203 protein-coding genes, 2 tRNA genes, 1 other RNA gene, 1 pseudogene and 3 other annotated features (2 of these 210 cut by a window edge) are annotated in these 230,686 nt (G+C 27.0%); of the genes and pseudogenes, 44 read left to right on the plus strand and 163 right to left on the minus strand.

Annotation, left to right across the window (positions count from 1 at the left end):
• The 4 genes from EQF90_RS06835 to ychF all read right to left on the minus strand — a co-directional run.
• On the minus strand, nt 1-1,106 hold the 5' portion of the coding sequence (locus EQF90_RS06835; RefSeq protein WP_134711560.1) for an aminopeptidase P family protein. The gene continues 652 nt to the left of window position 1, outside the view; 1,106 of the gene's 1,758 nt are visible here — the first part of the coding sequence; its start codon is at nt 1,104-1,106; its stop codon lies beyond the left edge, outside the window.
• A 98-nt stretch (nt 1,107-1,204) separates the two neighbouring features.
• Nucleotides 1,205-2,530 (minus strand): branched-chain amino acid transport system II carrier protein, encoded by a 1,326-nt coding sequence (gene brnQ, locus EQF90_RS06840; protein WP_134711561.1) that lies wholly within the window; start codon nt 2,528-2,530, stop codon nt 1,205-1,207.
• Between the two features lie 54 nt (nt 2,531-2,584).
• Nucleotides 2,585-2,813, minus strand: a binding site (T-box leader).
• Nucleotides 2,814-2,867: 54 nt separating this feature from the next.
• On the minus strand, nt 2,868-3,788 hold the full coding sequence (locus tag EQF90_RS06845) for a CPBP family intramembrane glutamic endopeptidase (protein WP_134711562.1): 921 nt from the start codon (nt 3,786-3,788) through the stop codon (nt 2,868-2,870).
• A 9-nt stretch (nt 3,789-3,797) separates the two neighbouring features.
• On the minus strand, nt 3,798-4,895 hold the full coding sequence (gene ychF, locus EQF90_RS06850; protein WP_134711563.1) for a redox-regulated ATPase YchF: 1,098 nt from the start codon (nt 4,893-4,895) through the stop codon (nt 3,798-3,800).
• Nucleotides 4,896-5,005: 110 nt separating this feature from the next.
• On the opposite strand from ychF, the gene EQF90_RS06855 reads away from it, so the two are divergent.
• Nucleotides 5,006-5,851 carry a Cof-type HAD-IIB family hydrolase gene (locus EQF90_RS06855; RefSeq protein ID WP_134712009.1) on the plus strand — a complete coding sequence of 282 codons (846 nt, stop codon included), beginning with the start codon at nt 5,006-5,008 and terminating at the stop codon, nt 5,849-5,851.
• 184 nt (nt 5,852-6,035) lie between these two features.
• Here EQF90_RS06855 and EQF90_RS06860 read toward each other — a convergent pair whose 3' ends face one another.
• The 15 genes and pseudogenes from EQF90_RS06860 to EQF90_RS06930 all read right to left on the minus strand — a co-directional run bounded on the left by EQF90_RS06860 (nt 6,036) and on the right by EQF90_RS06930 (nt 23,307).
• Nucleotides 6,036-6,362: a hypothetical protein gene (locus EQF90_RS06860; RefSeq protein ID WP_134712010.1), complete on the minus strand. Its 327-nt coding sequence runs from the start codon at nt 6,360-6,362 to the stop codon at nt 6,036-6,038.
• Between the two features lie 202 nt (nt 6,363-6,564).
• Nucleotides 6,565-6,798: pseudogene (locus EQF90_RS08385) on the minus strand (transposase); the annotation flags it as partial.
• 252 nt (nt 6,799-7,050) lie between these two features.
• A complete protein-coding gene (locus EQF90_RS06870; protein WP_134712012.1) occupies nt 7,051-7,398 on the minus strand; it encodes a hypothetical protein in 348 nt (115 codons plus the stop codon).
• A 92-nt stretch (nt 7,399-7,490) separates the two neighbouring features.
• A complete protein-coding gene (locus EQF90_RS06875; RefSeq protein ID WP_167604127.1) occupies nt 7,491-7,637 on the minus strand; it encodes a hypothetical protein in 147 nt (48 codons plus the stop codon).
• A 183-nt stretch (nt 7,638-7,820) separates the two neighbouring features.
• Nucleotides 7,821-9,518: a M3 family oligoendopeptidase gene (locus EQF90_RS06880; protein ID WP_134712013.1), complete on the minus strand. Its 1,698-nt coding sequence runs from the start codon at nt 9,516-9,518 to the stop codon at nt 7,821-7,823.
• On the minus strand, nt 9,508-11,328 hold the full coding sequence (locus EQF90_RS06885) for a bifunctional metallophosphatase/5'-nucleotidase (RefSeq protein ID WP_134712014.1): 1,821 nt from the start codon (nt 11,326-11,328) through the stop codon (nt 9,508-9,510). The genes EQF90_RS06880 and EQF90_RS06885 overlap by 11 nt, the downstream gene beginning before the upstream one ends.
• Before the next feature lie 57 nt (nt 11,329-11,385).
• Complete coding sequence (gene pepF / locus EQF90_RS06890) at nt 11,386-13,131, minus strand: oligoendopeptidase F (protein WP_134712015.1); 1,746 nt, start codon at nt 13,129-13,131, stop codon at nt 11,386-11,388.
• Nucleotides 13,132-13,139: 8 nt separating this feature from the next.
• Nucleotides 13,140-13,847 (minus strand): response regulator transcription factor, encoded by a 708-nt coding sequence (locus EQF90_RS06895; protein WP_245151220.1) that lies wholly within the window; start codon nt 13,845-13,847, stop codon nt 13,140-13,142.
• A 116-nt stretch (nt 13,848-13,963) separates the two neighbouring features.
• On the minus strand, nt 13,964-15,589 hold the full coding sequence (groL, locus tag EQF90_RS06900) for a chaperonin GroEL (RefSeq protein WP_134712017.1): 1,626 nt from the start codon (nt 15,587-15,589) through the stop codon (nt 13,964-13,966).
• A 9-nt stretch (nt 15,590-15,598) separates the two neighbouring features.
• Nucleotides 15,599-15,871, minus strand: coding sequence for a co-chaperone GroES (locus tag EQF90_RS06905; protein WP_134712018.1), 273 nt, complete (start codon nt 15,869-15,871; stop codon nt 15,599-15,601).
• 68 nt (nt 15,872-15,939) lie between these two features.
• A complete protein-coding gene (locus tag EQF90_RS06910) occupies nt 15,940-16,836 on the minus strand; it encodes a DNA-3-methyladenine glycosylase family protein (RefSeq protein ID WP_134712019.1) in 897 nt (298 codons plus the stop codon).
• Nucleotide 16,837: 1 nt separating this feature from the next.
• Nucleotides 16,838-17,635 (minus strand): class B sortase, encoded by a 798-nt coding sequence (locus EQF90_RS06915; RefSeq protein ID WP_167604128.1) that lies wholly within the window; start codon nt 17,633-17,635, stop codon nt 16,838-16,840.
• 255 nt (nt 17,636-17,890) lie between these two features.
• Complete coding sequence (locus EQF90_RS06920; protein ID WP_134712021.1) at nt 17,891-19,075, minus strand: MFS transporter; 1,185 nt, start codon at nt 19,073-19,075, stop codon at nt 17,891-17,893.
• Complete coding sequence (locus EQF90_RS06925) at nt 19,059-19,325, minus strand: hypothetical protein (RefSeq protein ID WP_134712022.1); 267 nt, start codon at nt 19,323-19,325, stop codon at nt 19,059-19,061. Before EQF90_RS06925 ends, EQF90_RS06920 begins: the two co-directional genes overlap by 17 nt.
• Before the next feature lie 412 nt (nt 19,326-19,737).
• Nucleotides 19,738-23,307: an endo-beta-N-acetylglucosaminidase gene (locus EQF90_RS06930; protein WP_134712023.1), complete on the minus strand. Its 3,570-nt coding sequence runs from the start codon at nt 23,305-23,307 to the stop codon at nt 19,738-19,740.
• Between the two features lie 226 nt (nt 23,308-23,533).
• On the opposite strand from EQF90_RS06930, the gene galT reads away from it, so the two are divergent.
• Nucleotides 23,534-24,517 (plus strand): galactose-1-phosphate uridylyltransferase, encoded by a 984-nt coding sequence (gene galT, locus EQF90_RS06935; protein ID WP_134712024.1) that lies wholly within the window; start codon nt 23,534-23,536, stop codon nt 24,515-24,517.
• Nucleotides 24,518-24,519: 2 nt separating this feature from the next.
• Nucleotides 24,520-25,680, plus strand: coding sequence for a galactokinase (locus EQF90_RS06940; protein ID WP_134712025.1), 1,161 nt, complete (start codon nt 24,520-24,522; stop codon nt 25,678-25,680).
• A gap of 79 nt (nt 25,681-25,759) precedes the next feature.
• Here the strand turns inward: EQF90_RS06940 and EQF90_RS06945 are convergent, their stop codons facing one another.
• The 12 genes from EQF90_RS06945 to EQF90_RS07000 all read right to left on the minus strand — a co-directional run bounded on the left by EQF90_RS06945 (nt 25,760) and on the right by EQF90_RS07000 (nt 40,772).
• A complete protein-coding gene (locus EQF90_RS06945) occupies nt 25,760-26,656 on the minus strand; it encodes an ABC transporter ATP-binding protein (protein ID WP_134712026.1) in 897 nt (298 codons plus the stop codon).
• A 563-nt stretch (nt 26,657-27,219) separates the two neighbouring features.
• A complete protein-coding gene (locus EQF90_RS06950; protein ID WP_134744889.1) occupies nt 27,220-27,582 on the minus strand; it encodes a hypothetical protein in 363 nt (120 codons plus the stop codon).
• A 171-nt stretch (nt 27,583-27,753) separates the two neighbouring features.
• Nucleotides 27,754-29,130 carry a hypothetical protein gene (locus tag EQF90_RS06955; RefSeq protein WP_134744890.1) on the minus strand — a complete coding sequence of 459 codons (1,377 nt, stop codon included), beginning with the start codon at nt 29,128-29,130 and terminating at the stop codon, nt 27,754-27,756.
• A gap of 467 nt (nt 29,131-29,597) precedes the next feature.
• Complete coding sequence (locus EQF90_RS06960; RefSeq protein WP_134744889.1) at nt 29,598-29,960, minus strand: hypothetical protein; 363 nt, start codon at nt 29,958-29,960, stop codon at nt 29,598-29,600.
• Nucleotides 29,961-30,131: 171 nt separating this feature from the next.
• The gene (locus tag EQF90_RS06965; protein ID WP_134744890.1) at nt 30,132-31,508 is read right to left on the minus strand and encodes a hypothetical protein; all 1,377 of its coding nucleotides are present in this window, start codon (nt 31,506-31,508) and stop codon (nt 30,132-30,134) included.
• Nucleotides 31,509-31,976: 468 nt separating this feature from the next.
• A complete protein-coding gene (locus EQF90_RS06970) occupies nt 31,977-32,339 on the minus strand; it encodes a hypothetical protein (protein ID WP_134744889.1) in 363 nt (120 codons plus the stop codon).
• A 171-nt stretch (nt 32,340-32,510) separates the two neighbouring features.
• Nucleotides 32,511-33,887 (minus strand): hypothetical protein, encoded by a 1,377-nt coding sequence (locus EQF90_RS06975; RefSeq protein WP_134744890.1) that lies wholly within the window; start codon nt 33,885-33,887, stop codon nt 32,511-32,513.
• Between the two features lie 467 nt (nt 33,888-34,354).
• The gene (locus EQF90_RS06980) at nt 34,355-34,717 is read right to left on the minus strand and encodes a hypothetical protein (RefSeq protein ID WP_134744889.1); all 363 of its coding nucleotides are present in this window, start codon (nt 34,715-34,717) and stop codon (nt 34,355-34,357) included.
• Nucleotides 34,718-34,888: 171 nt separating this feature from the next.
• Nucleotides 34,889-36,880: an ABC transporter permease subunit gene (locus tag EQF90_RS06985; protein WP_134711741.1), complete on the minus strand. Its 1,992-nt coding sequence runs from the start codon at nt 36,878-36,880 to the stop codon at nt 34,889-34,891.
• A gap of 50 nt (nt 36,881-36,930) precedes the next feature.
• Entirely contained in the window at nt 36,931-37,260 is a 330-nt protein-coding gene (locus EQF90_RS06990; RefSeq protein WP_134711742.1) for a hypothetical protein, read from the minus strand.
• Between the two features lie 147 nt (nt 37,261-37,407).
• Nucleotides 37,408-39,909, minus strand: a complete 2,502-nt coding sequence (locus EQF90_RS06995) for an ABC transporter permease subunit (RefSeq protein WP_134711743.1) — start codon at nt 39,907-39,909, stop codon at nt 37,408-37,410.
• 374 nt (nt 39,910-40,283) lie between these two features.
• A complete protein-coding gene (locus EQF90_RS07000) occupies nt 40,284-40,772 on the minus strand; it encodes a hypothetical protein (RefSeq protein ID WP_134711744.1) in 489 nt (162 codons plus the stop codon).
• A gap of 213 nt (nt 40,773-40,985) precedes the next feature.
• On the opposite strand from EQF90_RS07000, the gene EQF90_RS07005 reads away from it, so the two are divergent.
• Entirely contained in the window at nt 40,986-41,117 is a 132-nt protein-coding gene (locus tag EQF90_RS07005; RefSeq protein ID WP_280633470.1) for a hypothetical protein, read from the plus strand.
• A gap of 5 nt (nt 41,118-41,122) precedes the next feature.
• Here EQF90_RS07005 and EQF90_RS07010 read toward each other — a convergent pair whose 3' ends face one another.
• The 20 genes from EQF90_RS07010 to EQF90_RS07105 all read right to left on the minus strand — a co-directional run bounded on the left by EQF90_RS07010 (nt 41,123) and on the right by EQF90_RS07105 (nt 60,734).
• Nucleotides 41,123-42,001, minus strand: a complete 879-nt coding sequence (locus tag EQF90_RS07010) for a helix-turn-helix domain-containing protein (protein ID WP_167604089.1) — start codon at nt 41,999-42,001, stop codon at nt 41,123-41,125.
• A 217-nt stretch (nt 42,002-42,218) separates the two neighbouring features.
• Nucleotides 42,219-43,358 (minus strand): radical SAM family heme chaperone HemW, encoded by a 1,140-nt coding sequence (gene hemW / locus EQF90_RS07015; protein ID WP_134711746.1) that lies wholly within the window; start codon nt 43,356-43,358, stop codon nt 42,219-42,221.
• Nucleotides 43,359-43,370: 12 nt separating this feature from the next.
• Nucleotides 43,371-44,711: a sodium-dependent transporter gene (locus EQF90_RS07020; RefSeq protein WP_407933648.1), complete on the minus strand. Its 1,341-nt coding sequence runs from the start codon at nt 44,709-44,711 to the stop codon at nt 43,371-43,373.
• 184 nt (nt 44,712-44,895) lie between these two features.
• Nucleotides 44,896-45,321 carry a dUTP diphosphatase gene (dut, locus tag EQF90_RS07025; protein WP_407933643.1) on the minus strand — a complete coding sequence of 142 codons (426 nt, stop codon included), beginning with the start codon at nt 45,319-45,321 and terminating at the stop codon, nt 44,896-44,898.
• Between the two features lie 22 nt (nt 45,322-45,343).
• An RNA gene (rnpB, locus tag EQF90_RS07030) (RNase P RNA component class A) lies at nt 45,344-45,857 on the minus strand.
• Nucleotides 45,858-45,893: 36 nt separating this feature from the next.
• Entirely contained in the window at nt 45,894-46,667 is a 774-nt protein-coding gene (locus EQF90_RS07035) for a Nif3-like dinuclear metal center hexameric protein (RefSeq protein WP_134711749.1), read from the minus strand.
• Nucleotides 46,649-47,338 carry a tRNA (adenine(22)-N(1))-methyltransferase gene (locus EQF90_RS07040; RefSeq protein WP_134711750.1) on the minus strand — a complete coding sequence of 230 codons (690 nt, stop codon included), beginning with the start codon at nt 47,336-47,338 and terminating at the stop codon, nt 46,649-46,651. The genes EQF90_RS07035 and EQF90_RS07040 overlap by 19 nt, the downstream gene beginning before the upstream one ends.
• Nucleotides 47,339-47,440: 102 nt before the next feature.
• Nucleotides 47,441-49,468: an RNA polymerase sigma factor RpoD gene (gene rpoD / locus EQF90_RS07045; protein WP_134711751.1), complete on the minus strand. Its 2,028-nt coding sequence runs from the start codon at nt 49,466-49,468 to the stop codon at nt 47,441-47,443.
• A 9-nt stretch (nt 49,469-49,477) separates the two neighbouring features.
• Nucleotides 49,478-51,238 (minus strand): DNA primase, encoded by a 1,761-nt coding sequence (gene dnaG / locus EQF90_RS07050; RefSeq protein ID WP_134711752.1) that lies wholly within the window; start codon nt 51,236-51,238, stop codon nt 49,478-49,480.
• Between the two features lie 12 nt (nt 51,239-51,250).
• A complete protein-coding gene (locus tag EQF90_RS07055; protein WP_134711753.1) occupies nt 51,251-52,039 on the minus strand; it encodes a pyruvate, water dikinase regulatory protein in 789 nt (262 codons plus the stop codon).
• Between the two features lie 5 nt (nt 52,040-52,044).
• Entirely contained in the window at nt 52,045-54,117 is a 2,073-nt protein-coding gene (glyS, locus tag EQF90_RS07060) for a glycine--tRNA ligase subunit beta (protein WP_134711754.1), read from the minus strand.
• Complete coding sequence (glyQ, locus tag EQF90_RS07065; protein WP_134711755.1) at nt 54,110-54,994, minus strand: glycine--tRNA ligase subunit alpha; 885 nt, start codon at nt 54,992-54,994, stop codon at nt 54,110-54,112. Before glyQ ends, glyS begins: the two co-directional genes overlap by 8 nt.
• A gap of 14 nt (nt 54,995-55,008) precedes the next feature.
• Entirely contained in the window at nt 55,009-55,752 is a 744-nt protein-coding gene (recO, locus tag EQF90_RS07070; RefSeq protein WP_167554148.1) for a DNA repair protein RecO, read from the minus strand.
• On the minus strand, nt 55,739-56,626 hold the full coding sequence (gene era, locus EQF90_RS07075; protein ID WP_134711757.1) for a GTPase Era: 888 nt from the start codon (nt 56,624-56,626) through the stop codon (nt 55,739-55,741). The genes recO and era overlap by 14 nt, the downstream gene beginning before the upstream one ends.
• A gap of 7 nt (nt 56,627-56,633) precedes the next feature.
• A complete protein-coding gene (locus EQF90_RS07080) occupies nt 56,634-57,383 on the minus strand; it encodes a diacylglycerol kinase (protein ID WP_134711758.1) in 750 nt (249 codons plus the stop codon).
• On the minus strand, nt 57,380-57,829 hold the full coding sequence (gene ybeY, locus EQF90_RS07085) for an rRNA maturation RNase YbeY (RefSeq protein WP_134711759.1): 450 nt from the start codon (nt 57,827-57,829) through the stop codon (nt 57,380-57,382). Before ybeY ends, EQF90_RS07080 begins: the two co-directional genes overlap by 4 nt.
• The gene (locus tag EQF90_RS07090; protein ID WP_134711783.1) at nt 57,810-58,742 is read right to left on the minus strand and encodes a PhoH family protein; all 933 of its coding nucleotides are present in this window, start codon (nt 58,740-58,742) and stop codon (nt 57,810-57,812) included. Before EQF90_RS07090 ends, ybeY begins: the two co-directional genes overlap by 20 nt.
• 86 nt (nt 58,743-58,828) lie before the next feature.
• Nucleotides 58,829-59,209: a hypothetical protein gene (locus tag EQF90_RS07095; RefSeq protein WP_134711760.1), complete on the minus strand. Its 381-nt coding sequence runs from the start codon at nt 59,207-59,209 to the stop codon at nt 58,829-58,831.
• A 2-nt stretch (nt 59,210-59,211) separates the two neighbouring features.
• Complete coding sequence (gene floA, locus EQF90_RS07100) at nt 59,212-60,234, minus strand: flotillin-like protein FloA (protein ID WP_134711761.1); 1,023 nt, start codon at nt 60,232-60,234, stop codon at nt 59,212-59,214.
• A gap of 8 nt (nt 60,235-60,242) precedes the next feature.
• On the minus strand, nt 60,243-60,734 hold the full coding sequence (locus EQF90_RS07105) for an NfeD family protein (protein WP_134711762.1): 492 nt from the start codon (nt 60,732-60,734) through the stop codon (nt 60,243-60,245).
• 128 nt (nt 60,735-60,862) lie between these two features.
• Here EQF90_RS07105 and EQF90_RS07110 point away from each other — a divergent pair, with 128 nt between their 5' ends.
• Entirely contained in the window at nt 60,863-61,612 is a 750-nt protein-coding gene (locus EQF90_RS07110) for an HAD family hydrolase (RefSeq protein WP_134711763.1), read from the plus strand.
• A gap of 401 nt (nt 61,613-62,013) precedes the next feature.
• On the opposite strand, the gene rpsU is transcribed toward EQF90_RS07110, so the two are convergent.
• The 4 genes from rpsU to EQF90_RS07130 all read right to left on the minus strand — a co-directional run bounded on the left by rpsU (nt 62,014) and on the right by EQF90_RS07130 (nt 65,820).
• Entirely contained in the window at nt 62,014-62,193 is a 180-nt protein-coding gene (rpsU, locus tag EQF90_RS07115; RefSeq protein ID WP_134711764.1) for a 30S ribosomal protein S21, read from the minus strand.
• Nucleotides 62,194-62,284: 91 nt separating this feature from the next.
• Nucleotides 62,285-63,016, minus strand: coding sequence for an RsmE family RNA methyltransferase (locus EQF90_RS07120; RefSeq protein WP_134711765.1), 732 nt, complete (start codon nt 63,014-63,016; stop codon nt 62,285-62,287).
• Complete coding sequence (prmA, locus tag EQF90_RS07125) at nt 63,009-63,923, minus strand: 50S ribosomal protein L11 methyltransferase (RefSeq protein ID WP_134711766.1); 915 nt, start codon at nt 63,921-63,923, stop codon at nt 63,009-63,011. The genes EQF90_RS07120 and prmA overlap by 8 nt, the downstream gene beginning before the upstream one ends.
• A gap of 7 nt (nt 63,924-63,930) precedes the next feature.
• A complete protein-coding gene (locus EQF90_RS07130; protein WP_134711767.1) occupies nt 63,931-65,820 on the minus strand; it encodes a glycoside hydrolase family 13 protein in 1,890 nt (629 codons plus the stop codon).
• Nucleotides 65,821-66,040: 220 nt separating this feature from the next.
• Between EQF90_RS07130 and adhE the strand changes: the two genes are divergently transcribed.
• Entirely contained in the window at nt 66,041-68,653 is a 2,613-nt protein-coding gene (adhE, locus tag EQF90_RS07135; protein ID WP_134711768.1) for a bifunctional acetaldehyde-CoA/alcohol dehydrogenase, read from the plus strand.
• Between the two features lie 312 nt (nt 68,654-68,965).
• Here the strand turns inward: adhE and adhP are convergent, their stop codons facing one another.
• From adhP to EQF90_RS07190, 11 genes are all read right to left on the minus strand, one after another.
• Nucleotides 68,966-69,994 (minus strand): alcohol dehydrogenase AdhP, encoded by a 1,029-nt coding sequence (adhP, locus tag EQF90_RS07140; RefSeq protein WP_134711769.1) that lies wholly within the window; start codon nt 69,992-69,994, stop codon nt 68,966-68,968.
• A 125-nt stretch (nt 69,995-70,119) separates the two neighbouring features.
• The gene (locus tag EQF90_RS07145) at nt 70,120-71,742 is read right to left on the minus strand and encodes a DEAD/DEAH box helicase (protein WP_134711770.1); all 1,623 of its coding nucleotides are present in this window, start codon (nt 71,740-71,742) and stop codon (nt 70,120-70,122) included.
• Between the two features lie 108 nt (nt 71,743-71,850).
• The gene (ybaK, locus tag EQF90_RS07150; RefSeq protein ID WP_134711771.1) at nt 71,851-72,327 is read right to left on the minus strand and encodes a Cys-tRNA(Pro) deacylase; all 477 of its coding nucleotides are present in this window, start codon (nt 72,325-72,327) and stop codon (nt 71,851-71,853) included.
• Nucleotides 72,328-72,434: 107 nt separating this feature from the next.
• Nucleotides 72,435-74,405: a sensor histidine kinase gene (locus tag EQF90_RS07155; protein ID WP_134711772.1), complete on the minus strand. Its 1,971-nt coding sequence runs from the start codon at nt 74,403-74,405 to the stop codon at nt 72,435-72,437.
• 1 nt (nt 74,406) lies between these two features.
• Nucleotides 74,407-75,114 carry a response regulator transcription factor gene (locus tag EQF90_RS07160; RefSeq protein WP_134711773.1) on the minus strand — a complete coding sequence of 236 codons (708 nt, stop codon included), beginning with the start codon at nt 75,112-75,114 and terminating at the stop codon, nt 74,407-74,409.
• A gap of 285 nt (nt 75,115-75,399) precedes the next feature.
• Nucleotides 75,400-77,370 (minus strand): ABC transporter permease, encoded by a 1,971-nt coding sequence (locus tag EQF90_RS07165; protein WP_134711774.1) that lies wholly within the window; start codon nt 77,368-77,370, stop codon nt 75,400-75,402.
• A complete protein-coding gene (locus EQF90_RS07170) occupies nt 77,363-78,130 on the minus strand; it encodes an ABC transporter ATP-binding protein (protein WP_134711775.1) in 768 nt (255 codons plus the stop codon). Before EQF90_RS07170 ends, EQF90_RS07165 begins: the two co-directional genes overlap by 8 nt.
• A gap of 107 nt (nt 78,131-78,237) precedes the next feature.
• Nucleotides 78,238-79,224, minus strand: coding sequence for a sensor histidine kinase (locus tag EQF90_RS07175; RefSeq protein WP_134711776.1), 987 nt, complete (start codon nt 79,222-79,224; stop codon nt 78,238-78,240).
• A complete protein-coding gene (locus EQF90_RS07180; protein WP_134711777.1) occupies nt 79,225-79,908 on the minus strand; it encodes a response regulator transcription factor in 684 nt (227 codons plus the stop codon). It lies immediately after the preceding gene.
• 9 nt (nt 79,909-79,917) lie between these two features.
• On the minus strand, nt 79,918-80,079 hold the full coding sequence (locus EQF90_RS07185) for a hypothetical protein (RefSeq protein WP_209021428.1): 162 nt from the start codon (nt 80,077-80,079) through the stop codon (nt 79,918-79,920).
• A 274-nt stretch (nt 80,080-80,353) separates the two neighbouring features.
• Entirely contained in the window at nt 80,354-80,665 is a 312-nt protein-coding gene (locus tag EQF90_RS07190) for a CsbD family protein (RefSeq protein WP_167554140.1), read from the minus strand.
• Between the two features lie 238 nt (nt 80,666-80,903).
• Here EQF90_RS07190 and EQF90_RS07195 point away from each other — a divergent pair, with 238 nt between their 5' ends.
• Genes EQF90_RS07195 through EQF90_RS07210 form a run of 4 tightly spaced genes read left to right on the plus strand, consistent with a single transcriptional unit; the run spans nt 80,904 to nt 84,005 of the window.
• On the plus strand, nt 80,904-81,884 hold the full coding sequence (locus EQF90_RS07195) for a mannose/fructose/sorbose PTS transporter subunit IIA (protein WP_134711778.1): 981 nt from the start codon (nt 80,904-80,906) through the stop codon (nt 81,882-81,884).
• A gap of 9 nt (nt 81,885-81,893) precedes the next feature.
• Nucleotides 81,894-82,709, plus strand: coding sequence for a PTS mannose/fructose/sorbose transporter subunit IIC (locus tag EQF90_RS07200; protein ID WP_134711779.1), 816 nt, complete (start codon nt 81,894-81,896; stop codon nt 82,707-82,709).
• A gap of 14 nt (nt 82,710-82,723) precedes the next feature.
• Nucleotides 82,724-83,644 carry a PTS system mannose/fructose/sorbose family transporter subunit IID gene (locus EQF90_RS07205; protein ID WP_134711780.1) on the plus strand — a complete coding sequence of 307 codons (921 nt, stop codon included), beginning with the start codon at nt 82,724-82,726 and terminating at the stop codon, nt 83,642-83,644.
• Between the two features lies 1 nt (nt 83,645).
• On the plus strand, nt 83,646-84,005 hold the full coding sequence (locus EQF90_RS07210) for a DUF956 family protein (RefSeq protein ID WP_134711781.1): 360 nt from the start codon (nt 83,646-83,648) through the stop codon (nt 84,003-84,005).
• Between the two features lie 616 nt (nt 84,006-84,621).
• Here EQF90_RS07210 and EQF90_RS07215 read toward each other — a convergent pair.
• The 7 genes from EQF90_RS07215 to hrcA form a co-directional block, all read right to left on the minus strand.
• A complete protein-coding gene (locus EQF90_RS07215; protein ID WP_134711782.1) occupies nt 84,622-84,933 on the minus strand; it encodes a rhodanese-like domain-containing protein in 312 nt (103 codons plus the stop codon).
• A gap of 302 nt (nt 84,934-85,235) precedes the next feature.
• Complete coding sequence (gene istB, locus EQF90_RS07220) at nt 85,236-85,979, minus strand: IS21-like element helper ATPase IstB (protein WP_134712067.1); 744 nt, start codon at nt 85,977-85,979, stop codon at nt 85,236-85,238.
• Nucleotides 85,969-87,258, minus strand: a complete 1,290-nt coding sequence (gene istA, locus EQF90_RS07225; RefSeq protein WP_134712068.1) for an IS21 family transposase — start codon at nt 87,256-87,258, stop codon at nt 85,969-85,971. The genes istB (EQF90_RS07220) and istA (EQF90_RS07225) overlap by 11 nt, the downstream gene beginning before the upstream one ends.
• Nucleotides 87,259-87,572: 314 nt before the next feature.
• Nucleotides 87,573-88,688, minus strand: a complete 1,116-nt coding sequence (gene dnaJ / locus EQF90_RS07230; RefSeq protein WP_134711939.1) for a molecular chaperone DnaJ — start codon at nt 88,686-88,688, stop codon at nt 87,573-87,575.
• A gap of 55 nt (nt 88,689-88,743) precedes the next feature.
• Nucleotides 88,744-90,567 carry a molecular chaperone DnaK gene (gene dnaK / locus EQF90_RS07235; RefSeq protein WP_134711938.1) on the minus strand — a complete coding sequence of 608 codons (1,824 nt, stop codon included), beginning with the start codon at nt 90,565-90,567 and terminating at the stop codon, nt 88,744-88,746.
• A 57-nt stretch (nt 90,568-90,624) separates the two neighbouring features.
• The gene (grpE, locus tag EQF90_RS07240; protein WP_134711937.1) at nt 90,625-91,164 is read right to left on the minus strand and encodes a nucleotide exchange factor GrpE; all 540 of its coding nucleotides are present in this window, start codon (nt 91,162-91,164) and stop codon (nt 90,625-90,627) included.
• Between the two features lie 2 nt (nt 91,165-91,166).
• A complete protein-coding gene (gene hrcA / locus EQF90_RS07245; protein WP_134711936.1) occupies nt 91,167-92,186 on the minus strand; it encodes a heat-inducible transcriptional repressor HrcA in 1,020 nt (339 codons plus the stop codon).
• Nucleotides 92,187-92,441: 255 nt separating this feature from the next.
• Between hrcA and EQF90_RS07250 the strand changes: the two genes are divergently transcribed.
• A complete protein-coding gene (locus EQF90_RS07250; RefSeq protein WP_134711935.1) occupies nt 92,442-92,882 on the plus strand; it encodes a hypothetical protein in 441 nt (146 codons plus the stop codon).
• Nucleotides 92,879-93,289, plus strand: coding sequence for a hypothetical protein (locus EQF90_RS07255; protein ID WP_134711934.1), 411 nt, complete (start codon nt 92,879-92,881; stop codon nt 93,287-93,289). The genes EQF90_RS07250 and EQF90_RS07255 overlap by 4 nt, the downstream gene beginning before the upstream one ends.
• 144 nt (nt 93,290-93,433) lie before the next feature.
• Here EQF90_RS07255 and EQF90_RS07260 read toward each other — a convergent pair whose 3' ends face one another.
• The 4 genes from EQF90_RS07260 to lepB (EQF90_RS07275) are packed head-to-tail and all read right to left on the minus strand — an operon-like array spanning nt 93,434 to nt 97,461.
• The gene (locus tag EQF90_RS07260) at nt 93,434-94,474 is read right to left on the minus strand and encodes a hypothetical protein (protein WP_167604124.1); all 1,041 of its coding nucleotides are present in this window, start codon (nt 94,472-94,474) and stop codon (nt 93,434-93,436) included.
• Complete coding sequence (lepA, locus tag EQF90_RS07265) at nt 94,464-96,281, minus strand: translation elongation factor 4 (protein ID WP_134711932.1); 1,818 nt, start codon at nt 96,279-96,281, stop codon at nt 94,464-94,466. The genes EQF90_RS07260 and lepA overlap by 11 nt, the downstream gene beginning before the upstream one ends.
• A 2-nt stretch (nt 96,282-96,283) precedes the next feature.
• On the minus strand, nt 96,284-96,835 hold the full coding sequence (lepB, locus tag EQF90_RS07270) for a signal peptidase I (RefSeq protein ID WP_167604122.1): 552 nt from the start codon (nt 96,833-96,835) through the stop codon (nt 96,284-96,286).
• Between the two features lie 2 nt (nt 96,836-96,837).
• A complete protein-coding gene (gene lepB, locus EQF90_RS07275; protein ID WP_245151240.1) occupies nt 96,838-97,461 on the minus strand; it encodes a signal peptidase I in 624 nt (207 codons plus the stop codon).
• Nucleotides 97,462-97,612: 151 nt separating this feature from the next.
• Here lepB (EQF90_RS07275) and rpsT point away from each other — a divergent pair, with 151 nt between their 5' ends.
• Nucleotides 97,613-97,879, plus strand: a complete 267-nt coding sequence (rpsT, locus tag EQF90_RS07280; protein WP_134711930.1) for a 30S ribosomal protein S20 — start codon at nt 97,613-97,615, stop codon at nt 97,877-97,879.
• 89 nt (nt 97,880-97,968) lie between these two features.
• Here rpsT and holA read toward each other — a convergent pair whose 3' ends face one another.
• The 13 genes from holA to EQF90_RS07345 all read right to left on the minus strand — a co-directional run bounded on the left by holA (nt 97,969) and on the right by EQF90_RS07345 (nt 111,526).
• Nucleotides 97,969-98,997, minus strand: a complete 1,029-nt coding sequence (gene holA, locus EQF90_RS07285; RefSeq protein ID WP_134711929.1) for a DNA polymerase III subunit delta — start codon at nt 98,995-98,997, stop codon at nt 97,969-97,971.
• 81 nt (nt 98,998-99,078) lie between these two features.
• On the minus strand, nt 99,079-99,480 hold the full coding sequence (locus EQF90_RS07290) for a F0F1 ATP synthase subunit epsilon (RefSeq protein ID WP_134711928.1): 402 nt from the start codon (nt 99,478-99,480) through the stop codon (nt 99,079-99,081).
• Between the two features lie 8 nt (nt 99,481-99,488).
• Nucleotides 99,489-100,916 (minus strand): F0F1 ATP synthase subunit beta, encoded by a 1,428-nt coding sequence (gene atpD, locus EQF90_RS07295; RefSeq protein WP_425330694.1) that lies wholly within the window; start codon nt 100,914-100,916, stop codon nt 99,489-99,491.
• Nucleotides 100,903-101,766, minus strand: coding sequence for an ATP synthase F1 subunit gamma (gene atpG / locus EQF90_RS07300; RefSeq protein WP_134711927.1), 864 nt, complete (start codon nt 101,764-101,766; stop codon nt 100,903-100,905). The genes atpD and atpG overlap by 14 nt, the downstream gene beginning before the upstream one ends.
• 12 nt (nt 101,767-101,778) lie before the next feature.
• Nucleotides 101,779-103,281, minus strand: a complete 1,503-nt coding sequence (gene atpA, locus EQF90_RS07305; RefSeq protein WP_134711926.1) for a F0F1 ATP synthase subunit alpha — start codon at nt 103,279-103,281, stop codon at nt 101,779-101,781.
• Between the two features lie 4 nt (nt 103,282-103,285).
• Nucleotides 103,286-103,822: an ATP synthase F1 subunit delta gene (gene atpH / locus EQF90_RS07310; protein ID WP_134711925.1), complete on the minus strand. Its 537-nt coding sequence runs from the start codon at nt 103,820-103,822 to the stop codon at nt 103,286-103,288.
• Nucleotides 103,815-104,321, minus strand: coding sequence for a F0F1 ATP synthase subunit B (atpF, locus tag EQF90_RS07315; RefSeq protein ID WP_134711924.1), 507 nt, complete (start codon nt 104,319-104,321; stop codon nt 103,815-103,817). Before atpF ends, atpH begins: the two co-directional genes overlap by 8 nt.
• Nucleotides 104,322-104,346: 25 nt before the next feature.
• A complete protein-coding gene (atpE, locus tag EQF90_RS07320) occupies nt 104,347-104,607 on the minus strand; it encodes an ATP synthase F0 subunit C (RefSeq protein WP_134711923.1) in 261 nt (86 codons plus the stop codon).
• A gap of 17 nt (nt 104,608-104,624) precedes the next feature.
• Nucleotides 104,625-105,323 carry a F0F1 ATP synthase subunit A gene (gene atpB, locus EQF90_RS07325; RefSeq protein WP_134711922.1) on the minus strand — a complete coding sequence of 233 codons (699 nt, stop codon included), beginning with the start codon at nt 105,321-105,323 and terminating at the stop codon, nt 104,625-104,627.
• Entirely contained in the window at nt 105,313-105,729 is a 417-nt protein-coding gene (locus EQF90_RS07330) for an ATP synthase subunit I (protein ID WP_167604120.1), read from the minus strand. Before EQF90_RS07330 ends, atpB begins: the two co-directional genes overlap by 11 nt.
• Nucleotides 105,716-105,940, minus strand: a complete 225-nt coding sequence (locus EQF90_RS07335) for an AtpZ/AtpI family protein (protein WP_134711920.1) — start codon at nt 105,938-105,940, stop codon at nt 105,716-105,718. The genes EQF90_RS07330 and EQF90_RS07335 overlap by 14 nt, the downstream gene beginning before the upstream one ends.
• Nucleotides 105,941-106,686: 746 nt before the next feature.
• Nucleotides 106,687-109,779, minus strand: coding sequence for an isoleucine--tRNA ligase (gene ileS, locus EQF90_RS07340; RefSeq protein WP_134711919.1), 3,093 nt, complete (start codon nt 109,777-109,779; stop codon nt 106,687-106,689).
• A gap of 297 nt (nt 109,780-110,076) precedes the next feature.
• Nucleotides 110,077-110,277 (minus strand) — a binding site (T-box leader).
• 136 nt (nt 110,278-110,413) lie between these two features.
• The gene (locus EQF90_RS07345) at nt 110,414-111,526 is read right to left on the minus strand and encodes an FtsW/RodA/SpoVE family cell cycle protein (RefSeq protein WP_134711918.1); all 1,113 of its coding nucleotides are present in this window, start codon (nt 111,524-111,526) and stop codon (nt 110,414-110,416) included.
• Nucleotides 111,527-111,637: 111 nt separating this feature from the next.
• On the opposite strand from EQF90_RS07345, the gene nth reads away from it, so the two are divergent.
• Entirely contained in the window at nt 111,638-112,294 is a 657-nt protein-coding gene (gene nth / locus EQF90_RS07350) for an endonuclease III (RefSeq protein WP_134711917.1), read from the plus strand.
• A gap of 44 nt (nt 112,295-112,338) precedes the next feature.
• Here nth and galU read toward each other — a convergent pair whose 3' ends face one another.
• Nucleotides 112,339-113,226, minus strand: coding sequence for a UTP--glucose-1-phosphate uridylyltransferase GalU (galU, locus tag EQF90_RS07355; RefSeq protein ID WP_134711916.1), 888 nt, complete (start codon nt 113,224-113,226; stop codon nt 112,339-112,341).
• On the minus strand, nt 113,213-114,595 hold the full coding sequence (locus tag EQF90_RS07360) for a hemolysin family protein (RefSeq protein WP_134711915.1): 1,383 nt from the start codon (nt 114,593-114,595) through the stop codon (nt 113,213-113,215). The genes galU and EQF90_RS07360 overlap by 14 nt, the downstream gene beginning before the upstream one ends.
• Before the next feature lie 169 nt (nt 114,596-114,764).
• On the opposite strand from EQF90_RS07360, the gene EQF90_RS07365 reads away from it, so the two are divergent.
• The 6 genes from EQF90_RS07365 (at nt 114,765) to EQF90_RS07390 (ending at nt 119,818) form a co-directional block, all read left to right on the plus strand.
• The gene (locus tag EQF90_RS07365) at nt 114,765-115,421 is read left to right on the plus strand and encodes a phosphatase PAP2 family protein (RefSeq protein ID WP_134711914.1); all 657 of its coding nucleotides are present in this window, start codon (nt 114,765-114,767) and stop codon (nt 115,419-115,421) included.
• Between the two features lie 31 nt (nt 115,422-115,452).
• The gene (locus tag EQF90_RS07370) at nt 115,453-115,614 is read left to right on the plus strand and encodes a hypothetical protein (protein ID WP_167604118.1); all 162 of its coding nucleotides are present in this window, start codon (nt 115,453-115,455) and stop codon (nt 115,612-115,614) included.
• The gene (locus EQF90_RS07375) at nt 115,614-116,234 is read left to right on the plus strand and encodes a DUF1307 domain-containing protein (protein WP_134711913.1); all 621 of its coding nucleotides are present in this window, start codon (nt 115,614-115,616) and stop codon (nt 116,232-116,234) included. The genes EQF90_RS07370 and EQF90_RS07375 overlap by 1 nt, the downstream gene beginning before the upstream one ends.
• A gap of 22 nt (nt 116,235-116,256) precedes the next feature.
• The gene (locus EQF90_RS07380; RefSeq protein ID WP_134711912.1) at nt 116,257-116,727 is read left to right on the plus strand and encodes a DUF1307 domain-containing protein; all 471 of its coding nucleotides are present in this window, start codon (nt 116,257-116,259) and stop codon (nt 116,725-116,727) included.
• 65 nt (nt 116,728-116,792) lie between these two features.
• Entirely contained in the window at nt 116,793-118,421 is a 1,629-nt protein-coding gene (locus EQF90_RS07385) for a MutS-related protein (protein ID WP_167604116.1), read from the plus strand.
• A 71-nt stretch (nt 118,422-118,492) separates the two neighbouring features.
• Entirely contained in the window at nt 118,493-119,818 is a 1,326-nt protein-coding gene (locus EQF90_RS07390; protein WP_134711910.1) for a D-serine ammonia-lyase, read from the plus strand.
• A gap of 306 nt (nt 119,819-120,124) precedes the next feature.
• Here EQF90_RS07390 and EQF90_RS07395 read toward each other — a convergent pair whose 3' ends face one another.
• Genes EQF90_RS07395 through EQF90_RS07405 form a run of 3 tightly spaced genes read right to left on the minus strand, consistent with a single transcriptional unit; the run spans nt 120,125 to nt 124,911 of the window.
• Nucleotides 120,125-122,851: an AAA family ATPase gene (locus EQF90_RS07395; protein ID WP_134711909.1), complete on the minus strand. Its 2,727-nt coding sequence runs from the start codon at nt 122,849-122,851 to the stop codon at nt 120,125-120,127.
• The gene (locus EQF90_RS07400) at nt 122,838-123,977 is read right to left on the minus strand and encodes an exonuclease SbcCD subunit D (protein WP_134711908.1); all 1,140 of its coding nucleotides are present in this window, start codon (nt 123,975-123,977) and stop codon (nt 122,838-122,840) included. Before EQF90_RS07400 ends, EQF90_RS07395 begins: the two co-directional genes overlap by 14 nt.
• Before the next feature lies 1 nt (nt 123,978).
• On the minus strand, nt 123,979-124,911 hold the full coding sequence (locus EQF90_RS07405) for an Abi family protein (RefSeq protein ID WP_134711907.1): 933 nt from the start codon (nt 124,909-124,911) through the stop codon (nt 123,979-123,981).
• Between the two features lie 102 nt (nt 124,912-125,013).
• Here EQF90_RS07405 and EQF90_RS07410 point away from each other — a divergent pair, with 102 nt between their 5' ends.
• Nucleotides 125,014-126,612: an FAD-binding protein gene (locus EQF90_RS07410; protein WP_134711906.1), complete on the plus strand. Its 1,599-nt coding sequence runs from the start codon at nt 125,014-125,016 to the stop codon at nt 126,610-126,612.
• Nucleotides 126,613-126,841: 229 nt separating this feature from the next.
• Here EQF90_RS07410 and EQF90_RS07415 read toward each other — a convergent pair whose 3' ends face one another.
• Both EQF90_RS07415 and EQF90_RS07420 read right to left on the minus strand, forming a co-directional pair.
• Nucleotides 126,842-127,555, minus strand: a complete 714-nt coding sequence (locus tag EQF90_RS07415) for a hypothetical protein (RefSeq protein WP_134711905.1) — start codon at nt 127,553-127,555, stop codon at nt 126,842-126,844.
• Between the two features lie 313 nt (nt 127,556-127,868).
• Nucleotides 127,869-130,832, minus strand: a complete 2,964-nt coding sequence (locus EQF90_RS07420) for a YSIRK-type signal peptide-containing protein (protein WP_330167159.1) — start codon at nt 130,830-130,832, stop codon at nt 127,869-127,871.
• Nucleotides 130,833-131,275: 443 nt separating this feature from the next.
• On the opposite strand from EQF90_RS07420, the gene EQF90_RS07425 reads away from it, so the two are divergent.
• On the plus strand, nt 131,276-132,775 hold the full coding sequence (locus tag EQF90_RS07425; protein WP_167604126.1) for a helix-turn-helix domain-containing protein: 1,500 nt from the start codon (nt 131,276-131,278) through the stop codon (nt 132,773-132,775).
• An 89-nt stretch (nt 132,776-132,864) separates the two neighbouring features.
• On the opposite strand, the gene pepF (EQF90_RS07430) is transcribed toward EQF90_RS07425, so the two are convergent.
• From pepF (EQF90_RS07430) to EQF90_RS07455, 6 genes are all read right to left on the minus strand, one after another.
• The gene (gene pepF, locus EQF90_RS07430; RefSeq protein WP_134711994.1) at nt 132,865-134,667 is read right to left on the minus strand and encodes an oligoendopeptidase F; all 1,803 of its coding nucleotides are present in this window, start codon (nt 134,665-134,667) and stop codon (nt 132,865-132,867) included.
• A gap of 244 nt (nt 134,668-134,911) precedes the next feature.
• Nucleotides 134,912-135,472, minus strand: coding sequence for a TetR/AcrR family transcriptional regulator (locus tag EQF90_RS07435; RefSeq protein WP_134711995.1), 561 nt, complete (start codon nt 135,470-135,472; stop codon nt 134,912-134,914).
• 20 nt (nt 135,473-135,492) lie between these two features.
• Nucleotides 135,493-137,976, minus strand: coding sequence for a YhgE/Pip domain-containing protein (locus EQF90_RS07440; RefSeq protein WP_134711996.1), 2,484 nt, complete (start codon nt 137,974-137,976; stop codon nt 135,493-135,495).
• 408 nt (nt 137,977-138,384) lie between these two features.
• Nucleotides 138,385-139,110 carry an amino acid ABC transporter ATP-binding protein gene (locus EQF90_RS07445; RefSeq protein ID WP_134711997.1) on the minus strand — a complete coding sequence of 242 codons (726 nt, stop codon included), beginning with the start codon at nt 139,108-139,110 and terminating at the stop codon, nt 138,385-138,387.
• A gap of 9 nt (nt 139,111-139,119) precedes the next feature.
• A complete protein-coding gene (locus EQF90_RS07450) occupies nt 139,120-140,670 on the minus strand; it encodes an ABC transporter substrate-binding protein/permease (protein ID WP_134711998.1) in 1,551 nt (516 codons plus the stop codon).
• Between the two features lie 77 nt (nt 140,671-140,747).
• Nucleotides 140,748-140,995, minus strand: a binding site (T-box leader).
• A gap of 36 nt (nt 140,996-141,031) precedes the next feature.
• Nucleotides 141,032-142,063: a hypothetical protein gene (locus EQF90_RS07455; RefSeq protein WP_134711999.1), complete on the minus strand. Its 1,032-nt coding sequence runs from the start codon at nt 142,061-142,063 to the stop codon at nt 141,032-141,034.
• A gap of 119 nt (nt 142,064-142,182) precedes the next feature.
• Between EQF90_RS07455 and EQF90_RS07460 the strand changes: the two genes are divergently transcribed.
• Both EQF90_RS07460 and EQF90_RS07465 read left to right on the plus strand, forming a co-directional pair.
• Complete coding sequence (locus EQF90_RS07460) at nt 142,183-143,064, plus strand: YihY/virulence factor BrkB family protein (protein ID WP_167554098.1); 882 nt, start codon at nt 142,183-142,185, stop codon at nt 143,062-143,064.
• The gene (locus EQF90_RS07465) at nt 143,061-144,020 is read left to right on the plus strand and encodes an alpha/beta hydrolase (RefSeq protein WP_134712001.1); all 960 of its coding nucleotides are present in this window, start codon (nt 143,061-143,063) and stop codon (nt 144,018-144,020) included. The genes EQF90_RS07460 and EQF90_RS07465 overlap by 4 nt, the downstream gene beginning before the upstream one ends.
• Before the next feature lie 157 nt (nt 144,021-144,177).
• Here EQF90_RS07465 and EQF90_RS07470 read toward each other — a convergent pair whose 3' ends face one another.
• From EQF90_RS07470 to mgtE (EQF90_RS07500), 7 genes are read right to left on the minus strand one after another with little or no spacing between them, the layout of a single operon-like run.
• Nucleotides 144,178-144,717, minus strand: a complete 540-nt coding sequence (locus EQF90_RS07470) for a hypothetical protein (protein ID WP_134712002.1) — start codon at nt 144,715-144,717, stop codon at nt 144,178-144,180.
• Nucleotides 144,718-144,729: 12 nt separating this feature from the next.
• Nucleotides 144,730-145,758, minus strand: a complete 1,029-nt coding sequence (locus EQF90_RS07475) for a threonine aldolase family protein (protein ID WP_134712003.1) — start codon at nt 145,756-145,758, stop codon at nt 144,730-144,732.
• A gap of 2 nt (nt 145,759-145,760) precedes the next feature.
• On the minus strand, nt 145,761-146,396 hold the full coding sequence (locus EQF90_RS07480; protein ID WP_134712004.1) for a ComF family protein: 636 nt from the start codon (nt 146,394-146,396) through the stop codon (nt 145,761-145,763).
• Nucleotides 146,389-148,605 carry an SF1B family DNA helicase RecD2 gene (gene recD2 / locus EQF90_RS07485; protein WP_134712005.1) on the minus strand — a complete coding sequence of 739 codons (2,217 nt, stop codon included), beginning with the start codon at nt 148,603-148,605 and terminating at the stop codon, nt 146,389-146,391. Before recD2 ends, EQF90_RS07480 begins: the two co-directional genes overlap by 8 nt.
• Nucleotide 148,606: 1 nt before the next feature.
• Nucleotides 148,607-149,881, minus strand: a complete 1,275-nt coding sequence (gene murA / locus EQF90_RS07490) for a UDP-N-acetylglucosamine 1-carboxyvinyltransferase (protein ID WP_134712006.1) — start codon at nt 149,879-149,881, stop codon at nt 148,607-148,609.
• 9 nt (nt 149,882-149,890) lie between these two features.
• Nucleotides 149,891-151,231: a magnesium transporter gene (mgtE, locus tag EQF90_RS07495; protein ID WP_134712007.1), complete on the minus strand. Its 1,341-nt coding sequence runs from the start codon at nt 151,229-151,231 to the stop codon at nt 149,891-149,893.
• An 8-nt stretch (nt 151,232-151,239) separates the two neighbouring features.
• The gene (gene mgtE, locus EQF90_RS07500) at nt 151,240-152,583 is read right to left on the minus strand and encodes a magnesium transporter (RefSeq protein WP_134712008.1); all 1,344 of its coding nucleotides are present in this window, start codon (nt 152,581-152,583) and stop codon (nt 151,240-151,242) included.
• An 841-nt stretch (nt 152,584-153,424) separates the two neighbouring features.
• Here mgtE (EQF90_RS07500) and istA (EQF90_RS07505) point away from each other — a divergent pair.
• From istA (EQF90_RS07505) to EQF90_RS07520, 4 genes are all read left to right on the plus strand, one after another.
• A complete protein-coding gene (gene istA, locus EQF90_RS07505) occupies nt 153,425-154,714 on the plus strand; it encodes an IS21 family transposase (protein WP_134712068.1) in 1,290 nt (429 codons plus the stop codon).
• Nucleotides 154,704-155,447 (plus strand): IS21-like element helper ATPase IstB, encoded by a 744-nt coding sequence (istB, locus tag EQF90_RS07510; protein WP_134712067.1) that lies wholly within the window; start codon nt 154,704-154,706, stop codon nt 155,445-155,447. Before istA (EQF90_RS07505) ends, istB (EQF90_RS07510) begins: the two co-directional genes overlap by 11 nt.
• 170 nt (nt 155,448-155,617) lie before the next feature.
• A tRNA-Ser gene (locus EQF90_RS07515) sits at nt 155,618-155,708 on the plus strand.
• 8 nt (nt 155,709-155,716) lie between these two features.
• Nucleotides 155,717-155,792: transfer RNA gene (locus EQF90_RS07520), tRNA-Thr, on the plus strand.
• 60 nt (nt 155,793-155,852) lie between these two features.
• On the opposite strand, the gene EQF90_RS07525 is transcribed toward EQF90_RS07520, so the two are convergent.
• From EQF90_RS07525 to EQF90_RS07540, 4 genes are all read right to left on the minus strand, one after another.
• A complete protein-coding gene (locus tag EQF90_RS07525; RefSeq protein WP_134710967.1) occupies nt 155,853-156,422 on the minus strand; it encodes a chromate transporter in 570 nt (189 codons plus the stop codon).
• Nucleotides 156,422-157,006 (minus strand): chromate transporter, encoded by a 585-nt coding sequence (locus tag EQF90_RS07530; protein WP_134710966.1) that lies wholly within the window; start codon nt 157,004-157,006, stop codon nt 156,422-156,424. The genes EQF90_RS07525 and EQF90_RS07530 overlap by 1 nt, the downstream gene beginning before the upstream one ends.
• Before the next feature lie 113 nt (nt 157,007-157,119).
• Nucleotides 157,120-158,250, minus strand: a complete 1,131-nt coding sequence (locus EQF90_RS07535; protein ID WP_134710965.1) for a radical SAM/SPASM domain-containing protein — start codon at nt 158,248-158,250, stop codon at nt 157,120-157,122.
• 22 nt (nt 158,251-158,272) lie between these two features.
• Nucleotides 158,273-159,892: a glycoside hydrolase family 13 protein gene (locus tag EQF90_RS07540; protein WP_134710964.1), complete on the minus strand. Its 1,620-nt coding sequence runs from the start codon at nt 159,890-159,892 to the stop codon at nt 158,273-158,275.
• Nucleotides 159,893-160,003: 111 nt separating this feature from the next.
• Between EQF90_RS07540 and EQF90_RS07545 the strand changes: the two genes are divergently transcribed.
• Nucleotides 160,004-161,365, plus strand: coding sequence for a sugar ABC transporter substrate-binding protein (locus tag EQF90_RS07545; protein WP_134710963.1), 1,362 nt, complete (start codon nt 160,004-160,006; stop codon nt 161,363-161,365).
• Between the two features lie 74 nt (nt 161,366-161,439).
• On the opposite strand, the gene EQF90_RS07550 is transcribed toward EQF90_RS07545, so the two are convergent.
• The 12 genes from EQF90_RS07550 to EQF90_RS07605 form a co-directional block, all read right to left on the minus strand.
• Nucleotides 161,440-162,117 (minus strand): rhodanese-like domain-containing protein, encoded by a 678-nt coding sequence (locus EQF90_RS07550; RefSeq protein ID WP_134710962.1) that lies wholly within the window; start codon nt 162,115-162,117, stop codon nt 161,440-161,442.
• Between the two features lie 295 nt (nt 162,118-162,412).
• Complete coding sequence (locus tag EQF90_RS07555; RefSeq protein WP_134710961.1) at nt 162,413-163,402, minus strand: lipoate--protein ligase; 990 nt, start codon at nt 163,400-163,402, stop codon at nt 162,413-162,415.
• A gap of 23 nt (nt 163,403-163,425) precedes the next feature.
• The gene (gene lpdA, locus EQF90_RS07560) at nt 163,426-165,189 is read right to left on the minus strand and encodes a dihydrolipoyl dehydrogenase (protein WP_134710960.1); all 1,764 of its coding nucleotides are present in this window, start codon (nt 165,187-165,189) and stop codon (nt 163,426-163,428) included.
• 15 nt (nt 165,190-165,204) lie between these two features.
• Entirely contained in the window at nt 165,205-166,239 is a 1,035-nt protein-coding gene (locus EQF90_RS07565) for a dihydrolipoamide acetyltransferase (RefSeq protein ID WP_134710959.1), read from the minus strand.
• An 11-nt stretch (nt 166,240-166,250) separates the two neighbouring features.
• Nucleotides 166,251-167,246, minus strand: coding sequence for an alpha-ketoacid dehydrogenase subunit beta (locus EQF90_RS07570; RefSeq protein ID WP_134710958.1), 996 nt, complete (start codon nt 167,244-167,246; stop codon nt 166,251-166,253).
• 45 nt (nt 167,247-167,291) lie between these two features.
• Entirely contained in the window at nt 167,292-168,272 is a 981-nt protein-coding gene (locus tag EQF90_RS07575) for a thiamine pyrophosphate-dependent dehydrogenase E1 component subunit alpha (RefSeq protein WP_134710957.1), read from the minus strand.
• A gap of 262 nt (nt 168,273-168,534) precedes the next feature.
• Nucleotides 168,535-169,080 carry an LOG family protein gene (locus EQF90_RS07580; protein WP_134710956.1) on the minus strand — a complete coding sequence of 182 codons (546 nt, stop codon included), beginning with the start codon at nt 169,078-169,080 and terminating at the stop codon, nt 168,535-168,537.
• 52 nt (nt 169,081-169,132) lie between these two features.
• Nucleotides 169,133-169,939 (minus strand): Cof-type HAD-IIB family hydrolase, encoded by an 807-nt coding sequence (locus tag EQF90_RS07585; protein WP_134710955.1) that lies wholly within the window; start codon nt 169,937-169,939, stop codon nt 169,133-169,135.
• Between the two features lie 136 nt (nt 169,940-170,075).
• Complete coding sequence (locus tag EQF90_RS07590) at nt 170,076-170,882, minus strand: Cof-type HAD-IIB family hydrolase (RefSeq protein ID WP_167604033.1); 807 nt, start codon at nt 170,880-170,882, stop codon at nt 170,076-170,078.
• Between the two features lie 112 nt (nt 170,883-170,994).
• On the minus strand, nt 170,995-171,804 hold the full coding sequence (locus tag EQF90_RS07595; protein ID WP_134710953.1) for a hypothetical protein: 810 nt from the start codon (nt 171,802-171,804) through the stop codon (nt 170,995-170,997).
• A gap of 19 nt (nt 171,805-171,823) precedes the next feature.
• Nucleotides 171,824-172,126: a glutaredoxin gene (locus EQF90_RS07600; RefSeq protein ID WP_134710952.1), complete on the minus strand. Its 303-nt coding sequence runs from the start codon at nt 172,124-172,126 to the stop codon at nt 171,824-171,826.
• 8 nt (nt 172,127-172,134) lie between these two features.
• On the minus strand, nt 172,135-172,575 hold the full coding sequence (locus EQF90_RS07605; protein ID WP_134710951.1) for a hypothetical protein: 441 nt from the start codon (nt 172,573-172,575) through the stop codon (nt 172,135-172,137).
• A 112-nt stretch (nt 172,576-172,687) separates the two neighbouring features.
• Here EQF90_RS07605 and EQF90_RS07610 point away from each other — a divergent pair, with 112 nt between their 5' ends.
• The gene (locus EQF90_RS07610; RefSeq protein WP_134710950.1) at nt 172,688-173,122 is read left to right on the plus strand and encodes a Dps family protein; all 435 of its coding nucleotides are present in this window, start codon (nt 172,688-172,690) and stop codon (nt 173,120-173,122) included.
• A 79-nt stretch (nt 173,123-173,201) separates the two neighbouring features.
• Here the strand turns inward: EQF90_RS07610 and EQF90_RS07615 are convergent, their stop codons facing one another.
• From EQF90_RS07615 to EQF90_RS07630, 4 genes are all read right to left on the minus strand, one after another.
• Entirely contained in the window at nt 173,202-174,038 is an 837-nt protein-coding gene (locus EQF90_RS07615) for a tRNA 2-thiocytidine biosynthesis TtcA family protein (protein ID WP_134710949.1), read from the minus strand.
• 13 nt (nt 174,039-174,051) lie between these two features.
• Nucleotides 174,052-177,276: an SIR2 family protein gene (locus tag EQF90_RS07620; protein ID WP_134710948.1), complete on the minus strand. Its 3,225-nt coding sequence runs from the start codon at nt 177,274-177,276 to the stop codon at nt 174,052-174,054.
• Between the two features lie 131 nt (nt 177,277-177,407).
• Nucleotides 177,408-177,689, minus strand: a complete 282-nt coding sequence (locus tag EQF90_RS07625) for a hypothetical protein (protein ID WP_134710947.1) — start codon at nt 177,687-177,689, stop codon at nt 177,408-177,410.
• A gap of 89 nt (nt 177,690-177,778) precedes the next feature.
• Nucleotides 177,779-178,771 (minus strand): sugar kinase, encoded by a 993-nt coding sequence (locus EQF90_RS07630; RefSeq protein WP_134710946.1) that lies wholly within the window; start codon nt 178,769-178,771, stop codon nt 177,779-177,781.
• 135 nt (nt 178,772-178,906) lie between these two features.
• Between EQF90_RS07630 and EQF90_RS07635 the strand changes: the two genes are divergently transcribed.
• Nucleotides 178,907-179,542 carry a bifunctional 4-hydroxy-2-oxoglutarate aldolase/2-dehydro-3-deoxy-phosphogluconate aldolase gene (locus tag EQF90_RS07635; RefSeq protein ID WP_134710945.1) on the plus strand — a complete coding sequence of 212 codons (636 nt, stop codon included), beginning with the start codon at nt 178,907-178,909 and terminating at the stop codon, nt 179,540-179,542.
• 86 nt (nt 179,543-179,628) lie between these two features.
• Here EQF90_RS07635 and EQF90_RS07640 read toward each other — a convergent pair whose 3' ends face one another.
• The 8 genes from EQF90_RS07640 to EQF90_RS07675 all read right to left on the minus strand — a co-directional run bounded on the left by EQF90_RS07640 (nt 179,629) and on the right by EQF90_RS07675 (nt 187,158).
• Nucleotides 179,629-180,444, minus strand: coding sequence for a hypothetical protein (locus EQF90_RS07640; protein WP_134710944.1), 816 nt, complete (start codon nt 180,442-180,444; stop codon nt 179,629-179,631).
• A 13-nt stretch (nt 180,445-180,457) separates the two neighbouring features.
• Nucleotides 180,458-181,468: a LacI family DNA-binding transcriptional regulator gene (locus EQF90_RS07645; RefSeq protein WP_134710943.1), complete on the minus strand. Its 1,011-nt coding sequence runs from the start codon at nt 181,466-181,468 to the stop codon at nt 180,458-180,460.
• Between the two features lie 14 nt (nt 181,469-181,482).
• Complete coding sequence (locus tag EQF90_RS07650) at nt 181,483-183,354, minus strand: heparinase II/III domain-containing protein (RefSeq protein ID WP_134710942.1); 1,872 nt, start codon at nt 183,352-183,354, stop codon at nt 181,483-181,485.
• Between the two features lie 76 nt (nt 183,355-183,430).
• Nucleotides 183,431-184,246 carry a PTS system mannose/fructose/sorbose family transporter subunit IID gene (locus EQF90_RS07655; RefSeq protein ID WP_134710941.1) on the minus strand — a complete coding sequence of 272 codons (816 nt, stop codon included), beginning with the start codon at nt 184,244-184,246 and terminating at the stop codon, nt 183,431-183,433.
• Nucleotides 184,233-185,018 (minus strand): PTS mannose/fructose/sorbose/N-acetylgalactosamine transporter subunit IIC, encoded by a 786-nt coding sequence (locus EQF90_RS07660; RefSeq protein WP_134710940.1) that lies wholly within the window; start codon nt 185,016-185,018, stop codon nt 184,233-184,235. The genes EQF90_RS07655 and EQF90_RS07660 overlap by 14 nt, the downstream gene beginning before the upstream one ends.
• Before the next feature lie 9 nt (nt 185,019-185,027).
• The gene (locus EQF90_RS07665; RefSeq protein WP_134710939.1) at nt 185,028-185,519 is read right to left on the minus strand and encodes a PTS sugar transporter subunit IIB; all 492 of its coding nucleotides are present in this window, start codon (nt 185,517-185,519) and stop codon (nt 185,028-185,030) included.
• Nucleotides 185,520-185,527: 8 nt separating this feature from the next.
• A complete protein-coding gene (locus EQF90_RS07670; RefSeq protein WP_134710938.1) occupies nt 185,528-186,718 on the minus strand; it encodes a glycoside hydrolase family 88 protein in 1,191 nt (396 codons plus the stop codon).
• An 8-nt stretch (nt 186,719-186,726) separates the two neighbouring features.
• Nucleotides 186,727-187,158 carry a PTS sugar transporter subunit IIA gene (locus EQF90_RS07675; RefSeq protein ID WP_134710937.1) on the minus strand — a complete coding sequence of 144 codons (432 nt, stop codon included), beginning with the start codon at nt 187,156-187,158 and terminating at the stop codon, nt 186,727-186,729.
• Between the two features lie 298 nt (nt 187,159-187,456).
• Between EQF90_RS07675 and EQF90_RS07680 the strand changes: the two genes are divergently transcribed.
• The 4 genes from EQF90_RS07680 to EQF90_RS07695 all read left to right on the plus strand — a co-directional run bounded on the left by EQF90_RS07680 (nt 187,457) and on the right by EQF90_RS07695 (nt 194,090).
• Complete coding sequence (locus EQF90_RS07680) at nt 187,457-188,248, plus strand: gluconate 5-dehydrogenase (RefSeq protein WP_134710936.1); 792 nt, start codon at nt 187,457-187,459, stop codon at nt 188,246-188,248.
• Between the two features lie 18 nt (nt 188,249-188,266).
• On the plus strand, nt 188,267-188,905 hold the full coding sequence (locus EQF90_RS07685) for an RpiB/LacA/LacB family sugar-phosphate isomerase (protein WP_134710935.1): 639 nt from the start codon (nt 188,267-188,269) through the stop codon (nt 188,903-188,905).
• Nucleotides 188,906-189,042: 137 nt separating this feature from the next.
• A complete protein-coding gene (locus tag EQF90_RS07690; protein ID WP_134710934.1) occupies nt 189,043-190,137 on the plus strand; it encodes an Mbeg1-like protein in 1,095 nt (364 codons plus the stop codon).
• A 575-nt stretch (nt 190,138-190,712) separates the two neighbouring features.
• Complete coding sequence (locus tag EQF90_RS07695; protein ID WP_134710933.1) at nt 190,713-194,090, plus strand: polysaccharide lyase 8 family protein; 3,378 nt, start codon at nt 190,713-190,715, stop codon at nt 194,088-194,090.
• Nucleotides 194,091-194,654: 564 nt separating this feature from the next.
• On the opposite strand, the gene EQF90_RS07700 is transcribed toward EQF90_RS07695, so the two are convergent.
• On the minus strand, nt 194,655-195,242 hold the full coding sequence (locus tag EQF90_RS07700; protein WP_134710932.1) for an HD domain-containing protein: 588 nt from the start codon (nt 195,240-195,242) through the stop codon (nt 194,655-194,657).
• An 89-nt stretch (nt 195,243-195,331) separates the two neighbouring features.
• Between EQF90_RS07700 and EQF90_RS07705 the strand changes: the two genes are divergently transcribed.
• On the plus strand, nt 195,332-196,621 hold the full coding sequence (locus tag EQF90_RS07705) for a ClC family H(+)/Cl(-) exchange transporter (protein WP_134710931.1): 1,290 nt from the start codon (nt 195,332-195,334) through the stop codon (nt 196,619-196,621).
• 51 nt (nt 196,622-196,672) lie between these two features.
• Here EQF90_RS07705 and EQF90_RS07710 read toward each other — a convergent pair whose 3' ends face one another.
• From EQF90_RS07710 to EQF90_RS07745, 8 genes are all read right to left on the minus strand, one after another.
• A complete protein-coding gene (locus EQF90_RS07710; protein WP_134710930.1) occupies nt 196,673-196,951 on the minus strand; it encodes a DUF1294 domain-containing protein in 279 nt (92 codons plus the stop codon).
• Nucleotides 196,951-197,616, minus strand: coding sequence for an N-acetylmannosamine-6-phosphate 2-epimerase (locus EQF90_RS07715; protein WP_134710929.1), 666 nt, complete (start codon nt 197,614-197,616; stop codon nt 196,951-196,953). Before EQF90_RS07715 ends, EQF90_RS07710 begins: the two co-directional genes overlap by 1 nt.
• Before the next feature lie 11 nt (nt 197,617-197,627).
• Nucleotides 197,628-197,846: a hypothetical protein gene (locus tag EQF90_RS07720; RefSeq protein WP_134710928.1), complete on the minus strand. Its 219-nt coding sequence runs from the start codon at nt 197,844-197,846 to the stop codon at nt 197,628-197,630.
• Nucleotides 197,847-197,960: 114 nt separating this feature from the next.
• Nucleotides 197,961-198,632, minus strand: a complete 672-nt coding sequence (locus EQF90_RS07725; RefSeq protein ID WP_134710927.1) for an ABC transporter ATP-binding protein — start codon at nt 198,630-198,632, stop codon at nt 197,961-197,963.
• Nucleotides 198,629-199,789, minus strand: a complete 1,161-nt coding sequence (locus EQF90_RS07730) for a hypothetical protein (RefSeq protein ID WP_134710926.1) — start codon at nt 199,787-199,789, stop codon at nt 198,629-198,631. Before EQF90_RS07730 ends, EQF90_RS07725 begins: the two co-directional genes overlap by 4 nt.
• Nucleotides 199,789-200,859, minus strand: coding sequence for an ABC transporter permease (locus EQF90_RS07735; RefSeq protein ID WP_134710925.1), 1,071 nt, complete (start codon nt 200,857-200,859; stop codon nt 199,789-199,791). The genes EQF90_RS07730 and EQF90_RS07735 overlap by 1 nt, the downstream gene beginning before the upstream one ends.
• Nucleotides 200,860-201,303: 444 nt before the next feature.
• Complete coding sequence (locus EQF90_RS07740) at nt 201,304-202,170, minus strand: class C sortase (RefSeq protein ID WP_134710924.1); 867 nt, start codon at nt 202,168-202,170, stop codon at nt 201,304-201,306.
• Nucleotides 202,163-203,032: a class C sortase gene (locus EQF90_RS07745; protein ID WP_134710972.1), complete on the minus strand. Its 870-nt coding sequence runs from the start codon at nt 203,030-203,032 to the stop codon at nt 202,163-202,165. The genes EQF90_RS07740 and EQF90_RS07745 overlap by 8 nt, the downstream gene beginning before the upstream one ends.
• 191 nt (nt 203,033-203,223) lie before the next feature.
• Here EQF90_RS07745 and EQF90_RS07750 point away from each other — a divergent pair, with 191 nt between their 5' ends.
• The 3 genes from EQF90_RS07750 to EQF90_RS07760 all read left to right on the plus strand — a co-directional run bounded on the left by EQF90_RS07750 (nt 203,224) and on the right by EQF90_RS07760 (nt 205,799).
• Entirely contained in the window at nt 203,224-204,726 is a 1,503-nt protein-coding gene (locus tag EQF90_RS07750; RefSeq protein WP_134710923.1) for a helix-turn-helix domain-containing protein, read from the plus strand.
• 432 nt (nt 204,727-205,158) lie between these two features.
• Nucleotides 205,159-205,356 carry a hypothetical protein gene (locus EQF90_RS07755; RefSeq protein ID WP_134710922.1) on the plus strand — a complete coding sequence of 66 codons (198 nt, stop codon included), beginning with the start codon at nt 205,159-205,161 and terminating at the stop codon, nt 205,354-205,356.
• A gap of 116 nt (nt 205,357-205,472) precedes the next feature.
• The gene (locus EQF90_RS07760; RefSeq protein WP_134710921.1) at nt 205,473-205,799 is read left to right on the plus strand and encodes a PDDEXK family nuclease; all 327 of its coding nucleotides are present in this window, start codon (nt 205,473-205,475) and stop codon (nt 205,797-205,799) included.
• A gap of 38 nt (nt 205,800-205,837) precedes the next feature.
• Here EQF90_RS07760 and EQF90_RS07765 read toward each other — a convergent pair whose 3' ends face one another.
• From EQF90_RS07765 to EQF90_RS07775, 3 genes are all read right to left on the minus strand, one after another.
• Entirely contained in the window at nt 205,838-207,064 is a 1,227-nt protein-coding gene (locus EQF90_RS07765; RefSeq protein ID WP_134710920.1) for an LPXTG cell wall anchor domain-containing protein, read from the minus strand.
• A gap of 118 nt (nt 207,065-207,182) precedes the next feature.
• The gene (locus tag EQF90_RS07770; RefSeq protein WP_134710919.1) at nt 207,183-209,354 is read right to left on the minus strand and encodes a pilin N-terminal domain-containing protein; all 2,172 of its coding nucleotides are present in this window, start codon (nt 209,352-209,354) and stop codon (nt 207,183-207,185) included.
• A 214-nt stretch (nt 209,355-209,568) separates the two neighbouring features.
• Entirely contained in the window at nt 209,569-213,528 is a 3,960-nt protein-coding gene (locus EQF90_RS07775) for a SpaA isopeptide-forming pilin-related protein (RefSeq protein WP_134710918.1), read from the minus strand.
• Between the two features lie 513 nt (nt 213,529-214,041).
• Between EQF90_RS07775 and EQF90_RS07780 the strand changes: the two genes are divergently transcribed.
• Nucleotides 214,042-215,529, plus strand: coding sequence for a helix-turn-helix domain-containing protein (locus EQF90_RS07780; RefSeq protein ID WP_134710917.1), 1,488 nt, complete (start codon nt 214,042-214,044; stop codon nt 215,527-215,529).
• A 395-nt stretch (nt 215,530-215,924) separates the two neighbouring features.
• Here EQF90_RS07780 and EQF90_RS07785 read toward each other — a convergent pair whose 3' ends face one another.
• On the minus strand, nt 215,925-219,296 hold the full coding sequence (locus EQF90_RS07785) for an EndoS/ChiA family endoglycosidase (protein WP_134710916.1): 3,372 nt from the start codon (nt 219,294-219,296) through the stop codon (nt 215,925-215,927).
• A 593-nt stretch (nt 219,297-219,889) separates the two neighbouring features.
• On the opposite strand from EQF90_RS07785, the gene EQF90_RS07790 reads away from it, so the two are divergent.
• The gene (locus EQF90_RS07790; protein ID WP_134710915.1) at nt 219,890-220,945 is read left to right on the plus strand and encodes a PTS transporter subunit IIC; all 1,056 of its coding nucleotides are present in this window, start codon (nt 219,890-219,892) and stop codon (nt 220,943-220,945) included.
• Between the two features lie 9 nt (nt 220,946-220,954).
• Entirely contained in the window at nt 220,955-221,956 is a 1,002-nt protein-coding gene (locus EQF90_RS07795; RefSeq protein ID WP_134710914.1) for a D-2-hydroxyacid dehydrogenase, read from the plus strand.
• 179 nt (nt 221,957-222,135) lie between these two features.
• Here the strand turns inward: EQF90_RS07795 and EQF90_RS07800 are convergent, their stop codons facing one another.
• From EQF90_RS07800 to EQF90_RS07825, 6 genes are all read right to left on the minus strand, one after another.
• Nucleotides 222,136-222,927 (minus strand): hypothetical protein, encoded by a 792-nt coding sequence (locus EQF90_RS07800; protein WP_134710913.1) that lies wholly within the window; start codon nt 222,925-222,927, stop codon nt 222,136-222,138.
• Nucleotides 222,928-223,747: 820 nt separating this feature from the next.
• On the minus strand, nt 223,748-224,266 hold the full coding sequence (locus tag EQF90_RS07805; protein WP_134710912.1) for an LPXTG cell wall anchor domain-containing protein: 519 nt from the start codon (nt 224,264-224,266) through the stop codon (nt 223,748-223,750).
• A 54-nt stretch (nt 224,267-224,320) separates the two neighbouring features.
• Nucleotides 224,321-224,539, minus strand: a complete 219-nt coding sequence (locus EQF90_RS07810; RefSeq protein WP_134710911.1) for a hypothetical protein — start codon at nt 224,537-224,539, stop codon at nt 224,321-224,323.
• 50 nt (nt 224,540-224,589) lie between these two features.
• Nucleotides 224,590-225,471, minus strand: a complete 882-nt coding sequence (locus tag EQF90_RS07815; protein ID WP_134710910.1) for a glycoside hydrolase family 3 N-terminal domain-containing protein — start codon at nt 225,469-225,471, stop codon at nt 224,590-224,592.
• Entirely contained in the window at nt 225,459-225,590 is a 132-nt protein-coding gene (locus EQF90_RS07820) for a hypothetical protein (RefSeq protein WP_280633459.1), read from the minus strand. Before EQF90_RS07820 ends, EQF90_RS07815 begins: the two co-directional genes overlap by 13 nt.
• An 8-nt stretch (nt 225,591-225,598) precedes the next feature.
• Complete coding sequence (locus EQF90_RS07825; RefSeq protein ID WP_134710909.1) at nt 225,599-225,886, minus strand: PTS transporter subunit EIIB; 288 nt, start codon at nt 225,884-225,886, stop codon at nt 225,599-225,601.
• 215 nt (nt 225,887-226,101) lie between these two features.
• Here EQF90_RS07825 and EQF90_RS07830 point away from each other — a divergent pair, with 215 nt between their 5' ends.
• Together EQF90_RS07830 and EQF90_RS07835 are read left to right on the plus strand one after the other, a co-directional pair.
• Nucleotides 226,102-226,404 carry a PTS sugar transporter subunit IIB gene (locus EQF90_RS07830; RefSeq protein WP_134710908.1) on the plus strand — a complete coding sequence of 101 codons (303 nt, stop codon included), beginning with the start codon at nt 226,102-226,104 and terminating at the stop codon, nt 226,402-226,404.
• Nucleotide 226,405: 1 nt separating this feature from the next.
• Nucleotides 226,406-226,720, plus strand: a complete 315-nt coding sequence (locus tag EQF90_RS07835; RefSeq protein WP_134710907.1) for a PTS lactose/cellobiose transporter subunit IIA — start codon at nt 226,406-226,408, stop codon at nt 226,718-226,720.
• Between the two features lie 46 nt (nt 226,721-226,766).
• Here the strand turns inward: EQF90_RS07835 and EQF90_RS07840 are convergent, their stop codons facing one another.
• From EQF90_RS07840 to EQF90_RS07865, 6 genes are all read right to left on the minus strand, one after another.
• A complete protein-coding gene (locus tag EQF90_RS07840) occupies nt 226,767-227,660 on the minus strand; it encodes a DUF7916 family protein (protein ID WP_167554051.1) in 894 nt (297 codons plus the stop codon).
• A 29-nt stretch (nt 227,661-227,689) separates the two neighbouring features.
• A complete protein-coding gene (locus tag EQF90_RS07845) occupies nt 227,690-228,970 on the minus strand; it encodes a PTS sugar transporter subunit IIC (protein WP_134710905.1) in 1,281 nt (426 codons plus the stop codon).
• Between the two features lie 432 nt (nt 228,971-229,402).
• Nucleotides 229,403-229,786, minus strand: a complete 384-nt coding sequence (locus EQF90_RS07850; protein ID WP_167604031.1) for an SIS domain-containing protein — start codon at nt 229,784-229,786, stop codon at nt 229,403-229,405.
• Nucleotides 229,787-229,870: 84 nt separating this feature from the next.
• Nucleotides 229,871-230,092 (minus strand): MurR/RpiR family transcriptional regulator, encoded by a 222-nt coding sequence (locus EQF90_RS07855; RefSeq protein WP_134710903.1) that lies wholly within the window; start codon nt 230,090-230,092, stop codon nt 229,871-229,873.
• Nucleotides 230,093-230,209: 117 nt separating this feature from the next.
• Nucleotides 230,210-230,365, minus strand: a complete 156-nt coding sequence (locus EQF90_RS07860; RefSeq protein ID WP_167604029.1) for a hypothetical protein — start codon at nt 230,363-230,365, stop codon at nt 230,210-230,212.
• Nucleotides 230,366-230,426: 61 nt separating this feature from the next.
• Nucleotides 230,427-230,686, minus strand: partial view of a C69 family dipeptidase gene (locus tag EQF90_RS07865; RefSeq protein WP_134710902.1) — the 3' portion only. Its footprint extends 1,243 nt past the window's final position; the window shows 260 of its 1,503 coding nt (coding positions 1,244-1,503); its start codon lies beyond the right edge, outside the window — the gene reads right to left on this strand; it ends in the stop codon at nt 230,427-230,429.

Consider the following 230,686-nt stretch of genomic DNA (forward strand, 5'->3'; position numbering starts at 1 on the left):
GCAGCATTTGCTCCATAAGCAGAAATAGTTGTAAAACTCGGTTCAATAAAGTTTTCCTGTTGTTCTCTAAAACTTAGTAACTTTTTAGCTGCAAATACTTCGTCAATTGCTCCTGATTTCACACCTGTTTCAACCCAATTAAAGAATTTAGTCAATGCTATAGCATCTTTATGAAATGCTTTCTTTTCATTTTCAATTTCAATTTCATTTTTAATCATCTTCATCAATGTAGTTAAATTTATGCCTCGTTTTATTCTGACATTCTTATTAATACTTTGATAGACTTTTACATTTGTTCTATTAGGGTCTAAATAAATTGAATTGGAACCTCTTATTTCATTTAACACATTAAAAATAGCATCATATCTATATATGTCAATATTATTAGCTTTCAAATATTCTTTAACTTCTAAATCTATTTTATTTTCATCAATAAACAATATTGCATTTTCGTGACTGATTAATGCATACGAGAAAAATACCGGTGTAGCATATATATCATCGCCTCTTAGGTTAAATAAATATGCTATATCTTCTAAAGCACCTATAAATCCATAATCACAATCTTTTTCTCTTAATCTTTTTCTAAATTCTTTTAATTTTTCAGAAACTGACTTTCCAGTATATTTTTCATCAAAAATCCAAGCTTCCGATTTTGATAATTGCGGTCTATTTTCCCATATATTTGAGATAAAATCTACATCTGTAATAAGTAGTCTATCTCCTAATTTATCATTAATTGCATCGTATTGAGCTAATGATAAACATCTCCCATCAACTGCAACTTTTCCAAATTGAGATACTTCTTCATTTATAAATGTCAAATAATCTATATCCTCTCCCATTCTGTATAATTTAAATGGAGAATTCTTTAATTCATTTTCAGCTTGTACGAAATATCTACCATCAGTCCACAATCCAGCTTTATCTCTTGTTATTACCGCTGTGCCTGCTGAACCGGTAAATCCAGAAATATATTCTCTTGTCTTGTAATAATCTGATAAATATTCTGATTGATGAGGATCAGATGTTGGTACAATATATGCTTCAATATCTCTATCCATCATTAAATCTCTAAGATTATCAACTCTATCATAAATACTCATAATTTTTACTCCTTTTTTAATACTATATATTCTATTATACATTAGTATAAAAAAAATGACTAGAATAATTGAGCATTTTCAACATTCCAGTCAAAATATTATTTAAATTTTTCTAATTTTAAAGCTACAGAAACAAATATTGCCAAAACTAAAACTATTAATCCCGGAATTAACCATCCTAGACTTTGCTTAAATAAAGGTAATTGTTTTACAAAATTTGTTAAAATTGGTATTTCAATCTTAGCTACTAATAAACCTTCAACTACGGATATTAATGACACAACATAAATTGTTGCTTTGTATGCCAATTTACTAAATCCTAATTTATCATGAAATAATGTTAAAATTATAAGTGTCAAAGATATAGGATAAATTGATACTAATACAGGAACAGATACAGCTAATATTTTATTTAATCCAAAATTAGCTACAACAAATGAAAATGCTGAAAATAATAAAGTCCATTTTTTATAACTAATTTTATTATTTGTCAGTTTCGCAAAATATCCACTACCACTTGTTATTAATCCAACACATGTTGTCAAACAAGCCAATGTAAATATAGAAACTAATAATATTCCTCCAAAATTACCAAATACTTTATTTACTGTTATAACTAATACTTGAGCTCCATTTTCCACTCCGGATGTTATTTGCCCTGTAACCATTCCGATATATGAAAGCATTGCATATATTATAAATAAAACAGTTCCCGCTAAAAATCCAGCTTTTACAGTATATCTCATAATATTTTTATCATCTTTTACATTAAATGATTTTATAGCTAAAGCAATCACTAAACCAAAATTAAGTCCTGCAATTGCATCCATTGTATTATATCCTTCTAAAAATCCTTTTACCGGTGCATTTGATATATAGGCATCAGCTGGTTTAGTCGGCATATTTATTCCTGATATTATTACACCGATAAACATAAATAAAATAAGCACTAATAAAGTAGGTGTCAGCACTTTTCCAACTCTATTTACCAACTTACTTGGATTTAATGAAATTAAAAATGCTGATAAAAAGAAAAATAATGTATATAAAAGCCTTAAAGAAAATATATTAACTCCCTCCGGTAAATACTGTTGTACTGCCATTTCAAATGGTAAACTACCTGCTCTTGGTATCCCTAGTCCAGGTCCTATTGATAAATAAATCAATGATGTAAATACCAATGAAAACACCGGTCCGACTCTATTTGCTAAATTTGTTAAACCCGATGTCTTTGCTACGGCTATTACAGCTAAAATTGGAAATACAACAGCAGTTATAGCAAAAAATAATAAACTAATAAAAGTTAAATTTCCTGCTTGATGTCCTAGCATTGGAGGAAATATTAAATTTCCCGCCCCAAAAAACAAACCAAAGAGCATTATACTAACGCTTAAAAATTGATTTTTTGATAAACTTTTCTTCATAATCTTCTCCTAAAAATTTTTATATTTAAAATAAAAAATCCTTTGCTATTTCCAGCAAAGGACGAAATAATCGCGGTACCACCTTTTTTCTTCACATAGTGAAGCACTTATAACATCTAACAATGTCAGGTATTTGTAACGTAAACCACTACGAAAAATCTTAATTTTATAATAATTTCAGATTTTCAATAAAAAAGATGATTTTCAAAAGTAATCCACACTGTTTCACACCAAACAACAGCTCTCTGTAGCTTCAAAACTTTTTACTCTTTCTTTTATTTTTAATATATTAATTGATATTATAAATAAATTATTTATATATGTCAAGTGTAAAATATTATCGTGCATTTTGAGCGATATATCCAGCATAAACGGAAAATGCTAATATAAAAATAAAATAAACTATAAATACATAATCTGTAAATAAATTTTTTAAATATTTTTTCTCAGCTTTATCTATTTTTAGATTGTTTTTAAATTCATTTCTTCTTTTTTCTGTAAATAACTGCACTATAGCACTAAATCCTAAAATAATCAATATAATAGATAAAGTAACAATTTGCATTGATTGTAAACCGTAATTTGATGATAAAAATCCTACAATTGCAACAATTAAATTATTTATTATGTGTAATATTAATGCATCTCTAAATGAATAAAAATATGCAACATATGTAAACACTAGTGCTAATCCAAATGTCCCTAACCCTTGAATTATGTTTAAATGAGAAAATGAAAATAATATAGACACCAAGAGTATGCTTGCTATTTTTCCATATTTTCTAGTTATATTCAAATAAAATCCCCTAAACTGCAATTCTTCAATTGCCGGTCCAAAAATTACAGCATAAATAAATAATGTTATATTTAAATTATTTTGAATTATTTTAGTAACATTTGGAGAAGGTATATTAAGCTTACTTACAACAAAATTAGTAAAAATACTAAATATTAAAGTTATAGCATAAGATAAACCTACAAAGAAAAATAAATCTTTTATACCGAAATATTTTTGTTTTTGACTTCTTAAATTCTCCAAAGATTTTTTGCCAACAAAGAAATATATTGGGATTATGCCTAAACCAACTATTGTTATTTGTCTAATCCCTATATCCTGTATAAACCCCGTTAAAGAAGCTAAAATATTAATACTTAAAAAATATATCAAATACGAAAAAATTATTTTTCTATTTGCCTTCCTTGCTTCCACTAAGTTATAATTTTCATTTTCTAATAAATTTTCTAAATTATTTTCCATTAACAACTCCTAAACATTGTGTCTAAAGTGAGTAATATCACCATCTTGCATAATATAATCCTTACCCTCTAGTCTAACCTTACCAGCTTCTTTAGCTTTAGTCATTGAACCATCATAATTCATAAGTTCATCAAAGGAAATTATCTCCGCTCTAATAAATCCTCTAGATATATCCGAATGAATTTTACCAGCAGCATCAACAGCTTTTGTACCCTTTTTTATTGTCCAAGCTCTAGTTTCAATTTCCCCGGTGGTTATAAATGAAATTAATCCCAATAAATCATAACTTGCAATAATAAGTTTTTCTAAACCAGGTTTTTCTAGTCCAATCATTTCTAAGTAATCCTTCTTTTCTTCATCTTCCAGTGTCGAAATTTCAGCTTCAATTTTAGCTGAGATTACTACAACTTTGGCCTCTTCTGTCTTTGCAAATTCTCTAACTTGTTGCACATATGGATTTGATTGTCCATCATCAGCAACTTCTTCTTCAGATACATTTGCAACATATATTATAGGCTTTGTTGATAATAAATTATATCCTTTTAATATTTTTTGTTCTTCTTGTGTCAAATCTAAAACTCTAGCACTTTTTCCTTCTTCTAAAGTTTTATATACTCTTTGTATCAACTCTAATTCAGCTTTTTTTTCCTTATCAGATTTAGCCAGTTTATTTAATCTATTCATAATATTTTCAAGCATATCCATATCAGAAAAAATAAGTTCTAAATTAATTGTTTCAATATCCTTCAACGGATTTACTTCACCATCTACATGAATTACATTAGGATCTTCAAAGCATCTTAAAACTTCAACGATAGCTTCTGATTCTCTAATATTCGCTAAAAACTTATTACCTAAACCTTCTCCCTTGCTAGCACCTCTAACAAGCCCGGCTATATCATAAAATTCTATATATGCAGATACGATTTTCTTTGAATTATTTAATTCCGATAATTTTTCTAATCTATAATCCGGAACGTCTACAACCCCTACATTTGGTTCAATAGTTGTAAATGGATAATTAGCTGATTCCGCTCCTGCTTTTGTAATAGCATTAAAAAGTGTTGATTTGCCAACATTTGGCAATCCTACTATACCTAATTTCATATTTACCTAACCTTTCTATACCAAATAATTATAACTTAAAATTTAAATAATTTGAAGATAAACCGACAATTTAATGTATAATTGATATATGAAAACTTTTTGGAGGAAAAATGAATAAATTAAATATTAAAACTATAGCTTTAGACCTTGATGGTACATTACTAGATAATGAACATAATATTCAACCCAAAACTAAAAAAGCTTTAATCAAATTACACAATGAAGGGGTGAAAATTATATTAGCATCCGGTAGACCTGTGCTTGCAATGCTAAAATATGCTAAAGAGCTTGAATTGGATAAAAATAATGGAATTATAATTTCCAACAATGGTGCAATAGCTTATGATGTAGCAAATAATAAATTAATTTATGAAACACCTTTATCTAAAGAACTTGTTTATGAAGTTTTAGATTATGTAGAAAATAAAAAAATATATCCAATGATTAATAGGGATGAATATATGTATGTTGAAGATGTTTACAATGCTGTTGTTGATACCGGAAATTTAGGTAAAGGAAGGATAAATGTTATTGAATGGGAAGCAAGAAATGGTGGATTTTTACTTCAAGAAGTAAAATCATTAAAAAATTTTGTAGATTTCAATATAAATAAAATCCTTACAATAATGGAGCCAAAATACCTTGATGATGCAAAAGCAGAGATAACTGAAAAATTTAAAGATAAACTTTATGTAGCTCAAACGTCACCATTCTTTCTAGAATACATGAGTTTAGGAGTAAGCAAAGCAAATGCTCTCGAAAAATTAGGTATCAAAAGTGAAACTTTATTATCTTTCGGTGACAGTTCAAATGACAAGGAAATGGTCGAATATGCTAAATACGGAGTTGCTATGGGAAATGGTAAAGAAGAAGTTAAAAATGCAGCTGTCCATGTTACTGATGACAATAATAACGAAGGAATTTTCAAGGCATTAAAACATTTTGGATTAATTTAAATAAAAATTTGTAAAATTAATTGTTACAATTTAAATACAAAATCACATCACATATGTTTGACAACTCCAGAATTTTTATTTTTCATCATTCAACTATTTCAAGAAATCTTATAAAGATGGGTTCTTTAAAAGGGGCTGTTGCATAATAACATAAAAATAATTATTCAATGGCTCTTTTTCTTTTTTATGTAGATATTGATATTACTTGATTGGATTTAGATTCATAGCTATCGCCATTAAATTTATCTCGGTTACTATAATTTATACCTTCTAATGAAGTTATGTTTTCTAAATAATTTAACCTGTATTTCTCAAATATTTCTGTAAAATATAGCGATTTTGTCTTAAATCCATCTTTGTTCCAATCAAAACATTTATATACTTTAGATGTTGAAATATAGCCGCTTTTCTTTACTCTTTTTTTATCTTTTATTCTTACAAACAAATCACCATCTTTACTTTCATAACTGTCTGTCTCTTTGTTATCGATTAAACTTTCTCTAAATTTCAAATCTTATTTATATTTTCTAGTTTTTGATATCTCATAGTTTGAAGGCTTTATGAAGGCTCTTAAATTTTATGACTGATTTTTTCCAAACAAAAATATATTTATTGGAATTGGCTTCAATTTTAGTACCATCTATGTATATGCTTGAAGCATCAATAAAGTCATTTTCTAACAAATACTGATTATTTAAATAAATTATTTTCTCAACGAAAGGTGCTAATTTATTTCTAAATCTATTTATTGTCGAATGATCAGGTGATTTTTTTCCTTCAAGAAGGTACAAAATTCTTAAGTCATATTTACACATTTTCTCTATTTCTCTAGAAGTTCTAACTCCTTCTGAGTAGCAGTAGATTAGAATCTTAAACATTGTAATAGGATCAACTAATGTTTTTCTCCCTTTAACGGAGTATGCATCTACTATGAAACTTAAATCTATCTACTCAACTAATTTTCGCAAAACCAAAAGCTTTAAATCACTTTCAACAACAATATCTAGATTAAAATCCATTTTTAATTGAATTTCTCCATGCTTTAGGTTAGAATTAAACACAGATAAAGTATTGTATGTCATAAAACTATTTTATCACAAAAAGCCCTGAACGGTTAGAATTCAGGGCTTTTTTGATACATTTATTAAATTATTTTAATTTAAAGAGGCTATTTTGCAACAACCCCTTTCAAAGAACTATTAATAATCATAATATTTTTCTACTATTTCATTTGGATTTAACACTATATCGAAATTAAAATGTATAAATTGTTGATATAATTCTGTTCCATTTTCTAAATTTAAATCATTATATAATATATCATAACCCAATACAAACAGTATTTTTTCTTTTACTATCTCTCCAAATTCATTCGTATATTCTAATTCTTTTATACTACCTTCTGTAATTTTCTTTATATATTCATTATTAACCTCATCAAATATGCCAATTTCAAAATTAATTTTACAATAATATATTTTTTCCATATATGATAAAATTTGTTCATTTATATAATTAGCGACCAATACTTTAACTGTTATATTCATAACTTATTCTCATTTCCTAAATCTGCCATCCCTTAGAAGCTTCAAAGCTTTTCTTGCGTTTGCATTCCTCTAGATGCAGCATTCATTATTTCTTAAATTGTTTTATATAAAAACTCAGATGGGAATTCTCTTCTAATTCTAGCTTTTCTAAATTTAGAAATTATTTCATCAGCGGTCATCGAAATACTTTCTTCCTCAACATTATTATTTTTGAAATAATTAACCACTTGATTATACAACCAAGTTCCTGTTTTTATTGCAGCGTCTCCTATTATAATAACTCCCGCAACTGTTATTACTACTTTTCCAATACCTGGAATCCAATATGTGCCAGCTAAACTTTTCCAAATTATTGATGTATCGCTATATGCTTTTACAAAAATATTATTATCTTACAGTAATAGTTTATCTAAAAAATTATATTATTTAATTTTATTGTTATCTAAGCTTTCTAAGTAAGCTTCTAACTTTGGAACAATATATTCAAATGTTTCTGCTTGAAATGGATTTTTTAGTCCAACATGTTTAATAATTTCTTTTGTACCTAAACTTCCTCCTAACTTACACAATTCCAAATATTTACTCCATGCTTCTTCGTGGTTTTCCATATCTAAAACAAAAAATTGGAACGCATTGATTTGAGCAATTGTGTAATCTAAATAGTAGAATGGTGATTGATAAACATGCATTTGGGCTTGCCATCTTCTACCAGATTCCATATAGTGATTGTCTGCATAATCAATATGTGGAGAATATTTCTTTTCAATTTCTCTAAATTTGGCATTTCTTTCTTCCGGCGTTGCTGTAGGATTGTCATATACCCATTCTTGGAATTCATCAATTGATGCTCCGTATGGTAAGAATTTTAACGCCCCAACAACGTGGTTGTAGTAATATTTTTCTGTATCTTCACCGAAAAACGCTTCCATCCATGGATGTGTAAAGAATTCCATACTCATTGAGTGTGTTTCCATGATTTCCATGCAAGCACCTCTGTTTTCAACAGGATGTACATTTCTTGTTACATAACCTTGGAATGCATGTCCTGCTTCATGAGTTAAAACATCAACATCATGTGCTGTACCATTAAAGTTTGCAAATATAAATGGTAATCCGATTACATCTAATGAAGTCATATAGCCACCTGGTGCTTTACCATCAGTAGAAGATAAATGCATCATTTCATTATCAATCATTGCACTGAAAAATTCATCAGTTTCTGAAGATAATTCTTTATACATTTTTTGAGCTTCTTTTACAAGTTTTTCTTCATCTCCTTTTGGAGTTGGATTTCCTGATAAGAATTCTAATCCCAAATCATAGTATTTTAATTGATCTACACCGATTCTTTCTTTTTGTTCTTCATAAAATTTTCTTGTTAATGGAACTATATATTTTAAAATTTGTTCTCTGTAATTTTTAGCGTCTTCTCTATTCCAATCAGTTCTACCAAATTCTCTATATGCAACGTCAAGATATGATTTAAATCCTAACTTTGTAGCAATTTCATGTCTGATTTTTACTAGTTGATCATAAATATTGTCAAACTGATCTTTCCTTTCATCAAACCATTTTGATGTAGCTTCTGATGCTGCCTTTCTAACTTCTCTATCTTCTGATTGCTTGTATGGAACCATTTTTGATAAATTTAATTTTTTTCCATCAAATTCAATTTCTGCAGTACCCATTAATTTTTGGTATTCAACAGATAATTTTGACTCTTTAACTTTATCTTCCATAATTTCAGGTTTAAATATATCCTTTTGTAGTTGATCTTTTTTTGTAATATTTTTACCAAATCTTTCTTCATATTCATTTCTAAATGGAGAATCTAATCTAATATTTTTTAATTTATTATCCAGTTGTGAAAATCTAGGTAAAACTTCATTAAAAGCCTCTACTTCTTTTTCATAAAATTCGTCTCTTGTATCGATTGAATTTCTAACATACGCAATTGTATAATCTTGCGAAAATTGACAGGAAATATCTTCAATATTTTTTAATGCATCAAAATATTCTTCACTTGTTGTTGAATTCTTAGCTTCCTCCATGTATTTATCTAAATCTGATAATACTTTTTCAAAATCAGGTCTTGTATATTTTATATCCTTAAACTTCATAACTACCTCTTTTTATTTCGTTTAATATTTCTCTTAGTATTAAATCTTCATTAAAATCGTATTTTTCTTTCAATTTTTCTATTTGATATTTTTCTAATTTTTCATTTAAATTTAATGGCCTTGCAAAATCTGTTTTTCCATTTTCTAGCTTATATAATAATAAACTTCCCTCATTGATAAGATTTATAGCAAACTTTCTTAATTCATCATTGGAATTATTTAACAAAACATTCCATCTTTTTATATTTTTAGGAACATATAATTTATTTGGGAGTAATCCAATATATCTAACTGAAAGATTTCTTATTGTCCCTCTTACATTTAAGCTTTTATCTGTAATTGAACTGCTTATAGGTGACATCTTTAATCCGCTTAAAGGCCCATTTAATGATATTAAATAATCCATTCTGTATTTATTTATACCAAGCTTCAATATTTCATCATCTGAGATTTCTGTATCATCCATTTTCCTTAGATTTTTTATCCTATTTCCTTCATCTTCATTTAAGTCAATATCGTATTTTATATTTCCAAAAATATCAAATGTAGAATACTTAAATTTAATTCTTTCAGGATTAAAAGAAATGTTAATATCATCAGGGTAAAACTTATTGAATACTCCTGCTGACCATTCAATATATTTCTTTAAATCAGATCCCAAAATGTTATATATAGAAATTTCCCCTCCGGAATAACTATATGAATTATTTATATTTTTTCGCTTAATCTCTCCTTTTAGAATCACTGGATACGGGTTATCTAAATGAATTGATACTACGTCAGCACCACTATAATCAAGCATTACGTCCAAAAAGAAATCTGTAACTTTCGTTTGAGCAACTCTTGTTTGAGCTATCCCTTTGACATCATCATTTTCAGATAAATCCTCTGAAGTATACCCTATAAACTCATTTGCTCTTTCTCTCAATTCTTTATGATATTGAGCTAAGATATCTTCAATTTCCTCATCAGATTCTATTTCATCATCAATTTTTATAATTGATGGTCTTATATCTTCTAATTTTTTACTATCTATATCAAAAGTTAAATCCAACCTGCTTAAACCTTCAGCATGATACCCTGGTTCAAGAAAAATTGTATTATTTATCTTTTTGTTAATAATTTGATGCATATGCCCACCAAAAATCGCATCAATTTTTTCCGCACCTTTTACATTATTTAATAAGTCAATAATACCGGTATTTTCAATGTCATTTTCATTAAAATCACCCATATGGAACAACCCTATCAAAGCGTCACATTCTCCCACTTCTTTCAGAAGTCTTTCAAGCTCAAAATCTGCATCTATTACGTCAAAATTTTTTAAATTACCACGTTTAGCTTCAAATTTTCTAACTAAAGGTGTATTTAAACTGACAAATCCAATTCTGATACCTTTAATATTTTTATAATATACACCATTCATAAATCTCATAGTATTTTTCTTTCTATAGAGATTTCCCATCATTGAAACTCCATTAAATTGTCTAACTACATCAATTAAATGATCCATTCCAAAGTTAAATTCATGATTTCCCATATTATAAATTTCATATTTCATTTTATTTATAACTTCAATACCCGGATATTTTTCTCGATTAATAAAATATTCAGCACTATTACCTTGAATTAAGTCTCCATTGTCCATCAATACAACATATTCATTTTCTTTTTTCAAAGATTTAACGTATGTTGAAACTCTTGATAATCCTCCCTTTTTAGAATATTCATCTTTAGAATAATCCCAGGGCATATAATATCCATGAACATCACTAGTACACAATAGAGTTACTTTTAGTTTATTTTTCATATTTCCCCAAAAGTCTAATTACTAAATTTTAATTATTTTTAGTAATTCTTTAATTTTTTACTTTATCAATTTATCTAATTTATCAACTAATTCTCTAAATGTTTCTAGAGATTTATTAACTGTTTCAGGATTTGACATATCAACTCCTGCAATCTTTAATTGTTCAATTGGGAAATGATTATCCCCATCTTTTAAGAATTTAATATAATTTTCTCTGGCATTTTCAACACCTTCTAATACTCTTCTTACTAAAATTGAAGATGCTGTAAATCCGATAGCATATTTATATACATAAAAATTTGAATAAAAGTGAGGTATTCTCATCCATTCATAAGCTATTTCTTCATCTGATACCATTGAATCTCCAAAATATTTCTTATTTAATTCAAAGTAAATATTTGAAAAATCATCTTTTGTCAATACTTCGCCATTTTCAATCTTATGATGAACATCTCTTTCAAATTCAGCAAACATAGTTTGTCTAAATACTGTTGACTTATAGTTATTTACATAAAAATCTGTTAAGTATAATAATTCTTCTTCACTTTCAGCTTTTTTCATTAATAAATCTAATAATAATGCTTCATTAAATGTTGATGCTACTTCTGCAACGAAAATTGTATACCCTGAATGTAAGAAGTCATTTGTGGATCTATCATAATAACTGTGTAATGAATGTCCCATTTCATGTGCTAATGTAAATACACTACTTAATGTGCCATCAAAATTCAATAGTATAAATGGTTTTGTATCATAGGAACCTGATGAATACGCTCCATTTCTCTTTCCAGGTCTTGGTTCAACATCAATCCAATTTTCTTCAAAAGCTTTTTTATAGTTATTTACGTATTCTTCCCCCATTGGTTTAACTGATTCTATAACTAATTCTTTAGCTTCCTCAAAAGTATATTTCTTTTCAAATTTACTTGTCATCGGCATATATACATCATACATATGTTGTTCATCCAACCCTAATGCTCTTTTCTTAATTTCATAATATTTGTGTAAATATGGTAAATTAGTATGTATTGATTCAACCAAAGCATCATAAACTTGAGTACTTACATCATCTCTATACAAAAACATTTCTCTTATGGAGTTATATTTTCTTAATTTTGAAATTTTACCCAATCCATCAATATGTGAATAATAGGATTGAGCTATTGTGTTTCCGTATTGATTATATGTATCATAAAACTTCTTAAATGATTCTTTTCTCAATTCTCTATTTTCATCCATTTGAGTATTTACAAAATTTATATTTGTAAGTTGCTTATCAAATTTTTCTAAATATGGAAATTTCATATCAGTATTAGTTAAAAAATAATACAAATTTGCTGATGTTCTTAATGTTGAACTTAATGAGCTCATTATCAATTCTTCTTTATCTGATAATGTATGAGCTTTATATCTAAAAATTTTATTTAAATATACATCATAGGCTTTTAACTCTTCTTTATTCTTCAATTCTTCTATTTCTTGTTTATCTAAAGACAATAAAAGAGGGGTTAAAAATGCGAATACTGTTGAAATTTTTGAGTTTAAATTAGAAACTTCCTTATCTAATTTTTGAAAATTAGATACATTTGAATCCTCATCTTTTTTCATATGTGAATATGCTGCCAGTTTATATAATAATCTTGAAATTTCAACATCCTTTTGTAATAATTTTACTAAATTTTTTTTAGGTTCTTCTTTCAATGATTTAACTTCTTCCAATAATTTTTCAATATTTTTTATTTCATCTCTTGCTAAATCATCGTTTGAATAAATTGATTCCAAATCCCATCTTAATTTTTCCATAATTCCTCCTATGAATCCATTTCATCACTGTAAAAATATCCTTCTCCCCATTTAGTTTGAATATATCTATCAGTTTGTGTTGATTCTAATTTTTCTCTAAGTCTTCTAATATGAACATCAACTGTTCTAATATTTGATTCTTCTATATCTTTCCATAAAGAAGCAGCTAATTCTTTTCTAGAAAATACTTTTCCTTTATTTGAAACAAGAATAAATAGTAAATCAAATTCTTTTCCTGTCAAATCCAACTCTAAATCATCCACTGTAACTTTTCTACCTAATATATTAAACTTAAACTTATCTTTAGCCATAGAGTTGTCAGCCTCTTTCACAATTTTTATTGTTTCAGTTTTATTAGCCCTACTTCTTCTAAGTACAGATCTAATCCTTGCTTTCAATTCAAGTAAGTAAAACGGCTTGATAATATAGTCATCACATCCATATTCTAAAGCTAAAACTATTTCATTAGGCTCTTTATTATTAGACACAACTATAGTTGGTATATTAATAATTTCATTCATTTTTCTCTTCAAATCCAATCCGGTTCCATCTTTAAAAACCATATCCATGATTACAAGATCATATTCATTCTTTTGTATAGAAAATAATGCCTCCTTAATTGTATTTGCTGAAAAAATTTCATATTCTTCAGATTTAAAACTGTAAATAAAATTATCTATAAATTCCTGATCTGAGTAAACTAAAAGTAATTTCACTGTAATACCACCCCTTTTTATATGTTAAATGAATTATAACATAAATGTAACATTTTACACAAATAAAAAGTTAACCTTTTCAAAAAACGAAAAGATTAACTTCTTATTTTATGAGATTAAAAATTTAATCCATTCATATTTGGTGATGTTTGATTTAATTCCTTTTCATCAAAACTTTCAGTAATTGCGGCTTCAGTTGTTAATATCATAGACCCAATAGATGATGCATTTTCCAATGCAGATCTTGTTACCTTAGTAGGATCAACTATACCCTCTTCAATCATATTTACATATTTATTATTTAAGGCATCATATCCTATTCCCGCATCTAAATTTTTTACTTTATCAACTATAACCGATCCTTCAACTCCTGCATTTTCAGCAATCTGTTTTGCCGGATATTCTAAAGCTTTAGAAATAATAATTGCTCCTGTTTTTTCATCACCTTCTATTGTAGAAATATATTCATCTAAATATTTTATAGAATCTAAAAGTACAGTACCTCCTCCAGGAACAATACCTTCTTCAACTGCTGCTTTTGTAGCTGCAAGGGCATCTTCAATTCTAAGTTTTTTCTCTTTCATTTCAACTTCAGTAATAGCACCAACTTGAATCAATGCTACCCCTCCCGACAATTTTGCAAGTCTGGATTTATATCTTTCTATATCAAAATCAGAGTCAGAATTTAAAATGTCATTTTTTATAGAATTTATTCTATTTTCTAATTCTTCTTTTGAGCCTAATCCATCTACAATTGTAGTTGAGTCCTTATCAACATTAACTTTTTTAGCACTTCCAAGCTCGTCTAGTTTTACTAATTTCAAATCATCATCTAACTCTGATTTAAATACCTTAGTTCCGGTTAATATTGCGATATCTTCTAATATTTTTATTCTGTTTTCTCCAAAGCTTGGTGCTTTTACAGCTACAACATTAAATGTTCCCCTAATTTTATTTAAAATTAATGTTGTCAAAGCCTCTCCTTCAATATCTTCCGCAATAATTAATAATGGTTTTGAAACTTCAACAATTTGTTCAAGTATAGGTAAAATTTCTTGTATATTTCCTATTTTTTTATCAGTAATTAAGATATAAGGATTATCTAACTCAGCAATTTTTTTATCAGCATTTGATACCATATATGACGATAAAAATCCCTTATCAAATTGCATTCCTTCTACTATTTGTAAATTAGTTTCCATTGTTTTAGACTCTTCTACAGTAATTACTCCATTTTTTCCAATTTTTTCCATTGCCTCTGCAATTAATTCACCAATCTTCTTATCAGCTGAAGATATAGAGCCTACTTGTGCTATAGAATTTGTCGAATCAACAGGTATAGAAAATGACTTTATTTTTTCAACCACTAATTGTGTTGCTTTCTTTATACCTTTTTGTAATATTATAGGATTTGCCCCAGCTGCAATATTTTTAAGCCCTTCTCTAACTATAGCTTGAGCAAGTATAGTAGCTGTTGTTGTACCGTCTCCTGCAACATCATTAGTTTTTATAGAAACCTCTTTTAACAACTGAGCTCCCATATTTTCAAATTTATCTTTTAAATCTATTTCTTTCGCTATAGTAACTCCATCATTTGTAATAAGTGGTGCTCCATATCCCCTATCTATAACTACATTTCTCCCCTTAGGTCCTACAGTTACTTTTACAGCATCTGCTAATTTGTTTATTCCGGCCTCCAAAGCCTTTCTTGAATCAAGGCCATATTTAATTTCTCTACTCATAAAAATCTCCTATTCTTCAATAATAGCTAATATATCTTCTTTATCAATTACTATGTATTCTTCTTCTTTTTCTTTTACAATAGTTGCTTTATATTTTGTGTATAAAACCCTGTCCCCTAATTTAATATCATTTAAATTTTCTAAATCTTTTGATATCTCTATAACCTCTGCAAAAACTGGTGTTTCTTTAGAGCTTTCAGGAATAATTATGCCTGATATAGTTTTCTCTTGTTTTTTTAATGATTTTAATACCAATCTGTTTCCTATAGGTTTAATTTTCATATTTCCTCCTTATCACTCAATCATTTTATTTGCTAATAAAATTATATCACAAAAAAAGGAAAATAATACTACTTTCCAATTTTATTTTCTCTTGCGTAATAAAACAAATATTGCTGAGCATATCCTCTAAGTTTTCCAAAATAATTTGTACCTTCTTCTAAAATTTTACTATTAGGTAGAGTATTTCCAATATACAAAGTTTCCATTAATCTTTTTACCCAAACGTCGACAGGAAATGTTTCACCTCTTGCATATCCAAATAATAATATACAATCTCTAACTTTCGGTCCTATACCCGGAACTGTCAATAGATTATTGCCCAATGTGAGGTCATCTAAATTTTCATCAAAAATTTCCGGAGTACCTATATACATTTCAGAGCAATCAACTATCCTTGTATTCCTAAATCCAACCCTGCATATTTCTTTAACTTCTTCAGGGTCAGCTTTTGCTAAAACTTCAGCTTTTGGAAATGAATAATATTTATTACCTTTATATTCTTCGATAAATTCTCCGTAATTTTCCGATAATAATCTTATTGAATTTTTTATCCTAGGAATTTGATTGTTAGCTGAAATTATAAACGAAATTATCGTTTCAAATTTTTCCTGATTTAAAATTCTAATACCATATCCAAAATTCATGGCATCTTTAAGACTATCATTTTTAGAATATGCTCTTGTGAGTTTTAAATCATTTTTCAATTTAGAATAATCTCTATTCAAATCAAAATAATTATGCCAAATATTTATAAAATCATTTTCCGAAGAATTAAAAACAATTAAATCTCCATTTACATCATGTTTTAATTCTATAACTTTTCCAAATGCTATAACAATATAGGATTGATCTTGCGTTTTTTCCCATCTAAATGCTTGTCCACATTCAAAAATATGAGTTAAATTGAAGTCCTTAAGCCCTTTAATTAATAAATAATCTTCTTTTTTTTCTATAATATATTTCATCTTACTCCACTTCCACAGCATGTACCACAAATCTACCTTCTAATGTTTCATTATCACATGTTGATAATGTTAAAATCTTAGAATTTTCCGTAAATTTCGGTTCATATTTAAACTTGTTAATTGATTTATTTTTTACTTTATTTAAGTATTCTACCCATTCATCTTTATTTCTATTCGCTTGAATATAATAATCATTTACATCTGAGTAATAAGCTGTAAATATCTTATATTCATGATAACCTTGCTCTGTATATACTTCTATTATAAATTCATCTTTAGAATTAACAATATCTTTATTTTCTAATGTTAATAAAAGCTTAAACATCGGAGCATACATTTCAGGATTAGTTCTCAAATTATGTCCAAAAATAGTTGTATTCATATCAGAAAAATCAGGATTATTGTATCCGTTGACCATCAAAGTTCCGGGCCTTGACCAATTACCATCTAAATCACTAAAAAGATATGTCTCATTATCTTCAAATAAATAAGTAGCAGGAAAATTAACCTTAAAGTCCTTAGCTTTTATAAATGCTTTGATATCCTTATTTCTTTTTTTTAAATCAGCAATAATTTTTTTCGCAAGTTTATCTTTTTCTTTTTTTGAAAGTTCTTTTCCTTTGTTATTAACCTCTATATCTTTTTCAATTTTTGTAACTTGTTCAGATACTTCATTTAATTTTTTTGTAGATCTATAATTTTGATAATAATATGTTCCTATTTCATATACACTATAAATAATAATTGCAACTAATATAATTTGCACTAATGTCAAAATAGTTTTTTTAGCTTTTTTCATCGCATTCTCCATTTAACTTTTTAAAATATTATATCACATATTATCATAATTAATAAATATGTACAAAATGGGTAGAATGAATATAATCTAGAGTTGTAAAATTTTCTTTAATTATATTTACATTTTTTTCATCCCATAAATATAGTCTAAAAATGATTGATTGTCGATTTTGAATTCAACCACCGCACGATTAAAAAAATATGAGATAAGAAAATGTAATATCCCCTTATTTTTAGGAATATTTCATAATTTACTCTATAAATAAAATTCATTTAATTTTTGATGCTTAATAAAATAAATTCCACCAACAAACATAGATAACGGTAATATCGTCATTACATACATAATATTATCAGTAATAATAATTCCAGCAATATAACTTCCTAAAGGCATAGCTACAGCTATTAAGGAATCTACGGTTGAATTAACTCTTCCTAACAATTCTTCCGGTGGAACAATACGAAATATACTACTAAACCCTATATTGTAAATGGACATTGCGAAATATCCAATAAAAAATAGTGCAAGATTTAGATATATATTTCTTGTAAAAATCGCTACAAACCATACTACTCCATTTAATAATAAAAGAAATCCCAATAAATTTGATTTACTAATTTTTCTTATAACATAACTTGATACTATACTACCAATTATCCCACTAATACCTTTAACACTTAGAAGTAAACCATAGTAAACTTCACCATTAAAATATATTTTTGAATATATAGGATATGCAACAGCCTGTATAGCATTAAAAAAATTTATAATTAAGAAAATTAATGTAACATCTCTTAATAAACTATTATTATTAACAAAAGTTAAACCTTCCTTTAATTCTAATTTATATTTCTTAAAATTATATTTATCTTCAGTATTATCAACTTTTGTTTGAAATTTAAGTTTAACACCTGATAATACCAGTAACGATAATATAAATATCAATACATCATATCTAAATAAAATAAAAATGCCAAAACTAGCAATAATTATTGATATTATAGAATTCAAAAAAGAATCTAGAACTTTACTAGAAAATTCAAATATAGAATTTGCAAACAATATTTCATTTTTATCAACAATTTTAGGGATTAAAGTCCCTTGAATTACATAACTAAAAGTGCTAGCTGTTGTAGAAATAAAAATTATGAATAATAATATACCTATTGACAAATATTGATTAAATAAAATAAAAAATAATAAACAAGAAATTTGTGTAAAAATAGATATATATAATAATTTCTTTGTACTGAATTTATCTATTATTGGTCCTAGAAAAAATATAAAAATATCTGGAATTAATGTTATTGAAAAAAACAAGCCAAGAAAATAACTATCCTTAAAATTGTTATTAATATACCACAACATACTCATATAGAAAATACTATCTGCAATATTTAAAATTAAAACTAATAATAGTAATCTATAAATTTTTTTCATATATATCTCCTCTAACTATCTCATCAATTAAAAATTTAAGTTTATTAGGTAATTTTAAGTATAATGACTCACAATTTTCTAGATATTTTTTTGCGTAATCATCTTTTTTTGATAAAGCAAACCCATTATCAATTAAACAATATTGATAATAAGATAAATTATAACCTAAAATATTTTTTAGCTTATTAACCTTAAGCTTAAGACTATCCGTTATTTTGTTTAAATTTAATGGTACATAAAAATCTATCATTCCTCCATTAAAAATCTATAATCCTCTTTGATCTAACTTTATTAATACTTTTATAATTTTCACAAAGAACATCTAAAGTTTTATGATTATAATTCAATTCTACATTTTCATTGCTACCTCTATAATATTTTTTCTTTATGATAGTTATACAACATAAAAAAAAATATTTCAACAGGAAAATGAAATGGTTTTCTATTTTTTGCGTGTAAAAAACTGATAAAAACTTCACGTTCAATGAATATGATGATAGCACCAGTAGAGGAAATTTTAAGAAAAAAAGAAACAGAGACAAATATTTCTAGATGTCTCTGATATAATTTCCAAATTTTTGGAATCAGCTTATTTAATTATAGTTTTTTATGGTTTATTAAACTAAGTCTATTATCTATTTTTTTTTAAAGAATATTATAATTTATTTAATTATTTTCTTTTTCGATAAATATATTCCTAAAATTGAAATACCTAGTAATGAAATATAAATTCCTACTCCATAATCTGCAGTTAAAGGATTTAATTTATTATCTTTTATGGTAAACCCAAAATCAACATTTCCCGCTTTATTTTTTTCACCTTCTCCAAATTTCATAGTTAATATATGATTTCCTTCCTGTAATTTACCAAAATATCTTTCAGGTAAAATTACAATAGTACTTCCCTCTAAAGAAATATAATCCGATTTACTTAATTCTTTTCCGTCAACCTCAACTTTTTCTAAAGTTTTTAACTGTCCATCAGATTTAAATTCAATTTTATCAACTTTACCTTTTTGAATAATTTGTCCACTACCATATACTACTTTAGGAACAAATTTATTTTTATCTTCATATTTTTCTTTAGATGTTTCTTTTTGCGTTTCTTTAAGCGTTTCCTTTGGTGTTTCTTTTTCTGCTTCCTTCAATACTAGAGTATTTTGAATTTCATCCAGCATTTTTTCCATATCTTTAATTTCCCCATTAGAAACATCTTTTTTCTTTAATAAAGCTTTTGCTTTTTCAACCGCTTCTTTAACTTTATCTTTACCATCTTCTTTATATTTATAACTATTAATCATATCTTCTGATTTTTCAATCTTAGATATCAAATCTTCAGCTTTATTTTTTCCTAATCTTATATAAGTTGGTAATGATTTATTTCCAACATAGTCTTCTAAAACTACTTCAACAAGCCCATACGTTTCATTAGCATCTACAGAATCATCATAAATATCTTCTTCTAATTCATCATCTGATTCATCTTCTAATTCATCTTCTGAAGTATTTTTATCATCAGAAAATGTAAAATTCATTAGTGTCGCACCTCTAATAGCGTAGTCTGATTTCCATCCAAATCCATTACTAAACTTAACAATTTCGTCATTTAATTTAACATGTAATTTAGACCAATCATTTGGCTCAGGACTCCAAAATATTTTATTTTTTTCATTAAATAATTCTTTATTATATCTTTGAACATAAGTATCTTTCAGTTTACCCGTTAGTGTAACGGATTCTGCTTTACTTCCGTCATTTAATACAGTATAGATTGTAGCTTCAAATTTTTCTCCATTATTATATGGAATTTTTATCTCAGTATTACTTTCCCCTTTTTTAATAATCTTTGTAAATAATGCTTTAGAATCATTTTCCGGTAAAGTAACTTTTAATTCTAATTCTTTGTAATCAGCTTTTGGATTTTCCCAATTTAATACTAATTTTCCATCATGTTTAGATTGTACAATACTACCCTTTACCGGATGGTCTTTTTTAGTCGTTACTTCAACAGTCTCAGTTTCATAATTTAATCTATTTACGATTGAATCCGGATTAAATTCAACTATTGAAGGTTCACTCTTTTCTCCATTTTTACCAACAGCAACTAATTCAAATTTATTAGCATTTTTTAATGATTTAATATAAAATACATCATCATAAATTCCACCTAAAAATACTTTTTCTCCATTGGGTAAAACTCCTCTTATTTCATATTTATCTACATTACTAAAATCTTCTTTTTTCCATTCAACAATCATCTCATCATCTGAAAATAATTTTTGAATTTTAAATCCTTCAGGTTTACTTGGAGCTGTTAACCCATCACTTACTGAAATTTTCCCAATATTCATTTGATAATTTTCAGATTGCCCCTTAAATATCAATCCAATCATAGCTAACTGTTTTCCAGAATAATTTGACAATTCTACACTAGAAGTAATCCATTCAGCCAATTTTTGAGAATTTTTCACATCTAATTTCTCGATTTTATTAGGATTATCTTTGAATATCAATGCTAATTGCATTTTAACATTATCATTTGAAGTTTTTCTAAATGTTATATCTATTTTTGACGTGCTTTTAATATCTAAATCCGTTTTATATAATCTAATTGTGTTTTCACCATCTAATTTTCCATAAGTAACTAAAGATGATCCACCTTCATAAGCTCCTATTTGCTTAAATGGTAACTTTATTATTTCCTTAGATATATTTTTTCTAACTTCTTTTTGTCCAAAGTCAAAATCTACGCCTAATTTCGCTTTATCCTTTTCACTATCAACCCACCATTGCCAAGTTAGTGGAATATCTTGAATATTTATATTTGACCATTCTTCATCTAAACTTACTTTTCCATTTTCAAAGTATTGTACACCTTTACCGATATTGAAGGAAGAATAAAAATTAGAACCTTTTATTACAGATTTTTCACTTGTAAAATCTGCTACTCCAACCCATCCACTTGCATCATCAAGCATTACATCTTCTCTTTTATATCCTTCAAACATTCCTGTTTCTCTAGGATTTACTTTGGCACCTGAAAAATACATTCTTGCTCTTTCTTCAATCATCCATTGATAACCTGTATCTTGAATCATATCATCAGGTAATCCTCTTTGATAAAAATCAGATGGAGTAAATAATGCTATACTTGCTTTAGGGTTTTTTGTATTTTTTTCATATAATTTTTCAATTTGTTTTGCTGAATTATGTTTTCCATTAAATCCGTTTTTATTTGCTTCGACCCCATAGAATACGTCTTTAAACGGGTCTATGCCCTTATTTTTTATATATTCAATTTGATTATCAACACTTCCAGTCCAATCGTAATTCACAAATACTGAATCTTGGATTCTTTCTTCTTTACCGTCATTATTTGTATCAAAAAATAACAAACTATATTTAGAATCATTCATGCTACTATTAGTGTCATAATACTGTGTATACAATCCTGCATCATGTAATCTCTTTAGAAATAATTTTTTTCTATCTGCAAATCTTTCTTCAACATTTTCTTCAGCATTAAAGAAATATCCATCATATCCGAAAAACTTTGCCATTTCTATTAATTTTTCAGCAACAGGAAATTTTCCATCTTTATCCTGAACAAATAATTCATTGATTGTTTGCCCCTGTCTATAATATTGATCAAAATAAATAACCGCTATAGATTTAACACCATTTTTATGAGCTGCATTTGTATATGCCGGATTAGGTATATTTAATACACCAAATTCAAAATATCTTTTCTCCCATCCTCTATCTGCTGTTGATTCATATTTTCTATCATATAAATCTTCGGGAGTTGTAGCCGTAGTTGCTCCATGCCATGGTGAAAAGTAATCAGTATATTGCCAAAAACTTAGCGGATAATATCCAAAAGTATTATTGTACATCATACCATCAGTAAAAGTATTACCATAATCTCCTTGCATCAACATAATTTGAGCTTTTGATTCAAGTTTTGGATTTGCTTGAGTAGCCTTAAACGGTTCATTCCTTTTTTGTAGAGGAACTTTAGCTTTAAGAAGTTGAGCCCCCGGATCATTTTTCGGCGTCCAATCTCTTATATCCCAAACTCTGTAACCTGAAAATTTTGGTTGATTTGCTTTTCTTTTCGCCTCTCCTGTCATAGGTATAGAATCTGCAGCATATGCTTTTTGAGGCACAAACGATGCTAAAAATACCACTGATAATGCAGTCGCCAATATCTTTTTATATATTTTCTTCATTTCAACCCCTCCTATTGAAAATGTTTTCTTTTATCTACATTTTTAATATATCCCTAAGTTTTTAATTTGTAAATTTCATTTAAAAATTTTCGAAAAAACTTTATATAAAATATTCCGGTTTTGTAAAAAATGAAAACGGTATTTTAATATATATCACATAAATTGTTGAACGAAAAAAGATTTTTCGATATTATATAAATGAAATAAAAAAATAACGAGGTAAAAAATGGCGGAATTTAGATTCAATCCCTTACTAAACGATTGGACAATTGTAAACGGAAATAGACAAAATAGACCTGACATGCCAAAAGATTATTGTGCATTTTGTCCGGGTTCTGAACAAATAAAAGAAAATTATACTGTAATGAAATATGATAACGACTGGCCTTCAATGATGCAAGAGCCTCCAGTTCCTGATGATATATCTACGGATTTTTATAAAACAGCTAAATCTTATGGAAAAGCTGAAGTAATACTATATTCACCAGATCACAAGGCATCTTTATGGCAACTACCAGTTAGCCATATTATTGAATTGATTGATTTATGGAAAGAGAGATTTATAGAAATAAAAAAAGATGAGCATATAAAATATATACTCACATTTGAGAATAGAGGAAAAGAAGTTGGTACTACTCAAAGTCATCCTCATGGACAAATTTACGGATATGGATTTATGCCATTAAGAATTAAACAAGAAATTGAAAATTCAAGAAAATATTTTGAAAAAACTGGTGAATCATTAATATTAAAAATACGTGATGAAGAATTAAAAATAAAAGAAAGAATAATTATGGAAAATGATAATTTTGTTGCATTTCTTCCATTCTTCACAGATTATCCATACGGTGTGTACATAGTTCCTAAAAAAAATAACATATATACATTTGAAAATTTTAATGATGAAATAGCTGAAGAATTTGCTAAAATATTAAAAAATCTATTAGGAACATTTGATACACTATTTAACAGAGAATTTCCTTACATGATGGGCATATATCAAAATCCTGTAAATAGTGAATTAGAAGAAGAATGCAAAAACTTCTACAACTTCCATGTAAAATTCTTCCCTCCATTAAGAGGAGCAAATTCAATTAAATGGAATGCATCCTCAGAAACTTGTGTATGGGCAAAAACAAATCCAAGAAGAGTTGAAGATACAGCTATCGAGCTAAGAGAAGCTTTTGAAAAATTTAAGAAAAGAGGATAAAAATGGACTTACAAGAATTAAAATCAAAATTTATAAAAGCATTTGGTGAAAATGATAATGAAATTAAAACATTCTTTTCCCCAAGTAGAATCAACATAATAGGAGAACATATTGATTATAACGGGGGACAAGTATTTCCATGTGCAATAGAAATAGGAACATATGGAGTTGCCAGAAAAAATTCTGAAAATATTTTAAGATTAAAAAGCTTAAATCTTTCTAAAGAAGGACATGTTTCACTTTCTCCTATTGAAAATAAAGAAGAAAATGAATGGATGAATTTCCCTCTTGGTGTTGCAAAGTTTATAAAGGAAAGAGGATTTGATATTGGAGGACTGGATGTTTTAGTTTACGGGAATATTCCTAATGGCTCCGGTCTTTCATCATCAGCTTCACTTGAAGTTCTTTTTGGAGAAATCTTCAATACTTTCTACAACAAAGGAAAAATCTCAAATGTAGAGCTAGCATTAATCGGCCAAGAAACGGAAAATAAATTTATAGGGGTAAACTCCGGAATAATGGATCAATTTATAATCGCAAACGGAAAAAAAGATAATGCTGTTTTACTGGATACCGAAACTTTGGATTTTGAGTATATTCCATTCAAACTAAAAGACAATAAAATTGTAATATTAAATACAAATAAAAGAAGAGAATTAAAAGATTCTAAGTATAATAAAAGACGTGCAGAATGCGAGGAAGCTTTAGAAATTTTACAAGATTATGCTGAAATAGATAACTTATGCCAACTTACAGAAGAAAATTTAGAATTACTTGAAAATATCGAAAATGAAGATGTAAGAAAAAGAGCAGAACATGTTATCATGGAAAATTTAAGAGTAGCTGAAGCTGTGCAAGCATTACAAAATGGAGATATAGAAACTTTAGGAGAACTATTAGTAGCATCAAATGATTCATTAAGAGAACTATACGAAGTTACTGGACCACATTTGGATTCTATTACTAAACATTCAAATGATTTTGATGGTTGTCTTGGTGCAAGAATGACAGGAGCTGGATTTGGAGGTTGTGGTATAGCCATTGTTAAATCCGATAAAATTGAAGAATTTAAGGCTTATGTTGGTCCAAGATATAAAGAAGATACTGGTTTAGAAGCAGAATTTATTATTTCAAATGTTGGAGATAAAGTTCACGAAATTTAAGGATTAATAAAATATAAAAACCACTTAAGACACTTATTCATTGGATATATACTCCAACTAAATGCTTAAGTGGTATTTTCTATTTTCTAATTTTCTCCATTTCTTCAGGAAACATCTTCATATATCTTTCTTCTGAACCAACTTTTTTCTTTGTTATATCTGTAAATTCTATATTCTCATCTTCTAATTTTTCTATTAGATATGAAACTTTATTTATTCCAATATTCGCAATCATTTTATCTTGATTTAGTTCATAATTTAATCCCTTAATTTGATAATCTTTAAGTTTTTCTACTGATTCTTTTGTTAATGATAACTCATAAATATTGTCTTTTATTAAATCCATTTGTTCTTCTACTATTCGACCATCTTTCAAGAACATTATTTGATCTGTCAATAAGTCTATTTCACTTAATGTATGTGATGAAATTAATATAGCTGTTCCCGATTCTACTAATTCTTTTAATAGATGTCTTACTTTAATTACCGATGTAGGATCCAGCCCATTCAAAGGTTCATCAAGTATCATAAGTTTCGGTTTATTCATCATTGCCATCGCAATTAGTAAATGTTGTTTCATTCCTAATGAATAATCTCCGGTTTTTTTATTCATATAATGGGCTATTTGTAATTTTTCAACAACCTCATCTATTCTTTCTTTCGGTAATTTTTGTGCTGTTTTAATAAAGGCTAAATGGTCATATCCTGTCAAATAGTCATATAAAACTCTATTATCTTTTAAAAAAGATACTTCAAAAAATATATCTGAATTCGTATTTTTCTTTCCAACAACTTCGATTTCACCACTATTTGCTTTTAATAAATTTGAAATAACATTAAATAAAGTAGATTTTCCTGCCCCATTCGGTCCTATAACAGCATAAATACCGGGTTTTTCAATATGCATGTTAATTCCTTTAAGCACTTCCTGCTTTCCAAATTTTTTTGTTACATTTTCTAATTTTAAGATTGACATAATTCCTCCTCGCATAATAATTTTATAATTAAAACCACATGTTTTATTTTCATCTCAAACTATTTGTAATATATTAGTTGTATAATTTCTAATCAAAAGATGTCGAACTAACAATATTCTCTAAATATGGTACAAGATATTAGTTGTATAATTTCTAATCGAAACTCTCTCTACTTATTAGTTGTTACATCTTGATAAAATCAAGCTAAGAAATAAATTAAAGTTTCAGTTCAAATATTGTTACATTTTCTTAATAATTAAAAGCAGACTCATTTTTTAATTTTCTATTTTTTGTCCGTAAAATTTTTACTATTTTGCTAAAATAAGCATACAAAAATCTAAAGTTAGACCTTTTTGTCCGTAAATTTTAAGTAATAATGAAAAATAAATAGCTAAAAGCAGACAGAATCCACCAAACATCTATTTTTATCCGTAAAATTTTACAAGCACAGCAAACAAAATTGTTAAAAATAAGGTTTTTATCCGTAAAGTATACAGCTAGTGTCTAAATTCGATTTCAACTTATAAATAGTTGTAAACTTATAAGTTGTAGCAACCATACTTTATACTTTTTGTTTCCTTTTATTGACTATCATGCTTCCAATTATCATAAATATTATCCCCCATAAAGTTAGGACAAATATACTTGTCACAAAGTTCCCACCGATTATTACATTTCTTATCATGACCGAATTATCTGCCACTTTATTTGCAAATAAATAGCTAAATGGACTATATAACTTTACGATATTTACATTTAATAAATTTGTTAAAATCACACCTGTTAATATAAATCCCGATGTCATCGCAATTAGTAAATTTTTACTCTTTGTGTATATTGAAAATAATGTTGCTATTGATGATATTAAAAATCCTTGCATTATCATCACTATAAATGTCTTTGTTAGATACTGCCAAATTGGCATAGTCGTAAATGTTTTTATTGCATTTAATCTTTCTTCAGGGATATTAAATTTCTTAAAATATGTTAAATAGTGAATTACAGGTTGTTTTATTTCTCCAAAGCTTTCTGTAATTACACCATTTAATATTGCAAATGCAAATACTACAAAACAGAAAATCGCTAATACATATGTTTATGAAAAAACTTTTGTAATATTATATTTAAATCTATTTAAGGGTTGTGTATATATCATATTTAGCTGACTTCCATTTTCTTTTTCCGATACATACCCATGAAGTATCATAAACATTACAATCCCTAAAAATATTATATCTAAATCTTGATATTTTAACATTCTGTATATGGTATATACACCTGAATTTGTTCCATATCTTTCTTGATTTCTAACTTGTTTTTCTATCAAATTAGAATTAAAAATTTGATATTCTGAAAATTTAAAATCTCTTTTTGTTATAGGTATTACTTTATCTTTTATAGACACATCACTTAATACTTCATTTTCAAAAGTATTAAATGGTAGTGAATCTTGTTTAGAAATAAACATAGTATTATAGTGAGTTGATCTAAATATATCAAGCCATTTTTGAGAGTTATAAAATAAGCTAGAATCTCCTTTTTTATATCCTGCTATCATATTATTTATATGATTTTCTTGCGTTTTTGCTAAAGCATAAAATGAAGAGTTTATATCACTCAAATTAATATTTTTTATACTTTCACCTCTAGCCTCTATTCTATTCTTTTCTAATTTAACTTCTTCTACTATTTCTTTTATCTCTCCATTTTCTCCTATTTTATAATTTTTAATATTTATAGCTTTGTTTTTCTCAAAAAAGTGTAAAGAAAATATTAAAATTAATGTTGCTAATAAATAAATTAAAAAACTTTGATTATTATTTATTTTCCTTACTTCAAATCTAAATACACTATATTTATTAATATAAATTTTATCTTGAACCTTATTAAACTTAAAATTATATCTAAGTATATAAATTGTGGCTAAAATTAATATTGTTGTGAATAAAATAAATACACCTAAAAAATAAAAGTTACTACTATACAATTCTTTATATTCATATTGTCCCGATATTGATACCATCGAAAATATTTTCCCATTAATTGTTCTAATATAATCCATTACATATATAGGATTAAATACCGTTTTTAAACTTTCAATATTTTCTGTAAACGTAAAACCTAATCCAAATAAAGCAACTAACAAAGCCAATGATACTTGCTTACTTCTAAATATTGAATTTACAAATAATATTATTGAATACATCAAATTCATAATTGTAAAAAATAATAATAAAATTAATAGCATAAGATTATAAGCTAAAATATATTTTGGATTTAACCCTTCATGAAATACTCTATATATTTCTCTAAATCCACCTATATTAATTCCTTGAGCAAAACATATTAATAGAAAAAATATAAAAAAGGATGACAAATATATTATGGAAATTAAATTCATTGAAATTAATTTTGAAATAACTAATTTTCTATAATCTATTTGTAATATATTAGTTGTATAATTTCTAATCAAAAGATGTCGAACTAACAATATTCTCTAAATATGGTACAAGATATTAGTTGTATAATTTCTAATCGAAACTCTCTCTACTTATTAGTTGTTACATCTTGATAAAATCAAGCTAAGAAATAAATTAAAGTTTCAGTTCAAATATTGTTACATTTTCTTAATAATTAAAAGCAGACTCATTTTTTAATTTTCTATTTTTTGTCCGTAAAATTTTTACTATTTTGCTAAAATAAGCATACAAAAATCTAAAGTTAGACCTTTTTGTCCGTAAATTTTAAGTAATAATGAAAAATAAATAGCTAAAAGCAGACAGAATCCACCAAACATCTATTTTTATCCGTAAAATTTTACAAGCACAGCAAACAAAATTGTTAAAAATAAGGTTTTTATCCGTAAAGTATACAGCTAGTGTCTAAATTCGATTTCAACTTATAAATAGTTGTAAACTTATAAGTTGTAGCAACCATACTTTATACTTTTTGTTTCCTTTTATTGACTATCATGCTTCCAATTATCATAAATATTATCCCCCATAAAGTTAGGACAAATATACTTGTCACAAAGTTCCCACCGATTATTACATTTCTTATCATGACCGAATTATCTGCCACTTTATTTGCAAATAAATAGCTAAATGGACTATATAACTTTACGATATTTACATTTAATAAATTTGTTAAAATCACACCTGTTAATATAAATCCCGATGTCATCGCAATTAGTAAATTTTTACTCTTTGTGTATATTGAAAATAATGTTGCTATTGATGATATTAAAAATCCTTGCATTATCATCACTATAAATGTCTTTGTTAGATACTGCCAAATTGGCATAGTCGTAAATGTTTTTATTGCATTTAATCTTTCTTCAGGGATATTAAATTTCTTAAAATATGTTAAATAGTGAATTACAGGTTGTTTTATTTCTCCAAAGCTTTCTGTAATTACACCATTTAATATTGCAAATGCAAATACTACAAAACAGAAAATCGCTAATACATATGTTTATGAAAAAACTTTTGTAATATTATATTTAAATCTATTTAAGGGTTGTGTATATATCATATTTAGCTGACTTCCATTTTCTTTTTCCGATACATACCCATGAAGTATCATAAACATTACAATCCCTAAAAATATTATATCTAAATCTTGATATTTTAACATTCTGTATATGGTATATACACCTGAATTTGTTCCATATCTTTCTTGATTTCTAACTTGTTTTTCTATCAAATTAGAATTAAAAATTTGATATTCTGAAAATTTAAAATCTCTTTTTGTTATAGGTATTACTTTATCTTTTATAGACACATCACTTAATACTTCATTTTCAAAAGTATTAAATGGTAGTGAATCTTGTTTAGAAATAAACATAGTATTATAGTGAGTTGATCTAAATATATCAAGCCATTTTTGAGAGTTATAAAATAAGCTAGAATCTCCTTTTTTATATCCTGCTATCATATTATTTATATGATTTTCTTGCGTTTTTGCTAAAGCATAAAATGAAGAGTTTATATCACTCAAATTAATATTTTTTATACTTTCACCTCTAGCCTCTATTCTATTCTTTTCTAATTTAACTTCTTCTACTATTTCTTTTATCTCTCCATTTTCTCCTATTTTATAATTTTTAATATTTATAGCTTTGTTTTTCTCAAAAAAGTGTAAAGAAAATATTAAAATTAATGTTGCTAATAAATAAATTAAAAAACTTTGATTATTATTTATTTTCCTTACTTCAAATCTAAATACACTATATTTATTAATATAAATTTTATCTTGAACCTTATTAAACTTAAAATTATATCTAAGTATATAAATTGTGGCTAAAATTAATATTGTTGTGAATAAAATAAATACACCTAAAAAATAAAAGTTACTACTATACAATTCTTTATATTCATATTGTCCCGATATTGATACCATCGAAAATATTTTCCCATTAATTGTTCTAATATAATCCATTACATATATAGGATTAAATACCGTTTTTAAACTTTCAATATTTTCTGTAAACGTAAAACCTAATCCAAATAAAGCAACTAACAAAGCCAATGATACTTGCTTACTTCTAAATATTGAATTTACAAATAATATTATTGAATACATCAAATTCATAATTGTAAAAAATAATAATAAAATTAATAGCATAAGATTATAAGCTAAAATATATTTTGGATTTAACCCTTCATGAAATACTCTATATATTTCTCTAAATCCACCTATATTAATTCCTTGAGCAAAACATATTAATAGAAAAAATATAAAAAAGGATGACAAATATATTATGGAAATTAAATTCATTGAAATTAATTTTGAAATAACTAATTTTCTATAATCTATTTGTAATATATTAGTTGTATAATTTCTAATCAAAAGATGTCGAACTAACAATATTCTCTAAATATGGTACAAGATATTAGTTGTATAATTTCTAATCGAAACTCTCTCTACTTATTAGTTGTTACATCTTGATAAAATCAAGCTAAGAAATAAATTAAAGTTTCAGTTCAAATATTGTTACATTTTCTTAATAATTAAAAGCAGACTCATTTTTTTAATTTTCTATTTTTTGTCCGTAAAATTTTTACTATTTTGCTAAAATAAGCATACAAAAATCTAAAGTTAGACCTTTTTGTCCGTAAATTTTAAGTAATAATGAAAAATAAATAGCTAAAAGCAGACAGAATCCACCAAACATCTATTTTTATCCGTAAAATTTTACAAGCACAGCAAACAAAATTGTTAAAAATAAGGTTTTTATCCGTAAAGTATACAGCTAGTGTCTAAATTCGATTTCAACTTATAAATAGTTGTAAACTTATAAGTTGTAGCAACCATACTTTATACTTTTTGTTTCCTTTTATTGACTATCATGCTTCCAATTATCATAAATATTATCCCCCATAAAGTTAGGACAAATATACTTGTCACAAAGTTCCCACCGATTATTACATTTCTTATCATGACCGAATTATCTGCCACTTTATTTGCAAATAAATAGCTAAATGGACTATATAACTTTACGATATTTACATTTAATAAATTTGTTAAAATCACACCTGTTAATATAAATCCCGATGTCATCGCAATTAGTAAATTTTTACTCTTTGTGTATATTGAAAATAATGTTGCTATTGATGATATTAAAAATCCTTGCATTATCATCACTATAAATGTCTTTGTTAGATACTGCCAAATTGGCATAGTCGTAAATGTTTTTATTGCATTTAATCTTTCTTCAGGGATATTAAATTTCTTAAAATATGTTAAATAGTGAATTACAGGTTGTTTTATTTCTCCAAAGCTTTCTGTAATTACACCATTTAATATTGCAAATGCAAATACTACAAAACAGAAAATCGCTAATACATATGTTTATGAAAAAACTTTTGTAATATTATATTTAAATCTATTTAAGGGTTGTGTATATATCATATTTAGCTGACTTCCATTTTCTTTTTCCGATACATACCCATGAAGTATCATAAACATTACAATCCCTAAAAATATTATATCTAAATCTTGATATTTTAACATTCTGTATATGGTATATACACCTGAATTTGTTCCATATCTTTCTTGATTTCTAACTTGTTTTTCTATCAAATTAGAATTAAAAATTTGATATTCTGAAAATTTAAAATCTCTTTTTGTTATAGGTATTACTTTATCTTTTATAGACACATCACTTAATACTTCATTTTCAAAAGTATTAAATGGTAGTGAATCTTGTTTAGAAATAAACATAGTATTATAGTGAGTTGATCTAAATATATCAAGCCATTTTTGAGAGTTATAAAATAAGCTAGAATCTCCTTTTTTATATCCTGCTATCATATTATTTATATGATTTTCTTGCGTTTTTGCTAAAGCATAAAATGAAGAGTTTATATCACTCAAATTAATATTTTTTATACTTTCACCTCTAGCCTCTATTCTATTCTTTTCTAATTTAACTTCTTCTACTATTTCTTTTATCTCTCCATTTTCTCCTATTTTATAATTTTTAATATTTATAGCTTTGTTTTTCTCAAAAAAGTGTAAAGAAAATATTAAAATTAATGTTGCTAATAAATAAATTAAAAAACTTTGATTATTATTTATTTTCCTTACTTCAAATCTAAATACACTATATTTATTAATATAAATTTTATCTTGAACCTTATTAAACTTAAAATTATATCTAAGTATATAAATTGTGGCTAAAATTAATATTGTTGTGAATAAAATAAATACACCTAAAAAATAAAAGTTACTACTATACAATTCTTTATATTCATATTGTCCCGATATTGATACCATCGAAAATATTTTCCCATTAATTGTTCTAATATAATCCATTACATATATAGGATTAAATACCGTTTTTAAACTTTCAATATTTTCTGTAAACGTAAAACCTAATCCAAATAAAGCAACTAACAAAGCCAATGATACTTGCTTACTTCTAAATATTGAATTTACAAATAATATTATTGAATACATCAAATTCATAATTGTAAAAAATAATAATAAAATTAATAGCATAAGATTATAAGCTAAAATATATTTTGGATTTAACCCTTCATGAAATACTCTATATATTTCTCTAAATCCACCTATATTAATTCCTTGAGCAAAACATATTAATAGAAAAAATATAAAAAAGGATGACAAATATATTATGGAAATTAAATTCATTGAAATTAATTTTGAAATAACTAATTTTCTATAATCTATTTGTAATATATTAGTTGTATAATTTCTAATCAAAAGATGTCGAACTAACAATATTCTCTAAATATGGTACAAGATATTAGTTGTATAATTTCTAATCGAAACTCTCTCTACTTATTAGTTGTTACATCTTGATAAAATCAAGCTAAGAAATAAATTAAAGTTTCAGTTCAAATATTGTTACATTTTCTTAATAATTAAAAGCAGACTCATTTTTTAATTTTCTATTTTTTGTCCGTAAAATTTTTACTATTTTGCTAAAATAAGCATACAAAAATCTAAAGTTAGACCTTTTTGTCCGTAAATTTTAAGTAATAATGAAAAATAAATAGCTAAAAGCAGACAGAATCCACCAAACATCTATTTTTATCCGTAAAATTTTACAAGCACAGCAAACAAAATTGTTAAAAATAAGGTTTTTATCCGTAAAGTATACAGCTAGTGTCTAAATTCGATTTCAACTTATAAATAGTTGTAAACTTATAAGTTGTAGCAACCATACTTTATACTTTTTGTTTCCTTTTATTGACTATCATGCTTCCAATTATCATAAATATTATCCCCCATAAAGTTAGGACAAATATACTTGTCACAAAGTTCCCACCGATTATTACATTTCTTATCATGACCGAATTATCTGCCACTTTATTTGCAAATAAATAGCTAAATGGACTATATAACTTTACGATATTTACATTTAATAAATTTGTTAAAATCACACCTGTTAATATAAATCCCGATGTCATCGCAATTAGTAAATTTTTACTCTTTGTGTATATTGAAAATAATGTTGCTATTGATGATATTAAAAATCCTTGCATTATCATCACTATAAATGTCTTTGTTAGATACTGCCAAATTGGCATAGTCGTAAATGTTTTTATTGCATTTAATCTTTCTTCAGGGATATTAAATTTCTTAAAATATGTTAAATAGTGAATTACAGGTTGTTTTATTTCTCCAAAGCTTTCTGTAATTACACCATTTAATATTGCAAATGCAAATACTACAAAACAGAAAATCGCTAATACATATGTTTATGAAAAAACTTTTGTAATATTATATTTAAATCTATTTAAGGGTTGTGTATATATCATATTTAGCTGACTTCCATTTTCTTTTTCCGATACATACCCATGAAGTATCATAAACATTACAATCCCTAAAAATATTATATCTAAATCTTGATATTTTAACATTCTGTATATGGTATATACACCTGAATTTGTTCCATATCTTTCTTGATTTCTAACTTGTTTTTCTATCAAATTAGAATTAAAAATTTGATATTCTGAAAATTTAAAATCTCTTTTTGTTATAGGTATTACTTTATCTTTTATAGACACATCACTTAATACTTCATTTTCAAAAGTATTAAATGGTAGTGAATCTTGTTTAGAAATAAACATAGTATTATAGTGAGTTGATCTAAATATATCAAGCCATTTTTGAGAGTTATAAAATAAGCTAGAATCTCCTTTTTTATATCCTGCTATCATATTATTTATATGATTTTCTTGCGTTTTTGCTAAAGCATAAAATGAAGAGTTTATATCACTCAAATTAATATTTTTTATACTTTCACCTCTAGCCTCTATTCTATTCTTTTCTAATTTAACTTCTTCTACTATTTCTTTTATCTCTCCATTTTCTCCTATTTTATAATTTTTAATATTTATAGCTTTGTTTTTCTCAAAAAAGTGTAAAGAAAATATTAAAATTAATGTTGCTAATAAATAAATTAAAAAACTTTGATTATTATTTATTTTCCTTACTTCAAATCTAAATACACTATATTTATTAATATAAATTTTATCTTGAACCTTATTAAACTTAAAATTATATCTAAGTATATAAATTGTGGCTAAAATTAATATTGTTGTGAATAAAATAAATACACCTAAAAAATAAAAGTTACTACTATACAATTCTTTATATTCATATTGTCCCGATATTGATACCATCGAAAATATTTTCCCATTAATTGTTCTAATATAATCCATTACATATATAGGATTAAATACCGTTTTTAAACTTTCAATATTTTCTGTAAACGTAAAACCTAATCCAAATAAAGCAACTAACAAAGCCAATGATACTTGCTTACTTCTAAATATTGAATTTACAAATAATATTATTGAATACATCAAATTCATAATTGTAAAAAATAATAATAAAATTAATAGCATAAGATTATAAGCTAAAATATATTTTGGATTTAACCCTTCATGAAATACTCTATATATTTCTCTAAATCCACCTATATTAATTCCTTGAGCAAAACATATTAATAGAAAAAATATAAAAAAGGATGACAAATATATTATGGAAATTAAATTCATTGAAATTAATTTTGAAATAACTAATTTTCTATAATCTATAGGTTGAGTTTTCAATAGATTAATCGTACCATCTTCCATTTCCTTGCTTAAAATCCCATAAAATATTAGTATCGCAAATACTAAAAATGGTATACCAAATATTATCTTACTATTATATATGATTCTTCTTGCATAATTTGTTGATAAATGTTCTAAAAAACTATTATTTCTAGGAATATCATTTTTTTTTAGATATTCCATTTCCAAAACAGCATAATTAACATCTTTTTTTTCTAGTTTATCTTTTAACTCTAATTTATAATCCTTATAAAATTTTAATACTTCTGTTAATAAATTGTAATCTAATTCATAAAATTTTTTACTTATATCATATTTTTCCTTAAATGTCTTTTTATCTATATTTGACATAAAATGATTAAGCTCTGAATATTTAGAGTAATGATTATTATCTATAATTTCATTTAATCTAGTTATATATTCTAAATTTTTTAGAAAAAGAAAATCATTTTTTCTTGCATTAGCAATTAAAATAGTATCTCCTGGAACTTTTGATACTTTATATTCATGACTTAATTCTAAAATATTATTAGATCTATAATTTACATAAAATGACATAATAATAGCGAATAAAATAGTAAATAATATTAACTTTGATTTATGTAATTTTTTAATTTCCAATTTTATCATATCAACCTCTTATTAATAAAAAGCTAGTCAAAAAGACTAGCATTTTATTATTATTCATTCATGTAAATAGAATATGCTCCTATGTCATAAGGATTTGAAACTAAATATAGTACTCCGGAATAATAATGTAAAGTACTCTCTGTTTTATCTACTTTTTTGCCTCTTTTTATATATCCTTCATAATAAAAACCATTTTCTTGAATTCTTTTAAAAACATACATTGGATTTGTTTTAGCTGGTAAAATATCTTCATAAACTATAAAAGTTTTTACCATGCCTGTCGGCATAATTTCACTATTTTTAAAATCATCCGCATATGCTCCATTAAAGCTTGAAAACACTAAACCACATGCAAATACAAAAGCTACTATTTTTTTCATTTTTCTCTCCTAAATATATATTTTTGTAAATTATAACTTACAACTATATATTAATATAATTATTTTAACTTTTCAATGACATCGATGTCATTTTTAAAAATTTTTCTTTTTAGCTTTAATATATACTATTTTAATAAATTAATTTTATTAAATTTTTTGTTTCCTTTTATTAACTATCATGCTTCCAATTATCATAAATATTATGCTCCATACAGTTAATACCATAATACTTGTCACAAAATTCCCACCGATTATTACATTTCTTATCATGACCGAATTATCTGCCACTTTATTTGCAAATAAATAGCTAAATGGACTATATAATTTTACGATATTTACATTTAATAAATTTGTTAAAATCACACCTGTTAATATAAATCCCGAAGTCATTGCGATTAGTAGATTTTTACTCTTTGTATATATTGAAAATAATGTTGCTATTGATGATATTAAAAATCCTTGCATTATCATCACTATAAATGTCTTTGTTAGATACTGCCAAATTGGCATTGTAGATATTGTTTTTAGTGCATCTTCTTCATTTATACTATTAAAATTTTTAACATATGTTAAATAGTGAATTACAGGTTGTTTTATTTCTCCAAATCTTTCTGTAATAACACCGTTTAATATCGCAAATGCAAATACTACAAAACAGAAAATCGATAATACATATATTTGTGAAAAAACTTTTGTAATATTATATTTAAATCTATTTAAGGGTTGTGTATATATCATATTTAGCTGACTTCCATTTTCTTTTTCCGATACATACCCATTAATTATCATAAACATTATAATCCCCAAAAATATTATATCTAAATCTTGATATTTTAACATTCTGTATGTTGTATATATACCTGAGTTTGTTAAGTATTTTGCATTTTTTCTGTCTAGAGTTTCTTCAAAATTTGATTTAAACTTTTGATAATGTGAAAATATAAAATATTGTTTTACTATTGGTTTTACATTATTATCAACTGATACATTATTTAATAAAATATTTTCATATATAGTAAGTGGTGTTTTTTTTATTTTACCTCCCATTCCCCTCATATCATATTCAAGTTTGTCTTGAAATGATTGAGCCTTGTAAAACTTTTTTGAATCATTTTTATTATAACCATCTATTAAATTGTTATAATTATTTATTATTTTTTTATATTTTTCTATATTAAATTGAATCGATTCGGCCATATCACCATTTAAATTTTTTAGTTTTTTTTCTTCCAATAATAAATGATGCTTATATAATTCTAATTTTCCTTTAGGCTTTAGATTAAAATTAATCCCATTTAATACTTCAGTTACTTCAAAAAAATGTAAAGAAAATATTAAAATTAATGTTGCAAGTAAATATATTACAAAACTCTGATTATTAACTATTTTTCTTACCTCAAATTTAAATACACTATATTTATTAATATTAATTTGTTTTTCTTTTTCATAAACCTTAAAATCAAACTGTGATAATTTTGCAGCTACAAATATTAAAAATACCGAAATAATAAAAAATATTAGTAAATAGATTAAGCTACTATGATTTATGTTTTGATATGTCCCTAAACCATTTTTTTCTACAACACAATTTATTTTACCCTTTATGCTCCTAACATGATCCATTGCATATATCGGATTAAATACTGTTTTTAAACTTTTAATATTTTCTGTAAATGTATATCCTAATCCAAAAATTGATATTAAAAAGGCTAATGAAGAATATTTACTCCTAAATATTGAATTTATAAGTATTATAATTGAATAAATTAAATTCATTATTATCGTAAACGATAATAATATCAGTAATATCAGTTCATATGCCTTAAAGTATCTTGGATCTACTCCATCATAAAATATTCTATAAATTTCTCTAAATCCACCTAGATTAATTCCTTGAACAAAACATATTAATGCAAAAAATATAAAAAAGGATGACAAATATATTATGGAAATTAAATTCATTGAAATTAATTTTGAAATAACTAATTTTCTATAATCTATAGGTTGAGTTTTCAATAGATTAATCGTACCATCTTCTCTTTCTTTGCTTAAAATCCCATAAAATATTAATATCGCAAATACTAAAAATGGTATACCAAATATTATTTTACTATTATATATTATTCTTCTTGCATAGTTAGTTGACAAAAATTCAAAATATCCAATATTGGTATGTAAGTCATTTTCTTTTATATATTCCATCTCAAAAATTCCATATTTCCAAGATTTCAAATCATTTTCATCATCAATTTCCAATCCATATTTTTTATTATATTCTATCGCATCTCTTAAATTATTATATTCTAAATAAAAAAAATCTTTACTTATATCATATTTTTCTTTAAATGATTTTTTATCTATATTTGTCATAAAATTCATTAGTTTTGGATAATTTCTGTAATGATATTTAAACATTTTTTCAAAATCTAAGCCATAATTTTCCTTATTCATTAACTTATATTCATTTTCAGAAAAATTTTCATAAAAAATGGAAAGAGGCGAAAAACTTTCATATGAACTATATTCTATATATAACCCATCTTTTGTATTTGATCTATAATTTACATAAAAAGACATAATAACAGCGAATAAAATAGTAAATAATATTAACTTTGATTTATATAATTTTTTAATTTCCAATTTTATCATATCAACCTCTTATTAATAAAAAAGTCGGTTTTATCCGACCTTTTTTATTATTCATATCTACCGTCATATCCTGAAGTTAGTGTTAAAGTTCCTTTATAAAGATTAACTTTATAAATTCAACTAAAATACATTAAAAATATATAAAACATACAACACTATTAAATGAATAAAAGTTATTATACTCATATATAAAAATGTTGCAGTTAATTTGGATTCTTTTTTATTTTTATTCAAAAAATATATATTAACTATATCCAATATTATAATTATGTAGAAAATTATATGGAGTATATTGTTAAACTTACCAAGCATAATTATTAGGGAGATTTTTATTAATATCAGAATTATCGAAAAATAATATAATAACATTTTTATTACCATTTACTTATTTCTACTTTTGTGTCTACTAAATTATGATTAGAATCATAAAACTTTAATACTAATTTACTTCTTCTTCCAGAAGCATATAAATATGACTTATAATATTCTCCAATAAACCCTCCAGAATATGATGCAAATATGGAAGCCAGATAAGAAATTGCACCAAATAGAGCTGAATTGCTAAATCCAATTGTCCCTAAAATAGCAGATGTTACTGCACTTCTACTATTATTTAGATTACGAACTGAACCAGTATGTGTTGATACCAATTTATAATCTCCATACATTTCTCCATATCCTATCCTATTTTGCATACTTGTCCATTCTTCGACCCCGCTATTACCGCCTGGTCTTCCAGCCCATGCTGATGGTAATATCTCATTTCTATTCAAAGAAAATGCTTCAACAAACCCAAATTCAAAATTGAACATAATTATAAACGCAAATACAAAAGCTACTATTTTTTTTATATTTTTTTTCATTTTCTTCTCCTACATTAATATTTTTTTCTAAATTATAACTTACAACCATATATTAACATAATCATTTTCATTTAACAATGACATCGATGTCATGTTTTATGAAAAATATAAATAAAGTTATTTAAATTAAATATAATTATTAAATACATGACATACATGTCATTGAAAAAATATTTATATTAAAGTAATATAATAAAAAAACAAGGAGGACTCATGAAAAAAGTTATTTTATTTTTTTCTATATTGATGTTATTTAATTTTTTTGTAGCGTCAAAAAAAGAAGAAAAACCCAATCCTGAACCACCTATCATTGAATGGTTTTCAAATACTAAGCTTTATTCTTAAACATATTATTTAAGAAAATATTCATAAAGATCAATTAATTGTTCTTGCTTAAATAAAGTAGCAATTTTAATTGATTTTTTTATATCATTTTTATAATCGATATCATTTATTTCCTTTTTTGATAAACCAATTAAAAAATATAATCTATCTAAATTTTTATGTTTATTTTCTTTTTCTAATTTAGAAATGATTTTTGAAAGTTCATTTATCACTATTTCAAATTGTCTATTTTTATATATGGAAACATATTTATTATATATGAATTGTATATACAGTATATTATCCTCTGAAATATTTTCCTCCATAAATTTAATAATATCCAAGTAGATTTTTTGCATATTCATATATTCATAATTAAATGAAATACAAAATAAAATTCTATATTCTATATCATTATATTCAAATGTTTTGAAGTTTTTTATTTTAAAGTTTGGAATAGTTATTTTTAATGAATTATTCAATATTTTTAACGATTTTTGAAAATTTCTATTATAAAAAAGCAATGTCCCTTTAACAAATAAATATAGCTGCTCTATCAAAATTTGATTTCTTATATTCATACCATGCTGATATTTAGACTCTATATTGCAAAGAAATTCTTCTAACTTTTCCATTTCTCTATTATCTAAAATTACAAAAAGTGAATTTCTTAAATTCAAATACTCCAAAATATCATTATCGTTTAATTCTTTATATATTTTAAATAAATCAATTTTTAATATTTCTGAAAATTTTTGCAAACTTTCCAAAGAAGGAGTTGATTTGTTAGATTCAATTCTAAAATATTGCCTAGAACTAATATTTAATTTATCTGCAAATTTTTCAATAGATAGATTTTTAGATTTTCTTATTTCTTTAAGTTTATCTCCTAAGTTACATTCCATATGATCTCCTTCTGTCCTATATTTTTTGATAATCATACCATAAAATTTAGGTTAGTTCAAATATGAAAATGTAACCGCCGTAAATAATACTCCTTTATCAAAGCCTGTATATACTATATTAACCATAATTACATGAAAAAATAAAGAAATCCACTTAGGCACCTCCGCAGCTCTAATAGGAGCGAGGACAGTGCCGTAACTGGATTCTCTTTATTTTTCATATTTTATACAAATCCCTAAAAAACATATTACCATTATCAATGCCGAAATCAGTAAACTTGATATTAATTCCATCATTTTCTAATATGCCATTTTCAATATTTTTCTTAAGTACATCTCCGTACTTTACCATAATATCTATATTAAATCTTGTATTCATATCTGATATTTCAAAACCTTTTTGCATTCTGAGTTTTAACATCATATATTCTTTTTCTCTTGTATCTTTATCAAGATTTTCAACTTCCTGAATCGGCTTATCTCCATTATCAATCATTTTAAAATATACATCAAATTTTCTGTGATTTGTGTATCTTGTTAAGCCAATATTAGAAGCAGCGCCCACACCTATACCTATATAATCTTGTAAATTCCAATATTTTTTATTATGCGTACTTTCAAATTTTGAACTTTTTGCAAAACTGGAAATTTCATATTGATTAAATCCATTTAGCTTTAATATATTTACAACCTTATGGTACATATTTCTTTCAATCTCCGGATCAAATAATTCAATTTTTCCATCGTTGTACCAAATATCAAAATATGTTTTTTCTTTAAGGATTAATGAATAATATGAAACGTGGTCTATATCTAATTTTGAAACAATTTCTAAATCTTTTTCCAAAACTTTCATATCCTGTTTAGGATTTGCAAGCATTAAATCTATGCTGATATTTTTACAGCCGAGCTCTCTTAACATTTTTAACTTTTTAAATACTGTATAGCTATTGTGGATTCTCCCCATAATTTGTAATACATCATTATTGAAAGTTTGTACTCCCATTGAAAATCTATTTACTCCATTTTCAAGATAAATTTTAATCTTTTCTTCTGTAACAGATTCGGGATTCATCTCAATGGTAATTTCTGCATTTTCTGTTATTTTAAATGTATTTTTCAATTCTTTTAATATTTTATCCATATATGATGCTGCTAAATATGAAGGTGTCCCTCCCCCAATATATACTGTATCTAAAAAAATATTTTGATTTTTATATAATCTAATTTCATTTAACAAATATTGTACATAAAGATCTATTTTTTCATCTTCATCTGTATATGTTAAAAAATCACAGTAATTACATTTTTTCTGACAAAACGGAATATGTAAATATAATCCAATTGGATTTGTCATATTAATTCCTTCCTAAAATGATATTTTGTAAATCAAAGCAATTAAACATAAAATAATTGCTAGCGGTGTGTATATCCACCTACCTACAAAATACCATAATTTCCCAATTTTCTTTGAACTTCCTTTATTAATCTCTTCTATAATTTCTTCTTTTTTCCATACCCAAAACCATGAAAATGCTCCCATTGCTGCACCTATTGGAATTACATAGATTGAAACAAGATCCATCCATGGACCCCATCCACCTAAAATTGCTCCTTTTGTTTCAGCGATTGGCTCCATAAATACCCCTACTGATAAAACTACAATACACAAAAGTAATAAAACAAGTTTTCTATTTGCACCTTTTATCTTATATGTAATTGATTCTGTAACTGCTTCAAGCATGTTTTGCATTGAACTAACCCCACCAAATAAAACTGCTGTGTATAATATAACCGCAAAAATTCTTCCTAGATGTATGTTTTGCAATACTTTAGGCAATGTATTAAATAATAAACCAGGTCCTGAACTTTGATCTAAATTAAATGCAAATGCAGCCGGTATCATAACTAACGCTGCGACTAATGCTGCTAAAGTATCAAATAAAGCTGTATTTTTAGCTCCATTTAAAATATCAACTTCTTCTCCTAGATATGATCCATAAACTATCATTCCTGATCCAGTTATTGATAAGGAGAAAAATGCTTGTCCCATTGCCCAAATCCATGTCATGGGATTTATTAGATGTTTCCAGTCAGGTGTAAACATAAATTTGTACCCCTCAATTGCATTAGGCATAAAAAATACTCTAATTGCAAGTATTAAAAACAGAATAAAAAATAATGGCATAATTATCTTATTTGTTTTTTCTATACTTCTTACCCCAAATAATACTGTAATCATTGTAAAAATTACTACAAATATATGATATGGTATTACCGAATAATTTTTAAAAGCAAATGAGGCAAACCATTGTTCCGGATTAGCAGTCATCAACATTCCACTTAAAGAGTCAACTAAAGCCTTAAATACATAAGAAATAATTACTGAATAACCTATAGCTATAGTCATAGTCCCTATTAAAGGAATCCAACCAATAATTTTACCAATTTTTTCTTTATTTTTTGTCTTCCAAGCATATTGATATGCTCCTAATGTCCCTGTTTTAGCCCTTCTACCAATAGCATATTCAGATGATAGTCCTGTATAACTAAAAATCATTATAAATAACAAATAACATAGTAAAAAAGCTCCTCCACCATTTGCTCCAACTTTGTAAGGGAAACCCCATACATTAGCCATACCTACTGCTGAACCGACACAGGCTATAATAAAGCCCCATCTTGATTTAAATTTTAATTTTTCCATAATACCCTCCGTAATAGATTTTATTATACAGTAAATTTTAAAATAAAAAAAGGATAGAAATTTAAAATTTCTATCCAAAAAACTTTTACGAATCTTACAATAAAGGTTCTACAATAAATAGTGTTGGTGTATAAAATTAACCTTAGCTACTTATGCACATATGGCTTTTATAAGAAACAAAATTTCATTATCTTCCAGTTGAACCAATCCCACCTTCACCACGATGTGTTTCATCAAGCTCATCAACTAACTCAATATCAACTCTTACATAAGGTTGAATTACCATTTGAGCTAGTCTGTCTCCATTGTGAATCACATGGTCCTTATCAGAATTATTTACAAAAAAGATTTGAATGTCTCCCCTATAATCACTGTCAATTATCCCTGTTGTGTTTGCTAATGTAATTCTGTGTTTAATTCCTGTTGAGGATCTTGGATATATTGCCCCAAAATATCCTTCTGGAATTGCAACCTTTATACCAGTTGGAATTTTTACAACTTCATTCGGTTTTACAGTGACTGGTTCCTGATTATTGCAATACAAATCAAATCCTGCTGAACCTTCGGTAGCATATTTAGGTTTAAACTTTTCTGTTACCATTTTTAATTTCATATCCATCTCCTATATTAAAAAATATGCGAGCATATTTATAAGCCGTGTTCTGTATTTGATAATCATCTATCTAGATGTATAGTCACCTATACATTCAAGCAATCTACCTACCGGACCTAGCCAGCTACTAGGTTTGTATCCTATTCTGATCTTGCACCGAATGGGGTTTACATAGCCACATAGTTACCCATATGCTGGTGAGCTCTTACCTCGCCTTTCCACCCTTACTGAACCCCTAACTTATGTGCTCAAGTTTTGAAATACTTAGGATTCCGCCGTCGAATCTTACTAATCGAAGCTTCCTTTTCGGTCGCTTCTCTTAGAGATTCTTGGCATGACACCTACTTTATACTTCAACTATTTCATGGTATTTTATACCATGAAATAGTTGAGCGCATAAGTTAGGGGTTCAGCGGTATATCTCTGTTGCACTATCCTTAGAGTCGCCTCCACCAGACGTTATCTGGCATTCTGCTGTGTGGTGCACGGACTTTCCTCTCGTAATAAAAATTACCAGCGATTATCTAACATACTCGCAATGAAATCTTATCATAATTACATAAATTAATCAATTAAATGATTTTAGGTAAATATTTCTCATCATTATAATACTTGAAAATTTGAACATTTTCAGGTAATTTTTCATTTAATAAAAATGCTTCTGCAAAATCAGCAAACAATCTTTCTGAACCCTCATGTGAAATATCTAAAATCGAACATCCCTTTTCAAGAGTATCCATTGCAACATGATGGGTTACATCTCCTGTAATAAATAAATCCACACCTAAAGAAATTGCTTCATTTATAAAATCCATACCTGAACCTGAAATAAATCCTATCCTGCTAATTTCATTATTTGCATTATAAAAATTTACCTTATCTAAACCTAATCCCTCTTTTATATTTAAAACTATTTTATCCAAAGAATCATCTACACTAGCAATTGAGCCATATCCATATCCTCCTTCAGTAAGAATTATTTTACCTTCAGATTTATATCCGATTTTTTCAAACAAAAATTCATTAAATCCACTAACATCCGAAGCAGTATGTGAAGCATAAATACAAATATCATTCTTTATTGCTTTAATTATCTTTTTGCCCTTAAAATTATCAAATTGAATATTGTTCACATTCGGGAAAATTATCGGATGATGAGAAACTATTAAATTACAACCATTTTGGATAGCATAATCTAAAGATTCCTCTGTAATTTCAAGTGTGCATAAAATATTTTTAACTTCATCGTTTTTATTTCCAACTTGAATACCACCATTGTCCCATTTTTCTTGTAAATCTAAAGGATGTTTTTTTTCAAACTTTACAATTATTTCTCGAATTTGCATAATAATCCTTCCAAAATTTTTATTTCTCCTAAAATTTCTGATTTTCTTTTATTCGTCTTATCTGTATTTATCTTTTCTATACGAGTATATACATCCTTTAAATCCTGTATTTCTATCTCAATAATTTCTTTTGTAATTTCATCTTTATTTAAAATATTACTCTTACCATATTTATAAAATTCTTCCTTAGAATATTTTTCAACTAATTCATTTTTTCTAAATTTAGCCACAATAATATTATAAAAGTAACTTTCTTCCTTACAGATATTTTCATCAATAATCTCAAAGTTATTATCATGTAGCCATTTTCTTAAATGTGTTTGTGAGTTATTTGGTTGAAGTATAAGTTTTTCTGCATTTTTAGCAACTTCAATACCTCTTTCAAGAATTTCAGCTATTAAAAATCCTCCCATTCCCGAAATAATTATTTGATTAACTTCCTGATTTAATGCGTATATACCATCTGTGACAATTGTTTCAATGTTATAATTGTTATTTTCTAATTTATCTCTAAGTTTTTGCAATGAATTTGCTGAAATATCTGTCGCTATAACCTTTTTAGGATTTTTTTCTTCATAGACTTTTATAGAAGTAATTCCATGATCAGCTCCCACATCTGCAACTATTTTATTTTCATCAATATAACTTACTAATATGTCTAATCTTTTCATATTTTCCCTTTTATATAAATTACAATATACAAAAAATGTACATGTAAATTGTAATTTATTATAATTTACATGTACACCTTAACCTTAAAGTGAAAAATTATGTTAAAAACCTTCTAAAAAGTCTTTAATTTTATCACCCTTCCCCGGACGTTTTAATTTTCTAATTGCTTTTGCTTCTATCTGTCTAATGCGTTCTCTTGTAACATCAAATTCCTTACCCACATCTTCCAATGTTTTAGGCACTCCGTCAACAAGACCAAATCTTAATTCAATTACTCTCTTTTCCCTATCCGAAAGTGTTGAAAGAATTTCTTCTAATTGTTCTTTTAACATTGTTTGATTTGCTGCTTCATCCGGTGCTAAAGCTTTTTCATCTTCAATAAAATCTCCTAAATGAGAATCATCTTCTTCTCCAATTGGTGCTTCTAATGAAACTGGTTCTTGAGAAATCTTTCTAACTTCTCTAACTTTTTCAACTTCTAATCCCATTTCTTTAGCTATCTCTTCATTTGTAGGTGTTCTTCCTAGTTCTTGAACAAGCTGTCTTTGAACTCTAACTAATTTGTTAATTGTTTCCACCATATGAACTGGAATTCTAATTGTACGAGCTTGGTCAGCTATAGCTCTTGTAATTGCCTGCCTAATCCACCATGTTGCATATGTTGAGAACTTAAATCCACGTTTATAATCAAATTTCTCCACAGCTTTCATCAAACCAAGATTACCTTCTTGAATTAAATCTAAGAAACTCATTCCTCTCCCAACATATCTTTTTGCTATGGAAACTACAAGTCTTAAATTTGTTTCCGCAAGTTTTCCCTTTGCATATTTGCCAACTCTATATCTTTTCTTTAAGTATTTAACATCAGCATCATCTAAACCGCTTCTTTGAATCATTTTTTCATTTAATTTTCCACGTTCATAAATCTCTTTTAATGTATCATATTCATCTACACTTAAAATAAATTTAGATTTATCTTCACATTTCCCATTGATTCTATTTAATATTTTTTCAAGACCGATATCTAATTTATTGTAATTATCTTCTTCAAAGAACATAACTCCTCTATTATCTTTTTCATGTCTTTCTCTAACAATTAAATCAGAATATACGTAATATTTTAATATTTCATATTTAGTTTCCATTGAAAGTTTTTCACTTTCAGTTATTAATTCGATATCTAATTCGTTGAATTCATTAAAGAAATGATATTCTATATCTGTCTTGTCATTTATTTTTTTAGCCAATTTAATAATTGCATTTTTATTTTTATATGTGTATTCACATGTTTTTTTGTACGATGATGTCATCTTTCCATCTAATTCCAGATCCGTTCCATCCGGTAAAACCAAGTCAAATATTATAGATTTAATCATCTCAATAGCTGTGGAAATATCATTCATTTGATCATCTGAAATTATTGTTTTATCAAGTCTCGTAACTACTAAATCATTTAAGTATTTTAATAAATTTAACCCCTCTTTTTCATGATCCGTTTCATTTTCAATACAGTTAGTAAATCGTCTCATTAAATAAATAAAATTCAATTCATTTATTATTTTTTCATCAATTTTTTTACCTTCTTCTAAATTACTATTACCAAAAATTATTTTTTTAGCTAAATCAAAATAAGCTTGTTTTTTAGATAGCTCTACTTCCTCATCAATTGTATATGGCAGATTTTCAATTGCTTTATAAGCTATCTCTCCTTCTTCCATTTGCCTTGAAAGTGTAATTTCCTCTTTTTTTGACAAAAGATTTAATTTTCCAATTTCTTTAAGATACATCTTTACGGGATCATCTACAAAGGCACCTTTAATTTCACTTATATCCTCGTCCTCTTGTGCATCTTCATCATCATAATCCGGTGCTTCATCTTCGATACTATCATAATCAACATCTTCATCGTCGTGTTCAGGTTCTACAAAACCATCCTTTAACAGATCAATGTCCATATCACTTAACTCTTTTTTCAAGATTTCAATGTCATCATATTCTAAATTTGAGTATCCATCAATTGACTCTAATTGTGAAATTAAAATTGTATCATTTTTTTCTTCTGCTAAAGATTTTGCTTCTTCTAAAATTGACAACCTTAAATTCTCCATTTCAATATCTTTATCCTTCATACATCCTCCTTAAGTCAATTTCTGCAATAAATTAGTATATTCTAATAAAAGTTCTCTGTCGCCTCTTTTTTCTTTCAGCTCTTCTTTTATTTCACCCAATCTAGTTTGCAACTTGAATACTTCTACTCTGTGTTTTAACTCTAATAATATACTATCTAGTTTTGCATGTTCTATATTTTTAATTAAATTATTATATTCTATGTCTAATCCTAAATCATTAAAGATTTCCATATTTAATATGTCTTCTATAATTAGATTTTTTTCAAAATGTTCTTCTATTTTTTTATATATTTTAATAAAATTATCATTTTCTAAAAAATTCTTAAATTCTCTCAGTTCATCATAACAATATTTATCTATCATAGAGTACATTATTATTTCTCTTTGCAATAAATTTTTTTTATTTTCATTTTCCGTTTTTTGAACTGTATGAGTCTTAACTGTAGGATTTATATACCCCTTTTTATTGTTGTTAAAATTTTGAGATTTTCTAAACTCTTCTCTTTGATTATTTTTTTTAATAATTATATCTACGTCATTTCTTAAAGATTCAGTTGTTACTCCTATAAATTTAGCAGATTTATCTATATATAAATCTCTAACTACATTTCCTCTTATACTTGCTAAAAACTGAGTGATCTCTTTTATAAAATTAATTTGATTTTCACTTGATTCATAAAGTTTCTTTAATTTATAATCAATAACATTTGACGCTTTTTTCATCATATCATCAAATGCTTCTCTGCCTTTTAATTTAATAAATTCATCAGGATCCATACCATTTGGAAACTCTAAAATTTTTAATTGAACATCTAAATTTTTAAAAATTTCTATAGCTCTCAATGTAGCTTTGATACCTGCTGTGTCACCATCATAGGCAATATAAACTTCTTTTGAATATCGTAAAATCAACTTTGCCTGTTCTTCTGTCAATGCAGTCCCTAAAGAAGCAAGAGCATAATCTATTCCATAATTATACAATGAAATAACATCCATATATCCTTCTACAAGAATAATTTTTTCTTGTTTATTTCTCTTAATTACATTTACTCCGTATACATTTTTACCTTTTATAAATATATCTGATTCCGGAGAATTTAGATATTTTATATTATTATTATTGTTTAGTGTCCTTCCACCAAAACCAATAACTTTATTTTTATTATTTAAAATTGGAAAGATAAGTCTATCTCTAAACTTATCATAATAGTTTCCATTTTTTTCTCCAATAAGACCTAAATCTAGCATATCTTGTTCTTGAAAGCCTTCTTTTTTCAAATATTTATATAAATCATTATTATGATTTGCATATCCTAAAAAATATTTGTTCAAAATATTTTTATTTAATCCTCTTTCATTCAAATAATTTTGAGGAATTTGATTTGTAAGTAATTCCTTAAAATAAAATCTGGCAGCTTTTGAATTAATTTCATAAAGCTTATTACTTCTTGAAACTTTTTCTTTAGAATATTCTGTTTCTTCTAAAGAAAAGCCTAATTTTTCAGCTATAAATTTTATGGCATCAATATATTCTAAATTTTCCATTTTCATTATAAATGATATTGCATCGCCACCTTCGTGACACCCAAAACAATGAAAATTATTTTTTTCACGATTAACCATAAATGATGGAGTTTTCTCATTATGAAACGGACATAACCCCTTAAAACTGGATCCCGCTCTCTTTAGATCAACATATTCAGAAATTATATCCACAATATCTATTCTTGATTTTAATTCTTCTATTTGTTGTTCCGGTATAAACCCCATATAAACTCCTGATTAATTCTCTATTTGTTCTATTACTTTAGCTGCTGTTTCTTCAATGGTAGATGAAGAAACATCTATAACTGTACATCCCAAATCCTCATACAATTTTTTAGCAAATTCTAATTCTTCATTAATTCTCTTATCATTTGCATAAGTAGAATTTTGACTCAATCCCAAAGTTAATAATCTTTGATTTCTAATTTCATTTAATTTTACAGGATCAATAATTAATCCTATAAGTTTCTTCTTATCTACTTTGTAAATTTCTTTTGGTATTTCAATTTCAGGTACCAATGGCAAATTTGCAACTTTATATGATTTATTAGCCAAATATACTGACAAAGGCGTTTTAGATGTTCTAGAAACTCCTAAAAGTACAATATCTGCTTCTAAAAATCCCTTAGGATTTTTACCATCATCAAAATTCATGGCGAATTCTATAGCTTCAATTTTATTAAAGTATGAATTATCCAAATCTCTCATTAATCCTGGTTTTCTATTTGCTTTTTGTCCAAGAAAATTTTCAATATGTGTTATTGGGCTTAATAGTAAATCTATAACTTCAAATTCTTCACTTTGATAACTTTTAATTTTATTTACAACTTCATCAACTACTACCGTCATCAAAACAATTGTTTTTCCTTCATTATGCTCAAAAATTTTTTCGACTTGCTTTGCATTTGTAATATTAGAATATCTTTTTCTATTAAATTCTACAGATGGAAATTGAATCATGATCGCATTTCCTAATTGATTAGCTGTTTCACCTGTTGAATCTGAAATAACATATAAATTAACCATAAATCTTACCTCACAATCTCTGTTGGATTAAATAATTCATTAATTTTATCACTTAAAATTTTTATAATAGATAATCTATTCGTTTTTATAGCTTCATCATCTGAATTAACATGAGTATTATCTAAATATTTGTCCACTTCTATAACAATTTCTGATAATAAATCAAAAGCAGCGTTAATTTTACCATCTAATTTTAATGTGTTTACTTGTTCTACTTGTCTAACTTTATAATATATGTTTTTATCATCATCTGTAAATATAGATTCATTAATTTCGATTTTTTCAGCTTTTGAGGATATATTAATCACTCTTACGAATTTTGAAATTAAATCATCAAAATTATAATTTAATTTTGATTTTTCATCTAATAGATTAATGTTTTTGTACATTTCAAAAATATCATCATTTTCTGTAGCTAAAACAGCATCTATAATATCATATCTAAAACCTTCATCTAAAAGTAAATTTCTAAATCTAATTTTTATAAATTTGAAAAGTTTTTCAACTACTTCTTCAAAATCGAATGTTTGCCCAAAGCTTTCAACATAATTATATAATGCATCTTTTATAATTTGTCTTATATTTACATTGATTCTATTGGTAATCAAAATATTTAATATTCCAAGTACAGCTCGTCTTTGTCCATACATGTCTTGAGAGCCTGTAACTTCAATCCCTTTTGAATGCAATCCGGAAATTGTATCAAATTTATCAGATAACGATAATAAAGTACCACTTGTTGTAGACGGTAATTCCGCTCCAGATTTAACAGGCATATATTGTTCTTCTATTGCTTTTGCAACTAAAGAATTTTCTCCACTTTTATAAGCGAATATTTTCCCCATGATACCCTGTAATTCAGTAAATTCAATTACTGTTGATGTAACTAAATCCGCCTTGGATAATTTTGCAGCTCTGGACGCAATTTCTATCGCATCATTTCCGCATTCAATATTTTGCCCAATTGATACAACCAATTTTTGTAATCTTTGAGTTTTATCAAGCATATTTCCTAATCCTTCATGATACCCAACTTTTTCAAGTTCCGGGATATAATCTTCAAGATTCTTTGAAATATCTTTATTATAGAAAAATTTTGCATCTTCAAGTCTTGCTAATAAAACTTTTTTATTACCTTCAGCAACATTTTCTATCCCCTTATTATCACCATTTCTAACAGAAATGAAATAAGGTAATAAATTTTCTTCATCATCTAATACAGGAAAATATCTTTGATGATCCATCATTGGTGTAATTACAACTTCTTTAGGTAAAGCTAAATATTCATTATCAAATTCACCAATAAATGGAGTAGGATACTCATTAATTTGAATTACTTCTTCTAAAAGTTCTTCATTTTCTAAATAATGTCCACCTTTTTCTTTTGATAATCTGTTTATTCCTCTTAATATTAATTGTCTTCTCTTTTCTTCAGAAACAATTACATAATTTTGTTCTAATTTTTTTTCATATTCATCAATTGAACAAATTTCTATTTCCGGTTTTCCTAAAGTTCTATGTCCCTTAGTAATATTTGAAACTTTAATACCTTCTAAATCAAAATCTAAAACTTTATCATCTAATAATGATACTATCCATCTAATAGGTCTTAAAAATCTAAGATTTTTACCACCCCATCTCATTTGTCTAGGATTTGAAATTGACTTAATCATATGTGGAATTTCTTTTTTTAATAACTCATCCAATTTTAGAGTATCTTTTATTATTTTCGCAAATATATAATCCTCACCATTTAATTTATGATAAACAATATCTTTTAATTCTACATTTTTACTTTTCAAAAATCCTTGTAATGCTCTTGAAGGATTGCCTTGTGAATCAAATGCAATTTTTCTTGATGGACCCTTTACAAGCTCTGTATTATCCATTTCTATATTTTTGATATTTTTAATTAAAATAGAAAATCTTCTAGGAGTACTGTTTATTGATAAACTTTCAAATGAAAAATTATTTCCATTAAATGATTTTTCGATATAATTTTTAAATTGATTTTGAGTTGATTTTATATATTTAGCCGGAAACTCTTCAACTCCAACTTCCAGTAAATAATTACTCATGATTTTCCTCTTTTCTAAGCAATGGGAACCCCAATTCTTCTCTCTTTTCTAAATGATTTTCCGCAACTTTTCTTGCTAAATTTCTAACTCTTTGTATATATAAGTTTCTATCCGATACCGATATTGCTCCTCTTGCATCTAAAACATTAAATGTATGTGAGCATTTTAGTACATAATCATATGATGGCATCACAAGTTTTAGTTCACTTAATCTTTCCGATTCTTTTTCATACATATCAAATAATTTTTCAAGCATTTCAACATCAGCTTCTTCAAATGAATATTTTGAATTTTCGTATTCTGAAATTTTGAATAAATCACCATAAAATAATTCATCATTCCATTTTAAATCATAAACTGAATCTACATTTTGGATATACATAGCCAATCTTTCGATACCCATTGTTATTTCTCCAACTTCTATATCTAGGGGAATTCCTCCTATTTGTTGGAAATATGTAAATTGAGTTATCTCCATACCATCAAGCCACACTTCCCAACCTACTCCCCAAGCACCAAGTGTTGGCGATTCCCAATTATCTTCAACAAATCTAATATCATGAATACTTGGATCAACTCCTATTAACTCTAATGATTTTAAATATTTGTCTTGAATATCATCCGGCGTTGGTTTCAATATAATTTGTAACTGGTGATGTTGATATAGTCTATTTGGATTTTCGCCATATCTTCCATCTGCCGGTCTTCTGGATGGCTCAACATAAACCGTATTCCAAGGTTCCGGTCCCAACGATCTTAAAAATGTGTTTGGATTCATTGTCCCTGCACCTTTTTCAATATCATATGGTTCCAAAATTACCGAACCATTTTGTGACCAATAATTTTTTAATGTTTCAATCATTTGTTGTAAATGCATCTTTTTTCTCCTCATTAATTAATCCCAATTAATCTTGATAAAGTTTTATAAGAATTAGGCATAGAAATATCAACATTGTACCTAATAAAATTCATTAAAATTTTTAAAATTTTTTTTTCATCTACTCTATTATTTATTATATCAATTTTTTCATAAACTTGTACTAAAATACTATATAAATACTCATATTCATAATAATCCAAAATAATTGCGTCATGATTTTTATGATTTTCACACAATATTCCCCCTACTGACTGTGAAAAATATATTTTATTTAATTTTTTATTTCCACAAATTGTACAATTAAAAAGCTCAGGTTTATATCCAAGGATTGATATAACTTTAATTAAATACATATTTAAAACAGTTATATATCTATTTGTTAAACTCAGATAAGATATAGATTTTGCTAATAAATCGTACACTATTTCATTCTTTTCATTTTTTAACATCATTCTTTCCATTATATCAAAAAAAAGCTGTGCAATGTATATCTTAATGATACTATCTCTTAAATGTAAATTATCATTAACAATTTCTCCATCTTTAATATAATAAAAATCCTTTGATTTAGTTAATTCAAAATCAGCCTCTGTAAATACTGAAACTAAATTTTGTTTTTTTGACTTTGGATTTTTAACTCCTCTTGCCATCACAGAAATTATTCCTTCATTTCTTGTAAATATAGTAAGAATTTTACTAGTTTCTCCAAAATCTACAGCTCTAAATACTATTCCTCTAAAATTATCTATATCCAAAATCCTTTACCCTTGAATCTTTCTTTCTCCAGTCTTTTGCTACCTTAACCCAAATTTTCAAATTCACTTTAGTATCAAGTAAATTTTCAATATCTCTTCTAGATTGAGTACCAATTTTTTTTAACATTGTCCCCCCTTTACCTATTACCATCCCCTTATGGGAATTTTGCTCAACATAAAGGTTTACTTCAATTTGCATTTTACCGGTTTCTTCATTTTCTGAAATTTTAAGCACTTCAACTGCAATTCCATGGGGGATTTCATCATACATATTTTTTAAAACTTTTTCTCGGATAATTTCTGCAATAATATTTCTCTCAGGCTGATCCGTTATCATATCACTTGGGTAATATTGTGGACCTTCCTCTAATAAAGAGTAAACCGTATCTAAATATTCTTGATAATTTGTTTGTTCTAATGCAGAGATTGGTATAACTTTTTCAAATTTATTCATAGATTTATATTTTAAAACTATCTTTTCTACTTGTTCTTGATTTTCCGCAGTATCAATTTTATTAACTAATAATATAACTTTTGTATTTACTCCATCCAAAATATCAATAATATACTGATCTAACTTTCCAATATCATCACTCATATCAACCATAAAAGTTACAATATCAACCTCATTTAACGTACTTTTTGAAACCGACAACATATAATCTCCAAGCTTATTTTTAGGCATTTGTATCCCCGGCGTATCTAAAAATACTACTTGCATGTACTCATTTGTAAGCACCATTTGTATTTTATTTCTTGTTGTTTGTGGTTTATCTGATATTATTGAAATTTTTTCTCCAATTAATCCATTTAATAAAGTAGATTTCCCAACATTAGGTCTACCTATAACGGTAATAAATCCTGACTTAAACATAACTCTCCTATATATAATTTATAAATATAACCAATGCAAGTATAATGCCTAGCACCGCTCCTATAACTATCTCTTTCATTGTATGTATCTTAGCTTCATATCTTGATTCACCAACAATTGCCGCAAGTATGAATAATAATATGCCGATTATATAGTTTTTTGATATTATATATCCAATTGTAGCAATATTAAAAGCTAAAGATGTATGTCCTGAAACACTTCCACCAAATAAATGAGTTGTATTTTTTTTGAAAAATATCCCCTTTAATAAAAGTGTTAAGAGCATAACAGCTCCTATTGATATTACTACAAGATGTTCTTGATTTATCATTATTTTTTGAAAAACATTTTTACTTATAAATATTTTTTTCAATTTAGGATAAAGCAATAAATAGCCAACTATGAGAGAATTTATCGACATTAATAAAACTGCTCCCGCTGAAATATCTTTAGTTTTTTTAGCAAGTTCATGATATTTACCATCAATAGTTAAATCTGTTAATGTTTCAATAGCAGTATTTATAAGCTCTGTAACTAATACAAGCATTGTTGTAATTGCAATAATTATCAATTCCACTCTAGTAAAATCCAATAAAAATGATAAGATCAAAACCATAGTTGCAATAATAATATGAATTTTCATATTTCTTTCGGTATTAACACTTTCAATAATTCCATTTATAGCATTTTCAAATGATGAAGCTATTTTATTATTATTTTTAATTCGATCTTTTTCTTCATTATCATAATTTTTCATTTAAAAATTCCTAGATTTTTCATTATTTCTTTTTCTTTTGTCCTCATTTCCATCTTTTCATCTTCTTGCATATGATCATATCCCAAAAGATGCAACATTGAGTGAACCGCTAAATATACAAATTCTCTTTCCTCTGAATGTCCAAATTCTTGAGCCTGACTTTTCACTCTTTCACTACAAATAACTATATCCCCCAACATACCCTCTTTTGGAATAAAACTTCTTTCAAATAAAGGAAAACTTAATACATCTGTCACACTATCATTATTTCTATATTCAAAATTTAAATGTTTAATTTCATCTGCATCAACTACAGAAATAGAAATCTCATAATTCGTACCGTATCCTGTGGTTTTAAGGGTTTCCATCAATGCTTCCTTTATTTTCTTTTCTAAATTTTTATCCAATTTGATTAATTCGTTTTGATTATCTATCAGAATTTGCATCATTCATCCTTTTTTCATATTTATCATAAGCATCTATTATTCTTTGAACAAGAGGGTGTCTAACAACATCATTTTTATCAAGATCCACAAATTCAATACCTTCTACATTTTTCAAGATATTTCTAATTGTTATAAGGCCTGATTTTTTACCATTTGGCAAGTCTAATTGAGTAATATCCCCTGTAATGATAGCTTTTGAACCATATCCAAGCCTTGTTAAAAACATCTTCATTTGCTGAGGAGTAGTATTTTGTGCCTCATCCAAAATTACATATGAATTATCCAAAGTTCTCCCTCTCATATACGCTAACGGAGCAACTTCAATATTCCCTTTTTCCATCAATTTTTGATATGTTTCCGGCCCCATAATTTCAAATAGAGCATCATATAATGGCCTTAAATAAGGATCTATTTTTTCTTGTAAATCTCCAGGTAAAAATCCTAAACTTTCACCAGCTTCAACAGCAGGTCTTGTCAAAATAATCCTTGATACTTCTTTATTTTTAAATGCTTCAATAGCCATAGCCATAGCTAAATAGGTCTTACCGGTACCAGCCGGTCCAATTCCAAAAACAACACCATTTTTTCTAATTATGTCAACATACCTTTTTTGCCCTATAGTTTTTGGTCTTATGGGTTTTCCTTGATATGTAGTAACCAAAATATCATTTAAATAATTTTTTATGCTTTCACTATTATTTTGTTTTTCCATATTTATAGCATATCTAACATCTTCAAATGATAGATTTTCCTTTTTCTCAATTATCTCAAATAATATATCTAGCAAATGAGATACTAATTTAGAAATGCTTTCATCCCCAATTATCTTCAAATTATTATCTGAAACTCTAATTTTCACTCCAAATTCTTTTTCAATATAATTGATATTTTTATCTAAATTTCCAAATAATATATTCAATTTATCAATATTTTTTACTTTATAAACTAAATCTTTAATAATATCCTCCTACATAAGTAAAAATATAGAGGATGAATCCTCTATATTTTTCTTTCAAAAATTATACTATGAATGAAAGATTTTCTAGCTGAATTTCTTTTCTTTAGTTCTTTAGATAATGGATTTTCTTTTTTTGAGTTTTCAATTTTTATAGACTTAAAATTTTGTAAATAATTAGTATAATCAGGTACTGTATCTGATAATTCACTTTCCTCTTCATCGCCATATGAATAAATACTATTCTTAAAATATTCTCTTTTGCCATATTTTTGTTCAAAAGTACTAGCTTTATTTAAAACCTTATTATTTTTACCATTATCTTTGTTTTTTTTTGTATAAGTTTTTTTATTTTTTAATTTTTCTTTTTCAATTTCTAAATTTATTTCATTTGCTATTTCTTTTAATGCTTCAATAATCTTCACGATTATTCTCCATCAGAATTGCCCATGTCTTCACCGGCAATATTATTTCTCATATTTGTATCAGCTTTAACATTTTCTAATTTGAAATAATCCATAACTCCTAATTTCCCACTTCTCAATGCTTCAGCTAATGCCAATGGAACTTGTGATTCAGCTTCAACTACTTTAGCTTTCATACGTCTTACTTCTGCTTGCATTTCTTGCTCTTGAGCAACAGCCATAGCCCTTCTTTCTTCAGCTTTAGCTTGAGCTATTTTTTTATCTGCTTCAGCTTGATCCGCTTGTAACGCTGCCCCGATATTTCTACCTACATCAACGTCAGCTATATCAATTGACAAGATTTCAAATGCTGTACCTGAATCCAAACCTTTGGATAATACATTTTTAGAAATTGAATCCGGATTTTCTAATACATCCTTATGTGACTTTGAAGAACCTACTGTTGTAACAATACCTTCACCAACTCTTGAAATAATGGTTTCTTCTCCTGCCCCACCAACTAATCTATCTAAATTTGCTCTTACTGTAACTTTAGCAACAGCTTTAATTTCAATACCATCCATTGCCACAGCCGCAATAACAGGTGTTTCAATAACTTTCGGATTTACAGAAATTTGAACAGCTTGAAAAACATCTCTACCTGCCAAATCAATTGCTGCAGCTTGTTCAAATTCCAAATCAATATCAGCTCTTTGTGCTGCGATAAGAGCATCAACTACTTTATTTACATCTCCACCTGATAAATAATGAGCTTCAAGTTCATTAATTTTAATATTAATACCACCTTTTGTAGCTTTTATTAATGGGTTAATAATTCTTGAAGGTGCTACCCTTCTCATTCTCATACCTATTAAAGTTCCTAGACCAACTTTTACCCCTGAAAAGAATGCAGTTATCCATAATCCAACTGGAATGAATGTTAAAAATATTGATAATACAAATATTAATACAGCTACTAATATTATTAATCCAAAAAAGTTGGCATTACTTGTTTGATTTAATCCTAACAATAAAAAATTTATCATACTACCTCCTATTTAATTTCCTTTACATATATTTGATTTTTTTCAATTCTTTCAACTTTAACTATTGCAGATTTTGAAATAAAATCTCCAAAAGAAACCGCATTGTAAAGCTTTCCTTCTATCTTAACCAACCCTGATGGTCTTAAAGTTTTCTCAACTATTCCTTCCTTATTAATCAAATCCAAACTAATAGTGTCAACTGATTTTGACTTGGTTTTTGACATGTTATCTCTTAAAACTAATCTATTTTTATCAAAATTCTTAAAAAATATTTTAATAATAATTAAAGAAATAAACAATGATAATAAAATAGAAATTATAAGACATAGAAATATATTATCTATATTTTTAATCGCAAGAAAGGATTCAAAAATTAAATAAATTCCTGTAATACCAATTATCCCAAAACTTGGAATAAAAAGTTCCATTATCAACGCCGTTAATCCAAGAGTAAGTATGATAACAAACACAACTTCTGTTGTTATGATTCCTGTTAACATTTGCACCTCCTTTATATTAAGGTTACCCAAAATTTATCAAATATATCATAAGTTATATATATTTATATTACCACATTTTTCTGATATTATTAATATAAAAATAAAATATTAAATGAAAGGAATTAATTATGATTAAAAACATAATTTTTGATTTAGATGAAACCTTAATTGAAACACGTAAATTTTTAGATAATTTTGTAAAATCAATACATCAAAACTTTTTTTCAAATATTGAATTTGAATTATTCAAGAAAGTTTTTTACGAAGAAATAAAAAAAGAATATGAAAAATTAAAGGATCATGAATTTTTTGATTTAGGGCTTGGATATTTTGATATATATTTTGAAAATGGATTAGATAGATTTTTAGGAATTAAAAAATCCAGTCAAATTAGAGAAAGAATAGTTTCAAATATTTTATCAAAATTAAATATAGATAATTCTAATAATTTAAGCACAAAAATTATTAGATATATGATGTCAAAATGGCAAAATCATCTAGAAAAAATTGATGGCGTTGATGAACTTTTAAATAAATTACAAAATTATAATCTATATCTTCTTACTGACGGATTTACAGACACTCAATTATCAAGAGCGTATTTCCTGAATCTTGATAAATATTTTAAAAGGTCATATGCTTCAGAAGATCTTGAAAAAGGCAAAAAATTTTCAATTCCTTTTATGTTACTAATGAAGGAAAATAATTTAATCCCGGAAGAAACACTAATGATTGGAGATAATTATCAATCCGACTATCTAGGAGCAAAAAAATGTGGAATCACACCAATTTATTTTGATAGATACAATAGAGATGATATTGCTTTACTTAAGGCTTCTAATTATGATGAATTACTTAATATAATAAATAGCTTGTAATTAAAATGAGGTGCTACAAAATATCAAATTTAATTTATAGTTATTTTGTAACACCTCTATTTATATTTAATATATTATTTCATATTACTTAAAATGCTAATTAATTTTTTTGTTACATTAGAAGATACTCCTAGCATATCTTGATAATATTGAGTAGAATCTTTTTTTATTTTATTATTATCATAATTTACTGTGATCCTTATTAAATAATCCTTAAATTTCAATATATTTGAAATAGTTTATTCAGAATTAGAATTCGGAATAAACTAATAAGAATCAAATGTATATCTTTCAACATAAAATTCACCAACACTACTTGTGCCCTATGGGTATTTGACAAAGAACCTTTAAATTTAAACAAAAAAGAACTAGCTACCGTAGTAACTAGTTTTGATAACAAATTATCCTCTTCTTTTTTTTCTTTTTGCTGCGTCAATTTTTCTCTTTCTTACAACACTAGGTTTTTCATAGTGTTCTTTTCTCTTGTATTCTGAAAGAACTCCTGTACGAGCACATTGTCTTTTAAATCTTTTTAAAGCACTGTCGATTGATTCGTTTTCACCAACTCTAATTTCTGTCATGTCTTTCACCTCCCCACATGCTTTAATCTTTAACCACGAGGTTTACCTACTAATTATATATGAATGGCCTCTATTTTTCAAGCATAATTTTTTATTTTAAATTAATATCACCTTTTTCATATTGAATCATTGAAATCAATGCAATAGCTGCTGTTTCAGTTCTTAAAATTCTATTACCTAAATTAACCACATTAGCTCCGGCAGATTCAATTTTTTCGACTTCAACCTCAGAAAATCCACCTTCTGGTCCAATTATTATATTTATTTCCTTAAAATCATCATTAAGTAAAATTTCTTTTAATGTAATTCCTCTATTTTCATAAGCTATCACTGTAAATTTATCTTTAATTTCATTTACCATTTCATTGAACAAAACTAAAGGTAAAACTTCTGGTATAATTGTTCTTTTTGACTGTTTAGCAGCAGATGAGGCTATTTCTTGATATCTTATAAGTTTCTTTTTTTCTTTTTTAGCATCCCATTTTACTATTGTCCTTGAAGATTCAAAAGGAATAATCTTACTTACTCCCAATTCTACAGCTTTTTGAATTATTAACTCAAACTTATCCGATTTTGGCAACCCTTGATATAGGTTAATTTTAATATTAGACTCATTATTATCTTCTTTTTGAGAAATAATTTCACAAATCGCAAAATCTTTAAAAATTTCCTTAAGCTTTACCATATAAACAATTTCTGAGATTACAACCTCAAATTCCTCATTTTCTGTTATTCGCAATACATTTATGTGATGTAAATTTCTTTCTGAAATATATATTTCTCCATTATTTAAACTATTTTCATTTTCAAAAAATCTATGCATTTTTTCTACCTGCTGAAATTAATACCCAGTCATTTTTATATTTTGTATCTATCACCTTAAATCCAGTTGCTTCCAGTTTTTCTTTAACTAGTTGCTCTTTTTCTTTAATAATTCCAGATAATATCAAAATACCATTTTCATTTAGGTATTTATCGACATCATCAAGCATTACAACTATGATTTCAGCAAGAATATTTGCGAAAATAAAATCATATTTATTTTTAACATTCGAGAATAAATCTGAAACAAATGCATTTAATTCCACATTATTAATAACGGAATTTTCATTAGTTGAAGAAATGGCTATTTCATCAATATCACAAGCATCTACTTGATTTGCGTTTAATTTTTTAGCAAGAATTGATAAAATTCCTGATCCACAACCCATATCAAGAATATTCTTCCCTGTAAAGTCGTCATCTTCAACATATTCCATACACATGGAAGTTGTTTCATGTGTTCCCGTTCCAAACGCCATCTTTGGATCTATTTCTATAACAATTCTCTCTGTTTCAGGCCTTTCTTCCCATGATGGTTTAATAAAAATTTTATTTCCTATATTAAAACTTTTATATGATTTTTTCCATTCTTCTTCCCAGTTTGAATTATCGATAAATAATTCTTCAGATTTGAAATTTTCAATATTTTCAGTTAAAAAAGTTCTAAGTCTTTCTAGCTCGCTTTTTCCTAAATCACTTTCTTCAAAATATACACCATATGAAATTGTGCCATTATCAACAACTTTAATGTCGGAAATCTCCCATTCTGGCAATTCTAGTAATAAATTTTGTTTTTCAATAGGGTCATCAACTTCAAATCCTATATTTTCAAAATTGTATATATTTGATTGAATAAAATCATCAAATTTTCTATCTAATGTGAACTTTAATAATAAATAACTTTCCATATTACCTCTATACTATTTTAATCAATGATGAAGTTTTAGACTCAAACTCCACTCTTAACTCGTCATCTTCAATATTTAGTTTACCATACCCTAAAATAAATTCTGCCTTTTTCGATAAACCAAAGAAACTTAAATCAATATTTATTTTTTCTACTTTTGATGATTTCGACCAAATAAATATATACACCTCATCTTCTGTAAATCTTGAAAATGCAAACACATCTCCTTTAGCATAAACAACCTTAAATCCACCAAATCCAAATGCCGAATTTTGCGATTTTAAATTAGATAAAGTTTTATACATTTCAAATATCTCTTGCTTTTTAGCAGGAAGTTTTTCACTCCAGTCCATTGGATATCTCGCCCCTTCAATTGAATGCATTTCTCCATCTAAATATTTTTCATCTCCATAATATACATTTACCGCACCGGGTAATCCAAATAAAGTTATTACCGCTCCTTTATACACATCTATATCTACTTTTGGATTATTATATAGTCTTGTAATATCATGACTATCAATTAAATTAAACATTTGATATTGTATTTGAGATGGTAAAACTTCAAATGTTTGAGTCAATCTATTTTTTAACTGCTCTGCATTAAAATTATAATCTATCATTGCCAAATCTTGATTCCTTGCATTGAATATATCTTTTTCTCCTGCAAATTCCCTTATAGGTAGTGTTGATGAAAAATAGTTCATTGTAGAATCCCATCTATTTCCATTATACATTTCTGGTGCATCTTGCCATTCTTCCGCTAAAATAAGAGCATTTTTATTTACACTTTTAATTTCCTTATTAATTTCAGTCCAAACTTCTTCATATACATTAACTTTTTCATTTCTTGCCATTACATCAGCAACATCAAATCTCCAACCATCTATATTAAATGGTTCTTTTAGATATTTTTTTAAGACAGAATTTTCGTCTCTATATATAATATTTCTTAGACTCTGAGAGTTATAATTTAAGCTTGGCATAGTCTTAACTCCAGCCCATGCTTCATAACTTCCATCTTCATTAATAAAGTAATATTCTCTTTCTTTTGAATTAGGATTGTTATATGCACCGATACTTTTATCATAGAAAAGTCCATCCATATTAAACCATTTTGATGAACTTGATGTATGATTTATTGAAATATCCAATATAATCTTCATATTTCTTTTATGAATTTCATCACATAATTTCGCTAAACCTTCTTCTCCACCTAAACTGGGGTCTATTTCAAAATAATCTAATGCATCATATTTATGAATTGTAGGAGAAATAAAAATAGGATTGAAATATATCGCATTAACACCTAAATCCTGTAAATAATCCAATTTTTCAATTACACCATAAAAATCTCCACCATAAAAATCCATACAATGTGCTTTATCCCATTGATAAGGAACTTCTTCCCATTTCATATTTATAGGATGAAATCCTTGATATGTATATGCTCCTTCTTTAATAGTTATTTCAGGTTTCCCATTTTTAAATCTATCGGGTATAATTTGATAAAAAACAGTATTATGCATCCATCTCGGAGCATTATACCCCACTAAAATTTTAAAATTATTTGAATTACCTACCCTATAATCATGAAAACCCGATTGATTATAATAAAATATAGAATCTTTTGTTGTTATATTAAAATAATAAGAAAATAATTCTTCATGACATACCACATTAACTTTATAATATACCAAATTGTTTTTCTCATAAGCATATTGCATTTTTTGTATAACTTCTTCACCTAACTTTCTATATCTTATATACACACCTGTTACTTTATCATTTTTTTTCATTCTTATTTTTAATTCTATTTTTTCTTTTAATTTAGGATATGAATTAGAAACGTAATTTATAGTTGAATCGTGATAAATTGTATTTAATATTTTTTTCACTTTAGCCTCTCGTACAATATAATTTTTTACTCTTTTAATTATAACATTTTATTTTACTTTTTCACAAATATTGTATTTTCAACGTTTAAGAGGAATTGTTACATTTTGTTAAAAACTTAAAATCGGAAAATGTTTACATCTTACTTTCCTCTTTACAAAATTTTGTTAATATAATATCATGTAGTTGTTAATAAAATAACCGTTCTAAAAGGGGGAACAAATGGTAGCAAAAAAAATAGAAACAAAGGTAGAAGAAACAATGGAAAAAAATATGGAAGTAGAACAATTAGTTGCTAATGCTAAAGTTGCATTAAGTGAATTTATGTCTTACGATCAAGAACAAATCAATAAAATTGTTCATGCTATGGTAATAGCTGGTAATGACCAACATATGGTGCTTGCTAAGGCAGCTGTAGAAGAAACAAAAAGAGGTATATACGAAGATAAATGTATTAAAAACTTATATGCAACAGAAACAATTTGGCATTCAATCAAAAATCAAAAAACTTGTGGTGTAATAGATAGAGATATGCAAACCGGAGTTATTAAAGTAGCATCTCCTCTAGGTGTAGTTGCAGGTATAACACCAGTTACAAACCCAACTTCAACAGTATTATTCAAATCAATAATATCAATAATGGGTAGAAATCCAATAATATTTGCATTTCACCCAAGTGCACAAAATTGTTCAGCTTTAGCTGCAAAAACTGTTTATGATGCTGCAATTAAGGCAGGTGCTCCAAAAAACTGTATCCAATGGATAACTCAACCTTCGATTTCTGCTACTTCAGAATTGATCAATCATACAAATATAGCTATCACACTGGCAACAGGTGGTAACGCAATGGTTAAAGCAGCTTACTCAACAGGTAAACCTGCTTTAGGAGTAGGTGCAGGAAACGTACCGGCATACTTTGAAAAATCATGTGATATTAGAAGATCAGTAAATGACGTTATCGTTTCAAAATCATTTGATAACGGTATGATTTGTGCTTCAGAACAAGCAGTTATTTGTGACAAAGAAATTTATGACGAGGTAAAACAAGAATTTACAAGAAATAGAGGTTATTTCGTACCGGCTAAAGATATTAAAAAATTAGAAAAATATGTAATTAATGAAGAAAAAGGAATGGCTAACCCTGATATAGTTGGTCAAACAGCTATGACAATTGCTGAAAAAGCTGGCATTAAGGTTCCTGTTGGCACAAAATTACTTATAGCTGAAGTAGATGGCATCGGTCCGGATTATCCATTAACGAGAGAAAAATTATCTCCGGTATTAGCATTTATAAAATCAGAGTCTTTAGAAGACGGTTTTACAAAATCAAGACAAATGTTAGAATTTAACGGCATGGGACATTCAGCTTCCTTACACACTTTTGCCGGTAATAATGAAATTATCGAACAATTTGCTCAACAAATGGAAGCATGTAGAATTTTAGTAAACTCTCCATCATCAATTGGTGGTATCGGTGATTTATATAATGAAATGACTCCATCATTAACATTAGGTTGCGGTTCATACGGTAAAAACTCAGTAAGTGAAAATGTTTCTGTGAAACACTTAATTAATGTTAAAACAATTGCTAAGAGGAGAAATAACATGCAATGGCAAAAACTACCATCAAAATTATACTTTGAAAAGAATTCTATCAGATATTTAGAAAAAATGCCAAACGTTGAAAAAGTAATAATCATAACAGATAAAGGTATGGTTCAACATGGATTGGTAGCTAGATTAGTTGACGTATTATCTAGAAGACCAAATGGAGTAAAATACGAAATATTCTCAGATGTAGAAGCTGACCCAACAACAGATATCGTATTAAAAGGTTTAGCAAAAATTAAAGATTTTGAACCAGATACAATCATAGCATTAGGTGGTGGTTCACCAATGGATGCAGCAAAGATGATGTGGTTAATGTATGAACAACCTGAAATTAACTTCTTTGGTGCAAAACAAAAATTCTTAGACATTAGAAAGAGAGCATACAAAATTCCTGAATTAGGCACAAAAGCTCAATTAGTAGCAATCCCTACAACATCAGGTACAGGTTCAGAAGTAACACCATTTGCTATTATTACAGATTCAGAAACACATATGAAGTTTCCAATAGCAGATTATGCTTTAACACCATCAGTAGCTATTGTTGACCCACAATTCACATATACACTACCAAAATCAATGGTAGCATACACAGGGTTAGACGTATTGACACATGCTTTAGAATCATATGTATCATGTATGGCTTCAGATTATACAAGAGGATTAAGTTTACAAGCTATCGAATTAGTATGGGGCTCATTAAGAGATTCTTATCACACAAATGCACATGCTCCAAAAGAAACAATGCATAACGCATCAACAATTGCCGGTATGGCTTTTGCTAATGCATTCTTGGGAATTAATCACTCCCTAGCACACAAGATAGGTGCAGAATTTGGAATTCCTCACGGATACGCAAATGCTATTTTATTGCCACATGTAATTAGATATAATTCAATTAACAATGGTAAAACTCAAGCTTGGGCAAAATATGAATACTTCAGAGCGGACGAAGATTACGCAAGAGTAGCAAGATTAATCGGTTGTGAAGGTAAAACAAATGAAGAATTAGTTGAAGCATTAGCTCAAGAAATTATAAAATTATCAAAAGAATTAGGATTAAATATGAGCATAAGAGAACAAGGTATTTCTCAAGAAGAATTTGATGCTAAGGTTGACAAGATTGCCGAATTGGCTTACGAAGATCAATGTACAACAGCAAATCCTAAAGAACCAATGATCGCTGAATTAAAAGAAATTTTAATTGCAGCTTATAAAGGCGAATAAGATAAAGAGTTTAACCCCTTTAAAATAAAAGTCCCACTTAAGGATGTTTCCCTGAACTATAAAAAGTTCTTAAAATCCTTAAGTGGGCTTTTGTTTATTCTTTCATGAATGTCACAATGTAAAATCCAAAAGTCACAATGCTATTTATAAATAACTGCACTTCTTAGAAAATTTCACACCAACATTTTCATGCCATTCATCCCTATAAAAGCGACTAAAAATTTACTTTTAGTCGCTAAAATATTATTATATAATTTTTCTTATCTGCTCAGAAGATTAGAAAATACAAATTACAACATCAATAACTGTTTTCTAATTTGTTAATTTTGTAAAATCTAATACCTTACGTCCTTGAATTAATCCTTTTTCCATTTCTTCAAAAACTTGAGGAGCTGAATCTACACATACCTTCTCTACAACGGGTACAACTAATCCCATTGCTCCAAATTCAAAAGCTTCTTCTAAATCTTTTCTTGTTCCAACAAGTGACCCTTTAATTCTTATACCATCTAAAACTGTCTTTACAATACTTAAATCCATATATTCTGAAGGTAATCCTACCGCTACTACTGTACCACCAGCTCTCACTGAGTTTACAGCTTGATTAAATGCAACTTTAGAAACTGCTGTTACAACAGCCCCATGGCATCCACCAACTAAATCAACAATATATCCAGCAACATCTTCTATTTCTTTTCCATTTATTACTACATCAGCACCGGATTCTTTAGCTAATTTCAACTTATCATTATTTATATCAACAGCTATTACTTTATTATTAAATACTTTTTTAGCATATTGAACTGCTAAATTACCCAATCCTCCTGCACCATATATTACAATCCATTCCCCTGGTGCAACTTCAGATTCTTTAATAGCTTTATACGTCGTAACTCCCGCACATGTTATTGATGATGCTTGAGCAGGATCTAAATTTTCCGGAACTTTTACTGCATAGTCAGCTGTCACCAAGGCATATTCACTCATACCGCCATCAACTGTATATCCAGCATTTTTTACCGAACGGCATAAAGTTTCTCTTCCTGTTGTACAATATTCACAGTGTCCACAACCTTCAAAAAACCAAGCAATAGAAACTCTATCGCCAATTTTTAATGTTGTTACTCCTTCTCCTAGCTCTTCAACAATACCAATTCCTTCATGGCCTAAAATTCTTCCTGGAACTTTTCCAAAATCACCATGTGCAACGTGTAAATCTGTGTGACATACTCCGCAATATTCAACCTTAACTAATGCCTCACCATGCCCTGGAGATGGTTTTTTACAATCTGATACTACCTCTACTCCATCTCCTTTTTTATTAACAATAACTGCTTTCATTTTATACCTCCTTATAATTTTTTACTATATCTTAATATTAAATTATAGCCAAAAATTTGTCAATCAGTTTTATTATAAAATTAAAATAATAATAATTTACATCAAATTCGTTCCATATAAAAATATTATTTTTCTGAATATTCAACTTTCATGATTTTGCCAGCTATTTTCTTACCATCCATATCCTTAATAGCATATTTCAAATAATCTACAGGAAGTTCTACAAATGAAAAATTGGGCATTATATTTATAGTGCCTATATCACTTGTCGGAATTTTGGTGTATTTTTTAATAGTTTTAACCATTAAATCTATATTAATTCCATCTCTTTTCCCCTTATTTATAAACATTTTGGGGCCTTTTATCTTTTGACCTTTTTTACCTTTTTTAGATTGTAATTTAGATTTATTTAATTCAAATTTCTTACCAAAATCAACATTTTCCAATTCTTCATAATCCTTAGAAGATTGTGTTTGATCAATTATTTTAACCAAACTCGCAGCCAAATCATACAAACTAAATCCATTTGAAAGTAATCTGTTAACTATATCTTTATACACGCTTAAATCATCTTCTTTTTCCAATTTTTCTAAAATATCTTCCTCTAATTGTACCTTAGTATTTTGTTTTACATCAAAAATTGTTGGAAGCTCCATTTTTTCGATTTTTGCTTTTGTATATTTTTCAATCTCAAACAATTTATGATAATCTCTATCTACTAAAAATGTAAATGATAAACCTTCTCTGCCTGCTCTTGCCGTTCTTCCAATTCTATGAACGTAATAGTCATTTTGTTGCGGAAAATCATAATTAACAACTATATCTACATCTTCAATATCTAGCCCTCTAGCTGCAATATCGGTTGCAATTAAAACATCTATTGTAGAATTTCTGAATCTTTTCATTACATGATCTCTTTGTGTTTGTTTTAAATCGCCATGAAGTGCATCAACATTATATCCTTTTTTAGTTAGTTCCATTACGAGTTTATCAACCATTTTTTTAGTATTACAAAATACTATTGAAAGCTTTGGATTATAAATATTTAATAGTCTGTTTAATATTTCCGTTTTCATATTTCCGGACATTTCTAAATAATATTGCTTTATATTAGATACTGTCAATTCTTCTTTTTTTATTATGATTTTTTTCGGATTTATTTGATACATCTCTGAAAATTCCATTATATCATTGTCCATTGTTGCAGAAAAAAAGCAAGTCTGCCTATCAGAATTTGTTTCATCTATTATAGTCTTCATATCATCTCTAAATCCCATATCAAACATTTCATCAGCTTCATCTAATACTAAAAATTTTAGATTATCCAGCTTCAAAGTTTTTCGTTTCATATGATCCATCACACGTCCAGGAGTCCCTACAACTATGTTTACTCCTTTTTTCAAATCTTTTATCTGCCTTCTCATATCAGAGCCACCATAAATCGATGTGATTGATACAAAATTTTTGTATTTAGCTAATTTTCCTAATTCATCAGAAACCTGTCTTGCTAATTCTCTTGTAGGTACTAACACTAATCCCTGCACATATTTATCATTTGTAACCATTTCAATTAACGGAATTCCAAAAGAAACTGTTTTACCTGTTCCAGTTTGTGCTTGTGCAATAACATCTTTTCTTTCTAAAAGCACAGGTATACTCTGTTGCTGTATTGGACTAGGATTTTTAAAACCCATTTTTTCTATAGCATTTAACAATTCTTTTGATAAATTTAATTCATTAAATTTCAATATTTTCTCCTAAATATAAAAAAGCCGAGATGACTCGGCCTTCAAGTTCTTTTCTTCGACTAATTATACATGACTCATATATAAAAAGCAAATTTATATTTAATGTCATTAAGTCAACTGAAAAAATTTAAAATTCAAAATTTTTTTCAAATTTTCAATTTTAATTTCCACTTGATACCCTATTTTACCTGCACTAAATGTAATGCTTTCGTGATTGTTCGCTTCTTCATCAATAAATGTCTTAAACTTTTTTTTCATACATAACGGTGAACAGCCACCATGAATATATCCTGTTAATACCAACAATTCCCTAGATGGTATCATCCTAATACTTTTCTCTTCAGATGCTTCAGCCGCTTTTTTTAAATCCAACTCTCTATCAACAGGAATTACAAAAACATAATTTTGATTGGACTTTCCAACCGTTACCAATGTCTTAAACACCGAGTTCATATTTTTATTTAGCTTCAAAGCAACATCAATACCTGTTAAACTCCCGTCGGTTTCGTACTGATAAGGTATATAATCTATTTTCTTTTGGTCTAAAAATCTCATTACATTTGTTTTATCTTTATTCTTTGACATAATATCACCTCATGTATATTATAACACAAAAAACAAAATCAATTTCGCCACTACCAATCAACTATATAGGTAAATTAAAGCAACTGCTTGAATTTTGTTTTTTTATTTTATATAACCATAATAATTTTAAATAAGTCACCGTCAATTTCTAAATTAAATTTACACCCTTGTATCTCCATTAAAGAACTTGCAATTGCTAATCCTAGTCCTGCTCCTTCTGTAAATCTGGATTCATCACCTCTGGTAAATCTTTCCTTTAATTCTTCAGGTGAAATATTTAATGAATATTTAGATATATTTTTTATGATTATTTTTAGCCTATCGTATTTGATTAAATCAATATAAACTCTTGTATCCTCTTTAGCATATTTGTAAATATTTGAAAAAATATTATCTAAAACTCTTGACATATGATTTGGATCAATAAATATTTCATTTTTATTAGAATCGGAGTTAAAAATAACATTTAATTTTTTTGTTTCAAATTCATCATTCCATTCACCAATCATTTGATTTATCATTTCATTTATATCAACTGTTTTTTTATTCACTTCAACACTTTTACCGGAAATCTTTGAAACCTCAAATAAACTATCTATTAAAGTTTTCAATTTTAATGATTTTTCATGAATTATTGATGTATATTTTTTTATATCTTCAATTGAATTGTCATTTTTTGATGCTAAATCAGAATAATTTATAATTGAAGTAAGCGGGGTTTTAAGGTCATGACTGACATTAGTTATTAAAGTAGTCTTGGTTCTTTCAGATTTTAATTCCCTTTCCACAGCTTCATTTAATATGATATTAATATTATTCAAATTATGTGATATTTTTCTAAAATATAGTTTATTTTCATCCAAATTAACATTAAAATTACCTTTACTAATTTCATCTGTGGCATTTTCTATTTTTATAAAATCATTTATTATTCTAATTAAAACATAATATACAATGGATAAGACCATAAATAGTATAATAAACATTAACCTGAATCCAATTAATCCATATATTAAAAATAAATGTATCGCAAACATAATTGACCAAAAAATTATATTTGGAATATTATTTTGAAATAATTTTTCAAGTACATATTTTAATATTTTAAATGTACCATCTAAAAATCTATAAATTATGGAATTTTTTATCATAAATGATTCTTTTCCGTCATAGTATAAAGATTTTATACAAGAAACGGCATAAAATACAAATAGAATTATTGATAATATAATAAAAATAGATAATATATTCAAAAATATATTGATAAATTGCATACTATTATACTCTTTAAATATATACATAATACCTTTTTCTAAAAATCTTGTTATAAATTCTATACTAAAGAATAAAATTATAAAAATTTCAATCGGAATTTTCATTAAAAATCCATAAATATTATTTTTTCTTGTTTCTTCATATCTAGAAAACAAAGAAAACATTCCGAAAATTATAACAGACGCTATTGAACTGAATATAAAGTTTATTAATATCCTATTGATATTTAAGTTCTTATTTAAATCATTTAAAACATTTGTTACATTTTCTACATTAATCTCGTAAATTGCATTTAATTTTTTTATTTTAAATCTTTCAGTTATACTATCAATATCTTCAGATTGAATAGCACTTTTATATACTTTTAATATAAATTCTTCTATTTTACTTAAATTTTTATCATTAATTACTTGAGTCTCGGTATTTCCATCATATTTTAATAAAACAGCAGGATTTTTTATGGATTTCGCAATTGCATCCACCTTATCATTATTTGTTTTTTTATGTATATTATTAAAAGTAAAATTTTTTTCTTGTTTACCTTCTATATCAATTTCACTTTCTATATAATAATTTATCAAATCATTTGTATAACCACTACCATTAAAAAATGATAATTCATTAAATCTTATAGTTTTATATATATAATTATCTAAAAGATACTCTCTTTTTTGCCTTTCTATATAGTCATTTGTTCTGATGTCAAAATTAAAAGAAAAATTTAATAAATTTACGATTAAAATATAAACAATAATTAAAGAAAATATCCCGTGAGTAGAATGCCTTAAACTAAATTTTTTCATGCTATTCCTCCCTTAAAGCATTTACAAATTTATATCCTAACCCCCAAGAAACTTGTAAATATCTAGGATTTTTAGGATCTATTTCAATTTTTTCTCTAATTCTCCTTATATGAACAGTAACCGTTTTAGAATCAATAGCCGGCTCCTTCCAAACATGTTCATAAATTTGTTCTACAGTAAATACCCTATTTACATTTTTCATAAGAAGCTCTAAAATACCGTATTCAATACTTGTTAGAGAAATAATTTTATCATCAACTTTCACATCTTTACTCATTGTGTTTAACTCTACTCCTCCAATTCTAATAATATTTTTATCAACTGAATTTAATTTGTTGAAATTGTAAAATCTCCTTATATTAGAATTTATTCTTGCCAATAATTCTGATGAGTTAAATGGCTTAGTTACATAATCATCAGCACCTATATCCAATCCTATAATTTTGTCATAATTTTCTGACTTCGCAGATAAAATTATTATTGGAACATAAGATTTTTCTCTCAATTTAATTATTGTTTCTTCTCCTGACATATTTGGCATCATCAAATCCATTAAGATTAAATCTATTTTTTCTTTTTCAAAAATTTCTAAACATCCATATCCATTTTCTGCATAAAATACATTATAATTTGCACTTTTCAAATAAATCCCTATAGATTCTCTTATTGCAATATCATCTTCAACAACTAATATATTATAACTTCTCATATATATCCTCCATAATTATAATAACAATTATTTCCTAAATATTATATAAGAAATTATTACAAAATTATTAAATTTTAGATAGTTTTTATTAAATTTCCATGTAGTATGACTAAAATTTTAAATAAGCAAAAAATCTTCATACATTAATTAGAATATTCCCGGAGCAATATAAAAAATATTTAGGATAAAAAAACCGGAGACAAATATTTCTAAATGTATCCGGTATAAAGTCCTACTTTTGAGAGGTGTTCACAAATTTATGACTAGTATCAAATTAATTTGATTTTATTTAATACTATTATAGTACACTCTTGATGTAATTTTATATATCAAATAGTACACAATTGAAAATATTAAAATACTTGCCATTGTAGTTATAATGAATAACTTTATATTTATTAGCATCAAAACTCCCAATAAAAGTTTAATAAGTGGGAATGCAAATATTAGATGAATAAATGCAACAATTAACGGCATAAAAAATACAACTAATATTTGAGAATTAATAGATTTTTTTATCATTTCTTTGTCTAAACCTACTTTTTGCATTATTTCAAATCTTGATTTATCTTCTATTCCTTCTGCAATTTGTTTATAGTACATAATTATAATAGTTGCTATTAGGAATAATACACTTAAAAATATTCCTATAAAAAATATACCAACATAGAGTGATTTTAATTCAACTTCTCCTGTAGATTTTGCTTCTATATCAAATACATGTTTTGTATTTTTTAAAGATTGTGTAATATTATGAACCAGTTCGGAATCGTTTTCCTTACTAGTGTTTGTATTATAGTATATCTGTCTGTATCTTGTATGCTTACCTTTTTCAGCGGTTAATAATAATATTTTCTTAAATTCTTCAAAATCTTTTACAATAATTTTGAATTTATTCACCATCATATGAGGAGAAGTTTCAATATAATTATATTTATCTAATTTATTTTTTACAAAATATTTTTTTCCAAAAATTTCAATGTTTTTAATTTTTTTGTCATTTCCTTCTGAAAAAATAAAAATTTCATCATTTTTTAATTCTAAATTTTGATTAAAATTCTTATTGTAATCTTCTAAATGTACAATGTCTATTAAATAGGAATTTGTAAATGCTCCAAAACCTGTTGATACAGTGCTTATTTTTCCGTCAATTATTTTAGCAGAAAAAGATAAATAATCGTATGAAGTAAAATCTGTAGATTTAATATTCATTTTTTTATTTTCTTCATTTATAATCTTATCAATATTATTACTTTCTGTTGTACTATGTATATTATTTATCTGCATTACTATATCTTTAGGATATCTTGTATCCACAATAGATTTAACACCTATCCATAAAGAAAAAGTAGTTGAAATCCCTACTAAAACCATAGTTGATAATATTGCTATATTTGCTAATCCAACAGCATTTTGCTTCATTCTATATATCATACCGGAAATTGAAATGAAATTTTCGGGTTTATAATATATTTTTTTTGTTTTTTTCATAATTTTAAGAATAGTTATAGATACTGTTGTGAACAATATATAAGTCCCTAAAATTACTAAAATTACAGCTACAAAAAATACAGGTATTGCCCTTAGAGGATTTTTTGTTGTAATTGATAAATAATAACCTATCCCAACTAACGATATCCCAATAATACTGAATATAAATTTTGCTTTTGGCTCTTTTTCACCTATCTTATTACTATTTAACAATTCTATAGGATTAGATAAATGTATGTATCTAAGAGAATTTACATACATCAACAAATAAACAATTGATATATACTCTCCTACAAAAATTATTGAAGGATATGAAATATAAAATCCCAGTTTAACACCTTGACCTATCATTTTTAATAATATTAAATACATAATCTTGTCTAGTAATAAACTAACAGAAAATCCAACTATTAAGGAAATTAAATAAATTATAAATAATTCATAAAAAACAACTTTTGCTACATGTTTTTTCTCCATGCCCAAAATTCCATATAAACCCAATTCCCTTTTTCGTCTTTTTATAATAAATGAATTTGTATAAAATAAAAATATAAAAACAAATACATTTATTACAATACTCCCCAAATTTAAAATTTGCATTAGTCCACTTGCAAATGGGATATTTATAATATTTGGATTAAATTTAAATGATGTTATTATATACATTAAAAATATTGATAAAGTTGAAGAAAGAATAAATGGATAATATATTTTTTTATTATTTTTAATATTATCTATTGATAATTTTAAATAAACATTATTCATTTCTATCACCACCTGTAGATAATAGAGTCATTGTATTTGAAATATTTAAAAACATTTCTTCATCATTTTTATCTCCTCTATATATTTGATGAAATATTTTACCATCTTTTATAAACAAAACTCTGGAGGCACGACTTGCAGCTTTTATTGAATGTGTAACCATTAAAATTGTTTGACCTCTATCATTTATAGATTGAAATAAATCCATTAAGCTGTCTGCTGATTTTGAGTCCAATGCTCCTGTAGGTTCATCAGCTAAAATAAGCTCCGGCTCAATAATAAGTGCTCTTGCTACAGCTGCTCTTTGTTTTTGGCCTCCGGATACTTCATATGGAAATTTATTTATTAAATCTTCTATCCCTAATCTTTTTACAAGAGGCATTAATTTTTGGTTCATTTCTTTATATTTCATTTTAGAAATAACTAAAGGTAACAATATATTATCCTTTATTGAAAAATTATCTAATAAATTAAAATCCTGGAAAACAAATCCTAAATTTTTTCTTCTATAAGATGCTAAATCCTTATCCTTAATTTCTGAAACTTTTTGTCCGTTTAACGAAACACTACCATTCGTTGCTTTATCTAATACTGAAACTATATTTAATAATGTAGACTTCCCTGAACCGGACTCACCCATTATTGCAATAAATTCTCCTTTTTCTACTTCAAAAGATACATCCCTTAATGCTACCACTTTATTTCCACCAAATCTTGTTGTATAAACTTTTTGTAAATTTTTAACTTGTAATAATGTCATATAATCCTCCTTGATGTTTTAATTATATTATTATTAAAAATAGCTATCCATTGAATTATCTTACAAAAAAATCCTCCAATCTTACATTTTTGAAAGACTGAAGAATTTTATTCAAATATATGATTTTTTTGATTTAAGTCAATATTTACAACAGTTCCTATATTTACTTCTGAATCTATATCTATATTAAAATGTAATTTTTTTAAAACATTACTAATCAAATATAAGCCCAAACCACTGGAATCAGCACTATTTCTTCCATTATATCCAGTATATCCCTTTTCAAATATTCTTGGCAAATCAGATTTACTTATTCCTATCCCACTATCTTTTATTTTTAATATTCCATTTTCCATAAATATATCTATGGAGCCATCATCAGTATATTTCAACGAATTTGATAAAATTTGCTCTATTACAAATGTAAACCATTTTTTATCAGTAATAATATTTTGATTTGTACTTTTAAAATTTAATTTTATATTTTTATATATAAATTCAGACTTAAAATTTTTTATAACATTTTTTATTATATTATCTAAATTTACATTTTCTATTACAAAATCCGAATTTTCACTATTCAATCTTATATACGCTAAAACCATTTTAGTATACTGATCTATTCTATTTAATTGCGACTTTATAAGTGATTTATCAATATTTTCTTCAGAATCCAAAAGAATTCTTATTGCTGTAATTGGTAATTTTACCTGATGTGTCCACATAATAAAAAATTCTTCTTGATTTTTAATTTGACTCTTATATTTAAGTTCCATTTTATAAATTTTCTCATTTAAACTTTTTAATATTTTTTTATACTCTCTTGATATCATATCGTTTTTATTTAATATATTAATTTCATCATTATTTTCCATATTCTTTAATAAATTAAGTTCCTCAATATAATTTTTATATTTCAAAAAACTGATGATGAAAATTATAAGTCCTGTAAATATGGATAAAATAGAAGCATACAAAAAAGCTTCCATATTTATGTCATATAACTTATAAACAAGAAAAAATATAAATATCATACTTAATGCTAAAATAATTGATTTAATTTTATCTTTTATATAATTAATAAATAATTTCATTTAATCTTCCTTAATTAAAATATAGCCTTGACCTTTTTTAGTTTGTAAAATCTCTTTAATACCTATTTCCATCATTTTTTTTCTAAGTCTATTTATATTTACTGTAAGAGTGTTATCATCAATAAACTCATCTGTATTCCACAAAAATTCCATAATATTATTTCTAGAAACTATTCTTTCTTTATTCTCTATTAAAATTTGAAATATTTTAGACTCATTTTTAGTTAATTCAATAGTTTCATCCTTATATGAAAGGGTAGACTTACCCATGTTATAAATAATATCTTTATATGTGTAAATATTTTCTAAAGTACTATTTAATTCATAAGTTCTTCTTAAAAGAGCTTGAATCTTAGCATTTAATATATTCAAATCAAATGGTTTTGATACAAAATCATCTGCCCCCTTAGATAATGCCATTACTATATTCATATTATCGTTTGATGATGAGATAAATATAATAGGAGCATTGCTCTTAGTTCTTATTTTTTCACACCAATGATATCCATTGAAAAATGGTAGATGAATATCTAACAGTACTAAATCAGGATTAAATTCTTCAAATTCTTCAAGGACATTATTAAATTTTTTCGGTATTTCTACTTGATAACCCCATGATTCTAAAAATTTTTTCATAGAATTAGAAATCACGCTGTCATCTTCAACAATATATATTTTATACATATTTTTTTCCTATCTTAAATTGCTTATTAAATAAACCTCTAATAATCTTTCTGTTGCATTTATACTATCTATATGAGTTCTTTCATAAGAATGGCTTGATTCTATACCCTCTCCAAATAAAGCATGTTTAACATCAACTCCTGAAATATTTTTAGCACTTCGTTTTCGCAATTTTATGATATATATCTCTATCTATATTGTCAAGATTATTTTCCATTAATTTTGTATTTATTCATATCAAATAAATTTCAATATAAAACGATTCTTTGTCAAATACCTTAGGGCACAAGTAATTAAAGTGTATTTTATGCACAAACACTATTTATCGTAAAGCCATTTTGAGTGAAACTTTAAGATTATGAGATTTTTAAATTTTAAATACAATGAAATTATTTAACTTTTTTCAACATTAACTTCAGCACCATATTTTTTTAATTTAATTATCCTAATCTCTAAATATATCATTTAATTTTTCGTCAGTTTGTCTTACAATTTCTTTTATTTTTTTCTTTTCTTCTTCCTTTACTTCTTGAATCTTTCGCTCTTCTCTTTCAAGTACTTCTTGCATTCTATTTAATTTTTCTAGACGCCTTTTAGACTCTTCTTCATTCCAACCGTATTCTCTTTGTAAATGTCCATGAAGTTGATTCATATCACCAATAGATTCTATTTCTAAATCATTAGTTAATTTTCCCCATTCACTTTCAATTTTTCCTTTTATTATTTCCCAGTTTCCTAATATTATGTTTTTGTTCATAATTCCTCCTAAAATATAATTTAAATATATATAAATTATATCAAAGCATTGTAATTATTGTGTAACTTAACAATAAAAATATATAATTACATTTTCACGAAAATATAAAAATTACTTTTTTTTTAGAAAATATTTTCACGAAATCGTTGTACAATTTTAAAAAACATAGTAAAATATACTTATGATTAAATAATATTTCATATAAAAATATTATTTATAAAAAGAAAGGAAGGTAATTATGGTTGGTATTATTATAGCAAGCCACGGTTCATTAGCAGAAGGTATACTTCAAGCTGGTGAAATGATTTTTGGTAAACAAGATAATGTCGCAGCATGCACATTATTACCAAGCGAAGGTCCGGAAGATATCAAAAGAAAAATTAAAAAAGCTATTTCTTCTTTTGATAGTCAAGATGAAATACTAATACTTGCAGATTTGTGGGGAGGTACTCCATTTAATCAAGCATCTCAAGTAATAGCAGGTCATGAAGACAAATGGGCTATAATTGCAGGTGTTAATCTGCCAATGGCAATAGCTGCTTTTGGAGAAAGATTCGGTGAAGAATCAGCTCAAGCAATTGCTAAAAATATTTTAGGGGAAGGTAAAAATAATATTAAAATTTATCCGGAATCATTATCTCCTAAAGTTGATACAAAAGCAGAAGATGTTAAAGTTGTTAAAGGTTCAATTCCAGAAGGTACAGTTATTGGAGATGGAAAATTCAATTATGTATTAGCTAGAATTGATACTAGACTTTTACATGGACAAGTTGCAACTAGTTGGACAAAAACAACTAAGCCTGACAGAATCATTGTAGTAAGTGACAATGTAGCACAAGATGATTTGAGAAAAAACATGATTATGCAAGCTACTCCTCCGGGGGTAACAGCTCATGTAGTTCCAATCTGGAAAATGATCGAAGTTTCTAAAGACCCAAGATTTGGCGGAACTAGAGCAATGCTTTTATTTGAAACTCCTCAAGATGTATTAAAGACTATTGAGGGAGGAGTAGATCTAAAAGAAATTAACTTAGGTTCTATCGCTCATTCATTAGGAAAAGCAGTAATCACTACTTCTGTAGCTATGGGAAAAGAAGATTATGAAACTTTAGACAAATTAAGAAACATGGGAATCAAATTTGATGTTCGTAAAGTACCTACTGATAAGGGCGAAAATTTTGATAACATGATGAAAAAAGCAAAAGAACAACTTTATTAGGAGGAATTTATGAATACAATGCAAATTATTCTAATTTTTCTAATAGCATTTTTAGCAGGTACTGAAGGTGTATTAGATCAATTTCAATTTCATCAACCAATTGTAAGCTGTACTCTAATTGGTTTGGTAACAGGACATTTAAAAGAAGGAATCATGTTAGGTGGTTCATTACAACTTATAGCTCTAGGATGGGCAAACGTTGGTGCAGCAATCGCTCCTGACGTAGCATTAGCTGGTGTATCAGCTGCTATTATCATGGTTTTAGGATTGCAAAGTGGTGATGTTTCAAATGTAAATACAGCTATAAACACATCAATTATTATAGCTATTCCTATTGCTATCGCAGGTTTATTTTTAACAATGGTTGTTAGAACAATCAGTATATCATTAGTTCACGGTATGGATAAAGCTGCCGAAACAGGAAATTTCAAAGCTATAGATGCTTTAAGTATTTCAGCTGTAACACTACAAGGTTTAAGAATTGCCATTCCAGCATTAATTATTTGTTTTATAAGCCCAGAAGTTGTTACAAATGCTCTTAACTCGATGCCTAAATGGTTATCAGAAGGTATGGTAATCGGTGGTGGTATGGTTGCTGCTGTAGGTTATGCAATGGTTATTAACTTAATGAAAACAAAAGAAACATGGCCATTCTTTGCACTAGGTTTTGCAATTTCAGCTATATCACAATTAACATTAATAGCTTTAGGTGTTATTGGTATTTCTTTAGCATTAATTTATACTACATTAAAAAATTCAAGCAAAAACAACTCAGGTAATGGTGGTTCAGGCGATCCACTTGGTGATATACTGAATGACTATTAAAAGGAGGTGTCATAATGAGTGATAAAAAAATTAAATTAAGCAAATCTGATAGAATTAAGGTCGCATTTAGACATCAATTTTTACAAAGTTCATGGAATTATGAAAGAATGCAAAATGGTGGTTGGGCATTTTCAATGATACCTGCTATCAAAAGATTATATACATCAAAAGATGAACAAATCGCAGCATTAAAAAGACATTTAGAGTTCTATAATACTCACCCATATGTTTCATCACCAGTTTTAGGTGTAACATTAGCTCTGGAAGAAGATAGAGCAAACGGTACTCCAATTGATGATGCAACAATCCAAGGTGTTAAAGTTGGTATGATGGGACCTTTAGCCGGTGTTGGTGATCCTCTATTTTGGTTCACATTAAGACCGATTTTAGGTGCTTTAGGTGCAACTTTAGCTTTAACAGGTAACATTTTAGGACCAATCATATTCTTCTTTGCATGGAATATTATAAGAATCGCATTTGAATGGTATACACAAGAATTTGGATACAAAGTTGGTAGAAAAATTACAAATAACTTATCCGGAGGATTATTAGGAACAGTTACTCAAGTTGCCTCAATACTTGGTATGTTCATAATCGGTTCATTAGTAAATAGATGGGTAAGCATCTCATTTGCACCAATTGTTTCGCAAATTCAACAACAACCTGGTTCATTTATAGATTGGGCAAATTTACCAAATGGTGCAGAAGGAATCAAACACGCATTATCAATGTATGATTCAATTGGTAAAACAGCTCTTGATGCAGTAAAAACTACAACTCTTCAAAATAACTTAGACCAATTAATTCCCGGTCTTGCAGCATTATTATTGACATTATTATGTGCTAAATTATTGAAGAAAAAAGTATCTCCTATTTTAATAATCTTAGTATTGTTTGCAGTAGGTATTTTAGGTCACTTAGTAGGTTTACTATAATATGGTAAATTCACTAAATACAAAAGTAACTTATACAACTAAAGCTACATCTTATCTAAGATTGAGTAGTTACGGAAATGTAGTTGTAGGAAATAATGCTTTTGAATTTTATAACGAAAAAAATCCCAATGATTTCATCCAAATTCCTTGGAATGAAATTGACCATATTTCTGCAAGTGTCATTTTCAACAAATGGATAAGCAGATTCGCAATATTCACAAAACACAATGGGCATTTCACATTTTCAACAAGAAATAATAAAAAAACTCTTCAAGAAGTCAAAAAATATTTTGATGAAAACAAAATGCTACGTTCAATGTCAATATGGGGATTTATAAAATCAAAATTTAAGAAAAAATAAAAAGTGGAAATTGCAAAAAAAATTATATTATAAGAATTTAATAAAAATATAAAACCAGCTTTAGATTTAAATATCTAGTGCTGGTTTTTATATAATATTATTTTAATTCCTTTACAGCATCTTATCTCAATTTTTGACTAATAAATTTTGAGGGTATTATTTTTAACTAAAAACTTATCGCAATTTTTTGAAAAATAATCTTGATGGTATTTTTTTAGATCAAATTTTTATCGCATTTTTGATATTTTTAAATTTGTTGGTATTTTTTTTTGAATAAATTTTGATGATTTTAAGTCATTTTATCATCGCATTTTTTCTAATCTTATATTTGCGATAATTTTAAATTAAATTTTCATTATCGCATTTTACATAATCTAATCTATGCGATAATTTCGATGCCAATTTTTATTATCTCATTTTAATCAATCTGATTTTTGAGATGATTTCAAAAATATTGTTGAAAATAATTCAAAATTAATATTTTTATTAATTTAAAAATAAATTAAATATTTAATAAAAATCTGATTAATTAGAGTGTAAATTTTATTATTAAAAAAACATTGCAAAATAAAAAATTTATTTTGCAATATCCTCTTCTTAATTTTATTACAAGAAACTAGTTACCTCTATAACTAATTATTCCACCAATATTTTTAACATTACTATATCCCATTTGTTTCATTAATTTCACAGCTGTACCAGCTCTATTACCACTCCTGCAATATATAAATATTGGTGCATCCTTATCTTTAATTTTGCCTTCAACTTTTAAGATTTCATCTAAAGGAATATTAACACTACCTCTAATAAATCCCTCCTTGTATTCTGTTTTAGTCCTAACATCTAAAAGATAAGCTCCCTCAGTTTCTCTAAATTCCTTTACTCCATTATTAATATCAGGCACCTTCAAAAAATCAAATAACCCCATTTCTCTCTCCTTTATCATATTTAACTATATTATACCCTTTTTATATAATTTTACATTACTTATATAAGTGCTAAATTAAAGAAGAGAGATAAAAACATTATGCTATTCATTATAAAATTTTACCGTAAAATATAAATAACATGAATATTATATTTTTTTATAATACTTATACATTCACCGACTTATATAGTATGAAATTCTCTTAATTTTCTGCATACTAATACACTTAAATAGCAAATTAAGTATGAATGTGTTAATGTCAACATAAAAATGTACAAAATTGATTATATAAGAATGTACACTTATTCCTCCTTCATATATTCTTTAAGTCTGTATGAATTTCCAGTTATAGATACGACTGTTGCGTGGTGTAACAGTCTATCTATAATTGCTGAAGCTATTTTCTCATCATAAAATAGCTTTGACCATTCATTAAAGTTTAAATTTGTAGTTATTATCGTACTTTTCTTTTCATATCTTTTATCAATAAGTTGAAATAACAATCTTTCATCGCCATCATTTAGCGGTAAATAGCCCATTTCGTCAATTATTAATAATCTATATCCTGTGTAATGTTTTATTCGTTGTTCTAGCTTATTTTCTAACTTTGCTCGTTTTAAGTTTTCTATTAAATCATGACATTTAATGAAATATGTGCTTATTCGTTTTTTAGCACTTTCTATTCCTATCGATGTTGCTAAATGAGTTTTTCCAACTCCACTATTTCCAAGAAATATTATATTTTCATTCTTTTCTAAAAATTTTAATGAACAAAGCATTTTTATTTGATTTTCATTTATTTCTTGATTAAAACTAAAATCAAAGTCATTTATTGTTTTTATATGTGGAAAACTAGCCACTTTTATCATTTGATTTGCTGCAACATATTTTTTATTTTCAACTTCATAATCAGTTAACTTTAACAATCCATCAATTAATGATATATTTGGTTGATTTAATTCATTTTCTAAATAAATTAACATTTGTTTTAAATTCAAATATTCTAAATTTGAAACTAATCTTTCATAATTGATACTATTTTCCATAATTTCCTCCAATTTTACTTAAATTTTCATTTACTAAAATTTGAACTTTTTTCTCATCATAACTAGGTAAATTATTCTTGAAAATTTCTAGATAATGGCTTTTATGATAGTTTAATTTATTTTTAGAAATATTGTGAACTGTTATTACTTTTGTGTTATCATATATGTGTAGTTTATTATCTTTAACTATTAAATTAACTCTTTTATTTTTATATTCTGGTGGTAGAGAATATTGATTACTTTTGTATGAAATCATACAACTAGAGTTAACTTTAAGAATTGTTGAAGATATTTTGTAAAGATTTCTTAGTGATTCATTTGGTAATGGCATTAAGGAATCTTTTTCAATTTCTAACAAACTTAATGGTATATTATTTGTGCCTTGATGAATATTTAAGTTTACTCTATTATTAATTTTTTCTACTAATTTTAATAATTGTTCATAATTAATTTTTGTTTGATAAGCATAAATTTCTTCAAGTATTTTCATACTTGATTCAACTTTGCCTTTAGTTTGAGGTCTTCTAGCCATACATGGTTTTAAGCTTATATTAAAATCATTTAAGAATTGATTAAATTTATTATTAATTTTTCCATCAGAATCCTTAGTTCTTGGTTCATCCATAATTGTTTTCATATTATCTGATAAAATTGTTTTTGGAACCCCTTGTATTAATTCAAAAGATCTTGTTAAAAAGTCTAAAACCACATCTTGCTTTTTATCTAAAGATACATGAAAAATTCTATATCTAGAGTATGAAAGTTGAAATACAAAAATATTTAATTTAATTATTTCACAATCACTAGTGATAAAGGTCATATCTTCTTTCCAATCAATTTGAGCTTGTTCACCTGGAGAAGTTTCAAATCTAATTTTTGCACCATCTTTATATTTTTTCTTAGAAAAATATTTTTGGAATTTATCATTGTTTAATATATATCTTCTAAAACTTGATTCGCTTACATTTAAGTTATGATTTTCTTTCAAATATCTGTAAAGTATTGATTTAGAGTAAAATCTTTGAATTGAATTTTCATCTAAAAGTTCTTCGATTATATTCTTAAAATTGTCTATTTTTGAAGATTTATTTCTAGTTTTTTTCTTTTCATATCCTTCGTAATATTTTTTTATTGTTCTTCTATCCACATTTAGTTCATTAGCTAATTGTGAGTAATTAACTTTTAAGTTGTTTGCATCCATAATTGTTTTTAATGTTGATAAGTCTTCTAAATTTTTAATTTCAAAATTTATATTATTTAGAATTAATGAATATTTCATATATGTCTCCTAATATTTAATATTCATTTATTTTATCAAATTGTACATTTTTATTTAATCGTTTTTGTACATTGTTATATTAGCATTTACATAAATTTTACCCCAGCTTTTTTTCATTTTTTTATTATGAAGGGGCTATTTCAAGATTTTTATGTTAACATTAACACACAGGATATAATCCGAGGACTAGCAGCGTAAACAAACTTCTTATTTCTTAAAATTTCATTCATTCTCCATCTATAAAAATAAAAGTTTGTTTAGACACCTCCGCAGGATGTAATCCGAGGACTAGTGACGTAAACAAACTTTTATTTTTAATCAAACCACTCTTTAATCTTTTCAAAAAATCCTTTTTCAGGTTTTACATCTTCACCGGTAACTTCGGCAAATTCTTGAAGTAGTTCTTTTTGTTTTTCATTTAATTTTTTAGGAACGATAACTTTAACATCAAAATATAAATCTCCTTTATATCCCGTTCTTACATCAACCATCCCTTCTTTATCTAATTTAAATCTAGTATCATTTTGTGTGCCTGCAGGAATTTCAAATTTAGTTGTCCCATCTAATGTTGGAATATCTATTTCATTCCCTAAAGCTGCTGTAACAAACGAAATTGGTAATTCATAAAATATATCATTACCATATCTTTTAAAAATTTCATGCTCTTCTACAGAAACCGCAATATATAAATCTCCTGAAGGTCCTCCATTTTCTCCATCATGTCCTTCTCCTCTAACAGGTATCATATTTCCATCTGCAATTCCTGAAGGAATCTTAATCTTGATTTTTGAAGTTTTTAGAACCCTTCCTTCTCCATGACAAGTTTCACATTTTTCCTCAATAACTGTACCCGCCCCATTACATGTTGGACATGTGTTAACGGTTGAAAATTGACCAAATGGAGTCGATTGAGTACTTCTAACTTGACCTGTTCCATGACAACGAGTACAAGTTTTCTTTGACGTACCGGGTTTTGCCCCAGAACCTTCACATGTATTACATTTTTGATATTTTCTATAGGAAACTTCCTTTTCAACACCGGTGACAGATTCTCTAAATGATATGTTTACATGAATTTGAATATCTTGGCCTCTTTTAGGAGCATTCGGATCCCTTTGTCTTGTTCTGGAAGATCCTCCAAAAAAGTCAGAAAATAAATCTGAGAATATATCTCCCATTCCTCCTGAAAAACCACCAAATCCAGAATTCGGATCAAATGCAGCATCTCCATATCTATCATACTTAGCTCTGTTTTCTTCATCTCCAAGTATAGAATAGGCTTCATTAATTTCTTTTAATTTTTCTTGAGCTTCTTCACTACCACCATTTAAATCTGGATGATATTTTTTAGCTAATTTTCTATACGCTTTTTTTATTTCTTGAGCACTCGCACTTTGCGAAACTCCCAGCACTTCATACGGATTATTCATATTACCACCTTAACTAATAAAGGGGAGCAAGCTCCCCTCCTACTAATTATATATTTTACTTACCTTCTTCATTTTCGTCAACCACTTCATAATCAGCATCAACAACATCATCTTTTTTTTGTTGTCCAGCTTCACTCTTTTGACCAGATTGAGCATAAAGTTTTTCACTCATCTTATTTAACTCTTGAGTTAATTCTTCAATTTTAGCTTTGATTTCATCAACATTTTCAGAACCTAAAACTTTCTTTAATTCTTCATTTTTAGCTTTAATTGCTTCTTTTTCAGAATCTGAAATCTTTCCTTCTAGATCTTTTAATGTTTTTTCTACTTGATAAGAAATACTTTCTCCTTGATTCTTTGTTTCAATCAATTCTTTTTTCTTCTTATCTTCGTCTGCATATTTTTCTGCATCCTTAACTCTTTGATTAATTTCTTCTTCACTTAAATTTGCTGAAGCTGTAATTGTAATTTTTTGTTCTTTACCTGTACCTAAATCTTTAGCAGATACATTTACAATACCATTTGCATCAATATCAAATGTAACTTCAATTTGTGGTACCCCTCTTGGCGCAGCAGGAATATCTGTTAATTGGAAATTACCAATCATTGTATTATCTTTAGACATTTGTCTTTCACCTTGTAATACCTTGATATCTACTGATGTTTGGTTATCTGCTGCTGTTGTAAATACTTGTGATTTCTTTGTAGGAATTGTTGTATTTCTTTCAATCAATACTGTTGTAATATTACCCATTGTTTCAATACCTAATGAAAGTGGTGTAACATCAAGTAATAATAGATCATTTACATCTCCTGCTAAAATTGCCCCTTGTACAGCTGCACCTAAAGCAACAGCCTCATCAGGGTTAATATCTTTTTGAGGAGCTTTTCCTGTTAATTTCTTTACCGCCTCTGCTACAGCAGGAACTCTTGTTGACCCACCAACTAAAAGCACTTTATCTATTTCTGAAGCTTGTAATCCTGCGTCTTTTAAAGCATCTTTTACAGGGATTAATGTTTCGTCAATCAAGTCTGAAATTAGTTCTTCAAATTTAGATCTTGTAATATCCATATTTAAGTGAGCTGGTTGACCATTTATAGCTGTGATGAATGGTAAATTAATTTGAACACTCATTTGAGTTGATAATTCTTTTTTAGCATTTTCTGCTGCATCCTTCAATCTTTGTGCTGATGTTGGATCTTGTAATAAATCCACACCATTTTCTCTCTTAAATTCTGAAGCAATATAATTCATCAATCTGTTATCAAAATCATCCCCACCAAGTCTGTTATTACCTCTTGTTGCCAATACGTCTATAACTCCGTCGTCTACTTCCAAGATAGATACGTCAAATGTACCACCACCTAAGTCGAATACCATTATTTTCATATCATTATTTTCTTTTTGCATTCCGTATGATAATGCAGCTGCTGTTGGTTCATTAACAATTCTCTTAACTTCTAAACCTGCTATTTTCCCAGCATCTTTAGTTGCTTGTCTTTGCTCATTTGTAAAATATGCCGGAACAGTAATAACTGCTTCTGTTACAGTTTCACCTAAATATGCTTCAACATCTGCTTTAATTTTTTGTAAAATCATTGCAGAAATTTCTTCTGGTGAATATGATTTATCATCGATTTTTACTTTATAATCTGTACCCATTTCTCTCTTAATTGATGAAATTGTTTTTTCAGGGTTCATGATTGCTTGTCTTTTAGCTGTTTTACCAACTAATCTTTCTCCGTCTTTTGTAAATGCTACTACTGAAGGTGTAGTTCTATCTCCATCAGCATTAGGAATTATTGTAGCTTGTCCACCTTCCATTACTGCTACTGCTGAGTTTGTTGTACCTAAGTCAATACCTATAATTTTTCCCATAATTTTCTCCTTTTTGTTTAATACTATAATTTACACTTATACATTTTTCTAAATAACTCACTTACTTACTTTCACCATCGCCGGTCTTATTACTTTATCTTTTAATTTATATCCCTTTTGGAATGTTTCAATGATGTGTTCTGATTCAACTTCATCATTTTCTTCCATAAATACTGCATGATGTAAGTTTGCATCAAATTTTTCATTATCGGATACTATTTCTTCAACTCCTTCTTGAGTAAGAATATTTTCCAACTCAGATTTAATCATTACAATTCCTTTTGTTAATGTGTCTTCTTCATCAGCACCTTTCAATGCTCTATCAAAATTATCCATTACAGAAAGTAGTTTAATAACTAAACCTTCTGAAGCATATTTATATATATCCGATTTTTCTTTTTCTTGTCTACGTTTATAATTTGTGAAATCTGCTTGTAATCTTGCAAATGAATCTTTTAATTTTTCAAATTGTTCATTTACCTGTTCAGTATCTTTAGTGATTTCTTCAGAGTTTTCTTTAACCATTTCTTCATTTTTCTCTTCTACAACGTCTTTTGTTTTATCATTTATATCTTCTATCTTTTCTTTTTCATCCATCACTACCTTCTTTCAATATATCCATTTATATACTTACTTACCAATACCAAATCTGCAATTACTTTATCATATTTCATACTATTTGGTCCTAAAACTCCAAGCTTACCTTTGATACCATCACTATTTCTAAATGTAATAGTTATTACACTAAATTTTTCGAATTCCTTTATTCCTAATTCATCTCCAATATATACTTGTAAATCCGTATCCATATTATCAGATAAAACTTCAAGTAAAGGATTATCTTCTTTTATAAAATTTAAAAGATTTTGATTATTTTCTATTAAATCATTATTGTAAACAAACAAGTTTCCAAGTCCTTCATAAATCATCCTTGCCTGAGAATTTTCAAAGGTTGTCTTTTCGATAACCGGTATAATCTCATTTAACACGGAATGCCTTTCTCTTAAAACTTCATAAACTTGTGAATGTAATGCCTCTATCATATTTTTATGATTCAAATCCAATAAAGTCGATGTCAGTAAACTATTTATAAGGTCAATTGTATTTTTATCAATAGGACTTTTCAATCGTATGCTATCACTTATAACTTCTTTTGAGTTATAAATATATATAATAACCAAATCTTTAGGCCCAAAAAATACAACATTTATATATTTCAAATATATTTTTGACATTTCAGGCAACATTGCTAAAGCAGTATAGTTTGTGATAGCTGATAACATCTTAGTTGCATTTCTAATTACATTATCAAATTCTGACGAATCTTTCATATTACTCATATCAAAAATTTGTCTGGGTCCTAACTCAAATGGAATTTCGTCTGATAACAACGCATCTACATAAAGTCTATATCCACTATTAGAAGGAATTCTCCCTGATGAGGTATGTAATTTTTCCAAATATCCAAGCTCTTCCAAATCGCTCATTTCATTTCGTATGGTCGCAGCACTAACTCCTATATTACTATCCTTAGAAAGTAATCTTGAACCTACCGGCTCTTTTGAATCAATATATGACTTTATTATTGAATTTAATATTTTAATCTTTCTATCATCCATATTGATCCTCTTCCTTCAAATTTTATTTTTTGTTATCACTCACTAACCCCGAGTGCTAACTATATTATATACCATATTTTTAAAATGTCAAGTTTTAAATACTATGAGATTGAGAAAAACTTGACAATATGTATATATACATATATAATAAATTTGAAAACGAAGTCATATATTATTTAGGAGGTTATATGAAAAATATTCACAAAAAACATTTTTATAGTTTTATTTTCAATTTTATTTACATTCAATTCAGTAATGATAACAAATGTAAAGGCCGATAAAATAGAAGATATTCCAGATTCATTTACATATTATGACGATGGAGCATATTGGAAGATATCCAATATATATGATCTAAAAAATGTTAAGTTAGAACGATTATTTACTGTCGGTATTCGAAGAGCATGTTTTCCCGGAGATCCATGTTATCCATATTGTAATTGTTCAAATCCCGATTCAGGTAATGATAAAAGAGATGATCCTATAACAAAGTTTTTAGATTGCGTATTTAATAATATTAAACAAAATATAATAGGCGATTTAAGCTTTAATGCTATATTAAAGGGTTCTCGTGCGATATTAATTAAATATGGCAAAAAAGCTCTTGCAAATCATTTAGCAAAAATTATACCCGGAGTAAATTATGCTTATGCCGTTAAGCTACTTTACGATTCAGCTTATGGGTGTATAATATGATTAAGTATTTAGAAAAAATAACTATAAAAAATATAATATTTTTTGTAATATTATATTTTTCAACTTATATATTAGCAGAAGGATTAAATTTTATATTTTCAAATATTGATATTACTTTAGTATATAAGAACATAATTATAATTTACATATTTTCTCTATTAAACAGTATATTTTTTATTAAAGTAGCATATAAAGAATTTAATATATTAAAAATATTCGGCGCGTCAATTTTCATTACAATAGCACTTTTGTTATTTTCATATACCGGAGCGTTATTGACATCATTAATCTTTCCTGATAACAAAAAGGATTTTGTGAAATTCTTAAATGATGCTATTTTTATAAGCAGAGTATTCTTTAGTTTTTTAGTTATTGATTATATTATAGAAAATTTAAACAAGGATTAATCCTTACCTATATTAAAAATATTAAGAAATGGGATATTAAATAGTGTCGGTGGATAAAATTCACTTTCACTATTTTTTTTAATAAAAAATTAAACAAGATATAGACTATTGATAATTAATGAATTTTAAGAGTGGGTACCATATTTACAAAACGTCTATAAAAAACTCATTTGATAAATACATCCCTTTATCTGTAAATCTATAATTATCTAGATGTTTTTCTATAATCATATTAGATATAAATTTTTTCAAAGTTTCAGCATACTTAAGCTCAAAATCTATATTAAATTTTTCTTTATATTCTTTAGTATCTATCCCCTCTTTAGTTCCCATTTTTAAAATTATATATGTTTTTTCTAATTTTTCACCATCTAAAAGATCTTTTTCACAGCAAGGGATTTCTTCCAAATTAATTTTATCAAAATACTTTTCAAATTCTAATTCATTTTTATATAATAACCCTTTAATAAAACTACTAGCCCCAAGTCCGATACCTATATATTCATCTAAATTCCAATACTTATAATTGTGTTTAGATTCATATCCTTTTTTACAATAGTGATTAATTTCATAATGAATATAGTCCGTTTTTTTAATAAAATTTTGAATAACTGACAATTCTTCCTCTTCTATATCGTTTAAATATCCATCATTTAGAGAGTAAAAAGAAAGATGAGGTATATCAACTAATTTTAAGAAATTTAATTCAGTAATTTGATTTTTATAAGCAAAATAAATATCTAAGTTAATGTTATAAACACCTTTATTGTTTATATATTCTATCATCTCTAAAATATTTTTTATTAAAATATCCCATTTTTCATTCTTAAAAGGAAATACTTTTATTGAAAATCTATTAACTCCACAGTCAATGTAATTTTTTATTTTTGATAATTCACAATATGGATTAATTTCAATAGTAATTTCACTATTTTTTTCTAGTTTCATACTATTTAATAAGGATGTTATAAAATCAGAATATATACAAGATGGGTCTCCTCCGCCAATATATACGGAATCAATATTATAGTTTTGGATATTCCTAATCTTCATTTCTTTATGTAAATTATCAAAATATTCTTTTTCATACAAATTCATCCCATAATAGGAATTAGTCTGTAAATAATTTACTTCTTCATTTCTAAATGGGATGTGTATATATAGTCCTATATTTTTATTTTTCATCGCCCTCATCATATTTTAGAACCGATAAAAATGCTTCTTGTGGCACTTGTACTTTACCAACAGCTCTCATACGCTTCTTACCTTCTTTTTGTTTTTCCAGAAGTTTTCTCTTACGTGATATATCTCCGCCATAACACTTAGCGATAACGTCTTTTCTGTAAGCTCTAACAGTTTCTCTAGCAATAACTTTTTGTCCTATTGCAGCCTGAACAGGAATTACAAATTGATGTTTCGGTATTTCATCCTTTAGCTTACTTGCTATTTTTCTCCCTCTTTCATAAGCTTTGTCCCTATGAACAATTATAGATAAAGCATCAACACTTTCTCCATTTAACAAAATATCTAGCTTTACTAAATCAGATTTTTCATATTTTAAGAATTCATAATCAAATGATGCATATCCCCTTGTTTTAGACTTTAACGCATCAAAGAAATCATAAATTACCTCATTAAGTGGTAAAACGTAGTTTATTTGAACTCTGTATTTGTCAAGATAAGTCATATCCTTAAACACGCCCCTTCTTTCCTGACATAATTCCATAATAGCCCCTATATATGATTCAGGAGTCATGATATGAGCTTCTACTAATGGTTCCTCTACATAGTCAATAAGTGTTTCATGTGGGAAATCTGTAGGATTTTGAATATCTTTAACTTCTCCACTATTCATGTGAACCCTGTAAATTACTGATGGAGCAGTTGCTATAATATCTAAATCAAATTCTCTATCCAATCTTTCTTGAATGATTTCCATGTGCAAAAGTCCAAGGAAACCAGTTCTAAATCCGTACCCCAAAGCCGCAGATGTTTCAGCTTCAAAATCTAAAGAAGCATCATTTACTTTTAATTTTTCCAAAGCATCTCTAATATTATTATATGATTCACCTTCTGCCGGATATAATCCTGAGTAAACCATTGGAATTGCTTTTTTATAACCCGGAAGCGGTTCAGCAGCCGGATTATTTAAGTCTGTAACCGTATCCCCTACTTGAGCTTGTTTAATATCTTTAATTGAAGCAACCACGTAACCTACATCCCCCGCAGATATAGCATCTGTCTTATATTCACCTTTCATTGAGTAACCAACTTCCGTTACATCAAATTTAGCTCCTGTAGACATCATCTTTATTTGTTGCCCCGGAAATATCTTGCCCTCCTTAACTCTAACATACATTACAACCCCTCTATAAGAGTCATAATATGAATCAAAAATCAAAGCCTTTAATGGAGCATTATCATCTCCTGTTGGAGCCGGAATTCTTTGAACAATAGCTTCTAACACATCTCCTATGTTTAATCCTTCTTTTGCAGAAACACACGGAACCCCTTCAGTATCTATAGCTAATATATCTTCTATCTCTTCTTTTACTTCCTCAATACGAGCAGATGGTAAATCTATCTTATTAATTACAGGAACTATTTCTAAATCTTGATCCATGGCCAAATATGTATTTGCCAATGTCTGTGCTTCTACCCCCTGAGTCGCATCAACAATTAGTAAAGCTCCCTCACATGCCGCCAAAGATCTTGAAACTTCATAATTAAAATCTACGTGTCCCGGTGTATCAATTAAATTTAATGTATATTTATGCCCATCCTTAGCTTCATAAAAAATTTTAATTGCTTTTAACTTAATAGTAATCCCTCTTTCTTTTTCTAATTCCATACTATCAAGCAATCTATCACTCATCTCTCTTTTTGTAACCGCACCGGTCTCTTCAATCAATCTATCAGCTAATGTTGATTTCCCATGATCAATATGAGCTATGATCGAAAAATTTCTTATAAATTCTTTGTTATCTTTCATATTTACCTTTCTGAACTAAAATTATGAATAACCTTTCCGTTAATACTTTTTATATTAACATTTCCCATAATTCTAGAATCCTTAGACATATCTTTTAACCTATTATCCCCCAAAACAAATACTTCATTATCCGTAACAAACCATTTATTTTGGTTGTATACCAATGTTTCCGTTCCTTTAATGTAACCTTCTATTTTTTGAACTCCATTAATAAAAACTTTACCGTTAACAATCTCTATAACATCTCCAGGTATACCTATAACTCTTTTAATATAATTTTTTTCATCATTTCCCTTGAAAGAAATAATATCATCATGATTTAAATCTTTAATATCTATACCTATTTTTTTAATTAACACTTTATCCCCTTGATAAAGTGTTCTTTGCATTGAATCTCCTTCTATTGATACTATGGAGAACAATAATTTATCAATAACAAAAGCTAAAAATATAGCAACTAAAATAACTATAGCTAAAATCTTTAGTAAATTAATAATCTTTTTTCTATTTTTCTTTTTTCGCTTAATTTTTTTTAATAATAATATATCTTCCAAAACTATTTAAGCAAACCAAATCCACTAAATGGATAAAATCTAAAGTTTGCAACCCCCTTTATTCTATCAAGTTCAATCGGTCCAAAAACTCTTGAATCAGTACTTCCATTTGGAAGCCTATTATCACCCATTACAAAATATTGGTTGTGACCTAATTTCCACTCGAATCCATTTATTGTTTCTGTATATTGTTGATTTATATATGGTTCTTCATAAACTTTACCGTTTATATATACTTTACCATCAATTATTTGAATATATTCTCCGGGTAATCCTATAATTCTTTTAATATAATCCTTATTTTCATCAAACTTCATTACAATAATATCTTTTCTTTTAATTGGGCTAAACTTCATCGTAATTTTATTTACCAAAACTCTATCATTATCATGAAGAGTATTTAGCATTGAACTTCCGGATATTCTGGTCGGTTCAAATATAAATGTTTTAATTAAAAATGCTAAAATTATAGCTATTAATATCGCTCTGGCCCATTCCATAATTATACTTGTTTTATTTTCTTTTTTCTCATTATAATCTGTATTTTTTTCTTCATTATTTAATTCATTAATATCTTTAACTTTTTCTTGATTATCTTCTAACTCTTGACGTTTATTTTCAGACATAATTAACCTCTTTCTATTTTTTCGATAATATATATTATATCATTTTAATAAAATTTTCTAAAGTATAAATAATATTTTTCTTGATTTAAATACAACATTTTGATATACTTATTGATGTTATCGAAATAGATTATTTACGGGAGGTGACTATATGGCAAATATTAAATCAGCAATAAAAAGAATTGATGTTACTAAAAGACAAACATTAAAAAATAGAGCTAAAAAAAGCGAATTAAAAACTTTAACTAAAAAATTTGATTTAGCTGTTGAAGAAAGTAGATTAGAAGATGCAACAAACTTATTAAAAGTTTTAGATAAAAAATTAAAAAAAGCTGTATCAAAGAGTGTTTTACATAAAAACGCTGCTTCAAGAAGATTAAGTAAATTAAGCTCAAAATTAGGTAAAGCTAAAGCTTAGTTAATAAATTAATATTGAATTTATAAAAGGTGCCTATGTGCATCTTTTTTAATTTTAAAATAAAAAATAGTAAACATATTCTACATTCACTATTTTTTCATACAAAATTCTAATATTAACCTTTCAATTATATCTTCGATTTTCCTTTTTGAAGTTTTAAAATTTCTCTCACTCTTAAAACAAAGATCATGAAGCAATAATAAATCCTTTAATTCATAATTTCTCACTAATTTATCAAGCTTTTTATATTCAAATGGCGATAAATTACAATAAGACTGACCTGTTTGAATATTTAATCGCTTATCATAACAGTCTTTTACACAAATCATATTTCTAACTTGGCGTATTATCATGTAATAAATCATCATTTGATCTTCGTTTTTCATCGTGCTATATGAATATAACGATTTTTTCAAATCTTTACTACTCATATAATCTAATAAACCAAATATTTTTTCCTCAAAAGTATCAATTATACTTTCTTCTATTTCATCATATGTTGGAGATTTACTCTTTATATTATTTAAAAGTTTTGATAATTCATTTTCCACTTCAAACAATGTCTTTTTAGAATCTCTATCTAAATATCTAAGTCTTTCTGTTATTAATCTAATAGAGTTAATATCAATACTAACGCCATTATTAATAAAAAATTTCCTTACAAAGCTAACAAAATTTTTTTGATCTAACCTTGAAAAACAATATATATGTCCAAATTTTTCTATTTGCTTTACAAATTTCCCCTTAAATAACTTATCTGAATTATAAACGAAAAATAAATATGTCATAGTATTGAATTTTTCAAAAAAAGATGAAATGTAATTTAGTAATTCTTCATATTTTTTTAATGAATCTTTGTTGAAATCACAATTATCTATAACAACCAATCTTCTATCAGACATTAAAGGAAGAGTTTCAACCATAGTTTGAAATTTTTCTTTCTCTAATGTTTGAAAATCAACTTTTTCATAATTAAAATCTAAAAAATCATTTCCAATAAAATCATTTTTCAATGTTTTTAAGCTCAAATCAAGAAAATATTTATCTTCCACTTGTAATAAGTTTATATTTTTTAAATTATTTTTATCTATGTTATTTAACAAATCTATATAATTCATGACTACCTCAAAAGTGTTTTAACATAAAAAATAGCTGTTGCTTAATAACTGGTAGTGTTATTTTGCAACAGTTATTCCATTTTAATAATTATCTTTAACATTTAATCTATTTAATGCTTTTTTCAAAGAAATTTCCGCTTTATCTATATCGGATGATTCTTTTGCTTCCTTAATACGTCTTTCAGCCCTTTCTTTAGCTTCTAGCGCTCTATTTTTATCAATTTCTTCTGTCCATTCACAAGCATCTGACATTATTGTAATTTCATTATTTTTATAAGTTAAATATCCCCCAGCAATAGCAGCATATCTAAACTCTCCATTAATTTTAATTTTTAATGCTCTTATATCTAACGATGCAATTAACGGAACATGATTTTTCAAAATTGCAAAATCTCCGTTTAAGCCTCTAGCTATCAACATATCAATACCATCATCATAAAACAATCTATCCGGAGTAACTATTTTTAAATGTAAATTTTCCATAGTTCCTCCTATTCCATAGTTTTAGCTTTTTCCACCGCTTCATCTATTGTCCCAACAAATAGAAATGCTCCTTCCGGCAAGTCATCATGCTTACCTTCTAGAATTTCTTCAAATCCTCTTATAGTTTCTTCAATTGGTACATATTTACCATTTAAGCCTGTAAATTGTTCAGCTACAAAGAATGGTTGTGATAAGAATCTTTGTACTCTTCTTGCTCTAGCAACTGTGATCTTATCATCTTCAGATAACTCATCCATACCTAAGATTGAGATGATATCTTGTAAATCTTTATATCTTTGTAATGTTTCTTGAACTTTTCTAGCACATTCATAATGTCTTTTCCCAACAATATCTTCTGATAAAATTCTAGATGTTGAATCTAGAGGATCTACAGCCGGGTAAATACCCAATTCCGAAATTGATCTGGATAATACTGTTGTAGCATCTAAGTGTGAGAATGTTGTAGCTGGAGCAGGGTCTGTTAAGTCATCCGCAGGCACGTAAACAGCTTGAACGGATGTAATGGAACCTGTTTTTGTTGATGTAATTCTTTCTTGTAAAGCTCCCATTTCTGAAGCTAATGTAGGTTGATAACCTACAGCAGATGGCATACGACCTAAAAGTGCTGAAACTTCAGAACCTGCTTGTGTAAATCTAAAGATATTGTCTATAAATAATAGCACATCTTGATTTTGTTTATCTCTAAAATATTCAGCCATTGTTAAACCAGTTAAAGCTACTCTCATTCTAGCTCCCGGAGGTTCATTCATTTGCCCAAATACTAGAGATGTCTTATCAATAACTCCTGATTCCTTCATTTCGTAGTAAAGGTCATTACCTTCTCTTGTTCTTTCTCCAACCCCGGCAAATACCGACAATCCACCGTGTTCTTTTGCTATATTATTTATTAATTCTTGAATTAAAACAGTTTTTCCTACACCGGCACCACCAAATAATCCAACCTTACCACCTTTTGCATATGGAGCCATAAGGTCAATAACCTTAATTCCCGTTTCAAATATTTCTGTTGAAGGTGATAAGTCTTCAAAAACCGGAGCTTTTCTATGTATTGGAGCTTTTTCAACTTTTTCCAATCCAGCTTCATTATCTATAGTTTCACCTAGCACATTGAAAAGTCTTCCTAAAGTCGCATTACCAACCGGGACTGATATCGGACCACCTGTGTCGACAGCTTTATCTCCTCTAACCAATCCATCAGTAGATGTCATAGCTATACATCTAACTACATCATCACCAATATGTTGCGAAACTTCAGCAATAATTGTTTTATCTTTATTTTTAATTTCAATGGCATTTAATAAATTAGGCAAGTTACCTAAAGAAAACTTAATATCAAGTACAGGTCCTATAACTTGGACTACTTTACCTATATTTTCATTCGCCATATTTATTCCTTTCTTCTTAGTTAAGAGCATTTGCTCCACCAACTATTTCAGATATTTCCTGAGTAATTGATGCTTGTCTTGCTCTATTAAATTCTAATTGTAAATTTTCAAGTAAATCTTCTCCATTAGAAGTTGCATTTTCCATAGCTGTACGTCTTGATGCTTGTTCTGAAGCAGATGATTCCAACAAACAGCCGTAAATTGTTACATTTACATATTGTTTAATCATTTGAGTTAAGACTGTAGAAACAGATGGTTCAAAATCAAAATCAAATTTTTTAATGCTTTTTTTCCCTTCGGCTTCAAATCCTGTAGCAGGCAATAATTTTATAATCTTAGGTACAAATGACACCATAGAATCAAATTTTGTATAAACAATAACTACTTCATCATAAACCTTTTCTATATATTTATTTGCAAAAAATGATCCCATAGCTGATGCATCTTCTATAATCGGATCATTATCAATATGTGTAAAATCCTTATTTACATCAAATCCTTTTCTTTTTAATAATTCTATAGATCTTATACCTGTAGTATAAATTACAGTATTTTCAGCATCACTATTTTTTACATATTCTAATGCCTTATTTACAGCATTTATATTATATCCTCCAGCAAGCCCCTTATCACTTGAAACCAAAATAACTGCTCTATTTTTAACTTCTCTTTTCTCCATTAATGAAGAATTAGCTGAAGTAGCAGCTAATATATCATTTATATTTTCAAACACTGTTTCAAAATACGGTTTAGTGATTTCCAATCTTTCCCTTGACTTTCTTAACTTAGCTGATGCAACTAATTCCATGGCATTTGTAATTTGCATTATGCTTCCGATACCTTGAATTCTTCTCTTAATATCTTTTGTACTTTGTGCCATTTTGCCCTCTTTCTAAGCATAAGATTTCTTAAATTCTACAATCATATCATTTATTTCTTGTTGTAATTCTTTTGAAAAATCTTCAGTTAAAATCTTCTCTCTCAATTCAAAATAATTATTTTGTGCATATTCAATTAAATTTGCTTCAAAATCTTTAATTCTTTCAACTTCAATATCATCTAATAGCCTATTTGTTGTAGCATATAAAATAATTACTTGATCTCTAACGTCAACCGGTGAATTTTGAGGTTGTTTCATTATTTCCATTACTCTCTTACCATGATCTAATTTAGATTTTGTTGATTTATCTAATTCTGAACCAAATTGTGAAAATGATTCCAACTCTCTAAATTGAGCAAGTTCAAGTTTAATACCGCCTGAAACTTTCTTCATCGGCTTTAATTGAGCTGATCCCCCTACTCTAGATACAGATAACCCCGAGTTTACCGCAGGTCTTTGCCCTGAGAAAAATAATTCTGATTCTAAGAATATTTGTCCATCTGTAATAGAAATTACATTTGTAGGAATATATGCCGAAATATCTCCGGCTTGTGTTTCGATAATAGGAAGTGCAGTTATTGAACCTCCACCCAATTTATCACTTAATTTTGCAGCTCTTTCCAATAATCTTGAATGCAAGTAAAATACATCTCCGGGATATGCTTCACGTCCCGGTGGTCTTCTAAGCAACAAGGACATGGCTCTATATGCAACGGCGTGTTTACTTAAATCATCGTAAACTATTAATACATCTTTACCTTGATGCATGAAATATTCCCCCATTGCCACACCTGAATACGGCGCTAAATATTGCAATGGTGCCAGTCTTGATGCAGATTCAGATACAACAATTGTATATTCCATCGCACCTTTCTTTTCAAAAAGATTTACAATACCTGCTACTGTAGACTCTTTTTGTCCGATAGCCACATAAATACAAATTACATCTTTACCTTTTTGATTAATAATTGTATCAGTTGCAATTGTAGTTTTACCTGTTTGTCTATCACCTATAATTAATTCTCTTTGTCCTTTTCCAATCGGTATTAATGCGTCTATAGCTTTTATACCAGTTTGAAGTGGTTCATTAACTGATTTTCTGTCTATAACTTGAGGCGCCGGAGATTCTACAGGTCTAAATTCTGTAGTTTCAATCTTTCCTTTACCATCAATAGGTTGTCCTAAAGCATTAACAACTCTACCAATCATATTTTCTCCAACGGGAACTTCAGCAATACGTCCCGTTCTCTTTACTTTTCCACCTTCTTTTAAGTTATTATCATCACCTAAAAGTACAGCCCCTATATTGTTTTCTTCAAGGTTAAGAGCCATTCCATATACCCCACCTTCAAATTCCAACAACTCTCCCGCCATACAATCTTCTAGTCCATGAACACGTGAAATACCATCTCCGACTTCAATAATTGTACCTTCGTCAACTATTTCAGTTTTTTGATCATATTTATCAATCATAGTTTTAATGATTGAACTGATCTCTTCCGGTTTTAGTTTCATCTATTCACCCTCTTTCTTTAAGTGAGCTTCTCAAAACTTCAAGTCTTGACTTAATACTATTGTCTATTCTCTTTCCATCAATAAATACGGAAATTCCACCAATTAGTGTTTCATCAATTTTATTTTCAAGCTCAACTTTTTTTTCGAATTTTTTTTCTAATATTAATATTAAATTGTTTAGATCAGATTGATCCAGCTTATTCGCTGAATAAACTATTCCTTCCGCTATATTTTTATTAATATTATAATTTTTTCTATATTCTTTTACTAATTCCTTAAATACTAAAAACCTTGATTTATCAATTAATACCTTTAGCAAATTTAATGTATCTACATCAATATCTGAAAAAACTTTTGATATTAATTGCTTTTTATCATCTTTTGTAACATTAGGATTTAACAATAATTGATTAATTTCTTCATATTCATTCAAAACTTTTTCAATTTCAAGTAAATCCTTTTTATGAATATCAAGTTTGTCCTTTTCTAAGGATAATGTGAAAAATGCTTCTGAATAAACTTTACTTACACGATTATTCATAAGACTCCTCCAAATCCTTAATAAATGATTTTACCAAGTTTTTATCAGTATCTGTATTTACCTTTTCTCTTAATACTTTTTCCGCAGCACTAATTGCCATATCAGCAATTTCATCATTCATTGATTTCATTACTTTGATTTTTTCAGTTTCTAAAGCTAATACACCTTTTTCATATTCAACTTTAGCCAATTCTTTGGATTCTTGTATTGCTTTATTTTTAATTTCTTCTCCATAAGATCTTGCCTTTGAAATGATTTCAGATGATTCTTGCTTAGCTTCTAAAATCTTTGTATCATACTCTGCTTTGATTCTTTGTGCTTCGGCATTAGCATATTCACTATCTCTTATACTTTTTTCAATAAATGCCTGTCTTTTTTCTAGTAAGTCCTTTACAGGTTTATATAAGAAATATCTAACAACTAAGAATAAAATCAATGTCGCTGCTAATTGTATTAATACTCCAGGAAACTCAGGAATAATCTTTACTTCAATTCCCATTTATATTCCTTTCTAAATACTTATATTATCCTAATAATGGTTTTAAGAATAATAATATTGATGCGATAATTAATGAATAAATACCTGTTGATTCAGCAACAGCACATCCTGTTAGTAAAACTTGTATGATATCTCCTTTTGCTTCAGGTTGTCTACCTACCGCTTCTACAGCTTTACCTGCTGCAAAACCTTGTCCGATACCAGGTCCTAACCCTGCGATCATTGCTATTCCAGCTCCTAAAGCTGACATCCCTAAAATAAACGCTTCACTACTAATGTTTCCCATATTTTCCTCCTAAATTTTTAAATAATTTCTCTATCTCCTATTGCCAATGATACATTTACCATTGTCAACATTATAAATACAAATGTTTGAATTAAGCCTGCAAAAACATCAAAGTATGCGTGGAACACCGGCGTAATAAATGGTGTTAAAAACACCGAGATACTATTTAGCGCCGCATAAAGTAATGTTGTTACTATGACCCCACTCAATATATTACCAAACAAACGGAATGATAATGATATTGGATTAGCTAATTCCCCTAATAAATTAATAGGTAATAAAACTGGTATGGGTTCAATATATCCTTTAAGATATGCTCCTATACCATTAAATCTTATATTATTAATATGTATCATCAATGTTGTAATTATTGCTAAAGTAAATGGCACTGTATAATTTGATGTTGGAGGTTTAAGACCTAACAACCCTAACAAATTTGATGTTGCTAAAAACATTGCCAAACTTGTAATATAAGGTGTAAATCCAACATTCGCTTTTCCCATGGTAACAGTAACCAGATTTTCCATTCCTTCAACAAAAATTTCCGCTAATAGTAAAATACCTTTCGGCTTTTCTTTAAAATTAGCACGTTTAGCTTTAATTCCTATAATTATGGAAATTAAACTCAAAACAAAAACAACAAGTACTGAATTAACTAATTCCGGAGAAATAGTATAAATTTTACCATTTAGTACAATATCTATACTAATGTTCATCTTTACCATCCTTTCTGACAGAATTATTTTTTCTTTCTTCGATAAAAGAAAACAAATTATTTATATAAAAAACAAATTTAATTGACAACATGCCAATTAAACATGTAAATATATTTAAATAAATTGACTTGGCTGCAATAAAAAATATTAATCCTGAAATTAAATACCTGACTGAATAATTTATAGCCATATACCTTTTAGCCTGTGCTTCACTTTTTTCAATTGCCACAACAATGTTAAGGTAAAGTATTTTAAAAAATGCTATACTAACAAATCCACCAAGTAAAAGTCCTAATATTTTAGGCAGAACCTTATCAAAAAATATCAATATAATAATACTTTCAACAATCAAAAGAATAAGAACTTTAATTATGATACTATTTACATATTTTTCATTTTCTATCACATTCTTTTTCACCTTTCTCAGTAGAATTAAGAGACATAATCAATTTATATGAATTAATAAATCCTGATGCAACACCCATTATTAACAATATTATAGAAAATATCCATTTAGTCCCAATCCATTTATCAATATAATTACCAAGTAAAAGTCCTAAAATAATAGGAACAGACATAGTAATTGCTAATTGTGTAATTAAAACTAAATTTTTCATATTTCACCTCTTGTCTATTACATTTTATCTAATAATGAAGCAAATATCAATAATAAATAAAAACAAAAAATGTTACAATTATTTAATTAAAATTGAATATTCAATTTTAATAATAATATAAAATATTCAATTACATTTTATTCTTCTTTATTTAAGCAACCACAATAAATTTCCAAAATTAAAGTATCTGCAATTCCTAACATTCCATCAAAATATCTTGGTTTTTGTGCAAATTCAATTATTAAATTCTCAGATAGTTCTATAATTAAATCTCTATATTTTTTTTATTATACATAAACAACAATTTTATAAATCCTGCACTCCCTGAATCAATGTAAGGAGATCCTGTATTACTTCTTATAGGGGTAACCCTATTACCATTTATTGTAATTAATTTATTAATAATTTTATTTATTCCGTAATCAACTAAATAAGGATTATATGATTTACCTTTCGACTTAATATAATTAAATAAAACCCCTGAAAGTCCATATATTCCTAATCTGTTTCTTTATCAAACATATATATAATATTTTCAAATTCATTAAAATTATATTCATTATTAAATTCAATAAATATATTATTTTTTATATTAATTTTGTATTAAAATATTAGCAAAATTCTAAAATATTAACCTTCGATTTATCTTACAAAAACTTGCAATATTGTAAAAAAACAAAAATCCCACTAGCCACCTCAGCATCTACTTCGCAGCGAGGACTCGTGGCTTTATGGGATTTTTGGTTTTATTTTTTATTTAACTTCAATTTCACAACTTTATCATTCAATGGTATTTCATCTTCAAATAATTCAATTTTTTCTAATTTAACAGCCAAAGTTTCCTTCATTATTTCTGAACCAAATGATTCTAATACAGAACTTAATTCATCGTCTGCTTCATAAAAAATTTCAATTGAATCCATTACTTCATACCCGTTAGATTTTCTCATTTGTTGAACTTTTGAGATGAATTCTCTCATGTAACCTTCTTTTAATAACTCAGGTGTTAATTCTGTATCTAAAATTACAAATAGATTTTTATCCATCTTAATATCAAAGCCTTCTTTACTTGAGATTCTAATATCAACATATTCTTTCTTAATTTCAAATTCTTCACCGTTAATATCCATCATTAAAGAACCTTCTTCAAGTTTTTCAACTAACTCTCTAGCATCGGCATTTTTTAATACTTGACCAAATTGACCTACATATTTGCCCAGTATAGCTCCTGCAATCTTAAAGTTTGGCTTTAATTCAAAATTCATAAATTCTTGTATGTGATCACTGAAAACAACTTCTTTAACATTCAACTCTTCTTTAATCAATGAAACTAGAGTTTCTAAATCATTTTTATACTTTTTATCTAATAGAATTTCGCTAAGCGGTTGTCTTACTTTAATAGCAGCATCTTCTCTTGATGATCTACCAAGTGTAACAATTCTTCTTGCTATATCCATCTTTTCTTCCAATTTTTCATCGATTAAACTTTCATCTAACTGTGGTAATTTTTCCAAATGAACTGATTTTTCTCCAACAAGTTTTCTATATAATTCTTCAGAAGTGAATGGTATCATAGGAGCAAGTAATTTTGTTAGTCCAACTAATACTTCATAAGTTGTATTGTATACTGATTTCTTATCATCATTTATTTCCGATTTCCAGAATCTTCTCCTATTTCTTCTAATGTACCAATTTGATAAATCTTCAACTAGAAAATCTAATACTTTTCTTGCAACATTAGTATATTCAAATACATCCATTTCCCTGTCATAATATTTAATTAATGAATGATATTTTGAAATTAGCCATCTGTCAATTTCAGGTCTATCCTTATAGTCTACAAAAAATGATGTAGGGTCAACCTTATCTGTTTGTGCATATAATTGGAAGAATGAATATGTGTTTCTCAATGTTCTAAATAATTTAGCTTCAACTTCTCTTACACCGTCTTCATCAAATTTTGTTGGCACCCATGCCGGTGAAACATAAATTGAGTAAAATCTAATTGCATCTGCACCATGTTTGTCAAACATTTCAAATACGTCAAGAGTATTTCCTCTTGATTTAGACATTTTCTTCCCTTCTTTGTCTAAAACTAAGTCATTTACTAAAACGTTTTTATATGGTGCAACTCCCTTATACATTGTTGAAATTGCCATCAACGTATAGAACCATCCTCTTGTTTGATCTATTCCTTCTGAAATAAAGTCAGCTGGAAACAGATTTTCAAATTTGTCTGTATTTTCAAACGGATAATGATTTTGCGCGAATGGCATTGCTCCTGAATCAAACCATACGTCCATAACATCCGGGACTCTTGTATATACTGAGCCATCTTCACCTCTTAAGTGAATATTATCAACAAATGGTCTATGCATATCTAAAGTTTCAATATTAACATCTTCTATTGCCTTTTCCGCTAATTCTTTTCTTGAACCGACAGTCATGATATCACCAGCTTCATTTTTCCAAACAGGAAGTGGAGTCCCCCAATATCTTGATCTTGAAATTGCCCAGTCTTTTAGATTTTCCAACCAATTTCCAAACCTCTTTTCTCCTGTAAATGCTGGGAACCAGTTTACACCTTTATTGTTTTCAACCATTTTATCTTTAACATCAGTTACTCTCAAGTACCATGATGGTTTTGAATAGTAAATCAGTGGTGTACCACATCTCCAACAATGTGGGTAATTGTGTTCCATTTTTTGTTTCGAAAATAATTTATTATTTTCTCCAAGGTAAATTACGATATCTAAATCACAATCCATTACAAATTTACCTTTCCATGGTGTTTCCTTAAATTTACCTTCTTCATCAACCGGATTTACTAATGGTAAATTGTACTTTAATCCTACTTGATAGTCATCCTCACCAAATGCAGGTGCAGAGTGAACTATACCCGTACCATCTTCAATACTTACATAGTCAGCTAATGTTACAAAAAACGCCTTTTTATTAACATTGATATATGGAAGAAGTTGTTCATATTCCATATATTCCATATCTTTACCTCTTAAATTTTCAACTACTTCGTAATCTTCACCAAGAACTTTTGTAGCTAATTTTTCAGCAAGATAATAGTACTCATCACCTTTCTTAACTTTTACATAATCAATTTCCGGACCTACAGTCAAAGCAACGTTTGAAGGTAGTGTCCATGGAGTTGTTGTCCACGCTAAAAAATATTCATTTTCTTTATCTTTTAATTTAAATTTAACTGTTGCAGTTTGAGATTTAATAATTTTATATCCTTGTGCAACCTCATGAGAAGCAAGTCCTGTACCACATCTTGGACAATATGGTAAAATCTTAGCTCCTTCATATAGCAATCCTTTTTTATTAAAATCATCTAATAAATGCCATGCTGTTTCAATATAATCATTATCCAATGTAATATATGGATTATCCATATCAGCTAAAAATGCCATTCTATCTGACATATCTTTCCACATTCCACTATATGTAAATACTGATTCTCTACACACTTTATTAAATTTTTCAACACCATATTCTTCAATTTCTTTTTTTGAATTTAGGTGTAATTTCTTTTCAGCTTCAATTTCAACAGGCAATCCGTGAGTATCCCATCCTGCCTTTCTTTCAACATAATATCCTCTCATAGTTTTATATCTACAGGTCATATCTTTTAAGGTTCTGGATATAACGTGATGAATACCGGGTTTGCCATTAGCTGTTGGTGGTCCATCAAAAAATACATAACTAGGTCCATCTTTTCTAGTTTCTGTTGATTGTTTCAACAAATCAATTTCTTTCCAATAATCAGAAATCTGTTTTTCTCTATCTTTAACGGAACTTTCTGATAATGCTTCAAATTTCATAACTACCTCCAATTTTTATTTTTACATTATATTTTACACATTTAGTAGGAATGTTAATAATTTCAATTTAATTAATATTATAAATAATTGCGTTTGACGTACTTTTGTCTTCAGTCGATGCTTCGCATCGTCTGATACTTCTCCCTTACGTCATTTCCCGCCTGCTACCTTCAATTCAAAGCTCCCTCTTCGGTCGCTTTTCATTGGGTAGCTTTGCGTTTGACGTACTTTTGTCTTCAGTCGATGCTTCGCATCGTCTGAGCGACAAAGTTACGTCATAAAAAAATCCCTGCAAAATGCAGGGACGAAAATCCGTGGTACCACCCAAATTTACTATTTATAATAGCCTCATAGCATAACGCCGCCAAGCGAATTTCCTTAATTATTTCAGGAAATTATCTCATAAGTGATTTTCATTAATAGCTTCAGTATCTTTTTCAGCTAACAAGATCTCTCTATTCATCCACAATTAATTACTGTCTTAGTCTCAGATTTTCATATCATTTTAATAATATATATTTTTCATGATTTTGTCAATTTTTTAATATTTTGTTTAGCAGTATTTTAAATCATTTAATTTATACATTTTAAGTTTTCCTGTCAAATTAAAACAAATAAATTTATATAAATATAGTTAAAATTCTAATGATTTCTTATTCATACTGATTGAAAGGACAAATCCCATCAATAATAAATTAATTAATTGGAATGTTCCCCCATGCGAGAAAAATGGAAGCGGGATACCCGTTACAGGCATAATTTTCATAGTCATCCCCATATTTTCAAATACGTGTACAAATAAGAGTGCTAATACCCCTATAACAAATGTAGTATGATAGAGATCATCTGATTTATATGCTATTAAAACCATTCTGGTGAATATAATAAAATAAAGCAGCATAGCAAAAGCTCCACCTAAAAATCCAAAGTCCTCTACCAGCACAGGAAATATAAAATCTGTATGTTGCTCCGGTATGTATCTATTTTGAGAAAATGGCCCGGATTTATATCCTCTTCCTAATAATTGTCCAGAGCCTAAGGCGATTAAACCTCTATCAGTTTGATGTGTTGATGTTGATAAATTTCTGGATGAATCCTTAAAATCTAAAATCCTGTCCTTTGCATATCCTGCAAGATTTGACCATATAAACGGAAGACTTATTACAAGAGCTAAAATCGCAACTCCTAGTAATATACCGATTTTTTTCCATTTTAATCCTGAAACAAAAAGCATTGAAACAACTATAAATAAAACAACCATAGCTGTACCTAAATCTCTTTGAACAATTATCAAGCCTACTGGAAATAAAGCTAAAATTAAGTATTTAAAAATAAATTTCCAACTATTTATATTATTTTTATTCTCTCCTAATAAAATCGACAAAAATAATATATGTAATACTTTTGATATTTCGCTGGGTTGTAAATTTATCGGTCCAATCCTTAACCATAAATTAGCCCCCCAACTATCTCCACCATATCCAAAAAATATTGTCATAAGAATTAATCCAACTGAAACAATGTAAATTAGCCACTTTAATTTCTTGAATATATCCAAATTTAATATAAATATAAAACCCATCCCTATAAATCCAAATATAGTCGATATAATCTGAGATTTAATAGTCCTTCCTACCGGTGTTATCGCAGCATTTAATACTACAAGTCCAAATACAACCAGTATAATTAGTGAAAAGAGTAATATGAAATCTAATTTTTTTATATTTTTCCACGAAAAATTAAACATTAATGAAACTCCTTGATATAACTACAAAATAATTTGTATTATTTTTTTATGATATAATTTATTATAGACCAAATAATAATTAAAAAAAAGTAAAATTTTACAGGAGTTTAAATGAAAAATAAATTATCAAAAAAAGAAAAACTGGAAGCATTACAAATTTTATATGATTACTTTCCTGATGCAAAAGCCGAATTAAATTTTTCAAACGAATTTGAACTTTTAATTGCCGTTATGCTATCTGCTCAATGTACTGATGAACGTGTAAATATTGTAACTTCAAGTCTTTTTAAAAAATATCACATTCCTGAAGATTACATTAATGCTGACATTAAGGACATTGAAAACGAGATAAAATCATTAGGCCTATATAAAAATAAAGCAAAGAACTTAAAAAAAATGTGCGAAATTTTAGTTTCAGATTTTAACGGAAAAGTCCCGAACAATAGAGAAAATCTTATTAAATTGCCAGGTGTAGGAAGAAAAACAGCAAATGTTGTAATGTCTGTAGCTTTTGGTATACCCGCAATTGCTGTTGATACACATGTACACAGAACCGCCAACAGAATTGGGCTTGTAAACTCTGAAAATGTATTAGATACCGAAAAACAACTTATGGAACTTATACCTAAAAAAGATTGGTCTAAAGCTCATCATGTTTTAATTTTTTATGGAAGAAGAATTTCAAAATCAAGAAATCCAGATTGTGAAAATGACCCAATAAAGCACATTAGCTTACATTGCAGAAAAATGCTGAATTTAGACAAATAAAAATCGACAATGTATTTCAAATGCGATACATTGTCGATTTAATTTTACAATTCTTTACATATACCTTTTAGATATTCTCTAAATTCATCTTTAAGTTCATTATCTCTTAAAGCATATTCAACAGTTGCTTCTAAAAATCCAATTTTACTACCAATATCATATCTTTTTCCATTATAGATATAACCCAAAACACCTTCATTTTTAGCAAGCAAATCAATTGCATCTGTAATTTGAATTTCTCCACCTTTTCCTGGTTTTGTTTCTTCAATATATTTAAAGATATCCTTAGTAAAAACATATCTTCCTAATATAGCAACATCTGATGGTGCTTCCTCTGGCTTTGGTTTTTCAACACACCATTTTATTTTATATGTTCTATCATCTAATTTATCAGCTTCTATCGCTCCATATTTATCAATTTCTCTTATAGGAACTTTTTTACATCCAACAACACTTTTTTCTACTTTATTAAATTTTTCAATAAGTTGCCCAATAGCTGGTTGTTTAGGATTATAAACAATATCATCACCTAAAACAACAGCAAATGCATCATTACCTACAAATTCTTTTGCTTGTAAAATAGCATGTCCTAATCCTTTAGTTTCTTTTTGTCTTTTATAATAAAAATTAGCTTGATCTGCAATTTTTCTAATAGCTTCATATTCTTTCTCTTTTCCATTTTTTTGAAGAGAGTGTTCTAATTCAATTGTATAATCAAAATGATCTTCTATTTCATGCTTATTTCTATTTGTAATGAATAAAATTTCTTCAATGCCGGATTCTACTAATTCTTCAACAATTAATTGAATAGTAGGAATATCTACTATCGGCAACATTTCTTTTGGAACAGCCTTTGTAAATGGTAAAAATCTAGTTCCAAATCCTGCAACTGGTACTACAGCCTTTTTTACATTTAAATTATTTGTCTTCATTTTCTCCGTCCTCTTTTTTATGAGTAAACTCATCAAACACTGTAATTTTAGCTTCTACTATCCTTTTATCTTTTACTTCCAATACTTCCACTCTCAAATTTTCAAAATCAAATGAAGGTTTTTCCCCATCTTCGGGTATGTATCCTAAATGATAAATTATAAATCCTCCTATAGTGTCGTAATCTTCCGAATCATCATCTATTTGACTTCCTGTTTGATTGTTAAAATCTTTTATAGAAATAGATGCAACAACTTTATACACATCATCTGATATTTCAATTAATTCAGGCTCATCATAATCATATTCATCATCTATATTACCTACTATTTCTTCAATCAAATCTTCCATAGTTACAATTCCTGCAAATCCGCCATATTCATCAATAAGTAGTGCCATATATTTATTATTTGTTTGTAACTCCGAAAATAATTCATTTATATTTTTTCTTTCAGGTACAAAATACGCCGGCTTTAAAATTTTCTTTATATCAACATTTTCAAAACCAACACTATAACTTTCCAAAAGATAATCTTTTAAATATAGAATTCCTTTTATGTTATCTACATCATCCTCATAAACCGGGATCCTGGAATATTTTAAAGACATCATATCATCTTTGTAATTTACAAATTCATCATTAATGTCTATCATAAAAACTTCCGTACGAGGAGTCATTATCTCTTCTGCGTAAGTCTCATCAAAACTTATTACCGAATTAATCATTTCACTTTCAACTTTATCTATCACGCCCTGTGAATGACCTAATTGTACTAAGGACTTAATATCATTAATTGTAATTTTAGAATCTAATTCATCAGTTTCAATGCCTAAAATCTTCATGAACACTTTTGTTATACCTGATATAAACCAAACTATCGGCTTAAAAATAAATATAATTAAAGACACAAAACCTATGGAGAATTTTGCAAAACTTTCAATATTTCCAAAAGCAATTCTTCTAGGAATCAATTCTCCAAATATTATTATAACCAAGGTTAAAATCAAAGTAACTAATATTTGTGCTAATAACAACGGATAAGGTATATTAATTTTGTTAAAATATAACGCTAATCTTGGCGAAATCAATAAAGCGGTAAGTGTAACATTTAAAAACGACACTAAAGTAGATACTAAATGCATTACTGACAAAAACTTAGTCTGATTTTCCAAAATCAATAATATTTTTTTTGCTCTTATATCCCCGTCTGATGATTTTTCTTCAAGTAAATTCTGATCTACCGAAGATATTGCAAGTTCAGATGCTGATAAAAAAGCATTTATTAAAACTAAAATTATAGATAATATTATATATCCTGTTAATGATCCGCTATAGAGATGAATATCTTGAACGGCCTGCGGTAATTCCATATTTCCTCCAAATAATCTTTATATTTTTACATTATAATATCACAATAATAAGCTTTATTCAATTTTCAAATAGACTACTATTATTACAATTTTTTTATTTTACTTGAAATTATTACATTAAAGTTGATATTATATTTATGAATATTATTACAATTTATTTAGGAGAAATATGAAACAAAAAACATCTACAATTTTAAAAATAAAAAATATACTATTTGAGAAAAAATATGCTTTCTCATGGCTAATCATTTATATATTATTTTGTGCGGCAACATATGAATTATTCAATAGACCATTTGGTACAGTTAGAAACATTAAAATACCATTAGATGATATGATTCCTCTTATAAAAGAGTTTATAATTCCATATCATACCTATATCCCAGCATTAATAGTTGCAGCTTATATAATCTATAAAAGGAATTTTAACGAATACAAAAAATTGATTTTATCGCTATTTTTAGCTCAAATAACAGCTTATATTGTATTTATGTTATTTCAAACATATGTGCCACGATATGATATTAATCTTTTAGGAAATGATATTTTTTCTCAACTAATCAAACAAACATATTTAATTGACGGCACATATTCCGGAGCCCCTTCTATGCACGTATGTGTAATGAGCTTGGGAATTTTCTACTTATTAAAAATAAAATTTAATAACATTGCTAAAATACTATTAATTGCATATATGACATTAGTATGTGCTACAACTGTTTTAGTAAAACAACACGTATTTTTAGATATTCCTTTCGGATTTTTGCATGCATTTTTAAATTATTTAGCAATTGAATTGATATTTTTAACAAAATCAAAGAATTGATATGATATAATAAAAGAAAAAGGAGAATGTTATGGATATAAATAGACAAAAAATGGAAAATGATCTAATAATTGAAAAAGAAGTTGAATTAGATCAAGAAATTACAGAAAAACAAGAAGGTAATTTAGAAAAAGAAGACTTAGAAAAAGAAGACTTAGAAAAAGAAGACGAAAAAGAAAAAAAGGATAAATAATGAAATTAAAATTTAAATTGTTAATTCTTTCATTTGCGTTAGTTTCACTAGTAGCTTGTGGCAAAAATAATGTAAAAAATATACAAGAAACAAAAATAGAAATAAAAAAAGATACTAAGTCGGAAGTGAAAAAAGAAACTAATTCAGAAAATAAAAAGGATACTAAAAAAGAAACCAATTCAGAAAATAAGATTGATAATAAAAAAGAAACTAATTCAGAAAAATTAGGAAAAGAAGAATTAAAAGGAATTGTCACCTCTGATAAAAATGGTTCTGTAACTAAAACAAATTATTATGCAATTAATAATATTGTTACAAAAGTTGAACAAATAACGGATGCAGATTTATCTAAATTTGATCCGGAAACTGTAAAAATTTTTAAGGAAAACATAGAACCAACTAAACAAAAGTATTCTAAAATAAAAGGTATAGAGTATTCCGTTAATATCGAAAATAATAATCTTCATGAGGTTTTAGTCATGCATGTAGATAATCCTGAAATATTAAAAAATCTAATAGCTTCAAGATTAATAGCAGTTGAAAAAGGTACTACTCAAATTCAATTGGATAAGATATTAAATCAATTCGAAAAAGCTGGATTTAATGTAGAAAGAAGATAATTAAGGAGTATAAATTAAATATATGTGGAAAAAAATAATTTCAATATCATTATCAATATTTATGATTTTTTCATTAAGTGCTTGTTCAAATAAGACAATAAATACTAATGCTGATGCTATTGCAACTTATGAACAAGATGGGAAAAAAACTAAAATAGAATATTTTAAAAATGGAGATAAGGTTTCTAAAATAATTCATACAAATATATTAAAATTAGATAAAATCGATTCTAAAACTCTTGAAAATATTGAAAAAATAGCAAAAAAATTTGAAGATACTCAAAAAAGTATAAAAGGATTAAAATACAATTTTTCAAAGTATGACAAAGAAATAAAAGAAATATTAAATTTAGATTTAAGCAGTAAAGAAAATATTAAAAGCTTGATAGATAATCAATTATTACCATCTGAAGCATCTGAAGAAAAAAATATTAATTTAAATAACATATTAAATAAGCTTAAAGAAAATGGATGGAAAATAGAAAAAAAATAAAATTTAAAATGATGTGGCAACCTAACCTTGTGTTTTTGCGACATCATTTTTTTGAAAGGAATACCATGGAAAATTTGACTGAAATTTTTATATTTTTAGCTATTTCAGCTTCTATTATCATATTTTCTGCGATAGCTAATTATAAATATATAATCAAAAAAATCTCTTCTTCATGGGGAAAATATAGATTTTATGAATTTTCACCTCCAGAAAATGAAGAATTTTTAAATTATTCTTACTATACATTAAAAAAATATTCAAATTCAAATACCTATATCGATGATTTAACATGGAATGATTTAGATATGACTAAAATATTTAATAAGATTAATACTACTTATTCAAGTGTTGGAAGTGCCATATTATATTACAGATTAAGAAATTTAAATCCCTCAAAAGAAGATAAAGAAATTTTTGAAAACATTCAAAATTATTATTCTAAATATGATAAAGATAGGATTAAAACACAATATAATTTTTACAAATTAGGTAAATTTGAAAATAACAAAGTATTGGAATTTGTGGATAATGCTAAGTCTAAAAAGTTTTATGAAGTTTATTTATATATAATCTTAGGCTTGCTTCCTATTTTTATACTATTAGGATATTTTTTTATATCTGAAACTTTTATAGCATTTTTATTACCATCTTTAGCAATTAATGCCGGTTTTTCATATTATAAAAAACTTAATACCGAATCTGATTTTAACAATATTAATTACATTATTAGTGTAGTTAAAACTGCTAAAAAAATTTCAAAATTTAATTTACAAATTACAAATAAAATAAAACAAAATATATCAAAATTAAATAAACTAACTAAAATGATTTTAGTTGCCGAATCACATGCTTCTTCGTCTGTTGATTTTTTAGCATATTTCTTAAATAAAATATTTATGACTCAACTTATTTTTCATAAACTTGCATTAAAAGAAATATCTAAAAATAAAACTGAAATTTTTGATTTATGGAAAAATTTAGGTGATGTTGAATCAGGAATAGCTATATTAAATTTTAAAAATATTGTAAAAGATTATTGTATTCCTAGTTTTTCAAAAAAATATGAAGTTTATGGAAAAAACATATACCACCCACTTATCAAAAATCCTATAAAAAATGATGTAGATTGGAAAGAAAATATCTTGATTTCAGGATCTAATGCATCAGGAAAATCTACATATGTAAAATCTGTTGCCATTAATATAATATTTTCTCAAACAATTTATATGGCATTAGCTTCTGAATTTATTTTAAAACCGGAAAATGTATTAACCTCAATGGCTATAAAAGACAATATAGATTCTGGAGAAAGCTATTTTATTGCAGAAATCAAATCCTTAAAAAGAATTATGAACGATATAGCGATTAATAAATCATATTATTTTATTGATGAAATACTAAAAGGTACAAATACTACAGAAAGAATTGCAGCATCTTCAAGTATTATTGAATATTTTATTGATAAAAATGTTCTTTCATTTATAGCTACACATGATATTGAGTTGACTCAAAAGTTTGAAAATAAGCTTGTAAATTTACATTTCAGAGAATCATTTACAGATAATAATAATTTAATATTTGATTATAAAGTACATAAAGGTGCATCTAAAACAAAAAATGCAATAAAATTACTAGAAATAATGAATTTTCCTAAAGAAATAGTAGAACATTCTAAAAAAGAAGTATTATCTTAATAAAGTATTTATATTTTAGAAATTTATTGATAAAATATATATTTGTAGATATTAATTAAGGAGTAAATAAAATGCATACAAAAGAAGAATTAATTTCAATTAATCCTCTACTAGAAAAAGTTGCAAATTTAGAGCCAACAGTTTGGATAAATCCAGATAGAGAAACAGGTGAAAAAGCATGGGCAAATGTTGAATTTACTATAGACGATATAATTGATGCTGAAAAGAGAATGAAAAGATTTGCACCATTGATGGTAAAACTTTTTTCGGCTGTTGAAGGTGTTGAAGAATCAAAAGGAATATTAGAATCTCCTTTAGTACACTTAGAAAATTTAGAAAAAAAATATAAGGATGAAAAAAACTTAAAAGGAAACTTATACCTAAAACTTGATTCTCACTTACCTGTTTGTGGTTCTATAAAAGCTAGAGGTGGATTATATGAAGTTTTAGTTTTTGCTGAGACTTTAGCAAAAGAAAATAATTTAATAGACGATTCAAAAGATTATAGTCAATTTTCAGATAAAAATTTTAAAAAATTATTTTCAAAATATACAGTTCAAGTTGCTTCTACCGGTAATTTAGGAATTTCAGTTGGAGTAATGGGAGCTGCATTAGGTTTTAATACAATAGTACACATGTCAAATGATGCTAAAGAATGGAAAAAAACTCACTTAAGAAATAAAGGTGCAACTGTTATAGAATATGATGGAGAATTTTCTAGTGCAATAACTCAAGCAAGAGAAATTTCTATTAAAGATCCTTATAGTTATTTTGTTGATGATGAGAACTCTAAAACATTATTTAAAGGATATTCTGTAGCTGCATTAAGAGTAAAAAAACAATTGGAAGAAATGAATATAAAAGTTGATGAAAACCATCCTATATTCTTATACATGCCATGCGGGGTAGGTGGATCATCAGGAGGTGTTGCATTTGGATTTAGAAAGGTTTTAGGAGATAATGTTCACGCATTTTTTGTTGAAACTACACACATTCCAAGTTTCTTAATTGGAGCATCCACTAAATTACACTCTGAAGTTTCTGTACATGATTTAGGAATTGACGGTATTACAGAAGCTGATGGATTATCCGTAGCAAGACCATCAAAATTCTCAGGATTCACAATGGAAACACTTCTAAGCGGTATATTCACTTGTAATGATGATGTATTATTTGAACATTTGAAAAAATTAAATGAATTAGAAGATATAAGAATTGAACCATCTTCATGTGCATCAATTGATGGTGCTGTTGATTTATTTAATTATGAAAACGCAAAAGAATATTTGGAAAATCATAATTTAATGGATAAATTAGATAATATTACTCACATTTGTTGGGCAACCGGTGGAAATTTAGTCCCTGAAGATGTTATGAATGAATACCTTTCAAAATAGTACCATTTTTTTAAAAAAGTATTAAATTTTTGTAACAATAATGACATTAACAAATTATAAAATCTGTTGTAATATATAAATATGGAGTTGATATCACTAACACTTCCTTTAGTCCTCTCTAAAAGAAGTGTTTGTTTAAGGTGGAGTCACCGCCATCTTAGATACCATGCTATTTAGAGCTGTCAATAGTATATTGAATTTATAATTTTATCTCTATGGATTACTCTCACCCATATTTATAAATTCATAGGTGACATCGATCGAGTAAATAAAGGAGCCCAAAGCTCCTTTTTTATGTTTTAAATATTAAATTACTCTAGAAATTCCATCAACAGACTTTTCCACTATTATTTTCTTATCTATTTGCTCTTTAAGCATTTCCACGTGAGAAATTATACCTATTAATTTATTATCTTGACTAATATCGAATAATGTAGACATAACTTTGGAAAGTGTATCTCTATCTAATGTTCCAAATCCTTCATCAATAAACATTGAATTTAATTCAATACCCCCTCTTTGCATTTGAACTACATCTGATAATCCCAATGCAAGTGATAATGCAGCTTGAAATGATTCTCCCCCTGATAATGTATTTATATCTCTTTGACTTTTATTATGATGGTCTACTACCTCTAAATCCAATCCCCACTGTTCCATAAGATTACTTGCTTCAGTCTTTCTCCTTAAACTATACTTTTCATTAGTCATCTTATTAAACCTCAAATTTGCATGATACAAAATCTCATCCAAAAATATTGTTTGTACAAAGGTTTCAAACTTAATTCTTGATGTACCACTAACTTTACCTTTAATAACATCATTAAGTTCAAGTATACTTAAATATTTATTTTCTACACTCTTAAAACTATCTGAATTACTTTTCAATTTTTTCAATTGTGTTTTATTATTTTCCAAATTAAAATGAATATCGGATAATTTCATATTTTTATCTTTTAATTGAATTTCCAATCCCTTCAATTCACTTTCCAAACCATTAATATCAATATTATATTTTTCATCAAGTTGTGATTTTAGTATATCTAATGTTTTAGAAATTTCTGTATAATATTTTGAATATTCAAAATATTTATCTCTCACATCTTTTATTTCCATCGTAAGAATATTTTTATTTTGAACTAATCTATCTATTTCATTTTCAACATCTATTTCTGATTTATTTCCTAATTTGATACTTTCTTCAAATTTTTGTTCATTTAAATTTTTAATATTTTGTTCATTTTTAATCAAATCATCATTTAATTCTTTTAATTCATTTTCAAAATTTTTCTTACTTATTAAAATTCTTTCCTTTTCATAAATTTTCTCATCAATTAGTTTTTTTATATTTTCTAAATTTGATTTTTCGTTTTTCAATAAATTATAATCATTATTTAATTTTTCACTTAAAATTAGTGATTCATTGTTATTTAAATCTTTATATTCCTCAAATTCTGAAATTTGCTTATTATATATACTAATAGTTTTATCGGAAGAATTTATTTCATTTTTTAAGTTTTCTAGTTCTTTTCGAGATTTTTCAAAATATTTTTTTAATTTTTCTACAGATTTTTTATCAGGTAAGTCGTCCTTAAAAATTGCTAATTTAGGATGTTCTATAGAACCACAGACCGGACAAGGTCTACCTTTTTCTAAATTTTTTGCTAAAATGCCTGCTTGGGATTCAAAAAATATCTCTTCTGCTTCTTCATATTTTGATTGTTTCTCTTTAATAATCGGCTTCAACTTTTCATAGTCTATTATTAAATTATCTTTATTATTTGTTTCTTTTAGTATATTATTTATTATTTCTATATACTTTCCTAAACGCTCAATAGATAATTCTAAATCTTTTATTTTTAGCTTATTATCAGATATTTGTTTTTCAATATTTTTATTTTCTTTTAAAAAGTTTTCTATATGCAAAATTTTAATATCAATGTTATATATATCTTCCTTTTTCAAGACTAAATTTTGATATATATTTTCATTATTTTTTTGTTCAGATTCTATTTTATTTGTAATTTCATTTAATTTAGTAAATTTATCCTTTTCAATATTAAGCAAGTTTATATTCGCATTTATATTTTCCATTTCATTTTCAATAGTTGAGATATTATTATATTTTTCTTTATACTCAATAAAATTTTTATTTATATTTTTAAATTCTTTTTCTAATTTAATTATTTGCTCTTTTGTTAAATTATATGATTTCACATTTTCCAATGAATGTTTCTTTAAGTCAATATCTTCTTGTAATTTTTCAATTTCTCTATTTAACACTTCATATTGTGTACTATATTCAACATTTACTCTTTCTATATTATTTATCACTTCTTCAACAGAAATATTTTTTAAATCTTCAAATTCATCGTCATTCTTATAATTATATCTAAAATTACTAAAAATTTCTTCTCGAATATAAATTAATTCATCTCTTTTTTTAGATATTTCCTTTAGTTTATTTGCTATTTCAAATTCCAGTTTATTATACTTTTCCGTAAAAAATATTTTTCTAAAGAGTCTTGATTTTTCTTCATTTGATGCTTTTAATAATTTCATAAAATTTCCTTGAGCTAACATAACTATTTGTCTAAACTGGATAGAATCCACACCTAACAAATTTATTATAAATTGATCTGCTTGCTTTAAATCATCTATTATTTTTCCATCAGATAATTTAATAATTGTTTTTTTACTACCTTTTGAAGTAAAACCTTCTCCTCTTTTTTTCGCCCTTTCATATTTAGGTGTACGTCTAATATTAATAACTTTACTTTTATATTCAAATTCCAATTGAACATAAGTTTCAACATTAGGGTCTGATGCAATATATCTAATCATACTTTCATCTCTTTCCCCACCACTTGAATCTCCAAACAATGCAAATGTTATCGCATCAAAAATAGTAGTTTTACCTGAACCTGTATTTCCACTTATTAAATATACTCCATTATTAAATTTATCAAAATCAATGCTTATTTTATCCCTGAAAGGACCAAATGCTTGCATTGTAAGATTAATTATTTTCATTATCACTCCATATTTTTTCAATTATATCCTTCATAATTTTTTTCTTATCATCACTTAAATCTTTACCTGTTCTTTGTTGATAAAATTCTTCAAAAATTTCCAAAGGATTTTTATTTTTAATAGTTTTTTGTAAGCTGTCAAAATCATCATTTCCATATGTTTTATTTATATATTTCATAGTTAATGTATTTGGATATATTTTTCTGATTTTCTGCATTCCATCTAATATATCATCTTCATCCTCTAAAACTAGGTGAATGTAATCATCCTTATTTCTATCATTAATTGAATTCTTTATAATTTCCTCAAATTTACCTTTAATAGTTCTCATATCTCTCAAATAATTAATTTTTTTCTCATATATTTCTATATTTCCCTTTTCCTTAAAATCAACTAACGTAATAGATTTATCATAACCTGTTTCACTAGCAGAATACTTTAATAGTGAGCCGGGATATCTCAATTTTCCATTTAAAAATGATTGTTTTTTATGAATATGTCCCATAGCAATATAATCAAATTTTTCATAGTAATAATCCGGCACAGCTTCTAAAAGTCCGGCATATATTTCTTCAGATTCTGAAAGTTTCGCATTTAATATAAATTGGTGTGATAATATTACATTTCTCTCATTTCTATTAATTTCAACATTTTCTAAAACTATTCTTACTGCATCACTGTAATCTTCAATTTTCTCTTCCGGATAAAACTGCTTAACATGAATAGGCTTAACATAAGGGAATAAATAAAAATTAATTTTTCCATATTTATCACTAAAAGTTACTTTTTGAATCTCTCTATTATATGGTCTGGAAATATATATATCGGCACTTGATAAAATATCAGACGCAAATGCCAATCTTTCTGATGAATCATGATTACCACTAATAATTAAAATTTTAATATTTAATCTTTTTACTGACGTTATAAAATCATCAAAAACCTTAATAGCTTCTGCCGACGGCACAGAATTTTGATATATATCTCCTGCGATTAAAAGCACATCCACTTCTTCTTTTTCTAATAGATTTACAATTTCTTTTAAAGCATAAATTTGATCTTCTATCATAGAGTATCCGTCTACATTTTTACCTATGTGTAAATCTGCCAAATGCATTATCTTCATTTTAACCTCTTTTATATCCTACTTGATTCATAACTTTATCAAATACTGATTTATCAATATTTTGTCTTAATTTTTCAACTTCATACTTAATTTTCATTTCAGTTTCTACATAATATTTTTTAGGCAATAATGCTTGTAATACTACTACGGTATCAAATAATCTATTTCTTTTATAAGTTTGATTGATGCCATATACTTCATGGATAGCCGAAAAATACTCAATAGGATTAAATTCAAAATCTAAAATTAAATTATCGTGAGCACAAATATTTCTAATATCTTTAGCATTCTTCAAAAATGATTCTAACTGTGATGGGGTCAAATGACCCTCTATATTTTTTTCAATATTTTCTTCAACAAATTTTTGAAATTCATCTGCTATTTTTTCCTTTAATGAAAAGTCAAAAGTTTCATATATATTTATTATATTTCCAAAGGTCATAAAGTTTATAATAAACCAAAATGGTACAGAATTATATTTTGACAAATAATATTTTATACTTCTATTATAATTTTTCTCTTCTTCAAACTTTTTAATTGATTCCTTCATTCTTTCAATATTAATATTTACAAGCTCTAAATCTTTACAATCAAAATTTTTTCGATTTAAATATGCACCCGGTTCTTGAAATTTTTCAACAAATTTATATGAAATGATACTTCTGGCAATTCTCTCAATTTCTAACATAGCTGCTATCAAAATTTTTTTTAACTCTTTATCAAACTCATGTAAATCTACCAAATCATTAAATTTTGTACCTTTCTTATACATATTTGTTTTTTTATCAATTAAAAATTTATATGTACCATTTATAATTTTATAATAGTTATATCTTAACAAAATATCCCTTGCATAATCTTCATTATCTATAACTAATCCTCTTGATTTTAAAATATTAATTTGTTCATCTATAGTTTTAAAATAATTTGACATAAGCACCCCTTTTACTACATTTTATCATAATATTAAAATTAATCCTTTATTATTTAATATTTGCTTAGTATAATAAATATATATCTAAAAAGTGAGGAAGAAATGCTTTACAGTTTAAAAGAAAAATACGTAGAATATGAAAAAAATATAAAAAATTGGACAAATAAATTTTTAATAAAAAATACATTCTCAAAAAAAACAATAAAAAAGTTAAAAAAAGACAAGTTGTTTGGATTTCATAGTCCTAAGATATATGGAAGCTTTGGAAGAGATTATCTAAATCATGTTTTAGCAATCCAAGAAATATCTAAATTTAATTCTAATACCTCATTTAGTATTATTTCAAATAATTATTTTATAAATGGACTATTTAAATATGGCAATTTTAATCAAAAAATAAAATATTTATCTCCTGTTGATAATGGTGAATTAATTGCTTCAGTACTATTATCGGAAGAAAAAGATAATTTAAACTTAAAAAAATCAAAAACATCAATAATTAAAAATAAAACTAGATTAATACTTAATGGCAAAAAATATTTTCCATATAATTCAAATGAAGCTGATGTATTTCTTGTTTTAGCTAAAAATAAATCAAAAAATTTAACTCTTCTAATTGTTGAAAAAGATTTAAATGGAATAAAAATAGAAAATATTGGTAAAGATATATATATTTCATTTGATAATGTAGAAATACCGGAGACGAATGTATTAGGTGATTTTAATAGTGGTTATGAAATTTGCATAAATTTACTTATTGAAAATCATCTTTCATTAGCCGCACATTACTTGGGTATTTCTCTAGATTACTATGATAAAATAATTTCGTCATTAACTAAAATTAAAAATTTAAGTAATAATTCAAAAATTCTTGAAAGTTTTTCAAAAATAAGTGCAAATATTGAGGCAGCAAAATTGCTTACATATAAGGCAGCAGAAATAAAATCAAATGGCTTAGATTCCTCTAAAGATTCATTATTAGCTAAATTATTTAATGAAAACTTAGCTTTAGAAATTATAAATTTTGAAATTCAGCTAAATTATAATAATGAAAAATTAATAAGTGAACTTAGATCTAAAAAAGATATTAACTTTAATAATATTTTCAATTCAAATTTAGAAAATATAAATTTAATTATCACTGATAAAATAATTGAAAAAATTGCATGTGTAGATATTTTAAATAAAAACTCAAATGATATAAACACAAAAGAAAGAAAATCCATCATTTTCGAAGATAATGATTTAGAACAAAACGTAGACAACCTTATTGAATATATTATAAATGATATAAAAAATTCAAAAAACTCTGAGAAATTATACGGTAATATAGAGTCAGCTGAAAATGTTGTTTCATTTGGGTTAGGAATTGAAGATAAAGATAATATAATAGAAGTTGAAAAACTTGCTAAAAGTATCAGTGCTACAATCGCTTGCACAAAACCTATTTCAGAAGAACTTAAATGGTTACCAAATGAACGCTATATAGGTTCTACCGGTAAAAAATTTAATGGCAAGATTTATTTTGCACTTGGAATATCAGGTTCCATTTACCACTTAAATGCCATAAATGCTGATACAATAATTGCAGTTAATACAGATAGACATGCAAAAATATTTGGTAATTGTGATTATGGTATAGTTGCAGACTTAAAAGAGTTTATCATCATTTTCTTAAAAAAATTAAAAGAAAAAATATAGATATTTTAAACTCTAATATACTAAGCTTCACATAATTAGATAAAATAAAAATACCGAAATTAAAAAGATTAATAAATAAAATTGCTTAAACATCAATATACTAATATATAAAATTATTACGGTCTCTATTTACATTGCCAAACCCAAAGTCAAGGGTTCATTTTATCCAAAATCCCCCCTTGACTGTGTCTTTAGTTTTGTATACCTAAAATTATGAAAATTTGATAAATTATTTTACATTCAATGCTTCAGTTGGAATTTTAATTTCACCATTAACTTTCTTAATTTCAGATGTATTTAGTTGCATATTTTTATTGAATAGTTTTATTTCTTTAATAAAATAATTTGAAGCATCTACTCTAATTTCAACTTTATTATCATCATTAAACATTTCATCTTTTTTTAATAAATCTCTATCAAAATCACCTAATAATTCTTCTTTGATTTTTACCATAGTTGTAGCTAAAACATAAGTAGAATTTTCTTTTGAAACAGTAAATGCTTTGCGTTCAAATAATTGATTTATTAGAGAAGTAATTTTTTCTTCGTTTGATTTACCAGATATTTTTGCCTTATCTATGATTTGGGTTAAATCTTGTTGTATTTTATTCCATTTTCCAAATATATTAACATAAAATTTAGCACTATTTAATGTAGATAAATCAGAATAGATTGAAGCTACAAAATCTTGATTTTTTAAATTTGCAAAAATTTTTTTATTTGAATCAATTTTAAGCTTAACTTTTAAATCTTCTTTAATGTTTTTTACTTTATTATTTTTTTGCTTAATATATAAATCCAACTCTAACATTTTATAATTTTTATAGTAATTCATTATTCCTTGTTTAATTTGCTTTGGTGTCTTATTACCAAATAAACCGCATGAAGTTAATAAGATAATGAAACAAAAAAATAACAAATTTAATTTTTTAATTTTTTTCATAACATCCTCTCCTATATATATTATAGGTTATTTATAATATATAACATTTATAAATACAAATATTTAACAAAAAAGTAATTAATAAAATATTCTACTAAAAATACAAACTTATTACTTAATCCTAATATCTAGTAAAAATTTGGACTCTTTTCTACAATATTTTATAAACACTACTCCATCATGCTAACATTATAACATTTATACGCAAAAAGATTAGAAATCCTTCAATCTCTAATCTTTTCACTATTATTTAATAAGCATTATTTGCCTATCATTAAATAAAAATTAATTTTAATATATTTAAATATTTCTATTAATCTTTTTTCTTTTTAATCCCTACAAATGCAGCAGCTGCTGTAACTAATGTAGCAATTGATGAAAATATTGATGAATCTCCTGTATTTGGATTTGGATTAGAATTTACAGTTGTATTTATGTTTCCAATTTCATATGTTACAACATTTTCAAATACTAAGTCTTTTCCTGAGATTTTTGTTGTCTTTCCATCTTTTGTTATTACTGTGTTTCCTTGTTCATCCACTGTAATATTTTCAGTACTTAACTGTAATTCTGGATTTGCTTTTATTATTGCTTCTCTTACTTTTTCTTGTTCAGCTTTTGTCAACTTACCTAGTTCTTTTACTTCTACTTTTTCTTCAGGTGTTTTTGCTCCCAAGTCTTTGTTTTCTTTTTCTATTACTGTCTTTTCTCCTGATAAGTTGTTTTTTGAACCATCTTCGTACTCTATTTCTACATCTCCATTTTCTTTTACAGTTACTGTTTTTGCTTTTGGATTACTTGCTCTTACTGCTTCTTCTACTTCTTTCTTTTCTTCACTGCTTAGTTCTTTTTTGTTATTTACTTTTACTTTATCAGGTTCTACTACCGGGTATTTTTCTTTGTCTGATTTTTCTACTACTGTCTTTTCTCCTGATAAGTTATTTTTTGAACCATCTTCGTACTCTATTTCCACATCTCCATTTTCTTTTACAGTTACTGTTTTTGCTTTTGGATTACTTGCTTTTACTGCTTCTTCTACTTCTTTCTTTTCTTCTTCGCTTAATTTTTCAAGATTGTTTACTTTTACTTTATCAGGTTCTACTACCGGGTATTTTTCTTTGTCTGATTTTTCTACTACTGTCTTTTCTCCTGATAAGTTGTTTTTTGAACCATCTTCGTACTCTATTTCTACATCTCCATTTTCTTTTACAGTTACTGTTTTTGCTTTTGGATTACTTGCTCTTACTGCTTCTTCTACTTCTTTCTTTTCTTCTTCGCTTAATTTTTCAAGATTGTTTACTTTTACTTTATCAGGTTCTACCACTGGGTATTTTTCTTTGTCTGATTTTTCTACTACTGTCTTTTCTCCTGATAAGTTGTTTTTTGAACCATCTTCGTACTCTATTTCCACATCTCCATTTTCTTTTACAGTTACTGTTTTTGCTTTTGGATTACTTGCTCTTACTGCTTCTTCTACTTCTTTCTTTTCTTCACTGCTTAGTTCTTTTTTGTTATTTACTTTTACTTTATCAGGTTCTACCACTGGGTATTTTTCTTTGTCTGATTTTTCTACTACTGTCTTTTCTCCTGATAAGTTGTTTTTTGAACCATCTTCGTACTCTATTTCTACATCTCCATTTTCTTTTACAGTTACTGTTTTTGCTTTTGGATTACTTGCTTTTACTGCTTCTTCTACTTCTTTCTTTTCTTCACTGCTTAGTTCTTTTTTGTTGTTTACTTTTACTTTATCAGGTTCTACCACTGGGTATTTTTCTTTGTCTGATTTTTCTACTACTGTCTTTTCTCCTGATAAGTTGTTTTTTGAACCATCTTCGTACTCTATTTCCACATCTCCATTTTCTTTTACAGTTACTGTTTTTGCTTTTGGATTACTTGCTTTTACTGCTTCTTCTACTTCTTTCTTTTCTTCACTGCTTAGTTCTTTTTTGTTGTTTACTTTTACTTTATCAGGTTCTACTACCGGGTATTTTTCTTTGTCTTCTTCTGCTGATTTTGTTACTAAGTCTTTTCCTAAGATTTTTGTTGTCTTTCCATCTTTTGTTATTACTGTGTTTCCTTGTTCATCCACTGTAATATTTTCAGTACTTAACTGTAATTCTGGATTTGCTTTTATTATTGCTTCTCTTACTTTTTCTTGTTCAGCTTCTGTCAACTTACCTAGTTCTTTTACTTCTACTTTTTCTTCAGGTGTTTTTGCTCCCAAGTCTTTATCATCTTTCAGATCATCATAAAATAAAATATTTAATTTATTTTGTATATTTATACCCCATTTTTCTGCCGTTAATGGTATTTCAAATGTATCATTTACACTATTTATTGTTTTATCTTCTAATTGTTCTTCATTAATTTTTGATGGAACAGGATTGTTATTATTAGCAGTATCAATTACAAATCCTTCTCCAATATTTTTAGTAGACAATTTTGGTGTTATTTCCTGATTTCTAATAGAATTTAATACTTCTTTTTGTGACATCCCACTATATTTACTTATAGGAAGTTTTATTATATTATTTTGAACATTTAAAACTGGTGTTTCCGGAACTAAACGAGCATAGGCGATATAAATATCTAAATCCTTTCCTTTATCTTTTCTACCTTTATTAAAATATCCGTAAAATATTGCATTTTCACTAGCTACTTTTTGAAAATCATTTTTACTATTTCCTGTTAATATTTTATAAGTTTTAACATTATAATCATTAGTTTTACCTTTTTCGTATCCTTCAGATGTATTATTTCCATAGCTAGATCCTTCAACTTTTTTAGTCCCTTTTATACCTATAGTTCCATTTTTATTATCCTTATATGAAAATTCTAACTTATAATTTGTATTACTATATAACAAAGCTTTCATTTCATATGCTGATTCATTATTCCTTCCTTGTTCATAAAATTTACCTTGATGTATTCTAAAAATTTTCTTACTTGGTGCTCTATTTTCACTTAAAATTTGTGTTTCTACCCTAGTACTTTTACTTGCTTTTTCATATGTTAATTTATCTTCATTTTTTACAAAATAAACAACAGGTAATTCTTGATTATCTATCTTAGTTGGTGTAACAAATCTAAAATCTTGATTAGACTCAGCCATAACAACCGACTCTACATTCAGTCCAGTATTTAATACTGAAACTCCTCCAAACAAAATTGTAACCCCTAACATGCATGACACAAATCCAATGCTTAATTTACGCATTGAATATATAGGCTTTCTGACTATTTCTGATTTTTTATTTAAATTATTGCGATTATACACAATTACCTCCCTTTTTTATAATTAAAATAAATTCTTCTCCTCAAATTTTAATTTTAATTATACGGTTTATAACTTATATATTTTCGTATATAAATTATTGTTACTTTCTTACTCAAAACAAAAAATAATTTAATTAAAGTTATCCTTTATTTTTTTACATTGTATTACATGTGTTTTAATATTTACAAATGTTTAAATTTTTTTTTTTATAAAAAAAATTTAAAATTTAAAAAATTATTTTTTTATAAAAGAAGATTTTTTCAATAGTTTAAAGCAATATTTATAATAATAAGGCTAAAAAATGTAGATAAATATTTTTTTATCAAATTAAATATTTATGATATAATATTTATAGTAAATAATTAAATTTTTAACCATGAAATTTTTTCTAAAAAAAAATATAAACCAAATTTTTGAAAAAATTTCTAGAAATGAGACTAAAAATGATAAGTATTTTCAACAAAAATATTACAAGAAATTTAAATTTAATAAAGACATTAAATATTTATTCTGACAAAGTAAATAAAAAATTTTTAATGAAAAAACTAAAAATTGATGAAAAAACACTAAAAAATGATATTAATACCATTAATCAAAAATACAGTGCAATATTAAATATTAATATTCATAATTCAGATATAGAAGTTAAATATAAAAAAAACGCAAATATAGAGATGTTTTTTAGTTGTATAATAAAAAACTCTTCTATTTTTAAAATAGTTGAAGCGATATTTTTTAATGATTTTAACACATTAAATGATATAGCAAAACATGAATTTTTCAGTATAACAACTGTTTACAGAGCACTAAAAAAATTTAATAAATCTGTTAGTAAAATTTACGATTTTAAAATAAATAGAAAACTTTTTCAATTTGAGGGAAATGAAGACAATATAAGAACATTTTTGTTTCATTTATTTAGAGAAAAATATTCTTATAATGAATGGCCATTTGAAAAATATGATAAAGAAAAAATAATTAAATTGCAAAATACTTTTTTAAAAAGTATCGGTGTTAAAAAATTTCCATATATAGATAACGAAATTATGACTATTTTATATCCTATACATATTGAAAGATTAAAATCTGGACATTGTGTATTACCTTATTTAATAAAGGAAAACTTTAACACCATAAAAGTGCAAGAAGCATACAATTGCTCAGAATTAAAAAATTTATTTGAAGAGTTTGAACTTGAATTTACAAAAGAAAATATAATGGATATATTTTACTATTACTTACATAAAGATATTGCTTTTTCTTTTTTAGATTTAATAAAAAAGACTAAATCAAATACTCTTATTAATTTTTCAATTTATCAAGCACTTGAATCAACATATAAATTATCTGATAAATTTAATTTAAAACTAAATAATCCTTATGAATTAATAACATATATACATAATGCTAATGTTTTTTTATATGATAATTTTAATTCAAATTATATAGTATTTGATAAACATAATATATATATTTCAAAATTACAAATTGTATTTCCTGAATTTATGAAGGAACTTTCAAAAACTATAAAAAAATATTTACTAATTATTAAAGGAGAAGTAAAAAAATGTCATATTGAATACCTTATATATACAGTTATATCTACTTGGGATAATTTATTACCTCAACTTTACAAGTATAATAAAAAAATTAAAACCCTTGTTATTAGTAGATTTAATTACAAAAAATCTATCTCACTAAAAAATCAACTTGAAATTTTATTCCCCAATTTTTTAGATTTGCACTTATCTAATAATAATGATATATATTATAAAAATATAAAAGATAAAAATTACGAATTAATTATAGCAGATTTCAATATACCAAAATCAAAAAAATTTGAAACTCTATACATAAATGGGAATATAATGAAATTTGAAGTAATAGAAATAATTAAAAAAATTATAAAATTGAGATTTGAAGAGCATAATAAATTAAATTAAAAATTAAACATAATAAAATAAAAATAAGAGCTTGCTAAAGAATAAACCCTAAAATTTATATGATTATACTCTATGCAAGCTCTTATATCCTAAATTTCTCCTAATTTTACTGAAATTTCTTCAATCTCTGAAATTAGTGATCCAATATATGCTACCGTGTCTTTTAATGGAGCATCTGTTGACACATCAACCCCTGCTAACTGTGCTAATTCCTGAGGTGATTTAGAACCTCCAAGTTTTAAAACCTCTTTCCATTTATTTGCAACTTCTTTGCCTTCCGCTCTAATTTTTTTAGAAACTTGTGTACCAATTGTCAATCCAGCTGAATATGTGTATGGATATAGTCCCATGTAATAGTGGGGTTGTCTCATCCATGTTAATTCTGATCCTTCTACAAGTTCTACTGCATCTCCCCAGAATTTCTCTAGAGTTTCTCTAAATATTTTATTTAAAATTTTAGCATTAACTTGTCTACCTTCATCGACTAATTTGTAAACTTCTCTTTGATAATATGCTTCCAACAAATGTGTTACAAAATTGTGGTAATATGTTTTAGCAACCATTTGAGATAATACCCATCTCTTCATTCTTAAATCGTTATCTTTTTCAGCAACATTTAATAAATGATTTTCTACAATTAATTCATTCGTAGTTGATGGTGATTCAACAAAATACATAGAAGGTTCAGAGTTTAGTATGCTTTGGTGTTTATGTGTTAATTGAAAATGTCCAGCATGACCTAATTCATGAGCTAAAGTCATTACATCCGACATATTTTCATTAAATGACATCAAAATATATGAATTTGTGCCATATGGTGATGCACAAAATGCCCCTGTTGATTTTCCTTCACTATCAACATAATCAATCCATCTATTTTCAAAAGCTTCTTTCATTATTGCTAAATAATCATCTCCAAGAATTGACAAACCCTCCAATACATATTTTTCTGCTTCTTCGTATGAAACTTTTTTCGAATAATCTGGATCTACTTCCATCTTTAAGTCAGAATATTTTATAGTATCTAATTTATGAACTCTCTTTAATATACTTGCGTATTTTCTCATATGCGGAGCAAGCTCTTCCATAATTATATCCATTTGTCTGTTATATAATTCTTTAGAAACTTTTTGGCTGCTTAATAAATAATCAAAAACTGAATCATACCCTCTTAATTTTGAAATAATTTTTTCTTTTTGAACTTGTGTATTATATACTGAAGCTGTTGTATTTTCATATTTTCTTAATGTATTTGAAAAAGCTTCAAATGCATTTCTTCGTATTTCTGTATTCTTACTATATTCTAAACTTCCTTCAAATTTATTATATGATAAGGAATGCTTTTCCCCATTTGCTTCAAAATCCGGAAATTCTATATCTTTGAACTTTGTTTCACCATATAATCTATATGGTGAATTTAATATTGGTGATAAACTTTTCAATGCTTTTTCAACATCAGGACTTAAAGTATGTGCTTTTTGCTCTAAAATATCTTCAATAAATACCTTAAAATCTTTTTCTTTCTTTGCTTCTTCTAAAATCTTTGTATCTAATTCTAAAATTTCACTTTCATAAAAGCTTAACATTGCACCATATTCCGCAAATATTTGATTTAAATCATTAGCTCTATTTTCGGCTTCTTCATCAAATGTATTTGCTTCAACCGGTAAAGTTGCATAGTGACTTATTTTTGAAGCAATTTCTGAAAATTCAATCATATCCCTTATTGATGATTTCAATATTTCTAATGAATTAATCTTCCCTTTATAATTTTCTATAAATTTCAAAATTAAATCTTTATATCTTTCTAATTGTTGTTCATACTCTCCAACTGATTTATAAATTAAAGAAATATCCCATGTTTGTTCAATTTTCGCATCTTCTCTTTTCATGATTTTCTCCTATTCTTTATCAATATTTTATTATATTTTATCACAAAAATAAAAGCTGTAACAAAATAATCAAAAAATTAATTTGTTACAACTTTCAATTTTATTAAAAATTCAATTTGATAAATCATATAAATAACCAAATTCTATATATAAATTATTTACCAAATAGAATTAAAATATTTATGCCTATAAAGTTTAATAAATAACTTCTTAAAAAAAATTTTGCAATACCCCTGTTTTAATTTTATTTTTTTATAGAATTCCAAACTATTTCAAACATTTCTTCAAAATATTTATTAGGATCATCTATTTCTTTTTTTACATAATTCGTTACTATCATTTCTATAGGTGCATAAATCAATGGTAAAAATAATTCTTTAGAAATATTTTTTACTTTATTTAGTCTTATTCCCTTTTGTATAAAATTATTTAAAAATAAAACCATTTTTTGTTTACTTTCCTTGCTTTTCTCAGAAATGTAATATGCATTACTATTATATTTTAGAAATAATATTATCTTAGAATTTGCAATGCTAAATTCATAAAAATTTTTATAACATAGCTTGAATTCTTCTTTATAATCTTCTGTTTCTACACTATTTTCAATTAAATATTGATTTAATTTTTCAAAGATTTGACGATATATTTCATTAATTAAAGATTCCTTATTTTCAAAATAATTATACATTGTACCGACAGCTATATTTGCTTTTTTTGCAATCATCGGTATTGTCATTCCATCATAATGCCTATCTGAAAATAATTCAATTGTCGCCTCAATAATAGAATTCCTTTTTTCTGCCATGTCAAAACTCCTTTTTTACATTAATCCTCTATTTTCCTAATATTCTTTACATAAGCAATTATCATCAATACTAGGAATATTATAAACATTACACCCATGTAAATTACAGCATTTATATAGTGAACAAATCCTGTAGAAGTAAATAATGTATAAGTTATTCCTTTCATAGCATATGTCAATGGAATTAGTTTATTTAAAAATACATAAATACTATTTGAAAGTTCTATTGGGAATGTTCCTCCTGCGGTGGATAATTGTAATATAAAGAATAGTAGCACAACAAATTTACCGACATCTCCCATTGTATATGTGAAAAATGCTATAAAATAAGTATATGCTAATGAAATTATAACAATCAATAAGTAAAATAGCAATGGATTTGCAATTTGTACTTTAACAAAATATTGCAAACCGATTCCTGCAATTATTGCAGAAACTACAGCGTGTATTGTCAATACTTTCAATTTATCAATTATGCCCTTTGTTCCATTTTTATTAATTAATGGGAATACCAATACTAATGCTATTGATGCTAAGTATAATCCTAATGGAAGTTGATATGCTAAGAAGCTTGTTCCATAATTTGCAACTTTATTTGTCTGTTTCTCCAATGAAATTGGTGATGTTAAAATATTTGATGACTTTGATGAAAAATTAGATTTATCCAATTTTTCTTTTCCATCTTTTAATCCATTATGCAATTTATTTAACCCATTCGAAATTTGTGTATTTCCATCAGTTAGCTTAGTAGTTCCATCTTTAATTTTTTTATCCCCTTCTGATAATTCTGAAAATCCCGTTTGTAATTTTGAAAATAACTCATTACCAAATCTATCTGACCCATCTGATATTTTTTGAATTCCATCTTGGATCTTTGAACTTCCATCAACTAACTTATCTCCACCATTTGAAATTTCTCCCATACTTTTATCAAGAGCTTCTATTCCAGACTGATATTTATTATACCCAGTATTTATTTTTGTACTGCCCTCTTTTAATTGAGAAATTCCATCAACTAATTTTCCAATAGATAATTTTGATTCATTTACTTTAGAAATAAGTAGACTTACACCATTATCAAATTCTGGATATTTCGTATTTAGTTCACTTAATCCATTAGATAATTTTTCAGTCCCTTGTACCAACCCTTTATCCAGTCCGTCTCTAATTTTTATTAACCCATCTATTAAGCCCATTACTTTAGTTTTCTGTTCTTCTGATTTTTCCTTTATTTTTTTACCAATTTCTTTTTGAGCTGTTGCCAAAATACTTTGAATATTATTATTTTCTACTTTTTTAACTTTTTCTAATATATTATTTTGTTCATCCTTTTTCAAAGATAGGAAACTTTTATCATATTTAAGCTCATTATAAAAATTGTCACTCATTTTCTTAACTTCATTATTAACAGCTCTAATTATGGCAAATTTTTCACTATTACTTAAACCTATAGATTTATTTTTTACATCTTTTTTAGATTTTTCTAAAATTTCTGCACTAGGAATCCCTTGATTTATCTTCTTTATAGCATCATTTAGCTTAACAGACCCTTCAGCTAAATCACTAATACCTTTTGAAATTTTTCCACTTCCCTCCTGAAGTTTTGCTAATTTTTTAATATTTTCTGAACTACCAGATTCTTGAATAGATGATTTTAATTTAGAGTCAACATTTGTCAATCCACTTTGAATTTTATTTAATCCATCAGAAATTTTATGTCCATTATTTACTAATTTTGTAGTTCCTTCTTTAGCTTTATATATTCCATCTTTAATTTTTAATTGTCCATTATTAAACTCTTGATATTTAGAATTTAATAAATTTAATCCACTCGAAATTTGTCCGTATTTTTCTTCAGCAAATTTAACCTTTTCGATTACAGTATCATGACCATCTGCAACTTTTGACAATCCCTCAACTAATTGAACTAAACCATTACCTAATTTAATAGACCCATTATGTAACTTTTTAGTACCATCTTTAGCTTTTCCAATACTTTCTTTTATTCCATCAATTTTTTCTGCGATTGTTTCTAAATATTTTTTTGTTATCTCATCATTTAATTTTTCAGAAATAGACTTAACCCCATTTGATGTAATTAAATCTGCTACATAATCCCTACTTTGATTTGTAATATAGTTCATTTTAATTTTTCTGTTTGTATCAAGGAGCTTTACAGAATCTTTAGAAAAATTTTCATCTAAAAATAATGCCATATAATATTTTTCTTTTTTAATTCCTTCCTTTGCTTCATCCTTACTTACAAAACTCCAATTAAAACTTTTAGCGGATTTAAGCTTATTTTCTAAACTTTTACCAATATTTATCTCTTTTCCATTACTTATCGTTCCCTTGTCTTCATTTACCAATGCTACTGATAATCTATCAATTCTACCATATGGATCCCAAACAGACAATGAAAACATTGCTGAGTATATAAAAGGAATAAACATTACAGCAATTATAGAAATCACCAACATTTTATTACTAAAATTTTTCTTCATAATTAAACTTTATAAAATATTTAAATTTTATTTACCTCCATATTTATTTGATGAATATTTTCATTCTTTTCTTGAATGAATGTTCATTCAACTAAATATATTATATACTTTTAGTAAATTTGTCAAATATTTTTTATTTTTTATAAAAAAAATGGTTTGAATAAAATAAATTTTTTTAGTTATTTTAAACTACTGCCTATAAGCTGAACATATAAAATTACATTTTTAATTATTTTACAGCATTCCCTTAAATAATATATTATTTATTTAAATAAAGTATGTTATATATCAGAAAATAAGTTATACCATTTTCTACTAAAAAATCTTTATTATAAATAACTACCCATTTAACAAATCTAAACAAAAAAGAGATATAAACAGTTAATCTTCGTCCATATCTCTCTCTAATTAAACTAATTTCAAGAATTCTCTTGTTCTTTCAAATTTTGGATTTGTGAACATTTCTTCCGCTGGTAAATCTTCCAAAATTTTTCCTTTTTCCATAAATACTACCCTGTCTGAAACTTTTCTCGCAAACTCCATTTCATGAGTTACCACTATCATTGTAAATCCTAGATCAGCTAGTTGTTTCATCGTATTTAAAACTTCTCCAACCATCTCCGGATCAAGTGCTGATGTCGGCTCATCAAATAATAAAACTTTTGGTTCCATTGCCAAAGCCCTTGCTATTGCAACTCTTTGCTTTTGTCCACCAGAAAGTTGAGATGGTTTTGCGTTTTGAAAAGCATGCATTCCTACTAGATTTAAGTAATACTTCGCTTTTTCTTCTGCATCTTTCTGACTTTTTTTCAATACCCTTATTTGACCTATTGTGCAATTTTTCAACACATTCATATTATCAAATAAGTTAAATTGTTGAAATACCATACCCAAATTTTTTCTATGATTATTTTGATCTACATTTTTATCTAAAACATTTTTTCCTTCAAAAAAAATTTCTCCGGAATTTGGTTCTTCTAAAAGATTTAAACATCTTAAAAGTGTTGACTTCCCAGATCCTGATGAACCAATAATTGTAATTACTTCTCCTTCATTTACGGAAAAATCTATACCTTTTAATACTTCATTCTCACCGAATGATTTATGAATATTTCTAACTTCTAATATACCCATATATTCCTCCTAATTACTACTGCTTAATACATCATGTTCTATTTTCTTATATGAAGAATTTCCTCTTAAGTATCTTTCAAGCAAGTGTAATAGTGATGTTATACTCAATGTTAAAACTAAATATATTAATGATGTTATAAAGTATGTTTGGAAAAACTTAAAATTTGCTCCGGCAATTGACTTTGTCGAAAAGAATAGCTCTTGTACTGAGATTACATTCAGTACAGATGTATCCTTGATGTTAACGATAAATTCATTTCCAACATTTGGAATTATATTTCTAAAAACTTGTGGCAGGATTACATAAACCATTGTTTGTAGATGATTCATCCCCAATGCTTTTGCAGCTTCAACCTGTCCTTTATCTATCGAATTTATCCCAGCTCTAACAACTTCTGCCATGTAAGCTCCTGTATTTACAGAAACTATTATGAATGCTGACGTCATAGGGGACATATTTATATCATAAAATAACTGTAATCCGTAATAGAATAAAACAGCTTGTACCATCATTGGTGTTCCCCTTGTAACTTGAACATAAATATTAACGAATAATTTCGCTATATTTACAAAAATTTTCAATACCACATTTTTTACTTTTGGAATTGTCTTAATTATACCGACAAGCATACCTATAAAAAGTCCAATAATTGTACCAATAAATGAAATTACAATTGTATTGATTGTACCTGAAATAAAAGCTGACTTATTGTTAATCGCAATATTCCAAATACTTTCTTCTTTATCTTTTCCAAGTTGTATTTTAATAACTTTATCCATTATCTTTTCTTTTTCTTCTAAACTTATTTCAGCAAGAACCTTATTTATAGGAGCAAGAAGTTTAGAATTTTTTTTCACTCCAATTGCAATTGATGTATCTTCCGGATTTGTCTTAAATCCGGGATTTAATTCAATATATTTGAATGCTTTATTTGATATTTCAGCTGAAACTCCTTCAGGTTTCTCAGCAACATAAGCATCAACTTTTCCACTTTCAACTGCAACTCTCATCGCTGCAAAATCTGTCATAGGCTTTCCATGATTTACCCCTGGAATTTGATCTATTACAGTATCATGAAATGTATTTAATTGGGCAACAACGTTAGCCCCCTTTAACTCATTAATATTTTTGGCATTTGAATATTTTCCACCATTTTTTGTAACTAAAACTAATTTTGATTCGTAATAATTTTGTGTGAAATCTAATTCCTTCTTTCTTTCAGAAGTTGGACTCATTCCTGCAATAATTACATCAATTTTCCCTGATTGTACAGACGGAAGTAATCCATCCCACTCAGTCTTTACAACTACTAAATCCATTCCTAATTTATCTGCAATTTTTCTTGCAATTTGCACATCATATCCATTTGCAAATGAATTTGATCCTTCAATTTTTATCGCACCATTAGAGTTATCTTTCTGTGTCCAATTAAACGGAGCATATGCAGCTTCCATTCCTACTCTTAAAACTTTTTTATTACCAGCATTTATTTTCTGAAATGGAATAACTGTCAAAAATGTTGCAAATAAAAGCAATAATATAAAAACTCTCTTTCTCATTTCCCCTCCAAAAATATATTTATTTATTTCACATAGATATTCAATTTAAACTAAAAAACACCTCGTCCGGTCTTTCGACTTAGGACGAAGTGCATAAACTCCGTGTTACCACCTAAATTTATATATATTTCACAATATATACCTTAGCAAGTACTACCATACTCCTTTGCTGTAACGTGCAAACCACGTCGCCTCATCAACAAATAATGTATCCGAAACGCTGCTCAAAGTCTTTATTCTTTATACCATTTATTGTCTACTTTCACCTTGCTAGACTCTCTGTAAATAAAGAGGATATAAATACTCTTCTCATCTTTGCGTTTAATAAACATATATTAACAATTTATTTTATAAAAGTCAACTATTTATTATATTTTTGATTCCAATTGAATAAAATCTCTCTTATAGCAGAAGGAATACCTGAATCAGAATAATCCGTTTGTATCAAAAACATAAATGGCTTTTCTCCTAAAATAAATCCCAATTCTAAATTATAAGCATATTCATAACTTCCAACAAAGCCCATAAAATTATTTAAATAAATTTTATATATACTATCATAATGTTCTGCTGAATTTGATAAATTATTATATGTATATGGATAAATAAATTCATTGTTTTTTTTACTCAAAACTAAATTTAAAATCTTAAAAATATCTTCAATTTTCATTTCATTTTCTTTGTTGATTAAAATTTTATATTTTTTATTAGCATATGTTTTCCAATCATTTACATTAGTCTTTAATTTTTCTAAAACCAAATTTATTCTCCAATTTCCTCCTTTTATAATCATATCACTGATTAATTGCTGTAATGTAATAATTGTTTTTTCATCTTTTTCAACAAATTTAGATATATCAATATTCATACTATAATCCAATTTTTTTTCTTTAAACAAATCCTCAGCAATCATTGAAATTATAAATACGTTGTTGTTATTCATAGGTATTAAATTAGTTTCACTAATTTTTATAATCTTTTTATCTTTATCTTTTAAATTTAAATATCCAATATTAATATTTTGTTTTTTCAATTTTTGATTATCAATAAACGATTTAATTTCTGTTTTCAATACATTTTCTGAATTTTTCATAATATCTTCAATTTTTTTAATTAATACTTTTGAATTTTCATTTTTTAATTTACTATCATTTGAAATTAGATTTTTATCTTTGATTTGATTATTGCTATTTTTAATAGCAGATTTACTTGTTAGATTTCCAATTAAACTAAATATCTTTGTAAAAATAAGCAATAATATTATTATAAAAAATAACAATACAAAACCAAAAATAACAAGCTTTTTATAATTATATTTTATTTTTATATTTCTTTTTTTATACCTTGTATTTCTCTTTTCTATTAATATTTTATCTTTATCATCTCTTTTCATAAACACCTCATGATGATTATAACATATATTTGATGATTTTTATAACATACAAATTTATGATATAGTATATAATATATTATACATATTTTTATTAAATTAATATTATGAAAGGATTAATTATGAAAAAAATTAAAAACTTTGTAATGTACTTTATAAAGCTATTAACTGTAAGTGAATCAGATTTTGCCTCTTCATTTTTGGCATATTATTTACTTTTATCTTTTATACCTCTATTAGCTTTTCTTTCTCAGGTTTTAATATATGTTACACCAAATTTTGAATCATTTATATATAATCTAATGAAAAGCCTACCAAATGATGTAAATAAAATTTTTATGCCAATTGTAAAAAGTATTTTTAACGGGCAATCATCATCACTTTCATTGATTGCAATTGGTTCTTCCATATGGTTAGGATCAAGAGGATTTTTAGGACTAGTGCGATCTCTTAATAAAATATTTGATGTGAACACTAAAGGTAAAATTCCATATTATGAAGTTATTTTTTCTATATTTTATACAATTGGTTTTATGATTGTAATAGGATCTCTTTTACTGTTTTCTGTATATAATGAAAAAATTCTTTCACTTGTAAAAAATTTTACTAATAATATAATTATAATTGACAAGATTTCTGCATACTTAATTGACGGAATTGGAAATTTAATGCCTATGATAATTTCTACAATTCTATTTGTATTTTTCTATAGATATGCCCCATCTTTTGAAAAAGGGAAAAGAATTTCGTTTAAGCTATCCTTAATTGGTTCTATAATTGCTACTATAGGCATAGCTTTAATAACATTTTTTTATAAATTTACAAATGATACTTTACAAAGATCTCCCAGCTATTATGGATCACTTGGTAGTATCTTAGTCGCTTTAGTATGGTTACTAGGAATTTGTCAAATAATTATTTATGGTGCAGTCTTTATTAAAACTTATAAAGATGTTATTATAGATAAGAAAAATATTAAATATTTAGAGGATAAAAGTAAATGAAAAAGAAAAATATAAAATTTAAATTAAAATTATTTGCATTATCAATATTGATAATATCATTAATTTTACTAGGAGTTGCATCGGCATTTCTCGTAAATTATGCCCTTGCAAAAAAGGGAGATGGGAAAAATAGAAAAGTAAAAACTAACATAGTTTCAATTAATAATAATAAAAACTACAAACTTCAAAAGGAACGTACAAAAATATTTTTAAATGCGAATATAGAAAAAGATACGGAAATCAAATCAAATGATAATCTTAAATTAAAAGGTTACTATTTTGAAAATACCACAAATAAATGGGTTATTTTATTACATGGTTATAGAACAAACCACAAACATAATTATGATTATGCACAAAATTATTTTGAAAATGGTTATAATATACTAAATCCCGATTTAAGAGCTTCAGGAAATTCAGAAGGAAATTATGTTGGGATGGGATTATTGGAAAAAAATGATATTTTATTATGGATAGATTGGATAATAAAAAAAGATCCAAATGCTGAAATAATAATTCACGGCATGTCAATGGGAGCTGCTACTACGATGATGGTTGCAGGAGAAAAAACTCCACATCAAGTAAAATTATTTATTGAAGATTCAGGATATACCAATGCTTGGGATATATTTTCTTCAGAATTAAAACTTAGATTTAAATTACCGGAGTTCCCACTAATGTACACATCTAATATCTTTTCAAGAATAATGGCAGGTTACAAATTTAGTGATGCATCTCCTATTGATGCAGTAAAAAAATCAACAAAACCTATATTATTTATTCACGGCGATAAAGATGATTTTGTTCCATTTGAAATGATGAATAAACTTTTCGAAGCTAAAACTAATGGTGTAAAAGATAAATTAGTTTCCAAAGGTGCCGGACATACTAAATCAATATACATTTCGAATAAGGAATATTGGGATAAAGTTTTTGAATTTATTAAAAAAAATTAATAGTAAATGTTAGGTTATAAAAAATGAGATAATACTGTTTATATTAATATAGAAGCCCTAGATATTTAAATCTAGAGCTTCTATATGTATTTTATTAAAATTTTTACAAGTTATAATCTCTTGTCTATTTTGCAACATTTCCTTTACAAAAAAATAATTAATCAAATATAAATGATTCTATTGTAAGTGTATTATTCTTAAATCCAAATTTAACCTTTAAATCTCCATCATTTACGTTTATTACTTTTCCATAATTATCCTGCGTTTTATATTTAAAATGCAAATCCATTAAAAAACTATTTTCATCTATATACTTAATTTCATCAATATTTTTTTCATTTAATGTTTCAACACCTTTTTCTCCAGTCATTGTAAATCCTGTTGAAAATGTATTAAATGTAGCTATCGCAAGCGTTCTTATATTGGATGGTAATACTTTTATTTCTTCTTCATAAAGCTTATCTTTAGATTTTAATTCAAAGATTTCCTTTAATGCAGAATTCACTACTTGTATTGATTTTTTCTTTATATCTTTATCCAATACTTTTTTATCCTTATTAACCCACAAATAGGAAACTTTTTCTTTTATCACTTTAACTTCTTTTTTTGTTTCTACTTTTTTATCTTCAAATCTTGTGCAAGAAGATAATATTAATATTGAAAAACAAGCTAAAATTATAAATATATTTTTATTCAAATTTACCTCCATTTAGTAAATTATCTTCTCTAAAACTCTATCCAATTCTACAATTTCAGATTCATTTGTATTCCATGTTGTTACAAACCTACATAAACCTTTATTTTCATCTATTGCATCATATTGATACATAAATTTTTCTGACAATTTATCATGTATTTGATTATCTAATTCTACAAAAACTAAATTTGCTTCTGTATTATAAACAGTAGAAATATTATATTTTTCAAAAACATATACTAACTTTTGAGCCATATCTACAGCATTCTTTGCAATTTTAAAAAATAATCCATTTTCAAACATTGTCTTAAATTGAATTCCATATAAAAATCCTTTAGCTAACAATGCACCTCTTTGTTTTATTACCATTCTAGCATAAATATTTTTTAATTCTTCATTAACAAAAACTACTGCTTCACCAAACATAAATCCATTTTTAGTTCCACCTATTGTAAATACATCAAGATATTTTGGTAAATCAGAAAACTCTAAATCCGAATGTTTTGACATAATTGCATTTGCTATTCTGGCACCATCCATAAAAAGATACAAATTTCGTGATTTACAATATTCATATAATTTTTTTAATTCGTCCCTTTTATAAACAGTTCCCAATTCAGTAGCATTTGAAATATATACCACCTTAGGCTTAGAATTATATTCATATGAATGAGAATTTAATGCCTTTTCTATTTCCTCAACTGTCATTTTCCCATTTTTTTCTTTCACTAAAACAATTTGATGTCCAATAGCTTCTATAGAAGCATTTTCAGTATTTACAATATGCCCTGTATCGACCGAAATTACACTTTCATGTCTCTGCATAGTCATCATTAATCCAATAACGTTGGCGATTGTCCCACCATGCAGAAAATGTATTTCAACATCATGATTTTGTAAGTTATCTTTTATATTTGAAATAGCTTCTTGAACCAACTCATCTTTGGAATATCCCTCAAACTTTTCATTTTGATATTTTTGTAATTCATCCAAAATTTTAGGATGAGAAACTTCGTTATAGTCATTTAAAAAACTTATCATTTTTAATTATCCTCATTTTCTGTTTTACTAGATGCGACAGCAAAAAATGTTATATCAACATCATATTCATTTAATATTTCACTTGAAACTGCCTTAAACGTTGAACCAGTAGTTACAACATCATCAATTATTAATATTTTTCTGTTATTTATTTCTAAACCATCTATTATCTTAAAACTATTAGATAAATTTGTAAATCTATCTTTTCTGCTTAATTTGTTTTGATGCTTTGTAGAATTCACTTTTTCTAAAATATCTATTAATTTTATGCCTGTTTGTTTAGAAAATTCTTGTGCTAATAATTTTGATTGATTATACCCTCTATCAAACTCATCTTTTTTATACATAGGAATATATGATACATAATCAAACTCTAATCTATTTTCTTTGTAAAAATTAATTAAAATTTCAGATAAAGGTTTTACTAAATATGTATCACTATTATATTTAAACCTTTTAATAATTCCTTTTATATAATTATTATAAAATAACGGGTATAAACATCTTGAATTATCAATATATCTATTTCCAAGAATAAATTCTAATCTTTCCATGCATTCATCACAAATATATGAATTGGATTTATTTTCTTTACAAAAATAGCAATATTCAGTTGAATAGAATAAATAATTAAGCATAAAATTCCTCAATTTTTAATTTTGCATTTCTTAAACTATAATTAAGAGATGAATTTCTAGGTTTTTTGTAAGAATTCTCAATCATTTTATTCATAATTTCTTGGTTTCCAACAATTACCACCAAACTTTTACCTCTAGTTATGCCCGTATATAAAATATTTCTTGTAAGCAGCATATATGGAGATGTAGCCATAGGTATTACTACAATAGGAAATTCTGATCCTTGAGATTTATGTATAGTCGCTGTATATGCCAAAACAATTTCACTAAATTCTTTGCTTGTATATGTTACAATCTTATCATCATAATTAGCTTCCATAGTATTATTATCCAAAAATATATTTCGAATGAATCCCATATCCCCATTATACAAACCTTTTGTAATATTCAAATTCTTATCCTTCAATTCAATATCATAATTATTTTTAATTTGCATTATTTTATCATTTTCTCTAAAAATAAAGTCTGAAAATTTAATTTCCGATTTATTAAATTGTGGTGCATTAAGTTTCATCTGCAATTCTCTATTAATGGAATCAACCCCACAAATACCTTTTCTAGTAGGTGTTAAAACTTGAATATCTGTCAACGGGTTTACATTATAGTGATTTGGAAGCCTATTTACAACTAAATCTACAACTGTATTTAATGTTTCAAAATCATTTTTTGTATTGACAAAAAAGAAGTCTTTATTTTCTTCATTTAATATTGGCTTTTCCCCTCTATTTATTAAATGAGCATTTTTTACAATATTTGAATCTTCGCCCTGTCTAAAAATAGTATCCAACTTGATAGTAGGAATAACTTCCGAATCAATCATATCATTTAAAATATTTCCTGGTCCAACACTTGGAAGCTGATCCGCATCCCCTACAAAAATAATAATTGAATCATCTTTTACCGCTTTTAATAAATTATCCATCAAATAAATATCAACCATTGAAACTTCATCAACAATTATAACATCATAGTCTAAAGGATTTGATTCGTTATATTCTAAAATTAAATCTTCATCAAAAGACTTATATCCCAACATTCTATGAATAGTAAATGCTGAATTTCCTGTAGATTCTTCCATCCTCTTTGCAGCTCTCCCTGTAGGAGCACATAAAACATATTTCATTTTTAAATTTTTTACTATAGAAATAATAGCTTTAATAATCGTAGTTTTACCTGTACCCGGTCCACCTGTAATTATTAATAATTTTTCAATAATAGCTGTAGAAATAGCTTTTTTCTGCATTTCAGAATATGAGATATTTTCTAATTTTTCAATATAACCAATTTCTTTTTTTATATCAATTTCTTTTAAAATATTTTTAGTATATAAAATATTTATCAATCTATTCGTAATATCTATTTCCAAATCATAAATATAACTACTATATATTAAAGTTTTACCATCAATCGAAACTTTTTTTACAATATCCGATATTATTAAATATGGAATTTGATTTTCAACTAAATTTTTATCTAAACTCAATAATTTTACAGCATAAGAAATAAGAATATCATATTCTAAATAACAATTACCATCCCTATTGGCTGATACATTTAACACATAAACAATACCTGATCTTATCCTAAATTCAGAATCAAATTTTATTCCAATCATACGTGCAATCTTATCAGCTGTAGGAAACCCTATGCCTTTTATATCCTCTACAAGTTGATACGGATTATTTTCAATAACTTCAATAGTATGATTTTTATATTTTGCATAAATGCTAGAAACAAGCTTATTTCCCATATTAAATTTTTGTAAATACATTGATACTTGTCTACTATCCTGAAGATTAATTATACTTTCATGTATTTTTTCAACAGTTTTTTTACCTATGCCATTAATATTTAACAATTTTTCAGGTTCTTCGGTCAAAACTCTTATAGTGTCTTCTCCAAATAACTTAACTATCTCTTTAGCTCTTTTTTTCTTTATATGAGAAATTATACCTGAGCTCAGATATCTCTCAATTTGAGATATAGAACTTGGTATAATTTTTTCATAACATTTTATTTGAACTTGTTCTCCATAACTTTGATGATAAACTATATCTCCATCTAACTTTAAGATGTCTCCAACATTTAAATCTAAAATTTTGCCTACTGCTGTTATATCACCATCATCAGTTTCTAGTCTAAATACACTATATAAATTTTCTTCATTTCTATAGATAATATCAATAACCGTTCCATTTATTTGTATCATTTTAGTCCTCGATTGTTATTGACTCAATATCCGCCCCTAACTTTCTTAATTTTTCTACAAAATTATAGTATCCTCTATATATGTGATAAACATCATAAACTCTTGTTTCACCTTCTGCAACTAAGCCTGCTAATACACAAGATGCCCCGGCTCTTAAATCTGTGGCTCTAACTTCTGCTGCCTGCAACTTATTTACCCCTTTAATCCTAGCTTCATTACCTTCTGTTATAATCAAAGCTTTCATCTTTTGTAATTCAGAAACATGCATAAATCTATTTTCAAAAACAGTTTCTTTAACTAATGAATCTCCTTCTGAAATAGTTAACAACGTCATAAATTGTGATTGAACATCTGTTGGTAATCCTGGATATGGCAATGTTTTAATATCAGTTGCCTGTAATTTATCTGTCCCTATAACTCTGATTTCATCTTCGTCTTCATTAATTTCAACAGTACACCCTATTTCTCTTAATTTAGCAATTATTGGTACCAAATGCGAAGCAACAACATTTTTAACTAGTATATTTCCTCTCGTCATAGCTGCTGCAATCATATATGTTGCAGCTTCAATTCTGTCCGGCATAACTGAATGTTCGCCACCTTTTAATTCTTTTACTCCAGTAATTTTAATCGTCCTTGTACCAGCACCTATAACTTTAGCTCCTAATTTATTTAAAAAATTTGCTAAATCGGTAATTTCAGGCTCTTGAGCAGCATTATCAATAGTAGTTACTCCATCTGCTAAAATCGCTGCCATCAAAATATTTTCCGTAGCACCAACTGATGGAAAATCAAGATATACATAATTTCCCTTTAATCCATTTTTAGCATTTACATCTATTGCATCTATTCCCATATGAATATCAGCCCCCAATGCCTTAAATCCTTTTAAATGTAAATCAACAGGTCTAGCTCCAATGCTACATCCTCCCGGCATATATGTCACAGATCGTCCAAATCTTGATAAAAGAGGACCTGTAACAACAAAAGAAGCTCTCATCTTATTCATTAACTCGTAAGGTGTTATGTAATCTGAAATTTCATCATTTTTAATTTTATAAGTCTTTTCATCTAATTGTTCTATTTTAGAACCTAAATATTTTAATAAATCCAACATTACTTTTACATCTCTTAACATTGGTAAATTATTAATTACAACTTCTTCTTTTGTCAGTAACGTAGCCGCCAATAATTTTAAACCAGAATTTTTTGCGCCTTCAATTACAACTTCTCCCCTTAAAGGACCATTTGGTTTAACTTTTATAAATTCTTTCATCAAATTCTCCTAAATTAAAATTAAACTTACAAAAATTACATAAATAATTAATGAAAGTGTATCAACTATTGTAGTAATAAGTGGTGCAGCCATCACAGCAGGATCCATATTAAGCTTTTGAGCTATAATTGGCAACAAACCACCTACAGATTTTGCTATAAGTATTGTAAATACAAGTGTTAAAGATACTGTTAATGCAATTTCTTTACTTCCGCCAAAAACTATTATTCTAAAATAATTAAATAATGATAGACCTACACCTACTACTAATGATACCCCCAATTCTTTTAAAAAAACTCTGTGATAATCACATAATTCAATTTCTCCTACTGAAAGTCCACGAATAACTATTGTAGAAGATTGAGAACCTGCATTTCCTCCTGTACCGATAATCATAGGTAAAAACGCTATAACCCCTGTAACAGCTGTAAGTATTTCCTCATATTTACTAATTATTGAACCAGTAATTGTAGCTGTAAGTAATAAGATTATAAGCCAAACAAATCTATTTTTTGCAATTTCTAATACAGATGACTTTAAATATGGTTTTTCTGATGGTGTCATAGCTGCCATAAGCTCAAAGTCTTCAGTACTTTCCTCTTTCATAACATCAACAGCATCATCGAATGTTACTACCCCTACCAATCTCTTTTCATTATCAACAACAGGAATAGCTAAAAATCCGTATTTCTTAAATAACTTAGCAATATCTTCCTGATCATCAAATGTATTTGCATAAATTACATCTTCTTCCATAAGAGTTTCAACTACAACGCTTTCGTCATTTTTTAATATAGTCCTTATGGACAAATATCCTTCAAGCTTCCTACTTGCATCTGTTATATATAAAGTATAAACTGTTTCACTCTTCATTCCTACTTTTCTAATATGTTCTAAAGTTTGTCCAACCGTCATATTTTTCTTTATATCTATAAACTCAGCAGTCATTATAGAACCTGCAGATTCTTCAGGATATTGTAAATATTGATTGATGATATTTCTCTTTTCAGGATTAATATCCTTCATGACTCTTTTTACAATATTTGCCGGTAACTCTTCCAACATATCAACAAAATCATCAATATACAAATCGTCAACTATCTCTGTCAACTCCGTGTTAGTCATCAAGTTTAATAAATGCAATTTCATATCAGAATCAAAATATGCAAATACTTCTGATGCAATATCTTTTGGTAAAATTCTAAATACAGCCAATGTCTGAACTTCATCAATTTCTTCTATAAATTCAGCGATATCAGCCTCATTATATTTAAGTAATTCTTCTCTAAGTTTTCTAACATTTTTTTCCTTAAGAAGATCTAATAAAAATTCTCTATTTTCCTTTTCCATAAATCCCCCTAAAGTAATAATAATTTTGCAATTGTAAAATAAACAAATAATGACATAGAGTCAACTATTGTAGTTAATAATGGAGCCGCCATAATTGTTGGATCCCATTTTAATAATGTTGCTCCAACCGGAAGCAATGCACCTATTAATTTTGAAAAAATTATTGTAATTAATAGCGACAATGATACTGAAAATGCCATTGTTGTACTAACTCCACCAAATAAAATTATTCTTACAAAATTAATAGCTGCTAATCCAAAGCCAACTACTAAAGCAATCATAAATTCTTTTGCTAAAATTTTTGGCGTATCGCTCAATTCTATTTCTCCTATGGATAAACCACGAATAATAGTCGTAGATGATTGTGAGCCTGCATTACCCGCTGAATCTGTAAGCATAGGCATAAATGCAACAAGTCCAGTTAATGCTGTAATTACATCATTAAAACTATTAATAACAAATTGTGATAAAGTAGATGACATCATAAGTAATAAAAGCCATAAAAATCTCATCTTGGACAACTCAAAAATAGATGTATCCAAATACTTATTTTCATTTGGTGTAATAGCCGCCATCTTTGAAAAATCTTCCTCAGTTTCTTCATTTAAAACTTGAATAGCATCATCAAATGTTACTACCCCTACCAGTTTTTTCTCTTTATCTACTACAGGAATTGTCAAAAATTCATACTTATCAATAAGCTTTGCAACTTCCTCTTTATCCTCTGTAGTTTCAACATATACAACATTTTCGTTTAATATATCACTAATCTTTGTATCAGGTTGATTGATCAACATTTCTCTAATTTCAACATATCCCTTTAACACATTGTTATTATCAGTAATATATAATGTATAGAAAGTTTCATCTAACAAGTCCAACTTTCTCATTTTTTTCAAAATATCTTCAATAGTTCTATTTTCATTAACAGAAAAAAATGCTGATGTCATTATGGATCCTGCAGAATCTTTAGGATAATTTAAATACTCATTAATTAAATTTCTTTTTTCTCCTTTAAGATTTCGCATAATCTTGTTAACAATACTATTAGGCATTTCTTCAAGCAAATCAACCATATCGTCAATATACAACTTGTCAACCAATTCTACAGTTTCATAACTTGTCATAGCAGAAATAAATTGTTCTTGAACATCAGATTCTAAATATGAAAAAGTTTCAATCGCAATAGCTTCCGGCAACAATCTAAATATCGCCAAAGCCTCTAATTTATCTATCTCTTGTAAAAATTCAGCAATATCAACTTCGTTATATTTTATTAAATTGTTTTTTAATTCTCTATAATTATTGGTTTCCAGCAACTTCAATAATTCAATTCTATTTTCTTCATTCATAAAAAACTCCACAACATTTGCTATATTAATAATACCATATCAATTAAAAAAATTCATTTATTAAGTTTTTGCAAAAAATATTTCCCGTGTTTATGATTTAGCACTACTTTTAAGGCTTGACCACTCCATATACCTTATGCTTACATATTTACTAGACTTTTTAAATTTTTAAAAAAATAGGCAAAAAATTTTCATCTATTTTTTCATATATTAAATAAATGGTGATATGATGTCCTTGGTGATATGATGTATATTTTATGACTTATTTCTAATAAAGCTAACTAAAAACATGTAATTTTAATTTTTTAATGATATACAGGTAAATTTTTTTAAAAATCATGTATTATAATAATTTTTTTATATTACAGGTAAAAAAGGTTTAAACTACTACCTATAAGCCGGACACATAAAATTACATTTTGACAGTATATATTAAATGGCCATACCAAAAATTATACAGTCAAATGTAATAAACTCTAATGATAAAAAAACTTATAAGAACAGTAATGAAGCAAAGGAGAATGTAATATAAAAAAAGTATGTGAAATTGCCTACTTGTAAATGTTAATAATCGAATAATGATAGCCGAAAAATGGTTCTATTATTTAAAATCACCACATGTAATACATAATTTGTAAGTAGATAAAAGGAATGATTAATATAGTGGATAAACATGCTATAATTTACAAATTCTAATTTAATTTTATTATTCACAATTACCACTCTAATTCCATAAATTATTAAAATTCTTGTAAATGCTAATATAACAATGTACAAAAACGATTAAATAAAAATGTACAATTTGATAAAATAAATGAATATTAAATATTAGGAGACATATATGAAATATTCATTAATTCTAAATAATATAAATTTTGAAATTAAAAATTTAGAAGACTTATCAACATTAAAAACAATTATGGATGCAAACAACTTAAAAGTTAATTACTCACAATTAGCTAATGAACTAAATGTGGATAGAAGAACAATAAAAAAATATTACGAAGGATATGAAAAGAAAAAAACTAGAAATAAATCTTCAAAAATAGACAATTTTAAGAATATAATCGAAGAACTTTTAGATGAAAATTCAATTCAAAGATTTTACTCTAAATCAATACTTTACAGATATTTGAAAGAAAATCATAACTTAAATGTAAGCGAATCAAGTTTTAGAAGATATATATTAAACAATGATAAATTCCAAAAATATTTTTCTAAGAAAAAATATAAAGATGGTGCAAAAATTAGATTTGAAACTTCTCCAGGTGAACAAGCTCAAATTGATTGGAAAGAAGATATGACCTTTATCACTAGTGATTGTGAAATAATTAAATTAAATATTTTTGTATTTCAACTTTCATACTCTAGATATAGAATTTTTCATGTATCTTTAGATAAAAAGCAAGATGTGGTTTTAGACTTTTTAACAAGATCTTTTGAATTAATACAAGGGGTTCCAAAAACAATTTTATCAGATAATATGAAAACAATTATGGATGAACCAAGAACTAAGGATTCTGATGGAAAAATTAATAATAAATTTAATCAATTCTTAAATGATTTTAATATAAGCTTAAAACCATGTATGGCTAGAAGACCTCAAACTAAAGGCAAAGTTGAATCAAGTATGAAAATACTTGAAGAAATTTATGCTTATCAAACAAAAATTAATTATGAACAATTATTAAAATTAGTAGAAAAAATTAATAATAGAGTAAACTTAAATATTCATCAAGGCACAAATAATATACCATTAAGTTTGTTAGAAATTGAAAAAGATTCCTTAATGCCATTACCAAATGAATCACTAAGAAATCTTTACAAAATATCTTCAACAATTCTTAAAGTTAACTCTAGTTGTATGATTTCATACAAAAGTAATCAATATTCTCTACCACCAGAATATAAAAATAAAAGAGTTAATTTAATAGTTAAAGATAATAAACTACACATATATGATAACACAAAAGTAATAACAGTTCACAATATTTCTAAAAATAAATTAAACTATCATAAAAGCCATTATCTAGAAATTTTCAAGAATAATTTACCTAGTTATGATGAGAAAAAAGTTCAAATTTTAGTAAATGAAAATTTAAGTAAAATTGGAGGAAATTATGGAAAATAGTATCAATTATGAAAGATTAGTTTCAAATTTAGAATATTTGAATTTAAAACAAATGTTAATTTATTTAGAAAATGAATTAAATCAACCAAATATATCATTAATTGATGGATTGTTAAAGTTAACTGATTATGAAGTTGAAAATAAAAAATATGTTGCAGCAAATCAAATGATAAAAGTGGCTAGTTTTCCACATATAAAAACAATAAATGACTTTGATTTTAGTTTTAATCAAGAAATAAATGAAAATCAAATAAAAATGCTTTGTTCATTAAAATTTTTAGAAAAGAATGAAAATATAATATTTCTTGGAAATAGTGGAGTTGGAAAAACTCATTTAGCAACATCGATAGGAATAGAAAGTGCTAAAAAACGAATAAGCACATATTTCATTAAATGTCATGATTTAATAGAAAACTTAAAACGAGCAAAGTTAGAAAATAAGCTAGAACAACGAATAAAACATTACACAGGATATAGATTATTAATAATTGACGAAATGGGCTATTTACCGCTAAATGATGGCGATGAAAGATTGTTATTTCAACTTATTGATAAAAGATATGAAAAGAAAAGTACGATAATAACTACAAATTTAAACTTTAATGAATGGTCAAAGCTATTTTATGATGAGAAAATAGCTTCAGCAATTATAGATAGACTGTTACACCACGCAACAGTCGTATCTATAACTGGAAATTCATACAGACTTAAAGAATATATGAAGGAGGAATAAGTGTACATTCTTATATAATCAATTTTGTACATTTTTATGTTGACATTAACAAAATTCTTTCAGTAATTATATTTCAAATGTACTAAAAGTCGATAAATTCTCCGTCCATTTATAGTTTTATTTTTTCCTTTTAATAATTTGATATAAATGGTATAATATTTTTTGTAAGTGGAAAGGTACCGAAGTGGTCATAACGGGGCGGCCTCGAAAACCGTTAGAGTGTTACAGCTCACATGGGTTCAAATCCCATCCTTTCCGCCATTTAATATGCTGGAATGGCTCAATTGGTAGAGCTACTGAATCGTAATCAGTGGGTTGCGGGTTCGACTCCTGTTTCCAGCACCAATATAAAAAAACAGGCAGATTCAAAACAATTAAAAGTGTTGTTTTGAATCTGCCTGATTTTTACATTATTTTATCAAAAATAACGGTAAATATAACTCCTAAAACTGCACCGATAGAAATTAATTTTATCATTCCTATTTTTTTTATGTATAAAAAAAATCCCACAAAAAACGTTATTAGTGCTACATACGATATATTTTCAAATTTAAATATTAATCCATTAAACACAGAACCCTTTATCATTTGTATTGTTGCGATAAAAATCAGTCCCGCAACTGCCGGTCTTAATGCTTTAATAATTTTATTCATAAATTCCATTTCTTTATCCGAAAAATATAATTTAGCTAAAATTATCATAATAATAAGCTGAGGTAGTATAATTGCTGTAGTTGCTACGATTGAACCCATTAACCCGGCTACCTTCGTACCGACAAATGTTGCCCCATTTAATGCTATAGGACCCGGTGTCATTTGAGAAATGGTAACTACATCAGTCATTTCTCGTAAAGTCAACCAACTATGTTTATTTACAACTAATTCTTGAATAAACGGCAAAATTGCATAACCTCCACCAAACGCAAATACACCAATTTGAAGGAATGTTATAAATAAGGTAAAAATTACTAACATTATCTTACTCCCTTAGATTTTTCTTCATCTTTTATTAAAGAATACACAAATAGCCCAAAAATTGCAGTAACTAAAATTATTATCCCTGTATTTACACTTACTACATAACTTGCAACAAATGTACAGATAATAATAAAAGCACTTACAAAAGTATGAGTTTTTAGAGCTTGCTTTGCCATATCATATGAAGTAATTAAAAGTACCCCTGCAATAGCACCCCCCATCCCTGTTAAAGCAGCCTTCACATAATAATTTTCAGAAAATTCTTTATAAAAATATGAAATTATTGTAATAATAACCAAAGATGGAATTGCTGAAGAAATAGCAGCCATAATTGCTCCAAAAACACCATGCAATCTATATCCGGTAATAATAGCACAATTTATCGCCATAGGTCCGGGACCGGAAGTAGAAATAGAAACTATATCCAGCATTTCTTTTTCATCAATTAATTTTCTTTTTACTGAAAATTCATCCTTCATAACAGGAACAATTGTATATCCTCCACCAAATGTAAATGATGCTATTTTCAAAAAAATCATAAACATCTTGGCAATACTAATCGTGGTTTTCTTTTGATTCATTTCAACTCCTTATGTAATTTACTTTACCTAAAACCAATATAATACTATTATAATCTATTTATAATAAAATTGGTGAATAAAAATATTATTTACATATACATAAATTAAAACTTTTAAGAAACATACTCTCTTGTAATCTTTATTATATCATTAATCTTGGGTATAAACTCATCCAAGAAAGATTGATGACCACAAAAATCAAAAGTATTATCAACGTATTGGGCATCTCTCATTCTCTTACAACCTCCCCTACAAATATTGTAATATTTACAATTTTTACATTTTAATGGTAAATTAATCGGTTTTCTGCTGTTTAAGAATATTTGAGCAGATTTTTGATAAAACATCTCTTTTATTCCCATTTCTTGTATATATCCCATTCGATATTCATCAAGTGCAAAGAAATCACAAGGATATACACTTCCATCGCCTTCAATTACAAATTGAACTCGACAAAATCCCACTACTCCACAAGCTGTAACTTGTCTTTTTACAACTAAATTAAATATGTCATCGAAATATTTTATTGATATATAATTTTTATTTTTTAATTCATTTAACCATAATGGTAAAAGCTCAGAATAAAATCTATAAAATCCTTGAGGTGTTAAGGCATATTCACTTCTTTCTTCATCCGGATTTATGTAAAGTTTGTCTAAACAAGGAATAAATTGAACATATTTTATTTTATTTTCCAATAAAAAATCAAATACTTCTTTTCCACAGTGTGATAATTGTTCAGTTAATACTATTAAAACATTGTATTCTATTTCATATTTATCAAATAGTTTTTTTGTATTTATCACTTTATTATAAGTCCCGTTTTTACAAATATCTAAACGATTTGAGTCATGATATTTTTTTTCAGCATCTATTGATAATCCTACAAGAAAATTATATTTTTTTAAAAATTCACACCATTTTTCATTTATAAGCATACCATTTGTTTGAATAGCAAAATTTACTCTTACATCTTTGATTTGATTATTGATACATACTATTAAATGTTCAAAATATGGCAATCCCGCCATAGTAGGCTCTCCTCCTTGAAATGCCATATTCAATTCATCTCCATCATCTAAATCTTTATATATATTTTCTATCATCTTTTCTGTTGTTTCTTTCGTCATATTACCAAATGTTCTTACTTCTCGAAGTGATGAAACATTCGAATAAAAACAATATTTACATCTCATATTACAAAATGATGATGCCGGTTTAACCAGTATTGATATTTTCTTCATTATGATTCCTTCATTTTAAATATTAAAAATCTATTTTAAATTCAAAGTTTTCATTAATTTTCAAAGTAATTTTAAAGTTATCAATATACCTTTCAACAAATAAAGTTTTATCTTTAGAATATATCTTAACATCTCCATTTTTCAGCAATTCATTTTCAGATTTTATATTTAATAAAGTCTTTATTTCATCCATAAATTTGCTATCCCATTCCCCCTCATTCCAATTGAAAGTTCTTCTTGAATCAGGGTCAAATCCTCCCTCCATTTTAATTTCAGTCCCGTAATAAATCATTGAAGACCCTGGGAAAAATGTCATTAGTGCAATAGCTGACAATAGTTTTTTACTATCTTTTTGTACCTGTGTATAGAATCTTAAAGTATCATGAGAATCTAAAAGATTTAACATCATATTATTTACCTGAGTCTTATTTCTGATTAAAATTGAGTTTAACATATTTGCCATTTTCTCAACATTTATATTTTCCCAAGCAAAATAATCTAAACATGATTTTGTAAATGCATAATTCATTATTGAATCAAATTGATCTCCTTGTAAAAAAGAATATGAATTATGCCAAGATTCACCAATTATTGCTATATCTTCATTAATAGATTTTATCTCTTTTCTAAATTGTCTCCAAAAATCATGTGACAATTCATCAGAAACATCAAGTCTCCAACCATCTATTCCAATTTCATTTGTCCAATATTTTGCAACTCTTAATAAAAATGAAGCTACTTCTGAATTTGACGTATTAAATTTTGGCATATATACAACTGAAGCAAAAGTCTCATAATTCACATTTTCCATATCAGGATAATCACCATCTATAATAAACCAATTATGATATTTTGATTTCAATCCATTTTTCTTAACATCTTCAAATTGCATTAATTGATCTGAACAGTGATTAAACACAGCATCTAAAACTATTCTTATACCTAAAGAATGTGCCTTATCCACTAATTCTCTTAAAACTTTTTTGCTCCCAAAATGTTTATCAACTTCAAAAAAATCATTTATATCATATTTATGGTTTGATATTGATGAAAATATTGGTGTTAAATAAATTACATTAACCCCCAAAGACTTAATATAATCAAGTTTTTCTATAATCCCTCTTAAATCTCCTCCAGCAAAACTTTTAGGGTTAGGTTTTTCTCCCCATTTAAGATTAATATATGATTTGTCTTTTTCTTCATCACCCATTAAAAATCTATCTACGAAGATTTGGTAAAAAACAGCATTTTTAAGCCATTTTACTTCTTTATGTACATCAACTTCATTTATATAAGGTATTTGAAAAAAATTATAAAAACTATTAAAGAAATCATAGTTTTCACTTAATCCATCTTCACTGTAATAATATGTTTCACCATTTTCAATAATCTTAAAAATATATGCAAACCTTTTATCTTCAACCTCTATTGTAGTTTCAAAATAAGCAAAAAATTGATCCTCATATTTTATATACATTTCCATTTCATTTTGCTCATTTTGATAATCATATTTTTTACCATAAACTAGATAAACCCTTAAATCATCAAACTTACTAACTCTTAACCTTATTACTATTTTATTATTTTCCATTGCAAATGAATAATTTGATTCATGATTATGAAAAATTGCCGAAACATTCATATTTACTCCAATATCTTTATACTTTTATTATATGCTATTAATTATATCAAATTTGCAAATTTATTTTAATAGTTGTACAATTTTTATATAAATAAAAAACTAGGAGACAATATGAAAAAACAAAATAAAGTATTAGCTTTTTTACTGATCTTTATATTGTGTTTAAACGCATGTTCCCAATATAAAAAAATAGATGAACCAAAAAAAGAGTTAAAAACTGAAAAAAAATTAAAAGGAACGATATCTGTAACAGCAGATAAAAAATGGATTCCCTATTATGAAAAAATTGCTAATGAGATAATGAGAAAAAATCCTGATGCAAAGATAAATATAAAGGAAATATCAGCTTTTGAGGCACTTAATGTCATAAATATAGATATGTTAAATCCTGATGCCCCTGATGTTTTTGCATTTCCTTTAGATAAATTTTCAAATCTATATTCTAAAAATGTTTTATCATCAATTCCAGCTAAAGAAATATCAAATAAACTTGGAGGTTTTGAAAATTTTGATAAGGGATTAGCAGGAAATATGAAAGTAAATGATAAATATTATGGTTTTCCTTATAATTTAGAAACTCTAATAGCGTTTGTAAATACTAAAAACGCAAAGAGTGAAAATATAGACCTAAATAAAAAAATTGAATTTACTAAAGTAAAAGATAAAGACAATATTTTATTTCCAATTTTTGATGGATGGTATACTGCATCATTAAATAATGCATCCAGTATTAAATTATTAAATCTTGAAGGGGGAAAATTTACATCTGATTATGCTATTGAATACAACAAATTAGAAAAAAACAAACAACAAGCATTCAACGCTATATTTGATTATTGGAAAAAACATAGTGAAAAGTCGATTGATATACTAAATCCTACATCTAGTTCTAAATATATAAATGAGAACTTTCAAACCGGAAAAAAAGGAGTTGTAGTGATAGATGGCCCATGGGTCTCATCTAGCGATGGGATAATATCCAATGAAATATATAAAGGAAATGTTGATATATACCCTCTATCTAATATAACTATATTTAACAACTCTCTTTCTCATTGGAAAAGTGGATGGGGACTGGGTATAAATTCCAGACTTAATGATAAATTAGAACAAAAGAAATTAGCTATAAAATTAATCACAGAGCTGGTAAATCCTAAAAATGCAATCGAACTATATAAATCAACAGGTAAAATATTAGAAAATGTAAGTTATAAGACATATGAAGAATCCGAACTTAATAAAAAGGATAAAGATCTGATAAAAATAGTTATAGATTCTTATGCAAAATCAAAAAACAAACCTATATTTAAGGAATATGATGAAGTATGGACAACATGGAAAAATGCTGTTTTATCATGGAATACATTAAAACCAAAATCTGCCGAAGAGGCCTATAAAAATATATATTTATCATTTAAAAAATTAACCGACAAACTTAACAAAGAAAGAGTTGATAACTTCAAATTAAAATAAAATAAAAATTCCACTTAAATATATTAAAATCTCATTAAAGATTAAAATATTCTAAAGTGGAATTTTTTATTATTTTATTTTAAAACTTCTTTAATATCCCCACCATTAAATGTTACCATTACATGTGAAACATTAAATAATATTTCTGCAACTGCCGCATTTTCCTCTGGAGATTTACCAAATATAACAACAATATCTTTTGATGTAAAATCTTTTAAACTATCGTTTTTGAAATTTGCCAATTTTTTTGATGCAACTGCTTTTAAAGCTTCAGCACCATTTAAATTAATAGCTCCTTCAATTGTTTTTTCACCGAAAGATTTAGCATCTCTTGTGTCAACAACTTTTACATTTTTAACTTTTTCTGTTAATTTTTGATAACCTTGAATTGATAATGGAAATCCTACTTTAACTCCCAACATTTCTAATTCTTTATCAAATTTTAATTTATTACCTTGAATCTTTGCAGGATCAATCTTAAATTCATATTTATTACCCATTGTTAATGTTGGATGATATTTTGAACTTAATTCATATATTTCAAATGTTTTATTATCATTCGTTGCAATAGCATGTTTATCATCAATAGCTACTGATGTATATTTCTTTTCCGAAGAATTTTCTACCTTTTTTTCTACTTCCATTGTTTCTTTTTTAGTTTCTTTCTTTGTTTCTTTTTTTGTAGTAGAACTACAAGCAACTAAAGAAAAAACCATCACTAAAGCCATAATTGAACTTATAATTTTTTTCATAAATTCCTCCTAATATATTTTACTTTTAAAATGATAACATATAACAAAAAAATTTTAAATACTTACTTAATACAAAAGATTTTTTAAATCTCCTTTATTAAACTAAATATAAATATATTTTTTAAAATCAACTTATAAAATTAAGTAAATGATAAAATTTAATTATTTATTAAAAAAATTTCCTGTAATTCTTATAAAATTAATATTTACATTATTTGTCAAATTTAATTTTAATAAAATTAAAAGCTGCAACAAAATAACCTCTATAATTATTTTGTTGCAGCCCTTCAAGTTATTAATCAACTAAAACATCTATGGCTTCTTCATTAGTTACTCCCATGAAATATTCATTAATATTTACGCTATTTATAACTTTTTCTACTGATTTTCTATCATATCTGATTCCTTGTAATTTTTGAGCTAATTCAACAACATCCTTAACTCCAAAAAAATCTCCATAAAATTTAACATTTTCTATAACATTATTAATTACATTAATATTAGCTTCCACCTTACCAGTAGGTAATTTTCTCTTTCTTTGAACTGTGAATTCAGGATTTTTTCCATAAACCCAATCCCAAGAATCATTTTTTTCAGCTTTAATAGCTAAAACCTTCTTTTCATCTTCTTCAGTTAAAACGTACTCTTCCATATGATACTTCTTATCCATAAAGTTTCTTAAAGTATTCATAAAATCTTTAACTGTTAAAGTTTGATCTTCCAAATGTGGCTTAATGTTTGTAACTCTAGCTCTTACTGATTTCTTACCTTTCGACTCATATTTATCTTTTGAGACTGTTAAAGCTTTTGTAAGAACCGATAAATCAACATCAAACATAATACACCCATGATGCATTATTCTCTTACCTTTAATGTACTGAGCATTTCCGCAAAATTTTTGATCTCCAATTTGCAAATCATTTCTTCCTGTAAACTCAGCCTTTACTCCCATTTCCGCAAGAGTATCTATTACCGGTTGACTCAATGACTTAAAGTTAAAGTCCGCTTCATCGTCTTCATTTGAAATAATTGTATAATTTAGATTATTATAGTCGTGGTAGACTGCTCCACCTCCGCTAATTCTTCTAACAATCTTTATGTCATTTTCATCACAGTAATGTTGATCTATTTCTTCCCTTGTGTTTTGATTTTTTCCAACAACAATACATGGTTGATTAATCCATAACATAAATACATTATCTTTTTTCGCAAGTTCATTAAAAGCAAATAGCTCTAAAGCTGTATTATATGCAGGATCATTACCTTTAGCTTCTAAATATATCATTTCTCACTTCTTCCACATTAAAATTATTTTTTCTTTTTAGGTAAATGTATACTAATATCTAAACAATCAGCAAATGCCTCGTATAAAGCTTCTGAATATGTTGGATGTCCATGCATTGCTTCCAATACATCATCTACTGTCATTTCTGTTTCTATAATTGTTACAGCTTCATTGATAATTTCTGCTGCACTTGGTCCTACAATGTGTACACCTAAAATTTCATGATATTTTGTATCCATGATTACTTTAATAAATCCTTCAGCCTTGTTTGCACCTAATGCTCTACCATTACCTGCAAATGAGAATTTACCTACTTTAATATCGTATTTCTTCTTAGCATCTTCTTCTGTTAAACCAACTGTTGCAACTTCCGGGAATGTATATACTGCTGAAGGAATTGACTTCAAGCTTACTTTCTTACGGTGTCCCATTGCATTTTCAGCAGCTCTTTCACCCATCTTAAACGCAGCATGAGCTAGCATCAATTCACCATTTACATCACCTGGTGCGTAGATATCCGGATCAGATGTTTCCATGTATTCGTTAACTACTAATCTTCCTCTTTCCTGTTTTAGTTCGATTTCACCTAAACCACTTAAGTTTGGTACACGACCTACTGACAATAGTAAATAATCAGCAACTATATCATCTTTACCTTCTAATTTAACTTTAATTTCATTTCCATTTTCTTCAACACCAGCAAATCTTGCATCCGTGATAATTTCAATTCCATCTTTTTGGAATCTCTTTGTTACAACATCTGATAAATCTTTATCTAACACATTTAAGATTCTATCTGAACCTTGAACTATTGTAACTTTTGACCCAAATGATGAGAATGCTTGCCCAATTTCAGCACCGATTACACCACCACCAACAACAACTAATCTATTTGGTAATTCTTCTAAATCTAATATTGTATCAGATGTTAATACTCTCTTGCTGTCTAAACCTGGTAAGTTTAACATTCTTACATTAGAACCACCAGCCATGATAATCTTATCAGCATCAATTACATGTTCACCACCATTTACTAAAACTTTCTTATCTTTAGTAATTGTTCCTAAACCGTTGAATAACTTAATTCCGTATGATTTAAATAAACCGGCGATACCACCTGTAAGTTTCTTAACAACACCATTTTTTACAGCAACTGTTTTAGCCATATCTACTGAGAATGCATCGTTAACTAACTTAATACCTCTACTTTCAGCTTCTTTAATGCTATGAATAATTTCTGCATTGTGTAAGTATGCTTTTGTCGGAATACATCCTCTGTTTAAGCAAGTACCTCCAACTACACTATTTTCAACAACAGCAACTTTACCACCTAATTGAGCAGCTTTAATTGCAGCCACATAACCAGCTGGTCCACCACCAATAACGACAACATCGTATTCACCTTTTCTTTCTCTCTTTGGTGCTGCTTCTTCTGCTGCTTTTGCTACTGATGCAGGCATAACATCTTCTTTCGCTTTTTCTACAACTTCTTCTACTTGAGCTGAATCTGATGCCGGTGCTGCTCCCCCAGCTGCCGGAATTTCTTCTCCCGGTTCACCAATCCAAGCTATTGTAGTTACAACCGGAACTACTTCTCCTGCTTTGTGTAATATTTTTAATAATGTACCAGCATCTTCTGCTTCAACTTCCATATTTACTTTATCTGTTACGATTTCTAATAAAGGTTCCCCAACTTCTACTTTATCACCTTCATTTTTAAGCCATTGTACAATTTCGCCCTCTTCCATTTCTGAGCCGGCTTTGGGCATGATAACTTCATATGCCATATTTTATCCTCCTAATTAAATTAACAATCCAACTGGATTTTCTAAATTATTCTTCAATGTTTGCATGAATTTAGCTCCTTCTAAACCATCAATTACCCTGTGGTCAGCATTTAAGGATACATTCATCATAGGTCTAACTACAATTTCACCATTTACTACAACCGGTTTTTGAATTGTTGCACTCACACTCAAAATAGCTGTATTTGGTTGATTAATTATTGATGTAAAGTTATCAACACCATACATACCTAGGTTAGATATTGTAAATGTTGAGCCTTGCATTTCTGCAGGTTTTAATTTTTTATCCAACGTCGCTTTAATTACTCTCTTACTTTCAACAACTAATTCTGTAAAACTCATTTCATCAGCATTTTTTACAACTGGTACATATAAACCTTCATCTGTACCTACAGCTATCGCTAAGCTTACATGTTTATGTAATAAGATATTTTGTCCATCTTCGCTGACTGATGAATTTACATATGGATGTTTTTGTAATGTTTTAACTGTAGCTAATGAAATATAATCTGTAACAGATGGTTTTTGTCCAACTCTATCAACAACCATATCAACCGTTTGTTTTCTAAATGCTAATAAGTTTGTCATATCAACAGAAACACTTACCATATATGTTGGTGAAATATCTACAGATTCCCTCATTCTCTTACCAACAACCTTCTTAACCGGTGAAATCTTAACTACTTCATAGTCTGGATTTTCTTCTTTTTCAACCGGTTTTGCCTCCGATTTTGCTGCTACAGCTTTTTCTTCTTTATTATCTTCACCATGTAGAAGTGCCAATACATCTTCTTTCATGATCTTACCTTTTGGTCCTGTACCTTGAATTACTTGAACATTTAGCCCTTCGACTTCTGCAATTTTTAATGCTAATGGAGAAATTTTAATTCTTCCATGTAACTTAAATTCTGTTATATCATCTAAATGCACACGACCTTTTGCTCCAGTACCTTTAACTTGTGACAAGTCAATACCGTGTTCTTTAGCATATCTTCTTGCGGCTGGAGTAGCTCTAAATTTTTTGTCTGACATAGCTTCTCCTTTTACTTTTTATTAACTGTTAATAATACTGCCTCTTTAACTTTTTCAACACTTGGTTGAACTGCTTTTTCTAAATTTGGAGCTGATGGTACATGTGTATCCGCACTGGCAACACGTCTGATTGGAGCATCAATAAAATCAAATGCTTCACTTTCAACCACTCTTGCTACTATTTCACCACCAAAACCACTAGTTTTGAATGAATCATGTACAACAACTAATTTTCCTGTTTTCTTTACAGAATCAAAAATTATTTTTTCATCTAATGGAATTAATGTCATAATATCCACTAATTCTACATCAACGCCTTCCTTAGCTAATTCTTCAGCAGCTTTTTCACATAAAACAAAAGCTTTCCCCCAAGATACAATTGTTACATCTTTACCTTCTCTAACAATCTTACCTTTACCGATTTCAGCAATATTATCATCACTTGCATCAACTTCACCCTTCATACCAAAGTGTGATTTTGGTTCTAAATAAATTACCGGATTATTATCTCTAATAGCTGCTCTTAATAATCCATATGCATCATTTGGATTTGATGGTGCAACAACTTTTAATCCCGGAATATGTGTAAACCATGATTCTAAAGTTTTACTATGTTGTGATGAAGCCCCTGTACCTGCCCCATTAGCACATCTAAATACCACCGGAACTTGTACTTCTCCACCTAACATATATCTCATAGGTGCAGCTTGGTTAACAATCGAATCCATAGCAATTGTAACAAAATCCATAAATGTCATATCAACAATTGGTCTCATACCTACTGAAGCAGCACCTGTAGCTAAACCACTTATTGCTGCTTCTGAAATTGGTGTATCAATAACTCTTTTTGGTCCAAATTCTTCAATCATTCCTACTGTTGTACCAAAATCACCACCAAAAATACCTACATCTTCACCAATTAAAAATACATTTTCATCTAAACGCATTTCGTCTACCATAGCGTATTTTATCGCTTCACGAAATTGCATTATTTTCTTTTCACCCATACTTTTCTCCTTTTCTCTGCTTAATCTAAATATATAAACTCTTTACTATTCTGCTAAATTATCTTCAAAAGCAACATTTTCTTGTGGGAATGGTGCATTTTTAGCAAATACTACCGCCTCATCAACTTCTTTAATTGCTTCATCTCTAATTTTATCTAATTCATCAATATTAGCTACTTTTGTATCTAATAAAACTTTTCTATAAGCTTCGATTGGATCTCTTTCTTTCCATGAATTTATTTCTTCTCTTGATCTATATGCCCCTGCATCACTTGCTGAATGACCAAACCATCTATATGTTTCAACTTCCATTAAAACCGGTCCTTTACCTGATCTTGCATGTTCAATTGCTTCATTCATGGCATCATAAACTGCTAAAACATCATTACCATCTTCAACATGAATAGCTTTAACCCCATAAGCTGAAGCTCTATCTGTAATATGTTCAACATTTATAGCATCATGTATATCCATTGAAATACCATATTTATTATTAATTACATAGTAAACAACTGGTAAATCCCAAATTGAAGCCATATTTAATGTTTCGTGGAATGAACCTTCATTTGTTGCTCCATCACCCATACATGAAACTACTACATTACCTGTTTTCTTTTGTTTTTGTACAAATGCAGCTCCGATACTTATACCATGTCCACCACCTACAATACCATTACATCCCATATTATTTACTTCTAAGTTAAACACGTGCATCGAACCACCACGACCTTTACAATATCCCGGTTCCCTACCTAGGATTTCAGCCATCATTCTATTAATATCTATACCTTTAGTAATAGTTTGCCCGTGACCTCTGTGATTTGAATACATCAAGTCTTCTTTTCTCATTGCATATATACCACCTACATTAGCTGCTTCTTCTCCCACTGAATAGTGTGTCATACCCGCAACTAAACCTCTTGCAAACAATTTTGATAATTGTAAATCAAAATGTCTACAAACTTCCATTAATTTAAGCATTTCTAATTTTTGTTCTTTAGTTAGCTTATCTGAATATTTACCCATTAAAGTCTCCCTTCAAATTTTTTATAGCGTATTGCTTCATTTATTATTATACCTCATATTTCCCAGTTTTTCCAATAAGTATATTATTAACGAACATTTGTGATAACGGTCACGAATTTCATTCTTTAAATGTGATCTCAATCACATTTTGTATATTTTTTAGTTATTTTATTATAAATATACTATATATTATTTTTTTATAACTAAATAATCCACTTTTTCTTGCACACAATCTATAAAAATTTTTCCAGAATATATAAAATTATTTTTTTAACACCATTTTTATAAATTGATCTATTTCATCAAAATCCTCAGAAAATAACAATTTACTTCTATCTTCTTTTGTTAAAAAACCATTTTTAACCATATTGTCATACATGTTTTTCAGATCATCATAATATCCATTTTTATTAAACAAAATACAGGCATTCGGGTTTTGACCTACCAAATGAAGTGAAAAAGCTTCTGTGATTTCTTCCATTGTACCCGGTCCTCCAGGCAGAGCAATACATACTTCCGACATTTCTCTCATAATATCTTTTCTTTCCTGCATAGTTTCAGTTTCTATAAATTGAGTAAGATTTTTTTTAACAGTTTCAATTTCCTTTAAATAAGTTGGCATCACTCCTATAACTTCTACATTTTTAGATATTGCTCTTTCCGCCAAAATACCCATAAGTCCTTTTTCATTTCCACCATATACTAATCCATATCTATTAAAAGCTATCCAATCTGCAAGCTCCACAGCTGCATCCTTAAAAATTTCATTATTTCCTAGTTTTGAGCCTAGGTAAACTAAAACATTCATCCTTATTCTCCTTTAAAAAAAGCTCTATTTGCAATTTAAATTTTGTAAAACTCTAATTTAAAATATATTTTTCAATATATTCTGCCACTCCATCTTCATCATTAGTTTTTGTAACAAAATCAGCAATTTCTTTTAATTCATCAATGGAATTTCCCATAGCTACACCAGTACCAGCTAATTTTATCATTGTAAAATCATTACCTTGATCTCCAAAAGACACTGTATCAGAAATGTTATATCCTAATTTTTCAGCAACTTCTACTAATGTTTCTCCTTTTGAAACATTTTTAGGCATTGCTTCAAAATAAAATGGTTCAGAATATACAAATTCAAAATCATATTTAAATTTTTCAAAAATATTTTTAGATGGTTCAGTCATTTTTGAAGCATCTTGTGTAAATAAAATATTATTAGGCTTAAAATCTATTGAATCCACAAGATTAGGTACATATTTTAATAATGTATCATTTTTAATTAAAATATCATCTAAATTATATGTAGATAAATTATCTGTATATACTATATTATTAAAATAAATAACAAAATAAATATCCTGAGTTTTTGAAAATTTAAGCATTTCCCTCATTTTTTCAAGATTTAATGTGTGATTTATAATAATTTCATTTGTTTTTACATCTGTGACAACAGCACCATTATAATTACAAATATATCCCTCATATTTGTCTAACTCTAATTCTTTATAGTATTTTTCAACACCTCTTTGCGAACGACCTGATGAAATCATAATTTTATGACCTTGCTTTTGAGCTTCAAGTAAAGTTTTTTTAGTTCTTTCAGATATTTCATGTTTACTGTTTATCAGCGTACCATCAATATCTATCGCTATTAATTTTTTCATTTTTTCTCCTTTACATATAAAAAATCTTTTTTGTATTACCGTTGTTAAACATTCGTGATACAATTTATTTATATTAATATCATCTATAACAGTCTATCTAACAGTTATTTTAGTTTGCTTAATTTAGATAGTGTCTTTATTTTAATACATATTTTTCTAAATATTTAGCAATCCCATCTCTATTATTTGTATCGGTTACATAGTCTGCTACCTTAATTAATTCTTTTGAAGAGTTTTTCATAGCAACACCGGTTCCGCATAAAGTAATCATTGAAATATCATTACCATAATTACCAAATGCAATAGTATCCTCTCTAGGTATACCTAATTTTTCAGCAACTTTTAATACACTTCGGCCTTTAGATGTATTTGCTGGAGTTATTTCTATAGATACTGAAGATGAAAAACTAATTTCTAATTTTCCCTTAAATTTTTCTTCTATTAATTTTCTTGTGATTTTCAAATTTTTCATTGAGTCATTTAATAAAATTTTATTTACTGAAAAATTTATTTTATCAAAATGTCTGTCATCTTTAATTACATTTTGCCCAATTGCCTTTCTATAAAGTCTAAATAACCACTTGCTATGATAATTTGTGTATAGATTTTTATCATGTAAAATTGAATAATCTACACAAAGTTCATCTATAAACTCAATAATCTCTTTAAGCAAATTAATTTCAAACTTTGTATCTGAGATTATTTCATTAGTCTTTATATTTGTAATTAGACCTCCATTAAAATTAGATATGAATCCTCCATATTTATCAACTTTAACAGTTACAGCATGCTTTAATGAAGATTCAAAAGGACGTCCTGTTGCAATCATAACCACATGTCCTTGTTGTTGAGCCTTTTCCAAAGCATCAATTGTTCTTTTAGTTATTTTTTTTCTCCAATTTAGAAGTGTACCATCTAAATCTAACGCTATTAATTTTCTCAATTTTAACTCCTGTAATTTTTTATTATATATATTTTAACACAAAACACTATAGCTAAATAGTAGAATACAAAAATAGTCTAATCATATTTCAGATTAGACTATAGTTATTATATTATTCACCTTTACCAGTATATTCTTCTATTTTTACTCCATCTAATTTTCCACGAGGATCTTCATGAGTAATATATTCTTTACCATTAGCATCAAATAAATGCCAATGATCTCCATGAACAGAAGCTTTTACAATCCCCTTATCTTTCAATTCTTCAATCTTATAATATCTCATAAGATTTAGGCTCTTTTTAGGTTTTTCTTTTTTCTCTTTATTTTTAGTTAAATTTATATTTTTTTCTTTTTCGTCATGGCTTCCTTCATATTTTCCAACTTTTACATTAGGAATAATTTGTGTAGGATCATCATGTGTAATATATTCACTACCATCATCCAATTTTACATGCCAATGATCTCCATGCTTATAAACTCCAACAATTCTTGAATTTAAATCATCTCCACTCGCCTCTTTACCTGCACTTGGCTTATCAAAAAATTGTAAAGTTTCTCCATTTTTTAATAATACTTGATAAAATGTACCATATTTTCTATATGTATCAATATTATTTTTATCAAAATTTTCAATAATCTTTTTATCAAATGTTAAAAGTAATTTATTATCCTCTTTTTTTAATTTTTCATATTGACTTTCATCTAAAACAAATAATTTATCCTTATATTCAACATTATATTTCTTAACGTTTTTAAATACTTTAACTTTTTCTTTTTTTCCATTAATATATAAATCTTGCTCTTGAATTTCTTGTTGTTTTTTAACGGTAATATGTGATACCTTACCAGAATTATTAGAACAGCCCACTATTAACATAAGAATAAATATTAAAAATGAAAAATATTTAATTTTATTCATTATTCCCCCTGTAAAGCTATTAAAATCCACACATTTGAGGTGCCTCATCTTCCTTATCTTCATCAATTTTTTCTGTAACACCTTCTAATTTGTATACATCGAATTCAATTGTACCATCATCTAATAAAAATGCCGGTATACCAATTTTCCCATCTGACTTTGCTTTGTCAAATTCAACCCTAGAATCTCTTAATGCTAAAAATTCTTTCATAAATCTTGTCTTAGCTGTAATGTCAATATATTCTACTTCTATTTTGTTTTTTCTTAAAACTTTATCTGCGTGTATTGTGTCACCACAAATCATTGTTCCATAAAATTTCATAATTCCCCTTATAATTTTAATTCTTTCTTTATTTTTAATAAAAGTTCTTCATATTCTTCAGGATATCTATGTTTTAAAGCAAAAGTGTCTGTAGATAATATCAAGTCCACATAACCCTCACTTAGATAAGTTAATTCCATATTTTTCACACTATCCCATCTTATAAATTTTGCTAGGAAAGTTATATTCCCCGTTGTAATAATCCCTCTTCTATTAAATCCTTTACCAATAATACCCGAAATTGAAAATAATAATAACAAGATAGCCAAAATATAATTATAAAAATTATATCTTGCAAAACTTATAACCACAAATAACAATATCGCCATTGTTATAAATGAAATATAATTAGATTTTGTAATTGCAGTTCTATATTGAATATCAACGTATTTTACTAAATTATAAACTATCCCTATCGATAAAAATAATATCAAAACTATATAAATCATATTTACTCCTATATTTTTATTAATTATATCATAAAAAGTTTAATATTTTTAATTTGGGTATAATATAAAATATAAGTAATAATAAAATAATGTTATAAGAAAGAGGTATATAATGAAAAAATTAAACACATATTTAGCAAATCTAGCATTTGGAAACGTAAAGTTACACAACTTACACTGGAACTTAGAAGGTAGTCAATTCAAACAAGTACATGAATATTTAGAAGTTCTTTATGATGAAGGTTTTGCATATTTAGATGAAGTTGCAGAATTATTAAAAATGCAGGGAATAACTCCTCTATCATCAATGAAAGAATACGTTGCTGAAACAACACTATCAGATTTAGAACAAAGATCTTTTACAGATAGAGAAGCTATAGAATTAGCTTTGGAATACGTAAAAGAAATGAACGAATTCGCTTTAGATGTAAGAAAAGCAGCTGATGAAGAAGGTAATTTCTATGTAGCAAACATGATGGAAGATCATTCAACAGCATATTTAAAACATAAGTGGTTCTTATCAAGTATGTTAAAAAATTTAAAATAATAATTTAATAATTAAATAAAATTTAAACCTGTGATCAAATAAACTTAAAATCATTTGACCACAGGTTTTTATAATATTTTCATTTTTCATATTCATCTAAAAATGAATGTTTTTCTCCATCATCTATATATCCTAATACAGCTTTAATCCCTACATTTTCTGATGATTTAAAAATAGACTTTTCTACATTTGGATTTGTTTTTTTCATATTTTCAATGAGTTCTTTAATATTTGCCCTTTGACTATCTTTTTCTTTTTTTGTTATTGGGCAAGCTTCGTCCATCGGCACTATACCAGTGTTATTTATCCACCTAATAATATCTCGTTCTTCCACAAGATATAAAGGTCTAATAAGCTCAAGTCCCTCAAAATTTTGACTTTTTATTTTAGGTAACATTGATTTGTATGCTCCAGCCCATAAAATATTTAGCATAATTGTTTCAATTACATCGTTAAAATGATGTCCAAGTGCAAGCTTGTTACACCCTAATTCCTTAGCCTTACTATACAGACTCCCTCTTCTCATTCTCGCACATAAATAGCAAGGACTATCTTTTGCAACTTCTGAAACCACATCAAATATGTTGGTTTCAAAAACTTTTACAGGTATATCTAAATATCGGCAAATTTCTTCTAATTTTTTTCTATCACTTTGTCTGAATCCAGGATCCATAGCGATGTATTCCACCTCAAATTTCACTCTGGAAAATCTTTGAAGCATTTGAAACATCTTAGCCAAAAGGAGAGAATCTTTTCCCCCACTTACTCCCACTGCTATTTTATCTCCATTCTCTATTAAATTATACTCATCGAGTGCTTTTAAAAATTTTGAAAACGTCTCTATTTTATATGTTTTTTGAATAGACCTTTCAATTTCTTTCAAAGAAATTGCATTTTTTAAATGTAAATCGTCCATAGTACTACCTTTACTAAATTCCTAATATTTTACTATTATAAACAAAATTGTCTTGTAATTCCAATTTTTCATACATAGAAGCAATTTCCTTAACTTTATCTAAAACTCTTACATCAGGCGTTTGTTTTTTTTGAACTACAAAAACATCTGTAATATAGGTAATTAAATAATTCATAGATTTAGGATGACTTTTCACATAATCATAAACATCAATATTCAAAATAAAATCAAATCTTTGATTTTCATATTTCGGCAATTTATTGAACAATCTAAAAGCATCTGATTTATCAGAAATATTTACCAGTATTTGAATAATATATTCTAATTCATCAGCTTTTAATTTTATAGGCAAATTGTTTAATCTATTAAAAATAAACTCCTTAATCCAATTTTTCCACATTACTAATTTATTTTCTTCACCATTTTCACTCAAATAATTTACTAAAACTTGATAAAATACGATTACATATTCTTTTTTTAATAGAAATATATTTGGAATATAATTATCTAGTGGATTATCCGTTATATTTAAAATGTGCTTTGAATATGATTTTACAAATTCTTGATGATATTTCAAATCTCTTAATTCACCAATTCTTCTTATAGCAGATTGAAAATTACTATTCATCAATATAGAAATTTCCGGATATATACGTGAAAATGTTAAAAATCCCTTCCAAGCAATTTCAAATTCTGATGAATCTTCACTGCTAAATATTTCTATCAAATTTTCACAAGTCCAGTTTTTATCTATTGTATATAAATTTGACAAATTCCCAACTATGACAAATTTTGAATCCTTCGCTTCAGAATTATTTAACAAAGAAAGAATATTTTTTTCCATAAATAATTTTATTTCTTCATTGTTAAAATTAAATTCATAATTTTTTTGAGTAATTCTTATATAACAATGAGCAATCACACCATATGTAGAACTAAACGTTATATCAGACCATGCCAATACTTTATCAGGATTATAATTCTTAGCATTTTGTATCAATTTTATTAAAAATTCTACCAAAATATAAATCATATCCTTATATTTTGAAAAATCATTTTTTTCAATAATTCTTTTTATAAAAAGAGATAAAATATAAGTCTTTTCTTTAAGAATCATAGGATGATCAAGCTTTTTCAAAACATCCATCAACTTAATTAATACAATTTCATTTTCACTTAATCCCTTTATTAAATAATCCCAAATATCTGAATTTAGCTTATTTTTATATATTAAAACATCCAAAACTTTCATTGCAAAATCATAATTTTTAACGGAAATTTCCGAAATATCCTTCAATATAGATTTTCTGGATTTATTCGCCCCCTCATAATTTAATATATAATTAATATTTTCTACAACATTCGCCTCTAAATCAGATTTTGTGATGTTTCTTATTTCTATATTACTATTTTTATATTTTAATAAACTTTCATTTTTTTCACTCGGATAAAACTTTTTAATCAAAAATGTTATTTCTTCCTTTTCAAAATCAGAAAGTTTTCTCATATTATCAAATAAACTTATAAGATTTTCATTATTTCTCAAAATATACACATAAGAACTTAATCTTCTAAGAATTTTTATGTCCGAATTAAAAAACTTATTAATCCATATTTTAAGTTCGGTGTCATTTACAATCTTAGTAGTTATTTGTTTCATAACATTTATATATGCATCAATCTCAGTATTAACTTCATCATTCTTAAAAACATCAAAGTTCGAAAAAGTCATGTCTATACTACCCAAAGATTTTTTGTTATATAAATTTATAATTTGATTAGTCATAAAATAGAGCAAATCAATCAAACTTTCATCAGAAAAATTAGAAAATAAATTCCAGTATTTCATTATAGAATTTTTATTAGCAAATGTAGTAGCATTTATCTCTATTTGCTTATTTCCAGAATTTTTTTCTAAAAAGTTTGTAAGTTTCCTATATTCGTACTTAAATCGTATTAAATTTTTAAAAACTTTCAACTTATAATATTCAAGTTTAGTCATTGAAATTCTTTCAGATATTTTTTTTATTATTTCTACATCCATTTTTTCTAACTTAATAAAAGATAATATCTGTTCAATTTTATCATCACTAATATTTTCAAAGTCATCGATAATCATTTTTTGAAAATTTAAATTTAAATTAAAATTATTTTTAACACATAGATACTTGAATTCTTCAAAATCCTTTCCCAAAAAGTTTTTCAAAATCCAATTACCGAATATATAATCAAAGTCCGTAAAATTATCATTTTTAAACAAATTAGATAAATATCCCTTGTAATTAAAATAAACTAACCAACCTAAATTGTTCACATTTTTCAAAAATTTATCCATTAAATGAATATCATTTAAGATGTGTTTTAACTCTTCATCAGTTTGTAAATCTAAAAAGCTTGGATTCGCACTTGAAATTTCAGTAATTCTACTTTCCCACGAAAAAGCATCCCTATTTGTAAATTCAATTATTTTCCTTATAGCCTTGTGAACTGTTTCATAATCTTCATCTTCATATAAAATTGGTGTAACTCCCAAAGAAGACACTGTCCCTACCAGGCTTTTTTCAATAAATATAAATCTATTCGACTCATCTAAATTAGGAATCGCTCTAGTAAAATATCTCATAATTAAATCATTATAGCTATAACCAACGAATAAAACTACATAATTAGAATTAAATAAATCAGATAAAAACTTCGTTACATTTGAATGATACATATATACTCTTCCAAAATCTTTATCAGTAATTACAATATTTTTAGGTTCATCTACAATCCCATGAATATGAACTATTCCACTAAAATCATCTCCATATGGTAATGCCGGATTTGAATATATATTTACATTTAAACCTTTTTCCTCACAAACTTTTTCAAACATTTTATCATAATTAGTTGTAACTATCTTAACCTTTTTTCTTCTTCCAAAAAGATCCACCAATGATTTATGCCAATCATTATATTGTAAGTTTTCTTTAGAAAACATATCTGCAACGCTTGTATGCACAAGTGCATTTTCATTTTCAATTTTTCCCAAATATTGATCATTTCGATTAAAATTGTCATCATATGTAATAAAATTTTTAAATCTTCCTTTTGAGAAAAACCTTACTAAATCGTTAAATTTAGGCAAATTTGTGGGCATATCAACAGATACCCCAGCCCCGGCAAATATTACAAGCTTATCGTCTCTTAGTGCGTCAATTATTTTATTAGGAATTTCTATACCATGTAAGTTCATATATCCCTCACTTTCCTATTCTTCAAGTAGCCAGTCAATAATGTTTTTGTAAAGTATAATTTACAAAATAGGGTTTATTTAAATTTTCATTAAATATAATTTACAAAATAAGTTTTTTATATTTTTGTTAATTATACTTTACGAAAATATCTTATAAGCACAATAACAATTATAAAAACAATCCAAATTACTATACCAATGTAATCTTTATTCTTTATCTTTTCCTTAATATCAATAAATGAGTAAATCACAAGAAAAATTAGTGCTATTGAAAGAAATAAAATAAATAAACTTAGCAAAATACTAAAAAGCGTTTCCGGATATTTAGTTTTTGTTATAAATATTATAATGCCTGATATTAAAGCCATTAATGCAAATATAATGAATAGCTTTTTAGATTTATTCTTAAACATAATTTCTCCTATATAAAATGTATTATTTTATATTATTATAGCACAATACAAAAATAGATATAGGCTATTACTACCAAATCTAATATTTTCTATCTTTCAACTTTTCCTGATGCATCTCCTTTTGAAATCTTTAATATTTCTTCTCTAGTACAAATATTAAAATCCTCCATTACTGTATGCTTAAATGAAGAACAAGCTATAGCAAATTCTAAAATATCTCTACTTGATGAATCATATAAATATTCTGATAAAAATCCTGCTGTATAAGCATCTCCAGCACCGATTCTGTTTGCAACCCTTATTTTATATTTTTTTGATACCAATAAATCATTCCCATCATATAAAATAGCGTACAATTTATTATCGGAAGCTGATTCTGATTCCCTTATGGTACTTGTAATTAGCTTAATATTATATAATTTTTTAAGATTTTCAAAACCATTTTTTACTTCATCAAAATTAATTTCATTAGTTTCCCAATCTATCCCTTTTGGAATATAACCAATTAAAATATCCACATATGGTAAAATTTCTTCTAAAAATTCAATACTTTCCTCTCTTTCCCAAAGCATTTTTCTGTAATTATAATCATAACTTACCAAACACCCCTTTTCTTTAGCTTTTTTTATAGCAAATTTTGTCAATTCTTTACATTCTTTAGAAATTGCTGCAGTAATGCCCGAAATATTAAATAAGTCACAATTTTCAAAGATAGAATCAAAATCATACTCATCAAAATTTGATTTTGAAAATGAAGAATTTTTCCTATCATATATAACTTTTGAAGATCTCATAGAAACTCCAGGTTCAACATAATATATGCCAATTCTATCTCCCCCTCCAATAATATTTGAAGTATCTACTCCATAATATTTCAGGGTATTAATTGCAGATTTTCCCCAATCATTCAATGGTAATTTTGTTACAAATTTTGCGTTATGTCCAAAATTAGACAATCCTATCGCAACATTGGCCTCTCCTCCACCATAATGTATTTCTAAATTTTTAGCACCTACAAATCTTTCAAAACCACTTGTAGAAAGTCTCATCATTATTTCACCTAAAGTTACTATATTTTTCAATTTATGCCTCCAAACACACTTTTTCTATATATTATTATATTATTAAAATGTTGGTTTTTCAATATAATTAACTAGTTTACTAAAGTTTGTTAAAATGATATAATTTAGTTAAATAAATCATACAAGGAGAAAAATATGGATATATTAGAAAGATTTAAAAATTGTGGAATAATTCCTGTAGTAGTACTAGAAAATAAGGAAGATGCAGTTCCACTTGCTAAAGCATTATTAAAAGGGGGAATAGATGTTGCAGAAATTACTTTTAGAACAAACGCAGCTATTGATAGTATAAAAGAAATTTCAAATAATGTTCCAGAAATGATTGTTGGAGCCGGCACAATATTAAATTCCCACCAAGCACTTGATGTAATTAATGCCGGAGCAAAATTTATTGTTTCTCCAGGTTTTGATAAAAATGTAGTTGAAACTTCTCAAAAAAATAATATTACCGTTATACCCGGTGCCATTACTCCTTCAGAAGTAATGCAAGCAATAAATTCAGATTTATCAGTTGTAAAATTTTTCCCCGCCGGAAATTATGGCGGGCTAAAAACTATTAAATCATTATCAGCCCCATTTGGAAATCTATTATTTATGCCGACAGGATCTATAAATATAAACAATTTAAGAGAATACTTAGAATTTGATAAAATTATTTCCGTTGGAGGATCATGGATATGTGATAAAAAACTTATTGAAGAAAAAAAATGGGATGAAATTACAAAATTATGTTTAGAAGCAAGAAAAATACTAAAAGAAGTTAGAAAATAATTATAAAATCAAAAAAGTTGCTGTTGCAAAATAACTAAAATTTTTATTATGCAACAACAACTTTTTAAAATTATAATAAAATATTTCTATAAATTATATCCCCATAATTCAATTTGGGTCAATGCAGCAAAATCTCCCTCTTGCCCTTTAATTAAATCTTTTACCTCAACCCAAGAAATTTCTTTTTCATCAATATCAAAATATTGAGTCTTTGAAGATTTTTCTAAATTAATTTTCAGTTTACTATTATCTGAAAAATGTAAGGTTAAATTTTTCCAATATGTATCATGAGGAAAATCTGCTCTTAAGGTAATTCCTAATTTATTTATTTTTACATTTCTGCCAAATTCAATTTTTAATTTAGCATCATCTTTTTGATTTGTTCCCCAAGATTGATATGGATACACCCCGTGATCATCATTTGCATAAATACCATCTATAGCATTTTTAGCCATAAATGCCGGTCTTGATGTCCCGGAATTTGTAGATGCAAAAGGATATACATTTTGATTAACATCCACCGCATGTCTATTTTTACTTAAATTTTGATAAGACTTAATTTCTGATTCATCAGGAAACCTAGCACTTATTAACACCGACCTACCTGAAAAAGATTCGGCTTTCATAGCTTCTTTTTGAGAACCAAAAGGAATTTTATAAATAAACTCTGTTGTATCACCAAAATAAATTAATGATTCTTCAAATGTTTCATCTAATTTCACAAATAAAAAACTATTTTTATCTGATACAGAAACTTTTATGTAATCTCCGGGGTTATATTCCAGCGTCCTAGTAGCAAGTATAATTTCATCTTTCCCAGAAACTAACATTTTTTTATTTTTTGTACTTGATACCGCATATCTTATTTCATCATTAATATCATAAATTCCTACTGTAACCATAAATTACTCATCCCTATATTTTTAAATCCGTACTATCATTCCAATTTACATGACAATCCAATATATGTTGATGTAATTTTTCATCATCATTTTTGATTAAATCAATCAAAATTCTTGCTGTTTCCTTCCCCTCGTCATATGCTGGTTGAACAATAGTTGAAATACTTGGATTTGTAAAATTAGTCCATTCAGTATTATCAAATCCTAAAAGCCCTACCTTAGGAGAATATTTCATGTAATCTTGTAATGCAGTCCTTACATTTTGTAAAGCCCAGCAATTCGGAACGAAAATCAAAGAATTTTTATTTAAATCTATATTTGAATTAAAAAATTTTCTTATTTCTTCAATCTCTGTTACATTATCTTCTATAACAAGATTTTTATATGTTAATCCTCTATTATTTAATGCATCTATAAACCCTTGAGATCTTTCTAATCTAGTACTTAGCATAGACGGATCCGCAGCTATTAAATAAAAATCTTCATATCCTCTATCAATACAACTATTTATAGCATTATAAACCGCATCAAAATTATTAGTTTTGACCCAGTTATTTTCCTTATCATACAATTTCGAATCAAAGAAAACCATAGGTTTGTTTGATCTAGCAATTTTAGAAGATATCTTAACAAAATTTGTAGTAGGTTGAATTATAAATCCATCAACACCCATTTGCAACATCCTATCAATATATTTTTCTTCAGTTGCAGGGGAATAATTACTATTTCCAACTATAATTTGATATCCATTTTTACTAGCCATTTCTTCAATACCCTTTACTATTTGATTTGAAAATACATTAGTTATATCACCTATCAAAACCCCAATCAAATTTGAATTTTTTAAGTTTAAAGACCTTGCTAATCTATTGGGTACAAAATTTGTAATATCAATTACTTTTTTTATTCTCTCATATGTATCTTTAGACATTTTATCAGTTCTACCATTTAAATAAAATGAAACCGTCGTCTTAGATGTGTTTGCCATCTCTGCAATATCTTTAATAGTTAATTTTTGTGCCATCTTTTCCTCATATTTTATGATTTTATTCTACAATATTTACTATCTGTATTATTTATAATAACACATTTTCCTCTTGTTAGAATATCATTTTCATAAATTTTTAAAATTTTACTTCCTGTTATTATTTGCTCAGTATTAAGATTCAATATGTATTCTTTTTCATCTCTTATCTTCCATGCAAAGGAACCCATTAATTCTTCCCCTTTATTAGTTTGACTTATACTAATTTTTTCAATATCAATACTTTCATCATAAAAAACTGTAGAAACATATAAAGAATCTTCAAACTCCTCTTCTCTAACCAACATTTGTGAATTTCCCAAAGTATTATATTTTTTGGATATCTTTGTTTCTTTACAAAAATATTTTTCTTCACCTAATATTTTTAACCCATAATTTTTTATTTCATTAATATTTTCATCTAAAATAAATCTAATATTAGCCTTATGTTTCCCTTTCATTTTAACCTTATCTATTACAAATAAGCACTTATCCTTAAATTTTATTAAATATCTAGTATGAATGTAATTATAATTACTTATTTCTCCATATACAACTGACTCAATATATTGAATAAATTCATTTTGAATAAGCTCTAGAGATAATGATTCCGGATATCTATTATAATCCCATGAACCTTTTACAATTTCCGGACATTCATCATCAACTATCAAAGAAGAATGTGCCTCCATGCTTTTTAATAAATTCCTATAATTACCATCAACATATGTATATCTTCCCGAATCTATAACAATCGGTTTTCCTTTGTAATAAAAATTTATACTATTTAAATCACTATGAGTATGCGAGCTTCCCATTACTCCATTTTTGAAAAATACATGAAAATTCTCATCTTTTAAAAATATATGTCCACTATCTTTATAAAATTTATTAAAATTTTTTTCCGGATTTGGACTCATCATCTCAAAATACAATATATCTTCTTCAGAAAATCTAAAATAGCTTATAATGTCCGGGTGTTTAAATGCCTTTGACTTAAATTTCTTATCCTTAAAATATATAGATAACCAAGTCATAATATCTCTCGTATCTGTAAAATCTGAATCACCAATAGCAAATTGAATATTATCCGGCCCTATAGCGTGATACAAATATTGTCCCATTTTATATACTTTATCCCTTAAAATATTTGAATATTTTTCATCAAAAATAAGTAAAAATAATAAATACATCATAACATCATTATGATACATTATTGATTGTTCCCATTGAGTTCCGTCTTCATATATAGAAATATTTACATTTTTAACAAGAGCATTTTCAAAAAAACTTATTACTTTTTCGTTTAAAATTCCTTTATAAAGTGAGTTAAATTGTAAAACAGCAACAATTTGTATACTTCCCCAATTACTTAAATAATATCTTTCTTCAAAACTTTCATATAAAAATTCTATTTGTTTCACTATACTGTCTTTAATTAAACTTACTTCAAAATCTGTAAATAGTTCGTATTGATAATTATTTTTTAATAGAAAAATCCACTGAGAAATTCTTATTCCTGTATCCAATGTTCTAGAATATAATTTTTTATTATTCATTTCATTTTGATTTAGGCTTTTTATTTTTTCAAAAATATGTCTCTTTATTTTATCCAAATATTTTATATCATTTTCCAACACATATGTAACAAATAAATCTATCAAATACTCTTGACGATTAACCATAAATGCCCACTCAGGATCATTATTATAAATTTTATTCCAATTAAAATCAGAAAAATCTACAATATCCTCACATCTTTCCATAGCCCAATTATTTACAAATCTAACTTTGTCTTCCAACAAAAAATCTGCATTTTCCTTTATCAATTTATATTCTTCAATATTAAATTTTTTTATATAGTTTATAATAACTTCTTTTTTCAAAATACACCTTCATATAAAAATAGATGGTATCGAAAATGTTTAACACTCTCAACACCACCTTTTAATCCTTATTATATTATGCTAAAATTCCTGTTACACTACCTAATATCCCTATTGCAACAATAAGTAATACAAGTTTATATGTGCTCCACTTTTTATTTTTGATTAACCAATAAATAAAGAATGTAAATAATATTGGTAATAATGCCGGTGCAATTTTATCCATCATACCTTGGATAGATAATATTTGTTGCTTTACTCCTTGTTCAACTTTACCTGCAGCTAATTGAATTGGAATATTTATTTTTACAAATGTTGCTGCTAAACCAGCAATTACTGTAACACCTATAATATTTGCTACTCTTGAAACTGTAGCCATTTTATCACTCATTTTATCAATAATGCTTGTACCAACTTTATATCCATATGTAGCATTTAATATTTTTATAATTGTTAAAATAGCATTAATTGCTACAAAAAATAAGATAGGTCCTAAAATTAAACCTTGTCCAGCTAAAGAAGCTGCAATTGTTGACATTAATGGAGCAATCATAAATTGTGATAATGAATCACCAATACCCGCTAATGGTCCCATTAAAGCCATTTTAATACCACGAATTTCTTCATCTGTTCTATCATTTTCCAACATTACCATGTGCATACTTGTAATAAATGGTACAAAATGTGGATTTGTATTATAAAATTCACAGTTATCTTTTAAAACTTCACATAATTTATCTTTATCATTTCCATATTTTTTCTTTAATGCTGGATATAGCATATTTGCATATCCTAAACCTTGAAAATTACTATAATTAAAACCATTTTGCAAGAAGAAACCTCTTAAACCGGTTTTAATATAATCTTTTAATGTCCATTTAGATCCAGTCATCTGTTCCTCCTTCATTTGTTTCTGTTGTTTCAACAACAACTTTTGGTTTATTATATAATTCATTCAATGCAAAAATTGTACCAACCAAAGCAATACCTATAACAGGTAATTTGAAATATGCTGCTAATACGTATCCTAAAATTGCAAATGGTATAACTTCTTTCTTTACCATTGTTGCTAATATCATAGCAAAACCGATTGCCGGCAACATCTTACCTGCTATTGTCAAACCTTTCATTAACCATTGTGGAATATAATCTACTAATGATGTTAATGTAGTCATTGATACGGCTCCTAAAATACCTAAAACCAAACCTATTAACGCAAATAACCAAATTGTTGCATTAGCTTCAAATTTAAATTTATTTAAGTTTTTTTCTTCTAATGCTTTAATAGCTGCTCCTTGTGCTCCAGATCTTACAGTATATGCTGCTGTTTGTAAAAATTGAATTGCAACAGCTATTGGTGTTGATAATGCTAATGCAGCTTCAGGTGTAATTTTACCTCCACTCGTTATAGCCATCAATGTACCAAATATCCCCGGTCCGATTGGATTTGGTGGAACTGAACCCCCTGGGCCAACACCGAATCCCATATATGCTAATTCAGAAATGGCTCCTACTGAAAGAGCTGTTTGGATATCACCCGTTATTACACCTACACCGAATGATAACACAATACATCTATTGGAATAAATACCTAGAAGCATCCCGGATAAACAGAACGCTGTCCATAAGCCAATTAAAATTGCTTGAATTAATGATAATTCCATTCTTCCCTCCTATATGTAATTTAATATATTAACTTCTTTACCTCCATCATCACCATTTGGTGTTGTTTTAGTATTGAAGGTTAATCCAAATTCATCATGCAATTCTCTAAGCATTTTCTTTTCTTCATCACTTAAATTGATAAATCTAGAAATACTTTCTTTATTAGGTGCGGCATGAATATTCCCAATATTTAATTCTTTAATCGGAACTCCACCCTTTACTAATCTATAAGCATCTTTAACATCTTTGATGATTATAAAAATACTTTGCTTAGGATTTGCTTTCCCAATGATGTCGATAACTTTTTGAACATCATAAAATCTAACAAAAATTGATTTTGGAACTACAGTTGTCATTAAAGTTTGTTGCATTTTATCATTGCAAACATCATCATTCGCTACAATAACAGTGTTGCACCCTAATGCTTTTACCCACATTTGACCTTGTCCATGAATCAATCTTTCATCTATTCTTGTCATTACTATGTTAGGTTGTGTCATATTTCCTCCTACCAATAAATTTCCCAATCTTTATAAAATCTTATTAAAGCTTCTACATAATAGTAGTCACCCCAAATATTTCCTTCATCAACACCTTTTCCGCTATGCCAAGAATATACTCCATGATCTAGCAATGGTGCTCCTTCAATTTTATCCCTATTCGCATAATTTTCAATCAGTGATTTTAACATCACATGCATTGCCTTTTTATACACTTCTTTTTCAGAATAAACTTCAGGCATATATTTTAACATTTCATGAATACCACATACAGCAATTGCAGTAGCAGATGAATCTCTACTATGTCCACTTTCATCTAAAAAAATTAAATCCCAATAAGATACATTATCTTTAGGCAATCTATTTAAGAAATAATTTGTAACTGCCTTAAACACATCAAAAATCTTTTCATCTTTTAATTTTCTATAACTTAATGAACTTCCATAAATTCCCCATGCTTGACCTCTTGCCCAACTGGAATCATCACTAAAGCCTTGTCTTGTAACACCTTTTAATGGTTTTCCTGTTTGCGGATCAAAATAAAATGTATGGAATGTTGAAGCATCATCTCTAATTACATTATTTACTGATGAATAAAAATGATTTTTAGCAATTTCATAATACTTAGAATCACCGGTTTTTTCTGAAACAAAAAACAATAATTGTATATTCAATAAACAATCTATTATTAGTCTATAATTGTCTTTGTTTCCTAATTCACCCCACGCTTGAATAAATTGTCCTTTTTCTTGATATCTTTCTATAAGCTTATCAGCCGCCTTTATAGATGCTTCTAATGCTTCTTCATTTTTATTTATCCTATATTCTGCCATACATGATGGTGTATATAAAAATCCTAAATCATGATGATCAAGTTCGATTCTCTTATTTACTCTATCTAAAAATGATAAAACATTTTTATGAGCAATCTCTTTAATAGATTCATCTTTAGAATATTCATATAGTATCCACAATACTCCTGTCCAAAAACCATTAGTCCATTCAGTATTATCCATTACAGGATAAATATTTTCTTTTGTAGCCGGAGTAGGATAATTTTCACCAAAATAACTTAAATTTATTTTAGTTTTTTCTAAAGCTAAATCTAAAGCTTTCTTAACTTCATCTCTACTCAATAAATCAGAAGATAAAAATTCTTTATTTTTTTTTATATCTTCTATTTTTATATTTTTTATCATAATCCCCTCTAAATTCCATCTTCAAATACATCATCTTCCTCGATACCCGGATTTAATATATTTCTTAAATCATCTATACCTGAAATCGCTGCAGATTTTACGGAACTGGTTAAAACGTCTATATTTTCCTCTGTTGAATTAAATACAGCTTCTAAAAGCATATTCAAATTCATCCCTGTAACTACATTTAAATTTTTTTCTGAGTTTTCATTTACAACCATACTTGCCATTTTAAAAGGAGTCCCCCCTAATAAATCAACTAAAATCAAAACATTATTTTTATCTTCTATGTAGTTTTCGATTTTCTCTTTTACATCTTCCTGTGACATACCTTCAAGAAAATTAATAATTCCAACATTTTCTTGTTTACCAGCAATCAATTCTGCTGAACTTAATAGCCCTTCAGAGTATCTACCATGAGCTACTAATAATACATCCATATCTCCTCCATATCTTTTAAACTAGTTTACTTGATAAATAGTATATTCATTAATTTTATAATTGTCAATATTATTTTAATTTTTTGAAAACATTTTCTATAAAATATTACTTTTTTTTAATTTTTAAATTATTTTCTTTGTAAATGTTAAATTTCCAATATTTTTATACAAGGATTGTAAGAAGATAATAAATGATATCTCTATTTTCATTACAAAATTGACAATTATATTTTTATTTACTATAATATATTTAACTAGTTTACCATTAAGTTTACTATAAAATTTATGGAGGTTAAAAATGGATTATATAAATAAATCATTCTCTCTAGAAGGGAAAGTAGCACTAGTTACAGGTGCAACATATGGAATTGGATTTGCTATCGCAAAGGCATTTCATAAAGCAGGAGCTACTATTGTATTTAATAACAGAACTCAAGAATCTCTTGACCAAGGTTTAGAATCATACAAAAAAGAAGGAATAGATGCTCACGGATATTTATTTGACGTAACAGACGAAAAAGCTGTAGAAGAAAATATAAAGAAAATAGAGTCAGAAGTAGGACCAATTGATATTTTAGTAAATAATGCCGGGATAATTAAAAGAATACCTATGATCGAAATGACTGCTGAAGAATTTAGACAAGTTGTTGACATTGATTTAAATGGACCATTTATAATGGCAAAAGCAGTATTACCTAGCATGATTGAAAGAAGATCAGGAAAAATAATCAATATTTGTTCAATGATGTCAGAATTAGGTAGAGAAACTGTTAGTGCATACGCCGCTGCTAAAGGTGGATTAAAGATGTTAACAAGAAACATAGCATCAGAATACGGAAAATACAATATTCAATGTAATGGTATAGGACCGGGATATATAGCAACACCTCAAACAGCCCCCCTAAGAGAAGATGGGCACCCATTCAATAACTTTATAATCAGCAAAACACCGGCTGAAAGATGGGGTACACCTGAAGACTTAATGGGTCCAGCAATATTCTTAGCATCAGATGCTTCAAATTTTGTAAACGGACATGTATTGTATGTTGACGGTGGTATACTAGCATATATTGGTAAGCAACCAAAATAATATAAAAGGAGAAAATAAATGAGAATAGCATTAATAAATGAAAATAGCCAAGCTGCAAAAAATGAATTAATTTATAACACATTAAAGTCAGTAACAGACGAAAAAGGATTTGAATTAGATAACTATGGTATGTATTCTACAGAAGATGAATCACAACTAACATACGTTCAAAATGGTCTATTAGCAGCGATTTTACTAAATTCAAAAGCGGCTGATTTTGTTATAACAGGTTGTGGTACAGGAGTTGGTGCAATGTTGGCATTAAATTCATTCCCAAATGTACTATGTGGATTTGCATCAGAACCAACAGATGCATATCTATTTGCTCAAATAAACAATGGAAATGCACTATCAATTCCTTATGCAAAAGGATTTGGATGGGGAGCAGAATTAAACTTAAAATTAATCTTTGAAAGACTTTTCGCTGAAGAAGGTGGAAATGGATATCCAAAAGAAAGAGTAATACCTGAACAAAGAAATAAAAAAATCTTAGATGAAGTAAAAAAAGTAACACATCAAGATATTATGTATGTATTAAAAAACATAGATCAAGATTTCTTAAAAGAAACAGTTAGCGGTGCTCATTTCCAAGAACTATTTTTCAAAAATTGCCAAGTACAAGAAATAGCCGACTACATCAAAGAAGTATTAAAATAGTTAATAAACTTATTTAAATCATATTCCCCGAAAATTTGAATCAAAAATTCAATTTTCGGGGTTTTTTATCGAAAAAATTATTTATTATAGATATATTTTTTGATAAAATTATATCATAAATATGTAAAGGAAAAAATATGAAAAACATAATTAACTATATAAAAAAACATGGTGAAAATAGCTTTTGCAAATTAAATTTTAATGAATTAGATGCGTTAATATTCGCACAATTAGTATATTCTAATTTAAATTTAAGTAATGATTCCCTGCCATTCAAAATAAAAGATTTAAAAAATCAAAATATTGATAAAATGGTTAGAAACAATATGTTAAATCATAATGATAAAACCTCCATTGAACTTCTAATAAACTCTTCAAGATATAAAAATTTGAAAATCCTGGATATAGCAAAATATAACAATGAACAAATAAAAGAGCAGTTTTATGCGATTTCTGTAGAAATAGCAGATCAAATATTAATTACATTTAGAGGTACAGATACAACTTTCAATGGATGGATTGAAAGCCTTTCAATGTCTTTTGATGAGGAAATACCATCTCAAGTTAGAGCTAAGGAATATGTTACAAAAATAGCTCAAAATTATTCAAATAAAATTATTTTATGCGGGCACTCAAAAGGAGGAAATTTAGCTGTTTTTGCAGGAAGCACTCAGGATAGTTTTATTCAAAAAAGAATAATTAAAATATATGACTTTGATGGACCAGGATTTCTTCCTGAATTTTATAATCGTCATGATTATTCTGACATAAGTGACAAAATTTGTAAATTCATACCTGGAAGTTCAATTTTTGGAATGATGCTTGAAAGTGTCGGTAAAATTCAAGTAATAGAAAGTTCTTCTTTTTTTGCTAATCAACATTTTATATATTATTGGCATATAAATGGAACAAAATTAAAAACTATAAAAGAAGTTAACTCCTTTTCAAAACATACAAATACCGCAATAAATAAATGGATGAAAGAATTCTCTGAAAATGAAAGAAATTTAATAATAAATCAACTTTTTAATCTAATTGAAGAATGTGGATATAAAAATATGCAGGAAATGAACGAAAATAGATTAAAATCAATCATTTCCCTTAAAAGAAAAATAGATGAAAACTCAGAAGAATATACTCTTTTATCTCAAGGCTTAAATTATTTTGTAACATTAATGGAAGATGAAATAAAAAAGACAATTTGGGATAAATTACTATTTTGGAAAAGATGAAATTGTCGCAAAATAAATAATAGATTTTAACTATTAAAAATTTTAATTTATATAGATAGCGTTATCTCAATTTTTAACTTATAAATTTTGTGGGTAATATTTTTCACTAAAAAATTATCTCAATTTTTAGAAACTCTATTTTGTGGGTATTTTTTAGCGCTAATTTTTATCTCATTTTCAATATTTTTTACTTTGCTGGTATTTTTCATGGATAAATTTTGATGATTTTTATCTATTCTATCATCTCATTTTTTCAATCTGATATTTGCGATAACTTTAATGCTAATTTTCATTATCTCTTTTTGGAAAATCTAATTTATGCGATAATTTTAATAATGTTATTAAAAAATATAATATTAATATTTTTAAGTTTAATAACAAAATTAAATATTTACTACAAATTAGATTAATTTAAATATTAATTTTATTATTAAAGGGCTATTATAAAATAACTAATAAATTTATAGGATATTAACATTCTCTACTTTTATTTATGAATACGTTGACATAAACTATATTAATATATATAATATCATTGATAAACTAGTTTACTACATTAAAAAAGGAGCATAAAAATGAGAACAAAAACAATTGTAAAAAATAAAACCATTGCCTCATTCATGGCATTTATTCTTATATTTACCACTATATTTAATGTTGGAAATATTAGTAACGCCGAAAAAAACACTACCAAAAATGACGAATTAATAAAAAATGGAGATTTTGAAAAAACTTCTAATGATAGCAATCAAAAGGATTGGACTGGAACACAAGCTAGCGACTGGCAAGTCTACATTCCTAATGATTTAAAAGAAAAAGATACATATAAATCAAAAAAATATACAGCAAAAGTAAACAATGATAAAAAACTTGAACTTTCAAGTCCTGAAAATTTTAGAATGGCTGTAGTTCAAAAAGGTATTACAATTGATCCAAGTAAATTCTATGAGTTTGGATATAAAGTTGCTACAAAAAATAAAGATGGGTCTGTAAGGATTAGGATTATTGAACATCTTAATGATCCTTCAAACTCAAAAGCTCAAAATTTATTATATTCTAAAGACCATTTCGGAACTTCAGATGAAAAAACTTTTTCAAAACAATATATTCCTGCTAAGAATGTTAAAAATGTAGACTTTGAAATCTGGTATGAACCAAAAACAGGAACAGCAATATTTGATAATGTTTATCTAAAAGAAATCAACAAACCAGATTTAGACAAAAAACTTAAAGAAGAATCTGAAATAAAACTTCCAACTAATAAAAAGTATCTTGTAAGAGATTTTGATGCAAAATATAAAATAACTGATGAAAGTATTGCAAAATATGATAATAAAGTTATTACTGCATTAAAGCCAGGTTCTACAGATATTACAGTTACAAAAAAAGATGGAAAAGTTGAAAAACTAAAATTAACTATTACAGATCCAGAAAATAACAAATTTAAGGATAAACTTGATTTATGGGAAGAATCTGTAGTTGCAAATAAAAAATACGATGATGCTGATAAATACATGAAAGCATTAAAAGAAAAGTTAGATAAAGAAGTTGCAAATATATTATCTAAAAAATCTGATGATACTGACTACAGAACATTCTGGAAAGATATTGATAACTACAAAGTTTCAAGTGCTTTAACAAAATCATATAGAAGGCTTGAAAGCTTAGCAAAGCAAATTAATCAACCAAATTCACCATATTATCAAAGTCCTGAAGCTATAAAAATGGTACTTGAAGGTATGGAATGGTTGTACAAAACACAATATAATGACAATACAAATGTAAATGGTAATTGGTGGGATTATGAAATAGGTGTTCCAAGAGCTATTAATAATACCCTAACACTAATGTGGGACTACTTCTCTCAAGAATTAATAAACAAATACACAAGCCCTATTAATTTACTAGTTCCGGATCCAACAAAATTTAGAGTAACAACAGGAAATCCTTTTGATGCTTTAGGTGGAAACTTAACCGATATGGGAAGAGCGAAGATTATAGCTGCATTCTTGCGAGAAGACGAAACTTCCTTAAATGAAACAATAAACGCTTTGAAAAAACTTTATGTTCAAAGAGAAAATAAAGAAGTTGTACCTTGTGTTCCAGGTAAATGCGAGGGATTTTATAAAGATGGATCATATGTAGATCACACAAATGTTGCATATACGGGAGCTTATGGAAATGTTGTATTAGATGCTCTTTCACAGCTATTCCCTACAATTGAAAATAAAACTGAAAAATCAGACTTAGATGTACTATATGACATAATTTATAAGTCATTTAGCCCTATAATCTTCAGGGGTGATTTAATGGATATGTTAAGAGGTAGATCAATTAGTCGTGAAAATGGTCAGTCACACGTTGCCGCCGGAGAGGTTGTAAGAGGCGTTTTAAGAATTGCTGATGCAACAACTGATTCAAACAAAAAACAAAAACTTCTATCACTTGTAAAATCTTGGATTGAAAAGGATGATTTCTACAATATTGAAAACTCACTTGCAACATACAAAGATATTGATTTAATGAATAAATTAAAAGCAAATCAATCAATTTATGGCACAGAAAAAACAAGTCTAAATGTATTTACAAATATGAATAAACTTATATTTAAAAATATTAAAAAAGGCTTTGCAATCGGATTAAGCATGCATTCTGATACAATTAAGAATTATGAATACATGAACAATGAAAATGCTAAAGGCTGGTTCACATCAGATGGCACAATTTACTTATATAATGGAGACGTTTCTCATTATAGCGATAACTACTGGCCAACAGTTGACAGCTACAAATTGCCCGGAACAACAGAACTTACTACAAAGCTTGAAGAAAGTCCTGAAAGAAAAAATAATGATCCAAAATCTTATGAAGTACTTTTAAAGAGTAAATTTTCTGGTGCAACAAAATTAGATGAAAAATTTGCAACAGCAGCTATGCAATTTAATAATTTTAACGAAAAACTAAAAATTAAAAAAGCTTGGTTTATAATGGATGATAAAATTGTATTTTTAGGATCTGATTTACAAAATAATTCTTCTGATGAGGCAATTACAACTATTGAAAACAGAAAAGTTAAATCTGGTGAGTTGTACAATTTAATAGCTGATGGTAAAAAAGTAGATTCATTAAATAATCAAAAGATAAATAAATTACTACTTGAAAATAATGTGAAAAATAGAAATATTGGATATATGTTCTTAAATGGTGAAACAATAAATGCATATAAAGAACAAAGAACAGGTAAATGGTCTGATTTGAGAAAAGCTTCTGCTAATACTAGCTTTACAAATAATTTCGTTACCGTTACAACGAATCACAATAATAGTAATAAAGACTATGCTTATGTAATGTATCCAAACATTTCAAAATCTGAATTTGATAAAGTTTCAGAAAATAATATAAAAGTTTTACAAAATGATAATAAAATTCAAGCTGTAAAAGATGTTAAAAATAATGTATGGGGTGTTGTAATTTATGACGACAATACAACATTTAGGATTGATGAGAATCTAACCTTAAAAGGCAAAGGTGTTTATACTATAAGATTATTAAATGAAACATATACTATTTCAACATTTAATCCTGAAACAAAAAAATTTAAAGAAAAAAGTATAATTTCAAATTTAAGTAAAACCTACATCCAAAAATTAAGTCCTGTAGATTATAGTACAATATTAGAACTTAAATTAAATAAAAAATCATCAGGTTCAGATAAAAATATTTCTAATGAAAATAACAGTACTGCTGGCAGTGATGATTCCATTAGAAATGATGGTTCCGTTGTAAATAATGACAATAAATCAGGAAATATAATTAAGGATAATCAAAATATAAACAATTCCAACAATGCAAATCCAGAAACCGGAGATGATGCTAAATTAAATACTTTAATAATTGGAATTTCTGGTATGGTAACATTATTTGTTATTAACAAAAAAAATTTAATTAAATAATTTATAAAAATTGCCATAAAATATTAAGTTACTTTTACATATGGTGGATATATAAATATATTTTGAGTATAAGTCTATTACCGTCTCAAATGATATTGTAGAAAATGGGCCTGGGGCACTTGAATTTGCCCCAGCTTTTTTTAGTTTCGTGCTTTTGCTGGGGCAATCCCTTAATTTTCGCACAAGATCCAACCCTAGCTTTTTCCAATTTCTTACTTTTGCTGGGACCGTACTTTATTTTTCTATAAAATTTTAGCCCCTACTTTTCCTAACTTCGTGCTTTTGCTGGGGCAATCCCTTAATTTCCGTACAAGATCCAACCCTAGCTTTTTCCAATTTCTTACTTTTGCTGGGGCCGTACTTTATTTTTCTATAAAATTTTAGCCCCTACTTTTCCTAACTTCGTGCTTTTGCTAGGGCAATCCCTTAATTTCCTCACAAGATCCAATCCTAGCTTTTTCCAATTTCTTGCTTTTGCTGGGGCGTTGGCATTTTCACTTAAGCTTATATCAAATAATGGATCCTAATTTTTTACCTATCTATTATTAAATATAATTTCAATTATCAATCATTCACAATATTACCTTTCTCGACATTTTCAATTATCTTTTCATATATAAATTCGTAGATTTCTTCATTTACATCTTTTATCAGTGAAGCTCTAGCTAAAACTTGAGAAAGTCTAACATTACCTTCTTTCCATGTTCCCCCATTTTCAGCAAAAACGTTGCTGATTAAAGGCTGTAATCTATCCATGGCATTAGCATATATTGCCTCTGATGTAGCCTTTTCTTCAAATTCTAGCCATAAATTTTCAAGCATTTTAGCTTCGTAAATATCTAAATGAGATTTCAATTTAGACATAGATTCCAATTCTCTGTTCTTTTTATCTTTATTTGCATTTACATCAAATGCAAAAGTATCCCCTGCAAATATTTCAACTAAATCGTGAACTAAAAGCATCTTGATTACTTTATTAACATCAATTTTATTTTTAGAATACTTTTCCAAAAACATTGCCATTGTTGCAATATGCCATGAATGTTCTGCATCATTTTCTCTCCTGCTTTCGCCAATTATTTTAGTTTTTCTATAAATTTTTTTCATATTTTCCAATAAAATTATAAATTTTAAATCTTTTTCAAATGACATTATTCCTCCTAAGGGTTTCTAAATAAAATTATATCATTTTTCTTAACATAAAAAACTTATTGTGATAAAATTAATTACCGGAGGCAGTTATGTTTTTAAAAGATAATGACAAAATTAAATTTCTTGTTTCCGGTACTGCAATTGGTATAATTTGTGGATTTATGCTTACAATTTACAGGTTATTGGTAGTATTGTTGCAAGGAAAAATGCAAAATTTATATATTTTTGCAAGACAAAATTTATTAAATGCAATCATAGTTTTGATTTTTTTAGCATTTCTTGGTTTTATAGTAGGGATTCTTACATATAAAGAACCTATGATTGGAGGATCTGGAATTCCTCAAGTTATGGGACAAATTAAAGGATTACTGACAATAAAATGGCAGAAAGTCCTTCCTTTTAAGTTCATAGGTGGAATAATCGGACTTGCAAGTGGTTTAACTTTAGGTAGAGAAGGTCCTTCAGTGCAAATGGGTGCAAGTGTTGGACAAGCATATTCAGAGCTTGGGAAGTGCAAAGATGAAGAATCCAAAATATTAATATCGGCAGGAGCAGCGGCTGGTTTATCCGCAGCATTCAACGCTCCTATTTCAGGGATATTATTTGCTTTAGAAGAGTTACATCACAGTTTCAACAAATATGTATTTATTGCCGTTACTTCTTCATCAATTTTTGCAAATTATGTTTCAGGACTTATGTTAGGAGTAGACCCTGTAATAAACTTAGGAAAAATGACAAAGCTCAGCCCTTCATTATATTCTTATTTGATTTTAATGGGATTAATAATCGGACTGCTTGCTCCGATATTTACACTTTCAATATACAAATTAAAAGATTTTTACGACAACCTAACTATTCCAAAATATATACAGATTATAATTCCTTTTATTTTAACTGGTATTATAATAATAATATTTCCTAATGCTTTTGGCTCAGGAGAACATTTTATATTTTTACCTATTAAAAACAATGCTGATGGATTTAAAATTTTTGAAATTATTATCGCAAAATTTATACTTTTAATCATTGCTTTTTCATCAGGTATGCCGGGAGGAATATTTTTACCAATGCTAGTTTTAGGATCATTAATAGGGAATGCTTTCGGTCAGACATTAGTTATGTTTGGTATCATTGACAGTAACTATATTGTACTATTCTCATCAATTGCTATGGCGGCTAACTTCGCAGCCATTGTACGTTCGCCATTAACAGGCATTATTTTATTGTTAGAATTAACCGGATCTTTCACATTCTTCCTACCAATTTCAGTAGTTGTCCTAACTTCTTACATGGTAGTTGAATTGATAAACTTAAAACCTATTTATTCCGGATTACTTGAAAAAATGTATGCAAAAATTAATAATTTGAATAGTTTATAAAACTATTCAACAACAAAAGTCCTATGACTTTTGCGTCTTAAGTTGCAAAAGTCATAGGACTTTTTGTGTAATCAAAAATATTCCTACTAAAATCTGAAATATTATAATCAGTGGTATTCCTACCATAAACTTTTTATGTTTAGTCTTGTGTCTAATAAGCTTCATAGTGAAGTACATAAATATCGAGCCTCCAAGAGCAGAAATTAATAAAAGTACACTTTCCCTAACTCTACTTTTAGAAAAATACTTACTTGTGGTCTTATCATAAATAGTAACTAAAATTGCAATTAAATTTATTATAAATAAATAATACGAAATGTAAGGTTGCATTATAATACTCTTGTGAATGTTTTGGTAATGTCTTGAGGCCTTGTGATTGCAGTACCTACAACAGCACTGTCTACTTTGCAATATTCATAGACTTTTTTCAGGTCTTCGGGAGTATTGATTTTCCCTTCGGCAATTACAAACGCTTTTACATTTTCAACAATTTTCTTTGTTGTTTCAAAGTCTGGACCTGTTAACTTTACAGAATATGGAGTATAACCAAAAAGTGTTGTGGATACAATGTCAAATCCCATTTTGTCCGCTTCAATACATTCTTCGTAAGTTGAGCAGTCTGCCATCGCAATTCTACCATTATCGTGAATTAATTTTAATAAGTCTTCAAGTTTATCGCCATTTGGACGAGGTCTTGGAGTTGCATCAAGTGCGATAATTTCACATTTTGTTGTAAGCAAATCTTCCACTTCTTTTCTACTTGCAGTAATGTGAATTGGCGAATCGGGATATACTTTTTTAATAATCCCAATGATTGGCAAATCTACTACCTTTGAAATTTCATTAATATCTTCTACTGATTGAGCCCTTATACCTGCTGCACCGCCTTGCTTTGCTGCAATTGCCATTCTTCCCATAATAAAACTTGAATGTAGTGGCTCTTCAGGTAGAGCCTGACATGAAACTATTAACTTTCCTCTTAATTTTTCTAACATACTTACTCCTACTAATCTTCCAAGCCCATCATATTGCTAATTTCATTTTTATATAAAATTGCCTTAGCACCATAAATTAACCGCAATACCTGATTTTGTAAAATAGGATAAGCCTTTACTGTTGCTTCGGCTGTAAATTCCCCACCGATACCTAGTAACAACCCCGCATCTGGCAATAATCCTATCGGCAACATAAATGCTTTACCTATTTTTTGTAAATACTTAAACATAATTTCCTCCTTCTATATGTTTAGTAATATTATTATCTAAAAATAAAAAATCTGCAACTTTTACATTACAGATTTTGTATATTTAACTCGCTATTAATCTTTATTATTTACTTTTTATCTTGTATATAATCTTCCATCTTTAATAGTTAACATTTGATCCGCTAGTTTTGCGAATTCTTGATTATGAGTTACCATTATCACTGTAACCCCCTCATTTTTTACAATATCCTTAAAAATATTCATAACTTGTAATCCATTATCATAATCTAAGGCTCCTGTAGGTTCATCAGCTAATATGACCTTCGGTGAATTCATAAGAGCTCTAGCTATAGCAACTCTTTGCTTTTGCCCTCCAGATAAATTCATAACTTTCTTATCTTTTATATCTTTAATATTCAAAAAATCTAATATTTTTTTACTTCGCTCATTAATATATGCTCTTGACTTTTTTCCGATATATGAAGGTAATTGAATATTAAATATTGCACTTTCACTATCTAATAATTCATAATCTTGTACAACAAAGCCAAAAAATGAATTCCTAAAAAGACTGGATTTTTTATCATTAAAATTTTTAATATTTATTTCATCAATAAAATACTCACCTTTTTCAAAAGGTAATAATAACGCAATAATATTTAGCAGTGTTGATTTCCCTGAACCTGAAGGTCCTGTAATTGAGTAAAATTTCCCTTTTTCAAAATTAAAAGAAATATTTGATAGTGCATTTATTTTTATTCCTCCATCTGATATATATTCCTTGCTAACATTTTTTATATTTATCATTTGCAACCTCTCTTTTTAAATTTATCTCTTAAATTTACTATTTGAATAAAACAACTCAATAAAACATAAAACATAAAAATTGTTAATGTCCAAGTAAATAAAGTTGTATCAAATGATAAATTTTCTTTCATAAAAATTATATCAGGTTTAATAATATTTAAAATATAAATAAATATCCATGACAATAGTAGACCAAATAATAAGGCTAATATATTTGCTAATATGCGATAAAAAACAATTTCTAAATTTGTCGCTCCTAATTTTCTATAAATAATATATCTCTTATTAAATCTATAATTATTTAAAAATGATAAGTTTATAAATAATAAGGTAAATATTAAAAATCCTGTAATCAAAAAACTAATATTTAAATATATCGCTCGATTAATAGTTTGAACAGTGTTCGCATTTATATTAGCTGCACCTTCTAAATAAAAGTCGTTACTTTTTAGATAATTTATAACAGATTCATTTTTATTTTTTTCATTTTCAGAAAACTCAATTAAAAAATTATTCGAATTAAACCATTTATAAATGCTATCATATTTATTATCTACAATTATATAATCTCTTTTATTACTAATTTTAAAAATATTCGCCCAAATATTTTTTGATGAGTAATTAAATGTATCTAAATATATTTGATCTATTTTTTCTCTTGAAATTGCATGTAAAATAACAATATTATTGTCTTTGTCAACTAATCTTATTTTATCTCCAACTTTCGCTTTAGAAAATGGAGATAAAATTAAATAATAATTATTTTCAGGCAATTTTTTTAATTTTAAGATATTTATATCATTATTTAATTTTATAGGAAAAATATTATAATCTTCTAAATCATAAAATTGAGGTAGTGAATACAATCCACTATTTTCATCAATTTTCCAATTTGGAAATACATTTAAAAAAATATTTTTTACATTTTCTTTGTTTTTTAAATCTATAAAAAATTCCTTACTTAACTTTTTTTGATTTGAATTAATAACAAAATAAGTGTTTTTAAGATTTGCTTTTTTATACTTTTCAAAAGATTGTTGATAATATCTCACAGGAGAAAAATATATAATAAATATTAACAATAATAAAGAAAATGAAATAGAAAATATAACATGTTGCAAAATACTTCTTTTATTATAAATTAATAATTTTTTCATTAGTCTATCTCCTTTTTCTTATTTATTATATCTTTCAATAATTTATAGATATATGGAGAAATTATTACAAAACTTAAAATCATTATCAAAACAAATATAAATAAATAATCTTGTATTTGAAGATTATTTGCTAAAAAATTATTCGCTTTTCTAAAAAATGAATCCCACATCAATTCGTGAATAACAAACGCAATTATAGTACTTAAAATTATAAAAATAAAAACATCTAGCAATATGCCGATAAATATTCTTTTTTTAGTCATACCAATTATTCTATATACTCGTAGATCTTTTTCCAAAAATCTTATTACTATCCAAAAAATTGATGAATAAGAAATTATAGAAAGGGCATATATTATGTTTATTATTACAATAACTGTAATACTCATATCTTTATCTTTTTGATAAACATCTATGGGTGAATTCATTGATTGTATCGGATAATTAAAAAGAGACCTATACAATTCATTTAATTTTTCTGTACTCAATACATTTTTAGTTCTAAAGACAATCTGATTTATTTCAGAAATTTTTAAAAATGTTTCAAAATTTACTAAAAAATCAACCCCTTGCCAATATCCAACAACTTTTAAATCTACTCCATTTTTTCTTATAATTTTATTATCTTTTTTCAAATTATAAGAAACGGGCACTAAAACCTCATTTTTCCCCAACTTAGAAAGTCTATCAATACTGGAATTTTTAAGTTCAACTTTATTTATAAAATTCGTTTCCGATAAATATGTTGAGAAATATATTTTTTCATTATTTTCATTAGAAACAATCTCATTTGAGTTAACACCTGTGATCTTTAATGAATCTAACTCCGGCAATTTTTTTTCTAAAGAATTAAAATCTTCATGAGTTAAACTTTTAGAAAAAATCAAACTATAAAATCTATATTTTGTATTATTTTGTCGCCTGTTATTAAATTGAGGCATATATCTAACAAATAAACTGGTAAAGAACAAAATACACAATACAGACGAAATTATTAAAAATAGACTAACCCACTTATTATATTTAATTTGTTTTTTTAATCTTTGTAAAGATAGTTTTATATCAATCATTATCTTAGTTCTATTATATAGCCATTAAATCAATATTTTGCGTATTCAGCTGTATCATCATTTGGTATTCTACTCTTCTGCCCACCCAAAAATGTCTCAAAAAAAATCTATTAATATTTATACATGTTTACATGATATTTAATATTGAATTAAATGCATTTGAAATAATATAATCAATCCCAATACAGCTAATCTTATACTTATTTTTACTGATTTAAATTACCCTCCTTTATTTGTTTACGTTTTTATTATATATATATTTTTTTTTAATTGTCAATTTTTTTTGTTTTTTACATAATATTTTGTATAAATTTCAAGAATATGTTTCCCTTAAAATCACAAAAATTTAATAAAAAACACAAACAAGCCTGATACTTTAATATATCAGGCTTGTTTGTAGTATAACATTATCTAATATTTGCGATAATTTCGATATAGTAAAAATTATTCTACTACATCACTTACACTTTTCAATTCATTATTAATAATTTTTATTTCTTTTCGCTTTTTATAGATGTGCAAAATTAAAACCAATATAAATAATACAGAAATAATCAAATATATCTTGTAATTATCCTTTGGTTTTGCATCATTCATTATTCCGTCATCAATAGCTGCAACATAAGGCACACGATGCCCTCTAACTAAAAGTCTATGTGAATTTATCATATATGGTGTACAAGTCAGCAATGTAACATAATCTTTATCTTTTTGCACTGAAACCGGATCAAAATTTGTAGGCTCTACAGTCAAAATTTGATCTACTTCATATGCAAATACTTCACTTAAAACATGAATATAAAATTTATCCCCTTTTTGCATCTTATCTAAATCAGTAAATAACTTAGCTGTGGGAAGCCCACGATGAGCAGTTATTACAGAATGGGTATTTTCCCCACCAACCGGAAGAGAAGTCCCTTCCAAATGACCTGCACCTTTTTGTAAAATACTTTCTGATGTACCAGCATATATGGGTAACCTTTCATCTATTTTAGGAATATCTATATATCCTATTTTTTCTTGCACTCTAAGCATATTTGCATAAGCTTTTAATCCTTCTTCTTTTTGTTTTTTAGAATAAGGATCCGATAATGCAGATACCTTCAATGTTGAATTAAACGCTCTAGCCAATTCTAAACGATTTTGTATATCATTAGACTCTAGTTCACTAACCTTCCTGTTAAATTGTCTAATTTCCTCATTTGATTGTATCGTATAAAACCATTGTGAAACAAACGGATATAACAAAATCATCAATCCCAGCACAAATAAAAAATAAAAAATAATTTTTCTCTTATTTATCTTATTCATTTGTTATTTCCTCTTGAATATTTTCCATTTTTTCAATATTTTCATTTAGTGACTTTAATTTCTTTTCAGCTTGTTTTTTCTTTTTTCTTATTAAAAATATTAATATAATCAATATAAATATTAAGAATAATGAACCATAAAATAAATATCTGTACACGTGACTTGCTGCATGTTCTGCTATAATTTTTTCTTCAACCGCAGGCACATAAAAAACTCTATGACCTCTAACCAGCAACCTGTGAGTATTTATCATAATTGGCGTACATGTAAGCAATGTAGCATAATCATGTCCCTGTGAAATCAGCAAATCTGAAAAATTTGAAGGATCTATAACTTTAATTTGATCCACTTGATATGCCATTGTTTCTTTAATATTATGAATATAAAATTTATCCCCTATTTCAAGACTCTTCAAATCTGAAAATAACCTTGCAGTAGGCAATCCACTATGTGCAGTTATAACTGTATGTGTACTATTTCCACCAATTGGTAAAGATGTGCCTTCTAAATGCCCCGCTCCAATTTGTAGCACATTCTCTGTAGTCCCAGCGTAAACAGGAATATTTGTATCAATCTTTGGAATCTCTACGTGACCTATTCTTTCATGTATCTCTAGCATCCTTGCGTATTCCTGACGCCCCTCTCTTTTTAATTTTTCATCATAAGGATCGTGATTTACGTTATTTACAAGAGAATCGTTAAAGGCTCTAGCTAATTTCATACGTTTATCAATTTCTTTATTTGATAAATTTTTCTTTTCAATATCAAAATCTTTAATCTGTTCATTTGCCTCAATTCTATAGTATATCCTTGAAATAATTGGGTATGATAAAACTAATAATCCAATCAAAAATATAATCATGATTATTAAATTTGATATCCATTTCTTTTTCTTCTTTTTCACAATAATTTTCCCTTTTTACAAATTTTATACTTATAATTATAACATATTATATATAAAACACCTAATTTACAATAATGTAATCTTTTTCTATTCACTTTTATATTTATTTAATTTATAATAAGTGTACTAATAATTAATGGGAGAAAATTATGAATAATTTATTTAGCAAATCAACACTTAGACACATTGAAATTATAAAATTGCTACATATGTATTCAAACACTGTAAATAAAAACAAAATATTAATTGAATTGGATATTAAAGACTCTACAATAAAAAAAGATATAGTAACCATGAATCAACTATATTCTGATATTTTAACTATAAAATTAGATAACAATATTATCGAACTTCAATACATCAATAACTGTAGTATTGAATCATTTTATAGATTTATAGTTAAGTCTTCTTCAATACTTGATATTATCGAAAATATATTTTTCAATTCATATTATTCATTGGAAGAATTAGCAAATGATTCATACCTAAGTGTTTCAACCACTTATAGAATAATCAATAAATTTAATACTATTTCCAAAAAATATTACGGGTTTGAAGTTGATACAAAAAATCTAGATTTCAAAGGGGATGAAAGAAACGTAAGGACTTTTTTTGTTCAATTATTTAAAGAAAAATATGCATATAGCGAATGGCCTTTTAAGGAAATAGAAAGATCAAGTTTTCATAATATGATTATAGAATTTTACAATATAAATAATGCAAAATTTGTATATTCATTTTTAGAAATCATGTCTCTTATTTGTGCTGTAAATTTTACCAGAATAAAAAACAAAGGTTTTATAATGAACAATATCGATAAAAATAATATTAATTTAAATTCACTACAAAACTATATAAATTCTAATCCTTTTAAGGAATTTTTCAACAAATTTAATATTGTATTAAATGAAGATAATTTAATAGAACTGTTTTATAATTATCTAAATAAGGACTTTATATTTAGTTTTAAGGAAATGATTGAAAAATCTAAATATGTAAATTTAATATCCTCTTCATTACTAAAAATTCTTTCTGAAACAGATCGAATACGAAAAAAATTTAAGTTAAATCTAGAAAATTTAGATGAGCTGATAATTCGTATTCACAATGGAGCAATTTTATATAATACCAATACAAACATAAATTACATTGCATACAACAGGAATGATTTTTACGTAACACAAATCAAACAGGTATTCCCAAAATTTACTAAGGATGTAGAACTTTTCATACAAGATTTGCTTATTGAAATCAAAGGTGTTGCCAAGCCATTTGAAATAAATCATTTAACGTATATCTTAATTTCAACATGGAATGACCTAATACCTCAATTATTTTCAAAGAAAAGTAAATTGAAAACACTAATACTAAGTAGATTTAATTCCTACCACGCCGGCAGTCTAAAAAGTCAACTTGATTTATACTTCAAGTTAATTTTAGACACTCATCTGTACACAGAAAATATTTTAGATTTAAAACACATTGAAAATAGTGATTACGACCTAATCATTGCTGATTTCAACCCACCAGAAAAAATAAATCAACCTTGGTTTTACATCCATGAAAATCCAACAATTAAAGACTATCTATCAATATCAGAAACAATATCACTATTGATAAATAAAAGATGGATAATAGATAATGATGAATAGTATTAAATTTTTCGAAAAGGTCAGTATTGCACTATGATAAATTAGTTATATAAGAAGCCGAGCTGCGTTGCCCTTGGGAACAACGTAGCTCGGCAGTTTTTATATTTTACCCCTATTTTGAACATTTTACAGATGAAATCTCTATTTTTAACACTTTCATCTGCTTTTATCGGATAAATTTACGGATAAAATATCCGATTTCATTGATTTCATCTGCTTTTATCGAAGTAATTCACATTCCTACTTAAAATTTACAGACAAAAATGGCAAATAAAGGCTTTTTGTCTGCTATTTTCTTCAAAATATTCAAAATTTTACGGACAAAACTTAGAAAATTTAGAAATCTATCTGCTTTTAATTATTAAAAAAATGTAACAATATTGGCATTAACATTTTCTTTCATTTCTTGCATAATTTTATAAATGAGGAATGATGAAAGAACTACAAATTTTGCTTCAAAAAGAAATTGAAAAGCATCTTATTTATTACAAATATGTCAAAAATTACAACTATTTACAAGGTAGATTAGTTGTATCAAATTCTCATGAAAGAATTCAATTTTATCACGAATATTTTGATAAAAATATTAAAAAGAAGGTTAGAAAGTATCTGAAGAAAAGAAAAAGTTGATAACTCCAATAGTTACACCCTATAAACAATTTAAGGATAAATGGCTAAATAAACCATATACCAAAAAGCCTATTTCTAACAATACTCCATTGATTTTAACAAACAGGAGGGAGCGTGTGCGTTCAAAGTCCGAAAAGATATTGGCAGACTATTTCGATAAAATGAACATTCCATACAAATATGAATGCCCCATTAAATTTGGAGAAATTAACTTTAATCCGGATTTTACATTTTTGAACCCCCTAAATAACAAAGAAATTTATTGGGAGCATTTTGGTATGATGGATAATCCTGACTATGTGAAAATTTTTGTTGACAAGATAAACATCTATTATAAAAATGGAATTATTCTTGGACAAAATTTACTTGTTACTTTTGAAAATACTAATTCCTATATCGACAATGAAATAGTGAAATTGCTTGTAAATAAATATTTAATATAAAAATAGGAGAGTTACAAAATTTGTAATTCTCCCATATGCTATTTATCATTTTTTCTTTTAACAAAATACAATATCACAAATGATCCAAGAGCTATAATTCCTAAAATCACATAAATCATAACCCCTCTATCACCTGTATCCGGTTGTGCAGGTGGTAGTCCCGGCACTTTAGGTTTATTTTTTATAATTAAAATCTTTTCGCCAGAATCCTTATTTACCTCAAAGTCAATAGCATTTTCGCCTAAAATATATCCCTCAGGTGCTTTTATTTCCTTAATTTGGTACTTGCTATAAGGAGCATTTTCTAATACAAATCTGCCATCAGCCCCTGATTCTAGCACAACATTCTTTCCATTTTGTAAGAATGGCACATACTTACCATTTTCTAATTTGTAAATTTCAAACTTTGCCCCAGACAATCTTGTTTGTTCTGCATTATCTGCAACTTTTAAAAATTCATATTTTCCAATTTCCGGTTTAATATTTTCAACTTTTACTTCAACCAATTCAGTAGAATTAACTAAAAATTCAACATTTAGATTTTTTACCAAATATCCATCTAAAGCTTTCACTTCCTTAAATACATAGCTTCCAAAAGGAAGATTTGCTACACTAATTTCTCCATTTTTATCAGTATAAAGAGTTAAATCTCTTTTTCCGTTTTCTGCATACTGGTAGCCAGCAATTAAAGGAACGCTTAATTCTTTCCCATCTTTTATTTCATATAACTTAAATCCTACATGAGATAATTTATTTCCATATTGATCAACTTTCAATAGTTTTACTTTTCCATTTTCAAAAGGAATTATTTTATTTTTATTAAATATTTCAACTTTTTCGCTCTTATTTGATGAAAGCTCAGCAACAAAACTAGAAATATATTTAAAGTTTTTTGTCTCAATATTGCTTCTAAAATAGTATAATCCGTCTTTAATTCCACTTATTGATATTATCCCATCTTGATACTGCCCAACTACCTCATACGACGCATACTTACTGTCAAGCTCGGCATCACTCATCTTGTACAATTCACTTCCTAATTTTACTCTATCATCAAAGACACTGTATTTTGTCGATACATCCCAATACTTATATGTGCGGGCTTTTTCATTTTCAGCAAGAATATTTCTTACATCATTATCATTTCCAACATGGATTTCCAACAAAACACTATCCGCAAGTGCGTTATTATAGTTAAAAGCAAACACTAAAATCAGTATGAATGCCACTATATTTCTTATATATTTAAATTTATTTTTAAGCATTTTTTTCTCCTTTTTTCATCTTATATTTGATATTTATTAAAAACCCTTTACTAAATATCAAATACAAGATAGCTACCGAGCCATACCATGTATGGCTCAATATCTTATCTAGTTTTTATTAAGCATCTACTTCTTGATTATTTTTCTTCAATGCGTAAATCGCTGCACCCATGATGATTAAACCAGCTACTGTAAAGATAACTGTACCAATACCACCTGTTTGTGGGATTGTTACTTTATTATTTTTGATTTGCATTGCATCTTTTGTTTCTTCTTTTTCCTTATCATAGTTAATTTGACCATCTTTAGTATATGAACCGTCTTTAACTTCGAATTTAAAGTCTCCACCACCTGTAGGAAGTGCATATCCCTTTGGAGCTGCAGTTTCCACTGCCTGGTAGTTTCCATAAGCTAAGCCTTTAACTTCAAATCTACCCTCTCCATCAGTGTAGAATTTAGTTGCTTGATCTTGTTGCTCTACCCATTCATAATTTAAATTAGCTTTTACAAATTCTTCTTGCATTTTATTATAAAGTTCTTTAACTTTACCAAGTGCATCATCTTTGCTATTAAATGTTTCTTTATCTATTTGAACTTGATTTTCAGCATTGATTTCTCCCTTTGCTAATACTTCATTTACTGCTTTTATAGCTTCATCATAAGCTGATTTAGCAGTTTTATAACCACTTTCATCAGCAGGAGTAACCTTTAAGAATTTATTTTCATCAGTACCACTATTTAAATTCTTTATTACAAATTCTGCACCGGCAAGTCTTTCTTTTCCATCTGAGTTTGTCTTTACAAATTTCTTTCCACCTACTGTTACTTGTGGAGGTGTTGGTGTAATTGAATTTGGAGTTTTAGTATTTGTAATAGTTACAGTACCTTCACTATTTTCAAATTTTGGTTCAAAACCATTTACAATTTCTTTTACTTTATATTTAACTTCATCACTTAATCCTGAGAATTTACCTGAGAAATCTCCAGTAACTGTGAATGTAATACCATTTCCTAAATCTGTTTTATCAACTACTCTAGCTGCTGTAAATGTTACGTCAGCTACCGGATTACCTTGTGAATCTAAAAGTACATACTTAACAGTATTAGTTTTTTCACCTTCATTTGCCCATTTTTTAGTAACTGTTATTTCTCCACTTTTAGGAGTTATTTCTTCACTTTCAAATTTTGGTGGTGTATGGTTAAAGATAATTGTTGCGTGGTTGTCCATTGGTTGGTCTACCACTGCATCAGATGTTACATTTGCAGAATACTTAAATGTAATTTCTACTTCTTCTTTCTTGGCAGCATCATTGATAAGTTTTAAGCCTTCTGCTTTAAAGTTTAGTTTAAATCCATTTGCTTCTGGAGTTATTGTATAGTGTGTATTTAAATCTAATCTTAAACTAACAGGAGTTACTGCAAGTTCAACTCCTTTTTTTGCATTATATTTTAATCCCTTATCCATAGCATCTACTAGGTCTAAATTTTTAAATGTAGAGCCTTGTGGAAGTGATACTTTTGCTTCATAAGGAATTTCTTTTCCTATTTGACCTTTAACATTTGCTTTTTCTTTTTCATAATTATTAAAAACAGCTCCTACATCTTTAAGAGATTGTGGATCAGTTATTTTTTCTAAACCATTTTTTTGAGCAAAGTTCTTATCAAATTGTACTTTGTTTACAGTATTCTTTGGATATACGTGAAGTTTATCTTGTGTATCAAACATAGAACCATCATCTTTGTATATTGGAAGAGCTAGTCCGAATGGAACTGCCGCTGCTCCAGTGATAGCACCTTCTTTGATTGTTGAAGCTTTATCTTCAACGAACCAGTAGTATCCGTTTTCTAAATTTTCAACATCAACGCCACCTTTTTTTGATACAACAGTTTGTGTTGGTTGATTTACTGAAAGTTCTTTTTCTACTAATTCTTTTGTATCATAAGAACCTGGTTCTTTTACCATTTTTTCATAAGTATCTTTTGATTCTACTTTGTATACATAGAAAGTAACACCTTCTAGTTCTTCAGTGTCTGCACCAAAGAACTTTGAAATGTTTTCTTGTGAAATTGCTTTACCATTATATTGTGTTTGACCATCTTTACCAAGTACAAAGTTTTGACCTTCTTTTTGTTTTAATGGGAATCCCTCTAAGCTACTCATTTTCATTTTGTGAATTACAACTGTTGTCTGATGTTTCTCTTGATCCGCAAAAACTTGTGATGCCGGTGCCACTACTGCTAACATCATTACGAATGCTAACATTAACGAAATTAATTTTTTTAAATTCATTATGTCTCTCCTTAAGTGTTTTAAAATTTTTAATAAACGTATTATATGTAGTAATTTAAATTACTACATATAATTCTCTTTTGTTGTTTTAACTTTTTTCAATTTTTATCTTTAGTATTGCTTGTTTTAGCTTTGATGAGAAAATTTTTAATCTTCTCATCAAAGCCCTTTATTCTCTCTTCAAAAATGACTTTCTGCAAAGTGGGGTAACTTTTTAATTTGTCCCACCCCCTTTGTTGTCATACCTTCTCTTTCTAAGCTCATACCACGCAAGAGCCATCAAACTAACCCCCGCTCCAACAAACGGAACAGTCCCCATTCCACCAGTAGAAGGATAAACTGGTTTAGTTTTGGTGTTTACTATCTTATGAATAGTTCCATCACTTTCTGTTAGTTGTATCCCGTTATAAGTTTTTACATTTTCTATTTCACCTATAACATTTACTGTAAATGTTGCTACTTCTAATTCTCTTCCTAGTTTAGGATATCCGTCCGGTGCTTTTGTTTCGTAAAGTTTATACTCTCCCGGCGATAATTTTTCAAAAATAAATTCATTAGTCGAAGTATTGCCAATAGAATTTATTTCCTTAACAACATCATTCATTTTCTTTAATTTGAATTCTGCTCCCTTTAAGGCTTCTCCATTTTCATTTACTTTGTAGAATTTAATTTTATTTGGATAGTTTATAACTGTCTTTTCTGTTGGTGTAATTGGAGCTTTTTTATTTGTTACTGTTATTTCATTTTTGGAGTCATCGACAATAGACAATAAATCATCTGAAGCATCAGATTTTTTTATAACTTTTATTATATTTCCATTATCATCAACGGTTATTTGAACTTTCCATGGTGACGATGGTTTCTGATATCCGCTTGGAGCTATAACTTCTTCTAAGATGTAGTCTCCTGCCTTTATCTTTGTGAAGTATAGTGTACCCTTACTAATATTGTTTTGAGAATCCCAGCCTGTTTTAGCGTATTGAAGGTATTTTTCTTCTCCTTCTACGCTTGTAAGTTTAAATATTGCTCCATCAATTGCTTTGCTGTCATCACTATCTTTTTTAACCAATTTTATAGCCTTGCTATAATTTATAGTTGCACTTGGTTTAGCTTGGATAATTTCGTTGTTAAATCCTATTAATTCACCATTGCCTCTTTTCATAGAAGCAAATAATCTTATTGGAGTATCTCCCGTTTCATATGGTGCTTTTATCCTTATAACGTACCCATATTGTTCTGGATTATCTCCTTCTACGCCACCATTTATTGTTAATACTTTTGCTTGTCCATAAGTTGCAGGCCTATTTTTTACCAAATAATCTGTGTTTAATGTTAATTTTTGCTCAGTTTTTAATGAAGCTTCTGTCAACCCAAAACTTTCCGGCATTGTATCAGGGTTTAGCTTTTCTGTATTAACAAGAGACTCAAATGGATGCTTTACTTTATAGATACTAATATCCGCATCACTATTAAATAAATCAATAGCAGAAAAGCGATAAGGGTGCCATTGATTACCAGTATTAGTATATAATCCCACTGTTATTTGATCTTGAGGCAATTTTTCACCATAAAGATAAACATAACTTATTGTATAAGGACTTGGATTTGCTTTTTTTACTGGCTCCCCGTTAGAGTCCAACTTTGGTCTACCTGTTTTTGGGTCAAGTTCAACCTTATCTGTGTTGTAGTAAATAGCAGACCCTATATTATCATTACTATTTTTGGCTCTTATAGAAAATCCACTATAATCAACACTAATTTGATTTTCATATACTTTTTCAACTGCAGTTTGTGCTAGTGCATTATCCTTACCCTTTGAAGGAATTGTATTTTTTATAGTAAGTAAAGCATTTTCTTTAACCTTATCCCTATTTACATAAAGTGGTGCTTCTATTTCTATCTCAAAATCTTGTTTATTGTTAACTGCACTAGTCAAGGTATACTTGTAAGTGTTGTCTCCATTTTTATTAGTAACTTTTATTAATTCTTCTCCCAAATATGATTTTATTGGAAGTATTTCGTTTTCTATCATCTTGTTACCTAGTCTGTTTAATTTTTCATCATAGGTAATATAGAAGTAATCTCCTTCTTTTGCCTGTGCTGGCAGCTTAACCTTAAATTTAGCCTTTAGATATTCCCCATTATTTGGATAAACTGTTGTGGGATGTTTGTCATTACTTGATACTAATTCATAGTCACTAACATCAAGTTTTTTAATTAATTGACCATCAAATATATTTGGATCTCTTTTAGTACTACCTGTTCCTTCAACATCTATAGTACTTTTTGTATTTAATAGTTCATCTGGATCTCCCTCTTCTTTCAACTCACTTTTATCCATTATATCAAAAAGTTTCTTATCTATAACTTGGGTATTTCCACTTGCGTGTACTATTACTACATAGTCATCACTAGCCTTATACCCATCTGGAGATTTCGTTTCTTTTAGAATATACAGTCCTGATTCAAGGTTGTCAAATGCTACTCCATCAGCTCTTTCAACTTTCTTTGTTACAGAATTAAAACTTACCGGTAACTTTTCCCCCTCTTTTTTAGACAAAGTAAACTCTGAACCGGATAAAAAATTTTGTTTCTCATCAGTCTTTTTAATCGTAAACTTCCCATATACTTTAGCTTTTTCTTCAGCCTTTGGAGTGTTTTCTGAATCTTTTAATGCGATAAATTTATTTAATATATTAGCTACTTTAGGATCTTTAGCTGCTATTTCAACTTCTTTTTTTAATGGTTTTTCATCATTTGTTTTAGCTTCAAAATCTAATAAAAGATTATTTTTATTTTCTGCATCCTTTTTTATAAAAAATACGTATTTATACCCCGTTTCCAATGAATTGGAAAGTTTTACAGGATTTTTCACTTCTAGCTTTTCAAGTTTTTCCTTCATTTTTTTCGAAGAAAAATCTTTGTAATCTTCTATATTATCCTCATCCCTGTATAGCGGGTTCGTAAGAGTTATATCTTCTTCCTCAAAGCCATTTGTTTTTACTATTCTATCAATTTTTATATTTTGAGCTGTTTTTGTAATTGAATTTAAAAATTTAAATTTTGCTTCCTTTACATCTGATAAATTTTTTACATCTAAAGTTAATGTGTATATAGAATTACTTTTATCTAAATTTAACCCCCATGACAAAATATCAAAATTTTTGTTATTGATTTGATTTTTTTCTATATCATTTCTAATTAATGTAATTGGGATATATAAATTTTTAAATCCTTTTTTTGATAAAGTAATATATGTGTATATATAAGGAGAATTTTTGTCTTTAGCAAAATTCTTTTTATCTTTGTCAATTTTTGTTAAATCAACATTTATTGACTCACTCTTTATATCTTTTCCATTAATAATATTTAAGAAACCGGTTTCTTTTTTTACTAAAAATTTAAATTTTTCTAAATTAATTTCTTCATCAACCTTATATGCAAGTTTATCTGCCTCTAACAAAATCATTGAAGAATTTTTCATTTTTAATGCTCTAAAAAGCTCTAAAGGACTTAAATTTAAATTGCTATCCTTAATATTTAATTTAATGTTTATTGGGCTAAAATTAGGAATTTTAATGGCTATTGAATGGGTACAAGGATTAATTTTATTTTTTTCTAAATATTGTATGATTGATTTTTTTGTATGATTCGTTTCTTTTTCTAAAAACTTTTCATTAAATAAAGAATTATAATAATTTTCATAAATAATATCGCCGTGTTTAAGATTTATGTCTATTTTTTCATTTTTTGATATATCATCATATTTTAATAATCTTATTTCGTTATTAAAATTTTTTATTAAAATTTCTATAGAAGATAAATCTAATCTTTCACCTACTTCATAATTAATCTTAGGATACTTAAAAATCAAACTTTGTCCCGGCGATAGAGCTTTTGATGCTTCTATTTGTTTTGACGTTAAGTTTTTACTCCCTAAGTTATTAATATCAACATTATATAAACTACTTTTGGTTTTACTACTTGAATTCAAGTCATTTGTTCCAATAATAGTTTTAGATTGCTTATTTTCTTGATTGGTATTTTCATTGTTTATTATTTTTAAGGAATTTGGATTATTATTTTGAAACGCCATTACCGGTGTTGCACATGTTTGAAATAATATGGAAACCCCTAAAAAAATTGAAAATATTTTATTAAATCTATTTTTCATTTTCTCCCCTTAACTCTAAATTATTTAATATACTATCTTCCAATATTATAATAACTAATATATATTTATTTCACATTTACACTTCAAATATATATTAGCTAAAGACTATCATATATAGTTTAAAAATTCATTTCATTTTCCCTTATTTAAATTTATCATTTTGACAAAATATCGTTAATCATCGGTGGTTTCATTGATTTAAAAAATTAAAAAAATGTTAATATTTTTTCATTAATAATGCATAATGTATTTCATATCTTAAATTATACAAATATGAAAATATCTATAAATATGACAATTAATCACAATTTTCCATAATTCTAATATAACCATATTTATTAAATAAAAAAAATATGTTACAATTTAATGTTAAAAATCATTACAATTAACTTTAAATTTTCCTAAAAATTAGGTATAATTTTATTTAGAATTACAAAAAATACACAATTCTATTTTTTTACTATTTTAATTTCATTTTTTTATTTTAAGAACTAACTTTTTGAAGAGGTGATTATGATTAGACTTTTAGGTAAGCGTACTATAAGGCACACAGATATTATTAAACATCTGCACATTAATTCAAACTCAATTAGCCAGGAGCATCTTATAAGGATTTTAGAAGTAACAGATTCTGTATTAAAATCAGATATCGAATATTTAAATTCAAACTATCCGGATATATTAAAGATAAAAACTTCAAACAATATAATTTCTATAATTTACAACAATGATTCTTGCATTGAAACTTTTTTTAGAACTATTATAAATAATTCAAATATCTTTAACATGATTGAAGCATTATTCTTTTATAAATTCAACAGTATTGATTCTTTAGCAGAAAATCAGTTCACAAGCATTTCAACTATATACAGAATGATAGATAAATTTAACACCGCCGCAACAAATAAATATAACTTTAGGTTAGATAAAAAATCCCTAAAATTTATAGGAAGCGAAAAAAATATTAGATCCTTTTTCACTCAATTATTTAAGGAAAAATATGCTATTGATGAATGGCCATTTATCAACATAAACAAAAATACTATAAAAAAAGCTATTACTGAATATTTCAAAATTAATAATATTAATAAATTTGAATACTCATATTTAGAAATAATGTCTTGGACATGTGCTGTAAATTTACATAGAACAAAATTAAATTTCCCTGTAATTTCTCAAATGGAAACAAATAAAATAAACTATGATATAATTAAGAATTTACTTAAATCAAACATTTTACAAAATATTTTTAGAACTTTCTATATACCTTTAACAGAAAATAATCTAATAAACATATTTTATAATTATGTACATGTCGATCTTGTACATACATTTAAGGAATTTACTGACAAAGCTGATTATAGTCCAAATATAGCTATATCCCTACATAGAGGTTTTTCTGACACATTTTCCATTAAAAACAAATATAATTTACAATTAAATAACATTGAAAATTTAATTATAAGTATCCACAATTCAGCTGTATTATATAATAGTGATATAAAATCAAATTGTGTTATCTATAACAGAAGAAAAATGTATATTGATCAAATCTATAAACAATTTCCAGAGTTAGTAACTGATATAAAAACTTATTTAAGTAATTATTTAACTTCACTAAAAGGAAGTATTAAAAAAAATGAAGTAGAGCATTTGACATATGTTGCAGTATCAACATGGAAAGGGCTAATCTCTCAGATGTATAATTTATCCGATAAATTAAATGTACTGATTATAAGCAGATTTAACTCCGTTCATGCAAGTAATATTAAAGTTCAGTTAGACATGATATTTAAATGCTTTTTTAACACTGTACTTTTTGATGGTAACTCTTTAGAAATAGATAATATAAACTTTGATGATTTTGATTTAGTAATAGCTGATTTTATACCTGTAAACAATAAAGTCCCTAACTGGATTTTCATCCAAGAAACCTTAAATCCAAATGATTTTCTAGAAATTATTAAGAAAATTTCTAAATTTATAAAATATAAATTTTAAAACGAACTAAATCGTCTAAAATTAGCTTATTATCTTTATTTTAAACAAAAACTATGATATAATTGTGTTGGGCATGAAGTGAACCAAACATGAAATCCTCCAATTTCAATTAAAATATTTCAGTCAAAATATAATTTATTTCATGTCTAAAAAAACTCAGGTAATTTTTTTGATTTTACCTGAGTTTTTTTATTTTGCATAAGAAATGAACTTACACAAAATCCTCCATTAACATTCTAACACCTACATAAAAAAATACTTTTCTAATTTTTATGTATAGTTCTACAATTTTGCGATAAAATTGTTAATAATTATAAATAGTGTAAATGATTTAAAATAAAAAACTGCTATATAGCAATCTATGCTGCACAGCAGTTTTTAGCGTATATTATATTCTAAAACCACGCTTGTATTGTGGATATAAATCCTTTAACGATATTTCCAAGTTTCTTGTTTATATCCTTAAAAAATGTAATAATTTTTTTAGAAGTTGACTTACTTTTTGGTTTTTCAGATTTTTTTGAATCAGAAGTTTTTTCTTCTTTTTCTTTAGTTTTTTGTTGTTCAATTTCTTTTAATGCAGCATTAACCGATTTTTCCAACTCATCAGCTGATTTTGATAAAGCATTCACTGTTACTTCTCCATTTTCCCTTAACAATTCAACATTAGAAACATCAGCAGTCAATTTACTCTTTACAGATTCACTTAATTTTGAACTATCAATTTTATTAGCTTTTCCAAGTAATTCATTAAGTTTTTTATTTAAGTTTTCTTTAGTTATATTTTCTTCAACTTTTACTTCGGTATTATCTAATGTCAAAGTTGCAATAACCTCTGCAATTCTATTTGCATTTGAATTAATTAAATTCTTTGTTAATTTTTCTGTTTTTAGTGTTCTTTCAGCATCTTCAACAACTTCTCTTAACTTATCAAGCCCTTCTTGAGCATATAGTCTTTGATTTCCTTTTTTGTTTTCTAAATATTCTTTAGCATCTTTAATAGCATTTTCTAGTGGAGATTTATCTAGTTTTGTACCGTATAGTTTTACTTCTGGGATAATAGGTGCATTTCCTAAAGTTGACTTAACATTAACTCTCCAATATCTGCTTGAAGTTGATGCGAATTTTCCCTTATAAATATCTTTTGTTCCATCTTTTATAGTATCAACAGTTTCCCATTTTTTTGATTTTAATTTTTCTATTTTTTCATAATATGAAAGACTTTCTTCTAATACAAAATCTTTATCATCCAAATATTCCAATGAAGCAATTACATTTGCTTTTTTTCTAAAAGCTTCCACCTTTGTAACCTGAATTAATTCCCAGGTATTCAATTTTATATTTCCATCTACTTCAAAAACTATGAACATATCATTTTCTTGTTTTGGTGCATTAAAAGCGATAAATTGGTTCCCACTATCTAATTTACCATCAAATATTTTTGAGCCTACAGAAGTAAAAGCATCTCTAGCTGTAGAATCATATATTTTTTTTATATCAGGTTTAACTTGGAACAAAATATCCTTTTCCTCTCCAACAACAATCTTCAATTTATGAACTTCTTTTCCTTCTCCATTTGTAATTGTTGATATAAATGTTTCATCATCACTTGATTTTACTATATTATTTTCTACCGGATCTAAAGTACTATTTGTTGTTTCAATAGTAAATTTACTATAATCTAAAGGTTTTACAGTATACCCCTCTTTCAAGAATGGCTTACCATCTATTGTACGTGAAGTATATTCATTAAATTTATCAGGTGTTACATAATAACCTTGAGATGTTACTTGACCTTTTAATACTTCTTTTTCAATATCATAAGATTTATTTTTTTCTAATCTTACAAATGATGGTGAGAATGTTTCTGGATAGTACCAAAATGGTTCTTGTCCTTCAAATTTAACATTTTGTTTATTATTTATATTTTTTACCAACGCATCAAATACTTTTCTATTATTTGATCCTGGGGATAAGTCTAAATTATTATCTGATATATCTAATTTTTCTAATGATTTAAAGTTTTCAGGATTGATAATTTCTAACTCTTCTAAATGCAAACCTCTTAAGTTTAATTCTTTTAATCCGCTTAAATTTTCTAAAACTAACTTAGCGTCTGATTTTTTATATTCTGTACGAGGTCTTTCTTTTCGTATACCTTCCGGTAAGTTTTCAGGAGTTAAGCTAGTTACTTTATCTAAATTTTTTAATGTTAATTTATTTAAATTAACTAATTTTTCTAACCCTGTTAAATCTTTAATTTCAGAATCATCTATAATTAATTCTTTATTATATCTTGATATCATACCTTTGTATTCACCAATTTGTGAAATAACTTGTTTTCTTAGATGTTCATCAGGAAAATCTTCTTCATCAATTATATCGTAAGCATTGTTTTCATTTAATAATTCTTTTAACTCTTTTGAATATTCATAATCTGTTGGAGCTAAATCATCAGAATCACTCTTTCCAGGTCTTCCAGCTTGCACCCATTTATCTATATCTATTTTTCTTCCATTTGTTGTGTTTTTACTATATTCATTATATGCTTTTATAGCTTCCTCTTTTGTAGGATGAGGTACTCCGTCTCTCTCAATAGCATATGAAAACACCCCTGCTTTTAAGGAGTCCTTTGGTTGCCATTTTGCATATCTGGCAGCTCTTGAATCAGCAAATTTACCATCTTCAAAGACTCCTTTGTCTTTTTCATCTTTTATTATTTTTTCAACTTTTCCATCTGTTGTTGGGATATCATACCATCTATTATTATCATATAATGGGTCATCCTTTTTTTCTGTAGTATATGAATTTTCTTCATAAAATGAGAAACCTATCATAATTTTTTGCGAACCCACTAAAGATTTAAATGTATCAAATAAAGTCATTTCCCTATTTTCTTCAAAGTCTTGGAGTCTTGTATTTCCTACCGCTTTCTTTTGAGATGCTACATACTCTTCAGTATTTTTATATTCACTTCTTCCACCGTACATTTGAATCAAAACTAGATCAAACTTATCCTTATGACTTTCAAATGCAGGATGAAAAGCTGAATATGTTGTATCATATATCAATAATTTATCAGTATTACTTTTTGGTCCTACTTTTTTAGATAATAAATCTAAAACTTTATTATATTGATCTTTATGAGTTTTGAAATCACTAATCTTTTGCTCCATATCAATATCTAAGCCATCAAAATTATACTTATTCATATAATAATGTAATATAAACTCAGCTCTAGCTTTATTCCCTTCATCTGTATTACCAAATTCAAGTACTTTTCTATCAGAATTATTTTTTAGTCTTAAATATTTAGAATATTTTTTACTTATCTCATTATGTAAATTTAAATTATACTCTATATCCTTATACAACAAATGAACAAATATAGAGCCTACTACCTTTTGTCCTTTTTTATGTAACTCATCAACATATTTCTTCATAACTTTTTCAGGTACTTTAGCCATTTCATTATCATAAAATGCTAATACCAAATCTACTTCCTTAGGTATATCACCCATTCTTGTTTGAGCATTTTTATATTTTTTAGCATCAGGGTTTGCCTCATCACTCCACACCCTATAATAACCACCATTTATAGGTGTATGTTTTTTAAGCCATTCTTCAGTTGCTTTTCTTCCTTCAGATTTAGTAGTTACTTCCTTCCCCTCAGCCTTAGCAACCGATGTCCTACTTACAGGTAATAAGCCTGTAACCATAACAAACGCTAATACAAAACTTATTACTCTTTTTGAAATTTGTTTCATAACTCCTCCAATTTATAATATATTTCACATGTATGATATAATTTAAATTTATTTAATGCAATCCATTTCATGATTTTGGTTGAAAATTCGTTTTATAACATTTTTTAGAAAATTTTAGAAAATGTTTTCATTTTTTCTAGCTTTTTCTATAATAGCTTAACAAATAAACTAAGTAGATGTCCTAAATATAAAATTTATAAATACCTTAGACAGTAAAAAAATACACAGTTAGAAGTAGCCGAAAAACAATATTAAAAATAATCTATCTTAAATTTAACAAAACTGCAAAAAAATATAAAACATCTGTCAAAATTTGCTATTTTTCTGCTATTCCCCCTTTATTTTACAAAAATATTATTGTATAATATTTTCAGACACGAAATGAGCTTTAACACAAATCCTCCAATTTTCTGTTAATTCAAAACTGTATTTCGTGTCTATTTTTATATTTAAGATTACCATTTCAAAATATAAAGACTTTATTTTCAGAACTTATCTAATTACTTATATGATCATATAAGTAGAACAACTAAATATTTGAATTTAGAAAACATAAAATATAAAATTATTTTTAATAAACAAAGGAGGAAATTATGGAAAACAAAATCGAACTTAAAGGTTTTCTAATGAAAATCTTAAACGGCACAGCAATGGGAATCGTCGTTGGACTTATACCAAATGCTATCTTAGGAGAAATTTTTAAGGCTTTAGCACCATCTCATCCAATTTTCAAGATGATACATACAATTTTATTAATTTCTCAAGCAGCTACCCCTACATTAGTTGGTGTGTTTATCGCATTTCAATTTAAGATGAACCCAATTGAAACAGCACTATTAGGTGTGTCTGCAATGATTGGTTCGGGGATTATTAACTTAAAAGAGGGAGCTTTAGTAGCAGTAGGTATTGGTGATCTTATAAATACAATGATTACAGCTTCTATCGCAGTTTATGTAATGAGCTTAATCAGAGGTAAATTAGGTAGTTTAACTATGATTGTTGCTCCACTAATTGTGGTACTTGTTGCAGGTACAATCGGGACACTATTATTACCATATGTAAAACAAATCACAACAGGTATTGGTGCTATAATCAAAAACTTCACTGAACTACAACCACTATTAATGAGTATTTTACTATCAATTTCATTTGCAATAATTATTGTTTCACCAATTTCAACAGTTGCTATAGCTTATGCTGTTGGATTACAAGGATTGGCTTCCGGTGCAGCAAACATGGGTATCGCTTCAGCTGCCATGACATTAATCGTTGGTGCAATGTATGTAAACAAAATAGGTATACCATTCTCAGTATTCTTAGGATCAATGAAAATGTACATGCCTAACTGGTTAAAATACCCAGTTATGAATATTCCTTTAATCTTAAACGCAATTGTTGCCGGTATTGTAACTTATATATTTAACATTCAAGGTACAACCGCTTCAGCCGGTTTCGGATTCTCAGGACTTGTCGGACCAATCAACGCATATTCTTTAATGCAAGGTGGTTCAGCATTATTAAATGCAATTTTAATTTTCGTTTCATATTTTGTAATTACATTTGTTTCAGCATATATAATCGAAATAATTTGTACAAAAGTATTAAAATTATATAGCAGAGATATATTCATTTATGAAGCAAATAAATAGGAGGAATATATGAATTTAGTGTATTTTAACTTAAAAGATGTAGAAAAAAAAGCTGTTGAACAATGGAAAGCTCAAAATCCAGAAATCAATCTAGAAGTTACTGATAAAGACTTATCTTTAGAAACAAAAGATATGCTAATAGGTAAAGATGCTATTATAATTTCACAAATCAAGGAGATTGATGATGAAGTTTACAAATTCGCTAAAGAACAAGGTGTTAAAGTTCTTTCAACAAGATCTGCCGGTTTTGACATGTACAACAAAGCATTATTAAAAAAATTAGGAATGAAACTTACAAATGTTCCTTCATATTCTCCAAACGCTATCGCAGAACACACAGTTTGTGCTGCTTTACAAATTTCAAGAAATACAGCAAAAATCAGAAAAAATGTTGAAAAATACAATTTTACATGGGCTTCAGATTTAATTTGTAGAGAAATCAGAACATTAACAGTTGGTATAATCGGCACAGGTAGAATCGGTACTCAAGCTGCAAGACTCTTCAAAGGCTTAGGCGCTAAAGTTATTGGTTATGACCTATATCCAAATGATGCTGCAAAAGAAGTTTTAACTTATGTTGATTCAATTGAAAAATTAGCTTCTCAATCAGACATCTTAAGCTTACACTTACCAGGTCTACCAGAATATACTCATGTAATCAATGATGAATTAATTTCAAAAATGCCTGATGGAGCAATCATCTTAAATTCAGGTAGAGGAAATCTTATTGATACAAAAGCTGTATTAAGAGCTTTAGATAGTGGAAAACTTTTAGGCGCCGGTTTAGATGTTTACGAAAATGAATCCAAATTCATCACTAAAGATTTTTCAAAAGAAGGTGATATTGATGATGAAGTATTGAAAGAATTAATCAAGAGAGATGATGTAATATTCACACCTCACACAGCTTACTTCTCAGAAACAGCAGTTGAAAACCTAGTACAAGGTGCATTAAATTCTGCAAAGAATGTTGTAGAATCAGGAAATGATGATTGTTTGGTAAAATATTAAAATAGTATTGATTAAAAACTGATAATTCCAAAATTTTATGTGATTTAGAGATTATTTGTTAGAATAAAAAATTATGATTCCTCCCTTTTGTGTGTTCAGAAATAAATTGGTAAAATTCGATTTATTGAAGATTTGTGCTTTAGGGTGGGATTTTTTCATGTAAATCTTTGAAATCCATTTTATCCTAATAAATGTTGATTAATCAACCAATCTACATATTGATTATTAGGTGCCCTATTTCCTGTTTCAAATGTACATATCAACTTTAAGCCATTCATACTATATAATTCTATCTTTTTTATTGCATTTTCTGCATATTGCGGATTGTCCATCATTCCAAAATGTTCCCAATAAATTTCTTCACAGGTATGAGGATCTAAAAATGTAAAGTCCGGATAAATTACTCTTTCTCCTAGAGATAATGGGCATTCGTACTTGTATGGAATATCTAAATTTTCAAATTTATCAGCCAAAATCTTTTCAGTTTTAGATCTAATACGATTACCTTTATTTGTAAAAATTTCATTACTTCTCGAATCAAATCCTTTTCCCTGATATGGCTGATTTATCCATATTTCCGCATATTGCCCTTTAGTCTCAAACATTGGCATTACCAAATTTTTCCTCTCATCGGAATATTGATCATACACATCATCGATTAAATTTTCATCAAAATATTCATACATTTTCTTCATCAATGGAAGAATCTTCTTAACTATATTTTTAATTTTTTTATTATATGATTTTTGTGCTAGACTTTGAGCGAGTTTGATTTCTGACTTTTTAATGTATTTTTGTTCAAATTTTAAAGTCTCATGATTTTTAAATTTATGGTAATATTCAATCTTTTTAGCTTTTTTCTTAATACATACCATTCCATCAACATCAGGATATTTTTGTTTATTTAATATCCTTTGTATTTTTTCAAATCTTAAAATTTCATTTTTTAAGAATGTTTTTAATTGCTTCATTTTATACCTCCAAACAATTTATATGTCTATTATCTCATATTTTTAAAATTTTAAAATGTCATTATTGTTACATTATTTTAATATTTATATAAAATTTTAGGTTTTAGATATCTCTCTCATTAAAGTTTATTAATAGCCCTACTTTTATTAATTTTTTATATTTGCTAGGGCAATCTTCTACAACATTTCTTAAATTCGCCCCCCTTCTTTTTTCTACTTACTTATTTTGCTAGGACTATTTCTCAATTTTTCGCCATAATCTGCCCCCCCCTTTTTCCACTTACTTATTTTGATGGGGCTATTTCTCAATTTTTCACCATAATCCGACCCCCGCTTTTTTCCACTTACTTATTTTGATGGGGCTATTTCTCAATTTTTCACCATAATCTGTCCCCCGCATTTTTCCACTTACTCATTTTGCTAGGACTACACTTGCTTCATTTCACCTAAATTCAGCCCCTTCTTTTTTCCACTTACTTATTTTGATAGGGCTATTTCTCAATTTTTCACCATAATCTGTCCCCCGCATTTTTCCACTTACTCATTTTAATGGGGCTACACTTGCTTCATTTCACCTAAATTCAGCCCCTTCTTTTTCCCACTTACTTATTTTGCTAGGACTACACTTGCTTCATTTCACCTAAATTCAGCCCCTTCTTTTTCCCACTTACTTATTTTGATGGGGCTATTTCTCAATTTTTCACCATAATCCGACCCCCGCTTTTTTCCACTTAATAATTTTGATGGGATCACATCTCCTAAAACCAACATACCCACAAAAAGAAAGAAGCCTTTCGGCTTCTCACTTTAATAAATTTAATTATTTCTTGTTATTTTTCCTTGAAAATACAAAGAGTATTATTAAGGAAACCAGTGCTATTATGGATATTCCAACATATAGGAAGATTCCTCTGTCTCCTGTGTTTGGACTTTTAATGACTGCGTATGTTGATATTGGATTTGAAGAGTTTTGTTCTTTAGCTATTTCATCACCATTTGACTTATCTTCTTTAGGATTTTCATCAGCTATGGATGTGGTTAGGCCATGTCCAAATGGATACTTTGCTTTTCCATATTCATAGGTTGATGTGACTTCTGAAACATCTACTGGCAATTTTCCTGATGATGTGACTTTTCCAAAGATTATATCTAATGAAGTAGGAATGTTTGAGCCAAAGGTTTTAACTGAATCTGTTCCTTTTTCTGTTGAATCCATTCCTTTTGCACCATATGTAAGCAATACTGATTTTACATTTTTATATCTATCCAAATCATAAGGTTTTGCAATACTTAAAACGACGTGTTTTTGATTGTTTTCATTTGCAATATCTACAACCATTTGAGGAATATTTGATTGCCATGATTCTGGTGAATGTTGGGCTTGTTTTGCAATTTAACTTATAACCACGATGTAATAATAGCCTTTCATTTGATTTTTCAATTCTTCTTTAGTTGTGTTTTCATTGTATATCATTGTTGTATATTCAACATATTTAGGGATTACCCCTTCTCTTTGTAGTCTGTCAAAACCATAGTTTAAGCCAGGAACTTCATTATTAAAGGCTGCTAGCATCAAAATTTTTTCTTCAGGTTTCGGCCTGAATGGCAACATATTTCATTCTTACCAACTGTGATAGCTCTTTGAGTTATCAATCTTTGTTTTTAAAGATGTTCTTTAGAACCAACTACTGAAAGAGCTTTTTTCACTTTTTCTTTAACAGGCTGATTGTACTTAGTTGTGTTGGAAATTCCTCTTTTTTCCTTTAATTCCAACACTCTTCTTACAAAATCATTTAATCTTTCTTCTGTAATTTCACCTTCATGAACTGCATTTTCCAAAATAGCATAAACTTTTTCTAGCTTTTCAACATCTTCATTACTTCTCATTATTACAGGCATTAGCAATATGTCTGCCCCAGCATTAAAACTTCTCAAACTTGCTTCAGCTTGTCCGAAATGGTTCGCTATCGCCTGCATGTTTAAGGTATCTGTAATGATATCCACGCCTTCGTCAGCAACATTCATAAATGGACTTAATTCCATATTCATTACTTCTTCTTTTGACTTATTCACTTCTGGTAGTCCAACATGGCTATCTCCCGCTGTATCCCCATGTCCCGAGAAATGTTTCAAAGCTGCACTCACCTTATTTTCTTGAAGCCCTTTAACTAATTGAGAGCCTATTTCTCCAACCAATTCAGGATTTGAAGAAATTGAGCGTTCCCCTGTAACTGGGTTATTTAGATTATTATTAATATCTAAAACGGGTGCCAAATCAACATTTATTCCTAAAGAATCCAATTCTTCCGCAATGATTTTTCCATACTCATAGGCAAGTTTTGGATCTCTAGTTGCTACCAATGCCATATTCCCAGGCAAGCTTGTGTCGGTTCCAAGCCTTACAACCCTGTCCCCTTCTTGGTCAACGGCTAGTAAGAATGGTTGTAAATTATTTTCCAAGGCAAGTTTTTGATACTCACTCGTTAATCTAGCTGTTTGTTCAGTATCAACAACATTTTCCGCAAATAGGATTATTCCTGCCAATTTGTATCTTTGCTATCTCTTTGTAGTCCAAAATAGTTAATTGCTTCATCTGTAACTTTTTTAGCATTTCCAGGACCTAAAACTACTTGATAACTATTACCTTCTTTAACTAAGCCCAAAACACCATCTATTTTTTTAATTCTTTTTCATTAACTTTTGATGTATCCTTGATTTCAGATCTCATCCTTGTAATGCAATTAAAACTTTTATTGATATTATCTTTTCCATCTCGTATTGAAGCTTCTCCCGTTTTTTCAATCAACTTAGCAATTTCTGTATATTGAGATTCTATACATTTTACAGAATTGATGTCCTCTTGATTCATAAGCTTTACCGAATCAATAATGCTCATCTCGCTATAGTTGACAGAATTTGAATTTTCTTTTTCCGTTTTTATTTTACTTAAATCTATCAAAAGTCACCTCCCTTCTATTTCTTAAATCCACCATATATGAAATCGAATTCATTTACAATATGTGAAATTAAATATGAAATAAAGTTTCATTTTTAGAAATTTATTGTATGTTTACTATTTACTACATTTTGTTTTTATCAAAAAATAAAAATAACCTTTTCACTATTTTGTTTTTGTGATACGATATATATAATTAAAAATAGATGGAGGACATAATGAAAAATATAGTTTTAATTTGTGCCGCAGGAATGAGCACATCTCTTTTAGTAAGTAAAATGAAAAAGTATAGTGAAAAAATAAATTATGAAGCTAATATAAATGCATATCCAATGTCAGAAGTTAATGAATTTGGTAAAGATGCCGATATAATTTTACTTGGACCTCAAGTTAGATTCAATTTAGATAAAGTAAAAGAAGCTTTTCCGGAAAAGCCTGTTAAAGTTATTGAAATGATGGACTATGGCATGATGAACGGCGAAAAAGTTATGAAAGATATTATAAATTTATTAGGAGAATAATATGAATATAGAAGAAATAAGCTTTCAAATTATCGCAGCAGTTGGGAGTGCAAGATCTTTATTTATAGAAGCGATTAATGAAGCTAAAAATGGAAATTTCGAAAAAGCTGATGAAAAAATAAAAGAAGGACATAAAATTTTCAATCAAGGGCATAAGATTCACTTAAAATTAATTTCTCAGGAAGCTGATGAAAATCAAAAATCAGTTGAATTTAATTTAATTTTAATGCATGCAGAAGATCAACTTATGAGTGCAGAATCATTCGGAATTTTAGCTGATCAATTTGTTGATGTTTATAAAAAAATGTCAAATTAATAAACGAGTTATATACCCGCTTTGGAGGTATATAACTCGTTTGTATTTATCTATTAATTGATCTTGCTATCATCGAAACAGTATGTCTATATCCTCTTATAGCTATACTCATTTCAAAAATATTTTCTACCGGTGCAAGTCCGCTAAATCCTGCATCTCCTATATGTTGAATATCAGCACCACAAATTTTATTTTGTATTGCCATTTCTCTTATAGTTTCAGGTCTAGAGCCTTCTTGACTTGTACCTATAGCAGTCATCACTAATGCACCTTCTTTATGTGCAAATTTACAAGCTTCTTTTAACTGTTCTTGATCAAATCCTTGAATTGTACCTATCGAAGGCACCAATATAACATCTGCTCCCGCTTTCACAAATTCCTTTATTGTATTTTCATCACAAACAGGCTCATCAACCCCAGATGTGTGCATTTTCCCAGCAATGATTAATCCATTGTAATATTTTTTAGATAATTTAATTGCATTCAATATATTTTTATTTGTTACACCTGTTCCCGGATTCCCGGTAAAACAAACAAAATCCATTCCCAATTCTTGCAATCTTTCAAGACTTTCTTTATTTACCGTTCTTCCTAATGAAATCTTTATAACGTCTTCCATCATATCTGCTGAATCATCTACCGGTTCCAAATTTACTCCTATTGGACGACCTGTTAATTTTTTTAATTCTGAAACAAAATTTGATTGATTTTCTATTCCTTTAATATCCGGATTTAATACATCCACTCCATTAAGTAAAATCAAATCCGCTCCAAATGCTCTAGCCAATTCAGAGTTTGTTATATCTCCAATCCAAGCTTCCCTTGTTGCAACATTTTCTGATAATATCGTTCTTCCTTCGCTAGCTTTTATGCTTTGTTTTAACTCTTTAGAGTTATATGACAAAATGTCTGAAGCATTTGAACTTATTAATCTTTTCATTATTCCCCCATATTAATTTTATTTTTATGTTATTTATAACTAATTTCTGAATTTTTATTATTTTTTTCTACCACTAGATAGAATGGTAAATAAACCAAAATATCTATAGCAATTATCACTATTTGTAACAATGAACCCATTAAACTTCCCGTAGTTAAAAATCCTGAGATTATTGGCGGCATTGTCCATGATACAGATGCATAAGTAAAAGGAACCAATCCCGAAGCAAACCCAATATAGGCGATCACCGTGTTTATCATAGGTACAATTATAAATGGTACAAATAATGCAATATTCATTACTATAGGTAACCCAAACATGACAGGTTCATTAATATTAAATATCCCCGGTGCTATTGTCAATGGTGCTATTGCTTTAGTTTGTTTTGAGGAAATTTTTCTAATAGCTAAAACAGAGATTACTATTACCAAACCAAGAGTTGCTCCTCCTCCACCAATAAATACAAAATTATCCATAAATGATGATGTAATTATATTTTTTAGGGGTTCTCCTAATTGTTTAGCTTGAGCATTTGCATCTAAATTCGCTAACCAAATTGGACTGAATATTGAGTTTACAATTGAACCACCATGAATTCCCAAGAACCAGAAGAATGAATTCAACCCGGTAACTATCATTGTACCAAATACTGTGCCACCTAATAATCCAAGTGGTCCTCCCAATACTATTTTTAATATATCATGCATATTTGGCAATCCATATTTATCCAATAAAGCAAATACTAATAGCCAAAATGAAATTATTACAGCCCCAGGAATTATAGCACTAAAAGATCTAGAAATTGCTGGCGGAACAGAATCCGGCAATTTAATTTGAATGTTTTTATTTATAAACAGTTGATAAATATATCCGTTTAATAAACCTAAAACAATTGATACAAAAATTCCACTAGAACCTAAATAAGGCAGGGTCAGTCCGGTAACTTTATTTGCAGTTATGAATGGCGTAACTGTTACAAATGCTGACAATGAAACTATCCCTGCAGCAACCCCATCAACCTTATGTTGATTAGCAAATGAGCTCGCAATACCAAAGCTTGCAATCAATCCTACTAAACCAAAACTCGAATTAACGCCCTTCCACAAATATCCAGCTATTCCTGAATCATTTAAATATGTTTCAACAGCCTTAATTGGAAAACTTGCAATTATCATAAATATTGACCCAACTATAATCAAAGGCATAGCCAATGTTATACCATCCCTAATAGCAATCAATCCCCTATTAGCTCCCAATTTAGCTGCCAATGGCATCAATCTTTGTTCCAAGATATTTTTTTTACTTTCCATAAATCTCCTCCTTATAGATTTTCTATTTTCACACTTTTATAGTATATCTTATAATTTTTTATGTCAACGATTTCATAAAATATTTTAATACTAAATAAATTTATTACTATGTTTTTATATTGCAAAGGGAATTTTTTATTTTAAAATCTCTAAATCAATCCCTTGATTTATCTAAATTACAGAATTCTTTTTACTAAAATCATTAAAGAAATCCCCTCAACACCAACAACAAAAAAATTCCTAAAAAAATCAAAAATCTGCTGAAAACATGATTTTATCTGTTTTCAGCAGATTTTTATTCTTCCTTACCTAGGATTTCATTAGTTTTTATAATTCTTTTCATAAATTGATCCCTATACATTTCTAAATATGAGTTATATAATATATCAATAATTATCAATTGTGATATTCTACTAGAGCTCGCTGCTGCTCTCAAATTTTTTCTATGTTAGGTACATTCAAACTAAAATCAGACAAATTAAATAACTTATTATTGGAATACTTAGTTATAGAAACTAATGTCGCATTATTTAATTTTATATTTATTGCCATTTCTAAAACTTCTTTAATCTGCTCCGAATAAAAAATCACTATCGCTAGTTCATCTTCTTGAATGTTTGTTGAACTTATAAGTTGTAATTGCGTATCTTCATAAAGAACTGTCATTTTACTTATTCTTTCTAATTTTTGTTGAAAATCCTTAGCAACAAGAAAGCTTGCTCCTAGTCCATACAATCTTATAACTTTACTTTTATCAATTAATTTAACAACTTTTGAAATTTGTTTATAGTCTACAAGATTATAAGTGTTATTCAATGATCTAATATTTTCATTAAATATTTCTAGAACTATTGATTTATCATCATTATTTGCTATATTTGATAAATTACTTCTAACAAGTTAATCATTAAAATTAATATCATTTAATAAAGCAATCTTTAATTCCTTAAATCCATTAAATCCTATTTTCTTTGATATTCTAACTATGGTCACCGGGCTACAATATCCTTTTTTCGCCAAAGTATGAATATCCATTTCAGTAATTTCTCTTATATTTTCCAATATATATTTTATAACAGGTTTTTCAACATCATCGCTTGACTTGTATAATAACTCTCTAATCTGTAAATTACTTTTTTCATTTCATAACTCTTATTATACTTGTCTCTCTGTTTTCTTAATTATCCCTATATTTTTGCTTTCCCCTATTTTCTTGGAGCCATTTTTATCTACATTTTTTCATAGTAGACCCAACTTTTTCTCATTTTCTTCTTTTGTTGGGGCCATTTTTGCTTCATTTTTACAAATTTTAACCCCCGCTTTTTGCCCATCCTCTACTTTGCTGGGACATACTGAATTAATTTTTACAAATTTTAGCCCCCACTTTTTGCCCATCCTCTACTTTGCTGGGACCATCACTAAATTTTCTAAAATTTCCCCAGACACTCCAATCACCTTATGCATCTGATCTAGAAAATGCATTTTTCATATTGTTACTTGCAACATACAAAACATTGCTCAATAATACATCTGTCTTGGATTTCAAGTAATCTGCCATTTCTTGATTTGCTGTTTCTAGTAAGTTTTGAATTTCTTCTTCTGAACTTAAGGCTTTAGCCATTTTATCATATTTTATTATCATTTCATGACCTTTAGATTGAATATCTAATTGGTAATTTTCAATGTATGCGGCTGTGTCACTAAAGTTATTGTCAC

It is taken from the genome of Helcococcus ovis (assembly GCF_004524775.2).
Classification (GTDB): domain Bacteria; phylum Bacillota; class Clostridia; order Tissierellales; family Peptoniphilaceae; genus Helcococcus; species Helcococcus ovis.

What these genes read in the sequence shown, in the direction of transcription:
- brnQ (WP_134711561.1), bottom strand. Translation starts at nt 2,530, where the DNA reads ATGAAGAAAAGTTTATCAAAAAATCAATTTTTAAGCGTTAGTATAATG.
- EQF90_RS06845 (WP_134711562.1), bottom strand. Translation starts at nt 3,788, where the DNA reads ATGGAAAATAATTTAGAAAATTTATTAGAAAATGAAAATTATAACTTA.
- ychF (WP_134711563.1), bottom strand. Translation starts at nt 4,895, where the DNA reads ATGAAATTAGGTATAGTAGGATTGCCAAATGTTGGCAAATCAACACTT.
- EQF90_RS06855 (WP_134712009.1), top strand. Translation starts at nt 5,006, where the DNA reads ATGAATAAATTAAATATTAAAACTATAGCTTTAGACCTTGATGGTACA.
- EQF90_RS06870 (WP_134712012.1), bottom strand. Translation starts at nt 7,398, where the DNA reads ATGAATATAACAGTTAAAGTATTGGTCGCTAATTATATAAATGAACAA.
- EQF90_RS06880 (WP_134712013.1), bottom strand. Translation starts at nt 9,518, where the DNA reads ATGAAGTTTAAGGATATAAAATATACAAGACCTGATTTTGAAAAAGTA.
- EQF90_RS06885 (WP_134712014.1), bottom strand. Translation starts at nt 11,328, where the DNA reads ATGAAAAATAAACTAAAAGTAACTCTATTGTGTACTAGTGATGTTCAT.
- pepF (WP_134712015.1), bottom strand. Translation starts at nt 13,131, where the DNA reads ATGGAAAAATTAAGATGGGATTTGGAATCAATTTATTCAAACGATGAT.
- groL (WP_134712017.1), bottom strand. Translation starts at nt 15,589, where the DNA reads ATGAGTAGAGAAATTAAATATGGCCTTGATTCAAGAAAGGCTTTGGAG.
- EQF90_RS06905 (WP_134712018.1), bottom strand. Translation starts at nt 15,871, where the DNA reads ATGAAAATTAAACCTATAGGAAACAGATTGGTATTAAAATCATTAAAA.
- EQF90_RS06910 (WP_134712019.1), bottom strand. Translation starts at nt 16,836, where the DNA reads ATGAAATATATTATAGAAAAAAAAGAAGATTATTTATTAATTAAAGGG.
- EQF90_RS06915 (WP_167604128.1), bottom strand. Translation starts at nt 17,635, where the DNA reads ATGAAAAAAGCTAAAAAAACTATTTTGACATTAGTGCAAATTATATTA.
- EQF90_RS06920 (WP_134712021.1), bottom strand. Translation starts at nt 19,075, where the DNA reads ATGAAAAAAATTTATAGATTACTATTATTAGTTTTAATTTTAAATATT.
- EQF90_RS06925 (WP_134712022.1), bottom strand. Translation starts at nt 19,325, where the DNA reads ATGATAGATTTTTATGTACCATTAAATTTAAACAAAATAACGGATAGT.
- EQF90_RS06930 (WP_134712023.1), bottom strand. Translation starts at nt 23,307, where the DNA reads ATGAAGAAAATATATAAAAAGATATTGGCGACTGCATTATCAGTGGTA.
- galT (WP_134712024.1), top strand. Translation starts at nt 23,534, where the DNA reads ATGGCGGAATTTAGATTCAATCCCTTACTAAACGATTGGACAATTGTA.
- EQF90_RS06940 (WP_134712025.1), top strand. Translation starts at nt 24,520, where the DNA reads ATGGACTTACAAGAATTAAAATCAAAATTTATAAAAGCATTTGGTGAA.
- EQF90_RS06945 (WP_134712026.1), bottom strand. Translation starts at nt 26,656, where the DNA reads ATGTCAATCTTAAAATTAGAAAATGTAACAAAAAAATTTGGAAAGCAG.
- EQF90_RS06950 (WP_134744889.1), bottom strand. Translation starts at nt 27,582, where the DNA reads ATGCCAATTTGGCAGTATCTAACAAAGACATTTATAGTGATGATAATG.
- EQF90_RS06960 (WP_134744889.1), bottom strand. Translation starts at nt 29,960, where the DNA reads ATGCCAATTTGGCAGTATCTAACAAAGACATTTATAGTGATGATAATG.
- EQF90_RS06970 (WP_134744889.1), bottom strand. Translation starts at nt 32,339, where the DNA reads ATGCCAATTTGGCAGTATCTAACAAAGACATTTATAGTGATGATAATG.
- EQF90_RS06980 (WP_134744889.1), bottom strand. Translation starts at nt 34,717, where the DNA reads ATGCCAATTTGGCAGTATCTAACAAAGACATTTATAGTGATGATAATG.
- EQF90_RS06985 (WP_134711741.1), bottom strand. Translation starts at nt 36,880, where the DNA reads ATGATAAAATTGGAAATTAAAAAATTACATAAATCAAAGTTAATATTA.
- EQF90_RS06990 (WP_134711742.1), bottom strand. Translation starts at nt 37,260, where the DNA reads ATGAAAAAAATAGTAGCTTTTGTATTTGCATGTGGTTTAGTGTTTTCA.
- EQF90_RS06995 (WP_134711743.1), bottom strand. Translation starts at nt 39,909, where the DNA reads ATGATAAAATTGGAAATTAAAAAATTATATAAATCAAAGTTAATATTA.
- EQF90_RS07000 (WP_134711744.1), bottom strand. Translation starts at nt 40,772, where the DNA reads ATGAAAAAAAATATAAAAAAAATAGTAGCTTTTGTATTTGCGTTTATA.
- EQF90_RS07005 (WP_280633470.1), top strand. Translation starts at nt 40,986, where the DNA reads ATGAAAAAAGTTATTTTATTTTTTTCTATATTGATGTTATTTAATTTT.
- EQF90_RS07010 (WP_167604089.1), bottom strand. Translation starts at nt 42,001, where the DNA reads ATGGAATGTAACTTAGGAGATAAACTTAAAGAAATAAGAAAATCTAAA.
- hemW (WP_134711746.1), bottom strand. Translation starts at nt 43,358, where the DNA reads ATGACAAATCCAATTGGATTATATTTACATATTCCGTTTTGTCAGAAA.
- dut (WP_407933643.1), bottom strand. Translation starts at nt 45,321, where the DNA reads ATGAAATTAAAAATGGTAACAGAAAAGTTTAAACCTAAATATGCTACC.
- EQF90_RS07035 (WP_134711749.1), bottom strand. Translation starts at nt 46,667, where the DNA reads ATGCAAATTCGAGAAATAATTGTAAAGTTTGAAAAAAAACATCCTTTA.
- EQF90_RS07040 (WP_134711750.1), bottom strand. Translation starts at nt 47,338, where the DNA reads ATGAAAAGATTAGACATATTAGTAAGTTATATTGATGAAAATAAAATA.
- rpoD (WP_134711751.1), bottom strand. Translation starts at nt 49,468, where the DNA reads ATGAAGGATAAAGATATTGAAATGGAGAATTTAAGGTTGTCAATTTTA.
- dnaG (WP_134711752.1), bottom strand. Translation starts at nt 51,238, where the DNA reads ATGGGGTTTATACCGGAACAACAAATAGAAGAATTAAAATCAAGAATA.
- EQF90_RS07055 (WP_134711753.1), bottom strand. Translation starts at nt 52,039, where the DNA reads ATGGTTAATTTATATGTTATTTCAGATTCAACAGGTGAAACAGCTAAT.
- glyS (WP_134711754.1), bottom strand. Translation starts at nt 54,117, where the DNA reads ATGAGTAATTATTTACTGGAAGTTGGAGTTGAAGAGTTTCCGGCTAAA.
- glyQ (WP_134711755.1), bottom strand. Translation starts at nt 54,994, where the DNA reads ATGCATTTACAACAAATGATTGAAACATTAAAAAATTATTGGTCACAA.
- era (WP_134711757.1), bottom strand. Translation starts at nt 56,626, where the DNA reads ATGTTTAAGTCAGGATTTATTACCGTTATAGGTAGACCTAATGTTGGG.
- EQF90_RS07080 (WP_134711758.1), bottom strand. Translation starts at nt 57,383, where the DNA reads ATGAAAAATTATGATAATGAAGAAAAAGATCGAATTAAAAATAATAAT.
- ybeY (WP_134711759.1), bottom strand. Translation starts at nt 57,829, where the DNA reads ATGCAAATTCTGATAGATAATCAAAACGAATTAATCAAATTGGATAAA.
- floA (WP_134711761.1), bottom strand. Translation starts at nt 60,234, where the DNA reads ATGATAAATTTTTTATTGTTAGGATTAAATCAAACAAGTAATGCCAAC.
- EQF90_RS07105 (WP_134711762.1), bottom strand. Translation starts at nt 60,734, where the DNA reads ATGTTAACAGGAATCATAACAACAGAAGTTGTGTTTGTTATCATACTT.
- EQF90_RS07110 (WP_134711763.1), top strand. Translation starts at nt 60,863, where the DNA reads ATGATTAAAAACATAATTTTTGATTTAGATGAAACCTTAATTGAAACA.
- rpsU (WP_134711764.1), bottom strand. Translation starts at nt 62,193, where the DNA reads ATGACAGAAATTAGAGTTGGTGAAAACGAATCAATCGACAGTGCTTTA.
- EQF90_RS07120 (WP_134711765.1), bottom strand. Translation starts at nt 63,016, where the DNA reads ATGCATAGATTTTTTGAAAATGAAAATAGTTTAAATAATGGAGAAATA.
- prmA (WP_134711766.1), bottom strand. Translation starts at nt 63,923, where the DNA reads ATGGAAAGTTATTTATTATTAAAGTTCACATTAGATAGAAAATTTGAT.
- adhE (WP_134711768.1), top strand. Translation starts at nt 66,041, where the DNA reads ATGGTAGCAAAAAAAATAGAAACAAAGGTAGAAGAAACAATGGAAAAA.
- adhP (WP_134711769.1), bottom strand. Translation starts at nt 69,994, where the DNA reads ATGAAAGCAGTTATTGTTAATAAAAAAGGAGATGGAGTAGAGGTAGTA.
- ybaK (WP_134711771.1), bottom strand. Translation starts at nt 72,327, where the DNA reads ATGTCAAAGAATAAAGATAAAACAAATGTAATGAGATTTTTAGACCAA.
- EQF90_RS07155 (WP_134711772.1), bottom strand. Translation starts at nt 74,405, where the DNA reads ATGAAAAAATTTAGTTTAAGGCATTCTACTCACGGGATATTTTCTTTA.
- EQF90_RS07160 (WP_134711773.1), bottom strand. Translation starts at nt 75,114, where the DNA reads ATGAGAAGTTATAATATATTAGTTGTTGAAGATGATATTGCAATAAGA.
- EQF90_RS07165 (WP_134711774.1), bottom strand. Translation starts at nt 77,370, where the DNA reads ATGAATAATGTTTATTTAAAATTATCAATAGATAATATTAAAAATAAT.
- EQF90_RS07170 (WP_134711775.1), bottom strand. Translation starts at nt 78,130, where the DNA reads ATGACATTATTACAAGTTAAAAATTTACAAAAAGTTTATACAACAAGA.
- EQF90_RS07175 (WP_134711776.1), bottom strand. Translation starts at nt 79,224, where the DNA reads ATGAAATTATTTATTAATTATATAAAAGATAAAATTAAATCAATTATT.
- EQF90_RS07180 (WP_134711777.1), bottom strand. Translation starts at nt 79,908, where the DNA reads ATGTATAAAATATATATTGTTGAAGATGACAGCGTGATTTCTAATTCT.
- EQF90_RS07190 (WP_167554140.1), bottom strand. Translation starts at nt 80,665, where the DNA reads ATGAACAAAAACATAATATTAGGAAACTGGGAAATAATAAAAGGAAAA.
- EQF90_RS07195 (WP_134711778.1), top strand. Translation starts at nt 80,904, where the DNA reads ATGGTTGGTATTATTATAGCAAGCCACGGTTCATTAGCAGAAGGTATA.
- EQF90_RS07200 (WP_134711779.1), top strand. Translation starts at nt 81,894, where the DNA reads ATGAATACAATGCAAATTATTCTAATTTTTCTAATAGCATTTTTAGCA.
- EQF90_RS07205 (WP_134711780.1), top strand. Translation starts at nt 82,724, where the DNA reads ATGAGTGATAAAAAAATTAAATTAAGCAAATCTGATAGAATTAAGGTC.
- EQF90_RS07210 (WP_134711781.1), top strand. Translation starts at nt 83,646, where the DNA reads ATGGTAAATTCACTAAATACAAAAGTAACTTATACAACTAAAGCTACA.
- EQF90_RS07215 (WP_134711782.1), bottom strand. Translation starts at nt 84,933, where the DNA reads ATGGGGTTATTTGATTTTTTGAAGGTGCCTGATATTAATAATGGAGTA.
- istB (WP_134712067.1), bottom strand. Translation starts at nt 85,979, where the DNA reads ATGGAAAATAGTATCAATTATGAAAGATTAGTTTCAAATTTAGAATAT.
- istA (WP_134712068.1), bottom strand. Translation starts at nt 87,258, where the DNA reads ATGAAATATTCATTAATTCTAAATAATATAAATTTTGAAATTAAAAAT.
- dnaJ (WP_134711939.1), bottom strand. Translation starts at nt 88,688, where the DNA reads ATGAATAATCCGTATGAAGTGCTGGGAGTTTCGCAAAGTGCGAGTGCT.
- dnaK (WP_134711938.1), bottom strand. Translation starts at nt 90,567, where the DNA reads ATGGGAAAAATTATAGGTATTGACTTAGGTACAACAAACTCAGCAGTA.
- grpE (WP_134711937.1), bottom strand. Translation starts at nt 91,164, where the DNA reads ATGGATGAAAAAGAAAAGATAGAAGATATAAATGATAAAACAAAAGAC.
- hrcA (WP_134711936.1), bottom strand. Translation starts at nt 92,186, where the DNA reads ATGGATGATAGAAAGATTAAAATATTAAATTCAATAATAAAGTCATAT.
- EQF90_RS07250 (WP_134711935.1), top strand. Translation starts at nt 92,442, where the DNA reads ATGATAACAAATGTAAAGGCCGATAAAATAGAAGATATTCCAGATTCA.
- EQF90_RS07255 (WP_134711934.1), top strand. Translation starts at nt 92,879, where the DNA reads ATGATTAAGTATTTAGAAAAAATAACTATAAAAAATATAATATTTTTT.
- EQF90_RS07260 (WP_167604124.1), bottom strand. Translation starts at nt 94,474, where the DNA reads ATGAAAAATAAAAATATAGGACTATATATACACATCCCATTTAGAAAT.
- lepA (WP_134711932.1), bottom strand. Translation starts at nt 96,281, where the DNA reads ATGAAAGATAACAAAGAATTTATAAGAAATTTTTCGATCATAGCTCAT.
- lepB (WP_245151240.1), bottom strand. Translation starts at nt 97,461, where the DNA reads ATGTCTGAAAATAAACGTCAAGAGTTAGAAGATAATCAAGAAAAAGTT.
- rpsT (WP_134711930.1), top strand. Translation starts at nt 97,613, where the DNA reads ATGGCAAATATTAAATCAGCAATAAAAAGAATTGATGTTACTAAAAGA.
- holA (WP_134711929.1), bottom strand. Translation starts at nt 98,997, where the DNA reads ATGAATTATATAGATTTGTTAAATAACATAGATAAAAATAATTTAAAA.
- EQF90_RS07290 (WP_134711928.1), bottom strand. Translation starts at nt 99,480, where the DNA reads ATGGAAAATTTACATTTAAAAATAGTTACTCCGGATAGATTGTTTTAT.
- atpD (WP_425330694.1), bottom strand. Translation starts at nt 100,916, where the DNA reads ATGCTCTTAACTAAGAAGAAAGGAATAAATATGGCGAATGAAAATATA.
- atpG (WP_134711927.1), bottom strand. Translation starts at nt 101,766, where the DNA reads ATGGCACAAAGTACAAAAGATATTAAGAGAAGAATTCAAGGTATCGGA.
- atpA (WP_134711926.1), bottom strand. Translation starts at nt 103,281, where the DNA reads ATGAAACTAAAACCGGAAGAGATCAGTTCAATCATTAAAACTATGATT.
- atpH (WP_134711925.1), bottom strand. Translation starts at nt 103,822, where the DNA reads ATGAATAATCGTGTAAGTAAAGTTTATTCAGAAGCATTTTTCACATTA.
- atpF (WP_134711924.1), bottom strand. Translation starts at nt 104,321, where the DNA reads ATGGGAATTGAAGTAAAGATTATTCCTGAGTTTCCTGGAGTATTAATA.
- atpE (WP_134711923.1), bottom strand. Translation starts at nt 104,607, where the DNA reads ATGGGAAACATTAGTAGTGAAGCGTTTATTTTAGGGATGTCAGCTTTA.
- atpB (WP_134711922.1), bottom strand. Translation starts at nt 105,323, where the DNA reads ATGAACATTAGTATAGATATTGTACTAAATGGTAAAATTTATACTATT.
- EQF90_RS07335 (WP_134711920.1), bottom strand. Translation starts at nt 105,940, where the DNA reads ATGAAAAATTTAGTTTTAATTACACAATTAGCAATTACTATGTCTGTT.
- ileS (WP_134711919.1), bottom strand. Translation starts at nt 109,779, where the DNA reads ATGAAATTTGAAGCATTATCAGAAAGTTCCGTTAAAGATAGAGAAAAA.
- EQF90_RS07345 (WP_134711918.1), bottom strand. Translation starts at nt 111,526, where the DNA reads ATGTTTAATTTTTCGTGGAAAAATATAAAAAAATTAGATTTCATATTA.
- nth (WP_134711917.1), top strand. Translation starts at nt 111,638, where the DNA reads ATGAAAAATAAATTATCAAAAAAAGAAAAACTGGAAGCATTACAAATT.
- galU (WP_134711916.1), bottom strand. Translation starts at nt 113,226, where the DNA reads ATGAAGACAAATAATTTAAATGTAAAAAAGGCTGTAGTACCAGTTGCA.
- EQF90_RS07360 (WP_134711915.1), bottom strand. Translation starts at nt 114,595, where the DNA reads ATGGAATTACCGCAGGCCGTTCAAGATATTCATCTCTATAGCGGATCA.
- EQF90_RS07365 (WP_134711914.1), top strand. Translation starts at nt 114,765, where the DNA reads ATGAAACAAAAAACATCTACAATTTTAAAAATAAAAAATATACTATTT.
- EQF90_RS07370 (WP_167604118.1), top strand. Translation starts at nt 115,453, where the DNA reads ATGGATATAAATAGACAAAAAATGGAAAATGATCTAATAATTGAAAAA.
- EQF90_RS07375 (WP_134711913.1), top strand. Translation starts at nt 115,614, where the DNA reads ATGAAATTAAAATTTAAATTGTTAATTCTTTCATTTGCGTTAGTTTCA.
- EQF90_RS07380 (WP_134711912.1), top strand. Translation starts at nt 116,257, where the DNA reads ATGTGGAAAAAAATAATTTCAATATCATTATCAATATTTATGATTTTT.
- EQF90_RS07385 (WP_167604116.1), top strand. Translation starts at nt 116,793, where the DNA reads ATGGAAAATTTGACTGAAATTTTTATATTTTTAGCTATTTCAGCTTCT.
- EQF90_RS07390 (WP_134711910.1), top strand. Translation starts at nt 118,493, where the DNA reads ATGCATACAAAAGAAGAATTAATTTCAATTAATCCTCTACTAGAAAAA.
- EQF90_RS07395 (WP_134711909.1), bottom strand. Translation starts at nt 122,851, where the DNA reads ATGAAAATAATTAATCTTACAATGCAAGCATTTGGTCCTTTCAGGGAT.
- EQF90_RS07400 (WP_134711908.1), bottom strand. Translation starts at nt 123,977, where the DNA reads ATGAAGATAATGCATTTGGCAGATTTACACATAGGTAAAAATGTAGAC.
- EQF90_RS07405 (WP_134711907.1), bottom strand. Translation starts at nt 124,911, where the DNA reads ATGTCAAATTATTTTAAAACTATAGATGAACAAATTAATATTTTAAAA.
- EQF90_RS07410 (WP_134711906.1), top strand. Translation starts at nt 125,014, where the DNA reads ATGCTTTACAGTTTAAAAGAAAAATACGTAGAATATGAAAAAAATATA.
- EQF90_RS07415 (WP_134711905.1), bottom strand. Translation starts at nt 127,555, where the DNA reads ATGAAAAAAATTAAAAAATTAAATTTGTTATTTTTTTGTTTCATTATC.
- EQF90_RS07425 (WP_167604126.1), top strand. Translation starts at nt 131,276, where the DNA reads ATGATAAGTATTTTCAACAAAAATATTACAAGAAATTTAAATTTAATA.
- pepF (WP_134711994.1), bottom strand. Translation starts at nt 134,667, where the DNA reads ATGAAAAGAGAAGATGCGAAAATTGAACAAACATGGGATATTTCTTTA.
- EQF90_RS07435 (WP_134711995.1), bottom strand. Translation starts at nt 135,472, where the DNA reads ATGGCAGAAAAAAGGAATTCTATTATTGAGGCGACAATTGAATTATTT.
- EQF90_RS07440 (WP_134711996.1), bottom strand. Translation starts at nt 137,976, where the DNA reads ATGAAGAAAAATTTTAGTAATAAAATGTTGGTGATTTCTATAATTGCT.
- EQF90_RS07445 (WP_134711997.1), bottom strand. Translation starts at nt 139,110, where the DNA reads ATGGGTATATTAGAAGTTAGAAATATTCATAAATCATTCGGTGAGAAT.
- EQF90_RS07450 (WP_134711998.1), bottom strand. Translation starts at nt 140,670, where the DNA reads ATGAGAAAGAGAGTTTTTATATTATTGCTTTTATTTGCAACATTTTTG.
- EQF90_RS07455 (WP_134711999.1), bottom strand. Translation starts at nt 142,063, where the DNA reads ATGAAAAGAGATGATAAAGATAAAATATTAATAGAAAAGAGAAATACA.
- EQF90_RS07460 (WP_167554098.1), top strand. Translation starts at nt 142,183, where the DNA reads ATGAAAAAAATTAAAAACTTTGTAATGTACTTTATAAAGCTATTAACT.
- EQF90_RS07465 (WP_134712001.1), top strand. Translation starts at nt 143,061, where the DNA reads ATGAAAAAGAAAAATATAAAATTTAAATTAAAATTATTTGCATTATCA.
- EQF90_RS07475 (WP_134712003.1), bottom strand. Translation starts at nt 145,758, where the DNA reads ATGATAAGTTTTTTAAATGACTATAACGAAGTTTCTCATCCTAAAATT.
- EQF90_RS07480 (WP_134712004.1), bottom strand. Translation starts at nt 146,396, where the DNA reads ATGCTTAATTATTTATTCTATTCAACTGAATATTGCTATTTTTGTAAA.
- recD2 (WP_134712005.1), bottom strand. Translation starts at nt 148,605, where the DNA reads ATGATACAAATAAATGGAACGGTTATTGATATTATCTATAGAAATGAA.
- murA (WP_134712006.1), bottom strand. Translation starts at nt 149,881, where the DNA reads ATGAAAGAATTTATAAAAGTTAAACCAAATGGTCCTTTAAGGGGAGAA.
- mgtE (WP_134712007.1), bottom strand. Translation starts at nt 151,231, where the DNA reads ATGGAAAAGGAAAATAGAGAATTTTTATTAGATCTTCTTAAGGAAAAA.
- mgtE (WP_134712008.1), bottom strand. Translation starts at nt 152,583, where the DNA reads ATGAATGAAGAAAATAGAATTGAATTATTGAAGTTGCTGGAAACCAAT.
- istA (WP_134712068.1), top strand. Translation starts at nt 153,425, where the DNA reads ATGAAATATTCATTAATTCTAAATAATATAAATTTTGAAATTAAAAAT.
- istB (WP_134712067.1), top strand. Translation starts at nt 154,704, where the DNA reads ATGGAAAATAGTATCAATTATGAAAGATTAGTTTCAAATTTAGAATAT.
- EQF90_RS07525 (WP_134710967.1), bottom strand. Translation starts at nt 156,422, where the DNA reads ATGTTAGTAATTTTTACCTTATTTATAACATTCCTTCAAATTGGTGTA.
- EQF90_RS07530 (WP_134710966.1), bottom strand. Translation starts at nt 157,006, where the DNA reads ATGAATCAAAAGAAAACCACGATTAGTATTGCCAAGATGTTTATGATT.
- EQF90_RS07535 (WP_134710965.1), bottom strand. Translation starts at nt 158,250, where the DNA reads ATGAAGAAAATATCAATACTGGTTAAACCGGCATCATCATTTTGTAAT.
- EQF90_RS07540 (WP_134710964.1), bottom strand. Translation starts at nt 159,892, where the DNA reads ATGAATGTTTCGGCAATTTTTCATAATCATGAATCAAATTATTCATTT.
- EQF90_RS07545 (WP_134710963.1), top strand. Translation starts at nt 160,004, where the DNA reads ATGAAAAAACAAAATAAAGTATTAGCTTTTTTACTGATCTTTATATTG.
- EQF90_RS07550 (WP_134710962.1), bottom strand. Translation starts at nt 162,117, where the DNA reads ATGAAAAAAATTATAAGTTCAATTATGGCTTTAGTGATGGTTTTTTCT.
- EQF90_RS07555 (WP_134710961.1), bottom strand. Translation starts at nt 163,402, where the DNA reads ATGATATATTTAGAAGCTAAAGGTAATGATCCTGCATATAATACAGCT.
- lpdA (WP_134710960.1), bottom strand. Translation starts at nt 165,189, where the DNA reads ATGGCATATGAAGTTATCATGCCCAAAGCCGGCTCAGAAATGGAAGAG.
- EQF90_RS07565 (WP_134710959.1), bottom strand. Translation starts at nt 166,239, where the DNA reads ATGTCAGACAAAAAATTTAGAGCTACTCCAGCCGCAAGAAGATATGCT.
- EQF90_RS07570 (WP_134710958.1), bottom strand. Translation starts at nt 167,246, where the DNA reads ATGGGTGAAAAGAAAATAATGCAATTTCGTGAAGCGATAAAATACGCT.
- EQF90_RS07575 (WP_134710957.1), bottom strand. Translation starts at nt 168,272, where the DNA reads ATGGGTAAATATTCAGATAAGCTAACTAAAGAACAAAAATTAGAAATG.
- EQF90_RS07580 (WP_134710956.1), bottom strand. Translation starts at nt 169,080, where the DNA reads ATGAATGTTTTAGTTTACCTAGGCTCAAAACTAGGAAATAATGAAATT.
- EQF90_RS07585 (WP_134710955.1), bottom strand. Translation starts at nt 169,939, where the DNA reads ATGAAAAAATTAATAGCGATAGATATTGATGGTACGCTGATAAACAGT.
- EQF90_RS07595 (WP_134710953.1), bottom strand. Translation starts at nt 171,804, where the DNA reads ATGAATAAAATTAAATATTTTTCATTTTTAATATTTATTCTTATGTTA.
- EQF90_RS07600 (WP_134710952.1), bottom strand. Translation starts at nt 172,126, where the DNA reads ATGAAATTTTATGGAACAATGATTTGTGGTGACACAATACACGCAGAT.
- EQF90_RS07605 (WP_134710951.1), bottom strand. Translation starts at nt 172,575, where the DNA reads ATGATTTATATAGTTTTGATATTATTTTTATCGATAGGGATAGTTTAT.
- EQF90_RS07610 (WP_134710950.1), top strand. Translation starts at nt 172,688, where the DNA reads ATGAAAAAATTAAACACATATTTAGCAAATCTAGCATTTGGAAACGTA.
- EQF90_RS07615 (WP_134710949.1), bottom strand. Translation starts at nt 174,038, where the DNA reads ATGGACGATTTACATTTAAAAAATGCAATTTCTTTGAAAGAAATTGAA.
- EQF90_RS07620 (WP_134710948.1), bottom strand. Translation starts at nt 177,276, where the DNA reads ATGAACTTACATGGTATAGAAATTCCTAATAAAATAATTGACGCACTA.
- EQF90_RS07625 (WP_134710947.1), bottom strand. Translation starts at nt 177,689, where the DNA reads ATGTTTAAGAATAAATCTAAAAAGCTATTCATTATATTTGCATTAATG.
- EQF90_RS07635 (WP_134710945.1), top strand. Translation starts at nt 178,907, where the DNA reads ATGGATATATTAGAAAGATTTAAAAATTGTGGAATAATTCCTGTAGTA.
- EQF90_RS07640 (WP_134710944.1), bottom strand. Translation starts at nt 180,444, where the DNA reads ATGGTTACAGTAGGAATTTATGATATTAATGATGAAATAAGATATGCG.
- EQF90_RS07645 (WP_134710943.1), bottom strand. Translation starts at nt 181,468, where the DNA reads ATGGCACAAAAATTAACTATTAAAGATATTGCAGAGATGGCAAACACA.
- EQF90_RS07655 (WP_134710941.1), bottom strand. Translation starts at nt 184,246, where the DNA reads ATGACTGGATCTAAATGGACATTAAAAGATTATATTAAAACCGGTTTA.
- EQF90_RS07660 (WP_134710940.1), bottom strand. Translation starts at nt 185,018, where the DNA reads ATGGAATTATCATTAATTCAAGCAATTTTAATTGGCTTATGGACAGCG.
- EQF90_RS07665 (WP_134710939.1), bottom strand. Translation starts at nt 185,519, where the DNA reads ATGACACAACCTAACATAGTAATGACAAGAATAGATGAAAGATTGATT.
- EQF90_RS07670 (WP_134710938.1), bottom strand. Translation starts at nt 186,718, where the DNA reads ATGATAAAAAATATAAAAATAGAAGATATAAAAAAAAATAAAGAATTT.
- EQF90_RS07675 (WP_134710937.1), bottom strand. Translation starts at nt 187,158, where the DNA reads ATGGATGTATTATTAGTAGCTCATGGTAGATACTCTGAAGGGCTATTA.
- EQF90_RS07680 (WP_134710936.1), top strand. Translation starts at nt 187,457, where the DNA reads ATGGATTATATAAATAAATCATTCTCTCTAGAAGGGAAAGTAGCACTA.
- EQF90_RS07685 (WP_134710935.1), top strand. Translation starts at nt 188,267, where the DNA reads ATGAGAATAGCATTAATAAATGAAAATAGCCAAGCTGCAAAAAATGAA.
- EQF90_RS07690 (WP_134710934.1), top strand. Translation starts at nt 189,043, where the DNA reads ATGAAAAACATAATTAACTATATAAAAAAACATGGTGAAAATAGCTTT.
- EQF90_RS07695 (WP_134710933.1), top strand. Translation starts at nt 190,713, where the DNA reads ATGAGAACAAAAACAATTGTAAAAAATAAAACCATTGCCTCATTCATG.
- EQF90_RS07700 (WP_134710932.1), bottom strand. Translation starts at nt 195,242, where the DNA reads ATGTCATTTGAAAAAGATTTAAAATTTATAATTTTATTGGAAAATATG.
- EQF90_RS07705 (WP_134710931.1), top strand. Translation starts at nt 195,332, where the DNA reads ATGTTTTTAAAAGATAATGACAAAATTAAATTTCTTGTTTCCGGTACT.
- EQF90_RS07710 (WP_134710930.1), bottom strand. Translation starts at nt 196,951, where the DNA reads ATGCAACCTTACATTTCGTATTATTTATTTATAATAAATTTAATTGCA.
- EQF90_RS07715 (WP_134710929.1), bottom strand. Translation starts at nt 197,616, where the DNA reads ATGTTAGAAAAATTAAGAGGAAAGTTAATAGTTTCATGTCAGGCTCTA.
- EQF90_RS07720 (WP_134710928.1), bottom strand. Translation starts at nt 197,846, where the DNA reads ATGTTTAAGTATTTACAAAAAATAGGTAAAGCATTTATGTTGCCGATA.
- EQF90_RS07725 (WP_134710927.1), bottom strand. Translation starts at nt 198,632, where the DNA reads ATGATAAATATAAAAAATGTTAGCAAGGAATATATATCAGATGGAGGA.
- EQF90_RS07730 (WP_134710926.1), bottom strand. Translation starts at nt 199,789, where the DNA reads ATGAAAAAATTATTAATTTATAATAAAAGAAGTATTTTGCAACATGTT.
- EQF90_RS07735 (WP_134710925.1), bottom strand. Translation starts at nt 200,859, where the DNA reads ATGATTGATATAAAACTATCTTTACAAAGATTAAAAAAACAAATTAAA.
- EQF90_RS07740 (WP_134710924.1), bottom strand. Translation starts at nt 202,170, where the DNA reads ATGAATAAGATAAATAAGAGAAAAATTATTTTTTATTTTTTATTTGTG.
- EQF90_RS07745 (WP_134710972.1), bottom strand. Translation starts at nt 203,032, where the DNA reads ATGATTATATTTTTGATTGGATTATTAGTTTTATCATACCCAATTATT.
- EQF90_RS07750 (WP_134710923.1), top strand. Translation starts at nt 203,224, where the DNA reads ATGAATAATTTATTTAGCAAATCAACACTTAGACACATTGAAATTATA.
- EQF90_RS07755 (WP_134710922.1), top strand. Translation starts at nt 205,159, where the DNA reads ATGAAAGAACTACAAATTTTGCTTCAAAAAGAAATTGAAAAGCATCTT.
- EQF90_RS07765 (WP_134710920.1), bottom strand. Translation starts at nt 207,064, where the DNA reads ATGCTTAAAAATAAATTTAAATATATAAGAAATATAGTGGCATTCATA.
- EQF90_RS07770 (WP_134710919.1), bottom strand. Translation starts at nt 209,354, where the DNA reads ATGAATTTAAAAAAATTAATTTCGTTAATGTTAGCATTCGTAATGATG.
- EQF90_RS07775 (WP_134710918.1), bottom strand. Translation starts at nt 213,528, where the DNA reads ATGAAAAATAGATTTAATAAAATATTTTCAATTTTTTTAGGGGTTTCC.
- EQF90_RS07780 (WP_134710917.1), top strand. Translation starts at nt 214,042, where the DNA reads ATGATTAGACTTTTAGGTAAGCGTACTATAAGGCACACAGATATTATT.
- EQF90_RS07785 (WP_134710916.1), bottom strand. Translation starts at nt 219,296, where the DNA reads ATGAAACAAATTTCAAAAAGAGTAATAAGTTTTGTATTAGCGTTTGTT.
- EQF90_RS07790 (WP_134710915.1), top strand. Translation starts at nt 219,890, where the DNA reads ATGGAAAACAAAATCGAACTTAAAGGTTTTCTAATGAAAATCTTAAAC.
- EQF90_RS07795 (WP_134710914.1), top strand. Translation starts at nt 220,955, where the DNA reads ATGAATTTAGTGTATTTTAACTTAAAAGATGTAGAAAAAAAAGCTGTT.
- EQF90_RS07800 (WP_134710913.1), bottom strand. Translation starts at nt 222,927, where the DNA reads ATGAAGCAATTAAAAACATTCTTAAAAAATGAAATTTTAAGATTTGAA.
- EQF90_RS07805 (WP_134710912.1), bottom strand. Translation starts at nt 224,266, where the DNA reads ATGGTTGTAGATATTGCAAATGAAAACAATCAAAAACACGTCGTTTTA.
- EQF90_RS07810 (WP_134710911.1), bottom strand. Translation starts at nt 224,539, where the DNA reads ATGTTGCCATTCAGGCCGAAACCTGAAGAAAAAATTTTGATGCTAGCA.
- EQF90_RS07830 (WP_134710908.1), top strand. Translation starts at nt 226,102, where the DNA reads ATGAAAAATATAGTTTTAATTTGTGCCGCAGGAATGAGCACATCTCTT.
- EQF90_RS07835 (WP_134710907.1), top strand. Translation starts at nt 226,406, where the DNA reads ATGAATATAGAAGAAATAAGCTTTCAAATTATCGCAGCAGTTGGGAGT.
- EQF90_RS07840 (WP_167554051.1), bottom strand. Translation starts at nt 227,660, where the DNA reads ATGAAAAGATTAATAAGTTCAAATGCTTCAGACATTTTGTCATATAAC.
- EQF90_RS07845 (WP_134710905.1), bottom strand. Translation starts at nt 228,970, where the DNA reads ATGGAAAGTAAAAAAAATATCTTGGAACAAAGATTGATGCCATTGGCA.
- EQF90_RS07860 (WP_167604029.1), bottom strand. Translation starts at nt 230,365, where the DNA reads ATGGGCAAAAAGTGGGGGCTAAAATTTGTAAAAATTAATTCAGTATGT.